Source organism: Epilithonimonas sp. JDS, assembly GCF_021261315.1.
Lineage (GTDB): Bacteria > Bacteroidota > Bacteroidia > Flavobacteriales > Weeksellaceae > Epilithonimonas.
This window is the reverse complement of record NZ_JAJSAX010000001.1, coordinates 1,095,421-1,326,106: the sequence shown is the minus strand read 5'-3', so window position 1 is coordinate 1,326,106 and position 230,686 is coordinate 1,095,421. Positions and strand designations below refer to the sequence as shown.

217 protein-coding genes and 1 riboswitch (2 of these 218 running past the window's edge) are annotated in these 230,686 nt (G+C 37.4%); of the genes, 92 read left to right on the top strand and 125 right to left on the bottom strand.

The window, feature by feature from the left end; translation table 11 throughout:
* Positions 1-616, top strand: the 3' portion of a protein-coding gene (locus tag LUD75_RS06280; RefSeq protein WP_232704803.1) for an LD-carboxypeptidase. The gene continues 314 nt to the left of window position 1, outside the view; the window shows 616 of its 930 coding nt (coding positions 315-930); its start codon lies beyond the left edge, outside the window; it ends in the stop codon at positions 614-616.
* Positions 617-652: 36 nt separating this feature from the next.
* Positions 653-1,021 (top strand): YraN family protein, encoded by a 369-nt coding sequence (locus LUD75_RS06275; protein ID WP_232704802.1) that lies wholly within the window; start codon positions 653-655, stop codon positions 1,019-1,021.
* A gap of 74 nt (positions 1,022-1,095) precedes the next feature.
* Here LUD75_RS06275 and LUD75_RS06270 read toward each other — a convergent pair whose 3' ends face one another.
* Positions 1,096-1,596, bottom strand: a complete 501-nt coding sequence (locus LUD75_RS06270; RefSeq protein WP_232704801.1) for a superoxide dismutase family protein — start codon at positions 1,594-1,596, stop codon at positions 1,096-1,098.
* 250 nt (positions 1,597-1,846) lie between these two features.
* Here LUD75_RS06270 and LUD75_RS06265 point away from each other — a divergent pair, with 250 nt between their 5' ends.
* The 5 genes from LUD75_RS06265 to LUD75_RS06245 all read left to right on the top strand — a co-directional run bounded on the left by LUD75_RS06265 (position 1,847) and on the right by LUD75_RS06245 (position 8,299).
* Positions 1,847-4,078 (top strand): TonB-dependent receptor, encoded by a 2,232-nt coding sequence (locus LUD75_RS06265; protein ID WP_232704800.1) that lies wholly within the window; start codon positions 1,847-1,849, stop codon positions 4,076-4,078.
* Between the two features lie 108 nt (positions 4,079-4,186).
* Positions 4,187-4,828 (top strand): hypothetical protein, encoded by a 642-nt coding sequence (locus LUD75_RS06260; protein ID WP_232704799.1) that lies wholly within the window; start codon positions 4,187-4,189, stop codon positions 4,826-4,828.
* 100 nt (positions 4,829-4,928) lie between these two features.
* Positions 4,929-5,495, top strand: a complete 567-nt coding sequence (locus tag LUD75_RS06255) for a hypothetical protein (protein WP_232704798.1) — start codon at positions 4,929-4,931, stop codon at positions 5,493-5,495.
* A gap of 129 nt (positions 5,496-5,624) precedes the next feature.
* Entirely contained in the window at positions 5,625-7,670 is a 2,046-nt protein-coding gene (locus LUD75_RS06250) for a prolyl oligopeptidase family serine peptidase (RefSeq protein WP_232704924.1), read from the top strand.
* A gap of 206 nt (positions 7,671-7,876) precedes the next feature.
* The gene (locus LUD75_RS06245; protein ID WP_232704797.1) at positions 7,877-8,299 is read left to right on the top strand and encodes a hypothetical protein; all 423 of its coding nucleotides are present in this window, start codon (positions 7,877-7,879) and stop codon (positions 8,297-8,299) included.
* Positions 8,300-8,371: 72 nt separating this feature from the next.
* On the opposite strand, the gene LUD75_RS06240 is transcribed toward LUD75_RS06245, so the two are convergent.
* Positions 8,372-9,913 (bottom strand): glycine--tRNA ligase, encoded by a 1,542-nt coding sequence (locus LUD75_RS06240; protein WP_034973652.1) that lies wholly within the window; start codon positions 9,911-9,913, stop codon positions 8,372-8,374.
* Between the two features lie 151 nt (positions 9,914-10,064).
* On the opposite strand from LUD75_RS06240, the gene LUD75_RS06235 reads away from it, so the two are divergent.
* From LUD75_RS06235 to LUD75_RS06190, 10 genes are all read left to right on the top strand, one after another.
* On the top strand, positions 10,065-11,102 hold the full coding sequence (locus LUD75_RS06235; RefSeq protein ID WP_232704796.1) for an alpha/beta hydrolase-fold protein: 1,038 nt from the start codon (positions 10,065-10,067) through the stop codon (positions 11,100-11,102).
* Between the two features lie 287 nt (positions 11,103-11,389).
* Positions 11,390-13,033 carry a glucose-6-phosphate isomerase gene (gene pgi, locus LUD75_RS06230; RefSeq protein ID WP_232704795.1) on the top strand — a complete coding sequence of 548 codons (1,644 nt, stop codon included), beginning with the start codon at positions 11,390-11,392 and terminating at the stop codon, positions 13,031-13,033.
* A 40-nt stretch (positions 13,034-13,073) separates the two neighbouring features.
* Positions 13,074-13,295, top strand: coding sequence for a hypothetical protein (locus LUD75_RS06225; protein WP_232704794.1), 222 nt, complete (start codon positions 13,074-13,076; stop codon positions 13,293-13,295).
* Positions 13,285-13,575 (top strand): type II toxin-antitoxin system RelE/ParE family toxin, encoded by a 291-nt coding sequence (locus LUD75_RS06220; protein WP_232704793.1) that lies wholly within the window; start codon positions 13,285-13,287, stop codon positions 13,573-13,575. Before LUD75_RS06225 ends, LUD75_RS06220 begins: the two co-directional genes overlap by 11 nt.
* Before the next feature lie 30 nt (positions 13,576-13,605).
* A complete protein-coding gene (locus tag LUD75_RS06215; RefSeq protein WP_232704792.1) occupies positions 13,606-14,490 on the top strand; it encodes a bifunctional 5,10-methylenetetrahydrofolate dehydrogenase/5,10-methenyltetrahydrofolate cyclohydrolase in 885 nt (294 codons plus the stop codon).
* Positions 14,491-14,568: 78 nt separating this feature from the next.
* On the top strand, positions 14,569-15,201 hold the full coding sequence (locus LUD75_RS06210; RefSeq protein WP_232704791.1) for a 7-carboxy-7-deazaguanine synthase QueE: 633 nt from the start codon (positions 14,569-14,571) through the stop codon (positions 15,199-15,201).
* A 106-nt stretch (positions 15,202-15,307) separates the two neighbouring features.
* The gene (locus tag LUD75_RS06205; RefSeq protein WP_232704790.1) at positions 15,308-16,060 is read left to right on the top strand and encodes an ABC transporter permease; all 753 of its coding nucleotides are present in this window, start codon (positions 15,308-15,310) and stop codon (positions 16,058-16,060) included.
* Positions 16,060-16,878, top strand: coding sequence for an ATP-binding cassette domain-containing protein (locus tag LUD75_RS06200; protein ID WP_232704789.1), 819 nt, complete (start codon positions 16,060-16,062; stop codon positions 16,876-16,878). The genes LUD75_RS06205 and LUD75_RS06200 overlap by 1 nt, the downstream gene beginning before the upstream one ends.
* Entirely contained in the window at positions 16,862-17,485 is a 624-nt protein-coding gene (locus LUD75_RS06195) for an outer membrane beta-barrel protein (protein WP_232704788.1), read from the top strand. The genes LUD75_RS06200 and LUD75_RS06195 overlap by 17 nt, the downstream gene beginning before the upstream one ends.
* A gap of 215 nt (positions 17,486-17,700) precedes the next feature.
* Positions 17,701-18,546, top strand: coding sequence for an AraC family transcriptional regulator (locus LUD75_RS06190; RefSeq protein ID WP_232704787.1), 846 nt, complete (start codon positions 17,701-17,703; stop codon positions 18,544-18,546).
* A gap of 3 nt (positions 18,547-18,549) precedes the next feature.
* Here LUD75_RS06190 and LUD75_RS06185 read toward each other — a convergent pair whose 3' ends face one another.
* The 4 genes from LUD75_RS06185 to LUD75_RS06170 all read right to left on the bottom strand — a co-directional run bounded on the left by LUD75_RS06185 (position 18,550) and on the right by LUD75_RS06170 (position 21,353).
* Positions 18,550-18,822 (bottom strand): hypothetical protein, encoded by a 273-nt coding sequence (locus LUD75_RS06185; protein ID WP_232704786.1) that lies wholly within the window; start codon positions 18,820-18,822, stop codon positions 18,550-18,552.
* A gap of 41 nt (positions 18,823-18,863) precedes the next feature.
* Positions 18,864-19,673: a M48 family metallopeptidase gene (locus LUD75_RS06180; protein WP_232704785.1), complete on the bottom strand. Its 810-nt coding sequence runs from the start codon at positions 19,671-19,673 to the stop codon at positions 18,864-18,866.
* 51 nt (positions 19,674-19,724) lie between these two features.
* Complete coding sequence (thiL, locus tag LUD75_RS06175; RefSeq protein ID WP_232704784.1) at positions 19,725-20,780, bottom strand: thiamine-phosphate kinase; 1,056 nt, start codon at positions 20,778-20,780, stop codon at positions 19,725-19,727.
* Positions 20,781-20,858: 78 nt separating this feature from the next.
* Positions 20,859-21,353, bottom strand: coding sequence for an acyl-CoA thioesterase (locus LUD75_RS06170; RefSeq protein WP_232704783.1), 495 nt, complete (start codon positions 21,351-21,353; stop codon positions 20,859-20,861).
* A 171-nt stretch (positions 21,354-21,524) separates the two neighbouring features.
* Between LUD75_RS06170 and LUD75_RS06165 the strand changes: the two genes are divergently transcribed.
* The 4 genes from LUD75_RS06165 (at position 21,525) to LUD75_RS06150 (ending at position 24,672) form a co-directional block, all read left to right on the top strand.
* A complete protein-coding gene (locus tag LUD75_RS06165) occupies positions 21,525-22,736 on the top strand; it encodes an NAD(P)/FAD-dependent oxidoreductase (protein WP_232704782.1) in 1,212 nt (403 codons plus the stop codon).
* A gap of 50 nt (positions 22,737-22,786) precedes the next feature.
* Entirely contained in the window at positions 22,787-23,119 is a 333-nt protein-coding gene (locus LUD75_RS06160; protein WP_232704781.1) for a bacteriophage spanin2 family protein, read from the top strand.
* Between the two features lie 87 nt (positions 23,120-23,206).
* The gene (locus LUD75_RS06155; protein WP_232704780.1) at positions 23,207-23,764 is read left to right on the top strand and encodes a DUF2306 domain-containing protein; all 558 of its coding nucleotides are present in this window, start codon (positions 23,207-23,209) and stop codon (positions 23,762-23,764) included.
* On the top strand, positions 23,761-24,672 hold the full coding sequence (locus LUD75_RS06150) for a YARHG domain-containing protein (protein ID WP_232704779.1): 912 nt from the start codon (positions 23,761-23,763) through the stop codon (positions 24,670-24,672). Before LUD75_RS06155 ends, LUD75_RS06150 begins: the two co-directional genes overlap by 4 nt.
* On the opposite strand, the gene LUD75_RS06145 is transcribed toward LUD75_RS06150, so the two are convergent.
* Entirely contained in the window at positions 24,651-25,031 is a 381-nt protein-coding gene (locus LUD75_RS06145; protein ID WP_232704778.1) for a DUF2809 domain-containing protein, read from the bottom strand. The two genes, LUD75_RS06150 and LUD75_RS06145, sit on opposite strands and share 22 nt — an antisense overlap.
* Positions 25,028-25,498 carry a hypothetical protein gene (locus tag LUD75_RS06140; RefSeq protein WP_232704777.1) on the bottom strand — a complete coding sequence of 157 codons (471 nt, stop codon included), beginning with the start codon at positions 25,496-25,498 and terminating at the stop codon, positions 25,028-25,030. The genes LUD75_RS06145 and LUD75_RS06140 overlap by 4 nt, the downstream gene beginning before the upstream one ends.
* 254 nt (positions 25,499-25,752) lie before the next feature.
* Between LUD75_RS06140 and LUD75_RS06135 the strand changes: the two genes are divergently transcribed.
* Complete coding sequence (locus LUD75_RS06135) at positions 25,753-25,947, top strand: hypothetical protein (protein WP_232704776.1); 195 nt, start codon at positions 25,753-25,755, stop codon at positions 25,945-25,947.
* Positions 25,948-25,950: 3 nt separating this feature from the next.
* On the opposite strand, the gene mutS is transcribed toward LUD75_RS06135, so the two are convergent.
* Positions 25,951-28,506 carry a DNA mismatch repair protein MutS gene (gene mutS, locus LUD75_RS06130; protein ID WP_232704923.1) on the bottom strand — a complete coding sequence of 852 codons (2,556 nt, stop codon included), beginning with the start codon at positions 28,504-28,506 and terminating at the stop codon, positions 25,951-25,953.
* A 95-nt stretch (positions 28,507-28,601) separates the two neighbouring features.
* The gene (locus LUD75_RS06125) at positions 28,602-29,474 is read right to left on the bottom strand and encodes a cupin-like domain-containing protein (protein WP_232704775.1); all 873 of its coding nucleotides are present in this window, start codon (positions 29,472-29,474) and stop codon (positions 28,602-28,604) included.
* 231 nt (positions 29,475-29,705) lie between these two features.
* On the opposite strand from LUD75_RS06125, the gene LUD75_RS06120 reads away from it, so the two are divergent.
* From LUD75_RS06120 to LUD75_RS06110, 3 genes are all read left to right on the top strand, one after another.
* A complete protein-coding gene (locus LUD75_RS06120) occupies positions 29,706-30,194 on the top strand; it encodes a hypothetical protein (RefSeq protein WP_232704774.1) in 489 nt (162 codons plus the stop codon).
* 154 nt (positions 30,195-30,348) lie between these two features.
* Positions 30,349-31,758 carry an MBL fold metallo-hydrolase gene (locus LUD75_RS06115; RefSeq protein WP_232704773.1) on the top strand — a complete coding sequence of 470 codons (1,410 nt, stop codon included), beginning with the start codon at positions 30,349-30,351 and terminating at the stop codon, positions 31,756-31,758.
* Positions 31,759-31,813: 55 nt separating this feature from the next.
* Complete coding sequence (locus tag LUD75_RS06110; protein WP_232704772.1) at positions 31,814-32,116, top strand: thioredoxin family protein; 303 nt, start codon at positions 31,814-31,816, stop codon at positions 32,114-32,116.
* Here LUD75_RS06110 and LUD75_RS06105 read toward each other — a convergent pair.
* Positions 32,109-32,873: an amidohydrolase gene (locus LUD75_RS06105; protein ID WP_232704771.1), complete on the bottom strand. Its 765-nt coding sequence runs from the start codon at positions 32,871-32,873 to the stop codon at positions 32,109-32,111. The two genes, LUD75_RS06110 and LUD75_RS06105, sit on opposite strands and share 8 nt — an antisense overlap.
* 244 nt (positions 32,874-33,117) lie before the next feature.
* On the opposite strand from LUD75_RS06105, the gene LUD75_RS06100 reads away from it, so the two are divergent.
* Positions 33,118-33,915: a murein L,D-transpeptidase catalytic domain family protein gene (locus LUD75_RS06100; RefSeq protein ID WP_232704770.1), complete on the top strand. Its 798-nt coding sequence runs from the start codon at positions 33,118-33,120 to the stop codon at positions 33,913-33,915.
* A gap of 68 nt (positions 33,916-33,983) precedes the next feature.
* Here the strand turns inward: LUD75_RS06100 and LUD75_RS06095 are convergent, their stop codons facing one another.
* Together LUD75_RS06095 and LUD75_RS06090 are read right to left on the bottom strand one after the other, a co-directional pair.
* Entirely contained in the window at positions 33,984-34,676 is a 693-nt protein-coding gene (locus LUD75_RS06095) for a response regulator transcription factor (RefSeq protein ID WP_232704769.1), read from the bottom strand.
* A gap of 147 nt (positions 34,677-34,823) precedes the next feature.
* On the bottom strand, positions 34,824-36,365 hold the full coding sequence (locus LUD75_RS06090; protein WP_232704768.1) for a HAMP domain-containing sensor histidine kinase: 1,542 nt from the start codon (positions 36,363-36,365) through the stop codon (positions 34,824-34,826).
* Positions 36,366-36,555: 190 nt separating this feature from the next.
* On the opposite strand from LUD75_RS06090, the gene LUD75_RS06085 reads away from it, so the two are divergent.
* On the top strand, positions 36,556-37,047 hold the full coding sequence (locus LUD75_RS06085) for an SRPBCC domain-containing protein (protein ID WP_232704767.1): 492 nt from the start codon (positions 36,556-36,558) through the stop codon (positions 37,045-37,047).
* Between the two features lie 39 nt (positions 37,048-37,086).
* Here the strand turns inward: LUD75_RS06085 and LUD75_RS06080 are convergent, their stop codons facing one another.
* From LUD75_RS06080 to LUD75_RS06065, 4 genes are all read right to left on the bottom strand, one after another.
* Positions 37,087-37,431, bottom strand: coding sequence for a hypothetical protein (locus LUD75_RS06080; RefSeq protein WP_232704766.1), 345 nt, complete (start codon positions 37,429-37,431; stop codon positions 37,087-37,089).
* Positions 37,432-37,433: 2 nt separating this feature from the next.
* Entirely contained in the window at positions 37,434-39,479 is a 2,046-nt protein-coding gene (locus tag LUD75_RS06075) for a S9 family peptidase (protein ID WP_232704765.1), read from the bottom strand.
* A gap of 232 nt (positions 39,480-39,711) precedes the next feature.
* Positions 39,712-40,452, bottom strand: coding sequence for a uroporphyrinogen-III synthase (locus LUD75_RS06070; RefSeq protein WP_232704764.1), 741 nt, complete (start codon positions 40,450-40,452; stop codon positions 39,712-39,714).
* Between the two features lie 21 nt (positions 40,453-40,473).
* On the bottom strand, positions 40,474-41,115 hold the full coding sequence (locus tag LUD75_RS06065) for a DUF4271 domain-containing protein (protein WP_232704763.1): 642 nt from the start codon (positions 41,113-41,115) through the stop codon (positions 40,474-40,476).
* A 149-nt stretch (positions 41,116-41,264) separates the two neighbouring features.
* Between LUD75_RS06065 and LUD75_RS06060 the strand changes: the two genes are divergently transcribed.
* The gene (locus tag LUD75_RS06060; RefSeq protein ID WP_232704762.1) at positions 41,265-41,774 is read left to right on the top strand and encodes a hypothetical protein; all 510 of its coding nucleotides are present in this window, start codon (positions 41,265-41,267) and stop codon (positions 41,772-41,774) included.
* An 11-nt stretch (positions 41,775-41,785) separates the two neighbouring features.
* On the opposite strand, the gene LUD75_RS06055 is transcribed toward LUD75_RS06060, so the two are convergent.
* Complete coding sequence (locus LUD75_RS06055; RefSeq protein ID WP_232704761.1) at positions 41,786-42,613, bottom strand: alpha/beta hydrolase; 828 nt, start codon at positions 42,611-42,613, stop codon at positions 41,786-41,788.
* Positions 42,614-42,947: 334 nt separating this feature from the next.
* Between LUD75_RS06055 and LUD75_RS06050 the strand changes: the two genes are divergently transcribed.
* From LUD75_RS06050 to LUD75_RS06030, 5 genes are all read left to right on the top strand, one after another.
* Positions 42,948-43,487 (top strand): hypothetical protein, encoded by a 540-nt coding sequence (locus tag LUD75_RS06050; protein WP_232704760.1) that lies wholly within the window; start codon positions 42,948-42,950, stop codon positions 43,485-43,487.
* A gap of 189 nt (positions 43,488-43,676) precedes the next feature.
* Positions 43,677-44,393, top strand: coding sequence for a polyprenol monophosphomannose synthase (locus tag LUD75_RS06045; RefSeq protein WP_232704759.1), 717 nt, complete (start codon positions 43,677-43,679; stop codon positions 44,391-44,393).
* A gap of 2 nt (positions 44,394-44,395) precedes the next feature.
* Entirely contained in the window at positions 44,396-44,767 is a 372-nt protein-coding gene (locus LUD75_RS06040) for a DUF4296 domain-containing protein (protein ID WP_232704758.1), read from the top strand.
* Positions 44,768-44,785: 18 nt separating this feature from the next.
* Positions 44,786-45,919 carry a tRNA guanosine(34) transglycosylase Tgt gene (tgt, locus tag LUD75_RS06035; RefSeq protein WP_232704757.1) on the top strand — a complete coding sequence of 378 codons (1,134 nt, stop codon included), beginning with the start codon at positions 44,786-44,788 and terminating at the stop codon, positions 45,917-45,919.
* 67 nt (positions 45,920-45,986) lie between these two features.
* The gene (locus LUD75_RS06030) at positions 45,987-47,081 is read left to right on the top strand and encodes an LptF/LptG family permease (RefSeq protein ID WP_232704756.1); all 1,095 of its coding nucleotides are present in this window, start codon (positions 45,987-45,989) and stop codon (positions 47,079-47,081) included.
* Here LUD75_RS06030 and LUD75_RS06025 read toward each other — a convergent pair.
* The gene (locus tag LUD75_RS06025; RefSeq protein ID WP_232704755.1) at positions 47,075-47,785 is read right to left on the bottom strand and encodes a biotin--[acetyl-CoA-carboxylase] ligase; all 711 of its coding nucleotides are present in this window, start codon (positions 47,783-47,785) and stop codon (positions 47,075-47,077) included. The two genes, LUD75_RS06030 and LUD75_RS06025, sit on opposite strands and share 7 nt — an antisense overlap.
* A gap of 88 nt (positions 47,786-47,873) precedes the next feature.
* On the opposite strand from LUD75_RS06025, the gene rsfS reads away from it, so the two are divergent.
* From rsfS to LUD75_RS05995, 6 genes are all read left to right on the top strand, one after another.
* Positions 47,874-48,236, top strand: coding sequence for a ribosome silencing factor (gene rsfS / locus LUD75_RS06020; RefSeq protein ID WP_028121978.1), 363 nt, complete (start codon positions 47,874-47,876; stop codon positions 48,234-48,236).
* Positions 48,237-48,275: 39 nt separating this feature from the next.
* Positions 48,276-50,237 carry an ATP-dependent zinc metalloprotease FtsH gene (gene ftsH, locus LUD75_RS06015; protein ID WP_232704754.1) on the top strand — a complete coding sequence of 654 codons (1,962 nt, stop codon included), beginning with the start codon at positions 48,276-48,278 and terminating at the stop codon, positions 50,235-50,237.
* A gap of 126 nt (positions 50,238-50,363) precedes the next feature.
* Positions 50,364-50,942, top strand: coding sequence for a lactate utilization protein (locus tag LUD75_RS06010; protein ID WP_232704753.1), 579 nt, complete (start codon positions 50,364-50,366; stop codon positions 50,940-50,942).
* A 9-nt stretch (positions 50,943-50,951) separates the two neighbouring features.
* Positions 50,952-51,827: a phosphatidate cytidylyltransferase gene (locus LUD75_RS06005; protein WP_232704752.1), complete on the top strand. Its 876-nt coding sequence runs from the start codon at positions 50,952-50,954 to the stop codon at positions 51,825-51,827.
* A 10-nt stretch (positions 51,828-51,837) separates the two neighbouring features.
* On the top strand, positions 51,838-52,491 hold the full coding sequence (locus LUD75_RS06000; RefSeq protein ID WP_232704751.1) for a phosphatidylserine decarboxylase family protein: 654 nt from the start codon (positions 51,838-51,840) through the stop codon (positions 52,489-52,491).
* 165 nt (positions 52,492-52,656) lie between these two features.
* Positions 52,657-53,451, top strand: coding sequence for an alpha/beta fold hydrolase (locus tag LUD75_RS05995; protein ID WP_232704750.1), 795 nt, complete (start codon positions 52,657-52,659; stop codon positions 53,449-53,451).
* 14 nt (positions 53,452-53,465) lie between these two features.
* Here LUD75_RS05995 and LUD75_RS05990 read toward each other — a convergent pair whose 3' ends face one another.
* From LUD75_RS05990 to LUD75_RS05960, 7 genes are all read right to left on the bottom strand, one after another.
* Positions 53,466-53,990, bottom strand: coding sequence for a hypothetical protein (locus LUD75_RS05990; RefSeq protein WP_232704749.1), 525 nt, complete (start codon positions 53,988-53,990; stop codon positions 53,466-53,468).
* Complete coding sequence (gene prfH, locus LUD75_RS05985; protein ID WP_232704748.1) at positions 53,977-54,675, bottom strand: peptide chain release factor H; 699 nt, start codon at positions 54,673-54,675, stop codon at positions 53,977-53,979. The genes LUD75_RS05990 and prfH overlap by 14 nt, the downstream gene beginning before the upstream one ends.
* An 85-nt stretch (positions 54,676-54,760) precedes the next feature.
* Entirely contained in the window at positions 54,761-56,152 is a 1,392-nt protein-coding gene (locus LUD75_RS05980) for an RtcB family protein (RefSeq protein ID WP_232704747.1), read from the bottom strand.
* Positions 56,153-56,654: 502 nt separating this feature from the next.
* Positions 56,655-57,035, bottom strand: coding sequence for a DoxX family protein (locus tag LUD75_RS05975; protein ID WP_232704746.1), 381 nt, complete (start codon positions 57,033-57,035; stop codon positions 56,655-56,657).
* Positions 57,036-57,053: 18 nt separating this feature from the next.
* Complete coding sequence (locus tag LUD75_RS05970) at positions 57,054-57,263, bottom strand: hypothetical protein (RefSeq protein ID WP_232704745.1); 210 nt, start codon at positions 57,261-57,263, stop codon at positions 57,054-57,056.
* 138 nt (positions 57,264-57,401) lie between these two features.
* Positions 57,402-59,804, bottom strand: coding sequence for an endopeptidase La (gene lon / locus LUD75_RS05965; protein ID WP_232704744.1), 2,403 nt, complete (start codon positions 59,802-59,804; stop codon positions 57,402-57,404).
* A gap of 204 nt (positions 59,805-60,008) precedes the next feature.
* Entirely contained in the window at positions 60,009-61,229 is a 1,221-nt protein-coding gene (locus LUD75_RS05960; RefSeq protein WP_232704743.1) for a SufS family cysteine desulfurase, read from the bottom strand.
* A 413-nt stretch (positions 61,230-61,642) separates the two neighbouring features.
* On the opposite strand from LUD75_RS05960, the gene LUD75_RS05955 reads away from it, so the two are divergent.
* On the top strand, positions 61,643-62,239 hold the full coding sequence (locus LUD75_RS05955) for a superoxide dismutase (protein ID WP_133944700.1): 597 nt from the start codon (positions 61,643-61,645) through the stop codon (positions 62,237-62,239).
* A 53-nt stretch (positions 62,240-62,292) separates the two neighbouring features.
* Here LUD75_RS05955 and LUD75_RS05950 read toward each other — a convergent pair whose 3' ends face one another.
* From LUD75_RS05950 to mutL, 4 genes are read right to left on the bottom strand one after another with little or no spacing between them, the layout of a single operon-like run.
* Positions 62,293-62,664: a hypothetical protein gene (locus tag LUD75_RS05950; protein ID WP_232704742.1), complete on the bottom strand. Its 372-nt coding sequence runs from the start codon at positions 62,662-62,664 to the stop codon at positions 62,293-62,295.
* Positions 62,665-62,678: 14 nt separating this feature from the next.
* A complete protein-coding gene (locus LUD75_RS05945; RefSeq protein ID WP_232704741.1) occupies positions 62,679-63,659 on the bottom strand; it encodes an endonuclease/exonuclease/phosphatase family protein in 981 nt (326 codons plus the stop codon).
* Positions 63,660-64,409: a rhomboid family intramembrane serine protease gene (locus LUD75_RS05940; protein WP_232704740.1), complete on the bottom strand. Its 750-nt coding sequence runs from the start codon at positions 64,407-64,409 to the stop codon at positions 63,660-63,662.
* 3 nt (positions 64,410-64,412) lie between these two features.
* The gene (gene mutL, locus LUD75_RS05935; RefSeq protein WP_232704739.1) at positions 64,413-66,173 is read right to left on the bottom strand and encodes a DNA mismatch repair endonuclease MutL; all 1,761 of its coding nucleotides are present in this window, start codon (positions 66,171-66,173) and stop codon (positions 64,413-64,415) included.
* A 115-nt stretch (positions 66,174-66,288) separates the two neighbouring features.
* Between mutL and LUD75_RS05930 the strand changes: the two genes are divergently transcribed.
* Positions 66,289-67,386: an acyltransferase family protein gene (locus tag LUD75_RS05930; protein WP_232704738.1), complete on the top strand. Its 1,098-nt coding sequence runs from the start codon at positions 66,289-66,291 to the stop codon at positions 67,384-67,386.
* Positions 67,387-67,419: 33 nt separating this feature from the next.
* Here LUD75_RS05930 and LUD75_RS05925 read toward each other — a convergent pair whose 3' ends face one another.
* Complete coding sequence (locus LUD75_RS05925; RefSeq protein ID WP_232704737.1) at positions 67,420-67,650, bottom strand: hypothetical protein; 231 nt, start codon at positions 67,648-67,650, stop codon at positions 67,420-67,422.
* 162 nt (positions 67,651-67,812) lie between these two features.
* Between LUD75_RS05925 and LUD75_RS05920 the strand changes: the two genes are divergently transcribed.
* From LUD75_RS05920 to LUD75_RS05910, 3 genes are all read left to right on the top strand, one after another.
* Positions 67,813-68,394 carry a tRNA-(ms[2]io[6]A)-hydroxylase gene (locus LUD75_RS05920; RefSeq protein ID WP_232704736.1) on the top strand — a complete coding sequence of 194 codons (582 nt, stop codon included), beginning with the start codon at positions 67,813-67,815 and terminating at the stop codon, positions 68,392-68,394.
* Between the two features lie 78 nt (positions 68,395-68,472).
* The gene (locus tag LUD75_RS05915) at positions 68,473-69,087 is read left to right on the top strand and encodes a DUF502 domain-containing protein (RefSeq protein ID WP_232704922.1); all 615 of its coding nucleotides are present in this window, start codon (positions 68,473-68,475) and stop codon (positions 69,085-69,087) included.
* A 158-nt stretch (positions 69,088-69,245) separates the two neighbouring features.
* Positions 69,246-70,622, top strand: a complete 1,377-nt coding sequence (locus tag LUD75_RS05910; protein WP_232704735.1) for a tryptophanase — start codon at positions 69,246-69,248, stop codon at positions 70,620-70,622.
* A gap of 39 nt (positions 70,623-70,661) precedes the next feature.
* Here the strand turns inward: LUD75_RS05910 and LUD75_RS05905 are convergent, their stop codons facing one another.
* The 5 genes from LUD75_RS05905 to LUD75_RS05885 all read right to left on the bottom strand — a co-directional run bounded on the left by LUD75_RS05905 (position 70,662) and on the right by LUD75_RS05885 (position 78,377).
* Positions 70,662-73,253, bottom strand: coding sequence for a tetratricopeptide repeat protein (locus LUD75_RS05905; RefSeq protein ID WP_232704734.1), 2,592 nt, complete (start codon positions 73,251-73,253; stop codon positions 70,662-70,664).
* Between the two features lie 69 nt (positions 73,254-73,322).
* Entirely contained in the window at positions 73,323-73,910 is a 588-nt protein-coding gene (locus LUD75_RS05900; protein WP_232704733.1) for a Maf family nucleotide pyrophosphatase, read from the bottom strand.
* A gap of 9 nt (positions 73,911-73,919) precedes the next feature.
* Positions 73,920-74,441, bottom strand: coding sequence for an HAD family hydrolase (locus LUD75_RS05895; protein ID WP_232704732.1), 522 nt, complete (start codon positions 74,439-74,441; stop codon positions 73,920-73,922).
* A gap of 218 nt (positions 74,442-74,659) precedes the next feature.
* Complete coding sequence (locus tag LUD75_RS05890; protein ID WP_232704731.1) at positions 74,660-75,565, bottom strand: GLPGLI family protein; 906 nt, start codon at positions 75,563-75,565, stop codon at positions 74,660-74,662.
* 85 nt (positions 75,566-75,650) lie between these two features.
* Positions 75,651-78,377, bottom strand: coding sequence for a Plug and carboxypeptidase regulatory-like domain-containing protein (locus LUD75_RS05885; protein WP_232704730.1), 2,727 nt, complete (start codon positions 78,375-78,377; stop codon positions 75,651-75,653).
* Between the two features lie 245 nt (positions 78,378-78,622).
* Here LUD75_RS05885 and LUD75_RS05880 point away from each other — a divergent pair, with 245 nt between their 5' ends.
* Positions 78,623-79,504, top strand: a complete 882-nt coding sequence (locus LUD75_RS05880; RefSeq protein WP_232704729.1) for a cupin-like domain-containing protein — start codon at positions 78,623-78,625, stop codon at positions 79,502-79,504.
* A gap of 119 nt (positions 79,505-79,623) precedes the next feature.
* Here LUD75_RS05880 and gdhA read toward each other — a convergent pair whose 3' ends face one another.
* From gdhA to LUD75_RS05865, 3 genes are all read right to left on the bottom strand, one after another.
* Complete coding sequence (gene gdhA / locus LUD75_RS05875) at positions 79,624-80,982, bottom strand: NADP-specific glutamate dehydrogenase (protein ID WP_232704728.1); 1,359 nt, start codon at positions 80,980-80,982, stop codon at positions 79,624-79,626.
* Positions 80,983-81,164: 182 nt separating this feature from the next.
* Complete coding sequence (dprA, locus tag LUD75_RS05870; protein ID WP_232704727.1) at positions 81,165-82,271, bottom strand: DNA-processing protein DprA; 1,107 nt, start codon at positions 82,269-82,271, stop codon at positions 81,165-81,167.
* Between the two features lie 30 nt (positions 82,272-82,301).
* Positions 82,302-83,075, bottom strand: a complete 774-nt coding sequence (locus tag LUD75_RS05865; protein ID WP_232704726.1) for a rhomboid family intramembrane serine protease — start codon at positions 83,073-83,075, stop codon at positions 82,302-82,304.
* A 143-nt stretch (positions 83,076-83,218) separates the two neighbouring features.
* Between LUD75_RS05865 and LUD75_RS05860 the strand changes: the two genes are divergently transcribed.
* A complete protein-coding gene (locus LUD75_RS05860) occupies positions 83,219-84,328 on the top strand; it encodes a DUF3078 domain-containing protein (RefSeq protein WP_232704725.1) in 1,110 nt (369 codons plus the stop codon).
* A 117-nt stretch (positions 84,329-84,445) separates the two neighbouring features.
* Here the strand turns inward: LUD75_RS05860 and msrA are convergent, their stop codons facing one another.
* The 8 genes from msrA to LUD75_RS05820 all read right to left on the bottom strand — a co-directional run bounded on the left by msrA (position 84,446) and on the right by LUD75_RS05820 (position 97,037).
* Positions 84,446-85,099 (bottom strand): peptide-methionine (S)-S-oxide reductase MsrA, encoded by a 654-nt coding sequence (gene msrA / locus LUD75_RS05855; RefSeq protein WP_232704724.1) that lies wholly within the window; start codon positions 85,097-85,099, stop codon positions 84,446-84,448.
* Between the two features lie 93 nt (positions 85,100-85,192).
* Entirely contained in the window at positions 85,193-86,164 is a 972-nt protein-coding gene (locus LUD75_RS05850; protein ID WP_232704723.1) for an ROK family protein, read from the bottom strand.
* A gap of 75 nt (positions 86,165-86,239) precedes the next feature.
* Positions 86,240-88,822 (bottom strand): TonB-dependent receptor, encoded by a 2,583-nt coding sequence (locus tag LUD75_RS05845; RefSeq protein ID WP_232704722.1) that lies wholly within the window; start codon positions 88,820-88,822, stop codon positions 86,240-86,242.
* Between the two features lie 108 nt (positions 88,823-88,930).
* A complete protein-coding gene (locus tag LUD75_RS05840) occupies positions 88,931-90,136 on the bottom strand; it encodes a PepSY-associated TM helix domain-containing protein (RefSeq protein ID WP_232704721.1) in 1,206 nt (401 codons plus the stop codon).
* A 41-nt stretch (positions 90,137-90,177) separates the two neighbouring features.
* A complete protein-coding gene (locus LUD75_RS05835) occupies positions 90,178-92,349 on the bottom strand; it encodes a TonB-dependent receptor (protein WP_232704720.1) in 2,172 nt (723 codons plus the stop codon).
* A 142-nt stretch (positions 92,350-92,491) separates the two neighbouring features.
* The gene (gene secA, locus LUD75_RS05830; protein ID WP_232704719.1) at positions 92,492-95,563 is read right to left on the bottom strand and encodes a preprotein translocase subunit SecA; all 3,072 of its coding nucleotides are present in this window, start codon (positions 95,561-95,563) and stop codon (positions 92,492-92,494) included.
* Positions 95,564-95,665: 102 nt separating this feature from the next.
* Positions 95,666-95,887: a DUF2795 domain-containing protein gene (locus tag LUD75_RS05825; RefSeq protein ID WP_027382805.1), complete on the bottom strand. Its 222-nt coding sequence runs from the start codon at positions 95,885-95,887 to the stop codon at positions 95,666-95,668.
* Between the two features lie 121 nt (positions 95,888-96,008).
* Positions 96,009-97,037 (bottom strand): GDP-mannose 4,6-dehydratase, encoded by a 1,029-nt coding sequence (locus LUD75_RS05820; protein WP_232704718.1) that lies wholly within the window; start codon positions 97,035-97,037, stop codon positions 96,009-96,011.
* Between the two features lie 125 nt (positions 97,038-97,162).
* On the opposite strand from LUD75_RS05820, the gene LUD75_RS05815 reads away from it, so the two are divergent.
* On the top strand, positions 97,163-97,954 hold the full coding sequence (locus LUD75_RS05815) for a DUF2797 domain-containing protein (RefSeq protein ID WP_232704717.1): 792 nt from the start codon (positions 97,163-97,165) through the stop codon (positions 97,952-97,954).
* A 213-nt stretch (positions 97,955-98,167) separates the two neighbouring features.
* Positions 98,168-100,177 carry a hypothetical protein gene (locus tag LUD75_RS05810; protein ID WP_232704716.1) on the top strand — a complete coding sequence of 670 codons (2,010 nt, stop codon included), beginning with the start codon at positions 98,168-98,170 and terminating at the stop codon, positions 100,175-100,177.
* A 57-nt stretch (positions 100,178-100,234) separates the two neighbouring features.
* Here the strand turns inward: LUD75_RS05810 and LUD75_RS05805 are convergent, their stop codons facing one another.
* The 4 genes from LUD75_RS05805 to LUD75_RS05790 form a co-directional block, all read right to left on the bottom strand.
* Positions 100,235-100,579 (bottom strand): hypothetical protein, encoded by a 345-nt coding sequence (locus tag LUD75_RS05805; protein WP_232704715.1) that lies wholly within the window; start codon positions 100,577-100,579, stop codon positions 100,235-100,237.
* A gap of 142 nt (positions 100,580-100,721) precedes the next feature.
* Complete coding sequence (locus tag LUD75_RS05800) at positions 100,722-100,985, bottom strand: hypothetical protein (RefSeq protein ID WP_232704714.1); 264 nt, start codon at positions 100,983-100,985, stop codon at positions 100,722-100,724.
* Positions 100,986-101,082: 97 nt separating this feature from the next.
* On the bottom strand, positions 101,083-101,697 hold the full coding sequence (locus tag LUD75_RS05795; RefSeq protein ID WP_232704713.1) for a hypothetical protein: 615 nt from the start codon (positions 101,695-101,697) through the stop codon (positions 101,083-101,085).
* The gene (locus LUD75_RS05790) at positions 101,694-102,032 is read right to left on the bottom strand and encodes a hypothetical protein (protein WP_232704712.1); all 339 of its coding nucleotides are present in this window, start codon (positions 102,030-102,032) and stop codon (positions 101,694-101,696) included. Before LUD75_RS05790 ends, LUD75_RS05795 begins: the two co-directional genes overlap by 4 nt.
* A 162-nt stretch (positions 102,033-102,194) precedes the next feature.
* Between LUD75_RS05790 and mfd the strand changes: the two genes are divergently transcribed.
* The 4 genes from mfd (at position 102,195) to pth (ending at position 108,040) form a co-directional block, all read left to right on the top strand.
* Positions 102,195-105,545, top strand: coding sequence for a transcription-repair coupling factor (mfd, locus tag LUD75_RS05785; protein ID WP_232704711.1), 3,351 nt, complete (start codon positions 102,195-102,197; stop codon positions 105,543-105,545).
* A complete protein-coding gene (locus tag LUD75_RS05780) occupies positions 105,545-106,531 on the top strand; it encodes a hypothetical protein (protein ID WP_232704710.1) in 987 nt (328 codons plus the stop codon). The genes mfd and LUD75_RS05780 overlap by 1 nt, the downstream gene beginning before the upstream one ends.
* Before the next feature lie 72 nt (positions 106,532-106,603).
* A complete protein-coding gene (locus tag LUD75_RS05775; protein ID WP_232704709.1) occupies positions 106,604-107,464 on the top strand; it encodes a hypothetical protein in 861 nt (286 codons plus the stop codon).
* 12 nt (positions 107,465-107,476) lie between these two features.
* Positions 107,477-108,040, top strand: coding sequence for an aminoacyl-tRNA hydrolase (gene pth, locus LUD75_RS05770; protein ID WP_232704708.1), 564 nt, complete (start codon positions 107,477-107,479; stop codon positions 108,038-108,040).
* A 1-nt stretch (position 108,041) separates the two neighbouring features.
* Here the strand turns inward: pth and LUD75_RS05765 are convergent, their stop codons facing one another.
* From LUD75_RS05765 to LUD75_RS05745, 5 genes are all read right to left on the bottom strand, one after another.
* A complete protein-coding gene (locus tag LUD75_RS05765; protein WP_232704707.1) occupies positions 108,042-108,326 on the bottom strand; it encodes a hypothetical protein in 285 nt (94 codons plus the stop codon).
* Positions 108,327-108,442: 116 nt separating this feature from the next.
* Positions 108,443-109,078 carry a carbonic anhydrase gene (locus tag LUD75_RS05760; RefSeq protein ID WP_232704706.1) on the bottom strand — a complete coding sequence of 212 codons (636 nt, stop codon included), beginning with the start codon at positions 109,076-109,078 and terminating at the stop codon, positions 108,443-108,445.
* A 111-nt stretch (positions 109,079-109,189) separates the two neighbouring features.
* Complete coding sequence (locus LUD75_RS05755) at positions 109,190-110,785, bottom strand: SulP family inorganic anion transporter (protein WP_232704705.1); 1,596 nt, start codon at positions 110,783-110,785, stop codon at positions 109,190-109,192.
* 209 nt (positions 110,786-110,994) lie between these two features.
* The gene (locus LUD75_RS05750) at positions 110,995-111,288 is read right to left on the bottom strand and encodes a hypothetical protein (RefSeq protein WP_232704704.1); all 294 of its coding nucleotides are present in this window, start codon (positions 111,286-111,288) and stop codon (positions 110,995-110,997) included.
* 9 nt (positions 111,289-111,297) lie between these two features.
* Entirely contained in the window at positions 111,298-111,972 is a 675-nt protein-coding gene (locus LUD75_RS05745) for a carbonic anhydrase (protein WP_232704703.1), read from the bottom strand.
* Between the two features lie 378 nt (positions 111,973-112,350).
* Here LUD75_RS05745 and LUD75_RS05740 point away from each other — a divergent pair, with 378 nt between their 5' ends.
* On the top strand, positions 112,351-113,127 hold the full coding sequence (locus LUD75_RS05740; RefSeq protein WP_232704702.1) for a DUF4382 domain-containing protein: 777 nt from the start codon (positions 112,351-112,353) through the stop codon (positions 113,125-113,127).
* 94 nt (positions 113,128-113,221) lie between these two features.
* Here the strand turns inward: LUD75_RS05740 and LUD75_RS05735 are convergent, their stop codons facing one another.
* The 6 genes from LUD75_RS05735 to LUD75_RS05710 all read right to left on the bottom strand — a co-directional run bounded on the left by LUD75_RS05735 (position 113,222) and on the right by LUD75_RS05710 (position 118,172).
* Complete coding sequence (locus LUD75_RS05735; protein WP_232704701.1) at positions 113,222-113,773, bottom strand: serine acetyltransferase; 552 nt, start codon at positions 113,771-113,773, stop codon at positions 113,222-113,224.
* A 139-nt stretch (positions 113,774-113,912) separates the two neighbouring features.
* Complete coding sequence (locus LUD75_RS05730; RefSeq protein ID WP_232704921.1) at positions 113,913-115,076, bottom strand: glycosyltransferase; 1,164 nt, start codon at positions 115,074-115,076, stop codon at positions 113,913-113,915.
* Positions 115,077-116,027: a ketoacyl-ACP synthase III gene (locus LUD75_RS05725; protein WP_232704700.1), complete on the bottom strand. Its 951-nt coding sequence runs from the start codon at positions 116,025-116,027 to the stop codon at positions 115,077-115,079.
* Between the two features lie 176 nt (positions 116,028-116,203).
* Entirely contained in the window at positions 116,204-116,965 is a 762-nt protein-coding gene (locus tag LUD75_RS05720) for an SDR family oxidoreductase (protein WP_232704699.1), read from the bottom strand.
* The gene (locus LUD75_RS05715) at positions 116,965-117,198 is read right to left on the bottom strand and encodes a phosphopantetheine-binding protein (protein WP_232704698.1); all 234 of its coding nucleotides are present in this window, start codon (positions 117,196-117,198) and stop codon (positions 116,965-116,967) included. The genes LUD75_RS05720 and LUD75_RS05715 overlap by 1 nt, the downstream gene beginning before the upstream one ends.
* Positions 117,199-117,218: 20 nt before the next feature.
* Positions 117,219-118,172 (bottom strand): ketoacyl-ACP synthase III, encoded by a 954-nt coding sequence (locus LUD75_RS05710; protein ID WP_232704697.1) that lies wholly within the window; start codon positions 118,170-118,172, stop codon positions 117,219-117,221.
* Between the two features lie 104 nt (positions 118,173-118,276).
* On the opposite strand from LUD75_RS05710, the gene LUD75_RS05705 reads away from it, so the two are divergent.
* Positions 118,277-118,846: an acyltransferase gene (locus tag LUD75_RS05705; protein WP_232704696.1), complete on the top strand. Its 570-nt coding sequence runs from the start codon at positions 118,277-118,279 to the stop codon at positions 118,844-118,846.
* A 2-nt stretch (positions 118,847-118,848) separates the two neighbouring features.
* Here LUD75_RS05705 and LUD75_RS05700 read toward each other — a convergent pair whose 3' ends face one another.
* Positions 118,849-119,991 carry a glycosyltransferase gene (locus LUD75_RS05700; RefSeq protein ID WP_232704695.1) on the bottom strand — a complete coding sequence of 381 codons (1,143 nt, stop codon included), beginning with the start codon at positions 119,989-119,991 and terminating at the stop codon, positions 118,849-118,851.
* Positions 119,992-120,083: 92 nt separating this feature from the next.
* Here LUD75_RS05700 and LUD75_RS05695 point away from each other — a divergent pair, with 92 nt between their 5' ends.
* Entirely contained in the window at positions 120,084-120,860 is a 777-nt protein-coding gene (locus LUD75_RS05695) for a class I SAM-dependent methyltransferase (RefSeq protein WP_232704694.1), read from the top strand.
* Between the two features lie 30 nt (positions 120,861-120,890).
* Here the strand turns inward: LUD75_RS05695 and LUD75_RS05690 are convergent, their stop codons facing one another.
* Genes LUD75_RS05690 through LUD75_RS05680 form a run of 3 tightly spaced genes read right to left on the bottom strand, consistent with a single transcriptional unit; the run spans position 120,891 to position 123,600 of the window.
* On the bottom strand, positions 120,891-121,910 hold the full coding sequence (locus tag LUD75_RS05690) for a glycosyltransferase family 2 protein (protein ID WP_232704693.1): 1,020 nt from the start codon (positions 121,908-121,910) through the stop codon (positions 120,891-120,893).
* Entirely contained in the window at positions 121,907-122,710 is an 804-nt protein-coding gene (locus tag LUD75_RS05685; RefSeq protein ID WP_262908167.1) for a glycosyltransferase family 2 protein, read from the bottom strand. Before LUD75_RS05685 ends, LUD75_RS05690 begins: the two co-directional genes overlap by 4 nt.
* A complete protein-coding gene (locus LUD75_RS05680) occupies positions 122,710-123,600 on the bottom strand; it encodes a glycosyltransferase family 2 protein (RefSeq protein WP_232704691.1) in 891 nt (296 codons plus the stop codon). The genes LUD75_RS05685 and LUD75_RS05680 overlap by 1 nt, the downstream gene beginning before the upstream one ends.
* Positions 123,601-123,782: 182 nt before the next feature.
* Between LUD75_RS05680 and LUD75_RS05675 the strand changes: the two genes are divergently transcribed.
* Positions 123,783-124,778, top strand: a complete 996-nt coding sequence (locus LUD75_RS05675; protein WP_232704690.1) for a glycosyltransferase — start codon at positions 123,783-123,785, stop codon at positions 124,776-124,778.
* On the opposite strand, the gene LUD75_RS05670 is transcribed toward LUD75_RS05675, so the two are convergent.
* The 12 genes from LUD75_RS05670 to LUD75_RS05615 all read right to left on the bottom strand — a co-directional run bounded on the left by LUD75_RS05670 (position 124,779) and on the right by LUD75_RS05615 (position 134,860).
* Complete coding sequence (locus LUD75_RS05670) at positions 124,779-126,065, bottom strand: nucleotide sugar dehydrogenase (RefSeq protein ID WP_232704689.1); 1,287 nt, start codon at positions 126,063-126,065, stop codon at positions 124,779-124,781.
* A gap of 5 nt (positions 126,066-126,070) precedes the next feature.
* The gene (locus tag LUD75_RS05665; RefSeq protein WP_232704688.1) at positions 126,071-127,066 is read right to left on the bottom strand and encodes an SDR family oxidoreductase; all 996 of its coding nucleotides are present in this window, start codon (positions 127,064-127,066) and stop codon (positions 126,071-126,073) included.
* Between the two features lie 5 nt (positions 127,067-127,071).
* Entirely contained in the window at positions 127,072-127,752 is a 681-nt protein-coding gene (locus LUD75_RS05660) for an NAD-dependent epimerase/dehydratase family protein (RefSeq protein WP_232704687.1), read from the bottom strand.
* 9 nt (positions 127,753-127,761) lie between these two features.
* Positions 127,762-128,679 (bottom strand): glycosyltransferase, encoded by a 918-nt coding sequence (locus LUD75_RS05655; RefSeq protein WP_232704686.1) that lies wholly within the window; start codon positions 128,677-128,679, stop codon positions 127,762-127,764.
* Positions 128,680-128,685: 6 nt separating this feature from the next.
* Positions 128,686-129,786, bottom strand: coding sequence for a DegT/DnrJ/EryC1/StrS family aminotransferase (locus LUD75_RS05650; RefSeq protein WP_232704685.1), 1,101 nt, complete (start codon positions 129,784-129,786; stop codon positions 128,686-128,688).
* Positions 129,783-130,841: an acyltransferase gene (locus LUD75_RS05645; RefSeq protein ID WP_232704684.1), complete on the bottom strand. Its 1,059-nt coding sequence runs from the start codon at positions 130,839-130,841 to the stop codon at positions 129,783-129,785. The genes LUD75_RS05650 and LUD75_RS05645 overlap by 4 nt, the downstream gene beginning before the upstream one ends.
* On the bottom strand, positions 130,838-131,386 hold the full coding sequence (locus LUD75_RS05640; RefSeq protein ID WP_232704683.1) for an acyltransferase: 549 nt from the start codon (positions 131,384-131,386) through the stop codon (positions 130,838-130,840). The genes LUD75_RS05645 and LUD75_RS05640 overlap by 4 nt, the downstream gene beginning before the upstream one ends.
* A gap of 1 nt (position 131,387) precedes the next feature.
* Entirely contained in the window at positions 131,388-131,798 is a 411-nt protein-coding gene (locus LUD75_RS05635) for an FdtA/QdtA family cupin domain-containing protein (RefSeq protein WP_232704682.1), read from the bottom strand.
* Positions 131,788-132,189, bottom strand: coding sequence for an FdtA/QdtA family cupin domain-containing protein (locus LUD75_RS05630; protein ID WP_232704681.1), 402 nt, complete (start codon positions 132,187-132,189; stop codon positions 131,788-131,790). The genes LUD75_RS05635 and LUD75_RS05630 overlap by 11 nt, the downstream gene beginning before the upstream one ends.
* A 64-nt stretch (positions 132,190-132,253) precedes the next feature.
* Positions 132,254-133,138 carry a hypothetical protein gene (locus LUD75_RS05625; RefSeq protein ID WP_232704680.1) on the bottom strand — a complete coding sequence of 295 codons (885 nt, stop codon included), beginning with the start codon at positions 133,136-133,138 and terminating at the stop codon, positions 132,254-132,256.
* The gene (locus tag LUD75_RS05620) at positions 133,135-133,938 is read right to left on the bottom strand and encodes a glycosyltransferase (protein ID WP_232704679.1); all 804 of its coding nucleotides are present in this window, start codon (positions 133,936-133,938) and stop codon (positions 133,135-133,137) included. Before LUD75_RS05620 ends, LUD75_RS05625 begins: the two co-directional genes overlap by 4 nt.
* Positions 133,939-133,948: 10 nt before the next feature.
* Entirely contained in the window at positions 133,949-134,860 is a 912-nt protein-coding gene (locus LUD75_RS05615) for a hypothetical protein (protein WP_232704678.1), read from the bottom strand.
* Positions 134,861-134,974: 114 nt separating this feature from the next.
* Here LUD75_RS05615 and LUD75_RS05610 point away from each other — a divergent pair, with 114 nt between their 5' ends.
* Genes LUD75_RS05610 through LUD75_RS05600 form a run of 3 tightly spaced genes read left to right on the top strand, consistent with a single transcriptional unit; the run spans position 134,975 to position 137,840 of the window.
* Positions 134,975-135,973: a hypothetical protein gene (locus LUD75_RS05610; protein WP_232704677.1), complete on the top strand. Its 999-nt coding sequence runs from the start codon at positions 134,975-134,977 to the stop codon at positions 135,971-135,973.
* A complete protein-coding gene (locus tag LUD75_RS05605; RefSeq protein ID WP_232704676.1) occupies positions 135,973-136,836 on the top strand; it encodes a glycosyltransferase family A protein in 864 nt (287 codons plus the stop codon). Before LUD75_RS05610 ends, LUD75_RS05605 begins: the two co-directional genes overlap by 1 nt.
* Positions 136,833-137,840, top strand: coding sequence for a glycosyltransferase (locus LUD75_RS05600; RefSeq protein WP_232704675.1), 1,008 nt, complete (start codon positions 136,833-136,835; stop codon positions 137,838-137,840). The genes LUD75_RS05605 and LUD75_RS05600 overlap by 4 nt, the downstream gene beginning before the upstream one ends.
* Here LUD75_RS05600 and LUD75_RS05595 read toward each other — a convergent pair.
* From LUD75_RS05595 to LUD75_RS05535, 13 genes are read right to left on the bottom strand one after another with little or no spacing between them, the layout of a single operon-like run.
* The gene (locus tag LUD75_RS05595; RefSeq protein ID WP_232704674.1) at positions 137,837-138,643 is read right to left on the bottom strand and encodes a glycosyltransferase family 2 protein; all 807 of its coding nucleotides are present in this window, start codon (positions 138,641-138,643) and stop codon (positions 137,837-137,839) included. The genes LUD75_RS05600 and LUD75_RS05595 overlap by 4 nt on opposite strands.
* Before the next feature lie 33 nt (positions 138,644-138,676).
* Positions 138,677-139,696, bottom strand: a complete 1,020-nt coding sequence (locus LUD75_RS05590; RefSeq protein ID WP_232704673.1) for an acyltransferase family protein — start codon at positions 139,694-139,696, stop codon at positions 138,677-138,679.
* Positions 139,693-140,655: a glycosyltransferase family 10 gene (locus LUD75_RS05585; protein ID WP_232704672.1), complete on the bottom strand. Its 963-nt coding sequence runs from the start codon at positions 140,653-140,655 to the stop codon at positions 139,693-139,695. Before LUD75_RS05585 ends, LUD75_RS05590 begins: the two co-directional genes overlap by 4 nt.
* Positions 140,656-141,729 carry a GDP-mannose 4,6-dehydratase gene (gene gmd / locus LUD75_RS05580; protein ID WP_232704671.1) on the bottom strand — a complete coding sequence of 358 codons (1,074 nt, stop codon included), beginning with the start codon at positions 141,727-141,729 and terminating at the stop codon, positions 140,656-140,658.
* 1 nt (position 141,730) lies between these two features.
* On the bottom strand, positions 141,731-142,558 hold the full coding sequence (locus tag LUD75_RS05575; RefSeq protein ID WP_232704670.1) for an alpha-1,2-fucosyltransferase: 828 nt from the start codon (positions 142,556-142,558) through the stop codon (positions 141,731-141,733).
* Positions 142,559-143,482 carry a GDP-L-fucose synthase gene (locus LUD75_RS05570; protein WP_232704669.1) on the bottom strand — a complete coding sequence of 308 codons (924 nt, stop codon included), beginning with the start codon at positions 143,480-143,482 and terminating at the stop codon, positions 142,559-142,561. It abuts the gene before it with no gap.
* Positions 143,482-144,303: a hypothetical protein gene (locus LUD75_RS05565; protein ID WP_232704668.1), complete on the bottom strand. Its 822-nt coding sequence runs from the start codon at positions 144,301-144,303 to the stop codon at positions 143,482-143,484. The genes LUD75_RS05570 and LUD75_RS05565 overlap by 1 nt, the downstream gene beginning before the upstream one ends.
* Before the next feature lie 3 nt (positions 144,304-144,306).
* The gene (locus tag LUD75_RS05560) at positions 144,307-145,563 is read right to left on the bottom strand and encodes an ABC transporter ATP-binding protein (protein ID WP_232704667.1); all 1,257 of its coding nucleotides are present in this window, start codon (positions 145,561-145,563) and stop codon (positions 144,307-144,309) included.
* Positions 145,560-146,150 (bottom strand): acyltransferase, encoded by a 591-nt coding sequence (locus tag LUD75_RS05555; protein WP_232704666.1) that lies wholly within the window; start codon positions 146,148-146,150, stop codon positions 145,560-145,562. The genes LUD75_RS05560 and LUD75_RS05555 overlap by 4 nt, the downstream gene beginning before the upstream one ends.
* A 9-nt stretch (positions 146,151-146,159) precedes the next feature.
* Positions 146,160-147,011: an ABC transporter permease gene (locus tag LUD75_RS05550; protein ID WP_232704665.1), complete on the bottom strand. Its 852-nt coding sequence runs from the start codon at positions 147,009-147,011 to the stop codon at positions 146,160-146,162.
* A gap of 24 nt (positions 147,012-147,035) precedes the next feature.
* The gene (gene rfbA / locus LUD75_RS05545) at positions 147,036-147,896 is read right to left on the bottom strand and encodes a glucose-1-phosphate thymidylyltransferase RfbA (RefSeq protein ID WP_232704664.1); all 861 of its coding nucleotides are present in this window, start codon (positions 147,894-147,896) and stop codon (positions 147,036-147,038) included.
* A gap of 20 nt (positions 147,897-147,916) precedes the next feature.
* Positions 147,917-148,996, bottom strand: a complete 1,080-nt coding sequence (rfbB, locus tag LUD75_RS05540; RefSeq protein WP_232704663.1) for a dTDP-glucose 4,6-dehydratase — start codon at positions 148,994-148,996, stop codon at positions 147,917-147,919.
* Positions 148,997-149,019: 23 nt separating this feature from the next.
* The gene (locus tag LUD75_RS05535) at positions 149,020-150,186 is read right to left on the bottom strand and encodes a nucleotide sugar dehydrogenase (RefSeq protein WP_232704662.1); all 1,167 of its coding nucleotides are present in this window, start codon (positions 150,184-150,186) and stop codon (positions 149,020-149,022) included.
* A 177-nt stretch (positions 150,187-150,363) separates the two neighbouring features.
* On the opposite strand from LUD75_RS05535, the gene rimP reads away from it, so the two are divergent.
* The 14 genes from rimP (at position 150,364) to pckA (ending at position 171,627) form a co-directional block, all read left to right on the top strand.
* Positions 150,364-150,831, top strand: coding sequence for a ribosome assembly cofactor RimP (gene rimP / locus LUD75_RS05530; protein ID WP_232704661.1), 468 nt, complete (start codon positions 150,364-150,366; stop codon positions 150,829-150,831).
* A gap of 71 nt (positions 150,832-150,902) precedes the next feature.
* Positions 150,903-152,138: a transcription termination factor NusA gene (gene nusA / locus LUD75_RS05525; RefSeq protein WP_034963312.1), complete on the top strand. Its 1,236-nt coding sequence runs from the start codon at positions 150,903-150,905 to the stop codon at positions 152,136-152,138.
* Between the two features lie 109 nt (positions 152,139-152,247).
* Positions 152,248-155,118 carry a translation initiation factor IF-2 gene (gene infB / locus LUD75_RS05520; protein WP_232704660.1) on the top strand — a complete coding sequence of 957 codons (2,871 nt, stop codon included), beginning with the start codon at positions 152,248-152,250 and terminating at the stop codon, positions 155,116-155,118.
* Between the two features lie 295 nt (positions 155,119-155,413).
* Positions 155,414-158,377 carry a SusC/RagA family TonB-linked outer membrane protein gene (locus LUD75_RS05515; RefSeq protein WP_232704659.1) on the top strand — a complete coding sequence of 988 codons (2,964 nt, stop codon included), beginning with the start codon at positions 155,414-155,416 and terminating at the stop codon, positions 158,375-158,377.
* An 18-nt stretch (positions 158,378-158,395) separates the two neighbouring features.
* The gene (locus tag LUD75_RS05510) at positions 158,396-159,901 is read left to right on the top strand and encodes a RagB/SusD family nutrient uptake outer membrane protein (protein ID WP_232704658.1); all 1,506 of its coding nucleotides are present in this window, start codon (positions 158,396-158,398) and stop codon (positions 159,899-159,901) included.
* A gap of 164 nt (positions 159,902-160,065) precedes the next feature.
* Complete coding sequence (locus LUD75_RS05505; RefSeq protein WP_232704657.1) at positions 160,066-161,427, top strand: T9SS type A sorting domain-containing protein; 1,362 nt, start codon at positions 160,066-160,068, stop codon at positions 161,425-161,427.
* 96 nt (positions 161,428-161,523) lie between these two features.
* Positions 161,524-163,446 carry a putative porin gene (locus tag LUD75_RS05500; protein WP_232704656.1) on the top strand — a complete coding sequence of 641 codons (1,923 nt, stop codon included), beginning with the start codon at positions 161,524-161,526 and terminating at the stop codon, positions 163,444-163,446.
* Between the two features lie 150 nt (positions 163,447-163,596).
* A complete protein-coding gene (gene bshC, locus LUD75_RS05495) occupies positions 163,597-165,219 on the top strand; it encodes a bacillithiol biosynthesis cysteine-adding enzyme BshC (protein WP_317207306.1) in 1,623 nt (540 codons plus the stop codon).
* Positions 165,220-165,290: 71 nt separating this feature from the next.
* Positions 165,291-165,509, top strand: a complete 219-nt coding sequence (locus tag LUD75_RS05490) for a hypothetical protein (RefSeq protein WP_232704655.1) — start codon at positions 165,291-165,293, stop codon at positions 165,507-165,509.
* Entirely contained in the window at positions 165,509-165,781 is a 273-nt protein-coding gene (locus LUD75_RS05485; RefSeq protein WP_232704654.1) for a type II toxin-antitoxin system YafQ family toxin, read from the top strand. Before LUD75_RS05490 ends, LUD75_RS05485 begins: the two co-directional genes overlap by 1 nt.
* A 58-nt stretch (positions 165,782-165,839) precedes the next feature.
* On the top strand, positions 165,840-167,822 hold the full coding sequence (locus LUD75_RS05480; RefSeq protein ID WP_232704653.1) for a LysM peptidoglycan-binding domain-containing protein: 1,983 nt from the start codon (positions 165,840-165,842) through the stop codon (positions 167,820-167,822).
* A gap of 123 nt (positions 167,823-167,945) precedes the next feature.
* Positions 167,946-168,821 carry an ACP S-malonyltransferase gene (fabD, locus tag LUD75_RS05475; RefSeq protein ID WP_232704652.1) on the top strand — a complete coding sequence of 292 codons (876 nt, stop codon included), beginning with the start codon at positions 167,946-167,948 and terminating at the stop codon, positions 168,819-168,821.
* A gap of 172 nt (positions 168,822-168,993) precedes the next feature.
* A complete protein-coding gene (locus LUD75_RS05470) occupies positions 168,994-169,896 on the top strand; it encodes a GYDIA family GHMP kinase (RefSeq protein ID WP_232704651.1) in 903 nt (300 codons plus the stop codon).
* 117 nt (positions 169,897-170,013) lie between these two features.
* Entirely contained in the window at positions 170,014-171,627 is a 1,614-nt protein-coding gene (gene pckA / locus LUD75_RS05465; protein ID WP_232704650.1) for a phosphoenolpyruvate carboxykinase (ATP), read from the top strand.
* Between the two features lie 89 nt (positions 171,628-171,716).
* Here the strand turns inward: pckA and LUD75_RS05460 are convergent, their stop codons facing one another.
* From LUD75_RS05460 to nadD, 5 genes are all read right to left on the bottom strand, one after another.
* The gene (locus LUD75_RS05460) at positions 171,717-173,978 is read right to left on the bottom strand and encodes a TonB-dependent receptor (RefSeq protein WP_232704649.1); all 2,262 of its coding nucleotides are present in this window, start codon (positions 173,976-173,978) and stop codon (positions 171,717-171,719) included.
* 35 nt (positions 173,979-174,013) lie between these two features.
* Entirely contained in the window at positions 174,014-176,278 is a 2,265-nt protein-coding gene (locus tag LUD75_RS05455) for an outer membrane beta-barrel family protein (RefSeq protein ID WP_232704648.1), read from the bottom strand.
* 283 nt (positions 176,279-176,561) lie between these two features.
* Positions 176,562-177,560, bottom strand: coding sequence for a 2-hydroxyacid dehydrogenase (locus LUD75_RS05450; RefSeq protein WP_232704647.1), 999 nt, complete (start codon positions 177,558-177,560; stop codon positions 176,562-176,564).
* A 142-nt stretch (positions 177,561-177,702) separates the two neighbouring features.
* Positions 177,703-178,044: a DUF3817 domain-containing protein gene (locus tag LUD75_RS05445; protein ID WP_232704646.1), complete on the bottom strand. Its 342-nt coding sequence runs from the start codon at positions 178,042-178,044 to the stop codon at positions 177,703-177,705.
* Positions 178,045-178,099: 55 nt separating this feature from the next.
* Entirely contained in the window at positions 178,100-178,714 is a 615-nt protein-coding gene (nadD, locus tag LUD75_RS05440) for a nicotinate (nicotinamide) nucleotide adenylyltransferase (RefSeq protein WP_232704645.1), read from the bottom strand.
* 137 nt (positions 178,715-178,851) lie between these two features.
* Between nadD and LUD75_RS05435 the strand changes: the two genes are divergently transcribed.
* From LUD75_RS05435 to LUD75_RS05425, 3 genes are all read left to right on the top strand, one after another.
* On the top strand, positions 178,852-180,768 hold the full coding sequence (locus LUD75_RS05435) for a tetratricopeptide repeat protein (RefSeq protein WP_232704644.1): 1,917 nt from the start codon (positions 178,852-178,854) through the stop codon (positions 180,766-180,768).
* Between the two features lie 2 nt (positions 180,769-180,770).
* Positions 180,771-181,532, top strand: coding sequence for a LytTR family DNA-binding domain-containing protein (locus LUD75_RS05430; protein ID WP_232704643.1), 762 nt, complete (start codon positions 180,771-180,773; stop codon positions 181,530-181,532).
* 85 nt (positions 181,533-181,617) lie between these two features.
* Entirely contained in the window at positions 181,618-185,730 is a 4,113-nt protein-coding gene (locus LUD75_RS05425) for a T9SS type A sorting domain-containing protein (protein WP_232704642.1), read from the top strand.
* Positions 185,731-185,768: 38 nt separating this feature from the next.
* Here LUD75_RS05425 and LUD75_RS05420 read toward each other — a convergent pair whose 3' ends face one another.
* From LUD75_RS05420 to LUD75_RS05365, 12 genes are all read right to left on the bottom strand, one after another.
* Positions 185,769-186,785 (bottom strand): hypothetical protein, encoded by a 1,017-nt coding sequence (locus LUD75_RS05420; protein ID WP_232704641.1) that lies wholly within the window; start codon positions 186,783-186,785, stop codon positions 185,769-185,771.
* Positions 186,782-188,383 carry an NAD(P)-binding protein gene (locus tag LUD75_RS05415; protein WP_232704640.1) on the bottom strand — a complete coding sequence of 534 codons (1,602 nt, stop codon included), beginning with the start codon at positions 188,381-188,383 and terminating at the stop codon, positions 186,782-186,784. The genes LUD75_RS05420 and LUD75_RS05415 overlap by 4 nt, the downstream gene beginning before the upstream one ends.
* 14 nt (positions 188,384-188,397) lie before the next feature.
* Positions 188,398-189,924 (bottom strand): polyamine aminopropyltransferase, encoded by a 1,527-nt coding sequence (locus LUD75_RS05410; protein ID WP_232704639.1) that lies wholly within the window; start codon positions 189,922-189,924, stop codon positions 188,398-188,400.
* On the bottom strand, positions 189,905-190,120 hold the full coding sequence (locus LUD75_RS05405) for a DUF350 domain-containing protein (RefSeq protein WP_232704638.1): 216 nt from the start codon (positions 190,118-190,120) through the stop codon (positions 189,905-189,907). Before LUD75_RS05405 ends, LUD75_RS05410 begins: the two co-directional genes overlap by 20 nt.
* A gap of 23 nt (positions 190,121-190,143) precedes the next feature.
* Positions 190,144-190,338 (bottom strand): hypothetical protein, encoded by a 195-nt coding sequence (locus tag LUD75_RS05400; protein ID WP_232704637.1) that lies wholly within the window; start codon positions 190,336-190,338, stop codon positions 190,144-190,146.
* Entirely contained in the window at positions 190,338-191,777 is a 1,440-nt protein-coding gene (locus LUD75_RS05395) for a DUF4178 domain-containing protein (RefSeq protein WP_232704636.1), read from the bottom strand. The genes LUD75_RS05400 and LUD75_RS05395 overlap by 1 nt, the downstream gene beginning before the upstream one ends.
* Positions 191,774-192,136: an S-adenosylmethionine decarboxylase gene (locus LUD75_RS05390; RefSeq protein WP_034963200.1), complete on the bottom strand. Its 363-nt coding sequence runs from the start codon at positions 192,134-192,136 to the stop codon at positions 191,774-191,776. The genes LUD75_RS05395 and LUD75_RS05390 overlap by 4 nt, the downstream gene beginning before the upstream one ends.
* Positions 192,137-192,230: 94 nt before the next feature.
* Complete coding sequence (locus LUD75_RS05385) at positions 192,231-193,148, bottom strand: arginine deiminase-related protein (RefSeq protein ID WP_232704635.1); 918 nt, start codon at positions 193,146-193,148, stop codon at positions 192,231-192,233.
* A gap of 40 nt (positions 193,149-193,188) precedes the next feature.
* Positions 193,189-194,103, bottom strand: a complete 915-nt coding sequence (locus tag LUD75_RS05380; RefSeq protein ID WP_232704919.1) for an arginine deiminase family protein — start codon at positions 194,101-194,103, stop codon at positions 193,189-193,191.
* Between the two features lie 180 nt (positions 194,104-194,283).
* Positions 194,284-195,570 (bottom strand): citrate synthase, encoded by a 1,287-nt coding sequence (locus LUD75_RS05375; protein WP_232704634.1) that lies wholly within the window; start codon positions 195,568-195,570, stop codon positions 194,284-194,286.
* Between the two features lie 219 nt (positions 195,571-195,789).
* Complete coding sequence (eno, locus tag LUD75_RS05370) at positions 195,790-197,082, bottom strand: phosphopyruvate hydratase (protein WP_232704633.1); 1,293 nt, start codon at positions 197,080-197,082, stop codon at positions 195,790-195,792.
* A 124-nt stretch (positions 197,083-197,206) separates the two neighbouring features.
* Positions 197,207-197,560, bottom strand: a complete 354-nt coding sequence (locus tag LUD75_RS05365) for a septal ring lytic transglycosylase RlpA family protein (RefSeq protein ID WP_232704632.1) — start codon at positions 197,558-197,560, stop codon at positions 197,207-197,209.
* A gap of 173 nt (positions 197,561-197,733) precedes the next feature.
* Here LUD75_RS05365 and LUD75_RS05360 point away from each other — a divergent pair, with 173 nt between their 5' ends.
* The 4 genes from LUD75_RS05360 (at position 197,734) to LUD75_RS05345 (ending at position 200,504) form a co-directional block, all read left to right on the top strand.
* Positions 197,734-198,501 (top strand): enoyl-CoA hydratase-related protein, encoded by a 768-nt coding sequence (locus tag LUD75_RS05360; protein WP_232704631.1) that lies wholly within the window; start codon positions 197,734-197,736, stop codon positions 198,499-198,501.
* Between the two features lie 9 nt (positions 198,502-198,510).
* Positions 198,511-198,942 (top strand): dCMP deaminase family protein, encoded by a 432-nt coding sequence (locus tag LUD75_RS05355; RefSeq protein ID WP_232704630.1) that lies wholly within the window; start codon positions 198,511-198,513, stop codon positions 198,940-198,942.
* 45 nt (positions 198,943-198,987) lie between these two features.
* Positions 198,988-199,899, top strand: a complete 912-nt coding sequence (gene xerD / locus LUD75_RS05350; RefSeq protein WP_232704629.1) for a site-specific tyrosine recombinase XerD — start codon at positions 198,988-198,990, stop codon at positions 199,897-199,899.
* An 89-nt stretch (positions 199,900-199,988) separates the two neighbouring features.
* Positions 199,989-200,504: an NUDIX domain-containing protein gene (locus tag LUD75_RS05345; RefSeq protein ID WP_232704628.1), complete on the top strand. Its 516-nt coding sequence runs from the start codon at positions 199,989-199,991 to the stop codon at positions 200,502-200,504.
* Positions 200,505-200,582: 78 nt separating this feature from the next.
* Here LUD75_RS05345 and LUD75_RS05340 read toward each other — a convergent pair whose 3' ends face one another.
* Both LUD75_RS05340 and miaA read right to left on the bottom strand, forming a co-directional pair.
* Complete coding sequence (locus tag LUD75_RS05340; RefSeq protein WP_232704627.1) at positions 200,583-201,140, bottom strand: thioredoxin family protein; 558 nt, start codon at positions 201,138-201,140, stop codon at positions 200,583-200,585.
* Between the two features lie 67 nt (positions 201,141-201,207).
* Complete coding sequence (gene miaA, locus LUD75_RS05335) at positions 201,208-202,119, bottom strand: tRNA (adenosine(37)-N6)-dimethylallyltransferase MiaA (RefSeq protein WP_232704626.1); 912 nt, start codon at positions 202,117-202,119, stop codon at positions 201,208-201,210.
* A gap of 217 nt (positions 202,120-202,336) precedes the next feature.
* Here miaA and LUD75_RS05330 point away from each other — a divergent pair, with 217 nt between their 5' ends.
* Both LUD75_RS05330 and LUD75_RS05325 read left to right on the top strand, forming a co-directional pair.
* Positions 202,337-203,491: a methionine aminotransferase gene (locus LUD75_RS05330; protein ID WP_232704625.1), complete on the top strand. Its 1,155-nt coding sequence runs from the start codon at positions 202,337-202,339 to the stop codon at positions 203,489-203,491.
* A gap of 4 nt (positions 203,492-203,495) precedes the next feature.
* Positions 203,496-204,062, top strand: a complete 567-nt coding sequence (locus LUD75_RS05325) for a DUF2911 domain-containing protein (protein ID WP_232704624.1) — start codon at positions 203,496-203,498, stop codon at positions 204,060-204,062.
* 245 nt (positions 204,063-204,307) lie between these two features.
* Here LUD75_RS05325 and LUD75_RS05320 read toward each other — a convergent pair whose 3' ends face one another.
* Together LUD75_RS05320 and hutI are read right to left on the bottom strand one after the other, a co-directional pair.
* On the bottom strand, positions 204,308-204,931 hold the full coding sequence (locus LUD75_RS05320; RefSeq protein WP_232704623.1) for an HAD family hydrolase: 624 nt from the start codon (positions 204,929-204,931) through the stop codon (positions 204,308-204,310).
* Positions 204,928-206,154, bottom strand: a complete 1,227-nt coding sequence (gene hutI, locus LUD75_RS05315) for an imidazolonepropionase (protein ID WP_232704622.1) — start codon at positions 206,152-206,154, stop codon at positions 204,928-204,930. The genes LUD75_RS05320 and hutI overlap by 4 nt, the downstream gene beginning before the upstream one ends.
* A 170-nt stretch (positions 206,155-206,324) precedes the next feature.
* Between hutI and LUD75_RS05310 the strand changes: the two genes are divergently transcribed.
* A complete protein-coding gene (locus LUD75_RS05310) occupies positions 206,325-207,002 on the top strand; it encodes a hypothetical protein (RefSeq protein ID WP_232704621.1) in 678 nt (225 codons plus the stop codon).
* 34 nt (positions 207,003-207,036) lie between these two features.
* On the opposite strand, the gene metF is transcribed toward LUD75_RS05310, so the two are convergent.
* From metF to LUD75_RS05280, 6 genes are all read right to left on the bottom strand, one after another.
* Entirely contained in the window at positions 207,037-207,996 is a 960-nt protein-coding gene (metF, locus tag LUD75_RS05305; RefSeq protein WP_034963222.1) for a methylenetetrahydrofolate reductase [NAD(P)H], read from the bottom strand.
* A 37-nt stretch (positions 207,997-208,033) separates the two neighbouring features.
* On the bottom strand, positions 208,034-210,697 hold the full coding sequence (gene metH, locus LUD75_RS05300) for a methionine synthase (protein WP_232704620.1): 2,664 nt from the start codon (positions 210,695-210,697) through the stop codon (positions 208,034-208,036).
* Between the two features lie 68 nt (positions 210,698-210,765).
* Positions 210,766-211,776 carry a homocysteine S-methyltransferase family protein gene (locus LUD75_RS05295; protein ID WP_232704619.1) on the bottom strand — a complete coding sequence of 337 codons (1,011 nt, stop codon included), beginning with the start codon at positions 211,774-211,776 and terminating at the stop codon, positions 210,766-210,768.
* Between the two features lie 264 nt (positions 211,777-212,040).
* A complete protein-coding gene (locus tag LUD75_RS05290; RefSeq protein ID WP_232704618.1) occupies positions 212,041-213,207 on the bottom strand; it encodes an O-succinylhomoserine sulfhydrylase in 1,167 nt (388 codons plus the stop codon).
* A gap of 120 nt (positions 213,208-213,327) precedes the next feature.
* A complete protein-coding gene (locus LUD75_RS05285; RefSeq protein ID WP_232704617.1) occupies positions 213,328-214,866 on the bottom strand; it encodes a homoserine dehydrogenase in 1,539 nt (512 codons plus the stop codon).
* Positions 214,866-215,813, bottom strand: coding sequence for an alpha/beta fold hydrolase (locus tag LUD75_RS05280; protein WP_232704616.1), 948 nt, complete (start codon positions 215,811-215,813; stop codon positions 214,866-214,868). Before LUD75_RS05280 ends, LUD75_RS05285 begins: the two co-directional genes overlap by 1 nt.
* A 52-nt stretch (positions 215,814-215,865) precedes the next feature.
* Positions 215,866-215,973: riboswitch (SAM riboswitch) on the bottom strand.
* 162 nt (positions 215,974-216,135) lie between these two features.
* Here LUD75_RS05280 and LUD75_RS05275 point away from each other — a divergent pair.
* The 3 genes from LUD75_RS05275 (at position 216,136) to LUD75_RS05270 (ending at position 219,967) form a co-directional block, all read left to right on the top strand.
* On the top strand, positions 216,136-216,942 hold the full coding sequence (locus LUD75_RS05275; protein WP_232704615.1) for a glucose 1-dehydrogenase: 807 nt from the start codon (positions 216,136-216,138) through the stop codon (positions 216,940-216,942).
* A gap of 260 nt (positions 216,943-217,202) precedes the next feature.
* Positions 217,203-217,334, top strand: coding sequence for a hypothetical protein (locus LUD75_RS19105; protein WP_262908164.1), 132 nt, complete (start codon positions 217,203-217,205; stop codon positions 217,332-217,334).
* Between the two features lie 26 nt (positions 217,335-217,360).
* Positions 217,361-219,967, top strand: a complete 2,607-nt coding sequence (locus LUD75_RS05270) for a glucosidase (RefSeq protein ID WP_232704614.1) — start codon at positions 217,361-217,363, stop codon at positions 219,965-219,967.
* Between the two features lie 45 nt (positions 219,968-220,012).
* Here LUD75_RS05270 and LUD75_RS05265 read toward each other — a convergent pair whose 3' ends face one another.
* From LUD75_RS05265 to LUD75_RS05235, 7 genes are all read right to left on the bottom strand, one after another.
* Positions 220,013-220,435 carry an OsmC family protein gene (locus tag LUD75_RS05265; protein WP_232704613.1) on the bottom strand — a complete coding sequence of 141 codons (423 nt, stop codon included), beginning with the start codon at positions 220,433-220,435 and terminating at the stop codon, positions 220,013-220,015.
* A gap of 110 nt (positions 220,436-220,545) precedes the next feature.
* Positions 220,546-221,868 carry a DUF58 domain-containing protein gene (locus LUD75_RS05260; protein ID WP_232704918.1) on the bottom strand — a complete coding sequence of 441 codons (1,323 nt, stop codon included), beginning with the start codon at positions 221,866-221,868 and terminating at the stop codon, positions 220,546-220,548.
* 7 nt (positions 221,869-221,875) lie between these two features.
* Entirely contained in the window at positions 221,876-222,244 is a 369-nt protein-coding gene (locus LUD75_RS05255; protein WP_232704612.1) for a four helix bundle protein, read from the bottom strand.
* 46 nt (positions 222,245-222,290) lie between these two features.
* Positions 222,291-223,286, bottom strand: coding sequence for a MoxR family ATPase (locus LUD75_RS05250; RefSeq protein ID WP_232704611.1), 996 nt, complete (start codon positions 223,284-223,286; stop codon positions 222,291-222,293).
* Positions 223,287-223,292: 6 nt separating this feature from the next.
* Positions 223,293-224,462: a hypothetical protein gene (locus LUD75_RS05245; protein WP_232704610.1), complete on the bottom strand. Its 1,170-nt coding sequence runs from the start codon at positions 224,460-224,462 to the stop codon at positions 223,293-223,295.
* Between the two features lie 24 nt (positions 224,463-224,486).
* Positions 224,487-225,263 carry a DUF4129 domain-containing protein gene (locus LUD75_RS05240; protein ID WP_232704609.1) on the bottom strand — a complete coding sequence of 259 codons (777 nt, stop codon included), beginning with the start codon at positions 225,261-225,263 and terminating at the stop codon, positions 224,487-224,489.
* 23 nt (positions 225,264-225,286) lie between these two features.
* Entirely contained in the window at positions 225,287-226,279 is a 993-nt protein-coding gene (locus tag LUD75_RS05235) for a stage II sporulation protein M (RefSeq protein WP_232704917.1), read from the bottom strand.
* A gap of 21 nt (positions 226,280-226,300) precedes the next feature.
* On the opposite strand from LUD75_RS05235, the gene LUD75_RS05230 reads away from it, so the two are divergent.
* From LUD75_RS05230 to LUD75_RS05205, 6 genes are all read left to right on the top strand, one after another.
* Positions 226,301-227,050, top strand: coding sequence for an RDD family protein (locus LUD75_RS05230; protein WP_232704608.1), 750 nt, complete (start codon positions 226,301-226,303; stop codon positions 227,048-227,050).
* 63 nt (positions 227,051-227,113) lie between these two features.
* Positions 227,114-227,524: an energy transducer TonB gene (locus LUD75_RS05225; RefSeq protein ID WP_232704607.1), complete on the top strand. Its 411-nt coding sequence runs from the start codon at positions 227,114-227,116 to the stop codon at positions 227,522-227,524.
* Between the two features lie 16 nt (positions 227,525-227,540).
* Positions 227,541-228,266, top strand: coding sequence for an energy transducer TonB (locus tag LUD75_RS05220; protein ID WP_232704606.1), 726 nt, complete (start codon positions 227,541-227,543; stop codon positions 228,264-228,266).
* Positions 228,267-228,366: 100 nt separating this feature from the next.
* Positions 228,367-229,803 (top strand): tRNA (N6-isopentenyl adenosine(37)-C2)-methylthiotransferase MiaB, encoded by a 1,437-nt coding sequence (gene miaB, locus LUD75_RS05215; protein ID WP_232704605.1) that lies wholly within the window; start codon positions 228,367-228,369, stop codon positions 229,801-229,803.
* Positions 229,804-229,850: 47 nt separating this feature from the next.
* Positions 229,851-230,342, top strand: coding sequence for a hypothetical protein (locus LUD75_RS05210; protein ID WP_232704604.1), 492 nt, complete (start codon positions 229,851-229,853; stop codon positions 230,340-230,342).
* Positions 230,314-230,686, top strand: partial view of a tetratricopeptide repeat protein gene (locus tag LUD75_RS05205; RefSeq protein WP_232704603.1) — the 5' end (the start) only. Its footprint extends 446 nt past the window's final position; only the first 373 of its 819 coding nucleotides appear in the window; it begins with the start codon at positions 230,314-230,316; its stop codon lies beyond the right edge, outside the window. The genes LUD75_RS05210 and LUD75_RS05205 overlap by 29 nt, the downstream gene beginning before the upstream one ends.

Below are 230,686 nucleotides of genomic sequence, written 5' to 3'. Positions count from 1 at the left end.
GAAGAATCCAAAATGGTTTATCGGATATTCTGACAATACGGTGATTCAAAGTTATCTGTTGAAAAAAGGTTTTGCATCCATCCACGGACAAACCATCAAAACGTCAAGCTTTGGCGTAACCGACGAAAGTTATGATTTAACCTTCGATATTCTGAAAGGAAAATTCCCAAGCTACAAAATCGAATCCACAGAAAACAATAGAGTAGGAGAGGCTTCCGGAACTTTGGTTGGCGGAAATCTCGCGTTGATTTATGCACTTTTGGGAAGCAAATATTCTTTTGATTTTCAGGATAAGATTTTATTCATCGAAGACATTGGCGAGAATTTCTACGCGATAGACCGAATGATTATGAGCTTGGAATTGGCAGGCGTTTTCAAAAAAATAAAAGGACTCATCGTAGGCGGAATGACCAATATGGGAAAAGAAAATGAGAACAAAAGCTACGAAGAATCTTTCGACCCATTCGTCAACCAACAGATTGCAAACAGAGTTTCCCAGTACGATTTCCCAACAGTTTTTAACTTTCCAAACGGACATATTTTTGACAACAGACCGTTGATTATCGGTTCAGAAATTACAATGAAGGTCGGGAAGGATGTGAAGATTAAGTTCTAATCATTTATCAACTATCATTCATCAATTATAACTCAGATGGCAGACCACAACGAATTTGGAAAAATAGCAGAAGACCTAGCTGTAGATTTTTTGGTTAAGGCCAATTACAAGATTCTTGCCCGTAATTTCCGCTACCTAAAAGCGGAAGTAGACATCATCGCAGAATTTGAAAATCAAATCGTAGTTGTTGAAGTCAAAGCCAGACACACAGATGCATTTTTGGAACCTCAGGAAGCGGTTAACAAAAAGAAAATCAAATTGTTAATATCTGCAGCCAATTACTACATCGAAGAAAATAATATTGACAAAGAAGTTCGTTTCGACATTATTTCCGTTCTTCCAAACAGACAAAAAACTTTGGAAATCACCCATATTATTGATGCTTTCCAAAGTTTTGAAATATAGTTTTTAGGTAGAAGGTTTTAGTGATTAGGTAGTAGTTTTAGAAATCCTGAGACCTTAAACCTCTAATCTACAACCTATTTTATCTCCACACATCCTACGCGTCCACCTGCATTTCCAGTCGGTTGCGTATGAAAATCGTCCACACCGGCGTGGATCACGATTGCTTTTCCAATGATGTTTTTCATAGTATCGTCGCAACCCAGACACCATTTATCTGTGTTGAAAACCAGCCTTGCAGTTCCGTCTTTATCAGCTTCAAGGTTACCAATATCTCCCATATGGAAGTGTTCGCCTTCCCATTTTCCGTGGTCATCTTTGGAAGGATTCCAATGTCCGCCTGCAGATGAAGCGTCTGTTGCGCTACAGTTTCCAAATTCGTGAATGTGAACGGCATGCAATCCTGGCGTCAATTTGAAAACACTCAGATCCATCTCGACATTACCTTTTTTCTGAATAAAGTTAGCGGTTCCCTGCGTCAAAGTTTTTGATTTTGGGCGCACAATATATTGTTTTGAAACAGTTTTACAGGAAGCCAGCGTCAATCCAGCGATTCCAATCAGTATTAAATTTTTCATAATAGTTTATTTATTGTTTTTAAGATTCGTATGCAGTCGCTTGTTTGGTTTTTCTTTTGAAATTTTACCTTTCGATTTTATAATTTTAAAATAAATTATTGCAAATCTTCTATAACAATTTTAAAGCCAACGCAATAAAAAATGTTTTACGTGAAACATCTTACGATTCGGTCATCATAATTTACGGTTCAGGTATAATTATTCTGATATTATCATTAGTAGAAATATCTTTGAACCGAAATTAAACTCTATGAAAACTCAACGCAAAATTTTCGGACTATTAATGCTGTTAAATAGCATCAGTATTTGGTCACAAATCACAATTTCCGGTAAAGTTACTTTTAAAAACAAAGCTTTGAAGGATGTAAATGTAACATTGAAAGATACTTATGATGGCGCAACTTCGGATGCCAATGGAAATTACGCTTTTACGACGACAGAGACAGGAGATAAAATGTTAGTATTTTCAGTTAACAATTATGAAGAAATAGAAATTCCTGTAAAACTCGAGGGGAAAGATTTGACAGTTCCAGCTAATCTAAAAGCTCAGATTAACGAAATCAATGCAGTTGTAATTACCGCAGGAAGCATTGAGGCGAGTGACAAAAAACGGGCTGCGGCTTTGCTCACACCTCTGGATATTTACACAACGGCTGGCGCAAATGGACAGATTACTTCCGCGTTAGGTTATCTTCCGGGCGTTCAGAAAGTGGGAGAAACAGAAGGTTTGTTTGTAAGAGGCGGAACCGGTGCGGAAACCAAGATCTTTATGGATGGAAATCTGATTAATAATTATTTCACGAATTCAGTTCCGGGAATTGCGGGTAGAGACAGATTTAACACATCATTATTCAAAGGAAATATTTTTTCAAGTGGCGGATATTCTGCTGTTTATGGTCAGGCTTTGTCTTCAGTTTTGATTTTGGAAAGTGTTGATTTGCCGGAAACTACATCATTTGATTTTGGTGTTTCTCCGATCTTCCTCAGCGCCAATTATCAGAAATTAAACGAAGGTAAAACAGCATCTTGGGGAATTGCCGGGAGCTATTCCAATCTTGGACTGATGGGAAAATTATTCAATTTCAATACAGATTTTGGAAAATATCCTCAGGGCTATAGTTTTGATGGGAACTTCAGAATTAAAACCAAAAAAGGTGGCTTCATCAAATATTACGGTAGTGTAGATCAAAACGAGATGTCTGTAGGATCGGAAAGTCTGGAGGCAGATTATGACAGAAATAAGGTTAGTTTGAAAGGCAATAATACCTATCACAATTTGTCTTACAAAGAAAAATTTGGAAAATATCTTATTAATATTGGTGGTTCATATTCCTCTAATTCCAGCAATCTGGATTTTGCAAATCTTAAGAATGATGTTGAAATCAATCAAACAAAAATCAACAGTAAGTCTAATTATATTAATGCAAAATTGGTGATCGAGAGAAAAGTGGGAAGAAATACGGTGCGTGGAGGATTTGAATTAAACAATGCTGATGAAATCATGAATTATGGATTTTACGAAAAGAATTATAAAGATCTCATTTCATCTGCTTTTGCGGAAACGGATTTGATTTTTACCAATGATTTGTCAGCAAAAATAGGAGCGAGAACAGAACATTCGTCTTATCTCGACCAATGGAATTTTGCACCAAGAGCAGCTTTGGCGTACAGGATTTCCAAAGAATGGACAACGTCTTTAGCTTACGGAATGTTTTATCAAAACCCGGAAAGCAAATATCTGATCTCCAACAATTTCGATTTTCAAAGAGCGGATCATTATATTTTTCAGGTTCAGAAAAACTCAGAAGGCAGAAATTTAAGATTCGAAGCTTTCTATAAAAAATATGATAAGCTGATCAAGACTTCTTCCGTTTCTAATGGAACATCATCGGCATCCAATAATCAATACAGCCAATTCGCAGATAGTAATGGCGGCGGCGGTTTTGCCAAAGGTATCGAACTGTTCTGGAGAGACAAGAAGACGTTCAAAGAGTTTGATTATTGGCTGACGTATTCTTATTTGGATTCCAAAAGAGACTTTTTAAACTATCCTTTTAGTTTAGCACCGAATTTCGCTTCGAAACATACCTTTAATGCTGTAGCAAAGAAATTCATTATGGACTGGAAAACGGGGTTTAATTTGTCTTATACTTATGCCAAAGGCCGTCCTTATTATGATATAATTTCAAATGATGGAAATAACATACTCAGGAATCAAGGAAAATTGAAAGACTACAGCGGACTCAATTTCAGTGTGAATTATGTACCAAGCGTTGGGAAAAAAGATTCGAAATCGTTTACTGTTTTTGTTCTTAGCATCAATAATATCTTAGGGAATAATAATGTTTATGGTTTTAATTATTCAAATGATGGAAATAGCAGAACTACCGTGAGACCGCCAGTCAATACCTTTGTTTTTGTAGGAGTCTTCGTAAGTTTTGGTGTTGATAAAACGGACGATGCTATTAATAATAATTTATAACCTTTCAGTTATCAAAAATTACGGTTCAGCAGAATAAAATTTAAATCAAAGAAAACTCAATCTATCTTTGAATCAGAAATTAAAACAAACAAATAAAATAAACTCGCAATGAAAAAATTAATTTTAACATTCAGCCTTTCACTATTAGGTTTCACTGCTTTTGCACAAACTGCTTATGAGAAAACAATGACAGAGAAAGTTGGCAAAATAGATGCTTCTAAAACGCCTGAAGAACTCACCGCTTTGGCCAATGATTTTGAAAGAATCGGAACAAAGGAAAACTCGCAATGGCTACCTTATTATTATGCTGCTTATGCAACGATACAAAAGGGTAGAATGCTGATGAGATCGGGAAAAACAGCGGACCTGGATCCATCTGCAGAACAGGCGGAAAAGTACATCGCAAAAGCCGAAGCACTAAGTCCGAACAATGCTGAAATCTTTATTCTTAAAAAAATCACCAGCGGATTCAGAATGATGGTAGATCCAATGTCCCGCTATATGCAGGAAGCACCAATTGCACAAAGCGCATTGGCAAAGGCCAAAGAATTAGATCCTGAAAATCCGAGAATTACCATTCTTTTGGCAGAAGACGCTTACTTCACACCGGAGCAATATGGCGGCAGCAAACCAAAAGGCATCGAACTATTCAACAAAGCATTGGAGCAGTTCAAAACTTACAAAACAAAAACGGCGCTTGATCCAAACTGGGGAAAATCCGAGGCAGAATTTTTCCTGAGCCAGAAATAAAACACAAAACATTCATATTTCATAAAGTTCCTTCGTCTTTGGCGGGGGAATTTTTTGTATTAGATTTTTTCCGATATTTAATAAAATTTAAATCACTCGTATGCAGGAATTTGATCACGTAAAATCGATTTTTGGAATCATTCTCGGATTAGGTTTGACGCACCTGATCAAGGGTTCTGTCATTTTTATTCAGCATCCCGGGAGAAAGAAGTTTTATTTTGTTCACTTTTTGTGGGTCTTGTACGTTTTCCTTTCGATCGTTCATTTTTGGTGGTGGGAAATCAATCTTAAGCTCATTTCAAAATGGAATTTCTCCGAATATATCTTTCTGATCAGCTACATTCTTTTGTTCTACCTGCTCTGCGCCATTCTCTATCCCGAAGATCTGAAGGATTATAACAGTTACGAAGATTATTTTTACTCGAGGAAAAATTGGTTTTTCGGAATTCTGGCCATTTGTTTTCTGGCGGATATGGTAGACACAGCTTTGAAAGGCGATCATTACTTTTTGAGTTCGCAACCGCTTTATTATGTGCGGATCAGTTCGCATTTTATACTCTCATTAATTGCAATTAAAGTCAGGAACAAAACTTTTCACACGGCGTTGGCTGTCTTCTTTATAGCATTTGAGGTTTTATACATTGCGAGGTTTTTCAATGTGGAATAACTTTGTTTACCAGCCTTCTTTTATTTCTAATTACTTTACGTATTTTTGAGAAAACCTTTATCAATGAATATTAAACCGGTATTATTAACGGCTGGAGTCTTATTTTCAGCCACTTTTTATTCTCAAAAAATGACTTATCCGAAAGCAGCAAAAGGAACTCAGACAGATAATTATTTCGGAAGCCAGGTTGCCGATCCTTACCGCGATCTGGAAAACGATTCCGAAGTCACTAAAAAATGGGTGGATGAAGAAGTGGATTACAGTCAGAATTATCTCTCCAAAATTCCTTTCAGAGAGACGATTAAAGATCAGCTGAGAACGATTTGGAATTATGAAAAAATCTCTGCACCTTTCAAAGAAGGCGATTACACCTATTTCTCTAAAAACAACGGATTGCAGGCACAATCTGTCATCTACAGAACCGGACCTAAAACAAAAAACATCGAAGTTTTCCTGGATCCAAATCTCTTTTCAGAAAAAGGAACCACTTCACTTTCCAACCTTTCATTCAACAAAAAAGGAACCCTTGCAGCCTATTCGATCTCCGAAGGCGGAAGCGATTGGAATAAAATTATCGTCATCGATGCCATTACGAAAAAGCAAATCGACGAGACTTTGCTTGATGTGAAATTCAGCGGCATCTCCTGGCAAGGTGACGCAGGTTTCTATTACTCCAGCTACGACAAACCAAAAGAAGGAACCGTTTTGTCCGGAATGACAGACAAGCACAAGGTTTACTACCACAGATTAGGCACAAAACAATCTCAGGATCAATTGATTTTCGGCGGTGAAAAAACACCGAGAAGATACTTGTCAGCAGCCGTTTCGGAAGATCAAAGATTCCTGATTATTTCCGGAGCCAATGCAACCAACGGAAACGAACTTTACATTAAGGATCTAAAAAACGGTGGGGATTTTGTTCAGATTAATAAAGGTTTTGACATCAATGCCAATATTGTGGACACGCAAGGCGACGATCTTTTCATCTTTACAGACAAAGACGCTCCGAATATGCGATTGGTGAAAGTAAGTATCAAAAATCCGAGTCCCGAAAACTGGAAAGATGTGATCCCGGAAACAGAAAATGTGTTGGGAATTTCCGGTGGTGGCGGTTATTTCTTCGCAACTTATATGAAAGATGCGATTGATATCGTCAAACAATTTGACAAAACGGGAAAACTGATCAGAGAAATTTCACTTCCCGGAAAAGGGAATATTTCCGGTTTTGGAGGTAAAGAAAAAGAGAAAGATCTTTATTATTCATTTACTAATTACATCACGCCAGGCACGATTTACAAGTATAATGTAGATTCCGGAAAATCAGAAGTTTATCAAAAACCGAATGTGAAATTCAATCCTGAAGATTACGTTTCCGAACAGGTTTTCTACACCTCAAAAGACGGAACCAAAATTCCGATGATGATCAATTATAAAAAAGGAACAAAGCTGAATGGTAAAAATCCAACCATCCTTTATTCCTACGGTGGTTTCAACATCAGTCTGCAGCCAGGTTTCTCTGTTGTGAATGCCATCTGGATGGAAAATGGCGGCATCTACGCCGTTCCAAACATCCGTGGCGGTGGTGAATATGGTAAAAAATGGCACGATGCAGGAACCAAGCAGCAAAAGAAAAATGTATTTGAAGACTTCATCGCAGCCGGAGAATATCTGCAGTCAAAAGGTTACACATCTAAGGAATATATGGCGCTTTCCGGACGTTCCAACGGTGGACTTTTGGTTGGAGCAACGATGACAATGAGACCGGATTTGGCAAAAGTCGCTTTCCCGGGCGTTGGTGTTTTGGATATGCTGAGGTATAATAAATTCACGGCTGGTGCGGGTTGGTCTTACGATTACGGAACAGCTGAGGACAGCAAAGAAATGTTTGAATATCTGAAATCCTATTCGCCGGTTCACCAAGTGAAAACTGGAGCTTGCTATCCCTCAACGATGATTATAACGAGTGATCACGACGACAGAGTAGTGCCGGCGCATTCTTTCAAATTTGGGGCAGAGTTGCAGGAGAAACAATCTTGCAGCAATCCAATTCTTTTGAGAATCGAGAAAAATGCCGGACACGGTGCCGGACGTTCTACGGAACAAGTGATTGGCGAAAATGCGGATCTGTTAAGTTTTGCATTGTTTGAAATGGGAATTAAGACTTTAAAAAAGTAGATGTTATTTTATTGCAAAAGTGCAGGAAAGTCTATTAATTCTAGCTCTCTAAATTGCAAAATTTGAAAATCATTTATCAAAGTAATGCTTGATTTGTGACTTTACAATTAATATTATATACCAAAATTCCTGAAATTCGTTTCAGGAATTTTGTTTTGGAAAACAATTTGCAGGAACAATAATCTTAATTTAAAACTCTTTTAGCGATGAAAACAAATATAATTATCTGTTCAATAGCTTTAGCCTTGGTTTCTTGCAAGAAAAATGAGGAAAGCAAAATGATGAAGCAGACTTACGGAACAGAAACTACGGCGACGGACGAAAACGGAAATATAGACAGCACAACATCAACTTCTGTCGAAAACGAGATCGATGGCAAAAAAACCTCATCCGTTTCCTATCCTTACAAAGCGGAAGACGGATCGCGTGCCAAAGCAACTTTTACCAATGACGGCAAGTCGAAAACAATCACGATAGAAGCGAATAATATGAAATATGTTCTGGACTTCAAACGGGCAATTCCAACCGGAGAAATCTATGAGAGAAACAGCATTTCGGCAGAATCATCAGAAGATTCGTTATTAATTTCTCAAGGCAATCAAGTGATTCATCTGGGGAAAATTAAATAATTGAATTCAGCTTTAATAAATAAAAAAATCCCGACATCAAATCGGGATTTCATTATATAAAAATTTATATTCTTAAATCTTAGAAAGCAAATTCCTAAAACTCGTTTTCTCATCAATAATTCTTCTAAGATCAGCCACAGGAACTCTCTCTTGTTTCATTGTATCTCTATCTCTGATAGTCACGGTATTATCTACCAAACTATCGTGATCAATCGTGATACAAAGTGGCGTTCCGATCGCGTCTTGTCTTCTGTAACGTTTCCCGATGGCATCTTTCTCCTCGTAGAACAAGTTGAAATCGTACTTCAAATCGTTGAAGATTGTCTCAGCATATTCTGCCAAACCGTCTTTTTTCATCAGCGGAAGGATTGCTGCTTTTACTGGCGCCAAAGCTGGTGGCAAACTTAGAACTGTTCTTTCAGATCCATCTTCCAAAACTTCATCCTTAAGACAAGTTGAAAATAAAGCCAGGAACAATCTGTCCAAACCAACCGAAGTTTCCACAACGTAAGGAACATAATTCTCGTTTCTTTCAGGATCGAAATACTGTAATTTTCTACCGGAATGTGCCTCGTGAGCTTTCAAGTCAAAGTCAGTTCTGGAATGAATTCCTTCCAATTCTTTGAAACCAAATGGGAAATTAAATTCAATATCAGCCGCAGCATTCGCATAATGCGCCAATTTCTCGTGGTCGTGGAAACGGTAATTTTCTGAACCTAAACCAAGAGCCAAATGCCAGTTAAGACGTTTTGTTTTCCACTGTTCGTAGAATTCCAACTCAGTTCCAGGCGCAACAAAATATTGCATTTCCATTTGCTCAAATTCTCTCATTCGGAAGATAAATTGTCTCGCAACGATCTCATTTCTAAATGCTTTCCCGATCTGCGCGATCCCGAAAGGCAGTTTATGTCTGGAAGTTTTTTGAACATTCAGATAATTCACAAAAATCCCCTGAGCCGTTTCTGGTCTCAAATATAGATCCGTCGCCGTGTCAGCAGATGCACCCAATTTGGTTCCAAACATCAGGTTGAATTGTCGCACCTCCGTCCAGTTTTTAGAACCTGTGTCCGGATCAGCAATTTCCAATTCCTCGATGAGAGCTTTTACATCAGCAAGATCTTCGTTTTCCAAAGATTTCGCCATTCTTGTAAGGATTGCCGCTCTTTTCGCACGATATTCCAAAACTCTTGGATTCGTAGCTTCAAACTCAGCTTTATCAAAAGCATCACCAAATCTCTTGGCTGCTTTTTCGATTTCTTTATTTTCTTTATCCTCAATTTTCGCGCAATAATCCTCGATCAAGACATCCGCACGGAATCTCTTTTTAGAATCCTTGTTGTCGATCAATGGATCGTTGAACGCGTCCACGTGTCCGGAAGCTTTCCAGATCGTTGGGTGCATAAAGATGGCAGAGTCGATGCCCACGATGTTTTCGTTCAGCTGAACCATCGCTTTCCACCAATATTGTTTGATGTTATTTTTCAGTTCCGCACCGTTTTGTCCGTAATCGTAGATCGCAGAAAGTCCGTCATAGATCTCAGAACTTGGGAAAATAAAACCATATTCCTTTGCGTGAGAAATCACTTTCTTGAAAACATCTTCTTGCTTTGCCATATTTAGTTTAATTGAAGTGCAAAAATAACGATTTTATTGAAATTTTTAATGCTTTTTGAATCAAATGAAAAGTCTGCATCAAATTATTATTGTCTCATTGTGAGTATTCGAATTTTTAATGATAATTTTAACCACATCAGATATTTGAATTATGAGATATTATTTTTTGATCTTTAGCTTCTTAGTGAATTTGTTTTTCTCTCAAAATATAAGAAAGGGAACAGTTGTTACCACGCATATCAAGGCAGAAACGTTGAAAAATATCGCGGGGGAAAATCCGGAAAGGAGAGTGACAATTTATCTTCCGCCAGATTATGAAAAATCAAATAAAAGATATCCTGTCATTTATTATCTGCACGGATTTTTCTGGAGCGACAGTCTTTTGGTTTCAAATGATAAAATCCATCAGATCTTTGACAGAGCCATTGGTCTGGGCAAGATAAAACCAGTCATTGTGGTGATGCCGGATGAAAGTACGACTTATAAAGGCAGTTTTTATGCAAATTCGAAAACAGCTGGAAACTGGTCAGATTTCACATCCATAGAACTTCCCAATTTCATTGATCAAAATTACAGAACCATTGCTAAAAAAGAAAGCCGAGGCATTGCCGGACACTCTATGGGCGGAAATGGTGCTTTGAGAAACGCTTTTCTCCATCCCGAGATCTTCTCGTCGGTTTACGCATTGTCTCCCGGCATTTTGGATGCACAATATTTTGCAATGAACGAAATCGGTTTGTACAAAAATTTGAAAGACATCAAAGAGCCGAAAGATCTTTCCAAACCGGAAAATGCAAGGACAAACATTATTTTTGCAGTTGCAAGAGCTTATAATGCTACTGATAAAGCGCCTTTCTATGCGGCTTTTCCTTTTTTCTTTGAAGATGATTCGCTTAAAATAAATCCTGAAGTCTCAAAGGCTTTGAAAGATAACTCAACTTCAGAATTGATTTTTTCTCAATTTGAAAATATTAAAAAACTGAAAGCCATCAAATTCGATTGGGGCAGAAATGATGAACTGGCACACATCCCTCCAAGTTGTAAAAGTCTGAGCAGAAATATGGAAATGCTGAAAATAAAACATGAAGCAGAGGAATACATCGGAACGCACGGCAGCGAAGTCAGCAAAGAGAATGGCAGAATAGAAAATGAAATGCTTCCATTTTTTAATAAAAATCTCGAATTTTAATGACTGCTGAAATGTAAAGATTTGGTAATTATGATCTTAAACTTTGAAATACTGAATTAATTATTTTAACAAATACAGACGCGAATGGAAGATTACTATGTTGCTCAGTTCTTAAATTATATGTAGGTTTTAATCATTTATTTAAATAATTGCTTCTTGTAGAGCTTTTTTTAAAAGCTCCAGTTTATGAGTGTCATAAAACCAAAAAAATGGCTTATTTTTCTTAAATTTGCACATCTTATGGCATTTTCTGTAAGATCGATTTTAAATTTAAAACCTTAAAAAGAATGTTACCAAACATAAATCCACTCCATACTTCCGCTTGGAAAGCTCTTAATGATCATTTTGCAAACAACGATTTCGAAATGAGAACACTTTTCCAGTACAACGAAAACCGTTTCAAAGAGTTTTCATTGGAAACAGAAAACTTCCTTTTTGATTACTCCAAAAACTTAGCAGATTCCAAAACAATCGAATTGTTGCTTGATCTTGCTAAAGAAACCGAATTGCAAACGGCGGTCAAAAGTATGTTTGCTGGAGAAAAGATCAATGAAACGGAAGGCAGAGCGGTGCTTCACACGGCTTTGAGAGACTTTTCGGATAAGGAGATTTTGGTAGACGGAGAAAACATCAAACCTGGAATCAAAAAAGTGTTAGATCAGATGAAGGCTTTTTCCGAAAGCATCATTTCCGGTTCTCACAAAGGTTTTACAGGAAAGGAAATTACAGATGTTGTAAATGTCGGAATCGGAGGTTCGGACCTTGGACCAGTGATGGTTTGCTCTGCGTTGAAGCATTTCAAAACCAGACTGAACGTTCATTTCGTTTCCAATGTGGACGGAAATCATATGGCTGAGGTGGTGAAAGACCTTAACCCGGAAACCACACTTTTCATCATTGCTTCCAAAACATTTACGACTCAGGAAACAATGACCAATGCGAAATCTGCAAAAGATTGGTTCCTGAAATCGGGCGCAACTGAAGCCGATGTTGCAAAACATTTTGTGGCTTTATCAACTAACATTCAGTCGGTTAAAGCATTCGGAATTGCGGAAGAGAACATCTTCGAATTCTGGGATTGGGTCGGTGGCCGTTACTCACTTTGGAGCGCCATCGGATTGAGTATTGTTCTTTCTGTTGGTTATGAAAACTTCGAACAATTGTTAAGAGGTGCTCACGATACAGACGTTCATTTCCAGACTGCGGAATTAGATAAAAATGTTCCGGTTTTGATGGGACTTTTAGGAATCTGGTACCGTAATTTCTTTGCCGCAGGCACTTATGCCATTTTGCCTTACTCTCAATACCTTGATCGTTTCGCAGCCTATCTACAGCAAGGTGATATGGAAAGCAACGGAAAATCGGTGGACAGAAACGGCGAATTTGTAGAATATGAAACAGGACCAATCATCTGGGGAGAACCAGGAACCAACGGTCAGCACGCATTTTATCAATTGATTCATCAGGGAACAGAATTGATTCCGGCAGATTTCATTGCTTACGCAAAATCTGTGAATGAAGTTGGTGAACATCAGGATATTTTGTTGGCAAACTATTTCGCACAAACAGAAGCTTTGGCTTTTGGTAAAACAGAAGATGAGGTTTTCACAGAATTAAAATCATCAGGAAAATCAGAAGAGGAAACAGAATTCCTTTTGCCATATAAAGTTTTTGCAGGAAACACACCTACCAACTCTTTCTTGTTCAAGGAATTGACGCCGTTTACATTAGGACAATTGATTGCTTTGTACGAGCACAAGATTTTCGTTCAGGGTGCAATCTGGAATATTTTCAGTTTTGATCAATTTGGAGTGGAACTTGGAAAAGTATTGGCAGGAAAAATCCTTCCGGAACTTGAGAACGAAGGAAACGTTGAGACGCACGATAGTTCTACAAACGGACTGATCAATTATTATAAAGGAAATAAGTAAGAAAAGGAGGTTTTCATTAATTTTGATTAAAATTTAAGCAATGACACAGATAACGATTCAATTGAAAGACAAAGAAGAAGAAACGTTTGTGGAAACTTTTCTTAAGAAAATGAAAATTCGTTTTGAAAAAAATGAAGGGGATGATTCTGAGTTGACAGATAAAATGAAAAGGATAATTGACGAAAGATTAGTGGAAGACGAAAGCACATATGTTGATGCTTTTGAATCTCTAAAAAAGATTTCGGCTAAACATGGCATATAAAATCATCATTTCGCCAGAAGCAGAAAAGGAAGTAGATATCGCTTTTGAATATTATGTGGAATTTTCCAAATCTGCAGGTAAATCTTTTAATAAACAACTTTCTGATTCCTACAAGAAACTTAAGTTAAATCCTTTTTTTGAAAGAAGATATTTGAATGTGAGAGTTTTACCATTTCCAAAATATCCGTATATCATCCTTTTTCGGATTGATGAAATAAAGAAAAAAGTCTTTGTCCTCTCTGTTTTCTGCACCCATCAGGATCCGGAAAAGTATCCTTAAAATAAAAATCTAAAAAGTAAAAAGAAAGAAATGGCACAAATTCTAGATGGACTCAAAGTCTCAAAAGAGGTAAAAGCTGAAATTAAAGAAGAGGTTGAAAAAATCCTTAGCAACAATAGAAGAGCACCACATTTGGTAGCGATCTTGGTTGGAAACAATGGCGCGAGCAAAGCTTACGTGAACAGCAAAGTGAAAGATTGTGAGGAAGTTGGATTCCAATCTTCATTGATCAAATTTCCAAGCACAGTTTCAGAATCTGAATTGCTGGAGAAAATCGATGAGCTTAATAAATCAAAAGCAGTTGACGGATTCATCGTTCAGTTACCTTTGCCAAAGCAGATTGATCAGGAAAAGATCATTATGGCCATCGATCCAAGAAAAGATGTGGATGGATTCCATCCGGAGAATTTTGGGAAAATGGCTTTGGAAATGGACACCTTTTTGCCAGCCACACCATTTGGAATTTTGACCTTATTGGAACGATATAATATTGAAACAAAAGGTAAAGACTGTGTAATCATCGGAAGAAGCCGCATCGTTGGGAAACCAATGAGCATCCTGATGGGAAGAAAAGATTTCCCAGGAAATTCTACCGTGACTCTTACACACTCTTACACAGAGAAAATAGAAGAATATACAAAGAAGGCAGATATTGTGATCACAGCTTTGGGCGATCCTAATTTCCTGAAAGGAGATATGATCAAAAAAGGCGCGGTGATCATAGATGTTGGGATCACCCGTGTAGAAGATGAGTCCGAAAAAGGCTATCATCTTGCTGGTGATGTAGATTTTGACAGCTGCGCAGAAAAAGCAGATTGGATAACGCCTGTTCCAGGTGGAGTAGGACCAATGACGCGCGCAATGCTGATGAAAAACACCATTATTGCGTATAAAACGTCTGTCTACAATGACTAATTTATAAAAAATATAATCCTACCTAAGGAGAAACTGAAAAGTCCCTCTCCTGTTGGAGAGGGATTTAGGGAGAGGATAATGACTAAAGAACAAGAAGACATATTACTAAAAGAAGGTAGAATGCTCCCGGTGATGGAGCATTTTTACACTATTCAGGGAGAGGGATTTCATGCTGGGAAAGCAGCTTATTTCATTCGCTTGGGCGGATGTGATGTCGGCTGTCATTGGTGCGATGTCAAGGAAAGTTGGGATCCTACGCTTCATCCATTGATGAATACGGAAGAGATTGCAGAAACTGCCGCTAAACTTTGCAAAACCATTGTATTGACAGGTGGCGAACCATTGATGTGGAATCTAGATATTCTGACGTCAAAGCTGAAAGAACTGGGTTGTACGATCCATATCGAAACTTCCGGCGCTTATCCGATGAGCGGTCATCTCGACTGGATTACGCTTTCCCCAAAGAAAACCGGACTTCCGTTGGCAGATATTTACAATGTTGCCAGCGAACTGAAGATGATTATTTTTAATCAAAATGATTTTAAATTTGCTGAAGAACAGGGCAATAAAGTGAATGAAAGATGTGAGCTCTACCTTCAAAGCGAATGGAGCAAGCGCGATGCAATGTATCCAAAGATCACAGATTTCATCCTGGAAAATCCGAAATGGAGATCATCCATCCAAACGCATAAGTATCTCAATATTCCTTAAATTTAATAAATAGGTAACAAAAGATAATAAACCAGCCTTTCAAAAATAATTTTAGAGAAAAAAATCCAGCATAGTTATTGTAAGAATAAAGAACTAATTTTGTTTTATGTTAAAACGACTATTTACAGCCATTGGCGAATATTTCATATTGCTGGGAAAAGCGCTCAGCAAGCCTCAGAAGAGAAATGTTTACCTCAAACTCCTCGCCAGGGAGTTTTATGACCTTGGGGTCAATTCTTTCGGATTGGTATTGTTCACATCATTCTTTGTGGGTGCAGTTGTCGCTATTCAGATGTTCAACAACTTCAGCGCTTCATCCTTTCCGATTCCGAATAGTTTCGTAGGCTATGCAACCAAAGTCGTTTTGATTTTGGAATTTTCACCAACGATTATCTCAGTAATTCTCGCAGGTAAAGTAGGATCCTATATTGCGTCGAGTATCGGTACAATGCGGGTTACGGAGCAAATTGATGCTTTAGACATTATGGGCGTCAATTCTGCAAACTTTTTGATTTTACCAAAGATTGTTGCAAGCGTTGTTTTCAATCCGATATTAATTGCCATCAGTATTTTTGTGGGAATTTTAGGTGGATATTTTGCAGGTGCTGCGACTGGAAGCTGGACAAAGGCTGATTATATTACAGGTATTCAAATGTATATGCCAACTTATTTCATTTGGTATGCCTTTGTGAAGACTGCCGCCTTTGCTTTTCTGATTGCGACTATTCCTGCCTATTTCGGTTATAATGTGAAAGGCGGATCTCTGGAAGTTGGCCGTGCCAGTACTCAGGCTGTAGTTTGGACGATGATTGCCGTAATTATTATGAATTTGATATTAACCCAAATGTTACTCAGCTAATGATAGAAGTTAAAGAATTAAGAAAAAGCTTTAATAATGAAGTTGAGGTTCTGAAGGGCATCACAACTACATTTGACACAGGAAAGGTTAATCTCATCATAGGACAAAGTGGATCCGGAAAAACGGTGTTCCTGAAGTCCCTGTTAAACGTTTATGAGCCTTCCAGCGGCAGTATTCTTTTTGATGGAAGAGACATTATGACGATGTCACGCGAAGATAAGCAGGTGCTGAGGTCTGAGATTGGAACAGTGTTCCAGGGAAGTGCGCTTTTCGATTCTATGACCGTGGAAGAGAATATCAGTTTCCCGCTCGATATGTTTACCAATCTGACTTATCGCGAGAAGAAAAGAAAAGTTCTTGAAGTAATTGGCAGAGTAAATCTTGATAAAGCCAACAAAAAGTATCCATCAGAAATCTCCGGTGGAATGCAGAAAAGGGTGGCAATTGCCAGAGCTATTGTAAACAATCCGAAATATCTTTTCTGTGATGAGCCAAACTCAGGATTAGATCCTTACACTTCAAACGTAATTGATGATCTGCTTTTGGAGATTACAAGAGAATACAACACCACAACCATTATCAACACCCACGATATGAACTCCGTAATGACAATCGGGGAAAAAATTCTTTACCTGAGATTGGGAATCAAAGAATGGGAAGGCGATAAAAATATGCTGACGACAGCAAAAAATAAAAATCTGATAGATTTCGTTTATTCCTCAGAACTGTTTAAGCAGCTGAGAGAATTTATGTTAGAAAATGATCAAACAAGTTTAATTAATGATAAACCAGAAGAAAACAATGAAAAAACTAGTTAGCACACTTGCCATTTTCCTAGGAGTAATGGCTTATTCACAAGTCACATTTGGATTGAGAGCCAATGCTTTATTCAACACATCATCTGCGAGTTGGGGGAATCTGAAAGGAACCTTCAATGATGCGATTGATAGCAAAGGAGACAACAGTTCAGGCTTCAACGTAGGTTTGGCTGCAAAAATTGGTTCGCCGGTAGGTGGCTGGTTTGTAATGCCGGAGATTTATTACACTTCTTTTAAAAATAAAAATACAATCGATAATGTAGAAGTAGAGGCTAAAAGCAACAGAATCGACGTTCCTGTATTGCTTGGTCATAACTTCTTATTGGGCAAATTGGCTGCGTTTGTAGGACCAGTTGCTTCTTATAATCTAACAACAGACAATACTTACAATAACTTCAAGGAAGATGCGAAAAACGAATTTACAGTTGGTTATCAGTTTGGCGCTCAGGCTACACTTTCAAAATTTGTGGTAAATGCAAGATTTGAAGGCGCTTTTTCTAAAGACAGTAGAAAGTTCATCAGTACTGTTGCGGGCGACGAGAGAGAGATCCGCTATGACAATCGTCCTAGTATGTTTATCTTAGGGATTGGCTATAATTTCAACTAAGAGTAACGATTAGATAAATAAGAAGGCTGGAAAATTAATTTCCAGCCTTCTTCATATATAGACCTTAAAAATTCACAAATTCAATCCTGTGAGAAATTGTATTTGCTTTACAAAAGTAGAGGGTTGCGCCGAATATTCTTTTAACTCAATAAATAAAAAACAGAACAATATTAATATGTTTTGCTTATTTTTGTCTTAAATTAACATTAACTGGAATGAAAGTAATTCTAGAACATATTTCGCCGGATGACAACAGCTCTTTTAAAGTCTTGCATATTAAGGATATTCCGATCTCGGAACTGAACTGGAAATACCACTATCATCCTGAAATTGAGATTGTTTGCGTACTCAAAGGGAAAGGTACAAGACACGTTGGCTATCACAAAAGTCACTTCGAAGATGGCGCTCTGGCATTGATTGGTTCTAACATTCCCCATTCCGGACTTGGTCTTAACGCTACAGATCCGCACGAGGAGATCGTAATTCTGTTCAAGGAAGAGATTCTCTCGCTTCCAGAAGGTGAATCCGACACCAATTCCATCAAAAGATTATTGGAAATGTCCAGATATGGCGTCCTTTTCTCTTCTGATGTCAAAAAACAACTCATTCCAAAATTAGAAAAGATTACACAGGCAGAGGGCTACACCAGATATCTGTTGCTGCTAGATCTATTGTTCGAACTCTCAAAAACCGAAGATTACGAACTTTTGAATACTGAAATAATGCCTTACACCATCGTTTCTCGAAACAGAAACAGGTTGGAAGCAGTTTTCACGTATGTTGAAAATGGCTATCAGAATGAGGTTGATATTCAGCAGGCAGCTGATCTTGCAAACCTGACAAAACCTGCTTTCTGTAATTTTTTCAAGAAAGCAACTTCCATCACTTTTGTAGAATTTGTAAATCGATACAGAATTGATAAAGCCTGCATTCTCTTGTCACAAGAAAAAAGCATAGCAGAAAGCTGCTATGCTACAGGTTTTAATAATATTACTTATTTTAATAAGATTTTTAAAAAATATACCAAGACAACGCCCGGGCAATTTATCAGAAGTCTTTAATTGCTAGAAAGTGCCGCTGTTCAGATTATTTTCAACACGTTGTTTCTCCAGTTCAGCTTTCTCTTTCTGAAGCTGTTTGAACTCATTTCGTAAATGAGCTTCTTTCACTGCATTTCCTTTGCTGACGTAGCCGACCAATCCGCCTATGATCAGACCAATTCCAATGCCGGAAAGTGCGCCGTAAATCACCCTCAGGTCAATTGCCATATCATTCAGATAAAAAAGCAATGCGCCCAATCCCAATAAAATAACGCCGATAACAACTAAACTTTTCATCTTTTATATTTTTAATTATTTTATAAAGTTAATATAAAATTTTAAAGTTTACCACCTGCTTTTTTATAATATTCCAAAGCTTTTGGCATATCGGCATTCAGGTCAGCAATTCTGTTTGCCGGATTTGGGTGTGTGGACAGGAATTCAGGCGGTCTGCTTCCTGAAGAAGAAGATGCTTCCATTCTCTGCCAAAAAGCAGTTGCGCCTCTTGGATCGTAGCCTGCCATTGCCATCAATTGTAATCCCATTTCGTCTGCTTCGGATTCTTGTTTTCTGCCGTAAGCTAAAAGTCCTACTTGTGCACCAACAGGATACACTTTTTCGAAGATTCCTGCCCATTGGCTGTTGGACATCGATCCGCCAATCAGACTTCCTCCATACTGAGCAAGCATCGCTTGTGAAATTCTTTCATTTCCGTGTCCTGCTAAAGCATGAGAAACCTCGTGTCCCATTACCACCGCAACACCATTGTCATCTTTACAAACTGGCATTATTCCGGTATAGAAAGCCACTTTTCCGCCAGGCATACACCAGGCATTCAATTGTGGATCCTGAATGAGATTGAATTCCCAGCTGTAATTAGCCAAGTCAGATTCACGGCCAATATTTTTATAATATGCGTAAGCTGCATTTTTGATTTTTGCACCCACATTTTTCACGCGATTCGCATCAGCAGTTCCCGTCACCACTTTCGCAGTGGAAAGTGTGGTTCTGTATTCTGTTGCAGCAGCAGTGGCAATTTCACTGTTGTTTGCGATTTGAATTGAGGATCTTCCAGTTACGGGATTCGTAACACAGGCTGTAATTCCTAAACCTGCTATTAAGTAGCTCGAAATTTTTAAAATTTTCATCGTTTTGATTTTATTAATCTTAATTGTGCTTTACAAGTTCTATTCCAAAATTTATCCCTTGTTCAGGAATGCGTCCCAACCCTGCGCTGTCAGTGGAATCAATTGATTGGAACCTCTGGCAATTAGGAAATTTCCCTCATTATTTTCTGTGGCGTGACCAATTATTGTAAAATCCGGATGGTTTTTAATTTTATCAAAATCATTTGGAGAGATGGTGAAAAGCAATTCATAATCTTCACCGCCATTTAGCGCTGCCATTGCAGGATTTAGGTTCAATTCGTCTGCTGTGTGAATGGTGGTTTCGTCCATTGGGATTTTTTCTTCATAAAGATTAAAACCAACTTTTGACTGATCCGACAGATGAAGAATTTCTGAAGCCAATCCGTCAGAAACATCGATCATCGCTGTAGGAAGAATGTTAAGTTCTGCCAATTTAGCTTTAACATCTGTTCTTGCTTCCGGTTTCAGTTGTCTTTCGAGAATGTAATCATAGCCGTCCATTTCCGGCTGCATATTAGGATTAGCCAGAAAAACGGAATGTTCTCTTTCCAAAATCTGTAATCCCAAATAAGCGCCGCCAAGATCTCCTGTGACTACCAAAAGATCATTCGGTTTTGCAGTACTTCTTTTAACAATATTTTCTTCTTTTTCCATTCCTATTGCGGTGATGCTAATGACCAAACCAGCGTTGGAACTTGTTGTGTCTCCGCCAACTAAGTCAATTTTGTATCTGTTGCAGGCTAATGCAATTCCGTCATAGATTTCCTCCAAAGCCTCCACCGGAAAACGGCTGGAAACGGCGACAGAAACCAAGATCTGAGTCGGGGTTGCATTCATTGCAGCAATATCGCTGAGGTTCACGACAACGGCTTTGTAACCCAAATGTTTCAACGGAACATATCCCAAATTGAAATGAATTCCCTCTGCCAGCATATCTGTCGAAACTACAACGTGCTGGCCTTCAGAGTCAATGATTGCGGCATCGTCACCGATGGATAATTTGGTTGAATTCTGAACGATCGGAAAATTTTCCGTCAAATGTTTTATCAGGCCAAATTCTCCAAGTTTGGAAATGGGCGTGAGTTCTTGTGATTTATCTTCGAGCATTTTTTATAAATAATAATTGATGAATGATGATTATTAATGACAAGCGAAAAAAATTTTTATTCGATTATCGTTAATGATTTACTGGAATTTTTCAGGATTAATATTCTCCGGTCGGAATGGCAAAGTTTTCAGGAAATCTCTTGTGATGATATTCACATTTTCAGATTTAAACTCGTCCATTACCAAGATAATATCTTCCGGCGGCGTTGTGATTTTTCTAAGCATAATGTCAATCCAAACACCAGTTGCTTCTGCAGTAGCACAATGGGTTCCGTCCGGCAGATAAAATTTGTGAACAAACTGATAAATAGAGCCATCGTCAGAAATTGCAGCAACTTCCAAGCCGACGTAAACAGTCTGATCTGCATAAATTTCTCTAAAAAAAGAATATTTTTCGTGCATCATCACGGGACCCACGCCCCAACGGTTGAGCTGCGTCAATCCGATTTTGTTTTTGGTAAGAAAAGCCATTCTTGTTTGTGAGCAATAGTCTACATAAGTGGAATTTCCCAAATGACGGTTGGCGTCGATATCGCTCCAGCGCACTTCAAATTTATGGTAATAAACAGACATGTTTTCGATTTTTAATATTCTTCAAAATTAACCATTTGAGATGGATCTTAAAAATGTAATTTTGTGCATCGAATATAAAGCAACAGAGTTGCGAAACGTTTGTAGGACTATCAGAAGTATCACTATAGAGTTCCACCGGAGCGACATATTGGTTTTTATAAGATTAAATTAATGTCAAAAAAGAAAAGAATCATCATCATTGGAGGTGGCGCTGCCGGATTTTTCACGGCGGCAAATCTTGATGAGGACAAATATTACGTCACAATTCTCGAGCAGAATTCGGATGTTTTGCAGAAAGTCAAAATCTCCGGTGGTGGCCGGTGCAATGTGACACACGCCTGTTTTGATCCAAAAGAACTTGTGAATTTCTATCCAAGAGGGAACCGCGAATTGCTCAGTGTTTTTACAAAATTTCAGCCGGGAGACACTATGGATTGGTTTGAAACCAGAAATGTTCCTTTGAAAATTGAAAAAGACAATCGCGTTTTCCCAACCACAGATTCTTCACAAAGCATCATCAATGCCATGACCAATGAAGTTAATAATAAAAACTTCGAAGTCAAAACACAGGTTTCTGTCTCTGAGATCATTAAACAACACGAAGATTATTTAATCAAAACAAAAACTGGCGATTTCACTGCGGATATTGTGGTTTATACGACAGGGAGTTCTCCAAAATCCGTTAAATTGATTCAGAACCTCGGGCACAAAATTGTAGAGGCTGTTCCATCACTTTTTACGTTTAATATCAAAGACGATCTGCTGAAAGACTTGCCTGGAACAAGTTTCGAAAATGCGGAAGTCAGCATTCCGAGTCTGAAAACCGAAGAATCCGGACCGCTACTCATCACCCATTGGGGACTTTCCGGTCCTGCGATTTTGAAAATTTCGGCCTGGGAAGCAAGAAACCTGGCAAGATTGAAATACAACTTTGAAATTGAGGTTAACTTTATTTCAAAACCAATTTCAGAAGCTGAGGAAGAATTGAAAAACTTCAAAAACAGCAATCCGAAAAGATCGATCGGCCAGTCAAAAATATTTGATGTGACCAATCGTTTCTGGAACAAGATTCTGGAAATTAACCGCATCAATCCCGATAAACAGATCGCTAATCTATCTGGAAAAGAAATGGATTTGATTCTGGGAAATCTGTGTGCAAAAAAAATGAAAGTCACAGGAAAATCGACTTTTAAAGATGAATTCGTAACGGCCGGCGGCGTGGATCTTAAGGAAATTAACTTTAAAAATATGGCTTCCAAAATTCTTCCAAATTTTTACATTGCTGGCGAGGTTCTTGATATTGATGCAGTTACAGGCGGATTTAATTTCCAGGCTTGCTGGAGTGAAGGCTGGCTGATTTCGCAATTTCTTAATACGCTTTAAATAAAATCTTTTGTTAACTTTACCAACATAATTAATTTTTATAAAAAATAATGAAATTCTCAAAAAATATTACCCGAACCCTAATTCTGTCTTTGTTTCTGATACTTGCTTCTTGCAGCACAAGATTGGTTTCACCAAACAAACCAATGCAGGATAATTCTATTGATCTTTATAAAAAATATACGATCCAAACGAAAGATGCCAAGACGCAAAAAGTTGAGATTGTAAAGATAGATGCAACCAAAATCTACGGGAAAAATAAGGCGGGAGAAATGGTAGAAATCGAAAAGAGCGAGGTGAGGGAAATTCGTAAACCCGATATTCTGGCTTCAGCGGTGATTGCACTTGCTGCCATTGCAGCGGTTGTTTTCATACCGATTTAACTAAAATTTATGCTTGGTTTTATCAGATCCAGGAATTTTATTTTAAAAATAATTGTTGCGATTGTTTTTATTTATTTTTTTGGATTGATGCTGAGAATTACATTGGATTATATTCCAATTAGTTCTAATGTCAGCTTTCTGATGATAAAGCAAACGGAAGTCACTTCCAGACCGGAATATCTTCCCTTTTTTTACGTACACGTTTACAGCAGTATTTTCGCTTTGATGGCCGGATTTATTGCTGTTTTTTTTGATAAAAACTTAAAATATCTTCACCGATTTTCCGGCCGAATTTATGTTTTTACAACATTGTTATTTTCTTCATTATCAGGAATTTACATAGGTGTTTTTGCTAATGGCGGATGGATTGCAAAAGTGTCATTTGTCCTATTAGGAATTCTCTGGTTTTACACAACTTACAAATCATATACAGAAATTAGAAAAAGGAATATCCAGCAGCACAAATTCTGGATGTGGCGAAGTTATGCATTAGCACTTTCTGCAATTACCTTGCGGATGTGGAAGGTAATTTTAGTATATTTATTCCATCCCAATCCGATGGATGTTTATCAGATTATCGCCTGGCTGGGTTGGGTTCCAAACCTTTTATTAGTAGAATATCTAATCAAGAAACAAAAACGATGAAACACTTAAACCTAATTTTCGCAAGCCTGATTTTTTCTGTTGCATTAATTTCCTGTAAAAAAGAAAAAACCGAAATCACTGAAACCAAACCTCAAAAAGATTCTCTCGCAGCAAATCAAAATCAGGAAGTCCATAAGGAGATGTACGGCATTTACTATGGCTATTTTTCGCCAGAAGATAATCTTAATGATGGAGAATACACGGAAGAAGATATGGTAAAAAAGATTTCTATTAAAATCAATAAAATCACGAAAGACAGTGTTTACGGACAAAGCGTTTTGAATGGAAACCAAAGAACTTTCCGTGGTGTTTTAAATGATAATACCAATTCATTCGTGTTGGATGAGCCTGGTGATGATAAGACGGATGGAAGATTCGATGTCAAAATGAAAGGCGATAGTCTGGTAGGAAGCTGGACTGCCTTCAATCAATCTGCGGTGAGAGTCAAGCACAAAACACTTAAACTGGAAAAGAAAGAATTTGTTTACAATCCGAATTTTATGCTGGACAAGGACACGGATGTTGTGGACTGGACGAGTCATAAGACTAAGAAAGTTTCTTATGGTAAAAATGATGACGGAACAGAGGAATCTTACGAAACCGATCAACAGAGATATGCTACAGATGCTATTTTCAAAATTAATGCGTCCAAGCAAAAGCTGACCGAGAAAGATTTGAAAAACCTTCCGAAGCTGGATATGGAGATTATTAAGAATGCCATCTTTGCCAGACACGGCTACTCATTCAAGAAAGAAACTTTCCGACAGTTTTTCAATCAGTCGGCTTGGTATGTTCCGGTTTCCAACAATGTGGACGCAGAGCTTTCACCTTTGGAAAAGGAAAATGCCGCGCTTCTGAACAGGTTTATAAAGTATGCGGAAGATCATTATGATACTTTTGGACGATAGAAATTGGCTTCAATTAAAAATAAGATCACACAGCCGGCAAAATAGCAAAGAATATCAATCCAGCTAAAAGAATTTCCCAGCACGATCATCATTATTCGATTGTCTTTGAATCCCAGTAATTCTCCAAAGTGAAAATACTGGAGAAACTCTATCAAACAAGAAAAAACAAAAATCCCAATGATCAGTTTTGTAGGATTTAGATTGAAGAATGCTTTGATAAAGTAATACAACAGCATCACCACGAAAACGTCGCCCAGATAAGCTCTGACAAAGAAAATATCTTTGAGTTTTGTCGCAATCAAAACTTCGACAATGAAAATGGTAACAGCGATCAGGAAATGTTTTAGATTGAATTTCATATAAAGAAGTTACGTTTAGGATATTTGACTTTTCGATATTCCAGGTAAGAAACAATAGCGTAGTATCCCGCAAAGAGAAAAACTTTTCCTGCCGTTGACATCAGGATTCCGTCGCCAACTCTTTCGTGATGCAAAATTCCCATTTTATCCAAGATTGATTCTGTAACAGTCACAACAAAACCGACTGGGAAAACAAGTAAAAAGCGGTAGGTTTTTGCCGTTGCAAAAACAGTTTTATCGTCGGGACTCAAATTAAAAAACAAATAACGGTTTGCTAAAAAAATGGCAATGAAAGTGTTAAAGTAGACGGAGTTAAATCCAAATTTGAGAAAGAAAAATATGAGGGCTGTAACCAATATTACTATCAAAATAATTCTTCTGATGTTATCTGGAAAATAGATCAAAATAATAATAGGAATTGCCAGAAAGACATCGAAGAACCACAAATAGATATAGTTCTTTTCCATATCAGAACCTTGAGAACTAGGATACAACGCAATAAAAATATATTGCACAGCCAGTAATCCAAAAGCAATGGCGGCTTCATATTTTGAGAAGAAATTATGCGTTTCTAAAATTTTAAGATTTCCCAGGATAATGATTTGTAATGATTCAAATTTAAAAATTGTATTTGATATTACAATTGACGATGAGCTTTTAATTAATATTTCGGTTTGATTTTTGACTATATTTATACAATATAACCATAAAATTTACCACGATGAAAAAGTTATTAATATTCAGTTCGTTAGCATTACTGGCAACCAGCTGTATTCCAGACAAAGACAAACGTGAGCAGCGCAAAGACGATCACAGTGCAGAACATATGAGAAATGAAGGCGTGGATTCCGCATCACTTTCGACAGATTCTAATAAAGTTGATACGGTAGCGGTTAAAAAAGATTCAGCTAAATAAGGGTTATTTCCCAATCATTTTCTTAATCGAATTCAGCTTCATCAAAGCTTCAATTGGCGTCAATGTGTTGATGTCAATTTTTGTGAGTTCTTCCCGGATGTTTTCCAAAACCGGATCATCCAATTGAAAAAACGAAAGCTGAAGATTTTCTTCGGTTACCCGTTTTATTTTGTCGCCAGATTCCTGTGTTGATCTGTTGGATTCCAAAGTTTTCAGGATCTCATTCGCACGATTCACCACTTTCGAAGGCATTCCGGCCAGCTTTGCCACGTGGATTCCAAAACTGTGTTCGCTTCCGCCAGAAATCAATTTTCTCAAAAAGATGATCGTTCCTTTCGCTTCTTGGATGGAAACGTGGAAGTTTTTGATCCTCTCAAAATTGATGGACATTTCGTTCAGCTCGTGATAATGCGTTGCGAAAAGCGTTTTCGGTTGCGTTGGATGTTGATGTAGATATTCTGCGATTGCCCAAGCGATGGAAACACCGTCATAGGTTGAAGTTCCACGCCCGATCTCATCAAGCAAAATCAAACTTCTGTCCGAGATATTATTAAGGATATTCGCGGCCTCATTCATTTCCACCATAAAAGTAGATTCGCCAGCCGATAGATTATCCGACGCACCAACTCGGGTAAAAATTTTGTCTAAAGTCCCAATCTCAGCATGTTTCGCCGGAACAAAACTTCCAATTTGAGCGAGCAAAGAAATAATCGCAGTTTGTCTCAGAATCGCTGATTTACCAGCCATATTCGGTCCGGTTACCATTATGATTTGTTGTGAATCTCTGTCCAGGAAAACATCATTCGGAATGTAAGATTCGCCAAGTGGCAAAGATTTTTCGATGATAGGATGTCGTCCTTCTTGGATGTTGATGGAAAAAGAATCGTTCAGAATTGGTTTGGTGTAATTATCCTCAACCGACAATTCAGACAATCCAACTCCACAATCCAGTTCACCAATTAGTTTGGAGTTTTCCTGCAATTGGTCGATGTAGATCATCACATTATCGCAAATGTTTCTGTAGAGTTTAAATTCCAGCGCACTGATTTTATCCGTGGCGCCGAGAATCTGAGTTTCATATTCTTTCAGTTCTTCTGTAATGTAACGTTCAGCGTTAACCAAAGTTTGTTTTCGGATCCATTCGGCAGGAACTTTATCTTTATGCGTATTTCGAACTTCGATATAATATCCAAAAACGCCATTGAAATCAATTTTCAAACTTGTGATCCCGGTTCTTTCGATTTCGCGCTGGCACATTTCGTCCAGAAAACCGCGACCTTTACTTTGAATGTTTCTCAGGTGATCAAGCTCTTCAGAAATTCCCTCTCGGATGACATTGCCTTTGCTAATGTTGACGGGAAGTTCATCATTCAAATGATTCTTAATGAAATCAATTAGCTCATCAAGGTTGATAATCGGGTCAAGCCAAGCCAAAACATCCGGAAATTTCAATAATTTGGTTCTGATTTCCTGAATGTTGACCACCGATTGGCGGAGATAACCTAATTCTTTCGGTGAAATCTTTTCGGCGGCCAATTTTCCAATTAGTCTATCAAGGTCAGAGATGCCTTTCAACAAATCTTTAATATCATATTTCAAAGCATCTTCCTTATTCAGAAACTCGATAAGATTGAGTCTTCTGTTGATGTCACCGATATTTTTCAAAGGAAGAATGATTCGTCTTCTCAACAATCTTCCACCCATTGGCGTAGATGTTTTATCGATAATATCAAGAAGCGATTTTCCTTGCTGACTGGCAGAATAGACGATTTCCAGATTCCTCAGAGTGAAACCATCCATCATCAGATAATCATCTTGTGGAATCAGATTGATTCTAGTAATGTGCTGCAAAAGTGCGTGATGCGTATCTTCAACCAAATAAGCGAAGATGGCTCCAGCTGCGGTCACACCCAATTTATGTTCCTCAATCCCAAAACCTTTCAAAGATTGAGTTTTGAAATGAGCAGTCAGTTTTTCGTAAGCGTAAGGATATCGAAACGCCCAATCTTCCAGCTTGAAGGCGCTTTTATTTTTTAATTGACTCGGAAGTTCAGTCGTTCTTTGGTAGATAATTTCGCTCGGATCAAAAGTATGAACGATGTGAAGTAATTTTTCCAGGTTTCCTTCGCTCACTAGAAATTCGCCTGTGGAAACATCCACCAAGGCCAATCCATATTTTTCTTTTTCTTTGTGAAGGGAAAGCAGGAAATTATTTTTCTTGGAACTCAAAACCTGATCATTGAATGTAACGCCTGGCGTCACCAATTCTGTAACACCACGTTTCACGATGCCTTTGACGGTTTTTGGATCTTCCAATTGGTCGCAGATCGCAACACGCAATCCGGCTCTCACAAGTTTTGGCAAATAAGAATCCACGGAATGATGCGGAAATCCGGCCAACTCGATATGACCTTCACCATTGGCTCTTTTGGTCAAAACAATGCCCAAAATTTGAGACGTTCTGATTGCATCTTGGCCAAAAGTTTCGTAGAAATCTCCCACGCGGAACAGCAAAAGTGCATCAGGATATCTTGCCTTGATGGTGTTGTATTGCGTCATTAACGGAGTTTCTTTCTTAGCCAATTGTCAGATTTTTAGAAGCGCTAAAATACGAAATTAATTAAGAGCGAAACCGGAATTTGGAAATAGGAATTTTATTTTCCGAGCTTTTTTTGAAGTGCTTTGTGACTGTTTTTGTATGCCAGTTCTTCTTTGTATTTTATCCATTTGGCGTTGAAGATCTTCCGCATCAGTTTATCTGTAAATCGCATTACAAAGACGTGATACAGCATATTCAGAAACTTGGAAGGTTTGTTGGGCAGGGCTCGTAGAGATAGTGAGAATCCGGGTTCGAGATAGCGGTTGAAATGCCAGACGGCGCCGGGAATGAAAAGTGCATCGCCGTGTTCCATGTAGATCTCGTGGCCTTTTGCATATTTCAGGGCTGGATATTTTTCATAATCCGGGTTTTCATAATCAATTTCCTCGATGGTGTGCACGGACAGCGGCACTTTGTAAAGGAAATCATTTTGCTTCTGATCAAACAGCAGGATTCTTTTTTTGCCACCAAAATGGATGTGCAGGAAATCACCAAGATCCACATCATAGTGCATCAAAACGTGTGCTTCACTTCCACCAAAAAAGAGAGTTGGCAACCGTTTGAAAAATTTGATCCCAAGATCCGGATAAGTGAAATCCTTCAATAGTTCCGGCAATCGGTCTGTAATGATGTAGAAAAAGATGCGTAGATCGGAAGGTTTGCTTTTGATGGTGTCAATGTAGTCTTTCATTTTCATTTTCGTCACGGGAGCATCCGAACTTTTCGTTGCGTCTGCCGGTGTATTGTCGTAGATGGGAACGATCTGGTCGCCCGCTTTTTCTCGGATGTAGTCCAGATTCCACTTGTCATAAGCGCTCCATTGTTTTGCAAATCCCTTGATCAGCAGAGGTTTTTGTGGTTTGAAATACTTATTTTGAAAATCGGTTTTGCTGATTTCGTGCAAGGTATCTACAGTTTCCAGAATCATATTGATAAAATTTATTGAACCAAATAAAGTTATAATAATTTTTGTAAACATCTTAATGTCTTTAAGTTGATAATGCAATTCAGATTTCTGAATGTAGCTGAAAGCATTATTATTAAAAGTATTTGATGATAAAATTAAATTTTAAATTAATTTCGGACTGTTTTTAAATTTAATCGGATGATGTTTTAAAAGAAAATTAAAAATAATCCGTTTAATTCTTAAATTTGAATAATGAAAAAATATCTTTATCTCCTTACCATATCGTTTTCTTTAATAAGCTGCTACACCTACAGAATCAAATCTGAAACTGATGGAGCCGGAAAAGATGGCGTGGAATCTCCTGTAAATTCTAAAGAGCAGGAAGAAAAAAGGTTGGGAAGCAAGCAGGCAAGTCTTAAATCCAAAACGCCGCAAAGCTCGAAAACAAACAAAAACAAAAATCCTGGACAGCCAATGAGTATCCAGGAAAAGCTGGAGGCTAATAAGTATTTCAAAATCGAAGTTGGCGGCAAACCTTATAAAATTCAGGTTGATAAATGGGAAAGCGATACGCTGGTAGCACACGTGATCCATAAACCTAAAAAGATTTTGAAGTTTCATAAAAATCAGATCAACCAATCGACCGTTGCAGAAAGAAGATTTTCTCAGCCGACGGCCGATATTATCACGGTTGTTGCTTATGCAGCAGTAGGTGTAGGAATTTGGGCTTTGGTTAAATAACCGAAATCAATCGTTTGTTTAATTTTAAATCGATATCATAAATAATATCAGTTAAAATTTATTTACAGTTAATCCAAATAACCTCATATTTGTAGTTGTAAAGTTTCAAATTATTTAAAATTTTAGATGTTTGAACATAACCTATTGATAGACAATGAAAATTGAGCAAATATATACCGGCTGTCTTGCGCAGGGTGCCTACTACATCGTTTCCGAAAATGAAGCAGCGATCATCGATCCGCTGAGAGAAATCAAGCCTTACCTGGAGCGTCTTGAAAAAGATCAGGTAAAACTAAAATATATTTTTGAAACGCATTTTCACGCCGATTTTGTTTCAGGACATCTGGATCTGTCGAAAAAGACTGATGTGCCGATTGTTTATGGGCCAACTGCAAAGCCGGAATTTGAGGCAATTATCGCCACAGACAATCAGATTTTTGAGATTGGAAAAATTAAAATTAAAGTTCTTCATACGCCAGGTCACACCCTAGAAAGTTCAACTTACCTTTTAATAGATGAAGACGGAAAGGAAACTGCCATTTTCTCCGGAGACACTCTATTTTTAGGCGATGTTGGGAGACCGGATTTGGCTCAAAAATCTGGCGAAATCACAGAAAGAGATCTGGCCGGAATGTTGTACGAAAGTCTTCACACGAAGATTTTACCATTGGATGACTCAATCACCGTTTATCCTGCACACGGCGCTGGTTCAGCCTGCGGAAAAAACATGCAGAAGGAAACCGTGGACACTTTGGGTAATCAGAAAAAAACCAATTACGCGCTAAATCAGCCAACCAAAGAGAGTTTCATCGATGAAGTTCTGGATGGTTTGACTGCGCCTCCAAAGTATTTCGGGATGAATGTTGCGCTGAACAAAGGCGGTTACGAAAGCTTCGAAAAAGTCCTTAAAAAAGGGAATAACCCCATTTCAGTAGAAGATTTTGAAACGGCAGTAGAAGAGACCGGCGCATTGATTCTCGATACAAGAAGTGCCGCAGATTTCCATAAAGGTTTTGTTCCAAATTCAATAAACATCGGCATCAAAGGTGATTTTGCACCTTGGGTTGGAGCGATGATTGTAGATGTTCAGCAACCGATTATCCTGGTTTCGGATCTTGGTTCGGAAGAAGAAGTGATCACTAGACTGAGCCGCGTTGGTTTTGATAATGTGGTTGGTTTCTTGGATGGCGGATTTGAAAGCTGGAAAAATTCTGGAAAAGAAATAGATGAGGTGAAAAGAATTTCTGCGGAGCAATTTGTATCAGAATATTCTCAAAATCAAAAGGTTATTGATGTCAGAAAAGAAACAGAATACGAAGCCGAACACATCGATGAGGCGTACAGCAAACCATTGGCTTACATTAATGATTGGCTGAATTCTATTGACAATTCTGAACATTTTTACATCCATTGTGCTGGCGGCTACAGAAGTATGATTGCGGCAAGTATTTTGCAGTCAAGAGGTTATCGGAATTTTACTGAAGTTGAAGGTGGTTTTAATGCCATTAAGAAATTTGATAAAGTTCCAACAAGTAATTTTGTTTGTCAGACAAAGACTTTGTAAATAATTGCATAGATTTTGATTAATTTCTAAAATCTAATTTCTAATATCTTTTATTATGTCACAAAAATTTCAGGAACTTATACAATCAGAACGTCCTGTTCTCATCGACTTTTTCGCCACATGGTGTCAGCCTTGCAGAGTGCAGTCTTCAGTTTTGAATTCCGTGAAAGAAAAATTGGGCGAAAAAGCCAGAATCGTGAAAATCGATATCGACCAATTTCCGTCCATCGCTAATCAATACAATGTCCGCGGTGTTCCGACCTTAGCGGTTTTCAAAAATGGAGAGATGCTTTGGAAAGAGAGCGGTGTTCACGATGTGAATTCTTTGGTGGGTGTGCTGGAGCAGTACGCTAATTGATCTTAATTTCAAACGCATCTCTCTCCGCCAAAAACGGAAACTTGCTCCGAAATTCCTTTAATTCTTCCAAATCCCATTCAGAAAAAACCGCATTATTTTTTCTTTCAGAAATTTCTCTTCCATCCGGAAAATAGACAAGGGAACTTTCTTCATATTCCAGATTATAATCATCAGTTCCGATTCGGTTTAATCCAAAAAGAAAAGCCTGATTTTCAATAGATCGTGCTTTTAATAATGATTTCCACGCTTCAACTCTGGATTGTGGCCAATTCGCAACATAAAGGATCGCATCATAATCATCTTGATTTCTAGAGAAAACAGGAAAGCGCAAATCAAAGCAAACCTGCAAAAGAATCTTAAAACCTTTGTATTCAATGATTTTTCTCTCAGTTCCGGCAGTGTAAATTTTGTCTTCTCCCGAATAGGAAAACAAATGCCTTTTATCATAATACTCAAAATTCCCATCCGGAAAAACGAAGTAAAACCGGTTATAAAAATTGCCATTTTCTTCCACAGATGCACTTCCGGCTATTGCTGCATTTTTTGATTTCACAAAGGATTTCATCCAGGTCAGAGTTTCCAGATTTCTGTCTGCAACTTCATCCGCTTCCATACAAAATCCGGTGGAAAACATCTCTGGAAGTAAGAAAATGTCAGCTTCGGTTTCCGAAAATTCTTGTTCTATTTTACTGAAATTCTGTTCCTTATTCTTCCAGACGATATCCAAATTTAAACCGGCGATTTTGAGTTTTGACATAACTTAAAGTTTTATAATGCAATTTATCACTTTAAAATTCGTTTCTATCATTCAACCAAAGATTTCAACTTCAAAAATTAATAATTAATTATCATAATGAAATCTTAATAAAAACCTTCTCTGAATAATCATTTTGAGTTAAAGTTTCATAAAGAACTGTTAAAAATAATATTAATAACTTATTGAAAATGATATAATTGTAATTTTGCACCACTAAAAAAAATAAAAGAAATATAATTAATTTATGAAGAAATTCCCATTGTTATTAGGTCTGTTTTATTTGATCACCACCTCTTTTTTTCCAGCGAGTTCCGAGAATATTTCTCCATCGTCTGTTACCATTAAAGAAATAGAATTAAGTCCTAAAAAGAATTTCTCACCAGTGAATGATGCAGAAGAAGTGTACAAAAATCTGCAGTTTGAAGGAGAAACATTGAATTTTGAAGTCTTTGAAAAAGCATTTTTAGGATTCCAAAATTTGAAAAAATCCGGCAAACTGGAACTAACGGCGCATTTGCTTTCGGTTTGTGATTTCAGTCTTTCTTCCAACAGAAAACGCCTTTGGGTGATTGATACTGGAGAGAAAAAATTGCTGTTCAATTCCCTGGTAGCGCACGGAAAAGGAACAGGTGAAGAGTTTGCAATGAATTTTTCCAACACGGAAGATTCGCACCAGTCAAGTCTCGGTTTTTACATCACAGAGCAGACTTACACAGGAGACAACGGCTATTCTCTGAGGTTATTCGGGATGGACAAAGGTTATAATGATGCTGCATTGGAAAGATGTATCGTGATGCACGGCGCCAATTATGTGAGCGAAGATTTCATCAAAGCTGAAAAAAGATTGGGAAGAAGCTGGGGTTGTCCTGCAATTCCAAGAGAACTGGCTCAGCCGATTATCAACACAATCAAAAATAAAACGTGTTTGTTCATTTATTATCCGGATCAAAACTATCTTTCGAGCTCACAATGGCTGAAAGGCAACGAACAAAAAGATCAGATTCTCAATGATGTTTCAAATCAGAAAATGGCGACTAATTAATTTGTCTTCATTTTATTAAAAATAAAAATCCCTTCAGTTTATATTGCTGAAGGGATTTTTTATTAATCTTACTGCGGATTTTTCACCAACAATCGGAAGCCTTCTCCGTGAACATTGATGATTTCCAATCCGTCATCATCTTTCAGCAGTTTTCTCAGCTTGGCGATGTAAACGTCCATACTTCTTGCGGTAAAGTAATTTTCTTTTTTCCAGATTTTTCTTAATGCTAAATCTCTCGGCATAAAGTCGTTTCTGTGGATGCAAAGCAGTTTCAGAAGTTCGTTTTCTTTCGGCGAAAGTTTGTATTCATTTTCTCCTACACGTAGTTGTCTTAACATAGAATCGAAAAATATATTACTGATCTTGAATTGCTCCTGATCTTCATTTTCCAAAACAGCGCTTCTTTGTAGAATCGCTTTAATTTTGTATAGAAGCAGCTCAGTATCAAACGGTTTGGTGATGTAATCATCTGCTCCGATTTGGTAACCTTTCAAAATATCCTCACGCAGGTTTCTTGCTGTAAGGAAAATAATTGGTGTATTTTTATCAATTTTTTTAACATCTTCAGCCAATGAAAATCCGTCTTTTTTCGGCATCATCACATCAAAGATGCAGATGTCAAATTCTTTTTCTGTAAACTCTTTCAGTCCCATTTCTCCGTCAGTTGCCAAGGTAACTTCAAAGTTGTTTATCGTAAGATAATCTTTCAGAACTGCGCCAAAACTCTGGTCGTCTTCTACTAATAATATTCTATTACTCATATTTTTAATTTTATTATTTGATAAAGAACAATGTTCTTTGTAGTGTTAGTATTTGCTTTTTATTTTATTAATCATTTACAATTTCCTCTCCATTTTATTGATTTTTCTACTCCTTCATCTATAAATTTTTATTTTAATAATTTTTTTCTAAACCATAGGTAACTTAATTGTGAATGTACTTCCTTTTCCTTTATGAGAATCTACGGAAATCTGACCTTTATGGATTTCGATAATCTTTTTTACATAAGACAATCCAAGTCCCTGTCCTTTTACATTGTGGATATTTCCGGTTTCTTCACGGAAGAATTTTTCAAAGATTTTGGTTTTGTTTGTTCCATCCATTCCCATTCCTTTATCAGAAATTTCGATGACGTAGAAGTTACCTTCGTTTCTCGTGCTTACTTTTATTTCCGGCGTTTCCGGCGAATATTTGTTGGCATTATCCAAAAGATTGATCAATGCGTTTGAAATATGAAATTCATCTACAAGGAAATTATATTTTGTAGCATTAAAATCAGTAATCAACGTTCCATTTCGCTGATCTACAATGAGTCTGAAAGATTCTGCCACACTTTTTATCAATTCCCGAACGTTTGTTTCTTTCAAGTGTAAAGGCATTTCGTTTCTTTCCAGTTTGGACATATTCAGAACTGTTTCCACCTGCTTTTTCATTCTCAGGTTTTCCTGTTTTATGAGACCAGAATAATATTTGACCTTGTCAGGATTCGTGGCAATAAGATCATTTGCCAACGAATCTGCAGCTACGGAAATGGTTGCCAAAGGTGTTTTAAACTCGTGTGACATATTATTGATAAAATCCGTCTTGATCTCTGCGATTTTCTTCTGACGCATCATATAATTAATGGAAATAATATAAATCCCCAAAATGGTGAGCAACGATATAAAAGTGCCCAAAAGCATCGGCAGATTATGCTTTACCAACGAGTAATCTTTTCTTGGGAAGACGATTGCCAAAGTATAAAGCGTTCTGTCTTTGCTGTCTGTAAAAAGAGGATAGGTATAATTCGTCTTGTCTTTTTGATCCAGATAAATATTGTTGGCAATTGTTGTCAGCTTATTGGTTTTGTTAATGACGCCGTAGCCAAATTTCGTGTCGATGCCTTTCAATCTCAGTTCTTTAGTTACCACAGAATCAATCGTTTTGCTGTTCACCCGTTTTTCAATAGGGAGATTTGTGGCGCTCAGTCTTGCAAATTCCTTCATCTGGAAAGAATTATTATCAAGATCGCGGCTGATGTTTGTGGTAAGTGGTTCCGGTGAGCTTTTTTTTAGTTTCAGCTGACCTTCGTCTTTGTAAAGTTTTGTGGTGTAAAGCGTGTCTCCTTTTGCAGAAACCGGAATATTCTGCTTCTCGACAATGCTTGTTTGAAATAGAATATTTGATCGGTTTGCAGAGTCAGAACTTTGCTGAATGTAGGTCTTGGTTGGTTGATTAGACGATGCTAAAACTTCTTTCCCGACGCCGCCATAAGTCTCATTCCAATATTTATTAACCTCAATTTGATTCACTTTCTGAGTCGAAGTTTCTAAGGCCGAATAAACTTTGTTGGAAAAATCCTGCTCTAAGGAAGTATATAATTCTTTGATCCAATACAACTGCAGAGAGACAAAAACGATCAACGAAATTGTCATAAATACAGAGATAATCGGAATGAATTTATTATTCATATGTATTTTTAAGTTTGAAAAGTTAAAATTACTGATTTTAAGAATGTCTCAATAAAAAATAACGTTTGAAATTATTAAATATTTCTTAAAATTGATAGATTTAACATTTTATTGTGAATATCAAATATGTTGCCACAAGAAAAGTTTGGTGTGATTTTTAATAATTAAGTTTGTAAAAAGAGATAACGTTATGAATTCAGAAATTATTTTTAATAAGGATTTAGATTCTGCAAGTGCTTATATTTCTAAGATTTATGAGGCAGATGTTACGACGGTTTGGGATTATTTCACCAAATCTGAACTGTTGGATCAGTGGTGGGCGCCAAAACCTTGGAAATGTGAAACGCAAAAACTGGATTTTAGAGAAAACGGAACCTGGCATTACGCAATGGTTGGTCCTGATGGAGAGAAAATCTATAGTATCGTGAAATTCGGCGAAATAATGGAGCACAGAAGTTTCGACGGCGAAGATGCCTTTTCCGATGACAAAGGAAGAATCGGTGAGAACTTCCCGGAAACAAAATGGCTGTATGGTTTTACAGGAATAGAAGAAGGAACAAAGCTAACAGTAAACCTGACTTTTTACTCCAAAGATAAAATGAAAGAACATCTCGAAATGGGTTTTGAAGATGGTTTCAAAACGGGATTGAATCAGTTGGAAGATTTACTGTCAAAGAATTAAAATTACTCCCTTTAGGGCAGGGAAAATTAATTTTAATTCTTAATCCAAATCAATCTCCTCATCCTGAAAATACTGAATAATCGCTTTTTTCATCAAAAGTGATTGTTCGTTTGGTTTCAGCTCTGGCAAATCATCGAGTTTGTCATAATGAGGCCAGCCGTCTTCATAATGTGTGAATTTATAATAACCAAAAGGCTCCAGCAATCTGCAAACTGCGATGTGCAAAAGATTGACCTTATCGTCTTTTGTGAATTTCTGTTGTCCGCTTCCCAATTCCTGAACACCAATGATAAAAAGTAAAGTATCAATTGGCGGATTTTTTTCGGTTTGAAAATTAACTTCGAAAAAACGTTCTACTTTTTTCCAGATTTCTGCTTCGCTCATAATTAATTTTTTAAACCTTCAACTTTAAACAAAAACGCGTATTCCAAAGCAATTTCCTTCAAACTTTCAAATCGTCCGCTCGCACCGCCGTGACCGGAACTCATATCGGTTTTGAAAATCAGAATGTTGTCATCCGTTTTCAATTCTCTCAATTTCGCGGTCCATTTTGCGGGTTCCCAATATTGAACTTGAGAATCGTGGAATCCTGTTGTGATTAAGATATTAGGATAGTTTTTTGCTTCCACATTATCATAAGGCGAATAGGATTTCATATAATCATAATATTCCTTTTCGTTCGGATTTCCCCATTCGTCGTATTCTCCTGTGGTCAATGGAATCGTATCGTCCAACATCGTCGAAACCACGTCTACGAAAGGAACTTGCGCCACAATCCCGTTGAAAAGTTCCGGATTGTAATTCATCACCGCGCCAACCAAAAGTCCGCCGGCACTTCCGCCCATTGCATAAAGGTGTTTTGGCGAGGTATAATTTTCTGATATCAAGTATTTTGCGGAATCAATGAAATCAAAAAACGTATTCTTTTTCTGAAGCATTTTTCCATCTTCGTACCATTCTCTTCCAAGATATTCCCCTCCTCGGATGTGAGCGATGGCGTAGATGTAACCGCGGTCTAGCAAGGTCAATCTTACGCTGGAAAAGCTCGCATCCACCGTGTGACCGTAACTTCCGTAGCCATAAAGCAAAAGTGGCGTATTTTCGGATTTTGGTGTGTCTTTGTGATAAACCAAAGAAATTGGAACTTGTTTTCCGTCTCTTGCGGTTGCCCAGATTCTCTCTGAGATGTAATTCTCTTTGTCGAATTTCCCGCCCAAAACTTCCTGTTCTTTCAGGAGTTTGGTGGTTCTTTCCTTCATATCGTATTCGAAAGTCGAAGCGGGTTTTGTCAAAGACGTGTAGCCGAAACGCAATTTTTCGGTATCAAATTCCATATTCGTTCCGATGTACGCGGTGTAAGTTGGGTCAGAAAATGGCAGATAATGGGAATCTCCAGTTTTGCTTTCGATGATTTTGATTTGAAGAAGTCCGCTTTCCCGTTCTTCCAAAACGAAATATTCATTAAAAATCTCAAAACCTTCCAACAGCACATTTTCCCTGTGCGGAATGAAGTCTTCCCAATTTTCAATCGAAGGATTCTCTACTTTGGTCTTTACAATTTTAAAATTAGTCGAATCATCTGCGTTTGTGATGATGTAAAAATCATCCTGATAATGTTCCACCGAATATTCCAAATCCTCAGTTCGTTCCTGAATGATTTTCCAATCTGCAAAGACATCATTGGAAGGAATGAATCTGTGCTCGTCTTCATTCGTACTTGATGAAGAGATGAAAATGTAATCTAAAGTCTTGGTTTTGTAAACATTAACGTCAAAAGTCTCATCTTCCTCGTGGAAAATCAAAACGTCTTTTTCAGTTTCGGTTCCCAACTCGTGGCGATGGATTTGAAATGCTCTTAGACTTTCATCTTTTCTGATGTAAAAAACATAATTGTTGTCATTGGACCAAACTGCTTTTCCAGTCGTGTTGTCAATTTCGTCTCCGAAGATTTCGCCGGTTTTCAGATTCTTGAAGAAAATTTTATAGATTCTTCTCCCGACAACATCGGTTGAAAAAGATAGAATGTCATTATTAACGCTGATAGAAATGCTCCCAATATCGAAATATTCCTTTCCTTCAGCCAAAACATTGGCATCCAAAAGAATCTCTTCTTCATTCTCCAAGGTTTGAAACTTTCTTGAGAAAATCGGATATTCTTTCCCATCTTCATAACGGACGATGTACCAGTATTGATTGAAAAAATAAGGCAAAGACTCGTCGTCCTTTTTGTAGCGGGATTTCATTTCCTCGTAAAGGTCGTTCTGAAGGTCTTCCGTTTCCTTCATCACAAAATCTGTATAGGCGTTTTCTTCCTCCAGATATTTGATGACTTCGGGATTTTCTCTTTCATTCATCCAGAAATAAGGATCGTTCCTTTGGTCGTTGTGAATTTCGAGAAGTTTTTCTATTTTTTTTGCTTTTGGAGCATTCATTTTGAAATTGGTATTAATTGAACCACATAGACACATAAGATTAAAATCACATTAAGAAAAAATAGAGAAAACCTAGAATGTCTTTCCTATTTAAACTTATAATTTTTTTAATTTTCAGAAAACTATGTGTCTATGTGGTTAGAGGTTTTCTGAGATGATTTCAGATTTAACAAAATTAAACAAAAAACCATCCCGAAAATTCCGGGACGGCTTTGATTTATGTAATCAATAATTACTTATTGATGCTTTTGATATATTTTTCAATTGCCATTGTCATAGACGGCGTTTCTTTTGTTGGAGCCATTACGTTGACGGTCAATCCAGCTTCTTCTGCGGCCGCTTGAGTGGTGGTTCCGAAAACAGCGATCTTCGTTTCTTTCTGTTCAAATGTTGGGAAATTGATCTTCAGAGATTTTATTCCTTGCGGGCTGAAGAACACCAGCATTTCGTAATCGTCGATGTTGATATCAGTCAAATCACTCGCAACTGTTTTGTACATAATTGCTCTTGTCCACTCGATATTCGCAGAATCCAAAACTTTTGGAACTTCCGGCGTCAGAATATCTGATGATGGCAAAAGATATTTCTCTGAAGGATGCTTTTTGAACAAAGGCGCCAGGTCTGAGAAGTTCTTCTCACCAAAGCTGATTTTCCTTTTTCTGTAAACAATATGTTTCTGCAAATAGTTGGCAATCGCCTCGGACTGGCAGATGTAGCGCATAGAATCCGGCACTGTAAATCTCATTTCCTCTGCTAGACGAAAGTAGTGGTCTATTGCATTTTTACTTGTGAAAATAATTCCTGTATATTGAGTCAGGTCGATTTTCTGAGTTCTGAGATCTTTTGCGTCAACACCCTGAACGTGGATAAAAGGACGGAAATCAATCTTGATTTTTTCTTTTTTTGCAATCTCCAAGTAAGGTGAAGATTCGTTTGGCGCTGGTTGTGAAACTAAAATAGATTTGATTTTCATCTTAAAATGTGGTTATAACATTTAATAAAACAAGAACTTCCAAAGTACCAAAACAGGTACTATTTGAAGCGTGCAAATATACAAAAATTTATAATACCATTTTTCTGGTAAAATAGCTTGATTATGAAAAATATAGATCAGGTTTTTCAACACAAACAATGATATTAATATAATAATGATGACATAAAAATATTGTACCAAATCCAAAGGATAGAAATACAGCGCAAATCCGGCGATAATGAGTCCGATGGATTCCAGAAAATAAAACTTGCTGGAGATCAACGCCAGACCTTTCAAATTTTTTCCGTCGCCAACGCTGTTGTAGAAAAGAAAGGTTAGAATATTTTTGATCACTTCAAAAGCAAGCACCGCTAAAAAAGCAAACCCAAATTTGTTGATTTGAAACCCAAATAGCTGCAGATCAGAAACAAACTTCGGCACAATGGGTATGAATTGCGACAGCAATAGCGAAATCATCACACTTCTGACAATTGAAATAATTGTCCACGAAGGCGTGAGATTATTAGAATCCTCGATCTTCTGAGTCAGAAAATCCTTGATATTGGCATCCCGATTGAAAACAGAAAGCACGATGATGTAGGCAAAAATACTCCCGAGAATACAATATACCACCCAATCGTTATGTTCTGCTATTCTTACCAAGCTTCAAATTTTTTGCAAAAATAAGAATTAGAAATTGTTATCGGTTTATTTTATTCATTAAATCATTCAGATAATTTTTCAATGGAAAATGCTAATTCTCATCGATATTATTTCTATTTTTAATTCGATTAAAACTTTGCACCATCAAAATGACTTTCAAAACCTTTGTCATATTAATGTCTGTCGTCGGCCTATTTTACATTCCTGGGAAAATTCTCATTTCGAATAATGCTTTGAAAGAAGTCAACGCAACGGTAACTGAAGTTAGGAAAAGCGGAAACAGAGTGCCTTATTTCATATTCAAAACCAAGGAATATCCCGGTGTTTTTTACAATTCAGGAAATGGGATGCTTTCATATTTCAAAGATGACCAAGCGATTTTGAAGACTTCCATCAATAAAAAACTGACTTTCTATATCGACGAAAACGAAAACTTAGAAAGTGATAAAGATAAGTTTTACATTGCCTTAGAGTCGAAAGCGAAATGGACGGACTTGTTTTACTACAACATCAGATCCTTTACAAAGTTTTTCTTTGCCTTGCTCTATTTTTTTATTTTGATCATAAACGCCATTGCGATCTACAGATATCATATGAAGTTATTTGAAATCATATTTATGGTTTATTTCGTCTTATTCTTTTTGGTGCTTGGATTTTAAGTGGGAAAATTTCACTTCACACTTTCCATAAAATTGACCGCTTCATCAAACCTTTTGCTCCACGGCAAAAAATATTGCAAGACCATCGGAACGTGCTTTTTATTCAGCAGAATTGGTTTCACATTTGGCTGGAAAGGTTTCAATGCTTTCAAAAAATTGTCATTTGCGACTTTTATGGAAGGGTAAGTTTTTTCGCCTACATAGATCAAAAAAGGCGGCGTTTTCTCATTAATAAAATAAATGGACGAGGCTTGTTTCCACTTTTCTGGGTCTTTGCTCCACGTGATATCGTAATTATCTTCTGCTGTAGGTGGATACTTTTCGAGGTAATTTTTCATATCAATCCCAGCACCATCAATTAGGATAATTCCCAAAATCGTTTTTTCCGGGATTCCATATTTGGGATTCATCACAGCGGAAGTTGATAATTGTCCGCCCGCAGAATGTCCGGAGATAAAAATTCGCTCTGGATTTCCGTGGTAATTTTTTGCATTTGCTTTTGTGAATTGGATTGCTGCTGCGATTTCCTTGGTCATTTCGTTCACATCAGCGTTTGGACTCAGCGTGTAATCCGGAATCACAACCACCATATTTTTTCGGGCAAAGTTTCTACCGAGAAGATTGTATTTGTTTTTATTTCCCGTGTTCCAGTTTCCGCCGTAAACGAAAATGAGCACTGGAAGGTTTTTGTCCTTGATGTTTTTCGGTGTGAAAATATTGAGTTTTACATCTTCTCCTTTATGGTTTTTGGTGTAAGAAATATCTTTGTAAATCCTTGTTGGTCTGCAACTGATTGTCATTAAGGCTAGAATAAGGAATGTTATAATTGATTTTTGCATTGTAGTTTGTTGATAGAGTAATATACGACTATTCTGATTTTTCAGATTGAATTAGGTTTTTGAAACAATCTATTTTTTAATTATTAATAAACATTGATTATTATTCTAAATTCAGCAATAAGATTATTGCGCTCTTCCTTCGAGGTCGCTCCGCCATTCTTCTGTCGTTTGTTCGTGGTAGATGGATTATATATTTATCATTAATCTGAGGCAGGAATTAAAAAATCAGAAATATAGTTAAGGAGATTTTTATCGGGAAAGAAATTATATATTTGAATGGATCTTAAGTCACACTCAAGAAATCTTGATTGAAATTGCAACTAAAACTAATTTTATGAATAACAAATTAAAAGGATGCCTGATCTCAGTAGCATTATTTTTTTTAGTGGGATTAGGGATAATATTTTATATTACAAACAGTATTAATCAATCTATTTCTTCAGACAAACTCAAAGTCGAAGAAGCCTGGACTGTTTTTGCAGCTCAATTACATAAAAGAGACAGTATTTTGACCAGAGATAAGAATTCAAACATCTTATCCTTAATTAATAAAAGTGAAAAGAGTATTCACAATAGTGAAAAAGAGACGTTGTTGTCTAATGAATATATTCTGAATGATAGTTTACGCTTATCTGAAAATAAAAAATTATCATTAATAAATAAAAATCTGAATGAAGCTTTATTGAAATATAATTTGAATGTGAAAGAGTTTAATGAGAAATATTCTGTTTTTCCACAAAACATTTTACGAAGAAAAAAAGGTATTGATTTGTTTGATTACTTTAATATTAATTATGGTAAAGATAATACAGAGCTTATAAACAAACAGAAAAGGATAAACGATTGGATTAAAAATGGTGGAGAATTTAAATAATATTCTGTGAGAAAAAATAGAAGAAGTATTACATAAATAATGAGTTACGATTTTCCATTTTTCACATTGAATAAAGTTGTAATTCAGATAAAGCATCAATATTCAGCTATTTCTATTAAAAAAAGTTAATTTCCACCACGCCAAATAAACATTAACGATTAAAGATTATCTTTGCGGATTATTTGCCGGATGAAGAAACTTGTCATTATTCCCACCTACAACGAAAAAGAGAACGTCGAAAAGATTATTTCGGCTGTTTTTGCTTTGGAACAGGATTTCCACGTTTTGGTGGTGGACGATTCTTCGCCCGACGGAACGGCTGAGATCGTTAAAAGTCTGCGGGACAAATTTCCGCTTCAATTACATTTGACGGTTCGAAAGATCAAAGACGGACTTGGCAAAGCGTACATCCACGGTTTCCAATGGGCAATCCACAACGAATATGATTACATTTTCGAGATGGATGCAGATTTTTCTCATAATCCGAAAGATTTAATTAAACTTTATGAAGCCTGCAAAACAGCAGATATGGCCGTTGGTTCCAGATATTCTCAGGGTGTGAATGTGGTAAACTGGCCGATGGGAAGGGTTTTGCTTTCCTATTTTGCTTCGAAATATGTAAGGTTTGTTCTCGGACTTCCAATTCACGATACGACGGCGGGATTTGTCTGTTTTAAAAAAGAAACCCTGATTGCCATTGGTCTGGATAAAATTAAACTAAAAGGTTACGGTTTCCAGGTCGAAATGAAATACCGGGTTTTCAAAAAGAATATGAAGATCGTGGAAGTTCCGATTATTTTTACAGACAGAACAGAAGGTGTCAGCAAAATGAATGGCGGAATTATCCAGGAAGCGGTTTTCGGCGTTTTAAACTTGAAATGGAAAAATCTGATCGGAAAATTGTAGCAATGAAGTATTTCTTTTACATATTAATGATTTTCTGTGTGTTAGCTTGTACAGAAGCGATAGAAAAACCAAAAGATATTTTGCCGGAAGATAAGATGTCCGAAATCATTGCGGATTTTGCAATCAATGAGCAGCAATACGTTATTGGGACTAATATTAATTCTGAAAATGCGACCAGATTCATTCTGAAAAAATATAAGATCAAAGGCGAACTGTTCACCAAAAGCTATGAATATTATATGACCAAGCCGGAAATCATCAAAGAAATTCTGGATGATGCTCAGAAAATCATCGTAGCCAAAGATCCGAAGGCTGAGTCTTTCATAAATAAAAAATTAAAAGAAAATCCAGGATTGCCACCGCAAGCGAGGTAATTTTGGAGATATGTAGTTATGCAGAAATTTTTTGAAATCGAAAAAACTTCAGAATCCAAAGCCAGAGCTGGAGTTATCAATACCGATCACGGACAGATCCAAACCCCGATTTTTATGCCGGTTGGAACTGTTGCATCCGTGAAAACCGTTCACCAGAGAGAACTTAAAGAAGACATCAAAGCGCAGATTATTCTGGGAAACACCTACCATTTGATGTTGCGTCCAACGATGGATATTATGGAAAAAGCGGGCGGACTTCACCAGTTTATGAATTGGGATTTACCAATTTTGACAGATTCCGGCGGCTATCAGGTTTTTTCGTTAGCAAAAAGCAGAAAGATCACGGAAGAAGGCGTAAAATTCAAATCGCACATCGACGGTAGTTTGCATTTTATGTCACCAGAAGTTTCGATGCAAATTCAAAGACAAATTGGTGCAGATATTTTTATGGCTTTTGATGAGTGTATTGCTTATCCAAGCGACTACAATGCTGTAAAAACATCAATGGAGCTCACGCACCGTTGGTTGAAAAGATGCATCACTTGGACTGAGGAAAACAAAGAATTGTACGGTCACAAACAGAGATTGTTCCCGATTGTTCAGGGTTCTTGTTATTCTGATTTAAGAAAAATTTCGGCTGAGGTTATTTCAGAGGCTGGTGCAGAAGGAAACGCAATCGGTGGACTTTCCGTTGGCGAGCCAGAACCGGAAATGTACAGGATCACAAATGAAGTGACGGACATTCTCCCAAAAGACAAACCACGATATTTGATGGGCGTTGGAACACCTTGGAATATTCTGGAAAGTATTGGTTTCGGAGTAGATATGATGGATTGCGTAATGCCCACCAGAAATGCAAGAAACGCAATGCTCTTCACCTGGCAAGGTGTGATGAATATGAAAAACGAACGCTGGAAAGAAGATTTCTCTCCGCTTGATGAGTTTGGGACGAGTTTTGTGGACAGCGCATACAGCAAGGCTTACGTTCGTCACCTTTTCGTTTCCAAGGAATATCTGGCAAAACAAATTGCATCGATCCATAACTTGGCGTTTTACCTTGATCTAGTGAAAGTTGCGAGAGAACATATTGTTGCTGGAGACTTCTACCAATGGAAAGATTCGATCATTCCGCAATTGAAAACAAGATTGTAACAGGTAGTAGAATTCAGGTATTAGTCAAAAACTAAGACCTAAAGCCTTATAACCAAAACCTATAATAATGAAAATCATAGACCTTTACGTCATCAAAAAATATTTGGGAACCCTCATTTTTATGTTGGCGCTTTTGTCTATCATTATTATGGTTGTGGATGTGCAGGCAAAAACACCGAGGATTGAGAGCAATGGATTTACGGTTGGTTATTTCCTGCTTAATTTTTATCCGTTCTGGATTCTGAATCTGATTCTGACCTTTATGTCAATCTTGGTTTTCATTACCGTGATTTTCTTTACTTCCAGAATGGCGAATAATACGGAAATCGTTGCCATCATTAGTAGTGGTGCTAGTTTTCATAGGTTTGCAAGGCCATATTTAATCACCTCTTTGTTGATTTTTGTGGCTACTTTGGCGGTCAATCATTTTATTTTGCCCTGGTCGAATATCAAGAAAAATGTTTTGGAACCTTATACTTATAATGCGGTAAACAAGGAAAAATTGTTGGGAAATATGAGCATTGCCTCAAACATCAGTCCTACTGATTTTATTTTTGTAAATAGTTATAATAAGAAAGAAAACCGCGGATCCGGTTATATGTATCAGAAATTTGATAAGAACAAAAAACTTGTCTATCAGATCTCTGCGATGGATATCAATTGGGATGCTAAGAAAAAACATTTCATTATTAATAATTACACCGAAAGAACTGCAGGAAAAAACGACACCGAAGTTTTGGGTAGCGGAACTACGAAAATTCAGGATTTCAAATTGCCGCCTTCCGAATTATTTCCGGATAAACTGGTGGCTCAGAACAAAACCACACCCGAATTGCTGACGATGATAGAGCGTGAAAAAATGAAAGGAAACAGCAACGTAACTTCCTTTTATAATGAGCTTTATCAAAGAACCTCAATGCCGGTTTCGATTATTATTCTGACATTTTTAGGATTGTCGTTATCATCCCAGAAAAAACGTGGCGGATTGGGACTTAATCTGGCTTTGGGAATTGCCTTGGCGTTCCTGTTTGTATTTTCCTTTCAGGTTTTGAACGTCGTTTCGGAGAACAAAAGTTTACCGCCATTGTTAGCAATGTGGCTTCCGAATATGATTTTTGCGCCTATTGCGGCTTATCTTTATATAAAACGGGCGAATCAGTAGAGCATCTCAATCTCTTTGTGGAAAAACTTCTGCAAGCCTTCATTTTCCAAATCGATCCAAAGAAAACCATTTCTGTCAGCATTTTTAATGATGCCATTTTGGCGCACATTGTTTTTTTGAAAAACCGAGATTTCATCTTTTCTGAAAAGCACATTGTTATAGGTCAACAGGATGTCTTCTTCTGATTTTATTTCCTCAATTTCCGAAATTATATCCTGATGAAATTGATTTGTAAATTCTGTCAAATCAAAACTTAAACCAGTGACAGACAACACCGAGCCGGCTTTAGGAAGATTCGAAAAATCAGTTTGAAGCAGATTAATGCCAATTCCGAGGATGTAATAGTTCTCGTTACTAATTTTTTTCTTTTCGATAAGGATGCCGCAAACCTTTTTCCCATTAAGAATTATATCATTTGGCCACTTTATTTTTGCGTCTGCATTTGTCAGATTGGCAAGAAAATCCCGCACGATAATAGCGGTATAGTAATTGAGGAAAGTATCGGAGATATTGATTTTTGAAGTTTTAAAAGCAAGTGAATAAGCCAGATTTTGGTTGGGAATCACTTTCCAGATATTTCCATATTGTCCGCGGCCTTTTGTTTGATTAAAAGTAAAAACAGCAGTTGGTTCGTCTTCATTTAAAAGCGTGATAATTTCGTCATTCGTAGAAAAACAATTTTCGAGATGGAATAATTGGCTCATTTATGAAAACTTTAAGAGATAATAAATATGAGAAACAAAAGATAAATAGATTAAAATCAATAAATTTGCAAATTAGACAATTTTTTGAATGAGTAAAATTACAGAAAAACAATTATTAATCGATAAGATCGTAGATTCGATTCAAGATACAAAAGGTGAAGACATCTTGGTTTTCGACCTGACAGGAATAGAAAACGCAGCAGCAGAAACATTTATCATCTGCAGTGGAAACTCAAATACACAGGTTTCCGCCATCGCAGGCAATATCCAAAAAAATGTAAGAAACGACCTCAACGACAGACCTTGGCACGTAGAAGGGACTGAAAACTCGATGTGGGTTTTGGTGGATTACGTTTCCGTGGTGGTGCACATTTTCCAAAAAGAGATCCGTGAATATTACGACATCGAAGAACTTTGGGGTGATGCAAAAATCACAAAAATAGAAAGTTAAAAGATGCACTTTAGCATCATCAATCTTTAAAAAATAAAAATGAATAACAAAGGATTCAACTGGTTTATACCCGTTTTATTGGGACTCATTTTACTTATATTTCTTCCGGGACTTCTCGGAGATTCTATGGTAAAAAACATTGATGAAAAGGAATTTTACACGCTTGTAGAAAAAGGAAAAGTTGGCGAAGTTATGGTCTACAGAGACAACTTCAAAGCTGACGTTTACCTTACAAAATCAGCAAAAGCTGAACTTAAAAAAACTGACAAAGAGAGCGATCCGCTTTCTGTGATCAATATCAAACCAAGTCCGGATTTTGTCCTGACTTATGGCGATCTCAGATATTTCCAGGAAAGATTTGAAAGCATTAATACCAAACTGCCTACGCAGGCAAGAATGGAATTTGGTAAAAGCCAAAGTGGTTTCTCCGAGTTGCTGTTTACTTTAGCACTTTGGGGTGGACTTTTCGCATTGCTGTACTTCTTCATTTTCAGAAAAATGGGAGGTGGCGCTGGCGGACCTGGCGGACAGATCTTCAGCATTGGAAAATCTAAAGCCAAATTGTTTGACGAGAAAGACAAGATGCAGATCACTTTCAAGGATGTTGCAGGATTGGAAGGTGCGAAAGAGGAAGTTCAGGAAGTTGTAGATTTCTTGAAGAATTCTGAAAAATATACAAAATTGGGAGGTAAAATCCCGAAAGGTGTTCTATTGGTAGGGCCTCCGGGAACTGGTAAAACCTTGTTGGCAAAAGCTGTTGCAGGGGAAGCTAAAGTTCCGTTCTTCTCACTTTCAGGTTCTGATTTTGTGGAGATGTTCGTTGGAGTAGGTGCTTCCAGAGTAAGAGATCTTTTTGCTCAGGCGAAAGCGAAATCTCCGGCTATTATTTTCATCGATGAGATTGATGCAATCGGTAGAGCGAGAGGAAAAGGTGGTTTCCAAGGTGGAAATGATGAACGTGAAAATACACTGAACCAATTACTTACAGAAATGGATGGTTTTGGTACGGATGTCAACGTTATCGTGATGGCTGCTACAAACAGAGCGGATATTCTGGATAAAGCATTGATGAGAGCCGGACGTTTTGACCGATCTATTTATGTGGATCTTCCGGAACTTCACGAGAGACAGCAGATTTTTGATGTGCATTTGGCTAAAATCAAAATGGATGATTCCATCGATAGAGAATTTCTGGCAAAACAAACACCTGGTTTCAGTGGTGCTGATATCGCCAATGTTTGTAACGAAGCCGCTCTGATTGCAGCAAGAAACTCTCACGAGTCTGTAAACAAACAAGATTTCTTGGACGCAGTGGATAGAATTATCGGCGGTCTCGAGAAGAAAAATAAAGCCATCAAACCTTCTGAAAAAAGAAGAGTTGCCTTCCACGAAGCTGGTCACGCAACGATCTCCTGGTTGGTAGAGCACGCAGCACCACTTTTAAAAGTAACAATCGTTCCTCGTGGACGTTCACTTGGAGCCGCTTGGTATCTTCCAGAAGAAAGACAATTGACCACGACGCAACAAATGTTGGACGAGATCTGTGCAACATTGGGCGGTAGAGCGGCAGAACAAGCTGTTTTCGGGAACATTTCTACGGGAGCCTTGTCCGATCTTGAAAGAGTGACGAAACAAGCGCAGGCGATGGTTACAATCTATGGTTTGAACGATAAAGTGGGAAACATTTCTTACTATGACAGTTCAGGTCAATCTGAATACAGTTTTGGAAAACCATATTCTGAGCAAACGGCGAAACTGATTGATGAAGAGATTTCGAAATTGGTAGAAACCCAATATGAAAGAGCGGTTACTATCCTGACAGAAAACAGAGATAAGCTAGACGCTTTGGCCAACAAACTTTTGGAAAAAGAAGTGATTTTCCGTGAAGATCTAGAAGAAATCTTCGGAAAACGTGCCTGGGATCCGGAACTGACAGAAAAACCTGTCTCAAGTATAGATAATCCGGTTGATGCTGGAAATGTCTTAAATCCAGAGAGTTAAAACGTATTTAACAACATTATAATAAGAAAATCCTAATTTATTTAGGATTTTCTTTTAAAATAAAGTTTTGGTTTTTAACCGATTATAATTATTTTTTTACATTTGTATTAATTAAAGCATATTAAATTGAGTCTGTTCAAAAAACTCGTCAATAAAATAATGAATCAGCCCGAAGAAGAGCAGCCGGATGTTACCAAACTGGCGGATCAACTTCGTGATGCGGATTTGGATTATAAATTTGCGCAACTTTTCACCCATTCCGGTGGTTTTTTTAATTATTGTGCAGATGAGTCTGAAGCTTTGCAAACGCTGAATCAAATCATCAAGATAGAGCAGATCAACGATGTTTTCTGTTGGGATCAGGATCTAAGAAACTTCCTGGATGTTATCAAAACGCCTTATTCTCCAGAACTTACGGAACAAAATGATGCTGCCTTTATCACTTGCGAATATCTGATAGCTTTCGACGGACGAATTATGCTTTCTCACAACAATATTCTGCATTACCATTCTTCAAGATTGCCAAGCAAAATTATCATTATGGCAAACGTTTCTCAGATTGCTAATAATCTGAATGAGGCGATGATGAAGGTGAAACGTGCGGGAAATCTTAAAAATCTGACCTCTATCAGCGGAAGTCAATCCAAATTAGACACACCTAATAAGGATAATACCAAACTTTTCTTACTTTTGCTGGAAGATTAAATTTCAGTTTTGGATAAAAATTTCATTCAGCGTACCCTTTCCGCAGTCGTTTACGTGTTGGTCATTGTGATATGCACCACTCCGGTTGGCGAAAATCTCTTCAGTAGTTTCCTGCCACAAGTCAAACAGCAGTATCTTTTTTACGGATTGATAACTTTATTTATGGTGATCGGGCTATATGAATGCATCAAAATCATGAAATTTGATAACAGCATTTACAAATGGCTGGTTTTTCCGGTTGCGGCGATTATTTATTACCGATTTACCAAAAGATTTTTCTATCACGGTTTTTTCTTTGATTTCAATTTCAGCGAGATGATGGCTTTGACGCTGATTCCGATTGCCGTTGTTACACTTTTCAAATATTCCCGGGAACTCTACTTCGAAAACGGAAAACTGATTTTTACCGTTGTTTATGTGACTTTACCATTCGCATTTTCATTAGGCTTACCGAAATTCAGCACATTAGACGAAAGCAAAACTTTCACTTTAGAAATATTTATGCTTTTCGTTTTAATTTGGAGCAGCGATACTTTTGCTTATCTGACAGGAAAATTCTTCGGAAAACATAAAATGGCGCCAAGGATTTCACCTAAAAAAACATGGGAAGGATTTGCCGGCGGCGTAGTTCTGACATTGATTCTCGGATTCTTTGTAGAGCAGTATTTCCCGGAACTTCGAGGAAACTGGATGATAGTTGGATTCCTGGTTTCCGTGTTTGCACCTTTGGGTGATTTGGTAGAAAGTCAGTTAAAACGTAGTTTTGCAGTGAAGGACAGTGGAAATATCATTCCCGGTCACGGTGGCGTTCTGGACAGGCTGGATAGCTTTATCATATGCGTTCCGGTTGTTTATTTATATTTTATCTTAGAAAAACTGGTTTAGAATTATTTATATGAAACTACATAAAGAATCAAAAGGTACTTTGGTCGTTGCAATAATATTTATTGCATTTATCGCAACCATATCCATTTATTATTTGGAATTATGGTCTCTGGTAATCTTAATTCCGCTTCTAGTGATGTTGGGATTGATATTCTGGTTTTTCCGTGTTCCGACAAGAGCGATTCTGGATCATACGGAAAATGTGGTAGCGCCGGTTGACGGAAAAGTCGTGATGATCAAAGAAGTCATTGAAGACGAATTCATCAAAGACAAATGTATTCAGGTTTCAATTTTTATGTCACCTTTGAATGTCCATATTTGCCGTTATCCGGTGAGTGGTGATGTGATTTATAAAAAATATCATCCGGGAAAATATTTGGTGGCCTGGCACGAGAAATCCTCTACAGAGAACGAAAGAACAACGGTTGCCGTGAAAAGTTTGACCAATCATCAGGTTGTGTTCCGTCAAATTGCAGGATATGTGGCGAGAAGGATTGTTTTCTATTGTAATGTTGAAGATAAAGCAAAAGCCGGTCACGAATTCGGATTCATCAAGTTCGGTTCCAGAATGGACGTTTTCCTGCCACTGGACACAGAAATCCTTTGCAAAATCGGAGACAAGACAAAAGGTGGAATAGATGTCATCGCAAGGATGAGAGATTGATTTTTTATCCATATAAAATTTAAAAGAGGCTTAACTATTAAGTCTCTTTTTTTATTTAATCCTGAGAATTGACAGTTTGGTCGGAATTACTGACCATTCGGACCATTATTTTTTTAATTAAGGTCTCATCGATATAATTTTGAGGCATAATTAAAAATCAAAACAATGAAAACATCAGTATTCTTCTCATTCTTTCTTATTTTAATATCTCTTTTTTCCAAAGCTCAGATGGATGACAAATTCTATCAGCCCAAGAAAGAAATGAAACCTCTGGAATTTAAAAACATCGAAAACATCATTTTGCCAGTTGAAAGCGATACCATCACCGCGGTCGTCTTGAAGCCCGAATCAAAATCAATCAAAAAGACAATTGTATTTTTTCACGGTGCTGCAGGCAATATTTCAACTTACCAATACATCACCAAACCGTTGGTAGAAGACGGATTCCAAGTTGTAATGGTAGATGTGAGAGGCTACGGAAAGTCAACGGGCAAACCAACCCACTTGAATGTGGCAGAAGATGCTCAAAAAATGTTCGATTATCTCCTGACCAGAAAAGATATTCAAAACACAAAAATCTATCTGTACGGTGCTTCTTTGGGTTCTCAGATTGCAACGTATTTGGCTAAAGAAAATTCAACAAAAATTTCAGGATTGATTGTGGATGGTGGAATGTCGTCTTTCACAGATATTGCAATCCACTTTGCGCCGCAGTACAAAGAAATCATTGAGAAAGCCTTAATTTCTCCATACTCTGCAAAAGAAGATGTGAAAACTTTGAATAACATTCCAAAACTATTCATCTATAGTAAAGGCGATTCCACAGTTCCATTTGAGCAAGGACAATTGATTTACACAAATGCGCCCGAACCAAAACAGTTCATCGAATATTCCGGAGAACATCTGCAGGCAATGGTTTTGGATAAAAATAAAATCGTAACAGCCATCGAAAAGTTATAATAAAAAAGGAAACCTTATTTGGTTTCCTTCTTCTTTTTAGCTGATTTTTTCTTCAGCTTTTTTGGCATTTTTGATTTGACGAATTGCTCTCTGTCTTTAATGAATTCAAGCATTTCCTTATTATAACTGAATTGCTTTGCATCATTTAAAAACTTCAAAGCATTCACAAAACTTCCCCTCATCTCAGACAACAAAGCTCTGTAAAACCATAATGTTGATCTGTCAATTCCTTTGATTTTTAAAGAATAGTTAATCAGTTTTTCTGCTTCCTGAAAATCTTCGTTGTCCAAAAGACATTTAATGTAGTATTTTGGCGTATTCAGATTGGTCAAGTCACATTGCATTGCTTCCTCGAAATAGAGTTTTGCTTTTTCATAGTCATCGAGCATTTCGCTGTAGATTCTTCCCATCAGACAAAGCGAATCTGCATCTTCAGGGTCGTAGGAAAGCGCATAATTCAACGCTTCCAGACAATCCGGCAGGCTGTATGGATAATTATCCAGCGCTTCAAAATAATATTTACTTTTAGTTAAGGTCATTTCTGTAGTTTTTTAATTCATTTTTCAGTTGATGTCTTTCTTTTTTGAAAGATTTCTCCTGATGATTCTTTTTAAAATCGGTTCCTGAAAAAATTCGGATAGGATTTCCAAGCTGAACATTCAAATGATTGTTCCACGTTTCCTGCATTTGTTTTTCCAGTTGCTGAATGTGAAATTCCATTACTTTTTCTTTTAATCTGATGATGGAAATTTTCTTGTTCTCCAGTTGCGAACGGGAATCCTGCACGAAAACACTATGTCCGGTTTTCGGATAAGTCGCCCGAACGGCAGTTTCCACTTTATTCACGTTTTGTCCGCCACTTCCCTGACTTCTTGCGGTCTGAAACTGAACGTCTCTTTCCTTAAATTCAATTTTCTCCAAATCCTCCAGTTCAAAAATCCCGATAAACCAGTTGCTTCTTTTATGGAATTTTCTGAAAGTGCTTTTGCCAATCCAAAGAATGCTTCCGAGCCAGTTTTTCAGAAATTCATTTGCCTCTTTTCCTTTTAAAATTAAAGTCGCAGATTTCAAAGTGAGGTTTTCATCGCCATTTTCACGGTGAATGAATTCGTAACCGATATTATTTTGTTTTGCTTCCTCAAGAAAGACCTTCAGAACTTTGGCAACTACCCATTGACATTCCAAAGGTCCTCTTCCCGAGGTGATTTGTATTATTTTGTCCATTTTTTTAAATTTTGTTGATGGTTTTTAGTTGATGGTTGTTGGAGATAGATTTCTATCAACTAACAACCATCAACATTCAATCAAATTATTTATCCATCCTAACAATTCGAGGTTGGAAAGTTCCGAGAATATCGACCAGTTCACTTTGTGCGTTCATCACATCGTTGATGTCTTTGTACGCCATTGGTGCTTCTTCCGCATTTCCGCCCATCAAGGTGACATTTTTAAGTTTTAATTCTTTCTTAATGTCATTTTGAGTGAAGCGGTTTCTGCATTCTCCTCTCGAAAAAGCCCGTCCCGCTCCGTGTGAAGCCGAGTTCAGCGAATCCGGATTTCCTTTTCCACGAACGATGAAACCTTTTGCCGTCATCGAACCGGGAATCATACCCAACTCGTTTTCGTTGGCTGGAGTTGCGCCTTTTCTGTGGACAATCACTTCTTTCCCGTTGTGGATTTCTTTCCACGCGAAGTTGTGATGGTTTTCGATTCTGGCTTTCACTCTTCCACCGACCGCTTTCACCAATCTTCTGTGAATATCGTCGTGGCAGGCCGAAGCGTAATCTCCTGCGAGATTCATCGCTGTCCAGTATTCTAATCCGAGGTGCGTGTTCAAATCCAGCCAGGCGAAGTTTTGCGCTTCTTTCGGCAACGGACACTGTTCGGTCGCCACTCTCGAATAATACTGAGCGATTTCTGCTCCCAATCCACGCGAACCACTGTGCGAAAGGATTCCAAGGTATTTTCCTTTCGGAAGATTGATTTGTTTGTCTTCTTCAGTAATCTCCACTTCTCCGAATTCCACAAAGTGATTTCCGCCGCCTGAACTTCCCATTTGTTTGATGGCTTTTCTTTTTAATCTTCTCAAAATCGGAATTAAACCGAACGTGTCTCTGTCGAAAATTTCGTGGTCGACGTGAGATTTGTGCGTTTCATACATTCCGAATTTAGTGTGTTCGCCAAGCGCTTTTTCATATTTGTCTTTCGCGCCGTCGAGATATGAAATTGGCGTATCCAAAATACTGAGCGACATTCTGCAACCGATATCCATTCCGACTCCGTAAGGGATTACCGCATTTTCTACTGCGAGAACGCCACCTATTGGAAGTCCGTAACCGCTGTGTGCATCGGGCATCAAAGCGCCTTGCGTTGCAATTGGCAGTTTCAATGCGGTGTAGAGCTGGTTTTTAGCTTCATCTGAAATATTATTTCCGAAAATCTGGAAAGACGCCCGGTTGGTGTTGAGCATTCTTTTCTCGGTTTTCTTTGATGAAAGCAGAGCTTCCGCAATTTGTCCGAAGGTTAAATCTTTCTCGAAGTTTTCCGGATTTTGGTGGATTTCCTTGAGTAGAGATTTCACATAATGAATATTTTTGGTTGCAAAATTTCTTTTCATCACTTCCAAAGCGATGTTGACGCTCTGGTTGTTTGGATAGCCTAATTTTAATATATCTTTTCCTTTTAATTTTAAATTTCCCATTTTTTTATAATTGATGAATGATGAGAATGATTGATTTTCTCGCATCTGGTTTGCCAACTAAAATTTTAGTTGGTTTTATTCAAACCTTCAAGGTTTTGAAACCTTGAAGGTTTAAGGCAGGAGTTTGTCCTAGCCCCGATTGCAGCGGCATCTTTTTTTTTGCGTGGGCTTGAAAAAAGCGCTGGCAAAAAAAGATATAGCGGAAAGCGGGATTAAGCTCCTAAAAAAAAGATTTCGGGGAAACGTTTTAAGTTTGAAATATTGCGCAATAAAAAACCCGAAATCTTACGACTCCGGGTTTTGATATTTCATTATACTGTTGTTCTAAGAATGTACCAAACCACGAAGCCCCGCCTTTGCAAAAGGCAATCCTACTGATGTATGTAAGTTGTATTTGAACATTGCTTCGTTGTTATTTTTTTTTGGTTGAACTTGATTTTCAGGTGCAAAGATATTATTTTTTTTGAATCTGCAAATTTTATTTTTGAAATGGTAAAAAATTTTAGCTGATTAAAGCTTCGTATTTTTTTCGGTTATCAATCAAAATCCATAGATTGATTATAAATAAAACGGCTGCAATTCCTATTCCTGGAGGAGCTGGCGCAACTGTACAATTGTGCAGCAAAATTCCAATCATTACAGGAAGAATAATAATGGCACCCAATGCTCTTGTTTTGGGAAGGATGAAAAGTAGACCTCCAAATATTTCTACAATTCCGACTAATGGAAGTAGCCACGGAAGTTTCATAAGAGCTTCAAATGCCTGTTTTGCATCTTCTGGCATTTCTTTCGGCATTGGCATATAGTGTAAAAACTTGTCTAGTCCGGCGTTGATGAACATTAAACCGAAAAGGAGGCAGAGGATAAATTTAACGTATTTCATAGTCTGTAAATTTTATAGTTATTTTGTTATTTCTAAAGTTTCATTTTCTTGAACCGGTTCTCGTCCTCCGCCAAACTGTGTTGCAAAAACGAAAGCCAAGACAGCCAGACAAACCAGTAAAGCAGCTATCGCGATGAAAATTTTCTTACGAAATGTGAGCTTCGGAATGTATGACACCAAAAATATCAGGATGACTACTAAAATTACAAATAATGCGGTAATTCCCATAGGATGTTTTAATATTCTTGTTGTTATGGTTTTGTAAATACGAATTTAATAAAAATTTGAATTGAATATTAAAATAAAAAATCCGTCCGAGAAAATTTCCCAAACGGATGTATATTTAGAATTTTAATTTTAAGATTTTTACTTCAAAGCAATCTCCACTACCTCGCTCATATTGGTCACGTAGTTGACTTTCAAATGTTTGAGATAATCTTTTTTAATTTCCTCTACATCTTTTCTGTTGGCTTCGCAAAGAATCACTTCTTTGATTCCGGCTCTGGTTGCAGCAAGTAATTTTTCCTTGATTCCACCGACTGGAAGCACTTTTCCACGAAGTGTGATTTCGCCTGTCATTGCCAAATGTGGTCTCACTTTGATGTTCTTGTAGCTGGAAACCATTGATGTTAGCATCGCAATTCCTGCCGAAGGACCATCTTTTGGCGTTGCGCCTTCTGGCACGTGAACGTGAATATTTTTCTTTTCGATGTCTTCTTCAGAAATGCCTAATTCCTCGTAATGTGCTTTGATGAATTCCAAAGCGATGGTCGCAGATTCCTTCATTACATTTCCGAGATTTCCGGTCATTGTCAACGCACCTTTTCCTTTTGAAAGAATGCTTTCGATAAAGAGAATGTCACCACCAACACTTGTCCACGCCAAACCTGTTACCACGCCGGGAACATCAGTGATTTCGGCCAAAGTTTTAGGTCTTGGAACACCAAGGATTTCGTCGACTTTATCAACAGAAATCTTTGGGTCAAATTTTTTTTCCATTGCGATTTGAAGTGCTACCCAACGGGAGATTCCAGCAATTTTTTTCTCCAGAGTTCTCACGCCACTTTCCGAGGTATGAGCATCGATGATATGTTTCAATTCTGTATTTCCGAGTTTCAGATATTTGGAATCCAAACCATTTTCTCGCAATTGTTTTTTGATCAAATGTCGTTTGGCAATTTCCACTTTTTCTTCCAAAGTGTAGCCAGCAATGCTGATGATCTCCATTCTGTCCAAAAGCGGACGCTGAACGGTAGAAAGTGAATTGGCCGTTGCAATGAACATCACTTTGGAAAGGTCATAACCCAATTCCAGGAAGTTATCGTAGAAATTGTTATTCTGTTCAGGGTCAAGAACTTCCAATAGAGCTGAGCTTGGGTCGCCGTGCGCACCTTGTCCAAGTTTATCAATCTCATCCAGAACGATTACAGGATTGGATGTTCCTGATTTTTTAATGGACTGGAGTATTCTTCCTGCCATCGCACCAATGTAGGTTTTTCTGTGTCCGCGAATCTCACTTTCGTCGTGCAATCCACCCAAGGAAACACGCACATATTTTCTTCCTAAAGCATCGGCAACAGATTTACCTAATGACGTTTTTCCAACGCCTGGAGGACCAACCAAACAAAGGATTGGCGATTTCATATCATTTTTTAGTTTCAGAACCGCAATGTGTTCCAAAATTCTTTTCTTGATATCTTCTAACCCGAAATGTTCTTTATCCAAAAGTTTCTCCGCTTTGTTCAAGTCGAAGGCATCTTTGGAATAATGTTCCCACGGAAGATCGGTGAAAAAGTCCAGATAATTACGCTGAACATTGTAGTCTGGCGAGCTGGAATGCTGTCTAGAAAGTCTTTGGAGTTCTTTCTCGAAGTGTTTTTCTACATCATCACTCCATTTCAGTTTTGAAGCTTTTTTTCGGAATTCATCTGCGTCAGATTCTGCGCCGCCACCCAATTCGTCTTGGATAGTGCGGATCTGTTGATTGAGAAAGTACTCGCGCTGTTGTTTGTCAAGATCTTTACTGGTTTTCTGATGGATTTGATTCTTTAATTCCAAATGACGGAAATCATCGTGCATCATTTCATACAAGCTTTTTGCACGGCCAATCAAAGTTTTTTCGTCTAATAGATTTTGCTTTTTGTCAGACGCAAAATTTCCGTTGGCTGAAACAAAATTCAAAAGATCTTCCTGTCCATCAATGTTTTTAATGGCGAACTGGGCAGCATTTGGAATATTTGGGTCAATGTTGATGATTTTCTCTGCAAGGTCTTTGATGTTGTCCATCACTGCAGAAAATTCTTCTTTATCTTTTGGTTGCGTGTCTTTTTGCTTTGTAATCTCAGCAAGAAAGTAAGGTTCGTTGGAAACAAATTTCTTCACTCTAAATCTCTGAACACCTCTCGTAATTGCAGTAATGTTACCTTCCGGAAGTGTGATGATTTTAAGGATTTTTGCCAACGTTCCAACAGTGTAAAGGTCTTTCTCTGACGGATTTTCCTCGTTGGGATTTTTCTGGCTGATGATTCCCACAAGTTTATTTTCTCTTTGAGCATCCTCCAAAAGTCTTTTTGATTTCTCCCTTCCAGCCGTGATAGGTGTGATCACTTTCGGGAACATTACCATATTTCTCACGGGGAGAATTGGGAAAACCGTTTGAGTTTTATCAGGTTCCTGGTTGCCAAGTTCATCCAAGTTGATTTCTTCTGCTACAATCCCGAAACCTTCGTCAAGAATCTCTTCAAAGTTGATATTATCAAATTCTGTCATAGTATGTTGAATGACATAATGTCATTAATCTTAATTGATATAAAATCATTCCTCTTTTTGAACCGAGAAACAATACTGTTTTAAACGAATCTATAATTTCGCAAGAGATGTGCCATTAGGAAAAGCAATACAATTTGGCAGATATTAAAAACCCTTTCAGAGTTTCAAACTCTGAAAGGGTTAATTATTTTTGATGAAACAGAATTACACCAACATCCTCTGCGCTTTTTTCACGCCTTCTGTCAGGATATCAATTTCCTCCAAAGTATTGTAAACTGCAAAACTTGCTCGTACAGTTCCGGCGATGTTGAAAAAATCCATAATGGGTTGTGTGCAATGATGTCCGGTTCTCACAGCAATTCCCAGTTTGTCGAGAATCATTCCGGTGTCAGAAGCGATTCCTGCGCCTTCCAAGTTGAAGGAAACTACGCCCGTTCTGTTGGCTTTTTCGCCATAGATTTTGATGCCTTCTAATTCAAGAAGTTTTTTCTGAGCATAATTCAGAAGGTTGTTTTCGTGGTTTTGAAGATTTTCGTGACCGATATTTTCAATGAAATCAACCGCTGCTCCAAGCGCAATATTTCCACCAACATTGGGTGTTCCAGCTTCGAATTTGAAAGGTAAACCGGCGTAAGTTGTTTTCTCAAAGCTACAAACCGCAATCATCTCGCCACCGCCGTGGAAAGGATGAAGGTTTTCCAGCACAGATTCTTTTCCGTAAAGGATTCCTGTTCCCATTGGCGCGTACATTTTGTGCCCTGAGAAGACGAAGAAATCACAATCCAGTTTCTGAACATCGATTTTGAAATGTGGTGCAGATTGTGCGCCGTCAATCAAGACGTAAGCGTTGGAAAGTCTTCTCGTTTTTTCAATGATTTCTTCGATGGGATTGATGATTCCCAAAGCGTTAGAAACCTGATTTACAGAAACGATTTTCGTTTTTTCGCTCAGCCATTCATCCAAAACATCGATTTGCAGGATTCCGTTTTCGTCCATTGGGATGACGCGGAGTTTTGCGCCGGTTCTTTCGCAAAGCATCTGCCACGGAACGATGTTGGAATGATGCTCCAGATAAGAAATGATGATTTCGTCGTTTGGTTTAATTTGATTGGTCAAAGCGTAAGCCACGAGATTGATTCCTTCCGTCGTTCCTTTGGTGAAAATAACTTCGTAGCCGTGTTTGGCATTGATGAAACGTTGTATCTTCTGTCTGGAAAGTTCCATTTCTTCCGTTGCTAATTGACTCAAAGTGTGGATGCCACGGTGAACATTGGCGTTGATGGTTTCATAATATTTTTCCCAGGTTTTGATGACCGAAATTGGTTTTTGGGAAGTTGCGGCGTTGTCCAGATAAACTAATGGTTTGCCGTTGACTTCTTGGTTTAGGATTGGGAATTGGGCTCTAATATGATTGATGTCGAACATTTTGAATTATATGTTTTGTTATGGTTGACCACCCCGTCAAAATTCTCTGAATTTTGTCACCCCTCCAGAGGAGGGGAATTTTTTGAGGTCGAATTATCTCTAATTCTAATTTTTAAATTGGCATCGATGAATCTCGTTTCTAGATTTATCTGCAGCCCGACTTGAGCGGAAATCCTTTTTTGCGGGTACTTACGTTCTATTGAACTGGAAACCGTCTGCAAAAAAGATTGGGAGCGGAAGGCGGATAAAGCTGCCCAAATAATAATTAATTATTTAGAATGCGTCAAAGTTACGGCAAATTTTATTATATTTTTCGATGTTAAATATTTATAAAATAAGTCTAATTCTTGGTTCTTGGAATAATAATTGACTATTTTTGAACAATTCATTTATTAACAAATAAATACCAAACTATGTCATTCGAATTACCAAAACTTAGTTATGCGTACGATGCGTTGGAGCCAACCATCGATGCAAAAACAATGGAAATCCACCACTCAAAACACCACCAGGCGTATGTGGACAATCTTAATAACGCAATCGCGGGGACAGAACTTGAAGGAAAATCTCTTGAAGAAATCCAAAAAACAGGAACTGACAAACCAGCGGTAAGAAATAATGGCGGTGGGCACTACAACCACTCACTTTTCTGGGAACTTTTGACGCCAGGAGGTAGCAAAGAGCCAGTTGGAAATGTGAAAGCTGAAATCGAGAAAATCGGTGGTTTTGATAAATTCAAAGAAGATTTTTCTAACGCGGCGAAAACTAGATTCGGTTCTGGTTGGGCTTGGTTGGTGAAAAATTCTGATGGTTCTGTAGCGGTAACTTCTACACCAAATCAGGATAATCCACTAATGCCGGTTGCTGACAAACAAGGAACGCCAATTCTTGGATTGGATGTTTGGGAGCACGCTTATTACCTTAATTATCAAAACAGAAGACCAGACTATGTGACTGCTTTTTTTGATGTGATCAATTGGGATAAAGTAGAGGAACTTTACAATAAATAATTTTTCATAGAATTATATTGAGAAACCCATCAGAGATGATCTGATGGGTTTTTTTATGGATTTGATGGATGACTTTGTTCTTTGGAAACGGAATTGTCCATAATATCTTTGACAACAGGTTTTGAAAAATTGGGCTTAGTTTCTTTGGCTTTTTCTGCTTCTTTTTCTTTCGCTTCCTTGTCTAATTTGTCCTGCTCTGCCTTTGCTATTTTTGCCAAACTGTCTTGTTCTCTTTTAATGGCAACGGCATTTATTTTTGCCATCACAGCTTCGGAAGTCGCGCCAGGGCCGAAGGAATCAATTGCTGTTGTGTCATAAACTAAATTCGGAGCTGCATCCAGATTGTCAGAAGTGTTCAGGACGGGTTTTTCTTTTGAGCAACTTATGATTAGTAAAGTCAAAAATGAAATTGATATTTTTTTCATGATCTGATGTGGTTTTAATCTACTAAAAATTCAGCGATAACAGGAAAATGATCAGAGATTTTCACACTTCTGTCCACCTTGTAACTGATTGGTGTAATTGATTTTGAGGCAAAAATATGATCGATTTTGATAGGGAATTTGAAATCGTGGAAACTTGTTCCGCTTCCTTTGCCGACTTTTAGAAAAGTATCTTCCAAATTTTCGGATAAGGTGTAATATTCATAGGAATTCGGAACGGAATTGAAATCGCCGGCGAGAATAATAGGATAAGGCGAACTGTCCAAAAATCCTTTGATAGGTGCAATTTGACTTTGGTGTTTGCGGAAAGTTGGAACGAGTTTATGAAGAATGTTTTTTGCTTTTTCTTCATTAACGTTCATATCACCGGTTGGTTTCACCATACTTTTGTCAAGATAGAAAGGTTCCATGTAAACATTGACAAAACGGAAAATCTTTTCATTAACTTTGATGTCCGCATAGATACAGCGTCCATTTTTCGCATCGGTTTCCACGATTCCACTTTCTATAATCGGAAATCTGGATTGGATTTTCACCACGGGAAAATTTCGTACGAAATATTCAAATCCTTTCAGATTTTCAGCGCTTTTATATTCCTGCGTCAGGACAACATCGGCTTTTTGGTTATTAAGAAAACTGTAAATATTTTCGTCGCCGAATTTGCCGGATTTTCCATTGAGAGAAATGATTTTCAGATTGGGCGTTTCTTTTTTGGTTGGCGTATAATTAATCCATCTTCTTGTTGGGATGATGAAAAATAAAGATAAAATCAAGAAAACGGCCGCTCTTTTTTTCCAGCTTACAATCCAGAATATCAACAATAAAATATTAATGATAATTAAGATTGGAAATCCCAGCGACAAGAGATTCAGCATCCCGAAAACACTTGGCGGAATGAAAGCATTCATTATTGTCCCAAAAAGCAGCGCAATAATGACAATATGAAAAACCGTTAAAATAAGTCTTATGATTCCCATTTACTGGATTCTGTCTCGGTTTTTTTTCCAGTTCCACACGAATAGGAATCCAATCAACGCACCGCCAATATGTGCGAAGTGCGCAATATTATCGCCACTAAATTGTCTCAATCCCAAAAATATCGAAACAACAATAATAATTGGTGTCAGGTATTTTGCTTTAATCGGATATGGGATGAAAAGAAACATCAATTTAGCATCTGGAAACAAAGTAGAAAATGCAGCAACGATCCCGAAAATTGCACCCGATGCGCCAACCATTGGAGTTCTAAGAATGTTGAAAAGCTTTTGAGCTGAATCTCTCACTGCTTCAGAGTCTGATGAAATCGGCATTTCTCCAGAATAATTAATATCAGCATATTTATAAATCTCGTGAATGTCGTAAGCCTGGCTGTTTAAAAAACTTGTCAATTGACTTACTTCGTAATAATTCCAAACGTTATATAAAGAAAAACCACCCAAACCTGCAGCAAAATATAGAATAATGAATTTCTTCTGTCCTAAAACCTGTTCCAAAACCGGCCCGAAACTGTATAGGGTAAACATGTTGAAAACAATATGCATAATGCTCCCGTGCATAAACATATGCGTGATAATCTGCCAAGAATTGAAATTCGGAGACAGCGGAAAATAGCCTGCTAGCAGAGGTTCTAGGTCAATATTGACATTTTGGAGTAGAAAAGTTGCCGCGAAAAAAATCACATTCAGAATGATGATATTTCGCGTCACTGGTGTTATTTGAGGAAACATAATTTAAAATTTGTTTTTAAAATCGTCAAATGGCACTTCCATCCAACATTTTTTACCGTTCACGGTATATTGCGGAAATCCAAGGTCGATAAAGTCTTTGACCAATTGCTCAACTTCAGTTTTATAAATGAAATCAAATTTGGATTTTGTTTTTAATTTAATCCATTGATATTCAAAATATTTGGAGAACTCATCTTCGGTTCGGTATTCCAAAACTTCGAAGATCTTTTCAAGAAATTTGATGACCTGTGATTCTTTCAAAGCTTCCGGGACAGTTTCAATTCTGAGGACATTTTCCTGAGCTAAGGTCATTTCGAAACCAAAATCCGGCAGATATTTTTTGATGGATTTATATTTATTTTTCTCGATTTCATTCAAATGATATTCTAAAGAAAACAATAGACTTTGACCCGCTTTTTTCGTTGGCAGATTTTCCTGATGCGAAGACATAATCACGCGGTGCATTCTCCCAAGATCCAACATATACGTCAATCCATCTTTGTTCAGAAGCCAATAACCGTTTGGCAATCGGAAAAGGTCTTCGTCCAGATCATCATCTTCGAAAAGATTGATCTTTGATGGCGCTGCTTCTGTGGCCTGATAAAGTTCGGCCAAATTGATCCGCTCTTCATCCGTTGTTTTTTCGACCGAAAATGGATTGAAATCTCGGTCAACGTTAATCGCAGATGGCGATGGTGCGCTGTAAGTACTTTTACTTGGCGCGAAAAAAGCTTCCATTTTTGGATCTCTTTCGAAGTCCAAACTTGGCGCCACATTATAAATTCCCAAAGAACGTTTGATTGTTGATCTCACTAAAGCAAAGATCAAGGCTTCGTCTTCAAATTTGACTTCTGTTTTCTGAGGATGAATATTAACATCAATTTTCTCCGGATCCATTTCCAGATAAAGAAAAAATGATGGAATGTAACCAGGTTGCAAAAGTCCTTCAAACGCTTCCTGGACGGCTTTGCTGAGATAAGCGCTTCGGAAAAACCTGCCATTGACAAAGAAGAATTGTTCGCCTCGTGTTTTTTTTGCACCTTCTGGTTTTGCTACATAACCGTGCAAATGAACCCAGCCAAGATCTTCCTTGATCGGAATCAAAAGTGGTTGCAACTTTCGCCCGAAAACATCTACGATCCTTTGCATTTGACCGCCTTTTCTCAGTTTGAAAACTGGTTCGTCATTATGAAACATTTCGAACTCGATACTTTCGTGAGCCAAAGCAACACGCTGAAATTCATCAATGATGTGACGAAATTCTACATTGTCATTTTTAAGGAACTTACGTCGTGCAGGAACATTATAAAATAAATTCTTGACCGAGAAATTAGAACCTTCAACCGTCTGAATAGGATCCTGAAATTGGAAAAGTCCACCTTCTATATAGATGTTCGTCCCAACAGGCGAATCTTTTTGTTTTGTTTTAAGCTCTACTTGTGCCACCGCAGCGATGGATGCCAGAGCTTCACCACGGAAACCTTTTGTTGCAATCTTAAAAATATCTTCGGTAGAGCGGATCTTGGAAGTGGCGTGACGTTCAAAAGCCAATCTCGCATCAGTCTCAGACATTCCAATACCGTTGTCCACCACCTGAAGCAGATTTTTCCCAGCGTCACGAATGATGAGTTGGATTTTATTCGAACCTGCATCTACAGAATTCTCCAAAAGTTCCTTCACAATGGAAGCTGGCCTTTGTACCACTTCCCCAGCAGCAATCTGATTGGCAACGTGATCCGGTAAAAGCTGAATGATATCTGACATTTCTACGATTGAACTTGTAAAAATAAGGATAACAATCGAGTGGTAAAAGTTAAATAATTATAAAGAACTTGGGAAAATAATGATAATTTTGACTTTCAGATAATTAATCACATCGATGCAAAGAGATCTCTATATTGATTTTGCCAAAGGACTGGCCACCATTTCTATTATTTTCATTCACACGGCTTTCTGGAGCGGGCAATTTTATATTCCGACCGAAGTCCGGGTTTTTTCTTTGGTCTTTGATGTCGCATTATTTTATGCGCTGAGCGGAATCACTTCCGGAAATAATATTGAGAAAACACTTTACAGATTATTGAAGTTGCAGATCACGTACATGATCTTCGTGACATTCCTCTTTTTCCTCGACTACTTTTTCAAGGTTTATGGATTGAATTTTTTCTCGTTTGAGTGGTTGAAAGATTTCTATTCCACTTTCGGGACGAAGTATGTGCCAAGCAGTATTTCTTCAGAACCGCAATGGCAGGTCTTGGGAAATTGGTATTTGCACGAGTATTCCAATTGTGATACTTTTCCTGTGGTGATGGGAAGTTTTTGGTATTTGAAAGTCTATTATATCCTGACGGTTTTGGGCGTATTGATTTTAAAATTCTTCCCAAAACATATCAATTGGTTTATTGGACTTTGTGTTATTTTAACATTGATATTCAATATTTTTCCACATTATTATCCTAATGGACAAGGCGGTTATGTGGCTTTTTATATGGCTGTTTTTCTAATTGGAAATAGAATGAAAGGCAAGAAGATCTCAACCAAAATGATTCCCGTTTTGTACGGATTGGTCGCGGTTGCATTGGCCTGGATGTTTTGGAATTACGGGTCAGATATATTTTATAAAATCAATAAACAAAAATTCCCGCCGAAAATTCCTTACATCATTTGGACCTTATTCTCATTGGTAACACTTTTCGTCTTCTACAACCGACTGAAAATCACTAAGCCAAATTTCATAACCAATGTCGGACAGAATGCAATTTTCTTCTATTTCGCTCAGGGAATGAGTTCATCATTAATCTATTTTCTTGTGGTTCCTCTGAAAGATTCGATGAGTTGGTGGCTGTTGGTTTTGATCATTTATCCGCTCAATATTTTATTGGCATTCCTGATTTCAATTGGTTTGAAAAAAGTGGATGATCTTGGCTGGAAAGTTTTAGAATTTTTGAGAGAGAAAACGGCTTCAAAGAATCCATAAAAAAAAGCGCTTCGAAAAGCGCTTTATAATATTTTAATCATTTCTCTTCCTTCCGCTCATCGCTACAATTGCGACGATCACAATAAGAACGACACCACCAATAATCCAGTAAGTAGGATTTGTCTGCCATTCTTCCGATGAAGTGGTCACATTTGTGGTTTTAGTTACTGTTGAATCCTGTGCAAAAGTTAATGCTGAAGAAATGATGGCTAAAAAGCTAAACATAAATAATTTAGCACGATTGATAATAGTTGAATTTTTCATAATTTAATTATTTGGTTGTTGATGATTTTTCAATATCTGTGCCAAATTGCAATATGATCTGTTATTGTAAGGATTTTACACGATGAATTTCAGAATTGAATTTTAATTAAGAAAATTATCATCAAGAAGCAATCAAATCCTTATTTTTACAAAAAATTTAGAATGTTCCGTCTCAAACTTCTTACAGACCCACGTTGGGCAAATATTGCAGAAGAAAATCTTGAAGAAATCCTGACCGATCACGCCTGGTGCGAGCAAAAAGCAGCAACCAACGCTATCGGACTCATTACAATGGTTCCAGAGCACACAGAAATGGTAACCGAACTTTTGGCGATTGCGCAGGAAGAATTGGATCATTTCAATCAGGTTCACGAGATTATTAAGAAAAGAGGTGGTGTGTTGGGAAGAACACGCAAAGACGATTACGTGAATGATCTAATTAAATTCCTTGTGAAAGGTGGACATCGTGATGAGCAGATTATCGACAAAATGCTTTTCGCTGCAATGATCGAAGCCAGAAGTTGCGAACGTTTCAAAGTCTTGACAGAAAATATCAAGGATGAAGAATTGAAAAAATTCTATCACGATCTGATGGTTTCCGAAGCGAATCACTATACAACATTTATCGGCTTTGCCAGAGAATTGGGCGGTCCGGAAAAAGTGAACAAGCGCTGGGAAGAGTGGCTGGAATATGAGGCCAACATTATGAAATCCTACGGAAACAAAGAAACGATCCACGGCTAAGATTTTAGCTGAAAGACATAAAATTAAAAAAATAAGATTCAAAAATCGCAGGGATCTGCGGTGAAAACAAAAGCAAAAGTGGACAGAAATTTCAATGATTATCTACGGTTATTTATACGGTCCTTTATTCAGGGATTGATTATCATTGGGCCGCTGGCAATCACAGTCTGGGTGATCTGGAGTGTGGTTTTCAGCATCGATAATCTGGTGCCTTCTGTTTCAGAAAAATTTCCGGGACTGATCTTCTTTCTTGTCATTTTCGGAACCACATTCATCGGGTTTTTTGGAAACAAATTCATCATCGGAAGATTGATAGTTGACGGTGTTGATTACGTTTTGGAACATATCCCCGGAATCAAATTTCTCTACACATCTCTGAAAGACGTTTTAGGATCTTTCGTAGGTGATAAGAAAAAATTCAATGTTCCGGTTTGGGTCAAAACCAATGAAGCGCCGGAAATCTGGAGAATCGGTTTTCTGACGCAAGCCGATATGTCCGTGGTCGATCTTGAACATATGATCGCTGTTTATCTGCCACATTCCTACGCCGTTTCCGGCTGGGTGATTATTACCAAATTCAATAATGTAAAGGAAGTTACCGGAATGAGCGCTGCTGAAGCTATGAAATTTGCTGTCAGTGGAGGTGTTGCCGGATTCCATTCAGACGACAACGTTTTCAAAGCACCGGAGTAGTTTTTATAATTGATTAATGATGAAAGATAATTGATTTATAGGATGATTTAATCATTCTTATTTCAATTATATAGTTATTGAAACACATCTTGTTTCAGAGTTATACTTTCATCAATGTTACTTTTCATTTATCATTCATCAATTATCATTTATCAATTATGAAACTACCTTACGCAGAACCATTTAGAATTAAAATGGTCGAAGAAATATACCAATCTACTCAAGAACAACGCGAAGAATGGCTGAAAAAAGCCGATTATAATTTATTTAATCTAAGAAGTTCCCACGTTTTCATCGATTTGCTGACAGACAGCGGAACCGGCGCAATGAGCGACAAACAATGGGGCGCACTGATGATTGGCGACGAAAGTTATGCCGGATCAAGATCTTTCGAAGCTTTGCAAAGTACCGTAGAAAGAATCACCGGATTTCCTTATTTATTACCAACGCATCAAGGAAGAGCTGCAGAAAATGTCCTCTTTTCTGTAATGGTAAAAGAAGGCGACATTTGTCCCGGAAATTCACACTTTGACACCACAAAAGGCCACATCGAATTCCGAAAAGCCCACGCCATCGACTGTACAATTGATGAAGCGTTTGATATTAATGATCTTCATCCATTCAAAGGAAATATTGATCTTGAGAAATTAGAAACCGTTTACAGTTCTCATCCAAAAGAACAGATTCCGTTTTGTCTGATCACTATTACTTGTAACTCTTCTGGTGGACAACCGGTTTCTCTCGAAAACATCAAAGCTGTGAAAGCATTATCAGACCAATATGGGATTCCTGTTTTGTTTGATTCCGCGAGATTTGCAGAGAATGCTTACTTCATCAAGAAAAGAGAAAAAGGACAGCAAAACAGAACCATCAAAGAAATCTGTAAAGAAATTTTTTCCTACGGCGACGGAATGACAATGAGCTCCAAGAAAGATGGATTGGTAAACATCGGTGGATTTATCGCTTTGAAAAACAGAGAGATTTTCGAGAAGGCTTCCAACTTTACCATTATTTATGAAGGCTTCATCACATACGGAGGAATGGCGGGAAGAGATATGTCGGCGCTGGCAACTGGATTGGACGAGGCAACAGAATTTGCTTATCTGGAAAGCAGAATTTCACAAGTGGAATATTTGGGGAACAAATTAATGGAAGCCGGTGTTCCTGTTCAAAAACCAATTGGCGGACACGCGGTTTTCATAGATGCGCTCAATTTTTTACCAAATATCAAAAGAGAGGAATTTCCAGCACAGACTCTGGCAATCGAACTTTACAAAGAAGCCGGAATCCGTGGCGTTGAGATCGGAACTTTGCTGGCTGACAGAGATCCGGAAACCAGAGAAAACCGCTATCCAAAACTGGAATTGCTGAGGTTGGCAATCCCAAGACGAACCTATACAAACAATCATATGGATTATGTTGCCGCAGCCGTCATCAATGTTTTTGAGAGGCGAAATGACATTAACAAAGGTTATAAGATTACAAAAGAACCTGCCATTTTGAGACACTTTACAGTGCAATTGGATAAAATATAATCAACAAAAAGAGAGCAATTTAAGTTGCTCTCTTTTTTTTTATTTAAGTTCTGCACTGCTAGGCTGTACTGCCTGCACCTGTGCGGGCGCGTCATCTCTTCCCGGCTTTCCTGGTCCGCTGTTGACCGGAGCAGATATATTTCCGGCTTCATTCTGATCCAGTTCGCGCCTCAACTGTTGTGTTTTTTCTTCATCAGGATTTGTTGTCGGTTTCTGCTCCTGAGGTTTTTGAGAAATTGCATTGCCTGTTTCGTCTGTCAGTTCAAGTTTTGCATCGCTCTTCAGATATTTCAAAAGTTCTTTTGCCTTGATGCCTTCCGGTGTTTTGGCATAATTGAGAACGATCTGCTCCAGTTGTAGGATCATAATCTCTTTCCCTGCATTTTTCCCTGCATTGTAGGCATTAAGCAAATAAAACTTAGGAACCAAAGCGTCTTTTGGATTATCGGTAATTGCTTTATCGATGATGGCTGAAGACTCGGCATATTTTTCTGTTTCGTATAGTTTATAGGCGTCGGCGTACAATTTTTCTACATCTGCAGTTGATTTGTTGAAATCTTTATTCTTCGGATTTTTCACATATTCTGCGTACGATGTATATGGATATTTTGCAAGAATTTGCTGTTTAGCTTTCTCAGCTTCAGCAGGATTTTTCTCATAATTAAAAACAAAAATATTGTACAAAGCCTGAAGATCTGTTTCTTCATCCGGTTTTGCTTCTACCAAGTCAAAAAGTGTTTTGGTAGCCAGTTTTGTATTACCAAAAAACGATTCGTACATTCTTCCCATTCCGAGACTTGCTGTGTCTCTGTCTTTTTTAAGACGTCCTAATTCTTCCGCTGAGGTTGGGATTTTCTCGATATAAAATTCAGGTTCCAATCGTCTCGGATCTGGTGCATTGGCTAATCCTAATGCCTCATTTTTCAACTCTTCAATCGTTGTTGACTTCGCAGAGTAACGCCAGTTGTCCGATAATGTTCTGTTGCCCCAGGTTTGTTTAAAGGAATTTTCTCCCCTAGGAATATTGTTGGAATTGGCAAAGTAAAAAGTAGATCCGCCGGAGAGTCCGAAATTTTGAAAACTGTTGCTGTCTGTAGAATTTCCGGCAAAGATTGAATTGGCATTGTAATCCGAATTATCAAAACCTTTGCTGCGTTCTGCTTGTCTTTTTGCAAGATCGGCAGCTTCTTCTTTTGCTTTTATTTTGTCAATATATTTTGTGAAATAGTCACGTTGCTGTTCGGGAGACATTTTCGTCAAATTAAGAATACTGTCATTTTTCTTGATGACGTAATAATTCTTCGAAAGCTTTTTGATATTAGATGTAAGGCTTGTCAAACGTTCTTTTTCAGGCTGATACGTCATTACTGCCAAAGCGCTGTCATAGTAAACACCAGCCGTAAGGTAGTCATCTTTTGCGAAAAATTTCTTGGCAATTTCGGAATAGGTAAGTCCGCGGATTTGAGGATCCGACTGTTTCTCTTTCAAAGCTCTTCTGAAAAAAGAATCCGCAATGGAATCTTTTGCAGCAGAGGTTGCTACCAATCCGCTTGCATAGTACAGCTCATTTTTACGCGAGGCGTAAGTTCCTTTTTTGGCAATCTTCGCAAGGTAAGCCATTGCCTCTTCGTAGCTGTCTGCTTTTCCGTCAAAAGTTTTGGCAATCTCGATCTGAGATTTTACCTCGAATTCGTAGCTATTTGCATACTTGTAAGCGGCTGCGAATGATTCTCTGGCTTCGTCTTTTTTATTAAGACTAGAAAGAATCTGTCCACGCAAAAATGCAATTCGGCTTTTTGTTTTTCTGTTTTTGTTGAATGTAAAAGCTTCTTCCAGAACTTCTGCGGCAATTTCTTTTTTGCCCCATTTCAGGAAGTTGTCTGCCTGATAAACTTTCAGGATTCTCAGATGTTCTTTTTTTGGTTTGATTTTAAGATCTTCCTCCATATTCCGGAAAACCTCGTCTGCACGGTAATATTCCTTAAGTTTGGTGTAATTGGCTGCTTTGTAAATGTACGCCAAAGCGATTCTTTTGTCCTTTCCCATTGTATTGAAAAGGTAGCCGAGAGCGTCCAGAGATTCCAGATATTTTCCCTGATACATTCGTGCTTTGGCCAGAAGAATGTACGCATCAAAAATCTTCTTATTTTTTTCTACACCATTTACCAAGACCGAATATTTTGTGATCGCTTTGGTGGCTTTGGCTTCTGTAATTTCCAGAATTGAAGCACCTTTTCGAGTTCCATTAGCATTAGATGATCCGGATGAAGCCATTCTGTCATCACCGCTGTTATTGAAGTTGGAGACCGATTGTGAGTTTCTGGAATTTCCTCTCATCCCCATCGGCGCGCCGGAATCATTAGATCCTTCCAGACCGCCCGAAATGCCATTTTGCTGATTGGCAATATCTTCCGTGGTGTAAACAGAAATGTAAGGATCATAAAAATTATCAACATGACCTTTGTCTCTGCTTTCCATTTCCGCCGCGAAAGCTTCCTTACTGTTAAACAAAGTATTATGATAAGTCATAAACCTGTTGATCGGACCACTTTTGGTTTTCTTCTTTTTGTTCCGAGGGTTACAGGCTAAAATGCCCAAGACGGCAAGTATGATTAATAAATATTTTCTCATCTAATTATTTTCAATTGGAAATTGAGTATTCAATCTGTAAAAATAACGAATTTTTGCAAGGAAAATTATCTAAAGAATCGAGTTTTGAAAATTGTTTGGAAAGCAGCCCAATTTCTTGAGTTCTTCGTAAACCAAATCCACCGGAAAACCCATTACAGAATAGAAAGATCCGGAAATGTTTTTAATTTTTGCCATTCCCAGCCACTCCTGTATTCCGTACGATCCGGCTTTGTCAAAAGGTCTGTAATGATTGATGTAAAATCGGATTTCATCATCGCTGATTTCCGAGAATTCTACATCGGTTTTACTGGTTTTGCTGATTTCAGAATCTTTAGTTTTAATGGTAAAAGCCGTGTAAACCTGATGTTTTTTTCCGGAAAGGTTTTTCAGCATTTCAAAAGCTTCATTTTCATCTTTTGGTTTGAGAAGAATTTTTTGATCCAATGCAACAATCGTGTCCGAAGTCAATAGAATCTCATCAGACTTTACCTCGAAAGCGTTTGCTTTTTTATTGGAAACATATTCGGCGATATTTTCTGGCAGCAAGTCCGAAGGATAGGATTCATCAACATCAATTGAAACGGTCTCAAACTGATAACCCAATTGTGCTAATAATTCTTTTCGTCTGGGTGATTGCGATGCTAGTAATAATTTCATTTTCAGTATTTAAGCTGATTTTGTTTCTTCGTCCAAATTCCATTTTCCCTGAACTTTCATCACTTGTTCAATGACATCGCGGACTGCACCTTTCCCGCCATACACCGGAGAAATGTAATCCGAAATGGCTTTCACTTCCGGAACTGCGTTGGCGGGACAAGCAGAAATCTCTGCCAGTTTCATAATTCCAATATCCGGAATATCGTCGCCCATCATCAGAATCTCGGAATCTTGGAGATTGTATTTTGATTTAAAATTTTCATAGTCCGAAATTTTGTGGGAAGATTTTGGATAATAATCTTTGATTCCCAAATATTCCATCCTGTTTTGCACCATCGGATCATTTCCGCCTGTGATGATTCCTATTTTATAACCTTGTTTGATGGATTGAACTACGGCATAACCATCAAGAACGCTCATCACTCTAGACATATTTTTGTCCGGTAAAAGGTAAACGCTTCCATCTGTGAAAACGCCATCAACATCGAAAACGAAGGCTTTTATGTTTTTTAGTTTTGGTAAATAACTCATTCTATTAATATTTAAAAAAAGATTCTACAGATGCAGAATCTTTGAATTGTCAAAGGTAATATTAATATTTAAAAACCAAGATGCCGCTCCTACGGAGCTCAGATTTTTTGGTAAATATTCTACAAACATTTCGCTCCTACCGAGCTTTCTGTGGGAAGTGAAAAGGTAATTTTATAGTATTCTCCACAACATTTCGCTCCTACGGAGCTGGCTCATATCTATGGATAGAGCACAGGTTCTATTTTGTTATTATCATTTTTGATGATTTCTTTCTGGAATTTTTCCATATTTCGAAGCATTTCTGCGGGATCTGTCATTTCTTTTCCATTGATGTTGACTTTCATTTTCACGCCTGGTCTGGACAGGTTTTGTCTCATATCTTTTACCGGATCGTTTTTATAATCCTTCCATTGTTTGATGAATTGATCTTCAGTAACTTCCAATTCTTTTCCGCCTGCCATATTTCCGATTCTTACGATTCTTCCGCCGGGAGCTGTATTTTCGATGTCTTTTTTCTCCACTCTTTCTACTTCATCAAATTTTTTGCTTCCTGCGAATTTGAAAACGTGAGTTCCGGTAGAATCTTCCATTTCTAATATTAATCCCGGCAGTCCATGAAATTTATAAGGCCCATCCTGAAAAGGAAAATCTTGTGAAAACCAAGCCGTCCAGGTTCTGCCGCCAAATTCTAATGTCGCTTTCTGTACGTCGAATTTATCAATCTTCTTTTTCTCTGATTCAATTTTCCAGTTCATAGGTTTTGAATCCAAAACATCAAAACGATTCTGTCCCAATGTGGTGTGCAGATTTATTTTGTAATCCGGATAGGTTTTGTTGACGGAATATGCCACTTTTCCTGCGTTGCTGTCGTTGTAACTGAAATTACCTGCGCCGGAAGCCAGTTGCTTCTGAATGTAAACATCGCGGATGGAATCGCTGTAGAATTTCTGACGGCTGTAAAACCTGCTGCCGTCTTTTTTTATATCCAGATACATCAATTCCGTATCGGCAGAATCTTTCTTCGCCAGATCTGAGACAAATCTGTACTCGTACATAATTCTTGTTCCCTGAGCAAATGAAAGCAAACTCAGGAAAGTCATCATAAATAAAAGTGTTTTCTTCATAACTAATTTTTTAGTGATTTAAAATTAAAGAAAATAAAAAGGCGAACAAAAAAATTGCTGCCTTTTTGCTTATTATAAAATAGTGTTATTTGAAATTAAATTTAACCGTGAACATAAACTGGCTCGGACGGATGTTGTAGCTTTGTGTCTGTGTGTAACCTCTTGTGATATCCACATTTACGATTTCGTAAACTTTTCTGTTGGTGATGTTCAGCCATTTCAGCTCGAAATCGATTTTTTTCTTAACCCAAGTGTACTGATAAGAGATGTCATAAAATGGATTCTTATAAGTATTTCCCTGTGTCGAAGTCACGCTGTTGTCCCAGTTGAAACCGAAAGTATGATTTTCGGAAGGATAGATGTAAGCCGCAAGATTGTGATTCCAGCCAGAGTTTTTCTGAGAGTTGGAACTTGTCACATTTTTGTTGTTGCTCCAGTTCATACTAATGTTGTAATCCACACTCAACCAGCTGAAATAAGCGTTGTTGAATTTCGCAGCCCAAGTCTGGACATTATTTTTACTTTCGATGAAATTCCCGTTGAAATAACTGAAAGAATTGGAATCTGTATTGGTAAAACTCGTCGAAATATTACTTTTGAATTTCGGTAAATATTTTCCTATCTCCGCACTTTCACTTTGAGATTTTGTCGAATTTTCTACGGCTACAATTCCAATAGTTCCACCGATTCCGCCAGCAGTGTCAAAAGTTTCCGCAATATTTCTTTTTAAAGTGCCATAGTTGTAACGAACGTTGAAGAAGAGATTATTGAGTGGATTTCGGTATTCCAGACGTGTTCCTATGTTTCTGCTGAGATAATCAGGCATTTGAGAATCTGTTAAATCAGTAACATATCTTCTTGAGATATTTCCGGCAGAGGTCAACAAATCACCGCCATACAAGAATCCGAAATTCCCAAAATCATAACTCTGATTTGCAAACACCCAATATTTGAAGAACGATGCAAAGTCATAACTGGCGAAGAATGTCGGTTCAAAAGCAGTTTTTGTCTTGTCAGCCAATTGGTTGTAAAGATTGTCCTGATATCTGATGCTGTAGAAATTCATCGGAACGGTAATGTTCATATTCAATCTGTCCGACTTGTAATTGAATGCGACTTGTGTGTAAGGCGTCAGTTCATTCCAGTCGATATTATTCTGAGAACGGTTATTGACATTATAATAAGTGCCGCCTGCAGATCCTGTTAACAATGATTTTAGATTATTAAAATTCATATTAAGACCAATTTCAGGAATGATTGTCAACTTCTTGAAAGTAAATCCAACTGAAGCGGAATGGTTGATTTCTGTAGTTTCAGAAAGCGTCTGCTGTCTGTAAGTATCGAAAACATTAGAAGAATTTAGATTAGTAAAGAAATTGGTATAACTCGCAGGATTCACGCTCATCGTCTGCTTATCTCTCTGATATTTGAAATAACTCATCACATTGATCAGCTTATCTTTCCAAGGAATAATCGTACTCAAAGAGTTTTGAAAACTTCCCGAAGGCGATTCCAAAGATTGATTTCCAAAGATGTAAGGCTGAGCATCAACGTTGGTATCTAATTCAGAAAAACCACGATTGGCATTCCAGAATCCATTCCATGTCGTTGTATTTTTGAAGAAACCTTTCTTAGCATTTTTAGTGAAAATTAATTCTGCTTTTGCTGCATTGGTGTAGAAATCATTGCTTCTGGATTGCTCCAAAGTTCTGCCTGCCAAGCTTCCGTTGGTAGGATTATCATCGTAAACCGTAGTGGTGTGAGAATCTCTTTCTACATCATTGTTTGTATAGCTTACATTCGCTTTCAGTTCCCATTCTTTGTTTTTGAACGGATTTGTCAACAAGTTTGCCGAGACAAAATGAACATTATTAAGCAAATATCTTTTTTCAGGCACATCCGGTGTTCCGGCAGTTTCAACATTGGTCCAAGAACTTTGTTTCGCCTGAGATCTTCTGCCTTCCCATCGGCTTCCAAAGCTTAAAAGATTGCCTTCTTTTTCTACACTTTCTCCGTTGTTATTAGCTTTATAGTTGACTACCCATTGGTTTTTCTGTCCGAAGAACATCGGCGTCAGTTTCACATTCCAAAGCAATGGACTGAAGCCTGCACCAACTTCGCCACGGCCGGTCATCGTTACAGATTTTTTTAGTTTAATATTTAATGCGGCCTGATCAGATGGTACTTTGTCTCTCAAAATACTCACCGGCTGGTGGTTTTCCAAAACTTCCACTTTGGAAACTGCATCTTTCGGAAGTGAGTTGTTGATCGTTCCGTAACCGCCTTCCATCAGGTCTTTTCCGTTGACATAGAATTTGTTGATGGCTTCTCCCTGATAGAGAACTGTTCCGTCTTTGTTGACTTCAATTCCCGGAATTTTTTTCAAAACATCGGCAAGCGTTCGGTCATTTTTATTTTCGAAAGATTTGAGATCGTAAGAAATGGTGTCACCTTTTTTGGTAATTAATTTTGTTTTAAGTCTTACTTCCTGGATTTCAGTGGCTTGAGAATCTAAGGAGAAATTCAGTTTCTGATCATCATTTCTGATGGATTGCGTAATCGGTTTCTGGTTGAAGGCTTTGATCTTCAGATCCAGATTGCTCTCCGGAGATGTAAAAGTCACTTTGTATTCGCCTTTTGCATTGGAAATTCCGTAGGCTAGAATCGCGTTTTTTCCTGGCTCTTCAATGGTTACACTTGCGCTTGCAAGGGCTTTTCCGTCGGCATCAGTGATGATTCCGGTAACGGTTTTCTGTGCAAAAACGATGAGAGAAAATGCAATTACGAAAAAGAAAGATAGAAGTTTTTTCATAGTTTTAATGGTATCACTAAAGTATTAGTAAAAGGAAGTTGTAAAATGTTACAAACTTTTTTTTGGAGTTGATAAAAAGATCAAAGTTAAACGGAGCTTGGTTTGATAATTGAATGAATGAAAAATTCTTTGTAGATCATTAATAATATCAAATCTGGTAATTTAAAATAATTATAGATAAGACCTTGTTTTTTTCTGTCGCAAAAGTAAAATTTAATAAATTTGTTTCTTAATATTAGATTAACATGGGAGTTATTTTAAAACCAATTGATATTGTAGACGATATTTCTAAAGAGGATTTCTTTGAAAAATATCTGAAACCCCGCAAACCGGTTGTCATCAAAAATATGGCGAAAAACTGGCCGGCTTATCAAAAGTGGACAATGGACTATATCAAAGAAGTTGTGGGCGATGTGACAGTGCCTTTGTACGACAGCGCCAAAGCAGATCCTGCAGCGCCAATCAATACGCCTACGACGGAGATGAAATTTGCAGATTACATCGATCTGATTCAAAGAGAACCCACCGATTTAAGAATTTTCTTTTTCGATCCTATCAAGCACGCACCCGATATTCTGAATGACTATATTTCTCCAAAAGAATTAATGGGCGGTTTTCTGGACAAATATCCAAGTATGTTTTTTGGCGGAAAAAGTTCGGTGACTTTCCTTCACTACGATATTGATCTGGCTCATATTTTCCACACCCATTTCAATGGTAGAAAACATGTTTTGCTTTTCGAACAAAAATGGAAAGAGCGTTTGTACTGTCTTCCTTATGCGACTTATGCGTTGGAAGATTATGATATAGAAAATCCGGATTTCAAAAATTTTCCTGCATTGGACGGCGTTCAGGGCATCGAATGTTTTCTGGAACACGGCGACACACTCTTTATGCCGACTGGCTGGTGGCACTGGATGAAATATCTGGACGGCAGTTTCTCATTGTCACTAAGAGCCTGGGACAAAAGTTGGGGTGTGAAAGCTAACTCGCTATGGAATCTTACTGTGCAAAGAGGTTTTGATAATTTTATGAAGAAAAACTTCAAAGCCAACTATATGAACTGGAAAGAGAAAAAAGCCATCGAAAGAGCCAATTATGCCTTGAAAAGAGGTTTGCCGAAGTAATAAAAGTATTAATTATAATTATCCAAAATAAAACAAAAATGCAGCTAAATGACTTAGCTGCATTTTTTTATGATCAAAGTTGAATTCTAATTTCTAAAATTTAACTTCAAATGTCTTAATTAAACTACACCCTGAGCCAGCATTGCCTCTGCTACTTTCACGAAACCTGCGATATTCGCACCTTTCACGTAGTTTACATAGCCGTCATCCTCTTTACCGTAATCTCTACAAGCTTTGTGGATGCCGATCATAATTTCTTTCAGTCTGGCATCTACTTCTTCAGAAGTCCAGTTAAGTCTGATAGAGTTTTGTGTCATTTCCAATCCGGAAGTGGCAACACCACCAGCATTAGAAGCTTTTCCCGGAGAGAATAATACTTTGTTATCAAGGAAATAATTGATGGCGTCCAGAGTAGAAGGCATATTTGCAGCCTCAGTTACACAAAGACAACCGTTTGCAACCAAAAGTTTTGCATCTTCCAAATCCAGCTCATTTTGCGTTGCAGATGGGAATGCAATGTCACATTTCACCTCCCAAGGTCTTTTTCCCGCGAAGAACTGCGCTTCCGGATATTTCGTAATGTAATCTTCGGCTCTGTTGTTTCCGGTAGCTCTCAATTCCAGAAGATATTCTATTTTCTCACCTGAGATTCCGTCTTTGTCGTAGATGTAACCATCCGGACCGGACATTGTCACAACTTTCCCGCCAAGATCATTGATTTTTTTGATAACACCCCAAGCCACGTTTCCAAATCCCGAAACTGCTACCGTTTTACCGGCAATGGTTTCATTGATGGTTTTCAGCATTTGCTCAGCGAAGTAAACAACGCCGTAACCAGTTGCTTCCGGACGGATTAACGATCCACCGTAAGCCAAACCTTTACCAGTCAGTACGCCGGTAAATTCGTTTCTGATTTTTTTATACATTCCGAAAAGGTATCCGATTTCTCTTGCGCCAACGCCAATATCCCCGGCAGGAACGTCTGTTTCAGGACCGATGTGTTTGCAAAGCTCCATCATAAAAGCTTGGCAGAAACGCATAACTTCCATATCAGATTTTCCCTGAGGGTCAAAATCAGAACCTCCTTTTCCACCGCCCATCGGCAAAGTGGTAAGTGAATTTTTGAAAGTCTGCTCAAATGCCAGAAATTTCAAAACGCTGAGGTTCACCGTCGGGTGGAATCTGATCCCGCCTTTGTAAGGCCCGATGGCAGAATTCATCTGGATTCTGAAACCTCTGTTCACCTGGATTTCGCCTTTGTCATCGATCCACGGCACGCGGAAGATGATGACTCTTTCCGGCTCAGCCATTCTTTCCAGAAGTTTCATTCCGGTATATTCTTTTCTCGTTGCGATGAAAGGAATTACGGTAACCGCAACTTCTTTTACAGCTTGGATAAATTCGGGTTCGTTCGGATTTTTGGCTTCAATCTTTGCCATAAATTCCTGAATCTTTTCTTCGACGTTAAATAATTCCATTGTGTACAATTATGACAACAAATTTAAATTCTTTTTCGAATTTCGCAAGTAATATTTTGATTTTTATTGAAAATTCATTTATATAGATTAACTTTTTTGCATAATGTATAATTACGTCTTTTGTGTTAAGGATTTTTTAAGTTAATATTAAATTACTTCAAATTTCCGAAATGTAAGTTTCATCAGCTTAACTGATATTGTCTTCCCGAAAGGCATTTGATGTAGCCATATATCTCAAGGTCAAGAAGAATTGGTAAAATCTTGTGATGCTGAATCTCGGATTTTTCTGCTAAATCGTCCAGAGAAATAGAATTGTTTTGAGTGATGATTTCCAGAATTTTTTGATGGTCTTTTTTCTCTGGATCAATCTTTATTTTTGGTTCTTCTTTTGGGAATAATTCCGGTTGAGGCGTGAAATTCAGATTCTTAACGAGACTTTTGATGTCCACAATCGTTTCAGCTTTGTTGTTCGCTATCAGTTGATTGCAACCTTGGCTGTAGACATCAGTGATTTTTCCGGGCAATGCAAAAACATCACGATTATATTGATTTGCAGCTGTTACCGTTGTTACCGATCCTCCGCCATAAGCAGTTTCCACAACAATAAGATGCGGCGAAAATCCTGCGATGATCCTGTTGCGCTGCAGGAAGTTTTCTTTTGCCATTCCTTCGAACGACGCATATTCTGTGATCAGTGCGCCATTATTTTCGAGGATTTTCTTAGAAAGATTTTTGTTAGAAGCCGGATAGATTTTGTCCAGACTCTGGGCTAAAACTGCGATGGTCGGAATGCTATTTTTAAGTGATTCCTCATGCACGCTGGAATCTGCTCCCAAAGCCAGTCCGCTGATTGTGCAGACTTTTGATCCAGCTAATTCACTCATCAGATCCTGAATAAAATGTTTGCCATACGTCGTCAGTTTTCTCGTTCCGACAATACTGACTGGATTAAGATCATTATTCAAGTTACCTTTGTAGAATAATATTACCGGAGAGTCATCACAGTTCAGAAGATGTTTTGGATATAAATTGTCTTCCTGGGCAATGATTTTGATGTCGTGCTTTTCTAAGAATTTTATTTCTTTTTCAGCGGATTTCAGAAATTCAGTATCTCCAATATTCTGAATACTGCTTTTCCCGATTCCGGAAATTGAAAGCAGGGATTTTGGTGTAGATTCCCAAACTTTTTTTGCGGAGCCAATATTTTTAATCAGCTTTTTTAGATTGATGTTTCCAATGTTTTTGCACTGTTTCAGCGCGAGGATGTAGAGATATTCTTCGGGATTCATAGGGTCATTTGTGTATGACCAATTTAGAAATTATTTTTCATTTTCCCGTATTTCATCCAGATATTTCCAAATATTATGTTGTTTCAGTTGTGGCAGCTCTTCAAAATCCTCTGGATGATTCTGAATATATTCCTGCCAAAGTTTGTCATCTCTTTCATTGTAATACTCAGGATATTCCCATATATACTTGATTTTTTTGTCGCCGTATTTTCTGAAAATTAAGGCTAAAATAATTCCCGTTATACTTCCAGCAAGATGCGACTGCCAGCTGATCTTGCTTGGTTCCTGTAAATTGGAGAAAAATTCTTCCGGAAAAATACCCCAAATCAAACTTCCGTAGTACAAAGCCACGACCATTGAAACCGTCAGCAATTTCATATTCCAACGGAAGACGCCACTGAAAAAGATGAAAAATGCCAGCATATAAACCAATCCGCTCGCGCCAATGATGCAGCTGTAGTTCCACTGTCCGTTCGTGATATCAATCGGAGGAAGCATCCAGACCAATAATCCGGAAGCAATCCAGCCTATGAGAAATATTTTGAAAGCAATTTTGGGGTAAAATTCAAACAATAAAAAAAGAAGAATGGCAATCGGCATCGAGTTGCCAATGATGTGATCCAGACTTCCGTGAAGGAGAGGTGCAAAGATAACGCCGCTCAAACCTTCCGGTACAAGTGGAATGATTGCTCCATAGCAGCCGCTAAAAAATCCGAGATTCTGAAGCAGGAAAAAAATCCACATCAATGCAAGCATCACGATCGGAACCAAAAAGGATTTTAAATGAAAGGTTTTCAAAAACATGGATTTGAGAATCACAATTATACAGCCATTATGAAGAAAAGGTAATTTTGTCCGTAAAAAATGATGGATTAATTGAGAATTTGGTTATAAAGTCAGATTTTTAAAAATTTAGTTTTGCTATTTTTGCTGAAAAATTTTTATTAATGAAAAAGGTATTGTCGATTTTTGCGGTTTTAATGGTTTTCTTTTCTCAGGCTCAGATTACCGAATATCAGAAATTAATAGACTCGATTGCTCAAAGAAGATGGGACTCTACGGCTATTGACATCGACAGTCTTGCAAATCCTAAAATCGTTGATATCAGATCATTAAAGAAAGATTCTGTAAAATTGTCCAACAATACCATTATCGTTTCCAATACAGAAGACACAAGTCCGTTGACGCCGTCATCAATCCTCAATCTACCGACACTCAAACGCTGGTTTTTCTTTGGGCAAAACAGTTTGGTTTTCAATCAGTCATCCTTTGCGAATTGGTACGCCGGAGGTAACAACAATATTGGCGTTATTGGAAAAGTGAATTACAATATTGTTTACAAAAAGAACAGACATTATTTAGACAACAATATACAGATGGCTTACGGATTTGTGTCATCTACGGGGCAATCTACCAGAAAGACAGATGATTACATCAATATTATGACCAATTATGGTTATGAGTTAGCGCAGCATTATTATTTATCAACAGGTTTCCAGTTCCTGTCACAATTCACACCGGGATTCAATTATGCAAATACGCCGGATCCGGTTTTTGATGACAGAATTTCCAAATTTATGGCGCCGGGTTATCTGAACGTTGGTCTTGGTTTCTCTTATAATCCAAATGATAATTTCCAGGTTATTCTACGTCCGCTGAATGGTAAATTTACTTTTGTTCTTGATGAAAAACTTCAGATGAAAGGATTGTACGGTTTGGAACGCGACGGCCAATCGATGCGGGCGGAGCTTGGTGCGATGCTGAATATCCTTTATAAAATTAAGATTTACAAAGACATCACTTACGTCAATCAGGTCAATTTCTTCAGCAATTATCTGGAGCATACAGAAAGAGTCGACATCAACTACAGCGGCGCATTGAATCTTAAATTCAACAAATATATTTCCGGTGTCGTGACGATTGATATGATTTATGACCACGATCAAATCAAAAGACTGCAGAGAAAGCAGACTTTAGGTTTTGGAATTACTTATAATCTCGGATATAAAGTGGATAGAGACACAACGACTGGTGTTATTAAGCCATTTGTGAATTAATATTTGGGCAGCTAATCCGCCTTCCACTCCCTCCCGATTTTAAATCGGGATCCGTTCAAGTCGGGCTGCAAAAGATTTAATATTTTAAATTTAATTTAGACATAAAAAAAGTGGAGTTTATTGCTCCACTTTTTCTTGTAACCAACCCAATTCTCCAAAATGCTTTTTGAATTTCTGGATCTTTGGTCCAACTACAGCACTACAGTAAGGCTGGTTTGGATTGGCATTGTAATAACCTTGGTGGTAAGCTTCCGCTGACCAGAATTTTTTGAAAGGAACGATCTCTGTGACGTATTTTCCATTCCATTCTCCTTTCGCTTCAGACTCTTTCATAGATTCCTCGGCCTGTTGTTTTTGTTGATCGGAATGATAAAAGATTGCCGATCTGTATTGCGTTCCAATGTCATTTCCTTGTCTGTTGAGCGTAGTCGGGTTATGAAGAAACCAGAAAACTTCCAGCAGTTGTTTGTAAGAAATGATTTTCGGATCATAAGCGATCTGTACCACTTCTGCGTGTCCTGTAGTTCCCGTTGACACTTCTTCATAAGTTGGGTTGTCTGTTTTACCGCCGGAATATCCGGAAGTTACAGATTCTACACCCTTCAGCATATGAAAACAACTTTCCACACACCAAAAACATCCGCCTGCCAAAGTGGCATATTCCAAATTGTTTTTATCCATTTTTTGATTTGTTAAAGGTTTTGATTTTTTCTCCTGTCCATTACAGTTGAAGAGGAAAAAGCTTAAGAATATTAATAAATACCGTTTCATTTTTGAGCAAGAAAAATCCTTTGATTTTCCTGGTTCTTAACAGCAAATATTATTCCTATTAAAAAACAGCGTCAAAGGATTTCTCTATGTCAATTATTTATTTTCCCAAACGAGAGCACTTGCGCCAAGAATGGCAGCATCTGCTTCGTCCAGTTCACTGAAAACCAATTTTACTTTTGATCTGAAAATTGGTAACAGGTTTCTTTCCATATGTAATTTGGTAGGCTTCAGCAGGAAATCTCCGGCTTTAATAACACCACCAAACAATAAAATTGCTTCCGGTGAGGAGAACATCACGAAGTTAGCCAAAGCTTCTCCCAATTTCTGTCCTGTGTATCTGAAAACTTCAATTGCTGTAGGATCGCCTGCCAAAGCACATTCGTGAACCGTTTTAGAATTGATATTTTCTTCAGGATATTGATTCAGCATAGAATCCGGAAACTCAGCACGGAATTTCTTTGCTGTAATGGCAATTCCGGTTGCAGATGCGTAAGCCTCAAGACTGCCTTCGGAACCTGTGCTCCAATGCTTTCTTCCGCCTGGTTTTACAACCGTGTGACCCAATTCTCCTGCAAATCCATCGTGACCGTAGATCAGGCTTCCGCTGGCAACGATGCCGCTTCCAACACCTGTTCCAAGTGTGATCATAATGAAATCCTTCATTCCTCTTGCAGCACCAAACATCATCTCTCCAAGTGCAGCTGCATTGGCATCATTCGTCATTTTGCACGGAACACCGAATTTCTCCGTCATCAATTTGGCGAAAGGAACTACTCCTTTCCAGGGAAGGTTGGGTGCCAATTCTATCGTTCCTGTGTAATAATTTGCATTGGGAGCGCCAACGCCAATTCCGTCCAGTGTCGTATGTTCTGCAGCTTTATCGATTAGGGGTTTGATGTTGGTATAAAGAGCATCAATGAAATCTTCTACCTGCTTGTATTCTTCAGTTTTAATACTACCTTTTGCGAGGATCTCTCCACGGTGATTCACCAATCCGAATTTGGTGTTGGTTCCGCCAATATCTATACCTATGGCGATTTGTCTGGATAAATCAATTAATGACATCTATCGAATTTTTAAGACCCCTAATTTAGAAAAAAGGAATTTAATATTCAGAAAATATTGATTTAATTTTAAATTTTAGAAATTATATTTAATCGTAATGCCATAAGTACGTGGATCGCCTAAAACTGCCGCATAATGTCCTGCATTTCCTGCGCCAGGAAGCAATTGCTCAAAATAATTCCGGTTTAAGATGTTCCTAACCCAAAGATAAGTCGTAACACCTTGTCTTACACGAAATCCAAATCTGGAATTAAATAAAGCATAACCCGGAATATTCAGAAACTGCGATGGCGTAGGACTCGATGAAAAAGTTGATCGGTAGTAACTGTCAAGAGCGAAAAAATAATCGCCGTTATAATTAAGGAATTTCCCCGAAAAATTAATTTCGCCGCCTGTAGAACCTGCCCATTTTGAAACGCCCGGCAAAACGCCACCAGAAATATCTACGAAAGTTGGTCCTCCCGTATTTTCCAATGCCGGCGGCGCATTGGTGAATTTTTTATAAATCGCTTCTGTATAAGCCAAATTCGAATAGAAATATAAATTGTTGAAAGTGTACGAAAGATCAGTCTCAATACCTCGGACTCTTACTTTTTCTGCGTTGGCAAGATAACCTCTGTTGATTTGAAGATCTGCTGCCTGAACTTGCACTTGATAATCTTTAATGCTTGAATTATAAAAAGTTAAGTTAAAGATAAAATTTTTGAAAGGCTGAGATTTCAAGCCTAATTCGTAATGCAGAATCCTTTCTGGTTTAATGACAGCAAGATCAGTCAATGCATTTCCATTTGTGTCAGTAGGAAGGCCGCCAAGATTTAGTCCGACTGGTTTGAATCCTGTTGAAAAAGTTCCGAAAAGGTTGTAATTTTTTGTCGGTTTAAAAGCTAAAGTAAGTTGTCCTGAAAAGTTCGTGTCATCAATTGATGCGTTGAATTCCTGATTGCTGTAAACGGAATTCTTCAAAGCAAGCAAAGCTGGGTCACTGGTTTGCAAACCGCCGTAAGTGATTCTTTTGAAATCAATCTCTTTCTTATCATAATTAATTCTGATTCCTGGCAACAAACTTAATTGATCCGTAAAACTCCAATCCAACTGTCCGTAAGCCGCACCACTGAAGGAATTGAGACTTGGGTAAGATTTGATACCGTAACCTTCCAATAATCCAGGCGTTTTCCATTGGTTAATTACGGTTTGATTTGTTGATGCAAGAGAAAACCGCCATTGGTCTTTTCCTGCTTCTTCGATTTGTCCGTCTTTATCAGCTCTCAGTCTTTGCCATATTCCGAATACGCCGAAAACACCACTCAGTTTTTCATTGAAATTTCCCGACCAACGGATCTCCTGGCTCCATTGCTGATGCTTGCTTGGCGCCTGAGATTTTGCCAATGCCGAAAGTCCTGTGAAATCTCGGTCATTTGAAGGATTCCAGTTCCAGAAACGCCACGCAGAGGTGGAAACTATTTTTCCTTTGCCTAAAGTATATTCTGCATTTAATGATAATCCACCCATATCCTGCTCAGCTTTCCAGGGCGTGTCTGTATCAACAGTTCTGTTGAAAGGATCGATTGCGGGAAGTGTGTAACCAAGGTCTGAAATGATATTTCCAAATTGTCTGTAAGCTGCTCTTTTCGTGGTCACAACGCCGGCGATTACTTGTGCATAACCGTTTGCTCTTAATCTGTTATAATCTCCGGTTAGGATGAATTTCAGATTTTCATTCGGTTTATATAAGAGTTGATCTCGGATTGCGATGGAATTAATGTCATTAAGATCCTGACTTGTTCTTGAATTATAAATTGTTCCATCACGATGCGTTCCTGATGCGGAAAAACGGTTGGCAAATTTATCCGAAATAGCACCAGTGACAGAAGTTTTTGCCTGAATAAAACCGTAATTACCAAAACTAATTTCAGCCGTCCCACCAGTTGTGAAACTTGGCTGTTTTGTCGTGACATTGAAAGTTCCTGCCGTTGTATTTTTACCAAATAAAGTTCCTTGCGGACCGCGTAAAACCTCAATCCTCTCGATATCAACAAAATCTAAAGTTGTAGCCGCTGGTCTTGCATAATAAACGCCATCAACGTAGAATCCAACGCCAGGATCCAAACCATCATTAGTCAAACCAAAAGTAGAACCTAATCCACGGATGCTGAGACTCGTATTTCTGGGTGTTGAACTATAGAACTGAACGGACGGAACGAGTTCTTTTAATCGATTAACATTGAAAGCCCCAGTTTCCTCCGCTTTTTTTCCTGAAATGACGTTAATCGGAATCGGAACTTGTTGCGCCGTTTCTTCACGTCGCCTTGCGGTAACGATGACTTCTGTGATTTCGACATCTTTTGGCAGAAGTTTGATGAATAAAGTATCGCCGGGATTTTCTTTGATTAAATATGTTCTTGTCTCAAAACCGTTTTTCTGAATTTTAATTTCGAAAGGGAGTTGACTGATATTACTTAAAGTAAAATTTCCATCCTGATCGGTTTGTAAAGATAAATTCTTATCAGATTTCGAAGAAATCTTTACCGCTGATATATTTTTATTATTAATGCTGTCCTGAATCTTTCCGTAAATGGAAGTCTGTGCAAATGAATGGACGAATGTGAAAGTAAAAAAGAGGAATGACCACTTTTTTAAGACGTTAGAATTTCTGCTCATAGTTTATTAAAATAGAGAGCAAAAGTATTAAACTTTATTATCATACTAAAATAGTATGAATTAAAATTAATATAAAACCTGGATGATTAAACTCAGGTTTTTAATCAATTATTTAATCTGTGTTTTCTTTCTTCGTCCCCACCAGATCATAAATCCAGTGATTGGCATTGATGCAATTATTAAACTGACAATGAATGCGATGATTTTTGTCGGCAAACCTAGAATCGCACCAACGTGGATATCATAATTGGCAGCTACAGTTTTTTCTCCGAAATTTTTGTCCTTCGGGTCGTGAGTGTGAAGCAGTTCGCCAGAGTTCTCATCAAATATCAAGCTGCTGCTTTTGTGATAAGAGTAGGAGAGGTGTTTTACATAGACTTCAAAATTTGGATGTTCGTGATCATCGATGTGCGGATGACCAAGATCCAGACTGAATCCGTAAGCGGTTGGATAAAGCTCCTTTACTTTGTCAGAGATTTTATCCAAAGTTCTGTCGGTTCTCATTTCGATTGGCGCTTTGGTCGTGATTTTTGAGAAATCGGGATAAGCTGTTTCGCCTCCGGAAAATACGACGTAGATCATTGCCTGAACAACAAAGAAGGCGTAGAACAATCCCGTAATTGTGAGAATCAAAGCGAAGATTGAAGAGTAGAATCCGAGGACGTTGTGAAGATCGTAATTTTTCCTTTTCCATTTGGTGGTATCTTTCCATTGGAATTTGAAACGTTGTTTTCTGGCTGCTTTATTTTTTGGCCACCAAAGTATGATTCCAGAAATCAGCATTATTAAGAAAATAACAACCGGAATCCCAACAACATAAGTTCCCCAATCCTGTTTTAAAAGAAAACTCCAGTGGATTGATTTCACGATGGCAAAGAATCCGTTTTTCTCATCATAAGTCTGCAAAACCTTGCCGTTGTAAGGATTGACGTAAGCGACTTTATAAATTGGAAATTCATCAAAATAATTCCATTGATCGGGCTGATGCTCGTACCAGTAGAATTGATAGGACATTGTTTTATCAATCGGGACATTCACCCAATGGATCGGATATTTCTCTTTGGTCTGCTGATCTACCAGCTTTTCCATTTGGCGGATTGGCAGGATTTGTTTTTGATCAATATTCTGCTCGTGGTGGTAGATGTATTCTTTTCTGGAGAAATTTTCTACCTCATCTTTGAAAACGAATAACGCGCCAGTGATCGCAATGATAAAGATTAACGTACCAATGGACAAGCCAAACCACAAATGTAGTTTGGCTGCCCATTTTTTGAAGAAACCAGGTTTCTTTTTATGATGATGTTTTTTCCTCATAAACATTGAAAAAGCTAAGCGCAAACTTAGCTTTTTTATTTTTAGAATTTGTAAGCGATACTTCCTAAAGCATTAATCAGAGTCTGTGGATTTGCTGTTGAATATCCAATCCAGTAATGTTCGTTTGTAAAGTTATCAACTTTTACTCCGATTCTGAACTTTTTAGTGTCGTAATAAGCATTAGCATTTAATACAAAAAAGCTATTCAAAGTGAAAGTGTCCTGTACGTTTGTGGCTGTATTAAACTGATTAAGCACCTTATTGTCGCTTGCATAATTACCTCCAATGCCAAATCCTAAACCTTTCAGACTTCCATCAATAAACTGATAACTTGCATTGAAATTAGCTAACCATTTTGATCCGGCTGTACTTGGTCTGAATCCTGTTGATTCATCTCTAGAATCATTGTAAGCAAGTCCTCCAATTAATGAGAATCCTTTTACTAAGTAAGCATTTACTTCAAGTTCAACACCTTTGCTGCGAATCTCTCCTGTTTGATTTTGAACAGCAAAATTCCCAACATATTCTGTAGTTACAAGATAATTTTTAGCTGTGATATCGTAGTAACTCACGGTAGCATTGATTTTTCCATTAATAAGATTGGTTTTAAAACCTCCCTCAAACTGATTGGCTCTTTCAGGATCTGACAGTGCCGTGTCTAAGGCTTTGTTGAATATGTAGTATCCATTGCTTTTGAAACTGTTCTGATAGTTTCCGAAAACTGAGAATTTGTCTTTTACAATTTCGTAAACCAATCCAGCTTTTGGAGACCACGCTGATTGATTATAAGGGTCAGTTGCGCTACCCGCGACATCGCCTCCTTTAAAATCATTGCTTTCGTAACGTAGTCCTACCACTAAGTTAAGACCAGTAACCGGAGTGAAAACGTTGGAGATATAACCGCTATATGTATTGAGATCTGAATTTATATCATAATTGCCGATATTCTCAGGATCACTATAAAGGTTGCCCATTGCAGTGCCGTTGAAGCCGGAATAGTCTGCTCCGTTCGCCGCTATAGCAGGAAAACCATTTTTAACGAGATAAATAAATCTAGATCTATCTTTCGTCTGCAAATAGTCAAAACCCGCAACAGTTCTGTTTCTCATTCCATTACCGAATGTGTAGTCGAAGTTGAAGTTCTGCTGCACCTGGAACCAAGATTTCTTACTGTCTTTTGTTCCTTGATCATATCTTTGAATCATCAATTGGTCTCCAGCAAAGCCTGCCGCAAAATAAGGTCCGAAACCATTTGAAAAACTGTGAGAGTTATTGATATTGGTTGAAGACTTGATGTTGTCATTAATTTCATAATTGATTTGTCCGAAAACATTATTGACTCTTGCTGTAGTGTACAATCCATCACCTAAATAAGATTGTTTGTAATCAAGACCTGCTTTTTCCAGATCTTTCATATTATCAATTTTATTAAGTCCTCCAGGAGAAAGATAGAAGAATAATTGCTCGCCGACTGCTCTGTTGTTGAACATTTCGTACTCAACGTTGAACTGTAATCTGTCAGAAGCGTTATAAGTCAATGAAGGCGTGAATGCAAAATATGAATTTTTCATGTCACTTTTCTGAAAAGTGCCAGAGTTTGTGTAGGCTGTATTAACTCTTAATAAAAGTTTTTTATCTTCAGTCAAAGGTGCATTGACATCAGCCTGAGCTCTGTAAGTGTTATAGCCACCGCCAGTAATGGTAACATTTCCTCCAAAAGTTCCGTAAGGTTTTTTTGTAACTCTATTGACCAAACCTCCGTAAGATGCTACGTTACTTCCATATAAAGTTCCTGAAGGACCTTTTAGTACTTCAAGTTTTTCAAGATTGATAGCATCTACTGTAGTTGTTACTGGGGCTACCAATCCATTTCTCATAGAACCGGAGGAAACGAAACCTCGCAAAATTACAAATGATCCGCCATCTCCAGCTCTGCTGGTAGCGTTCCACATTTTTTGTAATCCAGTAATGTTTCTATAAGCATCATCTATTGTATATATAAGTTGATTCTCAATCGCTCCGTAACTAATTGAAGATAGGACTTGAGGATCCTCAATAGCTTTTAAAGGCATTTTGTTAGAATAATCACTATCCTTTTTTACCAAAGCATCGATGATAACTTCTTCAATATTTTTTGAATTAACTGTATCTCTTTCCTGAGCATAAGTAAAAGCGGAAACCAAAACCACTGCACTTACAAGTACTTTCTTCATTGCTATAATAATTTTTTGCAAAGTTATTATTTTTACTTATTCTAAATTAACAAACTTTATGATTTTTGTCATTTTATTTAGAATTGATACAAACAAAAACCCGCTGATATTCAGCGGGTTTTAATTTTATATTGAAAATTCCTTATGCAGGAATCTCGCCTTTGTATAGGAATGAAACAATTTCTTTGTTCACTTTTTCAACCATTTCGCTAAATAGGTAGAAAGATTCTTGTTTGTAGATGACCAACGGATCTTTCTGCTCGTAAACGGCACCTTGGGAAGAACGACGTAGGTCATCCATTTCTCTCAGGTGTGTTTTCCAGTTTTCATCGATGATAGATAAAGAGATGTTCTTTTCAAAATCAGTGATCAATGATTCACATTTGGTTTCGTAAGCCTGTTGCAGGTCAGTTACAATCGTCATTGTTTTGATGCCATCTGTGAACGGAACCTGGATCATTTTGAACATTGAACCTTGGTTTAGGAACACATTCTCGATGATTGGATAAGCTTTTTCTTTTAGAAGATTTAATCTTAGATCGTAATCTTCTTTTGCCGCTTTGAAAACCAAATCTGTCAACGCAGGAATCTGAGTGCTTGAAAACTGAGATTCTGTCACAGGCGATTCCATAGTGAAATATTTAATGATATCGAATTCGAAATCTTTGTAGCTTCCGGTTGCTTTGGATTGAGAAACAATCGCTGCAGCTGTATCGTAAACCATATTCACGATGTCATACTTCAGGTGATCACCGAACAAGGCGTTCTTTCTACGTTTGTAGATCACGTCACGCTGTTTGTTCATCACATCATCGTACTCCAACAATCTTTTTCTAACCCCGAAGTTGTTTTCCTCAACTTTTTTCTGCGCTCTCTCAATAGACTTGGAAATCATAGAATGTTGAATCACTTCGCCATCTTTATGACCCATTCTGTCCATCATTTTCGCAATCCTTTCAGACCCGAAAAGACGCATCAAGTTGTCTTCAAGTGAAACATAAAACTGAGAACTTCCCGGATCTCCCTGACGTCCCGCTCTACCTCTCAACTGTCTGTCAACACGTCTTGAATCGTGTCTTTCAGTTCCGATGATCGCAAGACCACCGTTGGCTTTCACTTCGCCTTTCAGTTTGATATCCGTTCCTCTACCTGCCATATTGGTTGCTATGGTTACAACACCAGCGCCACCGGCTTCAGCCACGATCTCTGCTTCCTTCTTGTGAAGTTTCGCATTCAAAACGTTGTGAGGAATTTTTCTTAAGCTTAATGCTTTTGACAATAATTGAGAAATCTCTACTGAAGTTGTTCCAACCAAAATAGGTCTTCCGGCTTCAACTAATTTTTCGATTTCCTCGATTACTGCATTGTATTTTTCACGATTGGTTTTGAAAACCAAATCTTGTCTGTCATCTCTCTGGATTGGTCTGTTGGTAGGAATTACCACCACATCCAGTTTGTAAATCTGCCAGAATTCTCCGGCTTCTGTTTCCGCAGTTCCGGTCATTCCCGCAAGTTTGTTGTACATACGGAAGTAGTTCTGCAAAGTGACTGTCGCAAACGTTTGAGTCGCTGCTTCGATTTTTACATTTTCCTTAGCTTCAATCGCTTGGTGAAGTCCGTCAGAATAACGTCTGCCTTCCATAATACGGCCAGTTTGCTCGTCAACGATTTTCACTTCACCGTCAATTACCACATATTCATCATCTTTTTCGAATAATGTATAAGCTTTCAATAATTGATTTAAAGTATGGATTCTCTCAGATTTAATAGAGAAATCTCTGTATAATTCTTCTTTAGCAGCAAATTCTTCTTCTTTAGGAAGATTTTTCTTTTCTATTTCAGCAATCTCAGTTCCGATGTCTGTCAAAACGAAGAACTGTTGATCTTCATTACCGGCTGACATGTATTCAACACCTTTATCAGTCAAATCGATTTGATTATTTTTCTCATCGATTACGAAATAAAGATCTTTATCTACGATTGGCATATCACGGTTGTTATCAGCCATATACTGGCCTTCAATTTTTTGTAATAATGCACGGTTTCCGCTTTCTGACAAGAATTTAATCAACTGTCTGTTTTTCGGAAGACCTCTGTACGCTTGTAATAATTTGAAACCACCTTCTTTGGTTTTTCCGGCAGCAATTAATTTTTTTGCTTCATTAAAAAGAATTGAAACTGTTTTCTTCTGAACTTCAACTATTCTATCGATTGATGGTTTCAAAACATCATATTCCTGTCTGTCGCCTTGTGGAACAGGACCGGAAATGATCAATGGTGTTCTTGCATCATCCACTAACACAGAATCCACCTCATCTACAATGGCAAAGTTCAATTCTCCTTGAACCAATTCAGTTGGAGAAGTCACCATATTATCTCTCAAATAATCGAAACCAAATTCGTTGTTGGTTCCGTAAGTAATGCTTGCCTGGTAAGCTTTTCTTCTGGCGTCTGAGTTTGGCTGGTGAAGGTCGATACAATCGATGTTCATGCCGTGGAATTCGTACAATGGACCCATCCAAGCGGAGTCACGTTTTGCCAAATAGTCATTTACGGTTACCACGTGAACACCACGGCCAGGAAGTGCATTAAGATAGATTGGTAAGGTTCCAACTAATGTTTTCCCTTCTCCAGTTGCCATCTCAGCAATTTTTCCTTGGTGAAGCACAACACCACCGATAAACTGCGTGTCGTAATGAACCATATCCCAAACGACAGGCGTTCCTGCAGCGTCCCATTTGTTTTTCCAAACGGCAACGTCGCCTTCTAATACAACAAAATCTTTTGTTGCTGCCAATTCGCGGTCTCTGTCAGTCGCGGTAACACGGATTTCTCCGTTTTGCGCCAAACGTCTGGATGTTTCTTTTACTAAAGCAAATGCTTCCGGAAGAACTTCAGCTAATACTTTTTCTTCAACTTCGTATGACTCTTTTTTAAGACCTTCGATTTTTGTGAAAAGCGCTTCTTTCTCGTCAACGTTGGTAGAGTTTTTTATCTGCTCTTTAGTTTCTTCGATTTGGGTTGTAAACTTGGCAGTGGCAGTTTTCAATTTTTCTTTAAATTCTGCTGTTTTATCTCTCAGTCCATCATCAGTCAATGATTGGATTCCAGATTCTACTGTTTTGATTTTTGCGACAACTTTTTTTACTTCTTTAAGATCTTTTGCATTTTTGTCTCCCAAAAAACTTTTAAGAACGGTATTTAAAAAACTCATAATTTGCTATTTGCGGTTTGCAGTCAGCTTTTGGCTGATTGCGTTATTTTATTTAAAAGGAACAATTGGCAATTGGCAAAAAGCCAGGAGCCAAATGCTGTCTTAATATTCGTCTTCGTTCCAGAGGTAATCCTCGTCTGTAGGATAGTCGCTCCAGATTTCGTCAATCGCGTCATAGATCTCTCCTTCGTCCTCGATAGCCTGCAGGTTTTCTACAACTTCCATCGGTGCTCCGGTTCTGATTGCGTAATCGATTAATTCTGCCTTGGTCATCGGCCAAGGTGCATCGCTAAGGTAAGATGCTAATTCTAATGTCCAATACATAATTTAAATTTTTTGCAAAAGTAAAAAATTAGGTGATACTTTATACACTTTTCTACTGATTTTCAACAATATTTAAAAATTATTTTATTTAATATTTAATTTGGGTTGTGATCGTAGCGTATTACTGCGGATTTCCCAAAAACCATTCCACAAATTTTTTTATGCCATTTTGGAAGTTTGTGCTTGGCGCAAACCCTATCAAAGTCTTTGCTTTTGTAATGTCAGCGTTGGTCTTCTGGACATCGCCGGCCTGCATTGGCAGCATTTTTTTGATGGCTTTTTTGTCCATGGTAGTTTCTAAAACTGACAGCATTTTATTAAGTGTCACCACTTCACTTTCTCCAAGATTGATGATTTCATAAACTTTTTCATTGGTCTCCAGATATTTTATTGACTTCAAAACGCCATCAATAATATCATCAACAAAAGTGTAATCTCTAGCTGTGGAACCATCACCGTAGAAAGGGATTTCTTTATTTTCGGAAATCAGTTTCGTGAATTTGTGAATCGCCAGATCCGGTCTTTGTCTCGGTCCGTAAACGGTAAAAAATCTTAGCTGAATCATATCGATGTGATAAAGACTATGATAAACGTGACCGATAATTTCTCCGCATTTTTTTGTCGCTGCGTAAGGCGAAATAGGATTGTCCACATTATCAGTTTCAGCAAAAGGGATCTTCTCATTATTTCCATAAACGCTTGACGATGAAGCGCAAACGATTTTTTTAACTCCAAATTCTTTACAAAGTTCGTAAAGATTCTGAGTGCCACGGATATTCACTTCCTGATATTCCAAAGGCCTTTCAATAGACGGTCGAACGCCAGCCAACGCGGCTAAATGAATGACTAAGTCAACCTTATGATTACGGAAAATCTCTTCCAAGCCTTTCTTATCCCGAATATCTTGAAAATAAAATTGATAATAATCTGATTTTGTTTCAATTGATAATTTGTGAATATCGGTTTCCTTATCTGTAAAATTAAATTCTGACTTTGAACCTAAAGATTCGAGCGTATTTTTAATTTTAATTTTATAATCATAAAAACCATCGAAGTTGTCAATATTAATGACAGAATGTCCATTTTTCAAAAGTTGTTCTACCAAATGAGAACCGATAAAGCCACTTCCGCCAGTGATAAGATAATTCATAACATCAATTGTCTTGCGAAGATAAGAATTAAACAAAAACTGAACGATTCTTTTCATATTAAGATCATATCTTAAATTTAATTAATAATGTTTACTTTTAATCCCAATTTCAAATCCACGACAAAATGCAATTCTCCGGACAAATCCTGAAAATGATCTCTCAAAACGGAAAACCAATCCAATATTACCTGAACCTGAATGGCGATCTCATCAATATGAATCAGCTTTTTGGGAAAGAATTTCACATCAAACACGTTGGCTACGAATGTGTGAACTGTGGGAGCGACGAGAAGATCTACCGAATGGGATTCTGCAAAAAATGCTTCTTCGAAAGTCCATACGCAAGTGACACGATCATCCGTCCGGAACTTTCCACGGCGCATCTTGGCGTTGGCGAAAGAGATCTGGAGATTGAAAAACAGATTCAGCTGGTTCCGCATATCGTTTATTTGGCTTACACAGGCGATGTGAAAGTTGGCGTGACTAGAGAAGCGCAAATCCCGACAAGATGGATCGATCAAGGTGCAACGTTCGCCTTGCCGATTGCCATCACGGAAAACCGTTACGAAGCCGGAATGATAGAGGTGGAACTGAAAAAACACGTGGCCGATAAAACCAATCCTAAGAAAATGCTTCTGGATGATTACGAGGATACTTTAGATCTGATCGATTTCCGAAACAAGATCGCAGACTATTTTCCCAACGATTTCAAAAAATTTGCGGTGATTGAGGAGAATATCATCAAACTCGATTTTCCTTACGAAAAACCTGAGAAGATCAATGTTTTCACATTGGATAAAAAACCTGAATTCAATGGTGTTTTGAAAGGCATCAAAGGGCAGTATCTTGCTTTTGAAGGCGATGATTTCATCAATGTCCGCGGTCACGAAGGTTATGTGGTGGAGTTGACGGTTTAAAAATTTGAAATCACAAAAGGCACAAAAGTCTTTATTTTTTTAAGTTTATCACAAGTTAAAGGAAGACTGTTTTCAAGCTTTTGCTTTTTTGAACTTGTGGAGAATATTATTTTTAGATTTTCTTTTGTGACTTTTGTGGTTGAACATTCTTAAAAGAAAAAGGCATTTAAAGTTGGAACGGTTTTTAGTAATCAATTAGTTAGAAAAAATTAGATGAAAAAAACTTTAAAAGTTACCGGAATCGTTCTGGGAAGTATTTTGCTTCTCATCCTGATAGTGAACATCGGATTCACGCTTTGGCTCAAGTATCAGCTTCCGGATTACATCAAAAACAAAACACCTTACGCCATTACCTACAAAACTTTGAATGTCGAAATTCTCAGCGGAAGTATTTCGGCAGACGATATTTTGATAAAATCCAAAAATCCGAATGACAAAAAAGTCCTGGCGATTGATGGCTTTGTTGATGGGTTGAATGTCAGTAGATTGGGTATTGTTGATTTAATTAAAAATAAAAAAATCAATACCAATTCCATTAGATTGACGAATCCGCGTCTCAAAATCAGATTGGCGCAAAAGAAAACGAAAGATTCCGTAAAAGAACCAATGCCGTTTCTCATCCGAAATATTGACATCACCAAAGGAAACATCGACGTTATAAATCCGGATGACTCAAGGGCTTTCTCTGCGAAAAACCTCAGTCTCGAAATCAAGAATCTTAGCTTGAATGATAATCCGAACGAATTGCCGTTTGCGCTCGACAGTTACAAGATTACCGCGAGAGATTTCTTCGCCAAAATAAGTGATGTTTATACGATTAATTCTAGTGATGTTAAAACAAATAATGGCCAATTAGAAATCACTGATTTTGAGCTGAAATCGATTTTGGACTTTAAAGATTGGGAGAAAAGTTTTACAAAACAAAAAAGTCTTTTCAGTATCAAAAGCAAGAAAATTTCCTTCAATGATTTGGTTTTTGATAAGACGAAACTGAATCTGAAAAATGCGCAGTTCATCAATCCGGAATTCGTGATTCAAAATCGTGATGCCAAAATCATTAAGCCAAAAAATACAAAGAAAAACGGCATCGATTTGAATTTTGCCAATATTGATATTAAAAATGGAACCTTATCAATGCTGAAATCCAACGGCGAAAAGTCACTTTCATTAGCAAAATTTGATGCGAATGTAAAAGAATTTTTGATGGACGATGAAACTTCGAAGAACAAGTTGCCTTTCAAATTCAAAGATTATAAAATTGTAGGAAACACGTTCTTCTACGATTCCGGTAAATATTACAATCTCAGTTTGTCAAGATTCAATATGTCTTCGCAATCGATTGATTTGGTGAATTTTAAAATGATTCCAAAAATGTCGCGCGCCGAGTTTGTGAGAACAATTCCGATGGAAGATGACCAATTCAATATTTCAGCAAACAGGATTCAACTTTCTGGCTTGGATTGGACTTTTGAAAAAGAACTCGACCTTCATTTGAAATCCGCGAAACTTCACAATGTGGACGCCAATATTTTCCGAAGCAAAATCCCAAAAGACAATCCGAAAGAAAAGTTACTCTATTCCAAAGTTCTTAGAAATATAAAATTTCCTTTGGTTGTTGATAATCTTAATCTTATAGATTCAAAATTGGTTTATGAGGAAGATAAGCCAGACAACAATGGTCCTGGAAAAGTATTTTTCACAAATTTCAATTTGAATGTCAAAAACCTGAATTCAAACAAAAAGAAAGGCGCCAATACGAAGGTTCCGATTGTCATCAATTGCAATTTTATGGGCGTTTCTCCAATGAAGGTGAATTGGAACTTTGACACTTCGGACTTGCGAGACAACTTTACAATCGGTGGCTACATCAATGATTTGCCGGCAAATGACATCAATCCGTTCATCAAACCTTATATGAATATCACAGCGACTGGAACGATTACAAGTCTCAATTATAATTTCAAAGGTAACAATGATATTATGAATGGGAAATTCAAGATCACGCACAAAGATTTGAAGGTGGCTCTGATTGATAAAGAGACAAAGGAGAAAAAGAAATTCCTCTCTGGCGTTGCCAATCTGTTTGTGAAGAAGGATTCTCAGAAATTTCCGGAATCTGTGGACATCTATGTTGAAAGAAATAAGGAACGATCATTCTTCAATTTCTACTGGAAAGGTATTGAAGATGGTTTGAAAAAAACATTACTCATTATCAAAATTTAATCATAAAAAAACCTTGACTTGCAAAGCCAAGGTTTTTATGATTAATGAAGAAATTGATTAAAAATCGTATTCTTCCTTCTGTTCGTCTTCCTCTATTTTTTTCAGAAACTCATCAAATTCCGGCCCGCTGTAATTGCTGTTGGCGCCGTAAGAATCGATGATCATTGCTTTGTTACCATAGATGTCTTGCAAGAGGTACAGGGCTACATTATCAGCAGGATCACTTGCGCCTTCGAATCTGTAAGTACGGATGATTTTCAGATCTTCCGGTTTGTAAACAATGCCTTCATCCCGCAGCACAAATTTTTTGTCCTCATTCATTAGAATTTCTTTGGTAATTCCTTTTTGTCTTAGCTTTTCCATCACCTGAGAAAGGGTAAGCATTGGTTTCGGATTATTCATAACAATGGGTTTTCTGATTTATACAAATATGATTACAAATCATGAACCAAAAAATAAAAAGACTTTACAAATTTTGTAAAGTCTTAAAAAAATAAAAGTTATAAAAAATTAAATTATCCTTCTCTGCAAAGATTGAGATAAATTACTTGTTAACCTTGTAACGCTTATCTGGCGTTCCGTCCTTTTTCAGGGTTTTGGCGGCTTTGTATCGTTTGTCCGGCGTTCCGTCTTTTTTCATTTTTACGGTAGCTGCGGAAGCGGTTTTATCAATTTTTGCGTCGGCTTTTTTGGCCTGTGTCTCAGTTTTCTGAACTGTTTTTTTTGCGACAGTTGCAGCTGGTGTTGCCTGTGCTGTTGCCATTCCTACTCCAAAAGTAAGCAGCAATGTTGTCAATAGATTTTTCATGTCTGTGATGTTTTGGTTGAACAAATTTATAGTAATAATTGATTAAAAATGAGAAATATAAAACTTTAACCAGAAATTATAATAGCTTAAAATCTCCTTAAAAATTAAATCGGTAAGCTAGGCTGATGTTCAGTAATGCTGCTTTGGAATAATACTTTTCAATATCCGGATTTTGATTTCCGATTTTGGAATTGTAGAAATTGAGCTTTGCGCCAAGGACTACTTGCTGCACGCCTTCATTATCCAAAACGTAAATCGCTTTTCCTCCGAAATTGATTCCGCTGTTTCCTTCGCTGAATTTTCCGGAATTATCCAGATACGGACTTTTCATCCGATAGGTGCTGTAACCTAGGATTTCTTCTACAAAAAAATCTTCAGTGATCTTGTCCTTATGGAAAACATACCAGTCAAAATTATTCATAGAAGGTGAGCCAAGATAGCCATAAGTATCCCGATTTTTCACGTTGGCAAGGAAGTACGTGTATTCTACGCCCAAGCCAAAATTTTTGTAAAGATTGGCATTGAGTCCGATTCCGAAACCGTAGAAATAACCCAGATTATCGTGCAGGAAATTATCACCAAGAGCGGTCATCACTTTCACGTGCGGATCTACGGAAAACTTCACCTGCTCTGTCCAGCTTTGCTTTCTGCGCTGCGCCGAAAAAGAAATAGAAGTCATTACAATGAGAAAGAGAATCGATTTTTTTATCATTTCAAAGTGATGTCATTAAAGATAATATAAGTCACACCGTCCGGAATCTCTATGCTGAGCGAGTCTGAAGAGATTTTGCAACCCTGAGTTTCTGTAGAAAAAGATTTGATTTTGAAATTTTTCAGTTGCAGTTTGTAAGCGCCTTTTTCATAAGGTCCGGCCAGTACAAAACTCCCGCTTTCTTTGGGAAAGGTTTCAGCAATGATTTTTTTGTCAACTACAAGATGGATTGGGTTTTCCAAGAATTTACCATCCGTAAAAGTGAATCTTCCTTCCGCATAAGCCCGGAAGATATTGGCATCATCATCTTTGCACTGTGTCAAAAGAATTGACATCAGAGAGAGAATGGCTAGTATTTTGAATGAAAATTTCAAGTTTGAACAAGTTTATTATAATGTAAAATTAAAACTAAATTTTCTTAAAAATAGTATCTTTGTTCAGAATTACGATTCCGGGAACAAGCTCGGAATCGTTTTCCTGTTTACACATATTTCAGAATGGAATTAAAAAAAATCAATGAAAATCTGCTTCCTGATTTGCTCAAGAAAGAGTTTGGAAGTGAGGTTTTTTCACAATTAGATAGCAATCAACATATTTCTGTGAAAGGAAGTGCTGGTTCGGCGGTTTCTATTTTCACGGCAGAATTGTTTCTGGCGCACAAAAAGAATATTCTTTTCATTGTCGATGACAAGGAAGATGCGCTTTATGTGAACTCAGAAATGGAAGATCTGCTCGGGAAAGAAAACATACTCTATTTTCCAGCAACGCATTTGGAGCCTTATCAAGTTGAGAAAACGCAGAACGCCAATTTGGTTTTGAGAACGGAAGTCATCAATAAAATAAATTCCGGAAAATCTCCAAAAGTCATTGTAGCTTACGTTGGTGCGCTGTCCGAAAAAGTGTTGAAGAAAGAAGATTTCAAAGCGATTTCTCACCAGATAAAAGTCGGCGATCAGTTGAATTTTGATTTTGTGGATGAGTTGCTGAATCATTATCAATTCAACCAAACCGATTTTGTTTCCGAGCCTGGAGAATTCTCTGTTCGAGGTGGAATTGTAGATGTTTTTTCTTTCTCTAATGAAAAACCTTTCCGAATCACATTTTTTGGTAATGAGGTGGAAAGCATCAAAACTTTTGATATCGAATCTCAACTTTCATTGGACAAGATCACGGAATTCCAGTTGGTCTCCAATATGAATTTTTCGGTTTCCGGAAGCAAGGTTTCGTTCTTCGAATTGCTTTCTAATGACAGTTTGATCGTTTCGAAGAATCTATTTCTCGGCGTGAAGAAAGTCAAGGATTTTTATGAAAAATCGTTTGAGAAATTTGAAACATTAAGCAAAGAAATCAGTCATAGAAAGCCGGAAGAATTGTTTATTTCCGAAAATGAATTCAAGAATAAACTGATCAAGTTCAAAACCATCGATTTCAGTTCGCACAAATTTGAACTTCCGAAGATTAAAACGCTGGAACTTAACCAAACACAACAGCCAAGTTTCCACAAAAATTTTGAATTGTTGATCGATGACCTTCAGGAAAAACAAATTCTCGGTTTCGACACGTGGATTTCTTTCTCATCAGAAAAACAAAGAGAAAGATTGCAGTCGATCTTCGAAGAATTGGGACATCAGATCCCATTTAAAAGTTTCAGATCCGAACTTCATCAGGGTTTTGTGGATCTGGAACATAAACTTCTGGTTTACACGGACCATCAGATCTTCGACCGTTATCAACGTTACAAATCCAAGGACACGTTTGCGAAATCCGAACAGCTGACTTTGAAAGATCTGATGTCTTTGAAAGTGGGCGATTACATTGCGCACATCGATCACGGGATTGGGAAATTTATGGGTTTGGTGAAGGTCAATAACGATGGGAAAATCCAGGAATGTTTCAAACTGACCTATAAAAATGGCGACCTGCTTTATGTGAGTATTCATTCGCTTCATAAAATTTCAAAATACAATGGACCAGACGGAAAGGAAATTGTCCTCAGCAAACTCGGTTCACCAGCGTGGAAATCATTAAAACAAAAAACAAAAGCGAGGGTCAAGCAGATAGCATTTGACTTAATAAAACTTTATGCTCAGAGAAAAACGGCGAAAGGGTTCCAATATTCGCCTGATTCTTATCTTCAAAATGAGTTGGAAGCGAGTTTCCTTTACGAAGACACGCCGGATCAGGAGAAGGCAACCTTCGATGTCAAACGAGATATGGAAGATGAAGGCGTGATGGACCGTTTGATCTGTGGCGACGTAGGTTTTGGGAAAACGGAAATTGCGATTCGTGCGGCCTTCAAAGCGGCCACGGACAGCAAGCAAGTGGCGATTTTGGTTCCGACGACGATTCTGGCTTTCCAACATTACAGAAGTTTCAAAGAACGATTGAAGGATTTCCCGGTCAATATTTCTTATTTGAATAGATTCAGAACGGCGAAACAGAAATCCGAAACCTTAGCCGGATTGAAAGACGGAAAAGTGGACATCGTGATCGGAACACATCAATTGGCTTCGGAGAAAGTGAAGTTCAAGAATTTAGGTTTATTGATCATTGATGAAGAACATAAATTCGGCGTTTCGGTAAAAGATAAACTGAAGACGATGAAAACCAACGTCGATACATTGACGTTGACGGCGACACCAATTCCAAGGACTTTACAGTTTTCTTTGATGGCTGCACGAGATCTTTCGGTCATCAAAACACCACCACCAAACCGTCAGCCCGTTGATACGAGTATCATTGGTTTCAGTGAAGAAGTGATCCGTGATGCGGTTTCATATGAACTTCAGCGTGATGGACAGGTTTATTTCATTAATAATAGAATTGAAAACCTGAAAGATATTGCAGGATTGATCCAACGTTTGGTTCCGGATGCAAAAGTCGTGATCGGTCACGGACAGATGGAAGGGAAACAATTGGAGCAAAATGTCCTCGATTTTATGAATGGAAAATATGACGTTCTGGTCGCTACAACAATCATCGAAAGTGGAGTAGATGTCCCGAATGCGAATACAATTTTCATTAATGACGCTCATCGTTTCGGAATGGCGGATGTTCACCAGATGCGTGGACGAGTTGGGCGAAGCAATAGGAAAGCGTTTTGTTATCTCATTACGCCACCGTTTGATATGATGACTTCCGATGCGAGAAAACGTCTGGAAGCCATTGAGCAATTTTCGGATCTTGGAAGTGGATTCCAGATCGCGATGAAGGATCTGGAAATTCGTGGTGCGGGCGATTTGCTTGGAGCGGAACAAAGTGGTTTCATCAACGAAATGGGATTTGAAACGTATCAGAAAATGATGCAGGAAGCTTTGGAAGAGTTGAAAGATGATGAGGATTTTGAAAATCTTTTCGAGAATGAGGAAGACCGTCAGAAATTATTCAAATCGACAAAGGAAGTGAATATCGATACGGATCTGGAGTTGATGTTGCCAGATCATTATGTGAGTTCGACCGAGGAAAGATTATCATTATATCAGAAATTAGCTGAGATTAATAATGCAATCGACCTTGCAAACTTCGAAAATGAATTGAAAGACAGATTCGGGGAATTGCCAGATGAAGCTATCAATCTATTGAAATCTGTGGAGCTGAAATGGCTGGCGGCGGAAATTGGATTTGAAAAATTGGTCGTGAAAAACAAAGTGTTTCTCGGCTATTTCCCTGCGAATCCTCAGGACAAATTCTATCAAAGCGAAAAATTCAAAAAAATAATTGCCTACCTCACACAAAATCCGAAGGAAGCGACGTTAAAAGAAAAGAACAACCAGCTGATGATGCGGAAAGACAATGTGAAAAATGTGGATGAGGTGAATCTGGTTTTGAACAGGATTTTGAATCATTAATGAGCCATTATTTATTTCATATTAAGAAAATTATTCTGTTGTTATTTGTAATGACAGCTTCTTTTTGGGAAGCTCAGATTTTGAAATACCATTACGACAAAGAAATGACTTTTCTGAGTGAAGCTGATAGTTTGAGCGGCATTTCAGTAAGATTTAATTCTGAGGATCAGAGCGTTCCTGTCTATTCCATTGATTTTGATTCTGAGAAAAGATATATTAGAAATACGATTAATTTCTATTATTCGTACCGGAAAAACATGTACAAAATGGATGGCATTCTTTATAATAAAAAATATGCAGCGGCCAATGGATTCCGGACTTACAGCGCAGAATCGCCGGTCAGGACTTTCAAAAAAGCTACGGATACTTTGTACGGTTACAGGACTTTCAAAGATTTGGAAAAAAGAATTGCAACGGACAAAGATGGAACCAAAATAGAAATATTTGTAGCGAATCTAAAAGACCAAATCGATTATTCCGAACCGGCACTTTTCTATCTTTCCGAACATTATGGCATTTCGCCGGGTTTGGGCAAAGGAGAAATTGTAGTTTATGCGAATTATATCTTTAATAAAAATTCCAGTTCCGCCAGTTTTGTAAAACTGAAAGACATTAATGAAGATATTTATTTCAAAAAAGAACAGATCGAATATTTGATCGATGATAAATACAGGGATTTTTATAAAAAAGTAGAGACAGAAGAAATGCCGATGTACTGTTCCGTAACATCATTCGGTAAAGACGTAGATGAAAAAACAGGCGAGGAAATCAATGATCTTTTGGGAAATGTCTGCGAATATTTCACGCTTTGGCGGAACTACGAAACGAATGAACAATTCAAGAAGTATTACAATGCTGAAGTCAATAGAAGAGTTGAAATTTATAAGAAAAATGGAAATCTGAGCGAGAAGCAACTCAAAGTTTATATCGCAGAAGTGAACCAACTCAAAACTCAGAATTCGAAAGAAAATTTTGATTATCAGTAAACATTTACTGTCATCATTAGACATTTAAAAATTTGTTTTAAAAAACTAACTTTGCAAACAGAAAATCAAACAATGAAAAATATATCATATTATTTGTCGCTTATCTTTGGAATTTTGATGCTGTCGTCTTGTGATCCCAATCAGGATGCCAACGGCGATTTCCTGATCGGAGTGGATTATGACTCCAATAGCGGTACAAACGCAACGGTTAAAAATATTAAGAAAGTCACAACAGTAGATAGCAGTGGCGAGAAGGTGATTGCAACGTACAATTATTCAGGCACAAAGCTGACAGGTGTTACATCCGACGATAATTCTTTCAAATACACGGTTTTTTACACATCGGACCAAATCAGCAAAATAGATTACGAATCGGTGGACAGTACATCAGGAGAAAAAACTGTCAACAGTCAGGATTTGACTTATTCAGGAGGTAAGCTTGCTTCATCTACGGGCAGTTCCAAAGTTAATGGCGCTTTAATTTATCAATCTTCTACAACTTACAATTACAATGGTGATAAGATAAAAAATATCATCACAAAAGTAAAAGACGATAGCAATACAACTGAATTGTTTACCATTCAAACGGATTACACTTTTAATAGTAACAACGTTTCCGGAATGAAATATACAATTACAACAGCTCCCGGACCGGTAACGATAGATCCAATTGTAATTACAACTGCGTTCAGTGATTATGACAGTTTTAAAAATCCGCTTAATACTTTACCAATGGCTTTCAAGCTGGTGAGTTCTCACTTTGATCTTGAAAATAATGTCGCAAGCGGATTGTCTTCGAATAATGCCCAAACTATGAAAGTGACCAGTAACGTAGAATCCATAACTACTGATTTAAAATATGATTATCTAGATGGTTATCCCATTTTGGGAACCTCTACACACGGCACTGTAGCGTTTGAGTACGTAAAATAATTTTGTAAGGGAATGAAATATCTTATTGTCGGCATCGGGAACAAAGGGGAAGAGTATGCAGAAACGCGGCACAATATCGGTTTCAAAGTAGCCGAGAAAATCGCTGAAAAAATAGAAGCGCCTTTCAAATCTTCAAACTTCGGACTTTTGGCTGAGGGAAAATACAAAGGCAGAAAAGTCTTCGTTTTGAAACCGGATACTTACGTGAACCTTTCCGGAAATGCCGTGAAATTCTGGATGCAGAAAGAAAACATCCCGTTGGAAAACATTTTGATTATTACGGATGATTTGGCTTTGCCTTTTGGTTCTTTGAGGATGAAGATGAAAGGTTCAGACGCCGGTCACAATGGTTTGAAAAGTATCCAGTCTCAGCTGAACAGTCAAAATTATCCAAGATTAAGATTCGGGATTTCTGCAGAATTTTCAGAAGGAAAACAAGCCGATTACGTACTCGGAAAATGGAATGACGAGGAAAAAGAAAAACTCTCCGAAAGAATCGAAAAGTTTTCCCAGGCTGCTTTGTCATTTGTCTTCGCAGGCATTCAGAATACGATGACGGGTTTCAACGGGAAATAAATCAGTCAGCATCTGTCCTCCACGAACGAATCAGCGTACTGTCACTCTTTGAATAGAAAAATCTGGCTTCCGCTAGAGGAAAGTAATAATAAACATCCATAATTTCATTTCCGAAATATTTTGATTCGTCAGGTTTTCCTACGATATTTCTTGCGTCACCTATTTTCATATTTTCCTTGATTTGCTCAAACTTATAATTATGATTAAAGTCATAAACGTAGAATCCTACAAAAAATAGAATTGGAATACAGATCAAAATCAAAACAATTTTTCGGAATAATTTCATCTTTAATTTAACGGAATTTCTAAAGATTTCGCATAGTCAAATTATAAAATAAGTAAGCCGGATAAAATAAATTACCCGGCCTACGAACCTAATTAATTGTATGAAAAAAAGATGTTTTATATCCAAGTTACTACGCCGGTTTCCACGTCATAGTTAGCGCCAACGATTTTGATTTTGCCTTCGTCCTCAAGTTTCTTAAGGGTAGAACTCTGGCTGCGAATCTCATCCAGCGCATTTTTTACGTTACTTTGATTCAGTCTTTCCAACAGATCTTCATTTTTGGAAGAACGTTCCTCGCCGTCATTAATAATATCTTTGATGATGTGATCAAAATGACCAATCAAATGATTCAGATTATCCATTCCAAGACCTTCGATTGCTGCTGAGTCCAGGCCGCCTTTCAACGCGCCGCATTTTGTGTGACCTAGAACAACAACCAGTTTGGAACCTGCCACGTTGCAGCCAAATTCCATAGAACCAAGGATGTCCTGATTCACAAAATTACCTGCAATTCTCACACTGAAAATATCGCCCAGACCCTGATCGAAGATCAGTTCTGCAGACGTACGGCTGTCGATACAGCTCAAAATTACAGCAAACGGCCATTGTCCTGCACGCGTGTCATTTACCTGAGACAACAGATCTCTGTTAGCTTTGAGATTATTTACAAATCTCTGGTTTCCTTCTTTCAGGATATCAAGTGCTTTGTCAGGTGTAATGGTCGTTTGTGTTTCGAATGTATGTGCTTTCATATTTTTAAATTTAATAAAAGTGTTAATTGTTAAAATAATAATTTAAATGTTTGTCAATGTTTTTAGATTGATTTTAAAGCTATCAGCAAAAAGCCAATTGCTATCATCTAACTACATTGCCCTTTTGTGATTGACGATGACGTGCGAATCTTCATCACTAGCATAGTCTCTGTAAGAAGTTTTGAAGCCGATCAATTCTACTTCAATGTCTTCTTCTTTTGCTCTTACGTTGGCAAAATCCTGGATCATTTCCAGAACATCAGTCGTGATGTAAGAAGTGGTTTTTGCATCGATGATGACTTTAGAACCTGATTTTACATTTTTCAATGTTTTCTTGATGGCCGCTTTATTCAGGAATGACACTTCTTCTGCCAGCTTTATCGTGATCTCGTCTGCATCGTCCAGTGTTTCTTTGCTGAGGTAATAAGCCCTTTTCATATTCCCCTGAAGAATATAGAAAACTGAAATCAACAATCCGATTCCTACACCTTTCAAAAGATCTGTAAAAACTACTGCCAAAACTGTTGCTAAAAACGGAATGAACTGATATTTGCCATTGTGCCAGAAATGTTTGAAAGTCGCTGGTTTTGCCAGTTTGTATCCGACTAAAATCAATACTGCTGCCAATGTTGCCAATGGAATCAGATTTAGGATTACAGGAATTGATAAAACACAAATCAAAAGCAAAACCCCGTGGATGATGGCGGAAATCTTGGAAGTTGCACCAGCATTTGCGTTTGCTGAACTCCTTACCACAACAGACGTCATTGGCAGTCCACCGATGAATGAGCTGACGAGGTTTCCAATGCCCTGGGCTTTCAGTTCCAGATTTGTGTCCGTGATTCTTCTTCTAACATCCAGTCTGTCCGAAGCTTCAATACAAAGTAACGTCTCGATAGATGCTACAATTGCAATCGTTGCACCGGCGATCCAGACTTTGGGATTGGTAAATCCATTGAGATCAGGGAATGTGATCAGATTTTTGAAATCTTCCAGTGAACTTGGTGTTGGCAAAGTCACAAGATGTTTTTCAGAAATTGCTAATGAGCTTCCTGACATTTTGAAAAATTCATTCAACAAAATCCCTGCGATCACCGCAACCAGTGCACCTGGCAAAAGTTTTAATCTTTTTAGAATGGTAACGTGATCCCAAGCCAATAAAATAGCTACGGAAACCAAAGTGATAATGATTGCTCCGGGTGTGATTGCCGCACCTAATTCTGCAAAATAACCGAAATTCAGACCTTTGTCAAAAATAGATTCGTGGCCTTCATAATCGCTGTCAAAACCTAAGGCGTGGGGAATCTGTTTCAGGATAATGATAATTCCAATCCCGGCAAGCATCCCTTCGATCACGTTGTTCGGGAAATAATTGGAAATACTTCCGGCGCGGACAAATCCTAAAATCAACTGGAGAATTCCCGCAATGATTCCGGCACAAAGAAATAACTCGAATGCCCCAAGATCCGTAATCGCAACCAGAACAATAGCTGTCAAACCAGCAGCCGGACCGGAAACGGAAATGTTGGAATTGCTAATGCATCCGACAACAATACCACCCACAATCCCGGCAATAATTCCGGACAATGGCGGCGCTCCAGATGCTAACGCGATTCCCAGACAAAGTGGCAATGCCACAAGAAATACGACAAGACCGGAAGGAAAATTCTCTTTGATCCCTCCAATCAAAGATTTTGATTTTTGCATAGTAATATAGCAGAAGTCATTGATAATTAGCTGGCAGCAATTGGCTTTTTGCTAATTTTTGAATTGAGAACCCTGAAATTTAATTTATAACAGGTTCTCAATTAATATCAATTATTCTAAAAAAATGTTGATTGACTTAATACAGAATAAGGTTTACTGTCAATTGAAACAGCAAACAGGATTACGTTTATTGAAAAACGAAATAGGGATTAAGCTTCCGGAGGTGGAGAAAAAATGCTGAGGTAAGGGGAAAAGTAGATATTGGATTCCCAATTTGGTGCAATTGTTTTCTGAGGAACAGCTTCCTGGAATTTCAGAAAATCGTGAATGTCCAGCGTTTTAGGAATGGTCTTTTCGTAGAGTGCAAAAGCGTTGGAATGCGTTTCCTCCTCGTTCACTATAACATTGGTTCTCGGTAATTCCCAACCGAACATTGCGGCCATCCCTGGAAGAACCGTAAAGTTGAGAAAAATCGTTAATGTTATAATGCTCCAAAATTTCATAAAAAGAAATTAGCTGATATTTTTGTTTTTTTTGCTCATCACCCAATCAGAGTCTGTCAGGTTGTAGATTTTCTGGATGTCTTTCAAGATTTTTTCAAAATCGATCTCCAGATCTATAATTTTCCCCGTTCTGAGGTCGAAAACCCAACCGTGAACGATAGGATATTCTTCTAAAATATAACGTTCCTGCACGCAGGCCATTTTGATGACGTTGATGCATTGCTCCTGAACATTCAGTTCCACAAGGCGGTCGTACTTCTTTTCTTCGTCAATGGAATCCAATTCTTCCTGATGAAGTCTGTAAACATCTCTTATGTTTCTCAGCCACGGATTCAGAAGTCCAAGATCCTGAGACGTCATTGCCGCTTTTACACCGCCACAATTGTAATGTCCGCAAACGATGATGTGTTTCACTTTCAGATGTTCCACTGCATATTGGATGACCGCAGTCGAACTCATATCCAAAGTGTTGACCACGTTGGCGATATTTCGGTGTACAAACACTTCGCCTGGCCCTACGCCCATCAGCTCTTCTGCCGTTGCGCGGCTGTCGGAGCATCCTATGTAAAGATAATCCGGGTGCTGGGTTTTAGCAAGGTCGTGGAAATAGTTGGGGTTATCTGCCAATTTTCCTTCAACCCATTTTTTATTGTTTTCGAAAATACCTTCGTACGAGTTTGTCATCACAATAAAGTTTGCTGTTATTCATTATTTGATTCGCTGTCGTTGATTTTAAAAACTAATAGACTAAATCAATAATAACACAAAAATATACTTTAAAAATTTAAAATGCCAAGTTTTTAACAAAGTTTAATATTGAAGTGCTTAAGTTATTACGCTTGTCAGCCTGTAACAAGTAAAAACATTGACAAAAGTATATCAAGTCAAAAGAAAATTGATTTAGAAGTGTTATGGTTTTAATGTTAAAAGATAAAAAAATATTTCAACCTAAGTTGTTTGGGTCAGTTTTTGTAATGTAAAAATCCGTTATTGAAAAATATAATCAACTAAAAACAAATAACCTTGCATATTTATTTTTAAAAACAATTAAAATTACAGATTATGAAAAAGTTATTTTTGTTAGGATTATTTGCCGCTTCTTTAGGCATTAATTCATGTAATGACAATGAAACAGATGCAGGGCAAACAGCAACTGTGAATGTAAAACTGACCGATGGACCGGCGATGTATGACGCTGTTAAGATCGACGTTCAGCGGATTGAAATTAATGCTAACGGAGAATGGATTCCCATTACGTTCCCAAATCCGGGTGTTTTTAATCTTCTGGATTTTAAAAATGGTACTGATGTCGCATTAGGGCAGGTTGTACTGCCTGTAGGAAGTGTGAGCCAGATGAGAATGATTTTAGGAAACAACAACACTATTGTTGTCAATGGTGTGAGCTACCCGCTGCAAACCCCTTCTGCACAGCAAAGCGGATTGAAATTTAATTGGAATCAAACCCTTACGGCCAACGGAGCCTATAATGTTTGGATCGATTTCGACGCAGGAAAATCTATTGTGAAAACCGGAAATGGCTCATATATTCTTAAACCTGTGATACGTGCCTTTTCAGAACTTACTGACGGCCAGATTAAAGGCTATGTTTTGCCGGCAGCATCCAAACCAATTATACATGTTATTGTTGCAAACGATACCATCGCAACTGCATTGCCAAATACAGACGGCTTTTTTATGTTTAGAGGTCTTCCGCAAGGTAATTATACTGTATCGTATGATGCTGAAAACACAACCGGATATATGGATGAGAATCAGAGTAATGTAAATGTGGTGTTTGGCCAGATCAACAATTTGGGAACCAAAACTTTACATCAGTAATTAATATAAAAGAATAGCATTTCTATTAAAGTGACGTTGGAGACAGCGTCACTTTTTTTGTGGCTGCTGCTAATTCGAAATCAGTATTTTTGAATCAAACCTTATTATTAATATAACCCTCAGTAGCATTGAGTTTTGAGGTAATCACTGCAGGATTTCCCAAGGCAATAGAATTATCGGGAACATCAGTATTCACATAAGCGTTTGGCGCAATCAAAACATTATTGCCAATTGTAATATTTCCAACAATAACTGCGTTTGGACCGATCCAGACTTCGTTTCCGATGACAGGAACGCCTTCATTTTTTCCACGGTTGGCCTGCGCGATGGTGACACCTTGCGCAATATTGCAGTTTTTCCCAATTTTAGCTTTCGGATTGATGACGAGCGCGCCCCAATGTCCAAGGTAGAAACCTTCGCCAATTTCGGTTTCAGCATAGATCTGGAAGCCGTATTTGATCTGATAATGGCGGAGAATGAGTCGGTAGAATTTACCTGTTAATGATGATTTCGGATGTTTCTGAGCATTTCTGAACCAGTAGATGTAATGCAGATTCGGACTGAAACATTTTTTCAGCATCTGAAAATGAGACAGATATTTTCCGCTTTCTCTGTAAAAATCTTTTTGAAGAATGCTGTAAGCCATTTGGTAAAAGTAAGAATTTGTAACTATTTAATTCTTGACAAATTTAAGATATCAAAATTTCTCTCGCAGATCATACAAATTCTGCAGATTTATTTGAGCAAAATCATCTAACATCTAAAGTCTAACATCTAAATTCTAATTACAGATTATCAATGATTTCCATAATCTTATCGACAGAATTTTTCAGGTTGAAAGGCATTTCGTAATGCTCAAGATTTTCCTGATAAGATTTGAAATGTTCAGGATTTGTCAGTGCTTTTTTCATCCCATCATAGATTCCTTCTTCGGAATTCTCTGTAATCAAGCCCAGTTTTCCGTTTTCCAGCATTTCTGTAACGCCCGAAACATCAGTTGCGATGATGTTCTTTTTTAAAGTAATCGCTTCGAATAAAACGGTTGGATAACCTTCGTATCTGGAACTCAGAATATAAAAATCTGCCGCCTTGAAGTAAGGATAAGGATTGTCTGTAAAGCCAAGCATTGTCGCCGTTTCATCAACACCCAATGCTGTTTTCAGTTTTTTGACATTTTCAAAATCGTAACCATCGCCAACAATCAAAACTTTGTGTTGGAAACCTTCATCCAAAAGTCTTTTATGAACTTGCAGCAATCTGTCAAATCCTTTCTGAGGAAAAACGGTTCCGACAGAAATGAATACAGGTTGGAGGTCTGAGGTTGAAGGTTGAAGGTCTTCCGACTTCTGACTTCCCGCTTCTGACTTCCCGAGAATTTCGTTGGTGTCCAGCGGATTGTAAATTCTCACAATTTTATTTTTTTCGGCTTCAGTTTTTGCTAAATCCAAAAATGTCTGCTGGATCTTCTCAGAAATGACCATCACTTTGTCATAAAGAAAAAAGTGCCTGATCTTTTCGGGCGTGTAGCCGCTGACCTGCGTAAGATCGTTGTGGATCCACATCAGTTTTTTAGATGATTTCAAAGGGCTGTTCAGAACTTCATCTTTGAAACCGTGAATCGCAGCAAACTCAATGTCGTAAACTTTATTTTTGAGTTTCCGTTTATAAAGAATTTTAGGGTATTTTTTTAAAAGTCTTTGATAGACAACACGGTATATTTTTGTAGGAATATCTTTTGGGCGGTTGGTGGTGATCATTTCGCCGCGGTTGAGGTACATCACGTTGACCCAATCCGGAACGTCTGTCAGATATTTTCCGGAGTAGAGATTTAACAACAGATCAATCTCATATTTGTCTTTCGGGAGGTTTTTGAGAAAAGTTACCAGCACTTTTTCTGCGCCGCCGTGACGCAGAGAACCAATTCTGATAAGGATTTTCTTTTTCAAAATTTAGAATTCTAAAATTCCCGCTCCCCAGGAATAGCCAACCCCAAAACCGGCAACCATCACTTTGAAACCTTCCTTGATTTTACCTTGATTTAAGGCCAATTTCAGCGCAATCGGAATACTGGCAGAAACTGTATTACCAATGTCTTTCATATCCAGGAAGAATTTTTCGTCTGGAATATTACAAAGATTTTTAAGGTAATTCAGCATATAAGAACTTGCCTGATGAAACACAAAAAGGTCGATGTCTTCCAGTCTGAGTTTGTTTTTCTCCAGCGTTTCACTAATTAATGCAGGAATATTTTCCAATGCAAAAGTAAAAATCTTTGGTCCTTTCATAAATAGAACAGGCTTTTCGGAAGCGTTTCTGGAAGCGCCGTTTTCTACAATCAGATTGTTGTAACCCGCGCCATCTGTTCCTACAACATATTGGAAATCTGCTTTGGAATCGTCCTTTTCAATCACACTCACAGCAGCACCGTCTCCGAAAATACTTCTGTTGGATTTATCATTTTTGTCCAGAAATTTGGTGTAAGTATCAGACGTAACGAGTAGAATATTTTTAGCTAAACCAATAGAAATCAAACCTTTTGCTAAGGTCAATCCATAGACAAAACCAGAACAGCCAAGATTGAAGTCCAAAGCACCAATGTTTTTTTGAAGTCCCAATTTGTCCTGTAAAATACAGGCGGTCGTCGGAAGGAAATAGTCAGGACTTTGCGTACAGAAGAGAATAAAATCGATCTTGCTCTTATCATAATTTTCAAAAAGCTTCTCACAAGCTTCGAAAGCTAAATCAAGCGCCGTTTGAGATTCATCTGCGAAATGTCTGGATTCCACACCGATTTTTGATTTGATTTTTTCTGCATTCCACTCCGGGAATTCATTGGCAATATCTTCGTTGGTTAATATATTTTTGGGCAGATAGTATTCTATCGCTGCAATGTTAATCATATTAGCGTGGGGTAAATTTTTGCAAAGATAAGCATCTTAAAAAGAATGTTATGTATAGAATGCCACCGGAAAGAGTTTTTTATGAAACTTTATGCTTATTGATTCATCAAAAATAATCTGTTTTTATTAATTAATCTTGAAAATCGACTTTAAATAAAGGGATTCAAAGGATTTAATTAATGAGCAGAATAGCCGCCGTCTACAATCAAATTCGTGCCTGTAATCCAGCTGGAGCCTTCCGAAAGTAAGAAAATCACCGATTTTGCAACATCTTCAGGATTTCCGATTCCCAACGGATGTTTGTCCAGAATATTTTTTGTGGCTTCCTCGCCAATGTTATCAAACATTTTTTCGCTAAGCGGCGTGTTTACCATTGCAGGACTCACACAGTTGACTCTTGTCTTTTGTTTTGCCAGTTCCAGAGCCAAAGATTTGGTTCCCGAGATCAACGCACCTTTTGTAGCGCTGTAAGCCAGATTTGCGGGTTCGCCTACAACGCCCGCAATTGATGAAATAAAGACAAAGCTTTGATTATCAGCTTTTAGTTTTTTCTGAGAGAAAGCTCTTGCCAAATAAAATCCTGAAAATACATTAACAGTAAAACTCTCATTCAATACTTTCGTTCCGGTATTTTTGAGAGGTAAAGTATGTTTCAAACCTGCGGAATGGACAAAGCCTGAGACTTTTATGTCTTTTTCTATCAGAGTTTTAGAAAGCTGGTTTACATCATCTTCTGAGGTAATATCCAATTCTAGGAAGAGCGGTTTTTCTTTAAATTTAAATTCCTGAAATGCAGTTTCAAGTTTGGAAATGTCTCTTCCAAGCAGGATTAATTTCGCTCCTGAAGCTGCACAGAGTTCTGCGCAGGATTTGCCAATTCCGGAAGAAGCTCCGGAAATGACGATGGTTTTATCCTGAAGTGAAAAAAAATCAGACATTAGTCTTCAAAATTTTCTGAGCCAATCAGTTCTTTCAGTTCCTGAACAGTAGAGATGTCTTTAAAATGTTTAGTATCAAGACTTTTATCAAAACTTTCGTCAATAAAAGCGATCAATGACAGTACAGACATAGAGTCATAATTTTCCAGTTCTTTGAATTTTGTATCAAGTGTCAAAGCATCATCTTCTTCCAATTCGTCCTGTAGTTTTTCTAAAAACGTTTGTGTATTCATTATTTATAGTTTAATATATTTTAAAATTCTATAATTCCGGCTGCCCAGGAATAGCCAACGCCAAAACCTGCGATCAGAACTTTACTTCCGGACTTTATTTTTCCATTTTTAAGCGCAGATTCCAAAGCGATTGGGATTGTGGCAGAAACCGTATTTCCCGAATCCTTCATATCGATGACAAATTTGTCTTCCGGAATTTTGCATTTTTTTCTAAGATAATTCAGCATATAAGAATTGGCCTGATGAAAAACAAATAGGTCGATATCTTCCATCGTCAGACTGTTCTTAGACAAAGTGTCTTCCACCAGTCCGGGAATATTTTCTATAGTGAAGTTGAAAATCTCCGGTCCGTTCATAAACAAGGTTGTATCATCTGATTTACCGAATCTTGAAGCGCCGTTTTTGACAATCAGATTTTCAAAACCACTTCCGTCTGTCCCTACAGAAAACTGAAAATCTGCTTTTGAATCGTCTTTTTCAACAATTGTCACTGCTGCCGCATCGCCAAAAATACTTCTGTTTGATTTGTCTTCTTTATCCAAAAATTTGGAATAAGTCTCTGCGGTCACAAGCAAAACATTTTTTGCAAGTCCAATCGAAATCAAACCTTTTGCCAGAGCCAATCCGTAAACAAAACCAGAACAGCCCAAGTTAAAATCCAGAGCACCCGTTTTCTTCGGCAGCTCCAGCTTATCCTGAAGCATGCACGCTGTTGTTGGCAGGAAGTAATCCGGACTTTGTGTGCAGAAAAGGATAAAATCAATGTTTGATTTGTCGTAGGTTTTGAACAGCTTCTGACATGCTTCGAAAGCGAGATCCAGAGAGGTTTCATTTTCGCCGGCTACGTGTCTTACGTCGATTCCGATTTTGGCATTGATTTTTGCTGCATTCCACTCAGGGAATTCTTTTTCTAAGTCAGAATTTGTCAGTACATTTTCCGGGAGATAATGTTCGATTGCAGCAATATTGATCATTGTATTTTTGTAAAAAAATTTTTAACAAAGATACTAATAATAGGGAAAAGTATTAAAATTGCTGCTTTCAATTTATAATTATTTAATTTTGCAAAAACAGGAAAATGATTCTTTTCTATAAAATACTGCTGAAAATACAATCCGTTTACGAGCAAATGCTGAACAAAGCCAATGTTGAGATCTGCAAATATAAAGGTATGAAAGTGGGCAAAAATCTGAATACGCCGGACAAAGTTTATTTCGGAACAGAGCCTTATCTTATCGAGATTGGAGATAATGTGAATATTGCTGCAGGCGTAAGATTTGTAAATCACGGCGGAACCACTACGATGTTGCGTAGAATTCCGGGTTATGAAGATGCGCGTATTTTTGGAAGAATCAAAATTGGTAACAATTGTACAATTGCCCTCAACTGCGTCATTACAGAACACGTTGAGATCGGCGATAACTGTATTTTGGGCGCTAATTCGGTTTTGTCACAATCTATGCCGCCGAATACTGTTTTTGTAGGGAACCCCGCTCAGTTCGTCTGCAGCATTGAGGATTACGGCGATATTATTCTGAAAGGAAATGCTGTTTATCCGCGAGAATTGGAAAAAGACCGAAAAGCGTTGGATGAATTTATCAAGAAAAATCAGCCGTATAAATTCAAAAAAGCAAAAAGACTTCGTTAGAATCAGCTTTCGATGATTTTGGTAACTTCATCAAAGATCTTTTGATTGTCGAATTGTTTTTCGGAATCTTTCAGATTTTCTCTGATGGTTGCAACTAACTGGGAATTGATTAGAAACTCTTTCATTCCGTCCTTCATTTTTTCAGCATCATAATCAATCAGATAGCCATTTTTTCCGTTGGTTATCATCTCCGGAATACCACCAACATTGGTTGCGATAATTGGGATTTGAAGAATCAGTGTTTCTGCGATAATCAGCGGCCAGCCTTCTGTTTCTGATGGCATAATGTAGAAATCTGCATTTTTCACATAAGGGTAAGGATTCATCTTGGTTCCTAGAAGTTTAAAAGATTCTTCTACGCCAAGCTGTTTAATCTGATTTTCAAGATTTTCTCTTTCCTCACCATCGCCAACGACGATTATTTGGTGTTCGAAACCTTCATCCAGAAGCAGTTTGTGTGCTTCAATTAATTTATGAAATCCCTTTCTGAAATGTAATCTCGCAACAGACACAAAAGTTGGAATTTTCCCATAATCTACCGGGAATTCTTTTGCTTTGATCTTCAATTCTTCAATTGGAATCGGATTGAGAATAACGCTTTCGTTTTTAATCTTAATGTCAGGAAAAAACTGGTGCAGAATATCATACGACTGCTGTGAGCCATAAATCACGTGATCGAAACTCTGAAGATTTCTCAGAATTTCCGGAAGAATACCTTTTAATCCTTGCACTGTGATATCAGAATGCAGCCAGCCGATTTTTTTTGAATTTCTGTTCGGACTTTGGATCACAGAATTGTAATCAGCGTAAGTCGAAGCAATCTCTATATCGAATTTTTTCTTGAGATAAATCTGATCGATAATAGCAGGAAATTTTTCCAGAAATTTAATTTTTAAACCTCTTGCCGCAATCTGGATTTTATTAATCAAAGGATTATTGGAAAAATCCTCTTTTCCGCGGTTTATTTTGATGTAATCTACGTGTGCAGGAACTTTGTTTCTCAATTCTCCCTGATGTAAACTGACAATATATGTTAAGTCAAATTTCTCCCTGTCCAGATTTTCCAACAGGCTCAGGATTACCTTTTCTACGCCGCCCATTTCCATAGATCTGTGTCGGAAAAGCACCTGTTTTTTTTTCTGCATTACTGAGTTATCAAAAAATTAATTCTAAAAAAACAAATATAAAGATTGTTTGAATAATTCTTTTGTATTTTTGCATTTCAAAACATAATTTAATGAATAAAATCTCTGAAATTCTTTCTACCCTTTTTGCATACCTCAAGCGTCCAGATCTTTATCCGGAACTCCGAAGAAAAATCTGGAAAAATATCTTCAACCGTTCTTCCGGACTGCGAGGCAAAGAAGAAGCGGAAAAATGGTGTGCATCATTGGCAATTTCTGAAAAAGAATTTATAGAAAAAGTTTTGAATCTGACTTTTATTCCTTTTGAAAAAATCTTTCCTCAGGAGTTTGCAGAAGCTTTACAGATCCAGGCAAAAGCACCTGTAAAACTGGGAGGCGCAGGATCTTTAAGTGTTATTTATTATATTAACGAATACACCAATGCTCAGAAAACTGTAGAAACAGGCGTTGCTTACGGCTGGTCTTCATTCGCAGCGTTGGCATCATTGGTGCACAGAAACGGAACACTTTACAGTTCTGATATGCCTTACTTATTACAAAATCAAAGTGAGGATTTCGTGGGATGCGTCATTCCTGAAAAATATAAAAGCAATTGGGATCTTTACCGTTTTGCGGATAAGGAATCTCTACCAAAAATATTCAGCAAAGCCAGTTCTTTTGATGTTGTCCATTATGATAGCGATAAATCCTACGATGGAAGAATCTGGGCTTACAACCTGTTACTGAGCAGGGTAAGAAAAGGCGGAATTTTCATGAGCGATGATATTGGCGACAATGCAGCCTTCAAAGATTTCTGCGAGACTAAGAATCTCAAACCTTACGTCGTAGAGTTTGATGGCAAATATGCCGGACTTATTATAAAAGATTAATAAAAATCTCCGAATAGATTCGGAGATTTTTTAGTTTGTGTCGCAGCCTGTATTTTCATACTGTTTTCGAAATTGAAGTACCCACTTTTCGTATTCTTCAAGATTGGTTTTCCCAGCCAGAAATGATTTAAAATAATCCAGAGAAAAATCTTTCGGATAATTCTGCATGGCGTCAAATTCGCCTTTCAGCCAGGCTTCATTCATCAGATGATTGAACTGATTGACATCGAAATCAAAACCATATTCGTGGTAAGAATTGGCTGCGGAAGACTGAAATGTTGTTTTCATTGCCTCTGTTTTTAGCCTTGATATGAAATTCGGATTGTCTCTGTGTTTTCTGTAAACCAGAGAAGCATTGATGAGTTGTCTTTTTTCGTCCACTTTTCCGTCCATCTTTTTCCAGATTTCCAGCCAGTAATCTTTTCTGAAGAAGCCCATTAATATTGAGTTGAGTGCCCAATATTTCACCTGTGTTTGATTGTCAACTTTCCCGAATTTGTAGAGTATTGAGAAAAATTTGTAACGGTTGTAAAAGAAAGCTTCCATCAGTTTTTCCTGCATCAGCATCAGGTTTTTTGGCTGTGCAGATTCTATATTCTCACTGATTGATTTTAGATTGAGATCATTGCGTTCCTGCACATTTCCAAGCCAGCCCAGTTTCAGCAGATGAATATTCAGTTTTTCAGATTCTGATGCAAGTTCGTCGATATTCAGAGCTTGTGTAAACCAAACGTCATCTTCCGTCACGATGACATATTTTGATGCTTTTTCTACGTTGTCGTACCAGAATTTTGTCGGGATTTCAAAGCCGTTAATTGCCTTTCCCGAAATCAGATTTTCTGCAATCGCTTTTGTTTTTTTATCATAGCTGTCAGAAAGAGAGATTTCTACTTCCGGATATTTTTCCCTGATTTTGTCAAGATATTTCTTCGGCGTGCCATCATCCAGGACTTTGATTTTGAAACTGCCGGTGATATTTTGATACATCGAGGCAATGCATCTGTCCAGATAAAAAGCTCTGTTAAAGGATTTTATAAAGATGTCGGTCATAGAAATTTTCTTTTGATTTTTCTCATAATGGTATTTTGTTTTTGATGGATGAATGTCGGTAGATTCTCAATCTCAGACACGTTTTCTCCATATATTTTTGTGATATTCCGTCTTTGTAAAGTTTCTTTCAAAACGTTATTCCAGGCTTCATACCGCTGTTTTGTTTTGTTTTTGTCCCGCGAAAGTCCAGTGTTGTGAAGGCGGTAATACAGAAGCGGCTGTTTTATAAATTTGAAGTCGCCCAATTCATAGAGTTTCAGATATAATTCCTGATCTTCTGCAATTCTGTAATGCGGACTTATTTTGCTGGTTTTCAAATAAATGTCTTTGCGAAAAGTAAAAAAATGGTTGACTGTGAAAAAAATATTCAGAAAAAGAGGATCATTATTTTTGATCTGATGCGAATCTGAAAACTTTTTGATGACCTGTAAAGACTGATCACAAACCCAAAACTGGGAATATGTTGCAACCGTTTTCCCGAAATAATTGTCAACAGAAACTTTGATGGCGTCCGGCGTCAAAACATCATCCGGATCCAGAAATCCGCAGATTTCTCCATTTGCAAGCTCAATCAGTTTTCCTTTGGTAAATCCGACACCCTCATTTTTTTCGTTTCTGAAAACCCTGAATCTCAGGTCATTTTTTACATAATCCGACACTTTTTCGAATGAGCCGTCTGTAGAAAAATCGTCTAGAATGACTACTTCAAAATTCGTATAAGTCTGTTTCATAAGACTGTTGTAACAATCTATGAAAAAATCAAAATGATTATAATGGGCGATGAGAACGGAAAATAACATTAAATATTAAATATAGATTTGATGCGGTATTTCAATAATTCTTTTACGCCGCCGTATTTGTAATATAAAGAGCTCAAGGATGCAGAAAGATGGTTTTCTTTTGCATAAAATGTATAAAGTTTTAAAAACTTCAGATTCTGATAATCTTTGAATAAAGACGTAAATTCATTCAAAACATCATAATAATATTGACCCAAAGCGATCTGCTTATGATCCGTAAGATCCGTCCGTCTGGTAATTTGCTGATTGCTTCTCCGGATGGCAACAAACGTAGAATTAACGCCTAAAATAGGCTGATTATTAGCGAAATCCAGGTAAATCATCAAGTCGGTTTTCCAGGCCAGCGGATATCTTCGGAAACCTTTCAGATCATACATTTTTCTTGAAAAGACATTTTCTGAAATTGAAATAAACATTTTCTGCTCCAGATCATCCCAAATATAATCTTCGGCTTTGTAACGCTCCGGCTGCTCCAGATCTATCAGGAAAGCACCGTCTTCCGCCACTCGTCGCATTTTGAAACGCATCAATTCCGAATTTTGTTTGGCTGCAACTTCCGAAACTTTATAGAATTCTTCCACAAAATTATCTGCGATGTAATCATCATCTGCAAGGATCATCAGCCATTCTTCATTTTTTGAAAGTGCGATGCAGCGTTCCCATTGCTCCACAAGCTGACCTTTGCCGCCAAGATTTTCGGCAAATTTTGTATAAAAAATATTGTGGTTGATATTGTACTTTTGGATAAGATCGTGAGGATCAGCAGCGCTTGCATCGTTCCCAATATAAACATTGAAGTTTGGATTGGTTTGATTGGCAAGACTTTTCAGCGTATCTTCAAAGAAATCAATCTTGAAGAAAGGTATAACGATTGCGAGTTTCTGATCCATTTTTTTTCATGATTAAAATTTCAAACTTATCTTTTCCAAGTGCGACTCCAAATAATTATGATTCAGAGTTTTAAAAATAAATTTGAGATTAATGTCATTGTGTTTTATTGGGGCAAATATACAGTTAATGCCCGATTTTATTTCTATTTTTGCCTAAATTTAATAAAATTAAAATACAGCAGATGAATCCTCTTGTTACCATCGTAATCCCCGTTTATAAAGTCGAAAAATTCATTGTACGGTGTTTGCAATCTGTTGTTAATCAATTGTATAAAGATATAGAATGTATTTTGGTGAATGATGTGACACCGGATGCTTCTATGGAAATTGCTGAGGAATTCATCTCTAAAAATCCGGATTTTGATTTTAAAATTATCAATCAGCCTTTCAACCAAGGGCTTTCTATGGCACGAAATGCGGGAATGGATCTGGCGAAAGGTAAGTATATTTATTTCCTGGACAGCGACGATGAGATCACCGATTATGCTATTCAAAATCTGGTAAAACTTGCGGAAGAAACCGGTGCAGAAATGGTTTTGGGGCAAAGTTTATGCATCAATGAAGAAGAGGGTTGGACTAGAAATTACTTTCCGATTGAATCTGAAAAAGATGTTCTGCAAGGCAGCAAAGAGATCGTCTGGAATTTTGTGAAAGGTAAATATCCTGTGATGGCTTGTGACAAGCTGGTAAGAATGGATTTTCTGATGGAAAACAAGCTCTATTTCGTGAAAGATCTATTCTCTCAGGATGTCCTTTGGAGTTTCCAGAGTATGCTGAAGTTTGAGAAAATTGCTTTTTTACGGGAAGATACTTATCTCTATTATTTCCACGGCGCATCTATCATTCATAACCGTGGTGAGAAGCATTTTGGAAACTGGATTACAATTGCCGGATATATGGATGAGGCTTACAAAGCAGAAAAAAATCCGTACAATAAAAAATTAATTCTGGAAAATCTGGTGGATTTCAAGGCTTCGACTTTGGAAATGAACTGGAAAGCGCAGAAAGATGAAGGACTTTGGAAGCGGAGTTATAAAGCTTATAATCAATTAAATGGCTTGAATTTGTTTAATTATTTTTCAAGTGCCTATTCTACCAAAATAAAAAAGCAGGACTTATTTTATCGCCTGCCTTTGTTTATTGGATATCCATTGTTCCGATGGAGATTCGGGAAATAGTTACAATCTTGTTACGCAATCGTCTTGCTCAAGAATCCCTTTTACGTCATAAATAATTCCGTTTTCAGAAAGAAGATTTTTGATATTAAGGTTTTCAAATTCCTTGTGAGAAACGGCTAAAACAACCGCTTCATATTTTTTGAAAGGCATTTTTGTAGACGTTTCAAGGCCGTATTCGTGTTTCACTTCGTCGGGATTGGCCCAAGGATCGAAAATGCTGACGTTGATGCCATAATCTTCAAGATTTTTTACCACATCTACAACTTTGGTATTTCTTACATCGGGACAGTTTTCTTTGAAAGTAAAGCCTAAAACCAACACTTCGGATCCGTTTACTTTAAGATCTTTTTTCAGCATTTGTTTCACTGTTTCGCTTGCAACGTATTGACCCATTGAATCATTCATTCTTCGTCCTGCCAAAATAATTTCCGGATGGTAGCCAAATTCCTGAGCTTTCTGAGCCAGGTAATAAGGATCTACGCCAATGCAATGTCCGCCAACCAAACCTGGTTTGAATGGGAGGAAATTCCATTTTGTACCGGCAGCTTTCAAAACTTCGTGCGTATCGATATTCATCAAATTGAAAATCTTTGCCAGCTCATTGACGAAGGCGATATTGATGTCTCTTTGAGAATTCTCAATTACCTTTGCAGCTTCAGCAACTTTGATGGTTGGCGCAAGATAAGTTCCCGCTTCGATTACGGAATTGTAAAGATCATCTACGATTTTTCCGATTTCAGGATTGGAACCGGCGGTAACCTTCAGGATTTTTTCAACCGTGTGAAGTTTGTCTCCAGGATTAATTCTTTCTGGAGAATAGCCTGCGAAGAAATCAACATTGAATTTCATTCCTGTATTTTTCTCCAAAACCGGAACACATTCTTCCTCTGTTACGCCTGGATAAACTGTTGATTCGTAGATCACAATGTCTCCTTTTTTAAGGACTTTTGCTACAGTTTCGCTGGCTTTGTAAAGCGGTGTCAGATCCGGACGGTTGTTTTTGTCAACCGGTGTTGGAACTGTAACCACATAAATATTAGAATCAGCAATATCCTCAAGTTTGTTGGAACAGAAAAGGCCTGTTTCTCCAGATTTTGGATTTTCAGAAACTAAAGCAGATTTTAAAAGTTCGTCGGAAACTTCTAAAGTGTCGTCTTTTCCGGCGTTTAGTTCACCGATTCTTTTTTCATTAATATCAAATCCTACAACAGGAAATTTGGTGGAGAATAATCTGGCTAGCGGCAAACCAACATAACCCAATCCGATTATTGTTATTTTATGATTCATTTTTTTTATTTTAAATTTTCCCAATACCAATTGACAGCTTCTTTCAATCCTTCCTGCATCGAATGTTTTGGCTGATAGTCTAAAAGATTTTTTGCTTTGTCTATGCTTGCAAGAGAGTGTGGAACATCACCTTTTCTGTAATCGCCGTAGATGATTTCTACGTCTGCAATTTTAGGATCAAAATCTGATAAATACTGTTTCAGATACTTTACGAGATCGTTAAGAGTTGTTCTTTCTCCGAAAGCGGTGTTGTAAACCTGATTCAGAGAATCCGTATTATCTGAAGTTAATGCCAGAAGATTCATCAAAATGACATTGTCGATGTAGGTAAAGTCTCTGGAATATTCTCCGCCACCGTTGATAACGGGAGATTCATGGTTCATCAGCTGCATCACGAATTTTGGAATCACGGCTGCGTAAGCACCATTTGGATTTTGCTTTCTTCCAAAAACATTGAAATACCGCAATCCAATCGTGTCAAAATCATAAGTTCTTTTGAAAACATCGGCGTACAACTCGTTTACATATTTTGTAATAGCGTACGGCGAAAGTGGCTTTCCAATGACATCTTCAACTTTTGGGAGACTTTCGGAATCGCCATAAGTGGAAGAACTTGCTGCGTAAACAAATCTTTTTACACCGCAATCTCTGGCTGCTACTAGCATATTCAGAAATCCGCCAACATTTACATCATTGCTTGTAATTGGATCATTGATAGATCTCGGAACAGAGCCAAGCGCCGCCTCGTGAAGCACAAAATCCTGATTTTCACAAGCTTTTTGGCAGTCTTCCAGGTTGCGGATGTCACCTTCTATCAATTTGAAATTAGGATTGTCTTTGATGGCTTCAAGATTCTCTCTCAAGCCAGTAGAAAAGTTATCCAGACAAGTGACATTAGCGCCGAGATTCAGCAGTTCTTCGCAAAGGTTGGAGCCGATAAAACCAGCACCACCAGTCACTAATATGTTTTTATGATTCAGTTTTTCTTTGATGTTGCTCATATATTTTAAGAGTAATATTTCTCTAAGATTTTGCAAAGATATGATTCTTTGTTTGTAAGACCATTATTTCGGAAATAATCTTCTACATCCGGGACATTAATATCGTATCCGGAACCACTTTTTATTAGATTAAGATTAAGTTTTGTATTGTAAAAACGCTCAATAATTTCCAGAATCTCAATGATAGCATAGTTCTGAATGTAGGCAACATTTACGATTTTGTTCAGCGTTTGATTGTCTAAAAGCATAAACGTGATATTTTTGATATCATCGGCATCTATCAGGTTTCGTGTTGCTTTTGTATGGACATTAATGGTTTCATTGTTTTTGATGGAACGGATGAGGTAGTTCATCAGAAGATTAGGATTTCCACCTTCACCAACCGCATTGCTAACTCTCAAAATCAAGTGTTTTTCACAAGAGTTTTTGATAATCTGCTCCATTTTAAGTTTGTGAAGTACGTAGTCACTTCCTGTTTTGGAAGAATCGTAAACGCTGCAAGTTGAAAAATAGACAAATATTTTCTCGGGATTTTCCTCGATCGTTTTTCTGATCAGAGTTTCCTCTCTCAGGAATTCTTCAGGTCTGTTTTCAAGAGAATTAGAAACGCCGGATGCAAAAAAAACTGTGTCTTCTCTGTCATTGTCATTGAAAAGGGATGCTAAAAGTCCTCTACCTACGATCATTTTGTGTTTTTATAAATTAATTATTTTTTTTATTTTTTTTGTAATTCGGTACAAAGTCGTATTAAAATTATTTTTGATGAGCCATTCCGGAAATGATTTTACAGGATAATGGCTGAAAAATAATTGATGTTCATCAGAAAGGGCATTCTGCAGATAGATACTTTCTAAATTTTTAAATATTAGATCCCGGACATTTCCGTTTTCTTTATGTTTAATAAAAGTTTTAAAAATTGCAGATTCATTGATGACGCTTCTTTTTTTGTGAGAATTGTTGGCGTGTAATCTGTAGCTGCAGGAAATTTGATTGCTGAAAATAAAATTATTTTCTTTACTAAGTCGCAGCCACATATCGTGGTCTTCATAAGAAAGGTCTTCATCCCAACCTCCTAGATTCTCAATGGCCTGTTTTTTTATCAAAGCAGACATTGCAGGTATAAAATTGACCGTCAGTAATTTTTCGAAATAGTTTTCGGATTTCAGACTCAAGTAATTCATGTGCCGTGCTATGAATTTGTTTTGATAAAGCATCGAATCGTCATCGATTAAATGCGCATCAGAAAATACCATAACCTCATTATCCAATGAATTTTCGAGGATCTTGACGTGATTTTCGAATTTGTCGGGCATCAAAATATCGTCCAGGGCTAATAATTGAATATACTTTCCGCTGGACAGCTGTAGTAGCTCATTCAGTGTTTTTGTGATGCCTTTGTTTTGCTGATGTTTAATAAAAATTATTTTCAAATCCGGATTTTTCTGAATCCAGGATTCTATAATTGCCACAGATCCATCCTTGGAAGAGTCATCGCAGATTAATATTTCGAAAGATTTGTAGCTTTGGGACTTAATGCTTTCGAGGGATTCCGTGATGAATTTTTCTTGATTATAGCATAAACAAAGTACGCTCACCAAAGGCAGGTTTTCCATTATATTTTAATAATTATTAAGTACATCAATTATCAAATCAACATCTTCTTTTTCCAACACTGGAGAAATTGGGAGGCTTAAAACTTCGTCATGGATTCTCTCTGTAATGGGAAAGGACAGCTCATTCCACTCTTTGTAGGCTTTTTGTTTATGTGGGGGGATAGGGTAATGTATCAGATTCTGGATTCCGTTATCAGTAAGGTATTTCTGCAGCGCTGCCCTATTCTGGGATCTGATCACGAAAACATGCCACACGTGTTCTTTTTCATCTTCGGGGTTTTCCGGGAGAATGATTTTTGGATTGTTTATTTCTGAAATAAACTTTTTTGCGATATCTCTGCGATATGCGTTTTCGCCATCAATATATTTAAGTTTTATGTCCAAAACGGCAGCTTGTATCTCATCAAGCCTGGAGTTCAGGCCTTTGTAGATATTGACGTATTTTTCACTAGAACCATAATTGGCAAGAGATCTGATGGCTTGCTCCAATTCGTCGTCGTTTGTGGTTACCGCACCAGCGTCTCCTAATGCACCCAGATTTTTTCCGGGATAGAAACTGAATCCTGCAGCATCACCCAAATTACCAGTCTTTAGACCATTCCACTCTGCACCGATTGCCTGGGCATTGTCCTCCACTATTTTGAGATTGTGTGCCGCTGCAAGAGCCTGTAGCTTTGCTGAGAAAACCACTCGACCCTGAAGATGGACGATAAATATAGCTTTGGTTTTGGGCGTTATTTTTTCTTCAATTTTAGAAATGTCAATATTGTAAGTGTTGATGTCCGGCTCTACAAGAACAGGAACCAGTCCATTATCCGACAGTGCCAGGATAGAAGCTATGTAGGTATTGGCAGGCACAATCACTTCGTCACCTTTTTTCATAAAACCAATCTCTATGTACGCTCGGAAAATCAGTCTAAGAGCATCTAATCCGTTGGCAACACCAATTGCGTGTTTTATCCCGGTGTAAGCAGATAAGTTCTTTTCAAAAAGTTTAACTTCATTTCCCAAAAGGTACCAGCCGGAGCGGAATACATCTAACAGTTTTTGTTCGATCTCCGCCTGGTGAAGTAGATTTATTTTTTGCAGATCAAGAAATTTTATCATGAAAGTAAACGTTTAATTTTTTTATTAAATGGTTTTTCTATTTTTTCAAAAGCAAAGATACTTGTAATAAGTGTAACAATAAACATGGCGCAGGCAAGGGGCAATCCTTCAAGATGAATTCCCATAAAACCGTCATATCTTATCATATAAAAAATTACAAGGTAATGAATAAGATAAAAACCAAAACTGATTTCGCCCAAATACACAAGCCATTTCCGGGAAAGCATATTTGAAATGAAAGTCTCTTTTTTTTCGAAAATAAATGAATTTGCAGCTGTTAAAATAATCAGGCACATTGGCAGCCAATAATAAATAGAATATCGGTAGCTGATTGAAACATAATCTTTGCACAGGAAGAAAATCATTAAAAGAGCAAATGCGCTAACTTCAAAAAGAGAAAATAACTTCGGATTAAAATCTGTTTTTATTTTTTTGAGATACAGACAAAAATCTAACAACAATATACCAAGAACAAAATCAAAAACACGTACAAAAGGTGAAATATATAACCAGTAATGTGCTTGGTCTTCAGCTAATGTAACATTCAGTATAACAATTAAAAAGATAAAACTAAAACACAGTAATATTTTAATAAAAGATCCTAATTTATAAGTAATGCCAATTAGAAAAGGAAAAAGTGCATAAAAAAACATTTCATCCGAAATACTCCAGGAAGGCGCATTGAGAGAGAAAAAATATTTTTCATAAGGAATGTAACTCTGTAGAAGAAAGGTATTGCAAATCAAAACCTTGATGCCGCTGTACGCAAACGGAACAGCAGCCAGCATTGTGATAAAAAATAAAGGATAAATTCTTGCAAACCGTGCAATGTAGAATGCTCTGAGGCTAATGGTTTTATTCTGAAACTTTTCCCGATAGTTGAGAGCAAGTATAAATCCGCTAAGAATAAAGAAAAAACTCACCCCTAAAAATCCCTCAGAAAAGAGATTTTTAACAATGTATTCCATATTTTTTTCTTTTTCTAAAAAATAGAGGTGGCTCAGGAAAACAAAGAATGCGAAAAAAAATCTTAATGATGTTAAAGGTTTAATCATTTCAAAACCAGTTCATTATTTACAAACTGATAAATATTGGATTCCTTATCAGTTAATTCCAGATTTAGGATCACACTGTCTTTGGTAATGTAACCGGTATGTTTCGCAGGATTTCCGAGCCAGACAGTATTGGGCGGAACGTCCTTTGTCACCACGCTTCCTGCTCCAATTAAAGCATATTCGCCAATTGTATTACCCGCAATGATTGTTGAATTTGCTCCGATGGATGCACCTTTTTTCACCAAAGTCTTTGCAAATTGTGCGGGATATTGTTTGGAACGTGGCACAAGATCATTGGTAAATGTCACATTGGGGCCTATGAAAACATTGTCTTCCAGTGTGACGCCGTCCCAAATCTGAACTCCTGGTTTTATTGTTACATTATCACCGATAGCAACATCATTTTCTATAAAAACATTACAGTTGATATTGCAGTTTTTGCCTATAACCGCGTCCCGCAAAACCACACAAAACTGCCATATCATCGTGTTTTCACCAATATTTTCTGACTGAACGTCTGCCAAAGCATGAATTTTAATGTTCATCTTATTTATTTATAAAAATATTATAGTCTCTGATGTAATCATTCTCATTATACGTATGAGAAGCCAAAACGAGGCAAATAGCACCTGAAGAGAAATTAACCTCCGACGCCCAGATTCCTGGTGGGATGTGCAGCCCGATATCAGGGCGGTTTAAGAATACCTGCCTTTTCAGATGCCCGTCGTCCAAGGAGACTTCGTAGCTTCCGCTGGCTGCAATCAAAAACTGATGGCATTCTTTGTGCGAGTGAGCGCCTCTGCTTTCTCCACCTGCAATATCGTATAAATAGAAAACGCGCTTGACTTCAAAAGGAAACGAGGTGTTGTTTTGCACAACTGTCAGATTACCTTCGTCAAAATTAATTTTGCCCAAGTTGATAATACTGCAATCAAATACTGATGGTTTATTTTTCATCCGTCAATCGTTTAAACTGTTTAAAATCTCTTATATAGTCATTCTCGTTATAGGCTTTGTCGGAAACAATCAGCGCCAATGAATTGGTTGAAAAATTTTCCAATCTCCGCCAATACATTTTTGGAACATACAGTCCGTAATAAGATCTGTTCAGCGAGAATAATTTTTCTTCTTTCCCATCATTTATAACCACATCAAAACTACCGGAAAGAGCGATGATAAATTCCTGCTGTTCCCGGAAAGCGTGACTGCCACGGGTTTCTCCGCCAGGTACATCATAAATCCAATAAGTCCGCTCAATCTCAAAAGGCAATTGGTTTGGATATTCAAAAAAAGACAGATTACCTCTTTTATCGTATATTTTCGGAAGGTTTATTAATTTTGGGATCATAGCATTTCTATTTCTTTGTGTCTAAGATAAAAGCGTTTTTTATTAAATGATGAATAATTTTACATCATAATGTCACTTGATAAAACTGGGCTACTTTTGGATGACCTACATGCAGCAGCACCTCATTTCCTATTCCTACATCTTCACCACAAACGCAGAATTCGGGTGGCAAAAGATAAGGAGAGGCGCCCGTTTCTTTAGCCGCTTTCCACATTACAAGCGACGCCCGGGAAGGTTCTTTTATCATGTAATTACAACATTCTTCAAAGAATGATTTTCCAATCTCAGAATCTTTCCATAGCGTCATTGGACTTTGATTGTAAGAGTGTCCGAAACCGCCGCTTTCGTCCAGGATTTGTTTGGTGTCCAAAGACATTTCCATATCCCGTTTCAGAAGATTTCTCGGATTGTATGGTGCGCAGAATCCAAATGTTTTTGTCAAGTAAAGCAGACGGTAAATGTCCGAAGAAACCGCATACATATCCGTATCTACAACACATCGGAAATCAGCGTTGGATTCCAGAAGAGATTTGAATTTAAAATAATCTGCTGTTCTGTAAAGATATCTTGGATGGTCTTTTTCGGGAATCGGAGAGGACACTTTTTTTAAATTTACGCCCTCAATATTCAAATCAAAATCGCTGTAAACTGTAAACTTTGCATTTGGAAAGAATTGTCTGATGGTTGATAACGAGGGCTCTAATCTGTTTTTTGAATTAAATTCTGATCCTCCCGCGTTGACTCTTTCTTCTCCAAATTCACAAAATAAAAACTCGATTGAAATGGAATTTAAAAATGTTTTAATTCTCTCATCCTCAACGATGTTTTTCTGAGTGTTTCCTTGTGACAGTAGAGGTTTTGAAGCTGTTTTTGTGACAGGAACAGTTTTCTTCTTACCAAAAAGTACATCTCTGGCTTCACGAAGTCTCCAAAGTAAAGTCCCAATCATCTTCCGGTTACTTTTGAGATTAATTTTTTCTTTACAAATTCCAGAATATATCTCAACGGAATTTGTTCCAGAACCGCATCAATATCAATTTTCTTTTGGTTGTACACTACGTCTTTGATGTGTTTTTTGGCATCGGGAATATCCTGAACCATTTTTAAAATTCCGTACGTATTGACAAGCGCTTTGTATCCGTCTTCGAGATTGCTCCAGTTTCCATGCCAGGAACCGGAGAAGTGGTGTGTGACATAATTCCTGGGCAAATCCTGAGAAAAGTGAGTAGAAGGATAGAGTTTTATGCCATTTTTAAGTTCCTGAAATTGATCTTTGTCGGCATCTGCGCCATATTTCTCCACCAGAAGTCTGGAAAAAATAACGGTGTTTGTGATTTCCCGGAAAGATGTTTCATTCTCGTAATAATCTTTGATGTCCTTGGCCAGTGGATGACCTTTTTCTACTGCCCAGAAAGCGGAAAAAGGAACGCCTTTAATTTCAAAACCACAGATGGCTTCCTGATCAAGAAATTCATTCAGCGGCGATTTGATTTCCATATCGGTATCCAGATAGACTCCGCCTTCTTCATATAGGATTTTGGCTCTTGCATAGTCTGAGACAAACGCCCATTTCTTTGTTTCGTAAGCCTCTTTTGTGTATGGGATTGCATTCACATCGAAGTTTTCTTCCGTCCATTCTATGATTTCAAAATCAGGCTGGTATTTTTTCCAGCTTGCAATGCAGTGTTGGGTTAGTGCATTTTTCTCACCTTTTCCGAACCAGAAGTAATGTATTTTTTTAGGAATCATTCAGATCTATTTAAGTTGTTAAAACGCCCTGCCATAGTAAAGAACCTATAATGGGAGTAATTTTTTTAAGGTAAAACAAAGCCATATTTATCTTGCTATGAATTTTCAAATAAGAAATCTGAAAAAATATCTTTGGAGTGATACGGAAATGATATTTTTCTAAGCCAAGTTTTTTGAAAACAGGACTTATCTCCTCGTATTCAGAAGGATTACATCGTTTGAGATTCACAAAGGTACGGTTGAAAATATCTCTATGAACAAGAAGGTTATTATAAATCCGTTTGGGGTTTTTGAAAAAAGCGGTATTATATTCTTGGTGAGAAAAAGATTCGATTTTCTCTATATATTTTGTAATATCAAAACCATACAGAAAACTGAAATGCCAACCCGTATTGAAGTCATTTGGTTTTATTAATTTCTTTGCAAAGTTTTTGTAATTCAACCTGTTTCCTATGTGCAGGTTTTTTAAATCTTTAAATTTTGAAACCAAATTGAACTGAAAAGGCTCATCAAGTTTTATATTGAAAAAATAGTAAAACATTGGGACTTCTATCAAAGCAGGCGATTCTATCTTTTCGCGCCGGATGATTTCGTGTACATTAATGATTTCGTCTACGTCTGATATGAAAATAATGTCTTCATCTCCACAATTTTTTAAGCCTTCTTTTATTGCATTTCTTTGGAACCATTCATAATCCCAATCTTTAAGATCCGACTTTTCCTCCGCTTGGATGTAAATGATCTTATCTGCGTATTGAGAAAACTTATCCTTATTCTCTATAAAAGTAAGTGGTTTTTTTATCCCACTCAGGGTTCTGGCAGCTTCTACCAAGACGAAATAGTCTACTTGATCATATAGATATTCTAGCCTTACATTTAGGATTTCCAACTCATTGTTGAAAATGAAACAATCGTAAATCATCAATTTTTTTTATCATTTGTGAAACTTCTTAAATAAAGAGTATTTCAATTTGTAAAAGTACAAAAAAAGCATAATTTAGCGGAAATATTATCAATCTTCTGTTAATTTTGTTTAATGAAGCTGCTATACATCAACAAAAATATTAATCTTTCCAAACCGATTGTCAGTCAGCTGATTAATATGGGTTTTGAGGTGGATGTTTTGATAGACTCGCTGCCACCGATGATTGATAATTCATCGCTGGTTCACAGGATTAAAAATATTTTTTACCGGTTGGTGTTAAAGGATAAAACTTACTTCATCAAAAAAGAAAAACAGGTTTTTGAAAAATTTGCAGAGAAGAGGCTGCAAAATAAAAAATATGATATTGCCTTTTTCATCAGGGCAGATATGTATTCCGAAAAACTGATCAGTCGCATCAGAAAGCAAAGCAAAAAAATGATCTGCTACCAATGGGACGGTTTGGAAATGTATCCAAGGATTTTTGAATATTTTAAGTATTTTGACAGGAAACTTGTTTTTGACGCGAATGATATTAGTAAGTTTCCCCAATATGATCTCCTTCCGATTACCAATTTTTATTACTCGGAAAATGTGTATGATTCCCGCAAAGTGCTTGATTTTTTTTATGTGGGAGTTGGCCTGGATGAGCGGATTAAATGGGCTTACAATATCGAAAATTTTGCAAAGAAACATCAGTTAACTTTCAAAGCTATTTTAACCGTCCCGGAATTTCGTGATGAGGTAAAAACAGAATCTGTAAGTCTTCAGCATCGAGCTATTTCTCTTGAACAAAATGAAAAATATGCGTCTACTGCCAAAGCAATTATTGATTTTAAAATGGAAAGTCACAATGGGGCATCTTTCAGAGTTTTTGAATGCTTGCAGAAGGAAAAAAAACTTGTATCAAACAATTATAATCTCAGAAAGTACGATTTCTATCATCCTGATAATATTTTCCTTACTGATTTTGAGGATTTAAACGGATTAGAAGAATTTTTGCAGAAACCTTATCATAAGATTGACCGCAAAATAGTTGAGAAATACGGCATCAAAAACTGGTTGAATTATGCCCTGGATTATGGTAATTATGAACCTATAAATTTACCCTGATGCAGAAGTTTCTTACCATTTTTACACCAACTTACAATAGAGCTTACATTCTACCAAAATTGTACAGAAGCCTTATTAATCAATCTAATAAAAAATTTATCTGGTTAATTGTTGACGACGGTTCTTCTGATGAAACTAAAGATTTGATCATGAAATTTCAAGCCGAAAATCTAGTAGAAATACAATATATTTATCAGGAAAACAGAGGAAAACATTTTGCGGTCAACAATGGACTTAGAAACACTAAGACTGAATTTTTCACCGTCATTGACAGTGATGATTTTCTTTCTGATAATGCTGTTGAGGAGATGGAAAAGCTTTCTGAGAAAATTAAAAACGATCGCCAAATTGCAGGATTTACTTTTATCAGATTTTCTGAAAAGACGAATTTTGATAGTGAAAAATATGGAAAAATAGAATGGCTGGTTTCCGGAAGAGCGGAATATGAATGGGAATTTCCCGGCGAAATGATCTACTGTTTCAAAACCGAAATTCATCAGCAATTTATGTTTCCTGAGTTTGAGGACGAAAAATTTTGTCCTGAGTCTTTGGTTTTCAGAAGAATAGAGCGGAAATTCAAAATATTGTTTACGGATAAGGTTTTGGCCTTTGGAGACTATCTGGAAGACGGATTGATGAGCAACTATTACCAGCTTCTGATCAAAAATCCCAAAAGTTCCCTGCTAAATATAAAAGAAAGATTCCAGGATGACTTATCACAATCAGAGAAGTTCTATCTGGCAAAGAATTATTGGGACATTGCTTCAAAATCAGGAGCTTCTTTTACAGAAAAATTCTTTGGAATCAATCCTTTTTTGATTTTCAAAGTTTTAATGAACAAACTGAAAAGCAAACACAAATGAAAAAAATATCGATCATTATTCCACTTTACAATGCGGAAAAATATATTGTAAAATGTCTGGATTCTATCAAAATCCAGGATTATAAAAATTTCGAGATTATTGTAATTAATGATAAAAGCAAGGATAATTCCTGGGACGTTCTGAATCAGTATGTTTCTGAAAATCTGAACATAAACTTCATCGTCATTAATAACGAAATTAATCTTGGACTCAGCAAAACCAGAAACAAAGGAATTGAACTCGCAACAGGAGATTACATCCTTTTTATGGATAATGATGATACTTTGGTGGATCATCTTTCCCTTCAGCATTTTATTGAAGCCACAGAAAATGATCCGGATATTGTCATCGGTAAAACCCGTTTTCTTCAAAATGATGAACCTAAAGAAAGCAGATATCACACACTCAAAAATACCAAAAGAACTTATCTAGGTAATGAAATAATCGATGGATTTTTGTCCAGCCAATGGGCGGTTACCGCTTGGAATAAGCTTTACAAGACTTCATTTATAAATGAAAATAAGCTTAGATTTCTTGATGATCTTCTGCACGAAGATGAGCTTTGGGCATTTGAGACGGCAATTCCCGCACGGGCAGTTAACTTTCTGGATTTTGAAACGTATAATTATTATTCGCTGTCCAATCCGCAATCTATGACTGCGACAATGGGACTTAGAAATATTGAACATTACCTGATTATCCTTGAGAAAAAACTGGAATTAGCTAAAGCTAAAGATCTTTATCACAAAACAAAATTGCTTGAAAATTACCTCAAACATTTCGCAAATCTTGTCATTCTCAGCAGAGTGTGCAAGCTGGAATTTCCTGTTTTCAAAGGCTTTTATCAGAAGATTAGTACTGCCTTTGAAAATCACTTCCCACAAAAAAATGAATTTTCATTAAGTCCAAAAGTGGCTTATTATCTTTATAAAATGAAATATGACGAAAGCTTTTTTCTTTACGGGAAACTGCCAAAATATGTCAATCAGCTGCTAAAGATCTAATCAACGAATTTTCTGTCGTAATTCCTTTTTCTGTAGATGATACTGTAGATTTTGTTCTTGAAATTTCTCAGCATTGTTCCTGGTTTTCCGTTGTAGAACTGCGAATATTCATCGAAATGCTTTGCCATATTTTGTAGTTCTTGGGATACATTTTCTGCCAGATATTTCTTTTGCTCTCCGAAACTAAGGTCTGTATTTGTATTGCTGATACCTGTTTTTTCAAAAATAGCAATGTATTCATTGATGTATTTTTGAGAAATATTGTGATGAATAAAAAGATCCATCATAAAAGTCCAGTCAGAGGCAATTTTATTAGACTCGTCATAGATCCCGAATTTCATAAATAACTCTTTTTTGAAGAAAGCGGACTGATGGCAGATTGGCTCTTTCAGAAGTGAGCCTATCGTGATTTTTGATGGGATTCTGTATTCATATTTTTTTCGGTCTTCCAATTCGTAATATGCATTTCCGTAGACGATGTCTTCATTGCGGAATTGAGGCGCAATTTTTTCGAGAATTTCTGGAGAGGCAAAGCGGTCGCCGCTGTTCATAAAGATGAGGTAATCTCCGGTTGCTTTTGCAATCCCTTTGTTCATCGCGTTATAAATTCCTTTGTCGGGCTCGCTGATCCAGTAATTAATCTGAGAATTGTAACTTTCCAAAAGTTCCTTGCTGCCATCATTAGAGCCGCCATCGATGACTATAAACTCAATGTTTTTGTAAGATTGGCCGATGACACTTTTGATGGTCTCTTCCAGTCCAAATCTATTGTTGTATGCTACTGTAATGATGCTGACTGTCATTTGTTCAAAAAAAATCTTGTTAAAATTATAGAATTATTCTTTACCAATCAGTAAAAGCCGTGCTGTTTTATTTCTGTTGATCAGATGAATGATAAACATTATAATTTGTATGATAACTATCGAAATTATTGGTAAAATTACGAGAGATGTGATCCAATTTGGGACAGAATAAAAATCGATATAATTAGTTAAAAATAGTTCCAAAAGGCTTTTCTGAATAATATAAATCCCTAAAGTTTCTTTTCCGATTGTTGTAAACCATTTCATAGGAGCTTTGATGATTTGCCTTTCATTAATATATTTAAATAATAAAAACCAAAAGATACAGCCTACAAGACCTATGACAAACCTGAATAAAGCGATGTCATAATTTTTAAGAGAAAATTGATGTGAATATATGCTGAAGACCTCCGGAAATTCGGAAAAATAGATCGTGTAACTTCCTTTCCAGAAAAATAAAAGCGTTAAGAATAACGCAAAAAAACCTATCAATAATGGTTTAAGATGCTTTTCAAAAAATGAAATATAATCTTTCGTCATTATCCCCAGCATAAAAAATGGTATCAAAAATCTTTGTAAACTCTGAGAATGTATCAGAAATACAACGGATAACGCAATGATAAAAACAACCGCCTGATTTTTAAAGATTTTGTAAAGAAAAAACAGCAGAAGATAACTCTTGAACAATTCTACGAGAAACCAAAATGGCCAAGAGGATGGGGACACCAATTTTTTGATGTTTTTAAAATCTAAATCTACAGTTCCGGCCGCAAGCGAGCTAACCAAATAAAAGATTAAAGCCCAGACAATAGAAGGTAAAATTAATTGTATTACTTTCTTTTTTACAAAGTTGGCCGGGGATTGTTTCAAACTGTTTTTGAATAAAAGTCCACTGAGAAAAAAAAACAACGGCATATGAAAGGCGTAAATAGTACTGAAAACTCTATCCTGTAAAAAGCAATGTGTGTCATTGAACTGTTGGATAGAATGTCCCAAAATCATTGTGAAAATCGCCCAGCCGCGTAAAGCGTCAATGTACTCAAGCCTTTTCATAAAGTTGATTTTATTTTGGATTCCAGGGAATTGAGCCATTCCCAAATCACTTCAGCTGCATTCTCTTTGAAAGGCTTTATCCGGCAGAATTCTTCATAAGCTTTCTCATCATTCCAAAGCAAGTTTACTTTATCAAACAAAAGCTGAGGATTTTCCGGATCAAAGAATAAAACAGCATCATGATTGATGATCATTGGATCCGGTTTGTTTTCACTTCCCCAATAGATTGGAATTGTTCCTGAGATGATGGCCTCGAAAAGTTTCTCGGTTACATAACCATTCGTATCACTGTTCTCTGGACAGATATTGAATTTGAATGTCTTCAGATATTCGATTTTATTATCGCCAAATTTCTCCTGAAGATCATTGGTATTTTTCAGAAAACTGCCTGCACATTTCACTGTTTCGACAGGATTCAGAAGATCAATGATTGTCTTTCTGATGCCGTTATTATCGGCTCTGGAGATGTTTGAACAGAAATTGTTGCGATTCTTATTGAGCCTGTGTTCAGGGTTATTGTAAGATTTAATTAAATTTTTAATATCCTCAAAACCTGCATTTGCAGGAATCATATATAGAATCCAAAGTGGAAACCTTAAATATTTTTCGTCATTCAAATAAGAAAAACCAAGAGACAAATCGTGATTTTTCAGATGGTATTTTTTGAAGATAAAAGAAGGATGTTCCTCATTATCAATATTCTCTCCCGTGAAAAATATCTTGGGACTTTCGATGAAAAATGAGAGTTTGGGATTACCAACAACGGAAAGAAAAGTAATTTTCTTCCCGTTTGGATTGATATTTCTATGTTTGATAAACTGTGTAAACCAACTTGCGTCAGAATTCGGTAAAGACCAAAAATTATAATACCGGACACTGTCATTGCTAAATTTCCGCTGATCCTTTCGGAAGCGTTTGTAGTCAGCAATTGTGTTTTTTATGTTGGTTCTGAGGCTCAATTAAAATAATTTAAGATCTTCTCTTACCATTTCTTTTACAAGAGCTTCCAGGTCATATTTTGGTTCCCAGCCAAGTTGTGTTTTGGATTTTGTAGGATCACCGATTAGTAAATCTACTTCTGTAGGTCTGTAATATTGAGGATCGATTTTCACCACCACTTTCCCGATTTCCAATTGATAATCTGGGTGGTTGCATTTTGCCACTTTTGCTACTTCATTTTCATTTTCGCCTTCAAAACTAAGTTCGATGCCTGCTTCCTCAAAGGCCATTCTCACAAAGTCTCTCACGTAAGTCGTTTTCCCTGTCGCAATCACATAGTCTTCCGCAACATCCTGCTGCAAAATTCTCCACATAGCTTCCACATAATCTTTCGCGTGTCCCCAGTCTCTTTGAGAATTAAGGTTTCCTAGATATAAAACTTCCTGCTTACCTTTTGCGATGGCTGCAGTTGCCATTGTGATCTTTCTGGTTACGAATGTTTCACCTCTTCTGGGAGATTCGTGATTGAACAGAATACCGTTGCAGGCAAACATATCATAAGCTTCACGGTAGTTTTTTGTGATCCAGAATCCGTAGATTTTTGCAGCTCCATACGGTGATCTTGGATAGAATGGTGACTTTTCATCATAGAAACCTGCCGCATTTTTATTTTCTTCCAAACCTCCATAAAGTTCTGAAGTCGAAGCCTGATAGATTCTTGTTTTCTTTTCCAAACCTAATATACGAACGGCTTCCAGAATTCTTAGAGTTCCGATTCCGTCCACATTAGCAACATATTCAGGAGAGTCGAAACTTACTTTTACATGAGACATCGCACCAAGATTGTAGATCTCATCCGGTTGTACTTCCTGAATGATTCTGATAATATTGGTAGAATCCGTCAAATCACCATAATGCAATTTGAAATTCACGTGATTCTCGTGTTGATCTTGATATAAATGATCAATTCTCTGCGTATTGAAAGAAGAAGCTCTTCTCTTGATCCCGTGAACCTGATAGCCTTTTTCCAAAAGCAATTCTGCCAGATATGAGCCGTCCTGTCCTGTAACTCCTGTTATTAATGCCGTTTTCATCTTATTTTTGTTTGTATTTGTAACCTCTTATTTCTTTAATTATTTTGTCTTCGGTAATGGTTTCTTCCGGTTCATAAATGTGGTAGTAAGGAACTTCGCCCATTACGCTTGCCCATTGTGAAAATGTCGATGGAGCGCCCAGAAGATAATTGGTTTGAGAGATCAGATATTGATCTTCCAATGGTCCTTCTTCCGATTGTATCACATTCCCGAATTCTCTTTTGTACCGTTCCAGATCCAGATTTTCATCATTGGTGCAGATCAGGAATTTATATTTTCCCTCCGGAATTGCTGCAAGTAATTCTTTGATTTTCCTGATGTACATATCGTCATCAAAAAAATATCGGCCTTCCAGAAATTCTTTGTAATCGCCACGTCTGATGTGGACTGTGATTATTTTTTCGTTGTCTTCTTTCTGAAGATATTTTTGGTTCAGTCTTTCTTTATCAACTTTTGGATCGAAAAGATTCTGATAATATCTAATATCGTTTTCGCTGTAAACATCATTATTAAAAAACCAGCCGTAGCAGAACGTTACAAGGTAATCTTTCTTTATCTGTTCTCTGTATTCCGGGATTTTGGTTTCATCCGTAAATCCTAAAATGCAGTTGGGATTCAGCTTTCGGTAATATCTGTTGTAAAGCAGTTTTTTTACACGATAAGGTGTTTTTGATGACGGCGGAAGATTTGGAAACTGCGGACAGTATTTTTCATGAAAAGTAGGCGAGTAGAATTTCACACCGTTTCTTCTGCAAAAAGAATCGATGTGCATAAACTGGAAAAGATCATTCCCGCGACCGCCTCCTAATATGGAAAGACAAATCAGCATTTAGTTCTTGAATTTTTTCTCATAAACATCTCTGATTCCTTCTTCCAGACCAATTTTTGCTTTCCAGCCCAGATCATTGATTTTGGTAACATCCATCAGTTTTCTTGGTGTGCCGTCCGGTTTCGACGTGTCCCAGATAAGATCTCCTTCAAAGCCAACTATTTTTTTAACCAGTAATGCCAAATCTTTGATGCTGATATCTTCCCCAATTCCAACGTTCACGTGACCTGCATCTTCATAATTCTGCATCAGGAAAATACATGCTTCCGCAAGATCATCAGAATGAAGAAATTCACGCAAAGGTGTTCCTGTTCCCCAAACAGTTACATTTGGCAGATTCTGTTCTTTAGCTTCATGGAATTTTCTCAATAAAGCCGGTAAAACGTGAGAGTTGTTAAGGTCATAATTGTCATTAGGACCGTACATATTGGTTGGCATTGCCGAAATAAAATTGGAATTGTACTGGCTTCTGTAAGCATCGCACATTTTGATTCCAGCTATTTTTGCAATAGCGTAAGGTTCATTTGTAGGCTCCAAAGTTCCTGTCAAAAGAGAATCTTCTTTCAAAGGCTGAGGCGCCATTTTTGGATAAATACAGCTGGATCCCAAGAATAAAAGTTTCTTAACATCATTCGTATGAGCCTGATGAATCACATTGTTCTGAATCATCATATTTTCATAAAGAAATTCTGCTCTGTAAGTATTGTTAGCCTGAATTCCGCCCACTTTTGCAGCAGCTAGGAAAACATATTCCGGTTTTTCTTCCGCGAAGAAATCGGCAGTTTGTTTATAATCGCGCAGATCCAGTTCTTTGGAAGTTCTGGTCACCAAATTTGTGAAACCTTGTTTTTCTAATGCTCTATAAATAGCACTTCCCACAAGACCTCTGTGACCGGCAACATATATTTTGGAGTTTTTGTCCATTATTTTTTAATTTTATAATAAGTCTTTTTCAAAAAAGATTTTATACCATTTTCTTCAGATTTATCCACTCTTCTTGTGGCTCTCACGATTTGATCCGGATATTCGCCTTCACTTTCTTCATCATTAATTTCGATATTAATTTTCGTGTCATAATATCTCACAACTGCCGACAGAATCGTCTGGTCATAGCGATGCGAAGCAAATCCTTCCAGTTGATTATCTCTTTCAAAAATCAAGGGATCGGCAACCAGATCCGGTCTGTAGATCATCAAATCCAGCCAGTCTTTTACAAGTTGAGTAATTTCCGGTGTTTTTTTCAGAATGATAAATCCTGCCCAAAGTTTATTTTTTTCCAGCCATTCCTCATCGTTATCAAATAGATTCTGAAAATGTTCTACAACTGATTTTTTGGTCCAATATTTAAGTTTCGGATCGTCGGTAAGTTTTGGATTGAATGTCTTCCAGCCGTAATTTTTGTCGTCCCGATACTGAAAAAACAGAGCGTCAGAATTTTTTAATTTATCAAACTGAAGCTGCCAGCCTGATGCGTTTTTCAACTCGCTGCCACAATCTACGTAAACAAGAATATCGCCGTTGTTCAGCTTCGAAAGGCTGTCAAAGATCACATAAGCTTTCCAAATCCAGTGGCCGCCTTTCTTTTTGTCGAGAAATAAGGGTGAAGATTTCAGCGCGTACGGCAAATCGGAATATTCGTAACGCTGTGTTTCGTCAAAAATATTCAAAAATTTTGCTTCTTCAATAATTCTTTTGGCAGATTGAAGAAAAGCGTTGCTTCCGTATGTGATGAATTTCTTTTTCAAGATTTATTTCAAATATAAAACGCCTGCACTGTCGATCTGGAAAACCCAGCCGGTCTGCATTCTTGTTCCTTCAAACTCCACTCTGATTTTATTCTTCAGATCGGTGTACATTTTCTTTCCGGGATTTGCCAGATAAGCGTGCATATAAAGATTTCCTTTGTTGATGCCCTCAGGAAGATGAATGGTTTTTTCAATCACAAATTTTCCTTTCGGATATTTTTTCACACCTTCGTAATGTCCCGGCGCAAAAAACATCATCGGAATATCAAAATTATTGAAAAACAAAGCTTCCAGTTCGAATTCTGCTTCTTCCGTCAATTCACCCTCTATTCTGATATTGATTTCATTGTTGTCAAAATTCATTGGAATCAGTGTTCCATTGATCCCGTTGACAGAAAAATGAGAAATGCTTAAGCTTGGATCTTTGATATTAAGAACATCCAAAATAGACGAGTCTGCAGCAATATTATCGTTTGAATATAGATTGATACATTCATCAATGTTACCGTCATATCTGATTCCGCCTTGTTCCAGAAAAATTCCTTTGTTACAAAGCTGTTTGATGGAGGCCATATTGTGACTTACGAATAGAACCGTTCTTCCTTCACCATTGCTGACGTCGCCCATTTTTCCAAGACATTTCTTCTGAAATTCCAGATCTCCAACTGCCAGAACTTCATCTACAATCAGAATTTCGGATTCTAGATGCGCTGCTACGGCAAATGCGAGACGAACATACATTCCTGAGCTATAGCGTTTTACAGGTGTGTCGATGTATTTTTCAACACCGGAAAAATCAACGATTTCGTCAAATTTTCTGGTAATTTCTTTACGCGTCATTCCGAGAATTGCACCGTTTAGAAAAACATTTTCTCTTCCGGTCATTTCCGGGTGGAAACCAGTTCCAACTTCCAGTAATGAGGCAATTCTTCCTTTTGTATATATTTGTCCGGTAGTCGGTTTTGTAACTTTGCTTAATAACTTTAATAAAGTCGATTTTCCGGCACCGTTTCTTCCGATGATTCCGACTGCATCGCCTTGTTCGACTTCGAAGTTGATATCTTTGAGAGACCAGACATAGTCGCTCTGGCTTTTCGTAGTTCTGTCATTGACTTCGCCAATTCGCAGATAAGGATCTTCTTTGCCTCTCATTCTGTGCCAAAAACGGTTCAAATCGTGGGACAAAGTTCCTGTACCAACTTGTCCAAGCCGGTATTGTTTAGAAATGTCTTCTGCTTTTATTACGATGGGTCTTGTCATTCTCTGTGTTTAATAAATTTTGCCGGAACTCCGGCTACTACTGTATTTTCTTCTATGTTTTTTGTAACCACGCTTCCTGCAGCAATCACAGCGCCGTTGCCGATTTTCACACCGGCCATAATTTGTACTGAACAGCCGATCCAGACATCATCGCCAATTTCGACACCTCTGTTTTCAGCTTTCCAGGGTTGATCCTGAATGTTGATTCCTTTTTTATAATTATGGTCTGAACCAATGATGCTGACTTGTTGAGAAATTAAACAGTTTTTACCTATTTTGATGGTTCCTCCGGCGGCTCTGATATTATTCTGTTCACCAATATAAGTATTTTCTCCGATGATCAGTTTGCAGTCTTTCTTATCGTTCTCATTGATTACATAGATCACGCTGAATGCGCCAATGTAAACATTTTTTCCGATTTCGAGATTGTTGAGGTCATCAAATGAAATCTGAGTGCGGTGGTCTATATTGCAGTTAAAATGTCGGTTGAGTCTTTCTGCTTTTCGGTATTCATTAATGAATTTGTCAAAGGCAGGTTCCAGATAATAATACTTCCTTAATGTTTTGAAAAATTTAATCCAATTCATAATCAGAGTTTATACGGTATCCATAAAACCTTTCTCCACTTTGTTGAAAATCACGGTGCCGATCGCTAAAAACATCAAAATAATAGCTGTACTTATCATCAACATCATCGGACTGAAATCGCCTACTCCGAGCCATGCATATTTGAAACATTCAAAAATTCCGGTCAATGGATTATAAAATGCAAGCGTTTTGAAAATTCCTTTAAGGCTTGACGCCGGATAAATGACCGGTGTTGCATACATATACAAACTGATTCCGAAACTCAAAAGCATCTGAAGATCACGGTATTTGGTGGTAAGCGAAGAGAATATCATTCCAAGTCCCAATGCAAAAATAGCCATTAAGGCAATCAATAGAGGCGTTGCCAATATCCACCAGTTTGGCTGTACTTCTCCTTTAAAAAGATAATAAAAGAAAACCGTCAGAAACAGAAGCATCTGCACGCCAAGCTTCATCAGGTTTGAAAAAACGATGGAAATCGGCATGATAAGTCTTGGAAAATATACTTTTCCAAATATTCCCGCATTAGCCGTGAAAACATTGGAAGTTGCTGAAAGACAGGTTGAAAAGTAATTCCAAAGTGTAATCCCTGCAAGATAAAATAAGATTTTTGGAGCGCCGTCTGTAGATAATTTGGCGATATTTCCAAAAATAACAATGTAGACTACTGTCGTAAAAATTGGATTGATAAAAAACCAGATAGGACCTAAGATCGTTTGTTTAAAGCTGGAAACAAAATCCCGCTTTACGAACATATAAACCAAATCCCTGTATTTCCAAACCTCTTTCAGATTGAGATCAAAAAGAGAATGGCTGGATCCTATGGTTTCTGTCCACTGTTGGTTTTGAGAATCACTCATTTGTGTTTTGTATTAATTTTAAACTTATTTAATAAGGTTTTTCAGATATTCACCGTATCCGCTTTTACCGTATTTTGCTGCAGTTTCCAGAAGTTTTTCTTCATTAATGAACCCATTTCTGAAAGCAATTTCTTCGATACAGCCAATTTTGAAACCTTGTCTTTTTTCGATCACACTTACAAATTCTGAAGCGTCTTGCAAAGAGTCAAAAGTTCCTGTGTCTAACCATGCAGTTCCTCTATCAAGAACACCAACTTCCAATTTACCTTTGCTTAGGTAAACATTATTGATATCTGTGATTTCCAACTCGCCTCTTGGAGAAGGCTGAATGTTTTTAGCAATTTCAACGACTTCATTATCATAGAAATAAAGTCCAGGAACGGCATAATTGGATTTTGGTTCTGTTGGTTTTTCCTCAATAGAAAGTGCTTTGAAATCTTGGTCAAATTCCACAACGCCGTATCTCTCGGGATCGGAAACGTGATATGCGAAAACAACACCGCCATCTGGATTGGTTTTATTCTTTAATAAAGTTCCCATTTCGGAACCGTAAAAAATATTATCACCCAAAACCAAAGCTGCGGAGTCATCGCCAATGAATTTATCGCCAAGAATAAATGCCTGAGCCAATCCATCCGGACTTGGCTGCACCACATATTCTATATTACAACCCAACTGAGATCCATCGCCCAAAAGCTTGATAAATCCTGCCTGATCGTGAGGCGTTGTGATAATTAAAATATCTTTAATGCCTGCTAACAACAATGTTGAAAGCGGGTAATAAATCATTGGTTTGTCGTAAACTGGCATCAACTGTTTGCTGACAGCAATCGTCAATGGGAAAAGTCTGGTTCCGGATCCGCCGGCTAAAATAATTCCTTTCATAGCTGTAATTTGTGTTTTTTTTATGAATACTGTCCGTCGTAATATTTCTGATAATCACCAGACGTTACATTTTCCAACCATTCTTTGTTTTCCAGAAACCAATCAATCGTTTTTCCTAAACCTTGCTCAAAAGTTACAGATGGTTTCCATCCAAGATCTTTGTTCAATTTTGTAGCATCGATAGCATAACGTTTGTCGTGGCCTGGTCTGTCTTTAACGTAAGTGATCAGTTTTTCTGAATGTCCGGCAGGTTTTCCAAGCTTTTCATCCATTTGTTTGATTAGTTCTTTCACCAAATCAATATTCTGCCATTCGTTGAAACCTCCGATGTTGTAAGTTTCGCCTGTCTTAGATTCATTGAAAATCTGATGAATTGCTTTTGCGTGATCGATTACGAACAACCAGTCTCTTGTATATTTTCCGTCACCGTAGATTGGTAAAGGTTTTTCATTAATGATATTCGAAATACAAAGTGGAATCAATTTCTCAGGGAAATGATTTGGTCCATAATTATTCGAACAGTTTGATAGAATAAATGGCATTCCGTAAGTGTTCCCGTAAGCTCTCACCAAGTGGTCAGAAGCCGCTTTGGAAGCTGAGTACGGAGACTGCGGATCGTAAGGCGTAGTTTCCAAAAAGAAACCTGTTTCTCCAAGACTTCCATAAACTTCATCTGTAGAAACGTGATAGAAAAGATTTTTTCTAGGCTCGTTCGGGAATCTTCCGTGCGTATGATCAGGATTTAATGTCCAGAATTCAATACAAAGATTTAGAAGATTTGCTGTTCCGTTGACATTCGTATTGATGAATGCATTTGGATCTGTGATACTTCTGTCTACGTGACTTTCTGCTGCCAAATGCACAACTGCATCCGGATTGTATTTTTCAAAAACCTTTCTAAGTTCTTCAGGTTTTGTGATATCTGCTTTTTCGAAAACATAATTTGGCTTGTTTTCGATGTCTTTTAAGTTTTCAAGATTTCCAGCGTAAGTCAAAGCATCGAGATTGATGATTTTAGACTCTGGATTGTTTTTTACAAATTCTCTTACAACGTGAGAACCTATGAATCCGGCACCGCCAGTGATGATAATATTTTTCATAAAATGCTTTATGTTTTTAGTTTTTAATCGTTCCCGAATAAGTCTCTAGTATATACTTTTTCTTTTACATCTTCCAAATCCGGTGTTTTCCGGTTGGATATGATGACGTCACATTCTTTTTTGAAGGCCTCCAAATCTCTGGACACTCTGGAACCGAAAAATAAATCTTCCTTCAGAACTGGTTCATAAACAATAACCTCCACGCCTTTTGCCTTGATCCTTTTCATTACACCCTGTATTGCAGAGGCTCGGAAATTGTCTGATCCGGATTTCATAATTAATCGGTAAACACCAACTTTCTTCGGTTGTTTTGCCAAAATAGAATCCGAAATAAAATCTTTTCTTGTGCGGTTGGCATCTACAATAGCCTGTATGAGATTGTTGGGAACCGAATCATAATTTGCAAGCAATTGCTTGGTATCTTTCGGAAGACAATAACCTCCATATCCAAAAGACGGATTATTATAATGGGAACCAATTCTTGGATCCAGTCCTACGCCTTCTATGATTTGACGGCTGTCTAATCCATGGATTTGGGAATAACTGTCCAGTTCATTGAAGTAGGCTACACGCATTGCCAAATAGGTATTTGAGAATAATTTGATAGCTTCTGCTTCAGTTCCGTTGGTGAAAAGAATTGGAATGTCTTTTTTTATGGCGCCTTCTTTCAGGAGATTTGCAAAAACATTGGCGCGCTCACTTTGCTCACCAATAATAATTCTCGAAGGATAGAGATTATCATAAAGGGCTTTTCCTTCTCTCAAAAACTCCGGAGAAAATATAATGTTGTCAAAATCCAAATCTTTCTTTAGATTTTCTGTGAAACCGACAGGAACTGTAGATTTTACAATAACAACGGCGTTGGGATTGCTTTGTTTAACTTCTCTGATCACATTTTCAACACTTTGTGTATTGAAGTAATTTGTAGAAGGATCGTAATCTGTTGGTGTAGCTACTATAATAAAATCTGCATTTTTATATGCTTCCTGTTTATCAAGGCTCGCTTTTAGATTGAGATTTTTTGTTTCCAGAAATTCTGTAATCTCGGGATCATCAATTGGAGATTGCCTGTTATTGAGCATTTCCACTTTTTCCGGAACAATGTCCAAAGCAATTACGTTATGATGTTGTGCTAACAACACTGCATTAGAAAGACCAACATACCCGGTGCCAACAATTGTTATATTCAAAATATTAAATTTTAATTTCGGCAAAAATAAGAAAATTTACTTGAAGTATATATAAATGAAATATTAGCTTTTTGTTTGTTTTAATAAATTTGATTATCTTTGCCAAAGATTTACGGGAAAATGGGAAGGCTTTCGCAAGAATGCCTTTTTTCGTAGATGTAATTAGGAGGTAATATTATGGAATTTAAAACAGAATTAAGTCGATTACTTAATGAGTTTCTAGAAACTAGACCAGATCTTTTTTTAGTGGATCTGAAAATCTCTGCAGCGTCCGATGTTACAGTGATCTTGGATGGTGACAATGGCGTGACTCTTCAGGATTGTCTGGATGCCAGCAGAGCGATTGAGTTCAATATGGATCGCGAGATTCACGATTTCAGTCTGCAGGTAATGTCTTCCGGATTGAGTGAACCACTTGAATATCCGAGACAATTTAGAAAAAATATTGGGAGAGAGATCGAAGTAATGTTGAGTGATTCTTCCGAAGTTGAAGGCGAACTTTTATCAGTCGATGACGAGAAGATCGTTCTGAGACTGGAATACAGAAGGCCAAAATTAGTCGGAAAAGGAAAAGAAGATGTAGTAGAAGAAAGAGAAATTCCTTACGCCGACATCAAAAAAGCATTAGTAGTAATAAAATTTTAACAATTAGATGAATTGATGTTGATTTAGAAAAGATCAATTATCAGCCATCATTTATCAATTATATATAGGATATGGATAATTTAGCTTTAATAGAAGCCTTTGGTGATTTTAAAGAAATAAAGAATATCAGCAAAATAGACTTAATGGCTATTATCGAAGATTCTCTTAAGACTCTTCTTAGAAAAAGATATGACTCTGATGACCATTTTGATGTGATCGTAAATCCGGACAAAGGGGATTTTCAGATTTTCCTGAACAAAACCATTGTTGAGGATGAGATGTCTGAAGATGATGACTTGGAAATCGAGATCTCTGAAGTTAGAAAGATCGACTCAACTTTCGAAGTTGGTGAGGAATATACGCAGGAGATCGAAGTTGCAAATCTTGGGAGAAGAAGTATCTTGACTTTGAAGCAGATCTTGGCTACGAAAATTCAGGAGCATTTCAATGCTTCTTTATATGAGCAGTTCAAAGATAGAATCGGAGAAATTATTATAGGTGAAGTTCACCATATCCGTCACAAACACGTGATCCTTTTGGATGATGAAGATAATGAATTCATCTTGCCTAAGGAAAATCAAATTCCTTCCGATTTCTTCAAAAAAGGAGAAACTGTGAAAGGAATTGTAGAAAGCGTTGACTTCCGAGGTTCAAAACCACAGATCATCGTTTCCAGAACAGCACCTAAATTCCTGGAAGAATTGTTGGAGCTTGAAATCCCTGAGATCCAAGACGGAACGATCATCCTTAAAAAAGTGGTGAGAATTCCTGGTGAGAAAGCGAAAATCGCAGTTGATGCTTATGATGACAGAATTGATCCTGTCGGCGCTTGCGTTGGTGTGAAAGGTTCTAGAATTCACGGTGTGGTGAGAGAACTTAAAAATGAAAATATTGATGTGATCCAATGGTCAAAAAATCCGGAGATCTTTGTGAAGAGAGCTTTAGGAAATATTATCATTAATAAAATCGAAATAAACGAGGAGTCTAACTACGCTTTGGTTTATACACCAGTAGAAGAGATTTCTAAAGTAATTGGTAAACAAGGACAAAATATCAAGTTGGCATCATGGTTGACAGGATATGAAATTGATGTTTACAGAGAAACTTCTGATGACGACGATGTTGAATTGAGAGAATTCTCAGACGAGATCGAAGCTTGGATCATCGATGAGTTCAAAAAAGTTGGATTAACGACTGCAAGAAGCGTCTTGGACAAAGATACCGATGCATTGTTGAAAATCGTAGATCTGGAGGAAGAAACCATCGAAGATGTGAAGAACATTCTAAGAGAAGAATTGGAAGGATAACAAAATGAAATACAGTTTTTTAAATTACTTTTGAAGAACTAAAATTTAATAAAAAGAAAAAAATAAAGCAAAAGCTTAAAACGCTAAAGCCAAAAGCAAATTTATATTTATGCCAAAAATAAGATTAAATAAAGCCGTTAAAGAACTTAACATTTCTATCCCAAGAGCTGTGGAATATCTGCAGGGAAAAGGGATTGAGGTGGACAGTAATCCTAACGCTCTATTGGAAGAACAGGCATTTTCTGCATTGGAAGCTGAGTTCCGAAAAGATGGAGAACAGAGAAAAGCTTCTCATGAGGTGGTTATTTCTAAAGTTCCTGACGAAAAATTAGCGATCGAAGAAAAAGCACCTGAGGTTATAAGAGCCAAATCAAACGCAAGACCTGAAACCAGAATCTTGGGAAAAATCGACTTGAATCCTACGGCTAAGCCTGCGGAGGAAGTTGCTCCTACACCAGAACCGGCAGTAGAAGAGAAAAAAGAAGTGCAGCCAGAGGTTGTAAAAAAAGAAGAAAAACAAGAGTTCAAAGTTTTAGATAAAATCGACCTTTCTACAATTGATACAGGAAGACCAAAGCCTTCTGAGAAACCAAAAGTGACTGAGAAGCCAGCGGAAGAACCAAAACCTGTCATCAAAGAAGAGCCGAAAGCTGAACCTAAAGTTGAAGAGCAGCCAACAAAACCTGTTGAAACTGTTCAAGGTCCGGATTCTGAAGAATCTCAAAAAATCGAAACGGTTTACCAGAAATTAGACGGTCCAAAGATAGTTGGTGAAAAGATTGATTTGACCCAATTCAACAGAAAACCATCTTCGAACTCAAATAATAACGCTGCCAAAAAGAAAAGAAAGCGTATTACCAAAGATGTTCCAGGTCAAACCAATACCAACCAGGGAGCAAATACCCAAGGTGGTGCTAACAGACCAGCAGGGCACGGTAATAACCAAGGCAATCGTCCGCCAGGACAAGGTGGAAACCGTCCGGGAGGAAACAACAACCGTCCGGGAGGGAACAGCCGTCCAGGAGGAAATAACAGAGGTGGTCAGGGACAAGCTCGTACAATGCCAGTGGAACTGACAGATGAGCAGGTTAAAAATCAAATTAAAGAAACTTTAGAAAAACTAACCAATAAAGGTGGTAAATCCAAAGGTTCTAAACATAGAAAAGACAAAAGATCTTGGAGAAGAGAGCAGGATGAGATCCAACAGGAGATCGATGCTGCAGACAGAACTCTGAAAGTAACTGAGTTCATCACCGTTAGCGACTTAGCTAGTTTGATGAGTGTAAGTGCTACTGAAGTGATTTCTGCTTGTTTCTCTCTAGGAGTAATGGTGACAATGAACCAGCGTTTGGAAGCCGATACTTTATTATTGGTAGCTGACGAATTTGGTTACAAGATCGAATTCTCTGATGCTGATGTCGAAGAAGCAGCAGCAGACGATGTTGAAGATCTAGCAGAAGATCTATTACCAAGAGCAGCCGTTGTTACCGTAATGGGGCACGTGGATCACGGTAAAACTTCACTCCTTGATTATATTAGAAAAACAAATGTAATTGCCGGTGAATCCGGAGGTATTACACAGCACATTGGTGCTTATAACGTGAAATTGGAAAGTGGACAGAGAATTACATTCTTGGATACACCAGGTCACGAAGCCTTTACCGCGATGAGAGCCAGAGGTGCTCAGATCACGGATATTGCTATCATTGTTGTTGCAGCGGATGATGACGTGATGCCACAAACAAAAGAAGCTATTGCACACGCACAAGCGGCTGGAGTTCCAATGATCATTGCGATCAATAAAGTAGATAAAGCAGGTGCAAATCCAGATAAAATCAGAGAGCAACTATCGGCAATGAATGTCTTGGTTGAAGAATGGGGTGGAAATGTACAGGCACAGGAAATCTCTGCTAAATTTGGTAACAATGTAGATTTGTTATTGGAAAAAGTATTACTTCAGGCAGAAATGTTGGAATTGAAATCAAATCCAAACAAGCAAGCAAGTGGAGTAGTGATAGAAGCAGCCCTGGACAAAGGTCGTGGATATGTAGCCACAATGTTGGTTCAAAACGGAACTTTGAAAGTGGGAGATTACGTGCTTGCAGGTAAGAACCATGGTAAAGTAAAAGCAATGCTTGACGAACGTGGAAAAGCTATGGAAAGCGCAGGACCATCAATCCCGGTTACAATTCTAGGTTTGGACGGCGCACCTACAGCAGGAGATAAATTCCGAGTTTTCGCTGATGAGAAAGAAGCGAAAACCATTGCAAATAAGAGAGAACAGCTTCAAAGAGAGCAGTCTATCAGAACCAAGAAACACTTGACGCTTGATGAGATCGGTCGTCGTATCGCTCTAGGTGATTTCAAAGAATTGAATATTATCCTTAAAGGTGACGTGGATGGTTCGGTTGAGGCATTAGCTGATCAGTTACAGAGATTGTCAACTGAAGAGATTCAGGTAAATATCTTGCACAAAGGTGTTGGTCAGATTACAGAATCTGATGTATTACTAGCGGCAGCGTCTGATGCTATTATGATTGGTTTCAACGTAAGAGCAAGTGTGAATGCAAAAGATATTGCTGATAAGGAAGAAGTGGAGATCAGAACGTACTCTATCATCTACCGAGCTATCGACGAAGTGAAAGAAGCGATGGAAGGAATGCTTTCTCCGGAGATCCAGGAACAAGTCATTGGTAATGTGGAAATCCGTGAAGTATTCAGAATTTCTAAAGTTGGATCTATCGCAGGTTGTATGGTTCTAACTGGTAAAGTAACCCGAAATTCAAGTATCAGACTTCTTAGAGATGGTATTGTGAAATTTGACGGTCAGCTGGAAAGTTTGAAACGTTTCAAAGATGATGTGAAGGAAGTGACCAAAGGTTACGAATGTGGATTGAACATCAAAGGATACAATGATATTGAAATTGGAGATATCCTGGAAGTATACGAAGAAGTAGCTGTTAAGAAAAAGCTTAAATAATTCATTTATAAATATTAAAACCGTCTGTCAAGGCGGTTTTTTTAATGTTAATTTTGTTATTTATATTAATTCTAAATAAAATATTTTCAATTGACTATCATGGCAATCATCGTTAATAAGCTTATTGTAATATTCACATTACTTAACTGAAAATTTAATTAAATTTAAAAAATATTGCTTTATTTGAATGTAATATTATAATATATAATCATTTTAATAATTAATACCTAAATGATTTCTTTGTAGTGTTAATATTTTTTAACATATTTGCAGATTATAATTAAATAGTGTTAATATGAATGTAAAATTACGATTGTTATCCGTTGGTGTATTGTTCTTTACAGGGCAGGCATTAATGGCGCAAAAAGCTAAGAAGGACACAGCTAGCACAAGAGACATTGAAGAAGTAGTAGTAATTGGGAACATCAAGTTGGATCCGGCTCAGAAAGTAGGTTCTTACAGTACAGTTTCCAAAGCAAATTTTGAATCGACTCCATTCTCGTCTATTGATGAAGTATTAAATGGTAGAGTTGCTGGTTTGAATTTTTCTTCTGCCAGTGGTGATCCGGGATCTTCCAATATGGTAATTATTAGAGGAGTTAGTTCACTAATTGGAACACCCAATCCATTATATATTATTGATGGAGTTGTGGTAGGGAAAGGAGCGGATAATGCTCAAATGATGGAATCTTGGAATCCGTTGGCTGCAATTGATCCGAATGCAATCGAATCTGTTCAGGTTTTGAAAGATGCTTCTGCAACTGCATTATATGGTTCGAGAGGTGCTAATGGTGTAATCATCGTTAAAACAAAAAAAGGGAAGTACAATCAGAAAACCAAATTTGAGTTCTCTACAGAAACGGGACTTCAAGATAGAGCTTTTGATAAGCTTGATCTGATGTCAGGAGATGAGTATATAAAGTACGGATCAATGTTAATCTGGAACAGTAGAGGCCAAGGAGTATCTGCGGATGCAGTTCCTGATATGGCAGCTGCTAGAAAGTATTTTCTAGAAAATTACGAGAATACATATTATAACAATGGTGATTTAACTGGTACAAATACGGATTGGGTAAAAGCAGTTACTAGAGGTACCTCAATGGTAAATACTTATAATTTTGGAGCTTCTGGTGGTGGAGAGAACACGTCTTTCAGAATTGGTGGTTCTTATTACCAAAATAAACCTTTAGTATTAACTTCTGCTTTCGACAGAATTAGCATCAATGCAGCAATAGATCACAAGGCTTCGGATAAATTGAAGTTTGGGTTAAATGTCAACTACTCTAATGTAAAAAGAAATACATATTATGGTGGTAGAGCTTCTGCTAATCCTGTGACTTCTTCTATTATGATTTCTCCATTGCGTCCTATTTATTTAGCGGATGGTAGTTATAATCAAGAAGATCTTGGAGAGGGTTCACCAACACCAGGATTCAACCCAGTTTCTATTTTGAATGAAGCAAGACAGATATCAGCGATCAATACATTTATTGCGTCTGCAAATATGGATTATAGTTTTGCAAAAAATCTATCTTTTAACTCATTATTTGGTGCACAAGCTGTATTTCAAAGAGAAAGACAAATCATTCAAGCTGGTCATCCTGTATTTACTATCATGACTCAGGATCAGGGAGCTTTAGGAGATTTCAGAACAAATACATTGGATTGGAACTGGAGTAATACTGTTAATTATCATAATGTATTTGGAGATAGGCATTCTGTTGACGCTTCCGGAGGGATGGAATACCAGGACCACACTTACAATCTTTTAAGAGTTGAGACATATAGCACTAATTCTAGTGACCCATACTTTCAGTTTTCAGATGTTCAGTTTGCTAGTGGTGAGGATCTAGCTTGGAGACAAATCTCCTACTTTGGAAGATTGAATTATAGTTTTGATAAAAAATATTCTGTTTCAGGGCAGATCCGTAGAGACGGTAATTCTACTTTAGGGACTGAGAAGTTTGGAACGTTTTGGTCTATTGGAGGTTCTTGGAATGTAGCGCAGGAATCATTTGCACCAGAGAAATTTTCTACTTTTAATCTAAGAGCGAGCTATGGTGTTTTAGGTAATATTCCTTACGCAGACCAATGGGGATCTCAATATAATTCTGAGACTTTGTTAGGTTATAACTGGACTTATAACTGGGGTAACGGTAATGGATTTGGAAGTATTATAAACGCGGGAAACCCGTTATTAACTTGGGAAGAATCTAAGCATTTGGATATCGGTGCCGATTTAGGGTTATTCAATGATCGTTTGAAATTTACATTGGATTATTATAGAAAAATAACAAGCAGTGCGATTTTTGATAGAAATCTTTCTTCAGAATCGGGTGGTCCTTCAAGCTTTTTGGATAATTTAGGTACAATCAATAACACCGGTTTCGAATTGGTAATTGAAGCAACACCTGTCAGAACTAGTGATTTCCAGTGGTACATTAATGCAAATGGAGCGTATTCAAAAACAATGCTGGATAAATTAAATCAAGATCTAGTAACTTTTGAAGGAGACGATGCTGGTGATGCAACTAATGCATTGGTAGCATTGGCGCCAGGACATCAATTAGGTGAGTATTATACTTGGATTTGGGCAGGAGTAGCTACAGCAGATGATACCACGAAGGGTATCAAAGCGGGAGATGCACTTTGGTACACAAACGGAGATAAAACCGATGTTACAAATGATAAAACAAAGGCTGAAAGAGCATGGTTAGGCAAGAGTGCATTTCCTCTTTATAACGTAGGTATTACAAATGAATTCAAATATAAAAATTTGACTTTAAGTTTCCTTTTATCAGGACAGTTTGATTTCTATGTTCAGAATGGCGTACATTCTTATACACTTCACGATGGTAGATTCCCAACTCGTAATCAGGTTACTGATGCATTGTACGATAGCTGGACTGATGCTCCTGGAATGGAAAACTTTGATGCAAACAATCCTAAAGCTATTATCGGTAATCCAAGTAACTCAAGATTAGAGTCTACACGTTTTATCAGTAAGGGAGATCACATCAGATTGAAAGAAATGAAAATTTCGTATTCTTTAGGAGATGTATTCAAGAAAAGTGTAGGGTTGAATAACTGTACAATCTATTTGAGAGGTACAAATTTACTGACTTGGGCATTTGATAAAGGCCTTAACTATGATCCAGAGTCCAACTCTAACTCTTGGTCTTGGTTAGGTAAAGGAAGATATTGGTATGCATCTCCGGTTTTGAGAACCGTATCAATGGGTATTCAATTAGGATTTTAATTTAAACGACGAAAGAAAATGAAAAAATATATTTTAATTGCATCATCATTATTATGTCTGGCTTTTACAAATTCTTGTAGTGAATCAGATTTGGAACTTGAATCTCAAAGTTTAGATAATATTGAAAAACCTCTAACTGAGGAAAAAATACAAATGCTGTTAAGTGGGGCTTATTTTAATTTATCCTCCACCAGTGCTTATGGAACAGAAGCAATGATTGCCGGTGATCTTTTAGGAGATAATCTCTTTGTATCAACTCAAAATCCATCTTACTTGTTTACTGCAAATAAAACTTATAGTGCAACTCAAGGAGATATCGGATTCTATGGTTTGATGTACAATGTTATTGTGGCCTGTAATACTGTAATCAATAGTACTGTTGCAAGCAATGCAAATGTAGATAGGATAAAAGCTGAAGCTAAAATAGTGCGCGGTTTTGCTTATTTTACATTAGTAAATTATTATTCGCCATCCCCAGCTTCAGGTGTTAATCAAGAGTATGGAGTTCCTATTGTTTTGGGAAATTATGATTCTTTGATCCAACCGGCAAGATCTACAGTTGCGCAAGTTTATGAGCAGATTATTTCTGATCTTACAGCAGGTGCTAACGGAATAACGGCTACATCAACTTCTAAATCTATTCTTGGAAAGGCTGGTGCTGAGCTACTATTATCTAGAGTATATCTTACCAGGAGAGCACCTGGAGATGCAGCTCTAGCTTTACAATATACTAATGACATTATAAATAATGCTACATTATATAATTTAGAACCAGTAGCTCAAGCTGACTATTTTAATTATTTTGCTTCTACTAATGATGCACTTTCTGAAGGGCAATCTGAAACAATTTGGGAGCTTGACCAGAATGATAATGCCAATATAGTTACAGGAATAGGCTCTAATGTTTCTCTTCCGGGATATTACAGTAGATTGGATTCTAGAAGATGTTTGTTATTCACTCAAAATTTTTACAATACCTTTACTACAGGAACAGGAACTACATCTACAGATGTGAGAAGAGGTGCAACAGCAACAGGTGCTACATCACTTTTGATTTCAACTGGAGCTCCGGCTACTGATACACCTAAAGGATTTTGGACAAATAAATATCCAAGATTAACAAGTGCTGATGCGGCTAGCAATCAACAGCCGTATTTTAGAAACATCAAAGTGCTAAGATTTGCGGAGGCAGAACTAAATAGAATTGAAGCATTATATCACACAGGTCAGCAGGCTCTTGCTCTTACAGAATTGAACAGCTTTGCTACGAAGAGAAGAGGTAAACTTTATTCCAGTACTGGAGCTGCTCTACTTACAGATATTTTAACAGAAAGAGCTAAAGAATTCTATGGAGAAGGGCAAAGATTCTTGGATCTAAAACGTTACAACCTTCCAATAGTAAAAGCAACTAATTGTGTTTCCAATTGTAATGTTCCCGCTGGTGATAAGTTATTTGTTCTTCCAGTTGGACAGGGATCAATAAATGCAAATCCGAACTTAAAACAATACCCAGGATATAATTAATCTGTATTATATCTTTTATAATCATAAGAATGCTTTTTTAGAAATGAAAAGGCATTCTTATTTTAAAATTAGTGTTATCGCAAACTTTAACATTAAATTCTTCGATAAGATTACCGATAAACATTATTTATTACTATATTTACATAAATTTAAATTTTTTAATTATGAAAAAAATATTACTTTCTTTAGCCTTAGTTTCGATGGTAGGTGTTTCTCAAGCTCAATCTTGGGTTACAAAAACAACAGGAGCTCCTGCTTTACATTTTGTAAACGCTCTTAAAGCAGTCAACACAAGTACAATCTGGTTTAGCGATACAGCATCTGCATCAGCAACTGATACCGGTAGATATATCGGGTTATCAACTGATGGTGGTAATACTTGGGCTAACAAATTAATTTCAGGCCCGGTTGCGGCAGCTACAATTGGTGATATGCACCCAATTTCTGCAACTACTGCTTGGCTAGTAAGTTCAGGATCAGGAGCACAAAATGGAATCTGGAAAACTACAAATGCAGGAACATCTTGGACAAAACAAACTACTGCGCCTTTTAGTACTGCTATCTCTTTTGCAAACGTTGTTCATTTCTGGGATGAAAACGTTGGATTCTGTGCTGGAGATCCATTTGGAACTGGTGCAAACCTAAGATTCGAAATGTATACAACTACAAATGGTGGTACTACTTGGACTAATCTTCCCACTGGTACAGCTCCAGCTCCTTTGAATGGTGCAGAGTTTGGCTATACAGGGAAAATTACTGTTCTAGGTGATAATATCTGGTATGGTACAGATTTAGGAAGAGTTCTTTATTCTCCAAATAAAGGTGCTTCTTGGCAAGCTTTCCAAACACCAGCGGTTGACTTTGGAGGTGTAACTGTTAGTGGATTTACTGCTGATGTTGCTTTTAGAGATACATCCAATGGTTTGTTGATTTCTGATGAGGATGGCGTTTCTCTACTTTATTCGACTACTAACAGTGGATCTACTTGGTCAGCACCAATGACACCTGTTGGTCCTTTCTATTCTAATAACATTGAGTATGTTCCTGGAACACCTAATACTTATGTAAGTTCAGGATTTGATGCGGGATCTTCTATTTCTAACGATGGTGGTTTAACTTGGAGAGAAATTGGAAGTGATCCTGTTACTCCAGGTAAATATTATGGATCTTTAGAGTTTCTTAGTCCAACTGTAGGTTTTGCAGGTGGTGTAAGTCAAGCGCAAGTTGGTGGTGTAGCGGTACCGGCTTTCAGCGTATTGTCAGGGAATGTTCTATTAGCTGTTTCAGAATCTGATGCAAACAAACTGAAATTGTCTGTTTTCCCAAATCCTGCTTCAGACGTTCTTAACTTGAAATCTGATAAAGAAATTACAGGAGTTACAGTTATCGATCTTTCTGGTAAAATTATCAAAAGAGAAAAAGGTGCTTCTCAAATCAACGTTTCAAACTTAGCTAAAGGAACTTATGTAGTTCAGGCAGCTTACAAAAACGGTTCTGTTGAGAATACCAAATTCATCAAAAAATAATCAACATTATTTTTAAATACAATCCCGTCTCGTTTTATAATGAGACGGGATTTTTTATTTAAGTATAATTAGTATTTTTGTACTCAAATTTCCTTGATGAAATATTTATTATTACTCTCGTTCGTTTTTAGCATTTTTATAAATGGACAGCAGGTAAACAAAACAGACTCCAATACACTATCTTCAGATACCATCAAAGTAGACTCAGGAGAGAAAGATTCTATGGAGATCTACAAGCCTACAATCAACGATTATCAGGTGAAAACTAGATTCTCCGAAAAGAAAATCTATGATACCACTTTTACTATCGAGAGATCTTATATTGTAACGCAGTACAACAAAAAAGACAACTTTGGAAAGATTCAGTCGGCAAACATCGGCTCGGGATTCCAGAATTTAGTCTACGAAAAAAATGCAGAGCAGAATCTAAATCTCCTTCCGGAAAACAAATCGTTCTACATCAAAGGCGAAAACGACATCAATTATTACGATGTCAAAACCCCGACAACCACATTTTTCTACAACAACGCTATGAAAAATGGCGGTCAACTCCAGACAACTTACACGCAGAATGTTGGCAAGAATTTCAATTTTGCGATAGAATATATGGGACTCAGATCACAAGGTCTTTACCAGAACAGTCTCGCATCCAGCAACAACACCATATTCAGTGGTCATTATCTCTCGAAAAATGGGAAGTATGAGGCCTATGCTCACTACATTCATCAGAATGTCAACAATCAGGAAAATGGAGGGATTGCAGATCTTAATGTGTTCTTAAATGGAGAATCTCAATTTAACAACAGACAAAATATAGAAACTAATCTTTCCGGTGTAGAATCTCGCTATTCCGCCAGAAGATACTATTTCAGCCAGGAGTTTTCGCCGTTCGATCCGGCAAAATATCCTTTCAAACTGAGACACAAGATTTATCATCAGGGAAACAAATATTATTTGTCAGAAACTACAGCCAATACGGCTTTTTTCGATTCAGACGACATTCCGAATTTCCCGCTTTACAATAAAAAATTCACAAACAATCTGAGCAATACTTTCAGTTTGGTTTGGGACAATGAAAAGTTCAAACTGGACGCAGGTTTCCGCCATCAGTATTTGACTTTTGGAAACAAAAATGCATTTCCGTTATTGAATATTCCAGGCTATTTCAAAGAACAGAGATTTGGCGCTGTCGGTAATTTACAGATCAAATTATTAGACAAAATCCAGCTGAAATCTTTCCTCGAAATTTCCAAAGGTTCAGAATTTGGAAACTATATCAAAACTACAAACCAGTTGGTTTTCGAACCCATCAAAGATTATCTGGTAGAAGGACGCGTCAATTTCCAGTCCGCATATCCGAGTTTCAATTACCTTGTAAATTCCTCGCATTATGTTGATTATAATTATTATCTTGAAAATCCGAACAACGAGATCGTTACGCAGCTTGGAGGAACTGTGAGATTAGCCAAATGGTTTGATACACAACTGTTTGTAGATTTCTTCAAAATCGATAATTACACGTATTTCAACAGCAGTTCAAAACCCGAGCAAAGTTCATCGTCACTTAATATTTCTCAAATCGGAGGCGAAAGTACAGTAAAATACGGCAAATTCAACCTGAATGGAAAAGTACTTTTCCAAAAAGCTTTGAACAACCAGGATCTTCTGCCGATGCCGGATTTCATTGGGCGGATCAACTTGTTTTATCAGGCGCCGGCTTTCAAAAAAGCAGCAGAAGTGCAGGTTGGAGTCAAGCTTTATTACTTCTCAAAATTTGCATCCAGAGAATATTCACCGATTCTTAATGAGTATATTTTGCCGGGAACCAATGCGTATTCCATTGGAGGACAGCCGATTGCAGACGTGTATTTCAATATGAGAGTCAAGCGGATGTTTTTCTACATAGAAGGTCAGCACATCAACCAAACCTTTATGCAGAACAAATCCTTCACATCGCCTTATTATCCGATCTACGATTTCAGGCTCAATCTGGGCGTTGTGTGGTATCTTTTCCATTAATTTAATTATGGCAGCTATTTCCGCCTTCCACTCCCGCTTTTTTTGTTATTGCGAATGGCGTGAAGCAATCAATAGAACTTTTCATAAATCGCAATAACAAAAAAGAGCTCCGTTCAAGTCGGGCTGCGGGATTCTGCAAACAACGAAGATTTGTTATCAGAAAGACCTGTCAACCATCAACCAACAACCATCAACAAAATGACAATTGATTTCGAAAATATAACCAGCATTCCAAAACTCATCAAAGATTTTTTAGGACAAAAACTGGACGGATTTCAGAACAAAGTTTTTGATTTGGAAAATTTCAAAAATCAAATTGTAGAGAAACAGAATTCATTTTCTGATGAGAAAAGGGAAGTTCTTTACGACACTATTTTCTCGCAAAATCAAGAATCTCAATTGTCACCAAAACAGTTGGAGTTTCTTTTCTCATTGAAAGAAAGCAATACATTTACGATAACAACTGGACATCAGCTCAATCTCTTTACAGGTCCGGTTTTCTTCGTTTATAAAATTTTGCAGACGATAAAAACAGTAGAATTTCTAAAATCAAATTTCCCGGATCACAATTTCGTTCCCATATTTTGGATGGCAACTGAAGATCACGATTTCGAAGAGATAGACCATTTCAAAACCCGTGAGCATTATTACGAGATCAAAGGCAATTCCGGAGGCGATGTCGGAAATATTAAAATCGAAGACCAATATTTCATTCAGGAATTTGAAAAAGAATTCAAAGACAATCTCTACGGAACCGAATTGATTCTTTGGGTAAAAAATGCTTACAAAAAAGGAAATTCGCACACACAAGCCATTCGATATTTAGTAAACCAATTGTTTGCAGATTACGGACTACTGACAATCGATGGAAATTCAAAAGAATTGAAATCTCAGGTTAAAGATATTTTCAAAAAGGAATTATTATCAAACCAACTCTTTGAAACCACAAAATCTCAGAGAGAATTTCTGGAAAAAGAATATCACAAAGTTCAGGTAAATCCGAGAGAGATCAATTTATTTTATCTTTCAGAAACCCGAAACCGAATTGAGAATATCAATGATGAATATCAAATTATCGACACAGATTTAAAGTTTACTCAGGAAGAAATTCTGGACGAACTGGAAAATCATCCGGAAAAATTCAGTCCAAATGCTGTGCTTCGTCCGGCTTATCAGGAATCTGTTTTACCAAATTTGGCTTATGTTGGCGGCAATGCAGAGATTATGTATTGGATTGAATTAAAAGGCCATTTCGAATCTATCAATCTTCCGTTTCCGATTTTGGTTCCAAGAAATTCAATGCTTTTCCAAGAAGAAAAAACTTTCAGAAAAATTGAAAACTCAGGTTTGAAAATTGAAAACTTCTTTGAAAATTTTGCCGAAGTTCTAAATCAGAAAATTCTTGAAAATAATGAACTAAAATCACTTCTTGCCGAAAAAGAAATTGAGTTAATAAATTCATTTTCACAGCTAAAAAACAAAGCGTCGGAAACTGAAAAGACTTTTTCAAATTTAGTAGAAGCAGAAGAAACCCGTCAGTTAAAATCTTTCCGAAGAATGCAGAAACGCCTTCTGAAAGCTGAAAAAATAAAACAGTCCGAGCGTTTTGATCAGATGCAGAATCTTTTTCTAAAAGTTCATCCCGGCGGAAACTGGCAGGAAAGAGTTTTCAACTTCAGCGTGTTCTACGCAGATTTTGGCAAGCAATGGATTGATGACTGCTACAAAAAAATGAATGTTGAAAAATCAGAATTAATAATTTCCCCCATTTAATCTGAAAGCATTATTTACAAAAAATTGATTTCCAAATTTTGTATATTTGTTTGGACGAAAATATTGCTGTTATGACAACCATTACAATTAATAAACGCACAAAAGCAGGAAAATTACTTTTCGAAATGGCAAAACTACTTTCCGAAAAAGAAAAAGGAGTCACTATTAAAGAAGACGAAAAACCTCGCTATAACAAGGAAACAGAAAAAGCAATTGCTGATGCACGATTAGGTTTAGGACTTATAAAGGCAGACAGCGTAGAAGAGTTATTTGAAAAACTGAAAAGCTGATGTATCAAGTTATTGCTTCAAACAAATTCAAAAAAGATTTTAAAAAGTCTCTGAAGCGTGGATTGAACGAAGAACTTTTGAAAGAAGTTGTCTCATTACTAGCAGCTGAGGGAATCTTACCTCCAAAATACAAAGCACACAAACTTTCAGGAAACTATGAAGGCTATTGGGAATGTCATATTCAATCCGACTGGCTTTTGGTTTGGGATCAGGAAGAGGAAATAAGATTAATCACATTAATTAGAACCGGAACACATTCTGATTTGTTCTGAAATAAAATGTCGCCCATTTAATCTGAAAGCATTATTTTTGTATCATTATTAAAAAAGAATGATAAAGAATATTTTCATTTTATCCGCAGTTATCGCCTTTTTAGGTTTGTCAGCTCAGAAGACGCACACCGTGGCGCCGAAGGAAACACCTTATGGAATTTCCAAACAGTACGGTCTGTCAATCGATGAATTGTATCAGCTAAACCCTTCCAAAAAAGAAGGCGGCCTGAAAATCGGTGATGTTTTGGTAATTTCCAAAACAGGAAGTTCAACCAAAACGGTAACTCCAAAAACTACGCCTGCAGCGGTTGTAGCGTCTTCCGGCAAAACAGGAACAATCACTTTGCAGCCAAAGCAAACTGTTTATGGCATCACAAAACAATACAAAATATCCGAAGCTGATCTCAGAAAACTGAATCCGCAACTGGATTCTAATCTGAAAATCGGAGATAAGATTACTTTGCCTTTGGATAATATCCAGAGATATTCGGATTCTTCGTCAAATGTTGCCCAGACGACAACCGTTGTTGAAACTAAACCGGTTGCAAAAACTGAAACTGCAGCTTCGGAACCGGCAAAAGGGTTCTACGTTGTGCAGGCAAAAGACAATTATTACAAAATTTCCAAACAGTTCAATCTGACTCAGAAACAATTATTTGCACTCAATCCAGGATTAGAATCAACAGGTTTGAAACCAGGCGAAACTATCAAAGTTTCTGGAGCGGATGCTATAAATGTTGAAGATAACTCTCAAAGTAATACAATTTCTGCTCCTGTTACAAAAACAGTTGCAAGCACTCAAACGCAGACTGCTGCACCAAGCGCATCGTCTTCTGCATCTGGAAATACTTCTACTTCAGAAGATGATTACGTGACTTACACCGTTCAGAGCGGCGATACGATGTTCAGCATTATGAACCATTTCAATGTGACTTTGGATCAGTTGATTTCACTTAATCCAAACCTGGTTGACGGTTTGAAAGCCGGAATGACATTAAAGATCAAAAAACAGGATCCGATGTATTCCAAAAAAGCCGGTGATGTTCTGAGCGTAGTTTTGATGCTGCCGTTCGGTTTTGATGCCAACGATGCAAAATACAGAACAATGTCTATGGATTTCTTGACCGGCGCTAAATTAGCTGCTGAAAGAAATGCGAAAAACGGACAAAAACTGGACATCAAAGTTGTAGATGCAGGAAATGAAAATACCTTCAAAAACAGTCTTTCTCAGATCAATCAGGATAATACGGATTTGATCGTAGGACCTTTTTTCAAATCGAGTATTTTGGAAGTGCTTAATTATGTAAAACAAAAAAGCATTCCTGTAGTTGCGCCTTTTGCAAATTCTCCGGATCTTTTTGATTACAGCAATCTGATCATTATCGAAACCGAAAACTCTGTTTATTCTGACAGAATTGTGAAAGAAGTTTCTCAGGTTTATCAGGATCAGAAAATTTATATTGTTGCAGATAATTCCAAAGCAAATGCAAATGCCATCAAAGCTGGTCTGGACAAATCTTTATCAAAAGCGAATGTTGTAATCGTCAATTCGTCTTCTGACATTCAGTTGGAAAACAATATGATGACAGGACAATCTGTTCCCGTGATTGCTGTTTTGGCTGACGATGATGAATCTGCAGGAAGTGCATTTGCTTCAAAAATCATTGCACTTGGAAAACAGACCGATGGTGTAAAAGCTTTCAGTATGTTTTACAGCCCAAGTTTTGAAAAAAATGTTGATGACCTTTCCAAAGCAAGTCTGGTTTATCTGATGGACAGAAAAATCAATTACGACGGCGATTTTGAAAAAGAAATTCTTGCAGCCTATAAAGCAAAATATTGCAAAACACCATCCAAATATGCCGTGATCGGTTTTGATGTGATGAATGATATGCTGACAAGAGAAAATAAAAAAGGAGAAATTTTTAAACAAATCAATAAGTCACAGACTCAGCTGGCTACAAAATTCGAATTTGTAAAGGCGAAACCAAATGGTGCGTACATCAACAATGGTTACAGAGTGGTAAGATTGATGCAGTAGATAATGGTTGATAGGCGATGAATGATAAGTGATTCAGAATTCGTAATATTCAAAATTAGTATTAAAATAAAATTTAAAACATTGATGAAATAATCAATCATCAATTATCATTTATAAAAATATATGAAAGCACTTGTATTTCCTGGTCAGGGTTCGCAGTATGTAGGAATGGGAAAAGAATTGTACGATTCCCGAAAAGATGTGAAAGACTTGATGGATTCTGCCAATGAGATTCTTGGTTTCGACCTTGTTTCTATAATGTTTAACGGAACAGATGAAGACCTGAAAAAAACCAGCGTTACTCAGCCTGCGATATTTTTACATTCTGTAGCAACAGTGAAAGTGGCTAATGGTCTAGGCGCAGAAATGGTGGCCGGACATTCTTTAGGCGAGTTTTCCGCTTTGGTGGCAAATGGTGTTTTGTCTTTTGAAGACGGTCTGAAATTGGTTTACGAACGCGCTCAGGCAATGCAGATGGCTTGCGACATTAATCCAAGTTCTATGGCCGCAATTCTTGGTTTGGAAGATTCCAAAGTTGAAGAGATTTGTGCTGGAATTGAAGGAATTGTGGTTCCTGCCAATTACAACTGTCCGGGACAATTAGTAATATCCGGAGAAACAGTATCTGTAGAAAAAGCCTGTGAGGCTTTGAAAGCGGCTGGTGCAAAAAGAGCATTGATCCTGCCCGTAAATGGCGCTTTCCACTCGCCATTGATGATGCCGGCTCAAGAGAGATTGGCAGCTGCTATTGAAAAAACAAATTTTAGAAAAGCAATGATTCCTGTTTATCAGAACATCACTACAACTGCAGTTTCTAATCCAGAAGAAATCAAAAAGAACCTGATTGCACAATTGACCGGTCCTGTAAAATGGACGCAGAGTGTACAAAATATGATAAAAGACGGAGCTAATAATTTTATAGAAGTTGGTCCGGGAAAAACACTTCAGGGTTTGATCAAAAAAATCGATTCAGAGGTTTCCGTAGCTTCGGCAATGTAATTGTTCAGCTTCGGAGAAAAGATGTCTTTAGAAATTAATTAACCATTTTTGTAGAAGCTCCGAAGGAGTGAAATGTTTGTAGAAAATGATTATCCATTTTGAGAAGAGCTCCGAAGGAGTGACACCTCATTTTTCTAAAGTTCTTTATAAAAATTAAAATTTAACAGTTCATATGAAGAGAATTTTTTCTCCCGGTAAATTAATGCTTACCTCAGAATATGTCGCTGTAGATGGTGCTCTTGTCCTGGCTGTTCCCACAAAGCTAGGACAAGAGTTTTTTTTTACCGAAGAAAAAGATGGCAAATCATTAATCTACTGGAATGCTTATCATCAGGATCAGTTATGGCTTGAAACGGTCATTGATTATAAAACTTGGACCATCATTAAAACCAATGATCAAAAAGCGTCTGTGTTTATTCTGAAAGTTTTGAAAAATGTTCAGGAACTTTCTGATATTAAATTTAAAAGTGATATTTCTTATCATTTCAAAACCAATCTCCAGTTTCCACCTGATTTTGGATTGGGAAGCAGCTCTACATTAATGAGCAATCTTGGTGAATGGGCAGAAATCGATCCTTTTGTTCTGAATGAAATTAGCCTTGGCGGAAGTGGTTACGACGTTGCGGTGGCAAAGGAAAAGTCCGCGATTCTTTACAGCCGCTTTCCGGAAAGAGTTTATGAGAAAGTGATTTTTGATCCGAAATTTAAAGACGATTTGATCTTTATCCATCTCAATCAAAAACAAGATACACGCGAGGGAATTTCACATTACAGATCAAAGCCGACTTCAACGGAATTAATCAATGAATATTCTGAATTAACCAAAATGATTGTCAAAAGTAAGAATTTGGAAGAATTTTCACAATTGATGACCATTCACGAGCAAAAACTTTCCGATTTTCTCGGAATCCCAACCGTGAAAGAAAAATATTTCCAAAACTGTCCCAGCTTTGTCAAAAGTTTGGGTGCCTGGGGCGGAGATTTCGGTCTCACGTCCAAATTTGGAGATTATGAAGCCTATTTCAAAAAGCAAGGTTTCGATAAAATATTTTCGTGGCGAGAATTAATTAACTGATTGTGAATTAATTATGAATTTTTATTCAACTGATGAAAATCATTGAATTAAAACTTTCATAGTTCGCTGATATTTTTACATTTGTCCCAACACCTTTAATCTTCAAAAAAATTAAAAATGGACAAGCTAAAATCTTATCTTGAACGTCAGGGCATTTTCAATCCCAAAGAAATCTTCCACAACCCAACTTACGAAGAAATTTTCCAGGCAGAAATGGATCCGAAAAATTCCGGTTTTGCCAAAGGAGTTTTGACTAAATCTGGAGCAGTGGCTGTAAAAACGGGCATTTTCACAGGCAGATCTCCAAAAGATAGATACATTGTCAACGACAAAGTTACGCAGGATACGATCTGGTGGGACGGAACCATCAACCGGCCAACAACGGTAGAGGTTTTTGATGAACTGAAAAACATCGTGACCAAAGACCTTTCCGACGAAAGTATTTATGTCATTGATACTTATTGCGGATCAAACGAAGACACCAGGCTGAAAGTAAGATTCGTAACCAAAGTGGCTTGGCAAGCACATTTCGTGATGAATATGTTCATCCGTCCTTCCAATTATGACCTGCAAAATTATGGTGAGCCGGATTTTGTGGTCATCAATTCTTCAGAATCTGTAAATCCAAATTGGGAACAACACGGCTTGAATTCCGAAGTTTTTGTAATGTTTGATCTGACGAAAAAAATGCAGATCATCGGCGGAACATGGTACGGTGGCGAAATGAAAAAAGGAATGTTCGCCATTATGAATTATTACCTTCCGTTGAAAGGAATGGCATCAATGCATTGCTCTGCAAACGTTGGTGAGAAGGGCGATGTTGCGGTTTTTTTCGGACTTTCCGGAACAGGAAAGACAACGCTTTCAGCTGATCCAAAAAGATATTTGATTGGTGATGACGAACACGGCTGGGATAACAATGGCGTTTTCAATTACGAAGGCGGCTGTTATGCGAAAGTGATTGACCTTAGCAAAGAAAAAGAACCCGATATTTACGGCGCCATCAGAAGAGATGCACTTTTGGAAAATGTCATTACTGATGAAGAAGGAAATGTAGATTACACCGACGGATCTATTACGGAAAATACGCGAGTTTCCTATCCAATTTATCATATTAGCAAAATTGTTTTGCCATCAAAAGCTGGTCATGCAAGCAAGATTATTTATCTTTCTGCCGATGCTTTCGGAGTTTTGCCTCCGGTTTCAATTTTGACAGACTGCCAGGCGCAGTATCATTTCCTTTGTGGCTATACCTCGAAATTAGCAGGAACAGAACTTGGCATTACGGAACCGACGCCATCTTTTTCTCCGGCATTTGGCGAAGCATTTTTGACACTTCATCCAACAATGTATTCCAAGACTTTGATTGGTAAAATGAAAGAGCACAATGCAAAAGCTTATCTGGTAAACACAGGTTGGAACGGAACCGGTAAAAGAATTTCTCTAAAAGATACAAGAGCGATCATCGATGCAATCATTGACGGAAGCATTGATAAAGCGGAAACAGACCACGTTCCAATTATGAATCTGGAATTCCCAACTTCTCTTCCGAATGTTTCCGAACATATTCTGGATCCAAGAGATACTTATGAGAATAATTCCGATTGGGAAAAGAAAGCGAAAGATCTGGCTGCGAGATACATTAAATATTTTGAGCAGTTTGCAGATAACGATGAGGCCCGAGATTTGATTCCTTCCGGACCGACTTTGTCAGAAGTTCATCAGCATTAAAATTCATTAAATAAAATCAAAAATCCCGTCTTGTAATAAAACTCGACGGGATTTTCTTTTTGAAAAATTTAACGTGATATATAATGTAGTTATCTGGTGCGGTTTTTTATGTCTTTGTCTGCGCTGTCTATGTCTCTTATTTTCTGGACTTTTTTGTTCCCGAAGTTGTAAGTGATACTGAAGTTGACGCTTTGGTTGTATTGATTCTGATTGATGTAATTGAAGTTTCCATTCTCCTGCTGGTCTGTGATCACCACTTTATTCGTTTTCAGGATATCAAATATTTCCAGATTGAAGGTCCAGTCATTCCAGACTTTTTTGATGCTTGTATCAAGGCTCATCAAAGATTTCAGATATCCGATTTCAATTTGCTGATTATCAACATACCAATAGTTTACGCTTAGGAACCAGGTTTTCTTTTTGTCAAGTCTTACTGTGTTATTGGTTTGAATTAATAAACTGTTAGATTTAATTTTATTCACATAATCCGGGAAAACATCGCCTGTAATTGGATCAGTATTTAGTGAGCCGTTGTTCACATTTCTCTGAACGCCGATGTTGAAATTGGTAGTCAGATATTGTTTGAAGAAGTTTTTCTGCATTCCCAGCATTGCAGACATCTCTTGTTTATCACCGAAATTGGTTCTGATGTATCGCAACTCTTTGGTAGTGACTCCATTTTTTATGACTTCTCTTTGCAAAGGAACTTGAGTAATCACATCTTTCGATAATGAATGATTCACAATAAAGAAATAAGAATTCTTAAACATATAAGTGAACTCGTTCGTATAAACTGAAGATGCTTTCACAAAAGGATTATTCTGAGTGTAATTCACATCGGTCAAAATATTTTTTACCGGATTCAGTTCCCAGAAACTTGGTCTTCTCATCCTGCTGGAGAAAGCGTAAGAAATATTATTCTTATCATTAATTGCATAATTAAGACTTACATACGGCAAAAAATTATTATAATTTCTTTCAACATTACTGAAATCCGCATTGTCGGATTTACCAACACTATTCGTGACTTCATATCTGGAGCCTAATTTTCCGGAGAATTTGTCGGAAAATTTCTTTTCAAGTGTCAGATAAAGTCCATAGATATTTTCGTCGTAGATGAAGTGGTTTGGATTGGAAGAAGGCACGATTTTGTCCAAATCTCCATTGTCTTTATAAGTGTAGATGAAGGTGTCACTTTTTGTATCGTTGTCTGTTTTGGTTTTATTGTAATTTCCTCCGACAGAAACTGTGAGATCATTTTTAAATTTCTTGATGTAATCGCCCAGGAAAGAAAAGTTGTTGATGATCTGAGGTGTACTTTGCGTGATCTGCACCATTCGGTTTCCAATCGTCTGAAATGCATTAGAATTATAAGTGACGTTATCCGCATTTTGAAATCTTTTATAATTAAGATAAGCAGCGTTCAAGTTCAGCTTACTTCCCAATGTATCGGTTTTCCATTCATAGTTCAAGTTCACAGAATTGTTGTAAGAACGGGAGTTTTCCAGATTTTTGGTGTAATTATATTTGATGTTGCTGATGCCGGCAGAATCACTTTTTACGGTGTTGAAGAGATTGGATGTTGAGCCGTAACTTCTGTTTGCCCAAGAGTTGTAGGTCAGGGCCAAGTTGCTGTTGTCATTCAATTGATAATCAATGTTCAAGTAGCCACCTAGATTTTTATTGGGGTCAGAAACTCTACCTTCAGATTGATTGCTAGATCGGTCATTTCCATTACGTAAAATATAATATTGCTCCTGAATATTCTGGCTCATATTGATGTTGGAACTGATCCCTAATTTGTCTTTTCTATAATTAATTGAAAGTCCGGCGTAGGAAGAGTTGTAATAGCTTTGTGAATTTCCCATTCTCATATTTCCGTTCAATCCGTCAGTCATTTTTTTCTTCAGAATGATATTGATGATGCCGTCAGAAGATTCCACTTGATATTCACTTCCTGGAAGCGTAATCACTTCGATTTTCTGAATATTTTCCGCTGGCGTATTTTTCAAAAATTGAGTTAAAGACTCAGCATCCATATTGGTTTTTCTTCCATTGATGAAAATCACGGCGTTGTTTTTTCCAATGATCTTCAAAGTCTTATCGTCAGTCGAAGAAACCAAAGGCGTTTGTTTCAGGATGTTGAAAGCGGTATTTCCTTTAGCAACCGGAGAGGCGGCAACATCGTAAACGAAACGGTCACTTTCCTTTTTGAAGACTTGTTTCGTGAGCGTTACAGCTTCAATATTTTTGGTTACGGCAGAATCTGTTTTTGGTTTTTCCTGAGCGTTCAGATAGATTCCTGAGAAGAGGCTTAATCCTAAAAATAGTTTGGTATTGAGAGTTTTCATAATTTATTTTTTGAGAGTTAAAGTTTTGATAATGATTAAGTTCTGGACTTGATAGCATCGTTCGCAGATTTCACTTCTCTTGCCTTTTTCAGTTTCTGATTTCCGAAGTTGTAAGTCACATTGATGTTCAGTTCTCTGCCATATTTGAAGCTTCTCACGCTGTTGTAACTTCCGTTAGCCTGTGTAGTTCTGATGTCATCGATGTTTGAATTAAGAATATCATTCACTTCTACAAGGAAAGTGAAATTTCCCATAATTTTCTTGATGTTCAGATCCAGACTCTGTTGCGTTCTAAGTTTTCCGATTTCCATTTCTCTGGATGGCATCATCCAGTAATTGATCCCTGCATACCAATCTTTTTTCGATGATAATCTGATCACATTGTTGGCCTGGAAGAACATATTCAATGTTTTGATATCAATCACATAAGGCTGCAATTCTTCTGTGTCTCCTGGAAGTAGTTGCGAAGTTGGATCTTTTGTTACACCGCCGGAGATTGTTGCGTACTCAAAATTGGCGGAATAGTTGGTTGTCCAGATGTCGCCAAACCACGATTTGTTCATTCCCAAAGTCAATCCCAACTGTTTGTTGTTACCATAATTGGTTCTGATGTATCTGAGGAATTTTGATGTAATTTTTACAGGTTGTCCGTCAGATCCAAGGATCGGATTTCCGTTTTCGTCTCTCTGGATTTTTGTTTCAGTTCCCTGCAAAGGCAGTTGGCTGTAGGCATTTTCTGCAAAATTGAAGCTCAAATTAGCATAGAAAGCATTCTTGTACATATAATTGATCTCCTGATTGTAATTCTTTGAAGCCTGCATAAAAGGATTGTTCTGAATGTAATTGCTTGGCGTAAAGTAAGTTCTGGAAGGATTCAGTTGTCCAAAACCAGGTCTTCTTACTCTGCTGGAAAAACTATACGTGATGTTATTATTTTCATTAACGGCATAATTCAAAGTAGCGTAAGGCAACAGATTGTTGTAATTTCTTTCAAAACCGATATCTGATTTTCCTACAACGTCACCCGTGCTGATTGTCGCTTCAAATCTTGTCCCCAACTTTCCACTGAATTTCTCAGAGAATTTTCTTTCGTAAGTGGCATAGGCTCCGATGATATTTTCTTTATAAATGAAGTGATTGGAAAGATTGGTATTAATAACAAAACTATTTCCGATGAAATCATTTTGTCTGGTATCACTGTCCGTATTGGTGAAATTATAGCTTGTTCCGATCGCAAACGTACTTTCATTTCTGAATTTCTTGATGTAATCGATGTTCGCAGCGTAATTATTAATAATCTGAGGAACAGCTTGTTGGAATGCTCTGTAAGTATTTTCCTCACTGACTACGAAAGGAAACGTTTCGCCAAGACTCACTTTATCTCTGTTGAACCACAAATAGGAAACATTTGAACTCAATTTGCTTCCAAGCGTGTCCGTTTTAATTTCATAATTCAAATTAAAATTGTGGTTTCTGGTCTGTGCATCTTCCTGATTGATAGTTCTGTTCGACAGTTGCCCATTTTCAAAATTCGTCATATCCAACACAGAACCGAAACTCTTGTTGTAACGCACGTTATAGCTGAATCCAAGATTCTGTTTTTTATTAATTTCATAATCGATATTGATGCTTCCACCATAATTTTTGTTCGGATCATCCATTGTGCCGACAGACTCATTTCGGAAAGTCGAATCACCGTTGGTCAGCGTGTATTTTTCTCGCTCTCTGTAACTTCCCATATTGAAGTTGGAGTTGAAAGACCATTTGTCCTGTCTCGCATTGAAGGCTATTCCGGAAGAAGGGTTGTTGTAAAAACTTTGGCTGTTGTTCATTTTCAAAGTACCGTTGTAGCCGTTCGTTTTTGATTTTTTCATCACGATGTTAATGACGCCTTCGTTTGCCTCTACTTGAAACTCACTTCCCGGAACAGTCACTACTTCTATTTTCTGAATATTTTCTGAAGGTGTATTTTTCAGCATTTCAGTAATTGCTTCTGCATCCATCAGTGTTCTTTTACCATTGATGTAAAAAACAACGCTGGATTTCCCCATAATTTTGAAAACTTTTCCATCTGTGCTGGACAACATTGGTGTCTGCTGCAAAAGATTGAATGAGTTCGTTCCTTTTGCGATAGGCGAGTTGGCAACATCGTAAACAAATCGGTCAGACTTTTTCACGAAGACTTTTTTACTAAGTTTTACTTCTTCAATATTTTTTGTTTTGGCTGAGTCAGTTTTGGTTTGCTGAGCGGTAATCATTCCTGAGAAAAAAATAACGGCGATGAGGATCTTGGCTTTCATAATTTATTTTTTAAAGTAGTTGGCTTTTATTACTATTTGATATTGCAAAGATATATTATATTATTAGTATTATGCAATACAAAGTAGTAAATAAAAATTAGCTTTGTTTTTAACGCATTGATTATCAGTTATAAAAATTTCTACTCAGTTTATAGATTAGACAATTGAAAGTCAAATTTCATTACATCAAGATTTAAAATAAATAAAAAAACCTCTGCAAATTTTTGCAAAGGCCTAAGTTTCCGCCGATTGAGAACGGAATATTTTTTTTATTAATGAAACTCTACACTAAAACAGCATTCAGATTTTCAAATGTTTCATTTTTGTCAAAGTGAGAAAGACTGGAAAGGGTAGAAGTCGCAATCTGATGCAAAGCTTCCTCCGTGAAAAATGCCTGATGCGCGGTGACCAAAACATTAGGGAAACTCATCAACCGCTGGATTGTGTCATCCTCGATAATCGTGTGGGAAAGATCGCGGAAAAATAATTTCTCTTCCTGCTCGTAAACATCAATTCCGAGATAACCGATGTGTTTGGATTTTAAACCATCGATCACGGCTTTTGTATCAACCAATCCGCCACGGCTGGTGTTGATCAGCATCACATTTTCTTTCATTTTGGAAATGGAATCTTTGTTAATCAGATGATGTGTAGCTTCCATCAGCGGACAATGAAGCGAAATAATATCAGATTCAGAAAGCAGTTTGTCCAAAGAAACATATTCGATTCCCAAACCTTTCAATTCCTGACTTTCTGCAACATCATAAGCTAAAATTTTCGTACCAAATCCCTTAGCAATTTTCGCAAAAGCAGCACCAATATTTCCAGTTCCGATAACACCAATTGTTTTCTGATAAAGGTTGAATCCCATCAGTCCGTTCAAAGAAAAATTCTGTTCACGAACGCGGTTATACGCCTTATGAGTTTTTCGGTTAAGTGTAAGAATCATCGCCATTGCGTGTTCAGCAACAGCTTCTGGAGAATAAGCCGGAACTCTGCAAACGCGCATTCCCAGACGTTTCGCAGCTTCCAAATCTACATTATTAAAACCGGCGCAACGCAGAGCAATATATTTTACCCCTTTTTTGGAAAGTGATTCCAGAACTTCAGCATTCAAAGTATCATTCACGAAAGCGCAAACGGCGTCGGAATGTTCGATGACATTCAAAATATGTGGACCAAGATGCGTTTCGAAATACTCGAGTTCAAAATTGAAATCCTGGTTGACTTTGTCAAAGAATTCTTTGTCGTAAGGTTTGGTGGAGAAGAAGGTGATTTTCATATGCAGATTTTAATTTTTTTCTATGGTCATATGCAATCGCCAGTCTAATTAGTTATTGTATGCAAGATATACAAAAAGCGATTTCATTTCCTAAAGTTAATAAAATCAGTCACAAAAAGACATTTTTACGGATTGATTTTCATCATTGATCCCGATTTTTCTTCGTCAGTTTTTTATCAACCCAAATCGTCGCAAATGGAAAAAAAGCAGCACACAAAGCAAAGATAGAATCCTCATCATCCCAAGAATATATATTTCTAATTGCAGGAAGAAAGATAAGGTAAAGTGTGAAAAATAATCCGTGAATGCTCCCAACAGTACTGATGTACACAATGGCGAAAACACTTTCCGGCTCAAGGCGAATCCAGACCATTGCTGTAAAGAGGAAAAACCACGAAATAGCTTCTGCAACGCAGATTTGTTTAAACCATCTGATGATTTTTTCTTCCGGATATTTTGAGAAATATTTTTCTATGATGTTCATTAAAGCAAAGATAAAAGAATAAAAAGCAAAGAAGTACAGTTAATGACTAAACTCATTATTTATAAAAACTACTTCCATCCAGATACTCAAAAACTTCCGGTGGCAGCATTGGCCTCGTGTTCTTACCAGCTTTTATCATATTTCTGATTTCCGTCGCAGACAATTCTATGATTGGTGCATTGATCTGATGGATGTTTTCGTGTTGTTCAACTGTCCGTCTTAGGCTCTCGAAGACTTCATCTTTTTTCTCTTCACCGAAAATTCTAGGATAAACGATAATTTGATATTTCTCCAAAAGCAATTCGTAGTTTTTCCATTTGTGAAGACTCTCCATATTGTCTTCGCCCATGATTAATGAAAAAGAAAAGTTGGGATATTTTTCGTCTAGATAAGTTAAAGTATCAATTGTGTAACTCGGAACTGGCAGGGAAAATTCGACGTTTGAAGCGCGCATTTTTGGATAATTTTTGATGGCGAGTTGCACCATATCCAGGCGGTTGTGATCCTTGAGCAAAGATTTTTTGTCTTTAAAAGGATTTTGCGGACTCACGACAAACCACAATTCCTCCATATCAGAATTCTCCAAAATGTAATTTCCCAAAATCAAATGTCCAATGTGTATGGGATTAAAAGAGCCGAAAAAAAGTCCGATTTTCTTGTTGTTTTCCAAAGCTGCGAAAGGTTTTGAACTTCAAATTTAGAGAATTAAAAATTCATTCTGAAATCAAATTCTCAATCAGATCGATCATTTTCTCATTTACAGTTTTGATTTTCAAATCAATAAGTTAATTTTGCAGTCAAACACAAATGAAACTTCTCTATTCAATTATTCTAATTGCATCTTTTGCAACTATCTCGGCGCAGAATCCTGCAGCAGATTCGCTGCTGTTGATCCTTAAACAAACCAAAAATATTCATAGTACTACAAAACTTCAGAACCAGATTTCTGAGGCCTATCAATCTTCTGATCCTCACGAGATGCAGAAGTTTGCCAATTTTGCTTTGAAGAATTCTCTTAAAAATAATGATAAAATCCAGCAGGCAAAAGCTCATCAGAATATCGGGATTTCAAATATTATTTTAGGAAACTATCAGCAGGCTGTTGACCAGTTCAACCTTTCAGAAAAAGTAATTGTGAGCTTGAATGATGATTCCAAAAATGTGAAAGAACTTTTAGCCAAAACATTGGGAAGTAAAGGATTGGCGTTTTCTGAGCAGAATCGGTATGCCAAAGCTTTGGATTGTGATCTTCGGGCAATGAGAATCTATGAAGAGTTGGGAAACAGACTTCAATTATCAAAGATTTGCAATAATATCGGCGTGATTTACAATTCCATCGACGATGAAAAAAAGGCACTTCAATATTTCCTAAAAGCTAATCAACAGAAAGAAGAAAATAATCCCGCTGTGGCAGTGAGTGCTTCCAACATTGGATTAATCTATCTCAATCAAAATGATAAAATCAAAGCCAAAAAATATTTTGATGAAAGTTTAATTGGTTTCGAAACCAATCCGAATCCAAGAGGTTTGGGAGAACTTTATAATAATCTAGGCAGATATTATGTTTCAGAAAATCAGTCAGATAAGGCGAAGGAATATTTGATGAAAGCGGAAAAAGCTTTTGAAAGTATCGAAGATCAATTTGGGATTTCTGACACTTTTTTTTTATTGGCTGAAGTTTATTTTGGAGAGAAGAATTTTGATAAATCTTTAGAATTTGCAGACAAAAGTCTGGAGCTGTCAAAAGAATTAGATCTTCCCGAGACGAGAATGAAATGCGAAAAACTGCTTTCCGAAATCTATGACCAAAAGGGAAATCAGCAATTAGCCTTGCTGCATCTCAAAAATTATGATCTCGAAAAAGACAATCTGGAAAAGATTAAAAATGAACAAAAACGCTTAAACACCGAACTCAATTTCCAATACGAAAAATCGCAGCTTGAGAAAAGAGACTCTGCGGAACAAGACCGGCTGAAACTGATTTTGGGATTTTTGATCTTAATTGTTATTCTGGGAAGCTTATTTTTCTATCAAAGAAATAAAGAAAAACAGCAGAAAATATTACTCCAAAAGCAACTCGCCGAGTTCGAGCACAAAGCGTTGCATCTGCAAATGAATCCTCATTTTGTGTTCAATTGTCTGGCTGCGATTTCCTCATTCATTATGCAAAATGGAAAGGCAGATGCGATGAAATATCTTTCCAAATTTTCCAAATTAATGCGTTTAACACTGGAATTTTCGAAAGAATCTGCCATTCCCATTGATAAAGAAATCGAAGCGTTGCAAAATTATCTGGAACTGGAACAGTTGAGATTCAATCAGAAATTTGATTTTAAAATTAATAAAGATTCTGATATTGAGGATGATACGGCGATTCCGACTTTGCTTTTGCAGCCTTATGTAGAAAATGCGATCATCCACGGCGTAGCGCCAAAAGAAGGGAAAGGTTTTATTAAAATCAATTTTTCCCAGAAAGATGACCAGTTGATTTGCACGATTGAAGATGACGGTGTAGGCATAGAATCTTCCAAAGAACTGAAGAAAGATTCGGTGAACGCACATAAGTCGATGGCTTTGGAAATATCTAAAAAACGGCTGGAAACACTGGAGAAAATCGAGAATAAGAAAGTAGGTCTTGAAATCGAAGAATTGAAAGATGCGATTGGCAAAACGCTGGGAACCAAAATAACCCTGAAACTACCGTTGAATTTTATAAAAAACTAAAAATGATCAAAGCTGTACTAATAGACGATGATAGCAATCTTCGCGAAGGCATGAAAGCGATGGTTAATCTCTACGCGCCCGAAATCCTCATTGCCGGCGAGGCAGAAAGCGTGAAAAAAGGAATTGAGCTGATAAAAAAAGTGAATCCGGATATTATTTTTCTGGATATTCTGATGAACGATGGATCCGGTTTTGATGTTCTGGAACAGCTGAAAGCGAAATATGGAACGATCGGTTTTCACGTGGTTTTCATCACGGCGCACGAAAAATTTGCAATCAAGGCATTCCGTTTCAGTGCGTTGGATTTTTTGCTGAAACCGGTTGATCCTGAAGAACTTCAAAGCGTGATTACAAAGATTAAAAATATTATTAATCAAAATAACGACCACCATCACATCGAGCTGTTGCTGGAAAACATCCGTAAAAAACCGAACGGCTTCAAAAAAATTGCGCTTTCTACCTCGGACGGAATTCATCTTTTTGAAATTAAAGACATCATCCGCTGCGAAAGTGAAGATAACTATACGCGGTTTTATTTTAAAAACCACAAAGCTGTGATGATTTCAAAAACGCTGAAAGAGTATGAGGAACTATTGGAAGATCAGGGCTTTGAAAGGATTCACCAGTCGCATCTCATCAATCTGAATGAGCTGAAATCCTACATCAAAAAAGACGGCGGATTCGTAGTAATGTCGGATGATTCCCAGCTTCCCGTTTCCCAGCGCAAAAAAGAACGGCTGCAGGAAATGATTGGAAAACTTTAAATTCTAATTCGAAGGAATCAAATTCTAGATGACAGCTTACTTTTATATAAAAACACATTAATTTTAAAAATCAATAAACACACAAATGATGAAAAAACTATTACCCCTTTTGCTAGGATTCCTTTCGTTTGGAATGCAGGCGCAGATTAATTTTCCGGATGCTAATTTTAAGGCACTTCTGTTGTCTTCCTCTTCCAGTAACATGATTGCAAAAAACCTTAGCGGAAATTATTTTGCTATAGATGAGAATGGAGATGGTGAAATCAGCACTTTGGAGGCTCTGAATGTTGGCGAGCTAATGATAAAAGCAAAAATGATTGATTTGGGTGGAGGATTTCAAGAGCCGGAAATCCCTGATTCCGAGCCTATTTTAGATTACGAAGGCATTAATTATTTTAAAAATGCGACCACAATTGATATTGAAAGAAGTAGTCCTCCTACAGCATTACTCAACATCTCAGGCTTAACTAATCTAAGAAGTCTTATATCCGTTTTTCCTTATGAGGCGACTCTGGCAATCAATAATTGCCCTGCATTGATTAATCTGAAATATGGAGGAACTCAACTTACCAATATATCTGTAATAAGCCAGCTAAAGAGTTTGATTGTTTATGATTTATTAAACTACTCAGGTAATTTAGATATTTTATCAGCCATAGAAGATGCTCCTATACTGGAAAATTTGGAGTTTTCAAAAGGGATGAATGTTTCTTTTATAGAAGATAGTAGATTTTCATTAGATCTTAGTAATCATCAGAATATTAAATCAGTTACTATTAAATCCATTGGTTTGCACAGCCTTGATTTAAGTTTTTGCAACCAGTTAAGTTCATTGTCACTTGGAGCCGAATATGCGCCCTACTATACAAGATTATTCGGAAAATTGGATGTGAGCAATTGTCCAAGTCTTATGACGTTAGATCTTGGATCTCCATTTTATAATGATAATAATTTTTCTAACGTTGATCCAAATTTAGTCGGAATAAAAGCCAACAATTGCGTAAATCTTAAAAGTATTAAATGCGGATCTGAATTTACTGGAAAACTAGAAGTCAACAATTGTACTGCGCTCACTTCGGTAGAATTGGCTATTAATATGGGAATCCAAATGAGTAATGTTGCAAGTCTTAAAACCATTTCTATTGATAAGTATGACGAAGTGTCTTTTGACGCCACACCAGCAACTAATCTTGAAGTTCTAAAATTATCCTATAATGTGCACACAAGTCATCCGTACGAAAATTATTATGGACCACTTAAGAATTTGACGGTTAAAAAAAATGTTTCTCTCAAAGAACTTAGCATTAATAGTCATAAAATCTCTGATGTGGACGTAAGTGGCTTGCAGAATCTAGAAAAACTTCACGTCTTTGTTGGGTACAATCCTACTGCTCAACCATTCCCAGATTTTTCTACAGACTTTTTGCATCAGTTGAATGCTGAGAATTGTAGCGTTCTTAACGATCTGAATATCGATTTTCAAGCGGGTTTAATCGATGCAAATTTTAAAAACTGTACTTCGTTAAAGCAATATAAGGTACAACCAAGTTATTATTCAAATAGTGGAATTATTGAAAAACTTAATTTTGAGAATTGTACCGCTTTGGAAAGTATTGATGCAAGTCGCAATGAACTAAAAGACTTAAACATTAAAAATTGTACTTCTCTTAAAAGTTTAAATTTAGAAAATAATCAGTTAACAGTTTTAGATGTAGAAAATTTTATTGATCTTGAAGAGTTATATTGCGGTTTCAATCAATTAACCACATTAAATATAGAAAGTAATCCTAAGCTTAAACGTTTTGTCGTAAGTGGTAATCCTCAACTCAATTCATTGTTTATAAAAAATGGCGTTGAAAGTTTCGGAGAATTTGGACCAATTGCTTCCGAAGATGTCTTTGGACAGACACCCAAATTAAAATATATCTGTGCTGATGAAGATGAAATTCCTTACTTAAAGGCTTACGCAAATTACTTGGGTCTGAATGATGTCAACATCAACAGCTATTGCAGCTTCACGCCCGGCGGAAACTACAATACCATCACCGGCACCGCAAAATATGACAGCAATGGCAACGGCTGCGACTCTTCAGACAACGCCTTCGAATATTTAAAATTAAAAATAGACGACGGCATAACTTCTGGAGAAACCTTTGTCCAAAACAATGGTGAATATGAATTTTTCACACAGGAAGGAAACTTTACAGTAACAGCTCAGGCAGAAAATCCCACATTATTCAATGTTTCGCCGGCTAGTTTCTCGACAGGTTTTGCGGATGCGAACAACAATACTTTTACTCAAAACATCTGCGTCACAGCCAATGGAAATCAGAATGATGCAGAAGTCGTAATTGCTCCGCTTACAGGCGCAAGACCAGGATTTGACGCAACGTACAAATTGGTTTGGAGAAACAAAGGAAACACGGCGCTTTCCGGAAAAGTGATTTTGAATTTCGATTCTAACAAGATGATTTTTAAGGAAAGTTCGCTGCCTTATGCTGCTTTCAGCAATGGCTCTCTGGAATTTGATTACACCCATCTGAAACCTTATGAGAATGACGCTGCAGAAATTACATTTGTAATCAATACACCTACAAATCCTACAAATCCCGTAAATTCTGGTGATGTCCTGGCTTTCTACGCGCAAATTACCCCAAGCAATGTAGATTTGACACCGGAAGACAATCATTTCGCATTCAATCATACGGTGGTTAATTCTTTTGATCCTAATGATATTGTTTGTATGGAAGGTGAGACAATTCCTTCGGTTGCGGTAGGGAAATATCTGCATTACGTGGTCAATTTCGAAAATGTGGGAACAGCAGAAGCGGAAAATATTGTGGTGAAAATGGATATTGATCCTGCAGAATTTGACATCAATACGCTTCAGCTGCAAAACGCATCGGCAGATGTTACAACGGTAGTCACTGGCAATCAAGTCGAGTTCTTTTTCAAAAAAATTAAACTGAAAAGCGGTGGTCACGGCAACGTTCTCCTCAAAATGAAATCTGTGACAAATCTGCAGGAAGGCGATCAGGTAAACAACAAAGCAAATATCTATTTCGATTATAATTTCCCTGTCGAGACCAATGATTATGTGACTACAATTCAGGATCAGAATTCTGTGTTGGCAGCCAAGATCAATTATTCTGCGGGCAATTTTACATCCGGTAATTATCCTGTAAATTTTGATGCTAGTTTTAGTACGGGAAATATCACAAGTTATTTGTGGGAATTTTCAGGAAATCCATCCGTTTCTTCCTTAACCACAGCAAAACCGGTAGTTAATTATTCTGCTGCGGGTTCTTACACGGCCAAACTGACGGTTTATGATGTTAATAATAATGCTGCTTCACAAACTATTTCTTTCCGAATTGGAGATCATAAGGCAAACCTATCAACAGGAAAAGACAGCAATGGCAATTTAATAGCCATAGATTCTGAAGATGATGACTGGAAAGGCTATGATATCAACGGTGTCAAGATTACACCAAAGGTAAGACACACTTACAACGGCTGGAGTTCTGCAGATATCGGAGACGGAAGTACCAGCCAGTGGATTACACTGAACACTTCGGAAGGTTATTCAACTTATAAAAGTATTGCCTTCACGATTCCTGAAAATGCAACAGATGCCAAATTAAATCTGAGATCGCTCTCATTTACAAGAAACTGGACTTACCTCGTGAAAGTGAATCCGGACGGAAGCGAAGATGAAACTGAGATTACAAAAACCCAATTTCTAGACGATGGAGCAAAAGGCTGGCTCAACAGCAGAAGTCCGAAAGTTGATAATTATGCGTTGCCGCCAGGCAAATATTACATCAAGGTATTGGTTTACTCCAGCAACGGACTTGTGCGCCAGTCTATGGATGTGAATGCTGTGGTAATTTGCTCTGCCGGCTTGATTTATAATCATAGTGAAGCAGATGAAACGCCGACTTTAGGCACGAATGACAGTAAAACAGAAAAGTTGAAAGTCTATCCAATTCCTACAAAAGGAGAAATCAACCTTGCAGCAAACGATTTTATATCAAATGTTGAGGTTTATGATGCGACGGGAAGAATAGTTCAGAAACAGATTTATGATGCTAAATCTAAGAATGTCAAAATGACCATCCATTCAACAAACGGCGTTTATTATCTCAAAATTAAAACAGCCAAAGAAGTAATAACACAAAAAATTATAAAAGAATAATTGATTGAAAGCCTGATTCAAATTTGAGTCAGGCTTTTTTATTTCTTGGCAGATTTCCAGATAAATCCATCTAATAAATAATGCGTCAGCTGTGGAACGGTAAGCAGCGGAACCAGTAAAAAATGCCAATTTTCGATTTGAATGTCAGATCCAAAATGTTCTTTCCAAACCAATTTTTCCCATGACAATTCTTCGAAAAATGCAAATCCTACAATTACCAAAATAAATAACAACACTCCAAATCCTGTTTTGAAGGCAGAACGCCATTTCAGTTCTGTATTAGCTTTTCCTTTAATTTCATTCAAATAAATCAACGCAATGTACGGAATGCCGTGTGAAACGACGTTTAGAAAAGTGAAAATCAAATCGTTATCAAAGTAAATAATTCCAAAATACCAGGACAAATACGTTCCAATTATAATTGCATTTTTAGGAATATTAAATTGTTTAGTTTTCAGAAAATCAATGAAAGTTTTGAGAATATAAACTACTAAAATTAAAATATAAATGATTTGAGACACTTCCAAAAGAAGTGGAACCTTCGGAATCCAGGTGAATTCGCCATTAATGAACCAATCAAACTTCCTGGGCGTCTGAGTCCAATAAATCATCGGAAAAATAGTTGCTGAGTAAATCGCTAATGTGTCAATCTTTTTCGAAATGTTATTTGATTCGAACCGCGAATACAGTCTCATAAAACCATATTGCTGGCGAATGAAGTGGAAAACGGCAACCAGAGCCAGAGAAGACCAAAAGATTAAACTACCTAATTGATAAAACAGAATACCAATAATTAAACTGATGAAAGGAATTCCTAAGTACAGTTTTTTCCTTTTGCTGAATTCTGACCTTACAAAATACGTTTTGAAAAGTGTAGAATAAACGTGTGCAACGTCTACAAAAACAATCAGAAAAAGCCAAGTGTAAAACGAATAATGATCTTCAATTTTAACTAATGATTTCTGAAAAAATAAAACAGTCATCAACACCAAAAACGGAGGTGACAGAATGAAAATGCTGTCCAATTTACCGTTATGAATCCAAGGTTGCTTCATGGTTTAATCATTTGTTTTGCAGCATTGATGCCCTGGTGAAAAGCTTCTTCGAAGATAGAAATTCCGGACAAATCGGTGTGAGCAAAGAATATTTTCCCGTCAATATTTTGCTGCGCCAATTCTCTTTCTTTTCCAAAAATAAAATCTGGAACAGGCGAAATCATCCCGTGTCCCAACTTATGAAACTGAATATCTAAAATAAAATCTTCAATCTCAGGATGTGCGATTTTCAAATCATCCAAAACCAGTTTTTTAAGTTCTTCTTCTTTCAGATAGTATAATTTTTTTCTTGCTTTTTTACATTCATCTGTCGAAAAACTTCTGTAGTAGGTGATGACTTTTTCGCCTACAATCTGATTTAGATTTTGATGCTGATCATTAATATAACCTAAACCTTCCGCTCCGAAAATCACATTGTCCCAAGCCAGTTCTTCGCCGCCACCAAATTCATTTTTCAAAGTCAAAGTTGCAAGAAGCCAGGGAACATAATTGAAATTTTTAAATTTTCTGTCTTTAAAAATATGCTGATTCACAAATTGTGGCGTCGCAAAAAGGACTTTTTCTGCAATGATTTTTTTTGAAGTTTTCGACTCATTATCAAAAACTAAAACCTCCACATTTTCCTGTTCCCAATTAACATCGTAAACCAAATGTTTTGATAAATACTGATCATCAACAATATTCGAAAGATGTTTTGCTAACCGTGCATTTCCTTCCGGCCAGGTGAAAACCTGATCGTTGCGGTTAGTTGCCCAATTGTTTTTCCTTCCGGCAAAATAATGGATTCCTGCCCACGCAGAAACATATTTTAATCCCAAACCGTAATCATCCTTGCACGAATAATCGAGTAGCCAAAGTAGTTCTTCAGATTTGAAATTATTAGACTTCAACCAACTTTCAAAAGTGATTTTATCCAGATTTAGAGCTTCAATCTCTTTGCTGGAATTTGCCAGTGGAATATCAAACCAATATTTCCCTGAATCATCTTTTTTGATCCGAAATTCTTCCATTAATTTGAAAAAACGGGCGATTTCTTGTTTTACTGAATTTGAAATTCCGTTTTGCGGTACAAGATCATTTTGCCATTCATTTTTAAAAAAAAGACGTTCTTCTTTCGGGAAAGTCAATTGTTCATCATCCAAAATTGGCAATCCGTTTTGATCGTCACCAAGATAGATTTTGCAGTCTTTCAGGAAATCGATTAATTCCAGATCTTCTTTGTTTGGAATCGGAAGGTAATGTGCGCCAAGTGGAAATTTTGAGAATTTGTTTTCGCCATTGGAAGCGTTTCCTCCCAAATGATTTTCCATTTCGATTAAAAGAAAATCACTTTCATTATTTTTTTTCAAATGACGACAAGCCGAAAGTCCCGAAATCCCACTTCCGACGATTAGAAATTTAGTTTTGATTTCTTCTGACGGTTTCGGGAAATCCTTTGCCCAAAGTTGGTGTCCCAAAACATAATTGGTTCCGGTAATTTTCAGTAAAATCGATTTCGTTTTCTGTTTGCAATACTGTAAAAATGGCAACATTGCGCCGGCCCAAAATAAAGTTGTGAGAAAAGATTTTCGGGAAATATTGCTTGATTTATGAGACACTTCAAAGATTTAAATTACTGAACTTTTCCCCATTCTTCATCAAAATATCTGACCAAAACCTGATTGTCCAGACGGTTAACTTCCAGATTTTCGGCTTTCATATCCTTGTCAAAATGAGACATTTGCCGGAAATTATAATCGTAATATTTCAGATTCGGAAGTCTTCTGATGATTTTATTGTCAACCGGTTGAAATGAAGCGAGGCAAAATCCCCATTCACCAAAACTTGGAACGTAAGTGTGATAAGCTGTTGTGAAAGGGAAAATCTGATTAATGGTTTTGTCGATGCACCAAAATGATTTCGGAGCAAAATATGGCGAAGTCGTCTGAACTACAATTTTGGTGTCAGGCGTTGTAATTCTTTCCAGTTCTTTGTAAAACTGAACAGAGTATAATTTCCCTAGACTGTAGTTGGAAGGATCAGGAAAATCGATGATCACAACGTCATATTTCTGGCGGTTTTCCTTAACCCAAATGTACGCGTCTTTATTAATGACTTTAAGTTTCGGGTTGGAAAGTGAGCTGTGATTGAGTTGTTTCATCGTTTCATTGTCACGGAAAAAATTGGTCATTTCGCCGTCCAAATCTACTAATGTGATATGTTTTACCTCTTTATATTTTAGAATTTCACGGACTGCAAAACCGTCGCCGCCGCCTAAAACCAGAACATTTGAAATATGCTTTGCCGTCGACATTGCGGGATGTACCAAAGCTTCGTGATAGCGGTATTCGTCGGCGGAAGAGAATTGAAGATTGTTATTTAGATAAAGGCGGAAATCCTTGTTATTCCTCGTCAATACAATTCTTTGGTAAGGTGAATTGTTGGCATAAACAATATTTTCGCCGTACATTTTCTCCTCAGAAAAGGCTAATATTTTATCAGAAAAAATAAAAAGTATAACTAAAACTGCAAATAAAAAAATAGCTCTGATTTTAAGAAAAATTGGATTTTTGAGTTCTTTTTCAAGATAGAAGGCAAGGAAAATGGCGATGGAAATATTAATCAAACCAAAAAATAAAGGCGTGCGGACAATCCCCAGATTGGGAATCAGAACCAGAGGGAAAAGAATCGAAGCTAATAAAGCGCCAATATAATCGAACGCAAAAACGTTGGAAACCAAATCTTTGAACGCCACTTTGTCCTTCAGAATATTCATTAATAAAGGAATTTCCAAACCAACCAAACAGCCTGTGAGAAATACGAAAAGATATAAAACCGGCTCAAAATGGTGAAGCGTGTTGAACAAGATAAAAAGGACAACCGAACTGATGCCGCCAACCAAACCGACGAGAATTTCTATCTCTACAAAGACATTCAGCAGGTTTTTGTGGATGAATTTTGCCAAGTAAGAGCCGACGCCCATCGAAAAAAGATAAACGCCGATGATGAAGGAAAACTGCTTTACAGAATCTCCCAAAAGATAACTTGCCAATGCGCCTGCAACCAATTCGTAAATCAGGCCGCAAGTTGCAATCACAAATACCGAAAAGAGCAAAAGCAGTTCAAACGAAATCCGTTTTTTATCCATGAATCGCTGCACTGATGATAATTGAAATCCCGATAATGAACGCGCCCAGAATAATTGCTAATGCCGTATTGTTGTTTTTTGAAATCTCATGCCACGTTTTTTCGGGTGTCAGTTTTTCGATGATGACGTAGCAGACCAGAAGGATTGCAACGCCAAGAAATGAATATAATATTGAATTGAGAATGGGCAAATAATTGAAATGATCCATATTTTATGTTTTAAGATTTGAATTTATTTATGATAAAATCTGTAGAATGATGCTCCGTGTGATCTGCCTCTGGAAGCGCCGTCTTTGTATTTTTCTGTCGTTGCACAATCGCACAATTGATTTCCTGAGTAAGTGAGATACAGAAATCCGCCCAGAAAAAATGTTCCGAGTAAAACCAGCAGTAGATTCTTCTTTAAGTAGTGTAAGGCTTTTTCCATCAGTTTCCGTATTCGTTAAAAGGAGAGTAGTTGCTGTTTTCCCACTTTGATTTGTCAAAAAGATATTTTCCCCAATAGTTGAGTCCAACTAGCAAAGCCATAATTCCCAGAATGATAAAGTAATTCCAGAAACTCACAGGTTTCCAAAATGCCTGAATGGCGAAATTGGGATTGGCAGAATCCGTGTCTGGAATGTTTGTTGAGAAATTTGGATTTTTCAGTTTGAAAGCCTTCGCCTGTTCCAATTCTGCGTACGTCGTTGAATCATTTTGTTGAAGATTTTCGAGATTCACCGCTGTTTTTTCGCCCGATGGAAGGATGACATCTACAAAGCCATCGCCTGTGTAAGAGAAGGTTTTTTTGCCATCTGGCGCATAGAATGTTTCTCCTGCTGGTTGTTCAAAGCCTTGTTTTTGGGCGCTGATTGAAAAATGATATTTTCCGGGCGCCACACCACAGAAATTGAATTCCTTTTCCTTTCCACCTTCCGACCAGCTTTCGCCACTTTCGTAGCCGTGATATTGCTCGATGTCTTGGGATGTGTATTCGATTTCGTTGGAATTTTCATTAATCAAACTCAGCTCAATATTCGCCCAAGAATTATCGACGTTGGAGGACAATTTGACATTAAGCGGAGCCGACGCGCCATTCAGCACGAATGATTTTGAAATCAATTCTTTGCTTCGGACAGAATCGAATCTGATGTTATCATTAAAAACTTCATAATTGCTTCTAGAAACCGTATTGTAAAATTGAAACAAACTGATGATCAATGCCACAACGACAAAGACATTCAACAGTTGTCTTGGATTCAAATAGTAAGGCTGAACAATCCCAATGCCTGTGTAATTGGGCATATAATGCGGTTTGAACTGTCTCCTGATTTCGTCTTTAGAAATGTGTTTTCCCCAAAAAAAATTCTTTTCATTTCCCACGGATTCTATAGAAACCATCTCGGTTCCGTTGACAAACTCCTTGTAAGTCGCTAAGCTGAACTTAAGTTTATCTTCGAAAAAACCAGTCGCCGAGTCAATGTTATTGGGCGTAGATTCGTACCAGCGGTATTTTCTACCTTCAAACTCTGCGTGGAATTTGAATTCTTTTTTAGGCATTTCCTTTGGAAACATTACCACCCAATGGCCGCTGCTCTCACTTAGGAATGCAGTATTCAGGTTTTTATCTTTAAGGTGATACTCGCGCCAGAAAACAGAATTGCCATATTTCTTGACCACAATGGCAACAACAGTATATTCCGTTCCATCTAATTTCCCTTTTTGACCAACTTCCAAAACCACATTTTCAGTTGGCTTTTTGACATTTTTGATGATTTTCCCTTGCTCACTCAACATCGAGCAAGACTTACAGATGTAGCTCTCAACAGTGAAATCGAGGTCTAAGGTATTTTCTTTTTTGCAGCTTGGACAGGTGTAAATCATCATCTTCGGATTTTGTGTTCTTTGATGATTTGTCCCGAGAAATAGTCGGTCACGGCTTTTGCAATCGTTTCGGTCTTGTGAGAATTATCGCCAAAATAATTACACAACAAAATATCGAAAGTCAGTTGTGAAAATTCTGGCCAAGTATGGATGCACAAATGAGATTCTTTGAGAATGACAGCCGACGTGAAACTGCCGTTTGAGAAGATGTGATGCGTTTCACCAACCACTTCTGTTTCATTTTCCGATAAAATTTCCTTTACCCTTTTGATGAAAGAATCGTAGTCTAATAATAGATTCGCCTCGCTTACTTTTAACGTTAATAAGATGTGTAAACCTTCGCTATAAGTTTCTAATTCCATTTGTGCTAAATAATGACAGCAATATCTTATTTTTTTTGAAGATTGACAATAGAAAAATAAAAAAGCTACAAAAATCTGTAGCTTTCATTGAATTTTATTTCTTCGGCAAGAAAATCTCCGCCAACATACATCGGGCACTTCCGCCACCGTTGGTTTCTATGGTTTCCAAATCTGAGTAAATGATTTCTGAATATTTTTCAATCGCGGAAACTTGTTCCGGTTTCAAAGATTTGTACGCACTTTGGCTCATTACCAGGAACTTTTCTCCCGAATTGTTTTGAACTTGAAGCATATTTCCTGCGAAATTCTGCATTTGGTCTTCGGAGATTTCTATCAATTCTTTCCCGGAATTTTTGATGGAATCGATGACGTTTTGTCTTTCACTTTCATCGTCGATACAATCTAGACAAATCACGACAAATTTGTCCGCAACACACATCATAACATTCGTATGGTAGATTGGCAATCTTTCTTCGCCAGCAGTTTGATATGAATGAAAAACGACTGGCGTAAATCCAAACTCAGCACAGAATTTCCTGAAAAGTTCCTCATCCAACCTCAACGAAACTGAACCATAGGCAATCTTGCTATTGTGGTCGAAAATCATACTTCCGGTTCCTTCCAGATATTTGTCCTCATTTTCAATCTTGGAATAATCGATGATTTCTGTGACATCAAATTGTTCTTTGATTTGATTAATGATATCCTCACGTCTCTCCAAACGTCTGTTTTCTGCAAACATTGGATACAAAACGACTTTTCCATCAGCGTGAAAACTCACCCAGTTATTAGGGAAAATAGAATCTGGCGTTTTTGGTTCAATCGTATCTTTGATGGTAATGACGTTGATGCCTTTCACTCTCAGTTTCTCAACAAAAGAATGGAATTCCTGCAAGGCTTTTTCCTGCACATTTCCTTCCTGCTGAACTTGGAAATAATTGTTGACCGCCGTTTGCTCGTTGAAGCCGAAAGCGATTGGCTCTATCATTAGAACTGTATCTGTGGTTTGCATTTTATTAATTAAAAGATTAAGAAACTTAGAGATTGAGAAATTATTCTCTCACCAAAGGCAAAGTCGAACATCTCAAAAGTCCGCCCATTTTGGAAATTTCTCTATACGGAATTTCTTCTACAGTAATTCCCCATTCGTTGCGGAAATGGTCATTCATTCTTGTGAAAGCTTTGTCCGAAACTACAACGTCTGGCGCGATTGAGAAGACATTCGGGAACATTTGGAACATCTCTTCGTCATTGACATTGAAGCAATTTTCTTCGCCAAAAATATCGAGAACCAATTGGTAATCATCTTCGTCCACAAATCCGTTTTTGTAAATCACACATTTGTCTTCTCCAATCGGGTTGAAGGTACAATCCAAATGCAGAATTCCTTCATAAGGTTTGGTGTCACTTTTCTTTAAATCCAAATCGATAATTCTTTTTTTAGGGAAATATTCTTTTAGGATTTCGATGGCGTATTCGTTGGTTCTGGCGGTTTTCAGATTTCGGTAATCTGGGCTGTAACTGGTTCCTATAAAAAGAAATTCGTCCCAAACAATCACGTCACCACCTTCGATGTGCGCTTTTTCTGGCAGATTGACCACGTTTCTCCAAGACACTTTGTCGATAATATGTCGGTAAGCTTCCTGCTCATCTGCGCGGTCTGGGATGATGTTGGAAATGATCATTTTATCCTCGATGACAAACGCGACATCGCGGGCAAAAACCTGATTGTAATCTTTGATGATCTTTGGGCGGAAAACCTCAACATCATATTTCTTCAGAACTTTCTCAAATTCTGACATTTCGAACACGATATCCTCCTCTTTTGGATAGATACCGCTTTCGATCGTGTTGTATGATTTGGCGTCGTAGCTTTCTGCAAGCGTAGGAATTGGTCCGTTGGATTTTGGTTGCCCCAGAACTACGGACTTTAGTTTTCCCGTTTCGTTTTTAATATTAAGGTTAATTGCCATAAAAATGTAAGTGTCGCAAATATAATTAAAGCTATGCAATAACCGAAAATTCGGGAATAATATCTGTTTTAAGGATTTATTAAATTGTTTTGCTTTCCGGTTATCAGTTGTCACCACAAAAAAATCCCCAAAACCAGAGTTTCAGGGATTATTAATTTTACTAAAAAAAAGATATTATCTGCTTTTGATGTCAAGATAATCTCTTTCTGTAGCACCTTGGTAGATCTGTCTTGGTCTTCCGATCGGATCACCTTTCAATCTCATTTCTCTCCACTGAGCGATCCATCCTGGCAATCTTCCTAATGCGAACATTACGGTGAACATTTCTGTAGGGATTCCCAAAGCTCTGTAGATGATTCCTGAGTAGAAATCTACGTTTGGATATAATTTTCTTTCGATGAAGTACTCGTCTTCCAACGCTACTTTTTCCAACTGCATTGCAATATCAAGTGCTTTATCTTGGATTCCTAGTTTTCCTAAGATATCGTCTGCCGCTTTTTTGATGATCTTCGCTCTTGGATCGAAGTTTTTGTAAACTCTGTGACCAAAGCCCATCAAACGGAAACTGTCATTTTTATCTTTAGCTTTCTCAACCCATTTGTTCACGTCTCCACCATCTTTCTCGATCAACTCAAGCATCTCGATAACTGCCTGGTTTGCACCACCGTGAAGTGGACCCCAAAGTGCAGAAACTCCAGAAGAGATAGAAGCGAAAAGGCCTGTGTGAGCAGAACCAACCATTCTCACTGTAGAAGTAGAACAGTTTTGCTCGTGATCGGCGTGAAGGATCAATAATTTGTCCAAAGCTGCAACCACAACCGGATCCATCACAAATTCCTGATTTGGAAGTTTGAAAGCCATTTTGTAGAAGTTCTCTACATAATTAAGGCTGTTGTCACCGTGGTTAATTGGTAAACCTTGTGTTTTTCTGTAGGTCCAGGCACAAAGATGAGAGAATTTTGCAATCATTAATTCTGATGCGAAATCCAATTCTTCTTTAGACTTTACATCTACCGCCTTTGGATTAAAAGCCGTCAATGCGGAAGTTAAAGAAGACAAAACACCCATTGGATGTGCAGAACGAGGGAAAACATCAATTAGTTTTTTAAGCTCATCTGCAACAAAATTATATTTCTTGATGTTGTTTTCGAAACTGTTGAACTGCTCTGCCTTTGGTAATTCTCCGTGAAGCAAAAGATACATTACTTCCGTAAAATTAGATTTCTCAGCGATCTGCTCGATAGGATAACCTCTGTATAATAATTCCCCTTTATCACCGTCTAGGTAAGTAATTTCACTAATGGTAGCACCTGTGTTTTTGTAACCAAGATCCAAAGTGATCAATCCCGTTTGGTCTCTCAGTTTGGAAATATCAATTCCTCTGTCTCCGATAGTACTATCTACGATCGGATACTCGAAACTTTTCCCGTCGTAATTTAATATAACTTTGTTATCTGACATTATAAAAATATTTATGTGTTAAATATAACACTTTACTCGGAAATGGTCAACTGACAAAAGTCATATCTTCTAATTGATTCTATTAATGTCAATAATTGAACAAATGAAAACATTTATTATTAATAATTAATCAAAATAAAACATTGATTTACAATTACATAAAAACAAAAAGGCATCCCGAAATATTCGGGATGCCTTTTATATTAATTTAAAAATTAATTATCTTTTGATCTTGAAAGCGTCCAAACCTGGGAAAACCGCAGTTTCACCTAAAGCTTCTTCGATTCTCAAAAGTTGGTTGTATTTCGCCATTCTGTCTGATCTAGATGCAGAACCAGTTTTGATCTGTCCACAGTTTTGTGCCACTGCAAGATCTGCAATCGTAGAATCTTCAGTTTCACCAGATCTGTGAGACATCACTGTTGTATATCTGTTTTGTTGCGCCATTTGTACAGCCGCCATTGTTTCAGAAAGAGAACCAATTTGGTTTACTTTTACAAGGATGGAGTTCGCTGTATTTTCTTTGATACCTCTGGAAAGTCTCTCAACGTTTGTTACAAACAAGTCGTCTCCAACCAATTGTACTCTGTCTCCAATCTTATCTGTCAATTCTTTCCAACCAGTCCAGTCATTTTCCTGCATTCCGTCCTCGATAGAGATGATCGGATATTTGTTTGCAAGATCAGCTAGGTAAGAAACCTGCTCGCTGCTAGAGAACACAGGCGCATCTGGCGTCTGGAATTTTCTGTAATCGTAAACGCCATCTTTGTAGAATTCTGAAGCTGCGCAGTCCAAAGCGATCATAATATCATCACCTGGCTTGTAACCTGCTTTTTCGATTGCTTGTAATAAAGTATCCAAAGCATCTTCAGTTCCTTTGAAAGTTGGTGCAAATCCTCCTTCGTCCCCAACAGCTGTGGACAATCCTCTTCCGTGAAGAATAGATTTCAAGCTGTGGAAGATCTCAGTTCCTTTTCTCAATGCGTGAGAGAAAGAATCAGCCTTTACCGGCATTACCATAAATTCCTGAAAAGCGATCGGCGCATCTGAGTGAGAACCACCGTTGATCACGTTCATCATTGGAACTGGAAGTGTGTTGGCGTTCACACCACCTACATATTTATAAAGAGGCATTCTAAGTTCGTTAGCAGCCGCTTTCGCAACAGCCAAAGAAACACCTAGGATCGCGTTTGCGCCTAATTTTCCTTTGTTAGAAGTTCCATCAAGGTCGATCATTACCGCATCGATAAGATTTTGTTCGAAAACCGGAAGCCCGATCAATTCTGGCGCGATGATCTCTTTCACATTTTCGACCGCTTTCAAAACACCTTTACCAAGATATTCCGGCGCGCCGTCTCTTAGTTCAACTGCTTCGTGCTCACCTGTAGAAGCACCAGAAGGTACTGCTGCACGTCCCATTGCTCCACTTTCTGTGAAAACATCTACTTCAATTGTTGGATTCCCTCTGGAATCTAATATTTGTCTTGCTTCGATAAATGAAATGTAACTCATTGTCTTGATGTTATTTTTTTAAGATTTTTATTTTTTGACTTTTTTAAAAGCATTGCAAATTTAAACATTTTAAATATATTATGTAACGAATCAGTTTATAGTTTCTTCTATATTATATTAAGGATTATTTCAAAATCCTGTATTTCACTTTTACGATGCCTTCATTCAGATCGGCTATTTTTTTGAAAGCGCCTTGGCTAAGGTCAAATTCCCTAGATGGCTTTAAAGGTCCACGGTCATTTACAGTGATGATGACGGATTTGTCGTTATTTATATTAATAATCTCAACCCTAGTTCCGAAAGCCAGTGTTTTATTGGAAGCTGTATGTTTGGAATGTCTGTAAGTTTCGCCGCTTGAAGTTTTTTTACCATCAAATTTATCAGCATAATAAGAAACCGTCGTTGTCCTAAATGAACCATTTGAAGAATTTCTGCTGCCACAGGAAATCACAAAAAGCACAGGTAGGAATATGTACATTTTTAATGGATATTGAAGTGTTTTGAATAAAGTTTTCATTACTATAATTTACAATGGTTAATAAATCTATAATAAAAATGTTAATTGTTCATTAATATTTTGTTTATATTGCACAATATTTCTAAATTAGATTTATAATTAGTTAGAGATTGAAACATAATCTCCTATTTTAAATGAATTACGAAAGTATAAAATTAACAATAGACAGAAAAATTGCTGTTGTAACGATCAACCGGCCAGAAAGCTTAAATGCCTTGAATACTCAGGTTTTTAATGATCTGGAAAGTGTGTTTGATTTTCTGGAAAGTGAGAAAACTGTAAATTGTGTGATCTTAACTGGAAGCGGGGAGAAATCCTTTGTTGCCGGTGCAGATATCAAAGAGTTTTCAAATTTCAGTCAGGAAAAAGCAACCGAACTGTCAAAAAGAGGACATTTTGTTTTTAATAAAATAGAAAATCTCAGCAAACCGGTCATTGCAGCAGTCAATGGTTTTGCTTTGGGCGGCGGATTGGAATTGGCAATGGCTTGTCATTTGAGATATGCTTCTGCAAATGCCAAACTGGGCCTGCCGGAAGTAACTTTGGGATTGATTCCCGGTTACGGCGGGACACAGAGATTGCCGAAATTGGTTGGCAAAGGCATTGCAAACGAAATGATTTTCTCTGCTAAAATGATTTCTGCAGAAAAAGCCAAATCTATTGGTCTGATAAACGAAGTTTTTTCTCTCGAAGAATTGCTTCCAAAAACGCAGGAACTGGCTGAGCAAATCGTGAAAAACTCGCCGCAAGGCATTGCAAAAGCGATAAAAGCCGTGAATGCAAGTGATCTGGAGCACGGAATGGAAACCGAGGTTAATTCTTTTGGAGAATTATTTGCCCAGGGAGATTTTAAAGAAGGTGTGTCTGCTTTTCTTGAAAAAAGAAAGCCCGCTTTTGATTAAATTTAAAGAATGAATTATAATAAATTTGATCTTGCTTATCTTAAGATGGCTTCCGAATGGGGAAATCTGTCTTACTGCAAGAGGAAAAAAGTGGGAGCGCTGATTGTGAAAGACCGAATGATCATCTCCGACGGATACAACGGAACGCCTTCCGGTTTTGAAAACAACTGCGAAGATGAAGATGGCAAAACAAATTGGTTTGTGCTCCACGCAGAAGCCAACGCCATATTAAAAATAGCAAGCAGCACGCAATCCTGTAAAGATGCAACGCTGTATATTACGATGTCACCTTGCAAAGAATGCAGTAAATTAATTCTGCAGGCCGGCATCAAAAAAGTGGTTTATATGACAGTTTACTCCGATAATAGCGGATTGGAGTTTTTGAAAAACGCTGGAATAGAGACATTAAACATAACAGAACAAGAATTATATATTTTATGAAGAAATAATACTTAATTAAGAAACAATTTTAAAAAAAACACAAATATGAACTGGTCCGAAAAAATTACAGACTTCTCAAATTTTCTAAAATTTGAGAAAAACTTCTCTGACAACACACTTGACGCTTACCTCAGAGACATCAAAAAACTTGAAACCTTTGCTATGGCTGATTTGGGAGAAATTTCTCCACAGGATATCAGCTATGAAAATCTTCAGGAGTACATCTATCAACTGTCAAAAAACAAAATCAGCGAGCGTTCTCAGGCAAGAGGAATTTCTTCTATCAAAGCATTTTTCAAGTTCCTTTTGGAAGAAGAATACCGAGATGATAATCCCGCTTCACTTCTGGAAGGTCCAAAGCTTGGCCTTTATCTGCCTGACACTTTGAGTATCGACGACATCGACAGAATTATCGAAAACATTGATAAAAAGACAGATATTGGACAACGAAACCAATGTATCCTGGAAGTTCTCTATGGTTGTGGACTGCGCGTTTCGGAATTGGTGGATTTGAAAATCTCTAATATCAATTTCAAAGAAAACTTCATCATCGTAGAAGGAAAAGGCGAAAAAACCAGATTGGTACCTTTGGCAAAATCTACAGCAGAATGCATTTTGGATTACATCAAAAATGTAAGAGCTGTTGGAAAAATCAACAAAAAATTCGAGGATATTCTTTTTCTTAATACTAGAGGAACCAATATGTCCAGAGTAATTGTCTTCATCATTATCAAGGAAATGACCCAGAAAGCTGGAATTACAAAAAGTATTTCGCCGCACACTTTCCGTCATTCTTTTGCGACACACCTGTTGCAGAATGGTGCAGATTTGAGATTCATCCAGGAAATGTTGGGTCACAGCAGCATCACGACGACTCAAGTTTACACGCATTTGAAAACGGAGGAATTGAGAGATGTGATCATCCAATTTCATCCGCGAAATAGAAAAGCAGTTTAATCAAAAGCATTATATAATTCTTAAAACCATCTTGAAATTTCAGGATGGTTTTTGTTTTTGAAATGATCTTATTTCATTAATTTTATCCAATGGAAAATCTGAAATTCTGCCCAAAATGCGGACACGAAACTTTGAAATGGAATGATGTAACCAAATTCAATTGTGATAACTGCGATTTTGTTTTGTATCATAATACAGCTGCGGCAGTTGCAGTCATAATAAAACACGATAACGAATTATTTTTCACAGTCAGAAATCAGGAACCTGGAAAAGGAAAATTGGATTTGCCAGGCGGTTTTTGTGACCCGAAAGAAAGCGCAGAAGAAACCTGCGCCAGAGAACTTTTTGAAGAATTAGAATTGAAAATTGATGTTCAAAAACTGAGATACCTCGGAAGCCGACCGAACATTTATCCATACAAAAACATCAGTTACAACACGATGGATTTGTTTTACGAATACGAAGTTGATGAAAAATTTGAAATCAAAATAGAAGAATCCGAAATCTCTGAAGGCATTTGGATTCCCATTTCTGAAATTGATATCGACAAAATTGCCTTTGAATCTCAGAAGGATTTTATTAAAAATAATATCACCAAACTTTAACTATAAAACCCAGAAACTAATTTCTGGGTTTTATATATCAATAAAGCAATTTGCGAAAAGCAAACCTCCAAAAGCCAATTATTTCCACTTGATGTTACAACCCAAACTTGGTCTTTGGAAATCTTCTTGGTCTTGTCCGGCCAAATGATTTTCAAAAGCAATCACCAAATCCTCGCCAGTAATTTCTTTTTGATTTCCTGGTCTGGAATCATCCATTTGACCACGATAGATTAATTTCAGATTCTCATCAAAGAAATAAAAATCTGGTGTACACGCGGCGTCAAAAGCTTTTGCAACTTCTTGACTTTCGTCGTAGAGATAAGGAAACTTCAAAGCTTTTTCTTCTACAAATTCCACCATCATCTCTGGAGAATCAGCTGGATATCTGTCGACGTCATTAGAATTAATTCCAATAAACTCGATGCCTTGAGAGTTGTAATCTTCATACAATTCCTCCAAAACATCGATGATGTGAAGCACAAACGGACAATGATTGCACATAAAAACCACCAAAGTTCCTTTCTTTCCTTTCAGAGATTCCAGACTTTGGATTTCGTTATTTTTCACAGGATTTGGAAGGCTAAAATCAGGCGCTTTCGTTCCTAAAGCCAACATATTTGATTGTGTATTTGACATAAATTTTGATTAAAAGATTAAAACATTTTGAGATTAAGAAATTAGATTTTTAATAATTTAACTATTCCTAAATCTCTGAATCACTTAATTTCCTCAGCAAATATAATGCTTCTTCCACAGAATTATCATAATTCACCCAATTCACATTTCCCAATTTTCGGTTCCACGTCATTTGGCGTTTGGCGTATCGACGGGAATTCTTCTTGATTTCAGAAACGGCGAAATCCAAATCCCATTCGCCATCAAAATATTTGAACAACTCTGAATAACCAACCGTTTGAAGTGCGACTTTATCTCTGTCAGCAATCAATCCTTTGGCTTCTTCCAACAAACCATTTTCCATCATTATATCGACGCGCCGATTGATTCTTTCATAAATTACTTCTCTTGGTGCTTCAATTCCAATTCTAAATGTCTCAAAATGACGCTGAGGTTTTGGTAAACTAAGATTTTCGGTGTAGGTTTTTCCCGTTTGCCAAATGATGTCAATTGCTCGTAACAAACGCCTTGAATTGTCTTTATCAACAACCGATAAATATTCCGGGTCGAGTTCTGATAATAATTTTTGTAAAGGTTCAATTCCCTGATTTTCAAAAATATCAATTAGTTTTTTCTGATTTTCGTCGTCAGCTTCTGGTAAATCGTTCAATCCTTCCACAACCGCTTTTTCGTACATTCCGCTTCCGCCAACCATTATGGCGATATCTTTTTCGGCGAAAATCTCATCCAACTTTTCAATCGCTTCGTGCTCGTACAAACCAATGGAATAATAATCATCAATGCTGAGGTTCCCGACAAAATGATGTTTTGCCTCGGCCAATTCAGATTCCGTCGGCATTGCAGTTCCGATTTTCATCTCACGATAAAACTGACGGGAATCGCAGGAAATAATTTCTGTACCGAGATAATTTGCCAAATCGATGGCCAATCTGGTTTTTCCGATTCCTGTAGTTCCGACGATGGAGATAAGACGTTTCAAAAAAATATTTTTGCAAATTTACGAAATGAGAATCACTTTTTTCGGTCACCACAAAAGTCACAAAAGACATTTATGCGAAAAAGTTCAAAAAAGTTTCCATATTCTTTTGTGAGCTTTTGAATATTATTGATAAAAAACTTTTGGACTTTTGTGGTTGAGAAAACATCAGAAAAATTGTTAGAGAATTTCTCAATTATTACTTAATTTTACCATCGTTATGGCTTTAAGATTATCTACATCCAAACTTCCGGACGTGAAAACCACGATTTTCACGGAAATGTCTTTGTTGGCGCAACAGGAAAACGCCGTCAATCTTTCGCAAGGATTTCCCGATTATCAAGCTGATGAAAACCTTCTGAAATATTTGGGTGATTTTGCGAAAGAAGGTTACAATCAATATGCACCGTTGTTTGGAATCAAGGAACTTCGGGAAGAGATTTCGAGGAAGTTCAGTTCGCAATATCAGGTTGATTATCATCCGGATGCTGAAATTAATATTACAGCTGGCGCAACGCAAGGAATTTTCACCGTTATTTCTACTTTCGTTGAAAAAGATGATGAAGTGATTATTTTCGAACCAGCCTACGATTGCTACGAACCTGCGATTATTCTGAATGGCGGAATTGTGAAAAAGGTAAAAATGCTTTATCCAGATTACAAAATTAATTGGAATGAAGTGAAAAATCTGGTTTCCGCAAAGACCAAAATGATTATCATCAACAATCCCAATAATCCTTCCGGGAAAATCTTGAAAGAGAATGATATTGAGGAATTAATTAAGATTGTAAAAGACACTAACATCATTATTCTAAGCGATGAAGTATATGAAAACATCACATTTGACGGGAAATCTCATTTGACATTAGCCAAATATTCTGAGCTGAAAGAAAGAACTTTTGTTGTTGGCTCATTTGGAAAACTGCTTCATATCACTGGTTGGAAAATTGGCTATATTCTGGCGCCTTCTGAATTAATGAATGAGTTCCGAAAAGTCCATCAATACAATGTTTTCTGCGTAAATACACCTGCTCAATTTGCCATTGCAAAATATCTTCAAAACATTCAGGATTTCTCTGAAACCTCCACATTCTTCGAAGAGAAAAGAAATTATTTGAAAAGTGCTTTGTCAGAAACACCATTTGAATTGTTGGATTGTGAAGGCACCTATTTTCTGTCCGCCAATTTTGGTTCGATTTCTGATATGCAAGACAAGGATTTTTGCTATTGGCTGACGAAAGAACACAAAGTTGCAACAATTCCGTTTTCAGCGTTTTACAAAGATAAAACCGATGAGAAAGTCATCCGATTTTGTTTCGCCAAAAAACAGGAAACTCTGGACAAAGCCATTGAACAATTAATAAAATTAAAATAAATAAATGAAAAATTTAATCTTAGCCGCTTCATTATTAATCGGAGTTAGCGCTTACTCTCAAGCCAAATTGGATGCCACAAAACTAAATTATTTGCCGGCAGATGCAAGTCCGATGGATGCAACGTATTATCCGCTTCAGGTGCTTTCTTCAAAGTCAGAAACGCCGAAAGTGAAAGTAGTCTATTCCCGTCCTCAGAAAAAGAACAGAGTCGTTTTCGGAAATCTTGTGAAATATGGAGAAATCTGGAGAATGGGAGCGAATGAAAATACCGAAATCAAATTCTACACGCCAGTGAAAATCAATGGAAAAGATATTCCGGCTGGAACTTACAGTTTATTCGCTGTTCCAAACGAAAAAGAATGGACCATCGTTCTGAATTCTGATGTTGACAGATGGGGCGCGTACGCTTATGACAAGAGCAAGGATGTGGTGAGATTCAATGTTCCGGCTGAGAAAACCACTGCTCCCGTTGAATTTTTCTCTATCACTTTTGTGCAGACCAAAACAGGCGCAGATTTGTACGCTGGTTGGGACAATACACAAGTTAAATTCCCGATTGAGTTCAAGTAATCACCGATATTTATAAAAAATGAAGCCTTATCAGATTTTGATAAGGCTTTTTTATTGAATTGAAAACGTGGAATCTGTCGCAGCCCGACTTATCTCAAATTTTTATTTATTTTTTTGAATCGATGAACCACTTCGTTAGGTTTGAGCGGAAATCCTTTTTTGCTTGGACTTAATTTTCAACTTAAGTGAAATCGTCGGGCAAAAAAGATTGGGAGCGGAAGGCGGATTAAGCTGCCCAAATATAATTAAGTTGTTAATAAATCTTCAAAGTTTTCTATTTGATATTCAGCATTTTCTATTTTCCCAAAACCATAAGCGGCATAAATAAAATCGACGCCAGCTTTTTCAGAAGATTCTTTGTCCCAAATCGTATCGCCGATGTAGACCGGATTTTGAAGTTCATTTCTTGTGACAATCAACCGAATGTTTTCATCTTTTGGTAAACCCCGATTTCCAAAACATTCGAAATCCTCGAAATACGGATTTAAGTCGTAAAAATCCAAAAAGCTCTCGATGTAGCCCGAAAGACAATTGCTGACGATGAAAAGACGATGTGTCTTGCTGAGTTTTTCTAAAGTTTCTCGGACTTGGGGAAACAATCTTCCGCCCGATTCATTCAGATATTTTTTCTCTCGAATGCTGTAAATAGTTTCAAAATTCTGAAGTTTTTCCTTTGGAATAAAATTGAAATGCTGGGCAAAAATATCATCCATCTTCATCCCAGAAAAATTTCTGATGTCCAAAGCATTCAAATTAATATCAAAACCAATTTCCAAAATACTGTCATTAAAGGCTCTGACAACGGTTTCCGACGCATCCCACAGTGTTCCGTCCAGGTCAAAAATTAGACTGTCTCTTTCTTCTATCATAAAATTTGTTCTCCGTTGATGTAAACTTTTGAAGGTTTTAAACTCCCTTGGTTGTAAAGAATATTTTGAAAATTATCTGTTTCGTAAGTGATAAAATCTGCTTTTTTTCCTTTTGCCAAGATTCCTCTGTCTTCCAAATCCAAGGCGTAAGCTGCACGGAAAGTTATCGCCGCCAAAACCTCCGCAGTAGTCAACTTCTGATAAGTTGCTAGGATTGAAGCTTGAGTTACGAGATTTCCCATTGGCGCAGAACCTGGATTCCAGTCTGTTGCGATGGCTAGAATTCCGCCTTTGTCGAGGATTTTTCTGGCTGGCGAAAATGGTTCGCCTAAACCTAAACTTGCGCCTGGAAGTGCAATAGCCACAGTTTCTGAATTAGCAAGAAACTCAATATCTTCATCGATAGTTGCTTCTAAATGGTCTGCAGATTTGGCGCCAACTTCCACCGCAATTCTTGAGCTACCGGCAGTGAATTGGTCGGCGTGAACCGTAATTTGAAAACCTAATTCTTTAGCTTTCAAAAGCAAGTTTTTACTTTCTTCCGGCTGAAAAGCGGATTTTTCAATGAAAATATCAACTCGGTTTGCGAGGTTTTCTTCTTTTACTTTTGGTAGAATTTCATTAAGAATATAATTAAGATAATCCTCGGAAGAACCTTCGAAATCTCGTGGCTTCAAATGAGCAGAGAGGCAAGTCGGAATCAAGGTGGCTTTGGTTTTTGTTTGAGCTTTTTTAATGGCGCGCAACATTTTCAGTTCCTCATCAACATTCAGTCCGTAACCACTTTTAATCTCGATGGTTGTGATGCCTTGATTTAATAAAATATTGATGCGTTCTAAGATTCCATCAATCAAATTTTCCTCAGAAGCTTTTCTGGTGTGTTGCACAGAACTCCAAATTCCACCGCCGGATTCGGCAATTTCGAGATAGGTTTTTCCGGCATTTCGCATTGCAAAATCATTAGCGCGATTTCCGCCGAAACAAATATGTGTGTGCGCATCTACAAAAGCAGGAAGTGCAATCTGTTCATTTTCAATCAAATCGATTTCTGAATCAGGATATTTTTGTTTTAAAACTTCGAAATTATCAACTTCGATAACAATTCCGTTATCGGTCAAAATTCCGCCATCAATAATGATTTCCAATTGTTCGTCACTTAATTTTCCCTTTAATGGAAGCTGATTCAGCGTGACGATTTGTTTGAATGGTCCTGATAATTTCATAATTAAAGTTGTGCTGTAAAAATACTCATAATCTTCAAACCTTATCAATGATTAAAATATTGATTATGCAATTCAATACATTTGTTAATTCTCATAAAATTTTATTAAACGATCAAGAATTCTTTTTTTTTATTTAAAATTCATTGTATTTTTACAAAAATTAATAACAAATGAAAAAATTAATTATTACAGCAAGTGTATTTTTAAGTGGTATATTTTTACAAGCTCAACAAATTGATTTAGCAAGAAATGCTCAATTTACAAAGTCTATGGACGAGATTAATAATGGTCCAAAAAAAATAAAATATTCTGACATCCAAGGAACGCCTTATTATTACCCTAATTTTATTCCTGCTAAATTAGGAGATACTTCCGGAACAATTCCTATTCGTTACAGTCCTTTTTTAGATTCTGTAGAGATTCTGGATAATAAGACTGGAAATGTTTATGTAATTCCTGAAGAAGAGGCTTACCCAAAGTTTACATTTGAAACTACAAAAGAAAAATTAGTGCTGGTAAATACTAACAATGAATATTCTGGATATTTCTTTGAAGTAGTTGGAGGTAAAAATAGACTTTTAAAGAAAGTTATTACAAAATTCAAGGATGAAACGCCACCGCCAAATACTTTAGTTCCAGGTATTCCCGCAAAATTTGAAGTTCAAAAACCGATCTATTTTATAAAATCCGATGAAGGAGTTGTAAAAGTTTCTAAGAAAGCAGATGACTTGTTCAATGCTTTGCCTGCTGATAAAAAGGACGCAGCAAAGGATTTCGTAAAATCTAATAAGATAAAATTAAATGAAGAGTTGGACCTTGTAAAACTGGTTACTTTTCTTAACAAATAAAAAAAGAGATGCAAATTTGCATCTCTTTTTAGTTTTAGAAAACTTCTCTTCCAATTTTCAAAATATTATCACTTTTCCCCATCGAATAAAAATGCAAGACCGGAATGCCAAAATCCAACAGTTCTTTGCATTGGTTGATGGCCCACTCTATCCCGACTTCGCGAACATCACTGTTGGTTTTGCATTTCAAAACTTCAGAAATTAAATTCTCAGGCAAATCGATTTTGAAAACTTGTGGCAACATTTGCAAATGACCTTTGGTTGCAATTGGTTTGATGCCCGGAATGATTGGAACATCAATCCCGATTTCTCTGGCTTGTTTTACGAAATCAAAGAATTTTTGGTTATCAAAAAACATTTGAGTCACGATATAATCTGCGCCAGCTTCCACTTTTTTCTTCAACATTTGAAGGTCATAATTCATAGAAGGTGCTTCGATGTGTTTTTCCGGATAACCTGCGACGCCGATGCAGAAACTGCTGTTTTCCTCACATTGGACGATTTCCTCGTGAAGGTACTTCCCGGTTCCTAAATCGTGAATTTGCTTAACCAAATCCGAAGCATATTTGTGTCCACCTTTTGACTGCTCAAAATATTTTTCACCTTTCATTGCATCGCCTCGCAAAGCCACAATGTTATTGATTCCCAAATACATACAATCCACCAAAAGATATTCGGTTTCTTCTTTTGTAAATCCTCCGCACAACACGTGCGGAACTGTATCAACATTATATTTATTCTGAATCGCCGAACAGATTCCCAAAGTTCCAGGACGCATCCTTGTGATTTTTCGCTCCATCAAACCATTTCCTCTTTCAAGAAAAATGTACTCTTCGCGAGACGTTGTTACATCAATAAAAGGCGGATTGAACTCCATCAACGGGTCAATGTTTTTATATAAATCGGCAATTCCAACGCCTTTTTGGGGAGGAACAATTTCGAAAGAGAAAAGCGTTTTTCCGTTGGCGTTTTTTATATGGTCAGTAATTTTCATTATTTTAATTCAAAATTCAAGGTTTAAAATTCAAAGTCTAATCAGCCAAATTCGGGCTCAGCCATTTTCTAGCATATTCCAAATCGACATCTTTTCTGTCGGCATAATCTTTCAATTGGTCTTCATCAATCTTTCCAACGCCGAAATATTTTGATTTTTCATTACCAAAATAATAACCAGAAACAGCTGCGGTTGGCCACATTGCTAAACTTTCGGTTAAAGTCACTCCGATTTTCTCGTCAACTTTAAGCAAATCCCAAATCGTCAATTTATCCAAATGGTCGGGACAAGCCGGATAACCTGGAGCTGGACGAATTCCCAAATATTTTTCTTTAATCAAATCGTCATTGGTCAAAGTTTCATTTTCTGAGTAACCCCAATATTCTGTTCTGACTTTTTTGTGAAGATATTCTGCGAACGCTTCTGCAAAACGGTCTGCCAAAGCTTTTACCATAATCGCGTTGTAATCGTCCATTTTATCTTCGTATTCCTTCGCCAATTCATCCGCACCAAAACCTGTACAAACACAGAAAACACCGATATAATCTTTTTTTCCAGAATTTTCAGGCGCAATAAAATCTGACAAAGCGAAATATTCTTTGCCCTCGGATTTTTTATGTTGTTGTCTCAAAGTTCGGAAAGTTGAAATCACATTTTGATTGTCATCATAGACCAAAATATCATCGCGTTCAGTCGCATTTGCAGGGAAGATTCCGAAAATACCTTTGGCTTTGAAACTTTTTTCTTGAAGGATTTTCTTAAGCATTGCTTTGGCTTCATTAAACAAAATCGTCGCTTGCTCGCCAACCACATTGTCCGTCAAAATATCAGGAAATTTCCCAAACAATTGCCAGCTTCTGAAAAACGGTGACCAGTCGATAAATTCTACCAATTCGTTTAAATCTTGGTCTTCGATAATGGTGATTCCTAATTTATTTGGCTTATGAATATTTTCATTTTCCCAATCTATTTTGAATTTCTGTTTTCTCGCTTCATCAATCGTAACATATTCTTTATCAACTTGTCGATTCAGGAATTTCTCACGGAAATCGTCGTAATCTTTTTTCAATTCCAAAGAATAAACGCTGGATTTGTCTTTATTTAAAAGGGAACTCACAACGCCAACAGCTCTGGAAGCATCATTCACGTGAACAACTGTATTCGCATATTTCGGAGCGATTTTAACAGCTGTGTGCGCTTTGGAAGTCGTTGCACCTCCAATTAATAATGGGAAACTTAGATTGCGTCTTTCCAATTCTGAAGCGAGGTGAACCATCTCGTCCAAACTGGGAGTAATCAATCCGCTTAGACCAATGATATCCACTTTTTCATCAATCGCCGTTTGAATAATTTTATCTGCAGGAACCATCACGCCGAGGTCAACGATGTCGTAATTGTTGCAACCCAAAACCACACTCACAATATTTTTTCCAATGTCGTGAACGTCGCCTTTTACTGTTGCCATCAGGATTTTTCCGTTCGCTGGTCTAGTTCCGTCTTTTTCAGCTTCGATAAAAGGTTGAAGATAAGCGACAGCTTTTTTCATTACTCTCGCTGATTTTACAACTTGAGGCAAGAACATTTTCCCACTTCCGAAAAGGTCGCCGACAACGCCCATTCCTGTCATTAGATTAACTTCGATGACGTGAAGTGGTTTTTCTGCCTGCAATCTCGCTTCTTCAGTATCTTCCTCAATGAAACGGTCAAGTCCTTTGACTAAGGAATGCGTGATTCTATCTTGCAAAGGCATTTCTCGCCAAGCCAAATCTTCGGCTTTTTCTTTTTTGGTAGATTTTACTCTTTCGGAATAGTCCAACAATCTTTCGGTTGCGTCGTCTTTTCTATCGAGCATCACGTCCTCGACCAATTCCAGAAGTTCTTTAGGAATTTCGTCATACACTTCCAACATCGTCGGGTTTACGATTCCCATATTCATTCCCGCTTTTATCGCGTGGTAAAGGAAAACCGAATGCATCGCTTCACGCACAGAATCATTTCCTCGGAAAGAAAATGAAACGTTGGAAACGCCACCACTAACCGATGCATAAGGAAGATTGGTTCGAACCCAACGCGTCGCCTCGATGAAATCAATGGCGTTTCTGCGGTGTTCTTCCATTCCTGTTGCAACAGGGAAAATATTTAAATCGAAAATAATATCTTCTGCCGGAAAATCCAGTTGATTGACCAAAATGTCGTAAGAACGTTTGGTAATTTCCAACCTTCTCTCAAAATTATCAGCTTGCCCAACCTCATCAAAAGCCATTACAATCACCGCGGCGCCATAACGTTTGATTGCTCTGGCGTGTTTGATAAACTCTTCTTCTCCTTCTTTTAAGCTGATGGAATTAACCACGGCTTTTCCTTGAACAACCTGTAATCCAGCTTCCAAGATTTCCCATTTCGAGGAATCAATCATAATTGGGATTCTGGAAATATCCGGCTCTGAAGCAATTAAGTTCAGGAATTTTATCATCGATGCTTTTCCATCAATCAATCCGTCATCGAAATTGACATCCAGGATTTGTGCACCACCATCGACCTGATGACGGGCAATATCAAGCGCTTCGGAAAATTTTTCTTCCTTGATTAATCGAAGGAATTTTTTGGAACCGGCCACATTGGTTCTTTCCCCAACATTGATAAAGTTGGATTCTGGCGTTATAATTAGAGGTTCTAGACCTGATAATTTTAAGTATTTCATAAGTTAATTTACCAATTTACCAATGTAACAATCTTGAGCTCGCAACTTATTGGTAAAGTGATACATTGTTATATTGTTACATTGATTGTCCTAGGTTCGTAGTTATTTGCCAAATCAGCAATCGCTTTGATATGTTCAGGCGTTGTTCCGCAACAACCACCGATAATATTGATTAGTCCTTTTTCCAAATATTCCTGCACCTGCTCAGCCATTTGGCTCGCCGTTTCGTCGTATTGACCGAAAGCGTTCGGTAAGCCGGCATTAGGATAAGCTGAGATTCCGAATTCTGATTGAGAAGAAATTGCCTCCAAATATGGCGTGAGTTGTTTTGCACCCAAAGCACAGTTGAATCCGACACTCAACAAGTCGAGATGAGAAACAGAAATCAGGAACGCTTCGGCGGTTTGTCCGCTCAAAGTTCTTCCAGAAGCATCGGTAATCGTTCCGGAAACCATAATCGGAATTTCAATTTTTCTTTCATCCTGAATTTGGTCGATGGCGAAAAGTCCGGCTTTTGCATTCAATGTGTCGAAGATGGTTTCTACTAACAGAATGTCTGAACCGCCGTCCAGCAAAGCTTCTGCCTGTTGTTTGTACGCAATTCTCAGTTCGTCGAAAGTGATTGCGCGATAACCTGGGTCATTCACATCTGGGCTAAGACTCGCCGTTCTGTTGGTTGGTCCGATGGAACCTGCAACAAATCTTGGTTTGTCGGGATTCTGAGCGGTAAATTCGTCGCAGACTTTGCGGGCGATTTTGGCTGATTCGTAATTAAGTTCGTAAACCAAATCTTCCATATGATAATCGGCCATCGCAATCGTGGTTCCGGAAAATGTATTGGTTTCGATGATGTCGGCGCCGGCTGAAAGATATTTTTTGTGGATTTCCTCAATTGCTTCTGGTTGTGTCAAAGAGAGCAAATCGTTGTTTCCTTTGAGTGAAGATTCCCAGTCTTTGAAACGCTCACCGCGATAATCTTCTTCCGAGAAATTGTAGCGCTGAATCATTGTTCCCATTGCGCCGTCCAAAATCAGGATGCGTTCGGAAATGGCTTTATATAATTGTTCTGAATTTTTCATTTTTCTATTATTTTCGTTTATCATAAACCGTTAGAATAAATTCTAACGCTAGAATATCGGTCGTTCCTTTGGAACTTGTTTTTTAATCGTCGTTTGAAAGAGGAAACCTCAACATAGCCCCGATGGGAACGGCATCCTTTTTTTGCTTTGACTAAACCTTCTTTTTGATGACCAATCGTCGTAGCAAAAAAAGATATAGTGGACAGCGGGCTGGAATCGTGATTCGAAGGCGAAAACTTGTTGCTCCAAATATTTTCGATTCCGTTAGTCTAAAGCTTGTTTCAAATCATTGATAATGTCATCAATATTTTCTAATCCGACGGAGCAACGCACCAATCCGGCGGTGATTCCAACCTCGTTTCGCTCGTCATCGGAAAGCTTGGAATGCGTTGTGGAAGCGGGATGCGTGACAATCGTCCGCGTGTCGCCAAGGTTTGCGGAAAGGGAACACATCTTGATTCGGTTGAGGAAATTGCGACCGCCCTCGATGCCGTTTTTGACTTCGAAAGCGACGATGTTTCCACCTAATTTCATTTGTTTTTTGGCGATTTCGTAGCTTGGATGAGACTTCAGGAAAGGATATTTCACCAATTCCACATTCGGATGATTTTCCAGAAACTCGGCTACTTTGAGCGCATTTTCGCAATGTTTCTCGACACGAATTGCCAACGTTTCTAAACTCTTGCTCAAAACCCACGCGTTGAACGGCGACATCGCGGGACCTGTGTTTCTCGCAAAAAGGTAAATCTCGCGAATCAAATCTGCCTTCCCAACAGCAACGCCACCGAGCACACGACCTTGACCGTCAATGAGTTTCGTTGCGGAATGGACAACAACATCTGCGCCGTACTTAATTGGCTGTTGCAGGTATGGCGTTGCGAAACAGTTGTCTACGATGAAAATCAAATTGTGTTTTTTAGCAATTTGTCCAAAAAATTCTAAGTCTAAAATTTCGATTGCCGGATTTGTCGGCGTTTCCAGGTACAAGATTTTTGTATTTGGTTGGATGTATTTTTCAATATTCTCGGCGTCTTCGGCTTTGAAATAGGTGGTTTTGATATTCCATTTTGGGAAATATTTCGTGAACAACGTGTGCGTGGAACCGAACACAGACTGACAGCTCACGATGTGGTCGCCAGCGTTGAGCAAGGTTGCAAAGGTGGAATAAATCGAAGCCATTCCCGTCGCGAAAGCATAACCGGATTCTGCGCCTTCCATTTTTACGATTTTATCTACGAATTCTGTGACGTTCGGGTTGCTGAAACGGCTGTAAAGATTCTTGTCTTTTTCCTCCGCAAAGCTCGCGCGCATATCTTCCGCATCTTCAAAAACGAAGCTCGAAGTGAGGTATAAAGGCGTGGAATGCTCGTCAAACTGAGTTCTTTCGGTTTGGGTTCTGATGGCTAATGTTTCGAAATTTTGATTTTCCATTTTTTAATTTTTCTAATGGTTGGAATTGTTTGTTCCATTTTTTGTTATCGTTGGAATGAATTCCAACGCTGTAACATCGGTCGTTCCTGTGGAACTCGAAGACTTCCAACTTCCTGCTTTTTATTTTGTTTCGCTTAATCTTAAAATATCTCCGAAAACGCCTCGGGCAGTCACTTTTGCTCCGGCTCCGGCGCCCATAATGACGATTGGATTTTCGCCGTAACTTTCGGTGTAGATTTCGAAGATGGAATCTGAACCTTTCAGCTGTCCGAGTGCGGAGTTGGCTGGAACGGAGATTAATTTCACGTCCAGTTCTCCTTTTTCTTCCTGAAGATTTCCGTGCAAATCGCCGACGTAACGCAGAACGTGGTCAGGTTTCTGGTTTTCTTTGATATTTTGATATTCTGAATCTAATTCTTCCAATCTTGAAATGAATTCGTTTTTGTCGATATCCAAAAGGTTTGATTGAACGAGATTTTGAATGTGAATATCTTCGAATTCATTAATCAAATCTAATTCTCTTGCTAGAATAAGCAATTTTCTTGCGACATCGTTTCCGGATAAATCTTCGCGTGGGTCAGGTTCTGTGAAACCTTTTTCCATCGCTTCTCGGATGATGATGGAATATTTGTCATTTCGGAGAGAGAAATTATTGAACACATAACTCAAAGTTCCGGAGAAGACACCTTTGATTCTGGTGATATTCTCGCCTGAAAGATGGAGAAGTTTGATGGTGTCAATTAACGGTAAACCTGCACCGACATTGGTTTCATAAAGATATTTCTTTTTATTTTTTTCTAATAATTTTCTGAAATCGCGGTATTCTGAAATTGGTAACGTATTGTAGATTTTGTTGGAACCTACGACATCAAAACCATTTTCTACAAAAGTCGGATAATGTTTTACAAAATCTTTGCTCGCTGTGTTGTCCACCATTACAAGGTTTTCCAAGTGATGTTCTTTGGCGAACTCAACTAACTTTTCTACGCTGGAATCTGTTTGGGAAAATTTGATTTTCTGTCTCCAATCGCTTCCGAATCCGGCTTGGTTGAAAGCAATTTTTTTGGAATTCGCAATTGCAACGATTTTCAAATCCACTCTTTTTCTTTTTAAGATATCGTAAGCAGAATCGAGGATTTGCTCTACCAAAGTTCCGCCGACATTTCCGTGACCAATCAAAGCGAGGTGAACGGTTTTTGGTTTTCCGTAGATTTCGGTTTCGATGATGTTTTTGGTGATTTCGGTTTGATTTTCGGTTACCACGATGTTCACTCTTCCGGCAGATGCGATTTGACTTAATAATAAAGGGAAAATCTTGTTGCGCTGAAGTTCTGATAAAATCTTATTGTAATTATCCGAAACAAAACCTATAACACTAAGACTGTCAATGCTATAGATATTATTAACGTGACCTTCCTTCGTTTCCTGTTCGAATTCTTTTTTCAAAAACTTAACCGCATCTTCTGCATCAACTTCGTCGACAAGAACAGAAATTCCGTTTTCTATCGCTTGCTGGGAAATAACGCCAACGCTGATTCCGCCTCCATTCAAAGCTTGAAAAATCCGTGAATCCACGCCGATTTGTCCGAGGAAATTTTTCCCTTCGAAGTTGACCAAAGCTTTGTTTCTATAAATATTTATTGCGTTCTTGTCTGTCATCAGTTCAAAAATAGAGGTGTTAAAATTGTGTTCAGTTGTTCATATTCCATCAGGAATGCGTCGTGTCCGTGGATGGATTTGATTTCGTGGTAGTGAACATTTTTGTTTTTATGTTGTAAAAAATCGTAAGTGTTTTTAATTTCAAAAGCCGGATAAAAAAGGTCTGAGTCAACCGAAACCAAATGGATTTCTGCATTGATGTTTTCCAGTTCATTTTCCTTTCCGTTGATGTTCATCAGAAGATGATTGACGAGTTTATAAGCCTTTAAACTAAATCTTTCGTTTAATCGATTTCCGTGGAAGTTGAGCCAATCGTGGGACTTTAAAATCTGCTTTTCAGAATCTGTTTCTCTTTTGAATCTGGAGTTGAGAGATTCCGGCGTTCTGTAGCATAACATTGCGTGCACTCTGGCCTTTTCAAGCGGTTTTTCTTCTGATTCCAAAAGATATTTCTGAACCAAACATTGCGAATGCAACCAATCCGAGGTTTTGAAATCTGTTGCGATTGGAATAAATCTTTCTGCTAAATTATTTTCCAAAGCCAACATTTCCCAACCGATAGAACCGCCGACAGAACCGCCCACCAAAGCGAAAAGCTTTTCTATTTTCAAAAGTTTTAAACCTTCGATGAAAATTTTGGCAATGTCCTGAACGATAAAGTTTTCGTAATCATCAATGAAAAATCCATCGAAACCATTTCCAGGAATGTTGAAACAGATTACGGTAAATCGGTTTGTGTCGATTACTTTTCCTTCTCCGACCAAGGTTTTCCACCAGCCATTTTCGCCGGCAACATCAGAGTTTCCTGTGAGCGCGTGGTTTATCAGAATGATGGGAGCAGAATACAGTTCTTTTCCAAAAAGCTGATAGCTTAATGGAATATCATAAACCTTTCCGGCTTGTGTCGCGAAATGTAATGTCTGAAGGTGCTGTAACTTATTTTCCAATTTTATCTGATAAAAAATTGAAAATGCTACGGGGAAATGTAGAATAAATGTTTGGTTATCTTTTCCCGAATAAATTGGGATAGAATTTAGCACCTTCTTCGTTTCCGAAGGGTTGCCAAGGTTTCACAGAGTCTAATCTCTCCACCTTTCTCGATAACATTTTCAATATGTAAATGAACAATTCTGACTGCAAATATACTTCACAAAGTATACTTTTTCCAAATTTCGCTTGAAATTTCTAAAATAATTATTTGTTAATATTCTATTTTCCCAGAACTTGCGTATAATATTTGTATTAAAAATTTCTTTTTACAAATAAATTATGGAAATCAATCTAAATAAACAAGTCGCCATCGTGACGGGTTCCAGCAGTGGAATCGGGAAAGGAATTGCTATTAGTTTGGCAAAATCCGGCGCCATCACCATCATAAATCATTCATCTGACCATTCTCGTCCGGAAGCGGAGGAAACATTGAAAACCATTGAGGAAAATGGTGGCGAAGGTTTTATCATTCAGTGTGATGTGAGCAAGGAAGACCAAGTTCAGGCAATGTTCAAAACGACAATTGAAAAATTTGGAACTGTTGATATTCTTATTAACAACGCTGGTTTACAACAAGATGCATCTTTCATTGATATGACTTTGGCGCAATGGCAAAAAGTGATTGATGTGAATCTGACAGGACAATTTCTGTGTTCAAGAGAAGCTATCAGAGAATTTTTGAAGCGTGGAATGAATGACAAATCGAAAGCTTTGGGGAAAATCATCAATATCAGCAGTGTTCACGAGACGATTCCGTGGGCCGGACACGCGAATTATGCGTCCAGCAAAGGTGCGCTGAGAATGCTGATGCAGACTTTGGCTCAGGAATATGGGAAGGATAAAATCAGAGTTAATAATATTTGTCCGGGCGCGATTCAAACGCCAATCAATAAGCCTGCCTGGGATAACAAAGAGTCTCTGGATGCGCTGATGACGCTGATTCCGTACGACAGAATCGGGCAACCGGAAGACATTGGAAATTTAGCCGTATTTTTGGCGAGTGATTATTCGGATTACATTACGGGAGCGAGTATTTATGTGGATGGTGGAATGACGACGTTGGAGAGTTTTGCGGATAACGGGTGATTATGGATGATAAATGATGGGTGATAAATGATTTTTTTGCTGAAAATAATTTTTGTGGAATTTTAAACGCAAAGGTTTTTTTGAGACTGAAGAATTTTTTGAGTGAGCAAAGTTTCGATGAATCGATTTTTGAAGCGGATGGAAATTTTTGTGAATCTTTATTTTGAGGCATTAAAAGTTTCAATTTCATTTATATCATTTATCGATTATAAACTATCATTTATATCGTCGGAGAATGACAAAACCTCACCATAGCCCCGATGGGAACGGCATCCTTTTTCCTGGTGGCTTCGGCTACGCTCAGGCATCGGGAAAAAGATATAGTGGACAGCGGGTTGGAAACGTGGAACGAAGGTAGAAACGTGATGCTCCTAAATAAGAAAAACGAATAATTATTCTTTAAAATAATTAGAAACATATGAACGAGGAAGAAAAATTGAGGAATCCGCGTTGGAAGAAATGGGGACCTTATGTGAGCCATCGCCAATGGGGAAATGTGCGGGAAGATTACAGTACAAACGGCGATGCGTGGGGATTTACAGGCCACGACACAGCAGAAGCGTGGACCTACAGATGGGCCGAGGAAGGCATCGCAGGAATCTCGGATGAGAAGCAACAGATGTGTTTTGCCTTCTCCTTTTGGAACAAAAAAGATATTAGAATTAAGGAACGTTTTTTCGGACTGAGCAATCATCAGGGAAATCACGGGGAAGATATAAAGGAGATTTTTTATTATTTGGACAACACGCCGTCTCACAGCTATATGAAGATGGTTTACAAATATCCAATCAATGAATTTCCGTACGAGGAAATCATCAATGTGAATGGTCAGCGTTCCAAAAATGAGATGGAATATGAAATCATTGACACAGGAATTTTTGACAACGATGAATATTTTGATATTTTCATTGAGTATGCAAAAGCTGGTGAGGATGATTTTTTAATCAGGATTGATGTTCATAACCGAAGTGATAAACCAGCGCCAATCGTGGTTTTGCCAACGGTTTGGTACCGAAACAATTGGGTTTGGGGCTACAATGATTACAAGGCGAATCTTAGTTTTTCCAAGCAAGGTGAGATTGATATTCACCACGACAGCATCAGCATCAAAAAATTATATTCCAGAAACAGAAATGTTGATGCTTTGTTTTGTGAAAATGAGACGAACAGAGCAAGACTTTTTAATCTTCCGAAGACTGAAGGATTTTTCAAAGATGGAATCAATCAATATATTACGAAAGGATTAGACACCATTAATCCTAAGAAAACCGGAACGAAAGCTTCTTTGCATTGTGAGGAAATCGTGGAAGCGCACAGCAATAAGGTTTTCGAATTCCGATTGTCGCCTCATATTATGGAGGATGCGTTTTGGGATTTTGATGAAATCATCAACCATAGAAAGCAGGATTCGGATGATTTCTACGCGAACATCCAGAAAGATATTGAAAACGAGGACGAAAGAAATGTCCAAAGACAGGCTTTTGCAGGATTGCTTTGGAACAAACAGTTCTACCATTACAATGTTGGAAAATGGCTGAAAGGTGACCCGAATTTCCCGATTCAAAGAAAAGGTTACGTCCGAAACAGCGATTGGGAGCATCTTCACAACAAGGACATCATCTCGATGCCCGACAAATGGGAATATCCTTGGTATGCGACTTGGGATTTGGCGTTTCATTGCGTGAGTTTTTGTGTGATTGATTCGGAATTTGCTAAAAACCAATTGATTACGCTAACGAAAGAATGGTATATGCACCCGAACGGACAAGTTCCTGCTTATGAATGGAACTTCGATGACGTGAATCCACCAGTTCACGCGTGGGCAACTTTCCGGGTTTTCAAAATCGATGAAAAAAATAATGGAAAACCAGATTTGGCATTCTTGGAACGGGTTTTTCAAAAATTATTATTGAATTTCACCTGGTGGGTCAACCGAAAAGATTACAACGGAAACAACATTTTTGGTGGCGGATTCCTGGGTCTTGATAATATCGGAGCCTTTGACCGAAATATGGAATTCAATGTAGGTGAACATTTGGAACAAGCCGACGGAACAAGCTGGATGGCAATGTATGCGCTGAATATGATGAGGATTTCTATGGAATTGGCAATCCACAATCCAGTCTATGAAGATATGGCGATTAAGTTTTTTGAGCATTATCTCTATATCGCAGAAGCGATGGAAAATATAGGTGATGGCAAACAAGGCCTTTGGAATGAGGAAGATGGATTTTTCTACGATGTGCTTCAGCTTTCCAACGGAGACAGTGTGAGTTTGAAACTTCGAAGCATTGTGGGATTGATTCCGATGTTTGCGGTGGAAGTTGTGGAACACAGTATGTTGGAGAAACTGCCAGAGTTCAAAAAACGAATGGAATGGATTCTGAAAAACAAACAAGACCTCACGAAACTTGTTTCCCAATGGTACGTGGAAGGCGAAGGAAACAAGCATCTTTTGAGTATTCTTAGAAAAACCAGATTGACTAAAGTTTTAACAAGATTGGTAGATGAATCCGAATTTCTAAGTGATTACGGAATTCGTGCGATGTCCAAATTCTATGAAGAAAATCCGTTCCGATTTACCGTTCACGACCAAGAACACATTGTTTATTACACGCCTGCAGAAAGTGACAGCCGAATGTTCGGTGGAAACAGCAACTGGCGCGGACCAATTTGGTTTCCGATTAACTTCCTGATTGTCGAGAGTTTACAGCGTTTCCATTTCTTTTTCGGTGATGCATTGACGATTGAATATCCGAAAGGAAGTGGCGTTCAAAAAAATCTTGAGGAAGTTTCCAAAGACATCAGCGACAGACTTTGTGGCATTTTCCTGAAAGATGAAAACGGAAACAGAGCGTTCAACGGTGGTGTTGATAAATTCAATAACGACCCGCATTTCAAGGATTACATTATGTTCTTCGAATATTTCCACGGCGACAATGGCCGAGGCGTTGGCGCTTCCCATCAAACCGGATGGACTTCTACGGTGGCGAAGTTGATTCAGCCGAGGTTGACGAACAGATAAAATTATAAAAAGAAACCTTCTCGATTTGAGAAGGTTTTGTTTTTATTAATCTACAAGATTTCCATTAACGAAAACTTCATAAGTGATTTCCACATTTGGTTCCAGCGTTTTGGAAACCGAGCAATATTTTTCGAAAGATAGTTCTCCCGCTTTCTTCGCTTTTTTCGGGTCGATTTCGCCTTCGAGGAAGAATTTTACTTTGATGGATTTGAACGGTTTGGCTTCGTCCACCTGAACCCTTTCGCCCTCGACTTCCGCTTTGAAATCGGTGATGGTTTGGCGTTGTTTTTTCAGGATTGAAACAACATCAATTCCGCTACAACCAGCCACTGCCATTAATAAAGACTGCATTGGCGAAACACCTTTTGCGCCAGTCAAAGTTGTATTATCAAGTAAAATTGAGTTTCCTTGTTCATTGGAACATTCGAAAAGGAAATCGTCGTTGATTCTATTGAGTGTAATTTTCATCTGTAGAATTTATTTTTTTTATTTGTCAGATGGAACGCTAAGACGTGAGTCATTTTTTATCATTCTTTTGACAAAAGCGTTTCATTTTTAAATTTTAATTAAGTTCAAATTTACAAAATTCCTCTTGCTTTTATCTCCAGATATTTATTGATCACATCTATGTTGAGGTTTTCAGGCAATGTATAAATGCTGTAAATTCCGTATTTTCTGAGTTCCTGAATAATCAGTTTTTTCTCGAACTCGAATTTCTCTGCAATGATTTCATCGTATATTTCCTGCATATTTTCAGGATTTTTATTAAGCAGATTATGAACTTCGGAATTTTTAAAAAATATAACGACGAGAAGATGGTTTTTGGCAATTCCTCTCAGGTATTTCATCTGTCGATTCAGTCCATCCAACGTTTCAAAATTCGTGAATAATAAGACTAAACTTCTTTGATTTAAATGAAATTTCGTTTCCTGATAAAGTCTCCCAAAATCACTTTCGAAGAAATTGGTTTGCACATTATAAAGCGCTTCAGAAATCTTTTTCAACTGTCCAGATTTGTTGTCTGCAACGACTTTGTTCTCCGTTTTTTTTGAAAACGTCATCATTCCTGCGCGGTCGCCTTTTTTCAAAATAATGTGAGAAAGCGCCATTGTTGCATTGATAGAATAATCCAACAAACTCAATCCGTTGAAAGGCATTTTCATCGTCCTGCCTTTGTCGATGAGCATCATAATTCGCTGAGACTTCTCGTCCTGAAACTGATTCACCATCAACTTGCTGGATTTGGAAGTCGCTTTCCAATTGATACTTCTAATATCATCGCCCTGAACGTAATCGCGAATTTGCTCAAATTCCATCGTATGTCCCAATTTTCGGATTTTCTTGATTCCGCCGAGCATAAATTCGTTTTGAAGCGCCATCAATTCATATTTTCTGAGATGAATGAACGAAGGATAACTTGCCAACTTCACATCTTTCTGAAATGTAAATCTTCGGGAAACCAAACCAATTGGCGAATTCACGTAAACATTCAGATTTCCGAAACTGTATTCGCCACGCTCTTTAGGCTCGAGAATATATTCGAAAAAAATGCTGTTTCCACTTTCAATCTCTTTCTTAATCAGGAAATCCCGCTTTTGAAACTGAAAGGGAATTTCGTCGATAATTTTTGTGTTAATATTAAAATTGTAATTATTTCGAATATCAACTTTCACCGAGTTTTCATCGCCGTTGGATAATTTTTCGGGCAAAATTCTTTGGGCGTTGATTCCTTCTTTATTAATGAAAAGAATCAAACCATCAACCATTGTCAACACTAAAACAAAAATCAATAATGAATTGGCAATCCACATCATCACCGGAAAGAAAAACGCCAAAACATAGCAGATTCCAACGCCGAAAAGGGCGAAGAAAAATTTGTTATTTAGGTATAAGGATTTCATCAAGGTTTTAGGTTGTAGGGTTTGCATCTTTTAATGAATTAATCAGACCGTTAATCATTTTAGAAATTTCGATAATATTAAAATTAAGGGTTTCGAAAATAGTATCGTCAATAAATCCTAGGTTTTTAGAAATGATGATTTGAGTTTCAATTTCACTACAACTCCCTCTCGCTATTCGTAAAAATTGTAAATAATCGGCTTTACTTCTTCTCGTGTTTCCTTCTGCAATATTGCTTGGAACAGAAACGGAGGCTCTTCTTAATTGTGAAGTCAATCCATAAATCTCGTTTGAAGGAAATTTCTCAGTAATCCTGTAAATTTCTGTCACTAAATTTATCGACTTCTGCCAAACAATTAATTCTTTAAAATGAGCCATAATCAACGAAACTAAAAACTAACACCTAAATTCTACTACCTAATTACTATCTCGGAACTTCAATGCTTTCCAAAATTTGGCGAATGATTTCGTCAGCTGTCAAACCTTCCATTTCGCGTTCTGGGGAAACAATTATTCTATGTCTCAAAACTGCAAATGATGCTTCCTTAATGTCTTCCGGCGTTACAAAATCCCGACCACGGATAGCGGAAAAAGCTTTACTCGCCGTCAACAAAGCCAAACTTGCTCTTGGTGAAGCTCCTAAATATAAAAATTGATTTTCTCTTGTATTGACGATGATTTTTGCAATGTATTCCAAAAGATTTTGTTCAACGATGATTTCTTTTACCAATTGCTGATATTGCTTCAATTGCTGTCCGGAAATCACGGTTTGAACCACGTCGGTTTTATCTTCTAATCTGTTGTTATGTTGGTTCTTGATAATTTCAATTTCCTGTTCCAGATTTGGATAACCAACTTCAATTTTAAAAAGGAAACGGTCAAGCTGCGCTTCAGGCAATCTGTAAGTTCCTTCGTGTTCGATTGGATTTTGTGTTGCAACAACCAAGAATGGTTCTTCCATTTGATACTTCACGCCATCCATCGTAATCTGTTGCTCTTCCATCACTTCGAACAAAGCGGATTGCGTCTTTGCAGGCGAACGGTTGATCTCATCAATCAAAATAAAATTTGAGAAAATAGGTCCTTTTTTAAATTTAAAATCCGCTTCTTTCACATTGAAAACGGAAGTTCCCAAAATATCGGAAGGCATCAAATCCGGCGTAAACTGGATTCTGCTGAAATCTACTGAAATGGTTTTAGCCAATAATTTTGCTGTAATAGTTTTCGCCACGCCCGGAACACCTTCGATTAAAACGTGTCCATTCGAAAGCAGAGCGACCAACAAATGCTCAATCATATTTTCCTGACCGATGATGACTTTTCCTATTTCTGCTTTTACGCGTTCCAGATTATTTCGCAAGTCCGTCATATCCAGCCTTGACTGGAATTCGGGCGCTTTGTCTTGATATTGTTCTTCCATAATTGGTTATTTTAAAATTTGGTCTAGAAGCTGATTCATCCGTATCAAATCTTCCTTCATCACACTTGCATACGGATCCTGACCTTTTTTCAAGAGTTCTACAGCTTCTTTTATTAGTTCTATGTTTTTTCCGGTTTTCAGATGGAGTTTATTGATGAATTGCTCGTCTAGATTTTGTGTGTCGATCATCAAATCCATTCTTACTTTATTCAAAAAATATTGTGCTTTTTTCGCCATCATCTCGTGGAAATCACCTTCCTGAAGATAAAGATTTCCAATGCTTTTGATAAATTCAACAGAAGTATTTTTCAAAGGCTCAACGATTGGAACAATGCGCTGCTTTCTTTTTGCATTAAAAATGACAAAAACAACCAAACCGAAAATCAGCAAATACCACGCATATTTTAGCGAAGGATTATTGTGGATAAATCTCAGCGGAGACATCGACAGCGGCGTATCATTGTCCATAAACCAAACCGTTTCCCGATTTGGAAGGTAAGATAAAACGCTTTCCAGATATTTATTTTTTGAATTGAGAAGATAATAATTCGTCAAAACCAATGGCTCGGAATGAATATAAAAATGACCTTCGCCAAATGGAACTTTGACAAAATCTACGTTGATGGAAGTCTGATTATTATTTTCTTTACTTAAAGTTTTTCCCAACACTTCAATGTCATTTCTGATATAAGAAAAACCTTTATTATCAGGAGATTTATCAATGAATAATCTGTTGTTTTTCAATTTTTTATCGGTGAATTGCAAATAGTAATTTTCTGCATAACTGACTGTTTTGAATCTGAAACCTAAAGTGTCCCGCAAAGGTGCAGTTGTTTTGTCGGTAAACCACATCACATCAGAACCGTTTGAGACTTCATTCATAATATATTGCCAGGAAATTTCGTCCAGTTCTTTCTGGATAATCAGAATGTTATGTGGCTTTTTCTGATTATTTTTCAGGTAGTAATTATAAGGTGAAACGCCTGTTTTTTCTAATTTTTTATTGAATAATTTATTGGATTCCTGATCGAAAATGTAAAGTCCGAAAGGTGTCTTTTTTTCAATATTGTAATTCTTCCGCCAATCCAAAACGGGTTTTTCCTTTCTCCCAAACATAGCCACCACAATCAGAATGATGATGAGGATCGCAGCGTATATTTTGAAATTTTTATTCATTGATTTTATTGGGATGAAGTGTTTTTAGAATTTATTGAAATAAGTTTTATAATGTTGATAATCTCCTTCCGAAGTATCAAATTCGCCGTACCAGATGTAATCGTAAACATAAATAACGCGTCGGAAATCCTCTTGCAATGTTTTGTTTTTCAGTTCTCTAAGGTAATCCCGGTTTGTCTTTTCAACATTCCAGTTGATGAGGTTTTTGTCGGTTAGTTTTTTTAGGGAATAAAGAAAATGATAACGAATTGCAGAGCGGTAATCCTGCTGCTTTTCCAGTTGCAGAATTCTTTCAGGAAAGTTGATTTCGTGGATGTTTTCTTCGATGTCGTGACTGGAAATATTGATTTTTCTGTTCCTTTTTCCAAACAAAAAATTCCCGTCTTTGGACATTAAATATCGAATCAAAATAAACAGGAGAAAGCCGATAATTAAAATGCCAAAAAAGCGCAGAATGTTGGCGGTATAATTGGCCGCTTTATTAGGATCAATATCTTTAAAGATTTTGGATAATATCTTTGCGATTTGTCTTTTGATTAAATCCCAAACCGACTCTTTTGGTTTTGCAACTTCGTAATTAAAGTCATTTCCTTTGTATTTGCTCTTAAAATTCGGAGCAAATTTTTTGGGATAAAGGATATTATCAGTCGAATAATTCGTCCTAACCAAAGAATCTGACTCGATGAAAATCTCAGAATTCGTTGAATCTACAACCACAACTTCATCTGTCTCTTCATATTGTGAAAAAACAGACGTTCCGAACAAAGAAAAAATCAGAAAAAGGAAAACTCTAAATCTCATCTATTCAAATACATATTGTCAGATTAAAGAATTTTCGGTGTTGGGATAATTGCATTTTGGTTTAGTTTTTTGATAACGATATGAGGATAAATAAAATAATAAAAAGCAATAACAGACAAGGTTCCGAAGATAATGATGATATTCAGAACCAAAGGCATTGTCTGCGCATATCTTGTGACAAATCCTTCAATCAATCCCGCAAAAATGGTGAACGGAACGGTGCTGAGATAGATTTTAAAACTATTTCTAAAACCAAGTTTGAAAGATTCTAATCTCGATAAAGTCTTCGGAAACAAAATGGATGCGCCTAAAACCAAACCAGCCATCGCTTCCACCACCATTCCGAAGATTTCAAATACGCCGTGCAGCCAGATTCCTTTTGCACTTTCCAGCAAAGCATTGTGTGTTTTGAAGAAAAATTGAAATGCGCCCAACATAATGCTGTTCTGCATCAGTGCATACAAAGTTCCCAAGCCGCCAAGAATGCCGAAAATATAAAGTTTTGCACCAACCACCAGATTGTTGACGATAATCATTAAAGATGAACCCCAGTTGGAACCGGAACCGTAGATCGCAGTGGCATCACCTTTTTTGATGTTTTCCAAAGTCTGATTCACGTAGCCTTCGCCCAAAATAAGGGTAGCAAAATCTTTGTCGTAAATGGAAGAAATCACACCAATTCCCACAAACAAAATAAAGAAAGCAAAAGCATAATAGAGATAGCGCCGATATTCGTAAACGGTGAGCGGAACTTCTGTGGTGAAAAAATGCCTGATGCGGTTTTCCTCGATTCTTTTGGTTTTATAAATCTTCTGAAAAATCTGAGAAGAAAGAAAATTGAGGTAAACTGTCGTTTTGCTTTTTGGGTAATAAGTCTGGGCAAAAGAGAGGTCATTAATCAAATTGATGTAAAGCGAGGAGAGATCATCTGGATTTTTTTTCATTTTTCCACTGACGACCTCTTCGATTTCCAACCATTTTGCTTTATTTTGCTTTATAAAAGCCACTTCTCTCATAAATGCTAAAATAATAAAAATATGGATCAAATAGGCATCAATACTTCACAAAATGTAAATGTTAATTTTACGTTGGCCGGAGTTGGAGAAAGGATCATTGCTTTTTTTATTGATTCGTTTATCAAAGGGATTTATATCATCGTTCTTTCTTGGCTGACGAGGAATATTCTGGACTACGACAATTTCACCAAAGATATGGATGGCTGGTCTCTTGGTGCGTTTATTATGATCATCACATTTCCGATTCACATTTATACTTTGGTGCTGGAAAGTATGATGGAAGGGCAGACTTTCGGTAAAAAGTTAATGAAAATAAAAGTCGTAAAAATTGATGGTTATCAGGCGGGTTTTGGCGATTATTTGATGCGGTGGATTTTCCGGCTTGTAGATATTGTCGGTTGTATGGGAATCGTTGCATTTGTCACGGCAATGGCCTCAAAAAACAACCAGCGTTTGGGTGATATTGCCACTGGAACAGCGGTGATTTCTCTAAAAAATAATGTCAATATTTCGCACACGATTTTGGAACAGTTGAAAGAAGATTACGTCCCAACGTTTCCGCAGGTTATTTTATTAAGTGATAATGACGTGAGAATCATCAAGGAGAATTTCCAGAAAGCTTTGAAATCCGATGACCGCGAAATCATCAACAGGCTGACAAAAAGAATTGTTGAAATTCTGAAGCTGGACTCGGATTCGATTCCGTTTACCCAGAGACAATTCATCAGTGTTGTGATAAAAGATTATAATTTTTACACGGGGAAAGATTAATAAAAGCTAAATCGGTTTTCTAAAGTCATTTTAATATATTTGACAAAACTTATAACCATCATAATGAGAATCTGCCTTTTAATAATCGCTTTATTGACAAGTGTTCCTGCTTTTTCACAATCCGAAACCATCAAAACTGAAGTCATTGCAGATTCCAAAGCCGAATTTCCCGGCGGACAAACTGCCTTCCGAAATGAGTTTATGAAAATGGTTCACGCCTATGTGGACATTACTGCTTACGCCGTGAACGGAAAATTTTCTTTTGTTTTGACCATCGATGAAAAAGGGAAGATGAGCGAGCTGAAAATCTATCCTAAAGTGAAGAACGATGAAGAGTTCAAACAGGATATGGATTTTGCGATGAGACGCATCAGAAAAAAATGGAAACCAGCCATCAAAAACGGCGTTTCGGTAAGTTCTAATATTATTTTCGAAATCAATTTCACGTCTGATCATTCGGATGAGGAATATTAATTTGAATAGCCTTGATATGAATAATAGAATAATTTTAATGTTGTTTTTTATTGTTTTTTCTTTATTTGTAAAAGCACAAAACCAATATCCTTACCCGTTTTTCCCTAATGATCAGCATTGCTATCTTGGTGGTTTTCCTGAATTTTACAAGGAATTCCATAAAATTCTGATTGAGGAAAAATTAAAACCCTGCGAAAAAAAAGATGAGTTATTCATTGCATTTATAATTATAAATCCAGATAATAAAGCTGTATTACTGGAAAATAACTGGTCCAACGAAAACAAATGTTCTTATGAATTAGCAAAAGAAGTTATACCAAAAATGGATAGGTGGATTCCTGCAAAAATCAATGGTGAGGAAAAATCAACCATTGCAAGAGTTATGTTTTATATGGATGACCTGTTCGATAAATATGAAACAAATTACAGTATCGGAAAGTTTGTTAGTAAATCAAACTTTGATGTTGCGAAATTTCGTGATGACGTTATAAAAAGAGTTGATATTTCTGGTTTTGTGATCAAAGGTAATCAACCTTTAAGAATAAAAACAACTTTTGTAATTAATGAAAAAGGTGAATTGGATGAAGTAGAAATGGTTGAAAGTTCAGGATTAAAAGAATTTGATGAAATGATTTTATATGCTATAAAACAGACTTTAAAAAATAAAAAATGGGAACCAGCTAAAGTTCACGACATTGCAATCAAATCAAGATTCTATCTGCCATTTTCAATAAAGGGTTAATGTTATAATTTCCAATTCCCGCTTCTGCCATTCTGTCACAATATTTTGTATCTTTGCATCCAATTTTGAATTTTAAATTCGAGATCTAAAATTTAATAAAGTGCAGGAAAAATATATAGACGAAACCAAACAAGGTGAAGCTTTTGCAATAGCAGAAAAACCGGGAAATGGGAAGAAATTGTTTCTCGAAAGCTACGGTTGTCAAATGAACTTCTCTGATTCTGAGATTGTTGCATCGATTCTAAACGAGCAAGGCTATAACACCACTCTGAAAGTCGAAGAAGCTGATTTGATTTTACTGAATACTTGTTCCATCCGTGAAAAAGCAGAACAAACTGTAAGAATGCGTCTCGCGCAATTCAAACATCTGAAAAAGGAAAAGCCAAATATGACCGTTGGCGTTCTTGGCTGTATGGCAGAACGTTTGAAAACCAAATTCTTAGACGAAGAACAACTCGTTGATTTGGTAGTTGGTCCCGATGCTTACCGAGATCTTCCTAATTTGTTAAAAGAAACTGATGACGGTAGAGACGCCATCAATGTTATCCTTTCAAAAGAAGAAACTTACGCTGATATCAACCCTGTTCGTTTGGGTGGAAATGGCGTTACTGCTTTCGTTACGATCACCAGAGGCTGCGATAATATGTGTACATTCTGCGTGGTGCCATTCACAAGAGGTCGTGAGAGAAGCCGTGATCCGCATTCTATCATTGAGGAATGCCAGAGTCTTTGGGACAATGGTTATAAAGAAATTACACTTCTTGGGCAGAATGTTGACTCCTACCTTTGGTACGGTGGCGGCCCGAAAAAAGATTTTGCCAAAGCTTCCGAAATGCAAAAACTGACAGCTATTAATTTCGCTCAGTTGCTTGATATGGTTGCAGTTGCCGTTCCGAAAATGAGAATCAGATTCTCAACTTCCAATCCGCACGAGATGACGGAACAGGTTTTCAGAATGATTGCAAAACACGATAATATTTGTAATTATGTTCACCTTCCCGTTCAAAGCGGAAGTGACAGAATCCTTCAGTTGATGAACCGTCAGCACACGCGACAGGAATATTTGGATTTAATTAAAAAAGGAAAAGAAATTGTTCCAGACATTTCATTTTCACAAGATATGATCATTGGATTCTGTACGGAAACTGAAGAAGATCACCAATTAACAATGAGTTTGATGCGAGAAGTAGAGTACGATTACGGTTATATGTTTTCTTATTCCACAAGACCCGGAACGCCTGCCCACAAGAAGCTTGAAGATGATATTCCTGCGGATGTAAAACAAAGAAGATTAGCAGAAGTGATCGCTTTGCAAGGTGAACTTTCCAGAAAAAGAATGCAAGGTTATGTTGGCAGAGTTCACGAAATACTCATCGAAGGAACTTCCAAAAAAAACCAAAACCAATGGAAAGGCAGAAATTCCCAAAATGCAGTTTGCGTTTTCGATAAGCTTGAAGGCCAAAAACTGGGCGACATTGTGTCTGTTTACGTGCACGGCAATACGCAGGGAACGCTTTTGGGGGAAACGATTTTATAAATTGACATAAACAGAATTTTCTTTTTTAATCGAGGTTTAAAACATCTATGAAGAATATTTTTTACATATTATTTCTTTTACCGAATTTGTTTTTATCTCAAAGTATAAAATGGAATTGGATTGGAAATATATCTTTTGATGAAAAAACCGATCGAAAAGATTTCGTTTTATGTAATGAAAATCAGATTTATCAATATTTTAATGATTCGAATGGGTTTCAATATAAAGGCGAAAAGTTGGCTATTGAAGAAGAATTTGAGAAGAAATATATTTCAGAAAACGTAAAAAAGGAAAACGGTTTGGTAAGAATTCGTTTTGTTGTCAACTGTAATGGAGAATCCGACAGATTCAGAATTTTGACTGCAAATTACGACTACGAACCAATAGAATTCGATAAAAATATTACCTCTCAGCTACTAAATATTACAAAATCCCTAATTGGCTGGATTCCAAAATCAGTCAACGGCAAGAAAGTCGATTATTATCAATACTTAATTTTCAAAATAAAAGATGGAAAAATCGACGAAATATTGCCTTAGTTTTCAACTGATTTTAGTTGCTTTTTTCACTTACGGTCAATCCTTAAACTGTAATGTTTTTCGCTTGGAAGGCGATTCCATAAAGTATAAAGCCTGTGAAAAAACAACGGAAACTGTCAAGCTTTTTTATCAGTTCGACCAGCGTTTCCAAGACGGATTATCAGAAGCCATAAAAATTGATCCAAATTTTGATTATCCTTACAAAGAACAATCAGTTGCTTATCTTAAAAGCGGCGATTTTATTTCCTGGAAAAAACTGATTGATAAAAGTGTAGAACTCAATCCCAAAGCAAATCTTGCGTATAGAGGCTGGTGCAGATACCAGTTTTTCCGAGATTACGAAG

Excerpts from the sequence above, each read along its gene's own strand:
- rfbA (WP_232704664.1), bottom strand. The coding sequence starts at position 147,896 with ATGAAAGGAATTATTTTAGCCGGCGGATCCGGAACCAGACTTTTCCCA.
- LUD75_RS05490 (WP_232704655.1), top strand. The coding sequence starts at position 165,291 with ATGACAACCATTACAATTAATAAACGCACAAAAGCAGGAAAATTACTT.
- LUD75_RS05450 (WP_232704647.1), bottom strand. The coding sequence starts at position 177,560 with ATGAAAATCACCTTCTTCTCCACCAAACCTTACGACAAAGAATTCTTT.
- LUD75_RS05320 (WP_232704623.1), bottom strand. The coding sequence starts at position 204,931 with ATGATAGAAGAAAGAGACAGTCTAATTTTTGACCTGGACGGAACACTG.
- LUD75_RS05240 (WP_232704609.1), bottom strand. The coding sequence starts at position 225,263 with ATGAGATTTAGAGTTTTCCTTTTTCTGATTTTTTCTTTGTTCGGAACG.
- LUD75_RS05805 (WP_232704715.1), bottom strand. The coding sequence starts at position 100,579 with ATGAATAATCCGAAACCAATGCTTACCCTTTCTCAGGTGATGGAAAAG.
- LUD75_RS05285 (WP_232704617.1), bottom strand. The coding sequence starts at position 214,866 with ATGACAGACAAGAACGCAATAAATATTTATAGAAACAAAGCTTTGGTC.
- metF (WP_034963222.1), bottom strand. The coding sequence starts at position 207,996 with ATGAAAATTACTGACCATATAAAAAACGCCAACGGAAAAACGCTTTTC.
- LUD75_RS06125 (WP_232704775.1), bottom strand. The coding sequence starts at position 29,474 with ATGATTCTGGAAACTGTAGATACCTTGCACGAAATCAGCAAAACCGAT.
- LUD75_RS05950 (WP_232704742.1), bottom strand. The coding sequence starts at position 62,664 with ATGAAAAAAATATCAATTTCATTTTTGACTTTACTAATCATAAGTTGC.
- LUD75_RS05780 (WP_232704710.1), top strand. The coding sequence starts at position 105,545 with ATGAGCCATTATTTATTTCATATTAAGAAAATTATTCTGTTGTTATTT.
- LUD75_RS05775 (WP_232704709.1), top strand. The coding sequence starts at position 106,604 with ATGAAAAATATATCATATTATTTGTCGCTTATCTTTGGAATTTTGATG.
- LUD75_RS06085 (WP_232704767.1), top strand. The coding sequence starts at position 36,556 with ATGAATTCAGAAATTATTTTTAATAAGGATTTAGATTCTGCAAGTGCT.
- LUD75_RS05700 (WP_232704695.1), bottom strand. The coding sequence starts at position 119,991 with ATGCAGAAAAAAAAACAGGTGCTTTTCCGACACAGATCTATGGAAATG.
- LUD75_RS05400 (WP_232704637.1), bottom strand. The coding sequence starts at position 190,338 with ATGGAAAAAGCCTTACACTACTTAAAGAAGAATCTACTGCTGGTTTTA.
- LUD75_RS05895 (WP_232704732.1), bottom strand. The coding sequence starts at position 74,441 with ATGAGTTATTTACCAAAACTAAAAAACATAAAAGCCTTCGTTTTCGAT.
- LUD75_RS05395 (WP_232704636.1), bottom strand. The coding sequence starts at position 191,777 with ATGATGATTTACACCTGTCCAAGCTGCAAAAAAGAAAATACCTTAGAC.
- LUD75_RS05255 (WP_232704612.1), bottom strand. The coding sequence starts at position 222,244 with ATGGCTCATTTTAAAGAATTAATTGTTTGGCAGAAGTCGATAAATTTA.
- LUD75_RS05745 (WP_232704703.1), bottom strand. The coding sequence starts at position 111,972 with ATGACAAACTCGTACGAAGGTATTTTCGAAAACAATAAAAAATGGGTT.
- LUD75_RS06110 (WP_232704772.1), top strand. The coding sequence starts at position 31,814 with ATGTCACAAAAATTTCAGGAACTTATACAATCAGAACGTCCTGTTCTC.
- LUD75_RS06155 (WP_232704780.1), top strand. The coding sequence starts at position 23,207 with ATGCTGAGAATTACATTGGATTATATTCCAATTAGTTCTAATGTCAGC.
- LUD75_RS05920 (WP_232704736.1), top strand. The coding sequence starts at position 67,813 with ATGTTCCGTCTCAAACTTCTTACAGACCCACGTTGGGCAAATATTGCA.
- LUD75_RS06120 (WP_232704774.1), top strand. The coding sequence starts at position 29,706 with ATGAAAAAATATCTTTATCTCCTTACCATATCGTTTTCTTTAATAAGC.
- LUD75_RS05715 (WP_232704698.1), bottom strand. The coding sequence starts at position 117,198 with ATGAATACACAAACGTTTTTAGAAAAACTACAGGACGAATTGGAAGAA.
- tgt (WP_232704757.1), top strand. The coding sequence starts at position 44,786 with ATGCAGAAATTTTTTGAAATCGAAAAAACTTCAGAATCCAAAGCCAGA.
- LUD75_RS05245 (WP_232704610.1), bottom strand. The coding sequence starts at position 224,462 with ATGAATAAAAATTTCAAAATATACGCTGCGATCCTCATCATCATTCTG.
- LUD75_RS05840 (WP_232704721.1), bottom strand. The coding sequence starts at position 90,136 with ATGAGGAAAAAACATCATCATAAAAAGAAACCTGGTTTCTTCAAAAAA.
- LUD75_RS05640 (WP_232704683.1), bottom strand. The coding sequence starts at position 131,386 with ATGAACATTAAAATTCATGCTTTGGCAGACGTTCAGTCAGAAAATATT.
- LUD75_RS05655 (WP_232704686.1), bottom strand. The coding sequence starts at position 128,679 with ATGGAAAACCTGCCTTTGGTGAGCGTACTTTGTTTATGCTATAATCAA.
- LUD75_RS06275 (WP_232704802.1), top strand. The coding sequence starts at position 653 with ATGGCAGACCACAACGAATTTGGAAAAATAGCAGAAGACCTAGCTGTA.
- LUD75_RS05795 (WP_232704713.1), bottom strand. The coding sequence starts at position 101,697 with ATGATAAAAAAATCGATTCTCTTTCTCATTGTAATGACTTCTATTTCT.
- LUD75_RS06150 (WP_232704779.1), top strand. The coding sequence starts at position 23,761 with ATGAAACACTTAAACCTAATTTTCGCAAGCCTGATTTTTTCTGTTGCA.
- LUD75_RS05225 (WP_232704607.1), top strand. The coding sequence starts at position 227,114 with ATGAGAATCTGCCTTTTAATAATCGCTTTATTGACAAGTGTTCCTGCT.
- LUD75_RS06225 (WP_232704794.1), top strand. The coding sequence starts at position 13,074 with ATGACACAGATAACGATTCAATTGAAAGACAAAGAAGAAGAAACGTTT.
- LUD75_RS06080 (WP_232704766.1), bottom strand. The coding sequence starts at position 37,431 with ATGAGCGAAGCAGAAATCTGGAAAAAAGTAGAACGTTTTTTCGAAGTT.
- LUD75_RS05755 (WP_232704705.1), bottom strand. The coding sequence starts at position 110,785 with ATGCAAAAATCAAAATCTTTGATTGGAGGGATCAAAGAGAATTTTCCT.
- LUD75_RS05925 (WP_232704737.1), bottom strand. The coding sequence starts at position 67,650 with ATGAAAAATTCAACTATTATCAATCGTGCTAAATTATTTATGTTTAGC.
- LUD75_RS06160 (WP_232704781.1), top strand. The coding sequence starts at position 22,787 with ATGAAATTCTCAAAAAATATTACCCGAACCCTAATTCTGTCTTTGTTT.
- pgi (WP_232704795.1), top strand. The coding sequence starts at position 11,390 with ATGTTACCAAACATAAATCCACTCCATACTTCCGCTTGGAAAGCTCTT.
- LUD75_RS05250 (WP_232704611.1), bottom strand. The coding sequence starts at position 223,286 with ATGGAAGAACAATATCAAGACAAAGCGCCCGAATTCCAGTCAAGGCTG.
- LUD75_RS05500 (WP_232704656.1), top strand. The coding sequence starts at position 161,524 with ATGAAATATTTATTATTACTCTCGTTCGTTTTTAGCATTTTTATAAAT.
- LUD75_RS05620 (WP_232704679.1), bottom strand. The coding sequence starts at position 133,938 with ATGATTCCTAAAAAAATACATTACTTCTGGTTCGGAAAAGGTGAGAAA.
- LUD75_RS05995 (WP_232704750.1), top strand. The coding sequence starts at position 52,657 with ATGAAAACATCAGTATTCTTCTCATTCTTTCTTATTTTAATATCTCTT.
- LUD75_RS05705 (WP_232704696.1), top strand. The coding sequence starts at position 118,277 with ATGATTCTTTTCTATAAAATACTGCTGAAAATACAATCCGTTTACGAG.
- LUD75_RS05790 (WP_232704712.1), bottom strand. The coding sequence starts at position 102,032 with ATGTCAATTCTTTTGACACAGTGCAAAGATGATGATGCCAATATCTTC.
- LUD75_RS05850 (WP_232704723.1), bottom strand. The coding sequence starts at position 86,164 with ATGTCATTAATTGATTTATCCAGACAAATCGCCATAGGTATAGATATT.
- LUD75_RS05355 (WP_232704630.1), top strand. The coding sequence starts at position 198,511 with ATGAATTATAATAAATTTGATCTTGCTTATCTTAAGATGGCTTCCGAA.
- LUD75_RS05725 (WP_232704700.1), bottom strand. The coding sequence starts at position 116,027 with ATGATTAACATTGCAGCGATAGAATACTATCTGCCCAAAAATATATTA.
- secA (WP_232704719.1), bottom strand. The coding sequence starts at position 95,563 with ATGAGTTTTTTAAATACCGTTCTTAAAAGTTTTTTGGGAGACAAAAAT.
- LUD75_RS05765 (WP_232704707.1), bottom strand. The coding sequence starts at position 108,326 with ATGAAATTATTCCGAAAAATTGTTTTGATTTTGATCTGTATTCCAATT.
- LUD75_RS05260 (WP_232704918.1), bottom strand. The coding sequence starts at position 221,868 with ATGAAATCCTTATACCTAAATAACAAATTTTTCTTCGCCCTTTTCGGC.
- LUD75_RS06215 (WP_232704792.1), top strand. The coding sequence starts at position 13,606 with ATGGCACAAATTCTAGATGGACTCAAAGTCTCAAAAGAGGTAAAAGCT.
- LUD75_RS05265 (WP_232704613.1), bottom strand. The coding sequence starts at position 220,435 with ATGAAAATTACACTCAATAGAATCAACGACGATTTCCTTTTCGAATGT.
- LUD75_RS05345 (WP_232704628.1), top strand. The coding sequence starts at position 199,989 with ATGGAAAATCTGAAATTCTGCCCAAAATGCGGACACGAAACTTTGAAA.
- LUD75_RS19105 (WP_262908164.1), top strand. The coding sequence starts at position 217,203 with ATGGGAACGGCATCCTTTTTCCTGGTGGCTTCGGCTACGCTCAGGCAT.
- LUD75_RS05600 (WP_232704675.1), top strand. The coding sequence starts at position 136,833 with ATGAAAAAAATATCGATCATTATTCCACTTTACAATGCGGAAAAATAT.
- eno (WP_232704633.1), bottom strand. The coding sequence starts at position 197,082 with ATGAGTTACATTTCATTTATCGAAGCAAGACAAATATTAGATTCCAGA.
- LUD75_RS05360 (WP_232704631.1), top strand. The coding sequence starts at position 197,734 with ATGAATTACGAAAGTATAAAATTAACAATAGACAGAAAAATTGCTGTT.
- fabD (WP_232704652.1), top strand. The coding sequence starts at position 167,946 with ATGAAAGCACTTGTATTTCCTGGTCAGGGTTCGCAGTATGTAGGAATG.
- LUD75_RS06210 (WP_232704791.1), top strand. The coding sequence starts at position 14,569 with ATGACTAAAGAACAAGAAGACATATTACTAAAAGAAGGTAGAATGCTC.
- LUD75_RS06070 (WP_232704764.1), bottom strand. The coding sequence starts at position 40,452 with ATGAAAATCAAATCTATTTTAGTTTCACAACCAGCGCCAAACGAATCT.
- lon (WP_232704744.1), bottom strand. The coding sequence starts at position 59,804 with ATGACAGAATTTGATAATATCAACTTTGAAGAGATTCTTGACGAAGGT.
- LUD75_RS05865 (WP_232704726.1), bottom strand. The coding sequence starts at position 83,075 with ATGTTTTTGAAAACCTTTCATTTAAAATCCTTTTTGGTTCCGATCGTG.
- LUD75_RS05295 (WP_232704619.1), bottom strand. The coding sequence starts at position 211,776 with ATGAAAAATTCAGAACAATTATATAAAGCCATTTCCGAACGCATCCTG.
- mutS (WP_232704923.1), bottom strand. The coding sequence starts at position 28,506 with ATGACGCAATACAACACCATCAAGGCAAGATATCCTGATGCACTTTTG.
- LUD75_RS05740 (WP_232704702.1), top strand. The coding sequence starts at position 112,351 with ATGAAAAAGTTATTTTTGTTAGGATTATTTGCCGCTTCTTTAGGCATT.
- ftsH (WP_232704754.1), top strand. The coding sequence starts at position 48,276 with ATGAATAACAAAGGATTCAACTGGTTTATACCCGTTTTATTGGGACTC.
- pth (WP_232704708.1), top strand. The coding sequence starts at position 107,477 with ATGAAATATCTTATTGTCGGCATCGGGAACAAAGGGGAAGAGTATGCA.
- LUD75_RS05845 (WP_232704722.1), bottom strand. The coding sequence starts at position 88,822 with ATGAGCAGAAATTCTAACGTCTTAAAAAAGTGGTCATTCCTCTTTTTT.
- mutL (WP_232704739.1), bottom strand. The coding sequence starts at position 66,173 with ATGTCAGATATCATTCAGCTTTTACCGGATCACGTTGCCAATCAGATT.
- prfH (WP_232704748.1), bottom strand. The coding sequence starts at position 54,675 with ATGGACAAAATAATACAAATCACCTCGGGAAGAGGACCTTTGGAATGT.
- LUD75_RS05760 (WP_232704706.1), bottom strand. The coding sequence starts at position 109,078 with ATGAAAGCACATACATTCGAAACACAAACGACCATTACACCTGACAAA.
- LUD75_RS05515 (WP_232704659.1), top strand. The coding sequence starts at position 155,414 with ATGAATGTAAAATTACGATTGTTATCCGTTGGTGTATTGTTCTTTACA.
- xerD (WP_232704629.1), top strand. The coding sequence starts at position 198,988 with ATGAACTGGTCCGAAAAAATTACAGACTTCTCAAATTTTCTAAAATTT.
- LUD75_RS06255 (WP_232704798.1), top strand. The coding sequence starts at position 4,929 with ATGCAGGAATTTGATCACGTAAAATCGATTTTTGGAATCATTCTCGGA.
- LUD75_RS05425 (WP_232704642.1), top strand. The coding sequence starts at position 181,618 with ATGATGAAAAAACTATTACCCCTTTTGCTAGGATTCCTTTCGTTTGGA.
- LUD75_RS06235 (WP_232704796.1), top strand. The coding sequence starts at position 10,065 with ATGAGATATTATTTTTTGATCTTTAGCTTCTTAGTGAATTTGTTTTTC.
- rsfS (WP_028121978.1), top strand. The coding sequence starts at position 47,874 with ATGAGTAAAATTACAGAAAAACAATTATTAATCGATAAGATCGTAGAT.
- LUD75_RS05955 (WP_133944700.1), top strand. The coding sequence starts at position 61,643 with ATGTCATTCGAATTACCAAAACTTAGTTATGCGTACGATGCGTTGGAG.
- LUD75_RS05685 (WP_262908167.1), bottom strand. The coding sequence starts at position 122,710 with ATGTTATTTTCCGTTCTCATCGCCCATTATAATCATTTTGATTTTTTC.
- LUD75_RS05560 (WP_232704667.1), bottom strand. The coding sequence starts at position 145,563 with ATGACAAGACCCATCGTAATAAAAGCAGAAGACATTTCTAAACAATAC.
- LUD75_RS05690 (WP_232704693.1), bottom strand. The coding sequence starts at position 121,910 with ATGACCGACATCTTTATAAAATCCTTTAACAGAGCTTTTTATCTGGAC.
- LUD75_RS05230 (WP_232704608.1), top strand. The coding sequence starts at position 226,301 with ATGGATCAAATAGGCATCAATACTTCACAAAATGTAAATGTTAATTTT.
- LUD75_RS05645 (WP_232704684.1), bottom strand. The coding sequence starts at position 130,841 with ATGATTAAACCTTTAACATCATTAAGATTTTTTTTCGCATTCTTTGTT.
- LUD75_RS05660 (WP_232704687.1), bottom strand. The coding sequence starts at position 127,752 with ATGATCGTAGGTAGAGGACTTTTAGCATCCCTTTTCAATGACAATGAC.
- LUD75_RS06030 (WP_232704756.1), top strand. The coding sequence starts at position 45,987 with ATGAAAATCATAGACCTTTACGTCATCAAAAAATATTTGGGAACCCTC.
- LUD75_RS05615 (WP_232704678.1), bottom strand. The coding sequence starts at position 134,860 with ATGATTTACGATTGTTTCATTTTCAACAATGAGTTGGAAATCCTAAAT.
- LUD75_RS05625 (WP_232704680.1), bottom strand. The coding sequence starts at position 133,138 with ATGATTGGGACTTTACTTTGGAGACTTCGTGAAGCCAGAGATGTACTT.
- LUD75_RS05460 (WP_232704649.1), bottom strand. The coding sequence starts at position 173,978 with ATGAAAACTCTCAATACCAAACTATTTTTAGGATTAAGCCTCTTCTCA.
- LUD75_RS06060 (WP_232704762.1), top strand. The coding sequence starts at position 41,265 with ATGACTTTCAAAACCTTTGTCATATTAATGTCTGTCGTCGGCCTATTT.
- LUD75_RS06145 (WP_232704778.1), bottom strand. The coding sequence starts at position 25,031 with ATGAAATTCAATCTAAAACATTTCCTGATCGCTGTTACCATTTTCATT.
- LUD75_RS05885 (WP_232704730.1), bottom strand. The coding sequence starts at position 78,377 with ATGAAAAAACTTCTATCTTTCTTTTTCGTAATTGCATTTTCTCTCATC.
- rfbB (WP_232704663.1), bottom strand. The coding sequence starts at position 148,996 with ATGAAAAATATTATCATCACTGGCGGTGCCGGATTCATAGGTTCTCAC.
- LUD75_RS05960 (WP_232704743.1), bottom strand. The coding sequence starts at position 61,229 with ATGTTCGACATCAATCATATTAGAGCCCAATTCCCAATCCTAAACCAA.
- LUD75_RS05930 (WP_232704738.1), top strand. The coding sequence starts at position 66,289 with ATGCAAAGAGATCTCTATATTGATTTTGCCAAAGGACTGGCCACCATT.
- LUD75_RS05405 (WP_232704638.1), bottom strand. The coding sequence starts at position 190,120 with ATGGATCATTTCAATTATTTGCCCATTCTCAATTCAATATTATATTCA.
- LUD75_RS05605 (WP_232704676.1), top strand. The coding sequence starts at position 135,973 with ATGCAGAAGTTTCTTACCATTTTTACACCAACTTACAATAGAGCTTAC.
- LUD75_RS06095 (WP_232704769.1), bottom strand. The coding sequence starts at position 34,676 with ATGAGTAATAGAATATTATTAGTAGAAGACGACCAGAGTTTTGGCGCA.
- LUD75_RS06040 (WP_232704758.1), top strand. The coding sequence starts at position 44,396 with ATGAAGTATTTCTTTTACATATTAATGATTTTCTGTGTGTTAGCTTGT.
- LUD75_RS06115 (WP_232704773.1), top strand. The coding sequence starts at position 30,349 with ATGAAAATTGAGCAAATATATACCGGCTGTCTTGCGCAGGGTGCCTAC.
- LUD75_RS05650 (WP_232704685.1), bottom strand. The coding sequence starts at position 129,786 with ATGATAAAATTTCTTGATCTGCAAAAAATAAATCTACTTCACCAGGCG.
- LUD75_RS05820 (WP_232704718.1), bottom strand. The coding sequence starts at position 97,037 with ATGAATTATCTTATCACTGGCGGAAGTGGCTTTATCGGTTCTCATTTG.
- LUD75_RS05435 (WP_232704644.1), top strand. The coding sequence starts at position 178,852 with ATGAAACTTCTCTATTCAATTATTCTAATTGCATCTTTTGCAACTATC.
- LUD75_RS05210 (WP_232704604.1), top strand. The coding sequence starts at position 229,851 with ATGAAGAATATTTTTTACATATTATTTCTTTTACCGAATTTGTTTTTA.
- LUD75_RS05940 (WP_232704740.1), bottom strand. The coding sequence starts at position 64,409 with ATGTTTCCTCAAATAACACCAGTGACGCGAAATATCATCATTCTGAAT.
- LUD75_RS06090 (WP_232704768.1), bottom strand. The coding sequence starts at position 36,365 with ATGAATAATAAATTCATTCCGATTATCTCTGTATTTATGACAATTTCG.
- LUD75_RS05825 (WP_027382805.1), bottom strand. The coding sequence starts at position 95,887 with ATGTATTGGACATTAGAATTAGCATCTTACCTTAGCGATGCACCTTGG.
- LUD75_RS05665 (WP_232704688.1), bottom strand. The coding sequence starts at position 127,066 with ATGAGCAACATCAAAGAAAAACTGAATCATAAAAACATATTAGTGACT.
- LUD75_RS06220 (WP_232704793.1), top strand. The coding sequence starts at position 13,285 with ATGGCATATAAAATCATCATTTCGCCAGAAGCAGAAAAGGAAGTAGAT.
- LUD75_RS06100 (WP_232704770.1), top strand. The coding sequence starts at position 33,118 with ATGAAGAAATTCCCATTGTTATTAGGTCTGTTTTATTTGATCACCACC.
- LUD75_RS05430 (WP_232704643.1), top strand. The coding sequence starts at position 180,771 with ATGATCAAAGCTGTACTAATAGACGATGATAGCAATCTTCGCGAAGGC.
- LUD75_RS05810 (WP_232704716.1), top strand. The coding sequence starts at position 98,168 with ATGAAAAAAACTTTAAAAGTTACCGGAATCGTTCTGGGAAGTATTTTG.
- LUD75_RS05385 (WP_232704635.1), bottom strand. The coding sequence starts at position 193,148 with ATGCAAACCACAGATACAGTTCTAATGATAGAGCCAATCGCTTTCGGC.
- LUD75_RS06165 (WP_232704782.1), top strand. The coding sequence starts at position 21,525 with ATGTCAAAAAAGAAAAGAATCATCATCATTGGAGGTGGCGCTGCCGGA.
- LUD75_RS05880 (WP_232704729.1), top strand. The coding sequence starts at position 78,623 with ATGGGAGTTATTTTAAAACCAATTGATATTGTAGACGATATTTCTAAA.
- LUD75_RS06140 (WP_232704777.1), bottom strand. The coding sequence starts at position 25,498 with ATGGAAAAGAACTATATCTATTTGTGGTTCTTCGATGTCTTTCTGGCA.
- LUD75_RS06075 (WP_232704765.1), bottom strand. The coding sequence starts at position 39,479 with ATGAATGCTCCAAAAGCAAAAAAAATAGAAAAACTTCTCGAAATTCAC.
- LUD75_RS05570 (WP_232704669.1), bottom strand. The coding sequence starts at position 143,482 with ATGGACAAAAACTCCAAAATATATGTTGCCGGTCACAGAGGTCTTGTG.
- dprA (WP_232704727.1), bottom strand. The coding sequence starts at position 82,271 with ATGAATCCCGAAGAATATCTCTACATCCTCGCGCTGAAACAGTGCAAA.
- LUD75_RS06135 (WP_232704776.1), top strand. The coding sequence starts at position 25,753 with ATGAAAAAGTTATTAATATTCAGTTCGTTAGCATTACTGGCAACCAGC.
- LUD75_RS05900 (WP_232704733.1), bottom strand. The coding sequence starts at position 73,910 with ATGAAATTATTACTAGCATCGCAATCACCCAGACGAAAAGAATTATTA.
- LUD75_RS05710 (WP_232704697.1), bottom strand. The coding sequence starts at position 118,172 with ATGATCAATATTGCTGCAATCGAACATTATCTCCCGGAAAATGTACTG.
- LUD75_RS06240 (WP_034973652.1), bottom strand. The coding sequence starts at position 9,913 with ATGGCAAAGCAAGAAGATGTTTTCAAGAAAGTGATTTCTCACGCAAAG.
- LUD75_RS05505 (WP_232704657.1), top strand. The coding sequence starts at position 160,066 with ATGAAAAAAATATTACTTTCTTTAGCCTTAGTTTCGATGGTAGGTGTT.
- LUD75_RS05980 (WP_232704747.1), bottom strand. The coding sequence starts at position 56,152 with ATGGGAAATTTAAAATTAAAAGGAAAAGATATATTAAAATTAGGCTAT.
- LUD75_RS05975 (WP_232704746.1), bottom strand. The coding sequence starts at position 57,035 with ATGAAATACGTTAAATTTATCCTCTGCCTCCTTTTCGGTTTAATGTTC.
- LUD75_RS05390 (WP_034963200.1), bottom strand. The coding sequence starts at position 192,136 with ATGGAATTAGAAACTTATAGCGAAGGTTTACACATCTTATTAACGTTA.
- LUD75_RS06190 (WP_232704787.1), top strand. The coding sequence starts at position 17,701 with ATGAAAGTAATTCTAGAACATATTTCGCCGGATGACAACAGCTCTTTT.
- LUD75_RS05670 (WP_232704689.1), bottom strand. The coding sequence starts at position 126,065 with ATGAATCATAAAATAACAATAATCGGATTGGGTTATGTTGGTTTGCCG.
- LUD75_RS05275 (WP_232704615.1), top strand. The coding sequence starts at position 216,136 with ATGGAAATCAATCTAAATAAACAAGTCGCCATCGTGACGGGTTCCAGC.
- LUD75_RS05420 (WP_232704641.1), bottom strand. The coding sequence starts at position 186,785 with ATGAAGCAACCTTGGATTCATAACGGTAAATTGGACAGCATTTTCATT.
- LUD75_RS05290 (WP_232704618.1), bottom strand. The coding sequence starts at position 213,207 with ATGGAAAATCAAAATTTCGAAACATTAGCCATCAGAACCCAAACCGAA.
- nusA (WP_034963312.1), top strand. The coding sequence starts at position 150,903 with ATGGATAATTTAGCTTTAATAGAAGCCTTTGGTGATTTTAAAGAAATA.
- pckA (WP_232704650.1), top strand. The coding sequence starts at position 170,014 with ATGGACAAGCTAAAATCTTATCTTGAACGTCAGGGCATTTTCAATCCC.
- mfd (WP_232704711.1), top strand. The coding sequence starts at position 102,195 with ATGGAATTAAAAAAAATCAATGAAAATCTGCTTCCTGATTTGCTCAAG.
- LUD75_RS05550 (WP_232704665.1), bottom strand. The coding sequence starts at position 147,011 with ATGAGTGATTCTCAAAACCAACAGTGGACAGAAACCATAGGATCCAGC.
- LUD75_RS06185 (WP_232704786.1), bottom strand. The coding sequence starts at position 18,822 with ATGAAAAGTTTAGTTGTTATCGGCGTTATTTTATTGGGATTGGGCGCA.
- LUD75_RS06050 (WP_232704760.1), top strand. The coding sequence starts at position 42,948 with ATGAATAACAAATTAAAAGGATGCCTGATCTCAGTAGCATTATTTTTT.
- LUD75_RS05750 (WP_232704704.1), bottom strand. The coding sequence starts at position 111,288 with ATGAAATTTTGGAGCATTATAACATTAACGATTTTTCTCAACTTTACG.
- LUD75_RS06270 (WP_232704801.1), bottom strand. The coding sequence starts at position 1,596 with ATGAAAAATTTAATACTGATTGGAATCGCTGGATTGACGCTGGCTTCC.
- LUD75_RS05555 (WP_232704666.1), bottom strand. The coding sequence starts at position 146,150 with ATGAATTGGATTAAATTTTTCAAAACATTAAGGAAGTATTATTATCTG.
- LUD75_RS05635 (WP_232704682.1), bottom strand. The coding sequence starts at position 131,798 with ATGAAAAATAAACCATCAGTATTTGATTGCAGTATTATCAACTTGGGC.
- gdhA (WP_232704728.1), bottom strand. The coding sequence starts at position 80,982 with ATGGAATTATTTAACGTCGAAGAAAAGATTCAGGAATTTATGGCAAAG.
- LUD75_RS06205 (WP_232704790.1), top strand. The coding sequence starts at position 15,308 with ATGTTAAAACGACTATTTACAGCCATTGGCGAATATTTCATATTGCTG.
- metH (WP_232704620.1), bottom strand. The coding sequence starts at position 210,697 with ATGAAATACTTAAAATTATCAGGTCTAGAACCTCTAATTATAACGCCA.
- LUD75_RS05910 (WP_232704735.1), top strand. The coding sequence starts at position 69,246 with ATGAAACTACCTTACGCAGAACCATTTAGAATTAAAATGGTCGAAGAA.
- LUD75_RS05860 (WP_232704725.1), top strand. The coding sequence starts at position 83,219 with ATGAAAAAGGTATTGTCGATTTTTGCGGTTTTAATGGTTTTCTTTTCT.
- LUD75_RS06055 (WP_232704761.1), bottom strand. The coding sequence starts at position 42,613 with ATGCAAAAATCAATTATAACATTCCTTATTCTAGCCTTAATGACAATC.
- LUD75_RS05595 (WP_232704674.1), bottom strand. The coding sequence starts at position 138,643 with ATGACAGTCAGCATCATTACAGTAGCATACAACAATAGATTTGGACTG.
- LUD75_RS05270 (WP_232704614.1), top strand. The coding sequence starts at position 217,361 with ATGAACGAGGAAGAAAAATTGAGGAATCCGCGTTGGAAGAAATGGGGA.
- LUD75_RS06265 (WP_232704800.1), top strand. The coding sequence starts at position 1,847 with ATGAAAACTCAACGCAAAATTTTCGGACTATTAATGCTGTTAAATAGC.
- LUD75_RS05800 (WP_232704714.1), bottom strand. The coding sequence starts at position 100,985 with ATGAAAAATCTATTGACAACATTGCTGCTTACTTTTGGAGTAGGAATG.
- LUD75_RS05610 (WP_232704677.1), top strand. The coding sequence starts at position 134,975 with ATGAAGCTGCTATACATCAACAAAAATATTAATCTTTCCAAACCGATT.
- LUD75_RS06180 (WP_232704785.1), bottom strand. The coding sequence starts at position 19,673 with ATGAAAATTTTAAAAATTTCGAGCTACTTAATAGCAGGTTTAGGAATT.
- LUD75_RS06250 (WP_232704924.1), top strand. The coding sequence starts at position 5,625 with ATGACTTATCCGAAAGCAGCAAAAGGAACTCAGACAGATAATTATTTC.
- infB (WP_232704660.1), top strand. The coding sequence starts at position 152,248 with ATGCCAAAAATAAGATTAAATAAAGCCGTTAAAGAACTTAACATTTCT.
- thiL (WP_232704784.1), bottom strand. The coding sequence starts at position 20,780 with ATGCTCGAAGATAAATCACAAGAACTCACGCCCATTTCCAAACTTGGA.
- LUD75_RS05325 (WP_232704624.1), top strand. The coding sequence starts at position 203,496 with ATGAAAAATTTAATCTTAGCCGCTTCATTATTAATCGGAGTTAGCGCT.
- LUD75_RS05890 (WP_232704731.1), bottom strand. The coding sequence starts at position 75,565 with ATGAAGAAAACACTTTTATTTATGATGACTTTCCTGAGTTTGCTTTCA.
- LUD75_RS05630 (WP_232704681.1), bottom strand. The coding sequence starts at position 132,189 with ATGATCCCAAAATTAATAAACCTTCCGAAAATATACGATAAAAGAGGT.
- LUD75_RS05675 (WP_232704690.1), top strand. The coding sequence starts at position 123,783 with ATGAATCCTCTTGTTACCATCGTAATCCCCGTTTATAAAGTCGAAAAA.
- LUD75_RS05220 (WP_232704606.1), top strand. The coding sequence starts at position 227,541 with ATGAATAATAGAATAATTTTAATGTTGTTTTTTATTGTTTTTTCTTTA.
- LUD75_RS06045 (WP_232704759.1), top strand. The coding sequence starts at position 43,677 with ATGAAGAAACTTGTCATTATTCCCACCTACAACGAAAAAGAGAACGTC.
- LUD75_RS06195 (WP_232704788.1), top strand. The coding sequence starts at position 16,862 with ATGAAAAAACTAGTTAGCACACTTGCCATTTTCCTAGGAGTAATGGCT.
- LUD75_RS05340 (WP_232704627.1), bottom strand. The coding sequence starts at position 201,140 with ATGTCAAATACACAATCAAATATGTTGGCTTTAGGAACGAAAGCGCCT.
- LUD75_RS05375 (WP_232704634.1), bottom strand. The coding sequence starts at position 195,570 with ATGTCAGATAACAAAGTTATATTAAATTACGACGGGAAAAGTTTCGAG.
- LUD75_RS05365 (WP_232704632.1), bottom strand. The coding sequence starts at position 197,560 with ATGTACATATTCCTACCTGTGCTTTTTGTGATTTCCTGTGGCAGCAGA.
- LUD75_RS06105 (WP_232704771.1), bottom strand. The coding sequence starts at position 32,873 with ATGTCAAAACTCAAAATCGCCGGTTTAAATTTGGATATCGTCTGGAAG.
- LUD75_RS05835 (WP_232704720.1), bottom strand. The coding sequence starts at position 92,349 with ATGAAGAAAGTACTTGTAAGTGCAGTGGTTTTGGTTTCCGCTTTTACT.
- rimP (WP_232704661.1), top strand. The coding sequence starts at position 150,364 with ATGGAATTTAAAACAGAATTAAGTCGATTACTTAATGAGTTTCTAGAA.
- LUD75_RS05485 (WP_232704654.1), top strand. The coding sequence starts at position 165,509 with ATGTATCAAGTTATTGCTTCAAACAAATTCAAAAAAGATTTTAAAAAG.
- gmd (WP_232704671.1), bottom strand. The coding sequence starts at position 141,729 with ATGAAAACGGCATTAATAACAGGAGTTACAGGACAGGACGGCTCATAT.
- LUD75_RS06245 (WP_232704797.1), top strand. The coding sequence starts at position 7,877 with ATGAAAACAAATATAATTATCTGTTCAATAGCTTTAGCCTTGGTTTCT.
- LUD75_RS05970 (WP_232704745.1), bottom strand. The coding sequence starts at position 57,263 with ATGGGAATTACCGCATTATTTGTAATTTTAGTAGTCATCCTGATATTT.
- LUD75_RS05510 (WP_232704658.1), top strand. The coding sequence starts at position 158,396 with ATGAAAAAATATATTTTAATTGCATCATCATTATTATGTCTGGCTTTT.
- LUD75_RS06000 (WP_232704751.1), top strand. The coding sequence starts at position 51,838 with ATGAAACTACATAAAGAATCAAAAGGTACTTTGGTCGTTGCAATAATA.
- LUD75_RS05695 (WP_232704694.1), top strand. The coding sequence starts at position 120,084 with ATGAATAAAATCTCTGAAATTCTTTCTACCCTTTTTGCATACCTCAAG.
- LUD75_RS05330 (WP_232704625.1), top strand. The coding sequence starts at position 202,337 with ATGGCTTTAAGATTATCTACATCCAAACTTCCGGACGTGAAAACCACG.
- LUD75_RS05680 (WP_232704691.1), bottom strand. The coding sequence starts at position 123,600 with ATGGATCAGAAACTCGCAATCGTTATACCTTTCTTCAAGATTGATTTC.
- LUD75_RS05735 (WP_232704701.1), bottom strand. The coding sequence starts at position 113,773 with ATGGCTTACAGCATTCTTCAAAAAGATTTTTACAGAGAAAGCGGAAAA.
- LUD75_RS06260 (WP_232704799.1), top strand. The coding sequence starts at position 4,187 with ATGAAAAAATTAATTTTAACATTCAGCCTTTCACTATTAGGTTTCACT.
- LUD75_RS05815 (WP_232704717.1), top strand. The coding sequence starts at position 97,163 with ATGCAATTCTCCGGACAAATCCTGAAAATGATCTCTCAAAACGGAAAA.
- LUD75_RS05455 (WP_232704648.1), bottom strand. The coding sequence starts at position 176,278 with ATGAAAGCCAAGATCCTCATCGCCGTTATTTTTTTCTCAGGAATGATT.
- LUD75_RS05310 (WP_232704621.1), top strand. The coding sequence starts at position 206,325 with ATGAAAAAATTAATTATTACAGCAAGTGTATTTTTAAGTGGTATATTT.
- LUD75_RS05445 (WP_232704646.1), bottom strand. The coding sequence starts at position 178,044 with ATGAACATCATAGAAAAATATTTCTCAAAATATCCGGAAGAAAAAATC.
- LUD75_RS05470 (WP_232704651.1), top strand. The coding sequence starts at position 168,994 with ATGAAGAGAATTTTTTCTCCCGGTAAATTAATGCTTACCTCAGAATAT.
- LUD75_RS05905 (WP_232704734.1), bottom strand. The coding sequence starts at position 73,253 with ATGAGAAAATATTTATTAATCATACTTGCCGTCTTGGGCATTTTAGCC.
- LUD75_RS05480 (WP_232704653.1), top strand. The coding sequence starts at position 165,840 with ATGATAAAGAATATTTTCATTTTATCCGCAGTTATCGCCTTTTTAGGT.
- LUD75_RS05990 (WP_232704749.1), bottom strand. The coding sequence starts at position 53,990 with ATGACCTTAACTAAAAGTAAATATTATTTTGAAGCGCTGGATAATTAT.
- LUD75_RS05720 (WP_232704699.1), bottom strand. The coding sequence starts at position 116,965 with ATGTCTGATTTTTTTTCACTTCAGGATAAAACCATCGTCATTTCCGGA.
- LUD75_RS05575 (WP_232704670.1), bottom strand. The coding sequence starts at position 142,558 with ATGCTGATTTGTCTTTCCATATTAGGAGGCGGTCGCGGGAATGATCTT.
- LUD75_RS06025 (WP_232704755.1), bottom strand. The coding sequence starts at position 47,785 with ATGAGCCAATTATTCCATCTCGAAAATTGTTTTTCTACGAATGACGAA.
- LUD75_RS06170 (WP_232704783.1), bottom strand. The coding sequence starts at position 21,353 with ATGTCTGTTTATTACCATAAATTTGAAGTGCGCTGGAGCGATATCGAC.
- msrA (WP_232704724.1), bottom strand. The coding sequence starts at position 85,099 with ATGAAACGGTATTTATTAATATTCTTAAGCTTTTTCCTCTTCAACTGT.
- LUD75_RS05590 (WP_232704673.1), bottom strand. The coding sequence starts at position 139,696 with ATGAAAAGGCTTGAGTACATTGACGCTTTACGCGGCTGGGCGATTTTC.
- hutI (WP_232704622.1), bottom strand. The coding sequence starts at position 206,154 with ATGAAATTATCAGGACCATTCAAACAAATCGTCACGCTGAATCAGCTT.
- LUD75_RS06200 (WP_232704789.1), top strand. The coding sequence starts at position 16,060 with ATGATAGAAGTTAAAGAATTAAGAAAAAGCTTTAATAATGAAGTTGAG.
- LUD75_RS05235 (WP_232704917.1), bottom strand. The coding sequence starts at position 226,279 with ATGAGAGAAGTGGCTTTTATAAAGCAAAATAAAGCAAAATGGTTGGAA.
- LUD75_RS05945 (WP_232704741.1), bottom strand. The coding sequence starts at position 63,659 with ATGGGAATCATAAGACTTATTTTAACGGTTTTTCATATTGTCATTATT.